The sequence below is a fragment of the Streptomyces sp. NPDC097129 genome, from assembly GCF_055668065.1.
The window spans coordinates 169442-373303 of the sequence record NZ_JBVOQE010000010.1 but is presented as its reverse complement, the minus strand read 5'-3'; the positions used below and the strand labels follow the sequence as shown (position 1 = coordinate 373303).

Here is a 203862-nt window from a genome sequence, read left to right as displayed (position 1 = left end):
GTTGATAGGCCGGATATGGAAGCACGGTAACGTGTGGAGTTGACCGGTACTAATAGGCCGAGGGCTTGTCCTCAGTTGCTCGCGTCCACTGTGTTAGTTCTGAGGCAACGAACAGTTGCCGGCTTTGAGCAGAACGCATAACAGAAAAGTGTGCTTGTTCGCTCGAAACCATTAGGGTTTCGGTGGTCATAGCGTAGGGGAAACGCCCGGTTACATTTCGAACCCGGAAGCTAAGCCTTACAGCGCCGATGGTACTGCAGGGGGGACCCTGTGGGAGAGTAGGACGCCGCCGAACAATCTTTGGGAAGGACCCCTGGTCACCAGCGTTCAGCTGGGACCAGGGGTCCTTTTGTTTTTACAATGCTTGTAGTACCGAAGACAGGAGTCACCGATGTCCACCAACTCTCCCGACGACCGTCCGGAGCGCGATCAGCGGCGCCGGGAGGGCGGGGACCGCGGCGACCGTGGAGGTGCCCCCCGCGGCAACGACCGTGACCGTGGTGGCTACGGCCGCCGTGACGGTGGAGACCGCGGCGGCTTCCGCCGGGACGACCGCCGGAGTGACGACCGGGGCGACCGCGCTGAGCGTAGTGGCGGTGACCGTGGCGACCGTGGTGGGTTCCGACGGGACGACAACCGCGGGGGTTTCGGCCGGCGCGACGACCGGGACCGGGGGCCGCGCCGCGACGACCGCGGTGACCGTCCCGCGTTCCGGCGTGACGACCGTGGAGAGCGCGGTGACCGTCCCGCGTTCCGGCGTGACGACCGTGGTGAGCGCGGCGATCGTCCGGCCTTCCGGCGTGACGACCGTGGTGAGCGCGGTGACCGTCCCGGCTTCCGTCGCGACGATCGCGGTGAGCGTCCGGGCTTCCGGCGTGACGACCGTGGTGAGCGCGGTGACCGTCCCGCCTTCCGCCGTGACGATCGCGGTGAGCGTCCGGCCTTCCGTCGCGACGACCGTGGTGAGCGTCCGGCCTTCCGGCGTGACGACCGCGGTGAGCGCGGTGACCGTCCCGGTTTCCGTCGTGACGACCGCGGTGAGCGCGGTGACCGTCCGGGCTTCCGTCGCGACGACAACCGTGGCGGCTTCGGCCGGCGCGACGACCGCGGTGGTTTCCGCCGCGACGAACGGCGCGACGACCGCGGTGACTTCCGCAGGGACGACCGCCGCGACGACCGCCGCGATGACCGTGACCGGGGTGGCTACGCTCCCCGCGACGACCGCGATCGCGGCGGCTTCGTTCGCCGTGACAGTGGCGACCGGGGCGGCTTCCGCCGGGACGACCGGCGTGACGAGCGCCGCGACGACCGGGGCGACCGTGGTGGTTTCCGCCGCGACGACCGGCGTGATGACCGCCGTGATGACCGCCGGGACAGCCGTCCGGACGACCGGCGCGGTGAGCGTCGTGACGACCGCGGTGGTGACCGGCGCTTCGGCGAGCGTGGCGCGGAGCGCACGGGCGAGCGGCGTTTCGGTGACCGTGGTGGAGACCGGGGCGGCGAGCGTGGCGGCTTCCGCGGCCGGGACGACCGTGGCGGTCGCGGCGGCCCCCGTCACGACGACCGCGGCGGCCGACCGGGCGGTTTCCGGGGCCGTGACGACCGCGGCCGCGACGACCGGCGCGGCGGCGGACGCTTCCGTGACGACCGGGACCGTGACCGTGACCGCGAGCCGATCAAGCGGCTGCCGATCCCGCCGGACGTCACCGGCGAGGAGATCGACAAGGACGTACGCCAGGAGCTGCAGAGCCTGCCGAAGACGCTCGCGGACGACGTCGCCAAGAACCTGGTGATGGTCGCGCGGCTCATCGACGAGGACCCCGAGGGCGCCTACGGCTACTCCAGGGTGGCCCTGCGGCTGGCCTCGCGTGTCGCCGCCGTACGGGAGGCCGCCGGTTTCGCGGCGTACGCGAGCCAGAAGTACAGCGAGGCGCTCGCCGAGTTCCGCGCTGCCCGGCGTATGACCGGCAATGTCGATCTGTGGCCCGTGATGGCCGACTGCGAGCGTGGGCTCGGGCGGCCGGAGAAGGCGCTGGACATGGCCGGTGCGCCCGAGGTGCACAAGCTGGACAAGGCCGGCCAGGTCGAGATGCGGCTCGTCGCGGCCGGCGCCCGGCGGGACATGGAGCAGCTGGACGCGGCCATCGTGACGCTGCAGAGCCCCGAGCTGGCGTCCAACTCGGTCCAGCCGTGGACCGCGCGGCTGCGCTACGCGTACGCCGACGCGCTGCTGGCGGCCGGCCGTAAGGACGAGGCGCGCGAGTGGTTCGCCAAGGCCGTGGAGGCGGACCGGGACGGCAGCACCGACGCTTCGGACCGGCTCGCCGAGATGGACGGCGTGGAGTTCGTCGACGCGCTCGACGAGGAAGCGGAGGACGCGGACGTCCCGTCGGTCACGGAGGTCACGACGGCCCCTGAGGTCACGGAGGTCACCGAGGCCGCGGAGAAGGACGTCGACGACGCCGACGCCGATGAGGCTGACGACGCCGCCGACGCCGAGGCCCATGAGGCTGACGACGCCGAGGCCGCCGACGGCGACAACGGCTGACAGCCACGACGACAGAGGGCGGGCTCCCGGGTTTCACCGGGGGCCCGCCCTCTCGTCGTTGTGCCGCCGTCCGAGGCCGGGGCGCTCAGAGGTCGAGTGCGCGCAGGACCAGGCCGGAGGCCGGTTTCGGGCCGAAGGACGTCGACTTGCGGGGCATGGTGACGCCCTGGCGGGCGAGGTCGCGGACGACCTCCTCGCGCACCGGGTGCAGCAGCACCGCCGTGGAGCCGTCGCGTTCGGCCTTGGTGACGGTGGCGGCCGTGTCGTGGATGTAGGCGATGTGGGCCGGGGAGTCCTCGGGGATCCGCCAGATGTGCTCCAGCAGCGTGGTGTGCAGGACCGTCGCGTCCAGAGTGCGCCAGGCCGCGGGGCGGTCGGCGGGGACCGTACGGGCCAGCAGCGCCGGGTCGGGGCGGTCGAGGAGGTGGAAGGCACCGTCGCCGGCCAGCAGGAAGGCGTTGCCGGCGCAGGCCGCGTCGGCGAGGGCCTCCAGGGCCTCCGGGAGCGGAACCTCCAGGCGCCGCACGCGGAAGTGGCCCTCGACGGCGGCGACGGCCGCTGCCACCGGCAGGCCGTGCAGAAGCCGGTGGATGGCGCGGACGCGCAGCGGGTAGCGGGCGGTGTCGACGAGCAGGACGAGGCCGTAGTCCCAGGGGCCGGGGGAGGGGTGTTCCTCGCGCAGCCGGCGGTAGGTCGCCCAGCGGTGGTGGCCGTCGGCGATCAGCGCCTGGTGGTGCGCCAGGTCGGCCTGGACCGCGGCCAGTTCGGCGGGGTCGGTGACGGACCACAGACGGTGGGTGAAGCCGTCCTCGGTGGTCGTCGACAGCAGCGGAGGCTGCTCCGCGGCGCCCTCGACGGCCCAGGTGGTGGCGGCCGTGGGGCCGTTGCCGCGGTAGGTCAGCAGGAGCGGTTCGAGGTTCGCGGAGGTCGCGCGCATCAGGGCGGCGCGGTCGGCGACCACGTGCGGCATGACGTCCTCGTGCGGCAGGACCAGGCCGTCGTCCGGGTCGGTCACGCGCAGGGCGCCGATCAGGCCCCGCTGAAGCATGCCGTCGCCGTCGCGCTGTTCGTAGACGTACAGGCCGGGTACGGGATCGGCGGTCAGCACGCCCTCGTCGAGCCAGCGGCGCAGCGTGTCGGCGGCCTGCTCGTTGCGGGCGCTGGGGGTGCCGGCCTGGGGGAGGATGAGGCGGACGATGTTGTACGGGTCCGACGACTGGAGATGGTGCAGGCCGTCGGGGCGGACCACGACGTCGTACGGCGGCGAGGTGACGGCGGCGAGGCTGCCGACCCGGTCCGGGTCGTAGCGCAGACCTCGGAACGGCGCGAGTTCGAGGCCCCGGCGCGCTGTTGCTTCCGAGTGACCTGCTGTGTCCATCCCGGCATCGTACGTGTGTCAGTGGTATGCGCGATGATCGGGGGAAAGAGCATGCAGAGCCGAGGAGCGATGTGCAATGAGCCGGAGCGTCAGGACGAGGCCCGAGGGCAGTGGGCAGGCCCTGAGCGAGGCGTACGACACTGCGCTGCTCGATCTCGACGGGGTGGTGTACGCGGGCGGGGACGCGATCGCGCACGCCGTGGAGTCGCTGGAGAGGGCCCGGGCCGGCGGGATGCGTCTGGCGTATGTCACGAACAACGCGCTGCGCACGCCGGACGTGGTCGCGGAGCATCTGTCCGAGCTGGGCATACCGACGGGCGCGCAGGACGTCATCACGTCCGCGCAGGCGGTGGCCCGGCTGATCAGTGAGCAGGTGCCGGCCGGTGCGCGGGTGCTCGTGATCGGCGGGGACGGGCTGCGGGTGGCGCTGCGCGAGCGCGGCCTGGTGCCCGTGGAGTCGGCGGACGACGATCCGGCGGCGGTGGTGCAGGGGTTCGGCGGGCCGGACCTGCCGTGGGGCCGGTTCGCCGAGGCGTCCTACGCGGTCGCGCGCGGAGTGCCGTGGTTCGCGTCCAACACGGATCTGACGATCCCCAGCGGGCGCGGTATCGCGCCGGGCAACGGGGCGGCGGTGGAGGTCGTACGGATCGCGACCGGTGCCGAGCCGCAGGTGGCGGGCAAGCCGCTGCCGCCGATGCACCGGGAGACGATCCTGCGCACGGGTGCCGAGCGGCCGCTGGTGGTGGGGGACCGGCTGGACACGGACATCGAGGGGGCGTTCAACGGCGGTGTCGACTCGCTGCTGGTCCTGACCGGCGTCACCGACGGCGCGCAGTTGCTCGCCGCGCCGCCGCAGCACCGGCCGACGTATGTCGACGCCGACCTGCGCGGGATGCTCACCGGGCAGCCGGAGATCACCGAAGAGGGTGACGGTTTCCGGTGCGGCGGGTGGACGGCCGGCGTCGGGGACGAGCAGTTCGTGCTGAGCGGGGACGGTGAGGCGCTGGACGGTCTGCGGGCGTTGTGCGCGGCGGCCTGGACGGCGGCCGGGGACGGCGTGTGCGCGCTGGACGCGGGGAAGGCGCTGGCCCGGCTGGGGTTGTGAGCCGAGGCCCCCGACCTTCGGTACCGAGACCGGCGATTGCGCCTGCGACCGGAAGCCGAGACGGCGATCGCGCCTGCGACCGGGAGCCGGACCGGGAGCGCGGCTACGACCGGGGATCGTCGACGAAGCGAGGGTAGGCTAACCTAACCTCGTGTCGGTCGACAGTCCTCCCGAACAGCGCGCGGCGACCGCTGCCGCGCCCCCGAGCCGCCGGGCGATACGTGCCGTCGGGCTGCTGGTCGCCCTGGCGGTCCTGGCCCTCCTGGTCGTGGCGAGCATCGCCGTCGGCGCCAAGCAGCTGTCCGTGGGGCAGGTCTGGCACGGCCTGTTCCACGACGCCGGGACGTACGGCGACGTCGTCGTCGACGACCGGCTGGCGCGGACCGTGCTCGGGCTGCTCGCCGGGGCGGCGCTCGGCCTGTCCGGGGCCGTCCTCCAGGCGCTCACCCGCAACCCGCTCGCCGACCCCGGTCTGCTCGGCATCAACGCGGGCGCGTCCGCCGCGGTCGTCACGGCGATCACGTATCTCGGCGTCACCAGCCTGACCGGCTATGTGTGGTTCGCCTTCCTCGGCGCCGCCGTCGTGGGCGCGCTGGTGTGGTTCCTCGGCGGCAGCAGGGGCGCCACGCCCGTCCGGCTCGCGCTCGCGGGGACCGCGATCACCGCCGCGCTGTACGGGTTCGTGCAGGCGGTGATGATCACGGACGACGCGGCGCTGGGCAAGATGCGTTTCTGGACCGTCGGCTCGCTGAACTCCGCCACCGACGGGACCATCAAGCAGGTGCTGCCGTTCTTCGCGGCCGGCACTCTGCTGGCGCTCCTCCTCGCCCGCCCGCTCAACGCCATGGCCATGGGCGACGACACCGCCAAGGCCCTCGGCGCCCACCTCGACCGGACCCGGGCGCTGGCCATGCTCGCCGCCACCGTGCTGTGCGGGGCGGCCACCGCGGCCTGCGGGCCGATCCTGTTCGTCGGGCTGATGGTGCCGCACGTCGTGCGCTCCTTCACCGGACCCGACCTGCGCTGGATCCTGCCGTACGCCACCGTCCTGTCGCCCGTGCTGCTGCTGGGCGCCGATGTGCTCGGCCGGATCGCCGTGCGGCCCTCGGAACTCCAGGTCGGTGTCGTCACCGCCGTCCTGGGCGGTCCGGTCTTCATCTTCCTGGTCCGCCGGCGCAGGACGGCTCAGCTGTGAACACGGCGGTGAAGAAGACGAGCACGACGGCTCGCACGACGCGTGGCCCGCAGGCGGTGCGCATGCCCGGCGGACTGTCGCTGCGCCTCGACGTGCGCGCGCTGGTCGTCGTCGCCCTGCTGCTGGTGGCCGCGCTCGCCGCGAGTGTCGCGCTCATCGGCACCGGCGACTTCCCCGTCTCCGCCGGGGACGTGGTCAGGACGCTGCTCGGCGACGGCAACCCGGGGCAGGAGTTCATCATCCGGGAGCTGCGGCTGCCGCGGGTCCTGGTCGGTCTGCTGGTCGGGGCCGCGCTGGGGCTGGGCGGTGCGCTGTTCCAGGCCGTCTCCCGCAACCCGCTGGGCAGCCCGGACGTCCTCGGCCTCGGGCAGGGCTCGACGGCCGGCGCCCTCGTCGTGATCGTCCTGGTCGGCGGCAGCACCGCGCAGGTCACCCTCGGGGCGCTGGCCGGCGGCCTGCTGACCGGCCTCGCCATCTATCTGCTCGCCTGGAAGCAGGGCGTGCACGGCTACCGGCTGGTCCTGGTCGGCATCGGCGTCTCCGCGGTCGCCACGGCCGTCAACGGCTACCTCATCACCAAGGCCGACTTGGTCGACGCGGCCCGCGCGATCGTGTGGATGACCGGCTCGCTCAACGGCCGCGGCTGGGAGCAGGTGTGGCCGCTGCTCGTGCTGTGCGCGGTGCTGGTGCCGCTGGTCCTCGCCCACGCGCGGGGCCTGAGGATGATGGAGATGGGCGACGACATGGCCGGCGCCCTCGGGGTGCGCGTCGAGCGGGTGCGGATGCTGCTGATGGTGGCCGCCGTCCTGCTCACCGCCACCGCCACGGCCGCCGCCGGGCCCGTCGGGTTCGTCGCCCTCACCGCGCCGCAGCTCGCCCGCCGCCTGACCCGCTCGCCGGGTCCGAACCTCGTGCCGTCGCTGTGCATGGGCGCCGCCCTGCTGGTCGCCGCCGACTTCGCCTCGCAGCGGCTGTTCGGCGCCGACCAGCTGCCCGTCGGCGTGGTCACCGGCGTACTCGGCGGCGTCTACCTGCTGTGGCTGCTGGTCACCGAGCGCCGGGCGGGCCGGATATGAGCGGCACGCACCAGAACACCGATAGGAGCCCCGTGAACCGCCTGTCCGCCGACAACGTCACCCTCGCCTACGACCAGCGCGTCATCGCCGAGCAGCTGTCGGTCGAGATCCCCGACGAGTCCTTCACGGTGATCGTCGGCCCGAACGCGTGCGGCAAGTCGACGCTGCTGCGGGCGCTGTCGCGGATGCTCAAGCCGAGCCGGGGCCGGGTGCTGCTGGACGGGCAGGTGATCCAGTCGATGCCCGCGAAGAAGGTCGCCCGCACCCTCGGCCTGCTGCCGCAGTCGTCGATCGCCCCCGACGGCATCACGGTCGCCGACCTCGTCGGCCGCGGCCGCTACCCGCACCAGGGCCTGCTGCGCCAGTGGTCCAGCGAGGACGAGCGGGTCGTCCAGGAGTCCATGGCGCAGACCGGGGTCGCCGAACTCGCCGACCGGTACGTCGACGAGCTGTCCGGCGGTCAGCGCCAGCGCGTGTGGATCGCGATGGCGCTCGCCCAGCAGACCCCGCTGCTGCTGCTCGACGAGCCGACGACCTACCTCGACATCCAGCACCAGATCGACGTGCTCGACCTGTGCGCGGAGCTGCACGAGACGCAGGGCCGCACGCTCGTCGCGGTGCTGCACGACCTCAACCACGCCGCCCGGTACGCCACGCACCTGATCGCCCTCAAGGGCGGCGAGGTCGTCGCGCAGGGCGCGCCGAAGGACATCGTCACGGCGGAGCTCGTCGAGGAGGTGTTCCACCTGCGCTGCCAGGTCATCGACGACCCGGAGACGGGGACGCCGCTGGTGGTGCCGGCCGCGCGGAAGGCACGCGTACGGGTCTAGAGCAGCTTCCTGAGCCGGAACAGGTCCACCAGGCTCGCCTCCAGCCTCACCCGGCCCGAGCCCCAGGCGCGCGCGAAGTTCAGCTCGCCGTTCACCAGGGCCACCAGGTCGTCGCCGGCCATCGCCAGCCGGATCTCGGCCCGCTCGGGGGGCGGACCCTGAAGGGTGTCGTCCACCCGGATCCGGCCGCCGGTCAGCCGCCCGGCGAAGGTGACGTCCAGGTCCGTGATGTGGCAGCTCACCGAACGGTCCAGGGCCGCGGCCTCGCGGACGTCGCCCTCCGCGCGCTGCATGCTGTCCGAAAGTTTGTCGAGTGCGCTGCGGCACTCCTCGATCGTGGCCATCGCGCTCGACGGTACCGCAGGGCTTCGCGGTAGCGTCTGGGCATGCACGACACCGTCTCCGACGCCGAGGCGCACGAGGAGGGCCCGGACGAGCCGGCGTACGACCCCGCCGCCCCGGCCCCGCTGAACGTGGACCGCACCCCCACCGGCGACGCCGGCGTCGACGCCGCCCTGGACCGGCTGGCCGACGCCGACCACCTCGCCACGGACGGACACCTCGAGGTGTACGAGGATGTACACCGGGGGCTGCGCGACGCGCTCACCGCGCTCGACGCCCGCCCGGGACCTCCGGCGCCCCCGTCGTCGTATCCGACGGCGTCCTCGCCGTCGTACCAGAGCAGGAGCTGAACGCACCGTGGCAGGAGTCGCACGTCGCCGTCTGGACGCGGAGCTGGTCCGCCGCAAGCTCGCGCGTTCGCGTGAGCACGCCAGCCAGCTGATCGCCGCGGGGCGGGTCACCGTCGGCAAGGCCGTCGCGACCAAGCCCGCCACCCAGGTCGAGACGGCGGCGGCGATCGTCGTCACGGCCGACGACGGCGATCCCGACTACGTCTCCCGCGGCGGGCACAAGCTCGCCGGGGCGCTGGCCGCCTTCGTGCCGCAGGGGCTGGCCGTCGAGGGCCGGCGGGCGCTGGACGCCGGCGCGTCCACGGGCGGCTTCACGGACGTGCTGCTGCGGGCCGGGGCCGCGCACGTGGTCGCCGTGGACGTCGGGTACGGACAGCTCGCCTGGACGCTGCAGAGCGATGAACGCGTCACCGTCAAGGACCGTACGAACGTACGCGAGTTGACGCTCGAGTCGATCGACGGGACCCCCGTGGACCTGGTCGTGGGGGATCTGTCCTTCATTCCGCTGGGTCTCGTGCTGCCCGCGCTGGTGCGGTGCGTGACGCCGGACGCCGATCTCGTGATGATGGTGAAGCCGCAGTTCGAGGTGGGGAAGGAGCGGCTGGGCAGCGGGGGTGTCGTACGGAGTCCGCAGCTGCGGGCGGAGGCCGTGCGGGGTGTGGCCGAGAAGGCGTGGGAGCTGGGGCTCGGGGTGAGGGGTGTCACCGCCAGCCCGCTGCCCGGGCCGTCCGGCAATGTCGAGTACTTCCTGTGGCTGCGTGCCGGGGCGCCCGCCCTGGACCCGGCCGATGTTGACCGTGCAGTGGCGGAGGGGCCGCGTTGACGCAGAACCGAGCTCGTACTGTTTTCCTGCTCGCCCACACCGGACGGCCGGCGGCCGTGCGCAGTGCCGAGCTCGTGGTCAAGGGCCTGCTGCGGTCCGGTATCGGGGTGCGGGTGCTTCAGGCGGAGGCGGTCGATCTGCCCCTGCCGGACGAGGTGCAGCTGATCAAGGAGGCGACTCCGCAGTGCCTCGACGGGTGCGAGCTGCTCATCGTCCTCGGAGGTGACGGCACGCTGCTGCGCGGCGCGGAGTTCGCGCGGGCGTCCGGGGTGCCGATGCTGGGCGTCAACCTGGGGCGGGTCGGGTTCCTCGCGGAGGCCGAGCGGGACGACCTGGAGAAGGTCGTGGACCGGGTGGTGGCCCGGTCGTACGAGGTCGAGGAGCGGATGACCGTCGACGTCGTCGTGCACCGCAACGGCGACATCGTGCACACCGACTGGGCGCTGAACGAGGCGGCCGTGCAGAAGGTGTCCGCGGAGCGGATGCTCGAGGTCGTGCTGGAGATCGACGGGCGGCCGGTGACCGGGTTCGGCTGCGACGGGATCGTGTGCGCGACGCCGACCGGGTCGACGGCGTACGCGTTCTCGGCGGGCGGGCCAGTGGTGTGGCCGGAGGTCGAGGCGCTGCTGATGGTGCCGATCTCGGCGCACGCGCTGTTCGCGAAGCCGCTGGTGACGGCGCCGGACTCGGTGCTGGCCGTCGAGGTGCTGCCGCACGTCCCGCCGGGGGTGCTGTGGTGCGACGGGCGGCGCACGGTGGAGTTGCCGCCGGGGGCGCGGGTGGAGGTGCGGCGCGGGGCCGTGCCGGTGCGGCTGGCGCGGCTGCACCACGCGAACTTCACGGACCGGCTCGTCGCGAAGTTCGCGCTGCCGGTCTCGGGGTGGCGCGGGGCGCCGCACTAGGACGGCGCCGGGTGGCGCGGTGCGCCGCACTGATCCGACGCCGGGTCGATCGAACGACGGGGCCTCGCTCGGGTGGGTGACAAAGGCGGGGCGGTCGCACTCGGCCTGCCGGACCTCGTATGGTCTTGTGCGTGCTGGAAGAGATGCGGATACGGTCGCTCGGTGTCATCGACGACGCCGTTGTCGAGCTGTCGCCCGGGTTCACCGCCGTCACCGGCGAGACCGGTGCGGGCAAGACCATGGTGGTCACCAGCCTCGGGCTGCTGCTGGGCGGGCGCGCCGACGCGGCGCTCGTGCGGCTCGGGGCGGACAAGGCGGTCGTCGAGGGCCGGATCACCGTACCCGCGGACGCCACCGCCGTCGTACGGGCCGAGGAGGCCGGGGCCGAGCTGGACGACGGGGCGCTGCTGATCAGCCGCACGGTGTCCGCCGAGGGCCGGTCGCGGGCGCACGTCGGAGGGCGGTCGGTCCCCGTGGGGCTGCTCGCGGAACTCGCCGACGACCTGGTGGCCGTGCACGGGCAGACCGACCAGCAGGGGCTGCTGAAGCTGTCCCGGCAGCGTGAGGCGCTGGACCGGTACGCCGGGGACGCGGTCGCCGTGCCGCTGACCAAGTACCGCGAGGCGTACAAGCGGCTGCGGGCCGTGGCCGCCGAGCTGGACGAGATCACGACACGCGCGCGAGAGCGGGCCCAGGAGGCCGACCTGCTGCGCTTCGGCCTCGACGAGATCGCGGCCGTGGAGCCGCGCGCCGGTGAGGACGCGGAGCTGGCCGAGGAGGCCGAGCGGCTCGGGCACGCGGAGGCGCTGTCGTCGGCCGCGACGGCCGCGCACGCCGCGCTCGCGGGCAATCCGGAGGACCCCGAGAGCATCGACGCGACCACGCTGGTCGCGGGCGCCCAGCGGGCCCTGGAGGCCGTCCGCTCGCACGATCCGGCGCTGGCCGCGCTCACCGACCGGATCGGGGAGATCGGCATCCTGCTCGGCGACGTGGCCGGGGAGCTGGCGGGATACGCCGACGACCTGGACGCCGATCCACTGCGGCTGGCGGCGGTGGAGGAGCGGCGGGCCGCGCTGACGCAGCTGACGCGGAAGTACGGCGAGGACGTCAACGCGGTGCTGGCGTGGGCCGAGCGCAGCGCGCAGCGGCTGACCGAACTCGACGGTGACGACGAGCGGACCGAGGAGCTGACCGCCGAACGCGACGGGCTGCGCGCCGAACTGGGCGGGCTCGCGCAGGCGCTGACCGAGGCGCGCACCGAGGCCGCCGAGCGGTTCGCGGCGGCCGTGACCGCGGAGCTGGCGTCGCTGGCGATGCCGCACGCGCGTGTGTCCTTCGACATCCGGCAGAGCGAGGACCCGGAGGGCGTCGAGGTGTTCGGGCGCACGGTCGGCTACGGCCCGTCCGGCGTGGACGAGGTCGAGCTGCTGCTCGCCCCGCACCCGGGCGCGCCGCCGCGGCCGATCGCCAAGGGGGCCTCCGGCGGTGAGCTGTCCCGCGTGATGCTGGCCGTCGAGGTCGTGTTCGCGGGGACGGACCCGGTGCCGACGTATCTCTTCGACGAGGTCGACGCCGGCGTCGGCGGCAAGGCGGCGGTGGAGATCGGGCGGCGCCTGGCGCGGCTCGCGAAGTCGGCGCAGGTCGTCGTCGTCACGCACCTGCCGCAGGTGGCCGCGTTCGCCGACCGGCAGCTGCTGGTGGAGAAGACCAACGACGGCTCGGTGACGCGCTCGGGCGTGAAGGTCCTGGAGGGCGAGGACCGCATCCGCGAACTCTCCCGGATGCTGGCGGGTCAGGAGGACTCCGAGACCGCCCGCGCCCACGCGGAGGAACTCCTGGCGACGGCCCGCGCGGACGGGTAGCGGCAGGCCCGGCCGAGCACTCGTGCAGGTCGATTCGCGCTGCCGCGGAAGGGTCGGAGGGGCGCGGCCCGCTCACTCGTGTGAGTGACGCCGGGGGGCGTACGAGGTCGGCGTGCGCCCCCGCGGTTCCCGGAACGGCCGTATGTGCTGGCATTCTTGGCGGCGTGGCGGAGGAAACGGTGTGGTCCGCCCCCTTCGCTCGATCGTTCTGTACGTTCTCTTCGTGACCGTCCCACGCCGACCCAGGAGCCCGGCCACGTGACCCCCGCGAGCAGCCCGTCACCGCACGGCCGGCCGTTGCTGCGCACCGTGCAGGTGCTCGGCGGCGGTAACGCCGGCAGCAGCGCCCATGTGCGCTCGCTGGCCGCCGGGCTCGTCGCACGGGGCGTGAAGGTCACCGTGTGCGCCCCCTACGAGGCCGATCACGCCTACGACTTCACCGGCGCCGGCGCCGACCACGTGGCCGTGGAGCGCAGCAGCGACCCGGTGTCCGTCGCCGCGCTGCGGGCGGCCTGCGCGAACGCCGATCTCGTGCACGCGCACGGGCTGCACGCCTCGTTCCGGGCCGCGCTCGCGCTCAGCGGGCGCCGCACCCCGCTCGTCGTCACCTGGCACGACCGGGCGTACGCCGAGGGGCCGCGCGCCCAGCTGCTGCGGCTGCTGGAACGACGGGTGGCCAGGACCGCCGCCGTCGTGCTGGGCACCAGCTCGGTTCTGGTGGACGTCGCCCGCCGCACCGGCGCGAGGGACGCCCGGCTCGCCGCGGTCTCCGTACCCGGGTCGCGCCCGGCCGGCCCCGACGAGGAGGCCGAGCGGCGCCGCCCCAAGGTGCGCGCCGAACTCGGCGCCACCGGACGCCCCTTGCTGCTGGCGGTCGGCTCACTGGAACGCCACCGCGGATACGACCTCCTGCTGGACGCCGCACGCGCGTGGCGCTCCCTGGACCCGGCGCCGCTCGTGGCGATCGCCGGGGAGGGACCGTCGCGGCCGGAGCTGCAGCGCCGTATCGAGGACGAGGGGCTGCCGGTACGGCTGCTCGGGCGCCGCGACGACGTCGGCGAGCTGCTCGCCGCCGCCGACCTCGCGCTGCTGCCCAGCCGTTGGGAGTCGCGGTCCGTGCTCGCCCAGGAGGCGCTCCACGCGCGCGTGCCGCTCGTCGCGACCGACGTCGGCGGCATCCGCGAGCTCGTCGGCGACGCCGCCGAACTGGTGCCCTACGGCGACGCCGCGGCGCTCGCCTCGCGCGTCACCCGCCTGCTCGACGACCCCGTCCGCTGCGAGGAACTGCGCGCCAAAGGCGCACGGCAGGCGGCCACCTGGCCCTCGGACGACGAGACGGTCGCCCAAGTGCTAAGTGTCTACGACGAGTTGACCAAGCCCTCGCCGTGGCTCTAGGCGCCAACGGCACGTGGCTTTGGTCGCCCCTGCGGCACGTGGCCCCGGGGACCTACGGCACGTGCCGACGGGCCCGCAGCGCCAGGCTCAGGGCCAGGACCGTCTGGGGGTCGTCGAGGTCGGTGCCGAGCAACTCGCCGATGCGGGCGAGGCGGTTGTAGAGGGTCTGACGGTTCAGGTGCAGCTCGCGGGCCGTCTCCGCCTTGCGGCCGGCGTGGGCCAGGTACGTCTCGAGGGTGGGCAGCAGCGGAGGGCGCGAGCGGTGGTCGTGGTCGCGCAGGGGGCCGATCGCGCGGTCCACGAAGGCCTCCAGGTCCGGATGGTCGCGCAGCCGCCACAGCAGCAGGTCGATGTCCAGGCGGCGGGCGTCGTACCAGGGGCGGTCCGTGAGGCCCTGCGCCGCCGTCGCCGTCTCCGCCGCGTGCCGCAGCGCCGCCGAGGCCGCCGCCCAGCCACCCGCGACCCCGACCACCACGACCGGCGGCTGCGCGCCCGGCCGCTGCATCCCGGCCCGCTCCACACCCGCCCGCAGCGCCGCCGCGGCCCGGTCGGCGACCGCCGCGCGCTCCGGCTCCGAGCGCAGGCCCAGAAGGACCAGCACACGGCCCTCCACCGGGCGTACGCCGATCAGCACCGGCACGCCCACGGCGGCCAGTTCCTCGGAGACCGCGCGGGCCAGCACCGCCCAGCCGCCGCCGGGCGAGAGGGCGTCACCGAGCCGCATCACCACCGGCAGCAGCGGCCCCGAGCCCGGTTTGAAGCCGAGGACGCGGGCCTGCGCCGGGGCGTCCTCGGCGGTGATGCGGCCCTCGGCGAGGTCGGTGAGGAAGTCGCCGCGCCCGCGCGCGGCCAGCTCCTCCTCCTGGCGGGCCTGCATCAGCACCACCGCCAGTATGCCCGCGGCCCGCTCGGCGGCGATGCGGTGCACCGGCGCCAGCGGGGAGCGCACCGGCAGCAGCACCAGCCGCGCCCGCACCGAACCCGTCCCCGGACCACCACCGGGGACGTCCACCAGGACCGAACCCGACGGCGGCGGCGCGTCCTTGTGCGGGCCGCGCAGCCCCTCCCACACCTGGAGCGGATCGGTGCCCTCCGGCCCGGCCCCGGCGGCGTACAGCAGCTGCCCGTCGGCCGTCTCCAGGAAGACCGGGTTGTCGCTGAAGCCGGCGAGGATGCCGAGGACCTGGGGCACTCCGCCGCCGCCCAGCAGGGCCTGGGTGCAGCGCCGGTGCACCTCCTCCGCCCGCTGCAGCAGCGCGTAGTGGCCGTTGACGATCTCGGTGTGGATCTCCTCGGTGACGGTCACGAACGGCACCTCGCGGTGCAGCTGGACCAGCGGCAGCCCCGCCGCCCGCGCCGTCTCCACCAGCGGCGCCGGCAGCCGGGCGAAACGCGGGCCCAGCTCCACCACCAGCGCCGCGATGCCGCGTTCGGCCAGGGTCCGCGCGAACGCCCGCTGCTCGGCGGGGCGGGTGCCGAGCCCGTAGCCCGTGGTCAGCAGCAGTTCGCCGCCCTTGAGCAGGGAGGCGATGTTCGGCACCTCGCCCGCGTGCACCCAGCGCACGGTGCGCCCCAGCCGGTCGGCGCCCGCGAGCACCTCGGGCAGTCCGCTGCGCAGGCCCGGCAGCTCCAGTGCCCGCTGCACGGTGATTCCGGTGCCCTGGGTGTCGAATCGGTGGTCGGTGCGGCTGTCCATGCTGCGGACGCTACCCGGGCCCGCGTTACGGCGACATCTCCGGGCGGTCACGGGGACGGTCACCGTCCCGCGCGGCGCGACACTGCGTCGCCCCAGACGCCCGACAGCGTGACCGACTGTCTGTTGTGGCGTGCGTCACTTCACCGCCACACTGACGCATCCGCAGGTCAACCTCGGCGCGATCTTCGGATTTCGTTGTGAAAGCACGGTGAGAGGGGCGGGAATGGCAGAAACACCCACGCGAGAGGTGCAACGCCTCAAAGCGAATTCCGTAGGGCTGGTGGGTGTGGTGTTCATGGCGGTGGCGACCGCCGCACCCATCACGGCGATGACCGGCAACCTGCCGATCGCGGTCGGCTACGGCAACGGCACCGGCGCACCGGCCGGCTATCTGTTCGCCACCCTCGTGCTGACGGTCTTCTCCGTCGGCTACGTCGCGATGGCCCGCCGGATCACGGCGGCCGGCGCCTTCTACGGCTACATCTCGCACGGCCTGGGCCGGATCGCCGGCCTGGCCTCCGGAATGCTCGCGGTGCTCGCGTACGTCGTCTTCGAGGCGTCCATCGTCGGCGTCTTCTCCTACTTCGCGAAGACCACCGTCCACGACCAGCTCGGCGTCGACCTGCCCTGGGTCCTGTACGCCGCCGCCATGCTGCTGGTCACGGCCGTCCTCGCGTACTTCGACATCAACCTCACCGCCAAGGCGCTCGGAGTGATGCTCATCGCGGAGATCGCCGTCCTCTTCGCGGTCGCCACCGCCGTCCTGCTGCACGGCGGCGGACCGGACGGCATCCCGCTGGAACCGGTCAACCCCAAGAACGCCTTCACCGGCGCCTCCGCCGGACTCGGCCTGTTCTTCGCCTTCTGGTCCTGGGTCGGCTTCGAGTCGACGGCGATGTACGGCGAGGAGTCCCGCGACCCCAAGCGGGTCATCCCGCGCGCCACGATCATCTCCGTGGTCGGCGTCGGCCTGTTCTACATCTACGTCTCCTGGATGACCATCGCCGGCAACGGACTGAAGGGCGCGGTGAAGCTCTCCGCCGGGGCGAGCCCGCTCGACCTGTTCTTCGCCCCCGCGCACACCTTCATCGGCGGCTGGGCGGTCAACGCCTTCCAATGGCTGCTGATCACCGGCTCGTTCGCCTGCGGCATGGCCTTCCACCAGTGCGCCGCGCGCTACCTGTACGCCATCGGCCGCGAGGGGTTCCTGCACCCCGCCCTCGGCCGCACCCACCCGCGGCACGGCTCGCCGTATCTCGCCTCCTTCGTGCAGTCCGTCATCGCCGTCGCCCTCGTCGGCGTCTTCTGGGCGACCGGGCAGGACCCGTACATCCACCTGTACACGCTGCTGGCGATCCTCGGCACGATGGCCATCCTCATCGTGCAGACCCTGTGCTCCTTCGCCGTCATCGGCTACTTCCGCAAGAACCACCCCGAGGACCGGCACTGGTTCCGCACCTTCACCGCGCCCCTGCTCGGCGGGATCGGCATGACCGCCGTGGTGGTGCTGCTGGTGGTCAACCTGGACACCGCGGCCGGTACGGCGGCCGACTCGCTCTTCTTCAAGGCCATCCCGTGGATCGTCGGGCTGGTCTTCTTCGGCGGCCTCGCCCTCGGTTTCTATCTGCGGGCCCGACGGCCGGAACGCTACGAGATCATCGGCCGGATCGTCCTGGAGGACGCGGCCGAGCGCACGGACAGCGACATCGAGGAAGCCCCCGCCAACGTCTGAGGAGCCCCACCGTGTCCCGTACGCAGCTGATGCACGTCCTGAGGTCCCTCACCTCCGACCACGCCGCCGCCCACCGGCTCGGCGTGCCCGTCGCCGAGGCCCGCCAGATCCGCCGCCGTACCGTCCTCAAGGGCGCCCTCGCCACCGCCGCCGTGACCGCCGCGGCGGCCCCGGCGAGAGCCGCCGCCGCGTCCGCGCCCCGCATCGCCGTCGTCGGCGCGGGTATCGCGGGGCTCACGGCCGCGCTCACCCTGCACGACGCCGGATACGCCTGCACCCTCTACGAGGCCAACCCCGACCGGGTCGGCGGGCGGATGTACTCCCAGCGCGACCACTGGGCCTGGGGGCAGACCTCCGAGGTCGGCGGCGAGCTGATCGACACCGGACACAAGAAGATCCAGGAGCTGTGCCGCCGCTTCTCCCTGCCGCTGGAGGACTTCCTCGGCGGCGGTCCCAACGGAGCCGAGGAGGTGTTCTGGTTCGACGGCGCCTACTACCCGCGCGCCCAGGCCGACGAGGACTTCAAGGCCGTCTACCAGGCCCTGCACAGCGACCTCCAGGCCGCCGGAGAGGTCAAGTGGAACCAGACCACCGCGGCCGGCACCGCCCTGGACACCATGTCCCTGTACGACTGGATCGAGTCACGCGTGCCCGGCGGCCACGCCTCCCGGCTGGGACAGCTCTTCGACGTCGCCTACAACGTCGAGTACGGCGCCGACACCACCGACCAGTCCTCGCTCGCCCTGGTGCTGCTGATGGGCTACCAGACCAATCCCGGCGACTTCAACATCTGGGGTCTGTCGGACGAGCGCTACCACATCGTCGGCGGCAACGACCAGCTCCCGCACGCCATCGCCGGCTTCCTGCCCGCCGGGACCATCCGGCAGGGCTGGTCGCTGCAGGCGCTGCGTGCCAACGCCGACGGCACGCAGACGCTGACCTTCAGCGAGGCCGGCTCCACCCGCACCGTCACCGCCGACCACACCGTCCTGTGCGTGCCCCTGCCGATCCTGCAACGGCTCGATCTGAGCCGGGCCGGCTTCGACACCCGGATGACCAGCCTGCTGCGGGACGCCCGCATGGGGTACTGCACCAAGCTCAACATGCAGTTCTCCGGCCGCCCGTGGCGCGGCACCGGGCCCTGGCCGGGTGTGTCCGCCGGCGAGTGCTTCACCGACGGCGAGGTGCAGCAGACCTGGGACACCACCAAGGTCCAGCCGGGCACCGGCGGCATCCTCATCCAGTACGGCGGCGGCACCCTCGCCAGGTCGCTGACCCCGGCGGGACCGTTCTCGTACGAGAGCGACCCCTATGTGAAGAGCCTCGCGGTGAAGTACCTCAAGGACATCGACGCCTTCTTCCCCGGCACGTCGGCCGCGTGGACCGGCCGGGCGCAGCTGTCCGCGTGGCACCTCAACCCGTACTCGCTCGGCGCCTACTCCTACTGGCCGGTGGGCTATCTGCACCGGTACGCCGGCTACGAGGGGACCGCGCAGGGCAACGTCCACATCGGCGGCGAGCACTGCTCCTACGACTTCCAGGGCTACATGGAGGGCGGCGCGACCGAGGGCGAGCGGGCGGCGCGGGAGGTGATCGCCGCGCTGGGTTAGCTGCGTGTGCATCGGGTAGCGGCGCCCCCATGGACTTCAGTGTGGTCGCCGTGGCACGTGAGGACGACAGCCCGGTCGACGAGCCGCTGCGCGTCGCGGCGCTCGCCGACCGGCTCGGATACCGGGAGGTGTGGATCGGCGAGGGGCCGACCTGGGACGCGTTCGTACTGGCTACCGCGATCGGCGCGGCGACCCGGAGAGTCGCGCTGACGGCGGGGCCGGTGCCGGTGTCCGTGCGGGACGCGTACACCATCGCCCGGGGCGCCGCGGGCACCGCCGCCGTGACCGGCGGCCGGGCGGTGGGCGTGGCGCTCGGCACCGCCAGCAAGCGGGTGGTCGAGGGGGTGCACGGGCGGCCCCGCATCCGGCCGACGGCCGCGCTGGAGGAGTCGGCGGCGGCGCTGCGGGACCTGCTGCACGCGGTGCCCGGCGAGCCGGTCGTCCCCGGCAGCCCCTTCCGCCGCCGCCTCGCGCCGCCCGGCGGCCCGCTGACCGTGGCGGCCTTCGGGGACCGGGCCATCGGCATCGCCGCCGCGCACGCCGACCGGATGCTGCTCGACCTGGTCACCCCGGAACAGGTACGGGTGCTGCGCGGCAAGCTCGACGCGGCGGCGGACAAGGCGGGGCGTACGCCGCCGCGGCTCGCCGCGTGGTTGCCTGCGGCGGTTGATCCCTCGCCGGAGGCGGTACGGCAGGTGCTGGGCAGCATCGCCGGGTATCTGACCGTGCCGGGGTACAGCGGCATGTTCCGGGCGGCGGGCCTCGGGGAGGCGGTGGACCTGGCGGCGACCGGCGCGGACCGCGAGACGCTGGTCGAGGCCCTGCCGCCCGAGGCCGCGGATGCGGTCGGCCTGATCGGCGACCTCAAGACGATCCAGGCCCGCGTCGACGCGTACGCCGAGGCGGGCCTGGACGAGATCGCTCTGGTACCGGCAACGGTGGGCGATCCGGGTGGGGAGCGGACACTGACGGCACTGGCGAGCTGAGCCCGCGCCCCGAAGGGGCGCGGGGAACTGCGCGACCAGCCACAACGGGGCCCGCACCCACAAGACGGCCTCGGGCGGCACTACCCCCCGTACGCGCCGGACGCGGTCAGCCGCAGGGCCGTGTCGATCAGCGGCACGTGGCTGAAGGCCTGGGGGAAGTTCCCCACCTGGCGCTTCAGCCGAGGGTCCCACTCCTCGGCCAGAAGACCGAGGTCGTTGCGCAGGGAGAGCAGCTTCTCGAACAGCTTGCGGGCCTCGTCCACGCGGCCGATCATCGCCAGGTCGTCGGCCATCCAGAAGGAACACGCGAGGAAGGCGCCCTCGTCGCCCGGGAGGCCGTCGACGCCCTCGTGCGCGCCCTCGGTGGGGTAGCGCAGGATGAACCCGTCCGAGGTGGACAGCTCCCGCTGGATCGCCTCGATCGTGCCGATCACGCGCTTGTCGTCCGGCGGTAGGAAGCCCATCTGCGGGATCAGCAGCAGCGAGGCGTCCAGCTCCCTGGAGCCGTAGGACTGCGTGAAGGTGTTGCGCTCCTTGTCGTACCCCTTCTCGCACACCTCGCGGTGGATCTCCTCGCGCAGCTCCAGCCAGCGCTCCAGCGGGCCGTCGGCCTCGCCCGACTCCAGCAGCTTGATCGTGCGGTCGACGGCGACCCACGCCATCACCTTGGAGTGCACGAAGTGCCGGCGCGGGCCGCGCACCTCCCAGATGCCCTCGTCGGGCTCCTGCCAGTGCTTCTCCAGGTAGCTGATCAGCTTCAGCTGGAGCAGCGAGGCGTAGTCGTTGCGGGCCAGGCCCGTCATGTGGGCCAGGTGCAGCGCCTCGGTGACCTCGCCGTACACATCCAGCTGGAGCTGGTGCGCGGCGCCGTTGCCGACCCGCACCGGCGCGGACTTCTCGTAGCCCGGCAGCCAGTCCAGCTCCGCCTCGCCGAGCTCACGCTCGCCCGCGATGCCGTACATGATCTGCAGGTTCTCCGGGTCGCCGGCCACCGCCCGCAGCAGCCACTCGCGCCAGGCGCGGGCCTCCTCGCGGTAGCCGGTGCGCAGCAGCGAGGACAGGGTGATCGCCGCGTCCCGCAGCCAGGTGTAGCGGTAGTCCCAGTTGCGGACGCCGCCGATGTCCTCCGGAAGGGAGGTGGTGGGCGCCGCCACGATGCCGCCCGTGGGGGCGTACGTCAGCGCCTTGAGGGTGATCAGCGAGCGGACCACGGCCTCCCGGTAGGGCCCGTGGTACGTGCACTGCTCGACCCACTCGCGCCAGAAGTCCTCCGTCGCCTCCAGCGACTGCTCGGGCTCCGGCAGCGGCGGCGGCTCCTTGTGCGAGGGCTGCCAGGAGATGGTGAACGCGATCCGGTCGCCCGGTCCGACGGTGAAGTCCGAGAACGTGGTCAGCGACTTGCCGTAGGTCTCTGCCTCCGTGTCGTACCAGACCGAGTCCGGGCCCGCCACGGCCACCGTGCGCCCCTCGTGCTTGTGCACCCACGGCACGACCCGGCCGTAGGAGAAGCGCATCCGCAGCGCCGAGCGCATCTGAACGCGGCCCGAGACGCCCTCGACGATCCGGATGAGCTGCGGAGCGCCGTCACGCGGGGGCATGAAATCGGTCACCCGGACCATGCCGCGTGGTGTGTCCCACTCCGATTCGAGGATCAGCGAGTCGCCGCGGTAGCTGCGCCGGGCCGCGGTCGGCGGCTGCTGGTCGGGCCCGTGGGCCGGGCCCAGCCGCCAGTACCCGTGCTCCTCGGTACCCAGCAGGCCGGCGAAGATGGCATGCGAGTCGAAGCGCGGCAGGCAGAGCCAGTCCACCGTGCCGTCACGGCAGACCAGCGCCGCTGTCTGCATGTCTCCGATGAGTGCGTAGTCTTCGATGCGCCCGGCCACGTGCAACTCCAGTCGAACGGCCACGTCACCCCGCGTGCGGGGCTGTCGCTAGTGCGGTCAAGGGGTCGTTGTAGTGCGTCGTTGAGCGGTGAAGCAAAGCAGCCGCTGAACCGCGATGGCAAAACGGCAATCTCTGCTCAACGAACTGACGAGCTCTCGTTGTTCCGGTGATGTACGGGCTTCGGGTGGCGCCGTGGTACCCGGCCGGGCTCGGCAGTGAGTGTCCGAGCAGGATACGACGCACATAGATGATCCGCGTGCCCCTCCGGGCAACGGGCATCCACCGAACGAGTGAGCATCGGGTGAGAAATACGTGACCGGTGCGTGCCGCGTGGCGGTGCGTGCGCGGAGCGTGGCCGGAAGCCATCGGCGCCGGTCGCTGATACCCTGGTAGCCCGTGGACCGGTGGGAGCAAAACCCCCGAACCGCAGCGACGGCACCCCCCGGAAATCCGGAGCGGACAGCCGACCCGCAACCCCCAGACCGCGACCACGGGAGCCCCCCTTTGGCCATGCCGCCCGCTGCTTTCCGAAACAGCACAGCCACGACGACCAAGCACATCTTCGTCACCGGGGGTGTCGCCTCCTCCCTCGGCAAGGGGCTGACGGCCTCCAGCCTCGGCATGCTGCTCAAGGCCCGGGGCCTGCGCGTCGTCATGCAGAAGCTCGACCCGTACCTGAACGTCGACCCGGGCACGATGAACCCCTTCCAGCACGGTGAGGTGTTCGTCACCAACGACGGCGCCGAGACCGACCTGGACATCGGCCACTACGAGCGCTTCCTCGACCGTGACCTGGACGGCTCCGCCAACGTCACCACGGGCCAGGTCTACTCCACGGTGATCGCCAAGGAGCGCCGCGGCGAGTACCTCGGCGACACCGTGCAGGTCATCCCGCACATCACCAACGAGATCAAGCACCGCATCCGGCGCATGGCCACCGACGAGGTGGACGTCGTGATCACCGAGGTCGGCGGCACCGTCGGCGACATCGAGTCGCTGCCGTTCCTGGAGACCGTCCGCCAGGTCCGTCATGAGGTCGGCCGCGACAACGTCTTCGTCGTGCACATCTCGCTCCTGCCGTACATCGGCCCCTCGGGCGAGCTGAAGACCAAGCCGACCCAGCACTCGGTGGCGGCGCTGCGCAACATCGGTATCCAGCCCGATGCCATTGTCCTGCGCTGTGACCGCGAGGTGCCCACCGCCATCAAGCGGAAGATCTCGCTGATGTGCGACGTCGACGAGGCCGCCGTCGTGGCCTGCCCCGACGCCCGCTCGATCTACGACATCCCGAAGACCGTGCACGGCGAGGGCCTGGACGCCTACGTCGTGCGCAAGCTCGACCTGCCGTTCCGCGACGTCGACTGGACGACGTGGGACGACCTGCTGGACCGCGTCCACAATCCCGACCACGAGATCACCCTCGCCCTGGTCGGCAAGTACATCGACCTGCCCGACGCCTATCTGTCGGTCACCGAGGCGCTGCGCGCGGGCGGCTTCGCCAACCGCGCCCGCGTGAAGATCAAGTGGGTCACCTCCGACGACTGCAAGACGCCGGCCGGCGCCAAGGCGCAGCTGTCGGACGTCGACGGCATCTGCATCCCCGGCGGCTTCGGCGACCGCGGTGTGCTCGGCAAGGTCGGCGCGATCAAGTACGCCCGCGAGAACAAGATCCCGCTGCTCGGTCTGTGTCTGGGCCTGCAGTGCATCGTGATCGAGGCCGCGCGCAACCTCGCCGACATCCCGGACGCCAACTCCACCGAGTTCGACCCCGCCACCGGCCACCCGGTCATCTCCACCATGGCCGAGCAGATGGACATCGTCGCCGGTGAGGGCGACATGGGCGGCACGATGCGGCTCGGCATGTACCCGGCGAAGCTGGCCGAGGGCTCGATCGTCCGCGAGGTCTACGACGGCAAGGAGTACGTCGAGGAGCGGCACCGCCACCGCTACGAGGTGAACAACACCTACCGCGCGGAGCTGGAGAAGAAGGCGGGCATCCTGTTCTCCGGCACCTCCCCGGACGGCAAGCTCGTCGAGTACGTCGAGTACCCGCGCGAGACGCACCCCTACCTGGTGGCCACCCAGGCCCACCCGGAGCTGCGCTCGCGTCCGACGCGTCCGCACCCGCTGTTCGCCGGTCTCGTGAAGGCTGCGGTCGAGCGGCAGAATTCGAAGTAACACACCGGCTTGTACGGTGGCCGGGGTGCATACCTTTCAGTAGGGAGCACCCCGGCTTTCGTATGCGCACGTGGGGAAGGAACGGCATGACGATCAAGGACGCGCCCGAGGAGTGGGAGATCAGGGCGACCCGGGCCCCGTTCACCGGGGCCAAGACCTCCGTCAGGACGGACGACGTGGTCATGCCCGACGGCTCGGTGTCCGGCCGTGACTACCAGGTCCACCCCGGTTCCGTCGCGGTCCTCGCGCTGGACGACGAGGACCGCGTCCTGCTCATCCGCCAGTACCGTCACCCGGTACGGCAGAAGCTGTGGGAGATCCCGGCGGGCCTGCTCGACGTGCCCGGCGAGAACCCGCTGCACGCCGCCCAGCGCGAGCTGTACGAGGAGGCGCACGTCAAGGCCGAGGACTGGCGGGTGCTGACCGACCTGTACACCTCGCCCGGCGGTTCCGACGAGGCCGTACGGATCTTCCTCGCGCGGAATCTGTCGGAGGCCGAGGGGGAGCGGTTCGCGGCGGAGCACGAGGAGACCGACATGGAGCACGCGCGAGTGCCCGTCGGCGAGCTGGTGCGGGGGATTCTCGCCGGTGAGCTGCACAACTCGTGTCTGGTGACGGGCGTGCTCTCTCTCGTTGCCGTTCGGCAGGGGGCCGGGGTGGAGGCGTTGCGGCCGGCACTGGCGCCTTGGCCTGCGCGGCCGTTCGAGGCGTAGCGGTCTGACGATCCGTTGATCCGATCGGGCGAGTCCTGGTCCGGCACCGCGTGCTCCGCCAGGATCGTTGCAGAGCGTGAACTAGGCTCTGGATACGCCCGATCGATCGGTCCCGTCGGGCGCCGGCGTGCGGTGGAACGGGAGCGTGGCCCGTGACGGAACAGGCGGTGGACGAGGACGGCGTGCGGCTGTCGGCGAACGCGCCGGCGGTCGGTGTGTTCCTGGGCCGCACACGGGAGTTGAAGGAGCTGCGCGCCGACATCGAGCGCGCGGGTCTGGACACGCTCAGCGGGAAGAAGGCGCCCCGCGCGCGGGTGCTGCTCATCGCCGGCCGCCCCGGCTGCGGGCGTACCGCTCTGGCCGAGGAACTGGTCCGGCAGGTCGCGGACCGTTACGAGCACGGGGTGCTGCGCGCCCGGCTCAGCGAGGCGGACGGCACGCCCGTCCCCGTGGAGCGTGCCGCCCGCGAACTGCTCGCCGCGCTGGAGCGGCCCGTGCCGCCGGGCGCCGGTGAGGACGAGCTGACCGAGGCGCTGCGCGACGCCCTCGCCGAGAGGCGGACGCTGCTCCTGCTGGACGACGCGGCCGGCGCCGAGCAGGTCGACGCGCTGCTCCCGGACAACCCCGGCTGCCTGGTCGTCGCCGTCTCCGCACGGCCCCTGACCGGGATCGCCGACGTGCGGCCCTGCACGCTGGGCGGGCTCGACACCAAGTCCGCGGTGGAGCTGCTGTCCCGCCGGATCGACCCCGTGCGGGTCACCGTCGACCCGCGGGCCGCGGAGGGCCTGGTCGAGGCGTGCCAGGGCCAGCCCGCCGCGCTGACGCTGGCCGCCGGCTGGCTCACGGCCCGACCGAAGGCCGCCGTCGCCGACCTCGCCAAGCAGCTGCGCGCCGACGGCGACGACACCGCCCCGCTGGCGCGGGTCTTCCAGCTCGCCTACACCGCGCTGCCCGCCCCGGCCGCCCGGATACTGCGCCTGCTCGCCCTCGCCCCCGCCGGGTGCGTCGATGCGCACACGGCGTCCGCGCTCGCCGGCTGCTCGGTCAGCGGCGCCCGCACCACCCTGGACGACCTCGTCCGCTTCGGCCTGCTGCGAGCCGTGGACTCGCCGCTGCCCGAATACGAGATCCCCGGCGCCCTGCACCCGCTGCTCAAGGCCCTCACCGAGACCCACGACCGCCCCGCCGAGCTGCAGCTCGCCCGCGCCCGCATGCTGGAGCGGACCGTACGGCTGCTGCAGTCCTGCCGGGCGGTCACCGAGACCGACAGCCCGCAGGCCCGGGAGAAACTCCTCGGCATGCCGCGCGCCCTGCGCTTCCCCAGCCCCCGGGCCGCCGAGGAGTGGCTGCGCGTGCGCCGCCCCGCCCTGCTCGGCGCCGCCCGCCTCGCCGTCGCCGACGGCGAGCTGGACACCCTCGCCCGGCGGCTGCTGTCCCAGCTGGTGCGGGCGATGGTCGCGCACTTCGGCACCCAGGCGGCCGCGGCCGACCTGTACGGCGTCCACCGCCTCGTCCTCGACGTGGCCGAGCGGCGCGAGCTTCCCCGGGAGAAGGCCGCCGCCCTGCTGAACCTGGCCGACCTGGACGCCCAGACCGGCCGGACGAACGAGGCGCTGCTGCGATATCGGGCGGCTTTGGACGCCGGACGCAGAGCAAATGACCCGTACGCGACCGCTCGCGCAATGGAATCCGTAGGTGGTGCGCATCTGGAGCTGGGGGACTACGAGCGGGCCGCCGACTGGTTCGGCCGGGCGCTCGGCCAGCGCCTGGCCCGCGCCGAGCGCGCCGACGCCGCCCGGCTGTACGGCCGTATCGCCACGGCGCACACCTACGCGGGGCGCTACGGCGAGGCGCTGCGCAGCTGGCGGGCGGCCGCCGCCGGCCATCGGCGGGGCGGCGATGTCGCCGCGCACGCACGGGCGTTGAGCGAACTGGCGCGGGTGCAGGAGTACGCCGGCCGGCCGGGGGAGTCGCTGCGCACCTGCCAGGAGGCGGTGGAGTGGGCGCGCCGGGCCGAGGACACCCGGCTGCAGGCCGCGCTGCACCTGCGGATCGCCGACACCCTGGACCACCTCGGTGATCCGGTGGCCGCCGGGATCCACCGCGGGACGGCCGAGCGGATGCTCGCGGAGGAGGGGCAGGAGAGCCCTGAGGGGCCCGACCAGGGGGAATACGCCGCCAATGCCTGCGAAATCCGTAGTGCATCTGCTGAAGATTGATGCAATGAAAGGCTAGACAGCAGGAACACCTTCATTAGACTGGCTCTGCCGCTCGTTCTCCTGCGGTGTCTCCCGGTGTGCCCCCGCATGCCTGGGTATGTCTAGTAATGCCCCTGTTTCCCCTGAGCCAAGGACCGTGATCGACGTGAAGGTCGGCATCCCCCGCGAGGTCAAGAACAACGAGTTCCGGGTGGCCATCACCCCCGCCGGCGTGCACGAGCTGGTGCGCCACGGCCACCAGGTGGTCATCGAGCGCAACGCCGGCGTCGGCTCGTCGATCACGGACGACGAGTACGTGGCCGCCGGAGCGCAGATCCTTCAGACGGCCGACGAGGTCTGGGCCGCCGCCGACCTGCTGCTGAAGGTCAAGGAGCCCATCGCGGAGGAGTACCACCGCCTCCGCAAGGACCAGATCCTCTTCACCTACCTGCACCTGGCCGCCTCCAAGGAGTGCACGGACGCGCTCATCGAGTCCGGCACCACGGCCATCGCCTACGAGACCGTCGAGCTGCCGAACCGCGCCCTGCCGCTGCTCGCCCCGATGTCCGAGGTCGCGGGCCGGCTGGCCCCGCAGGTCGGCGCCTACCACCTGATGCGCGCGGCCGGCGGCCGTGGCGTGCTGCCCGGCGGCGTCCCCGGCGTGACCCCGGCCAAGGCCGTCGTCATCGGCGGTGGCGTCTCCGGCTGGAACGCCACCCAGGTCGCCGTCGGCATGGGCTTCGACGTGACCCTGCTCGACCGCGACATCAACAAGCTGCGCGAGGCCGACAAGATCTTCGGTACGAAGGTCAAGGCGATCATGTCCAACTCCTTCGAGCTGGAGAAGGCCGTCCTCGGCGCCGACCTCGTCATCGGCGCCGTCCTCATCCCGGGCGCCAAGGCCCCGAAGCTCGTCACCAACGAGCTGGTGGCCCGTATGAAGCCCGGAAGTGTTCTTGTCGACATCGCGATCGACCAGGGCGGCTGCTTCGAGGACTCGCACCCGACCACGCACGCCGAGCCGACCTTCAAGGTCCACAACTCGGTCTTCTACTGCGTCGCCAACATGCCCGGCGCGGTGCCGAACACCTCCACCAACGCCCTCACCAACGCGACGCTGCCGTACATCGTCTCGCTCGCGAACAACGGCTGGGTGGAGGCGCTGCGCCGCGACGCCGCGCTGGCCAAGGGCCTCAACACGCACGACGGCAAGGTCGTTTACAAGGAGGTCGCCGAGGCTCACGGCCTGGAGCACGTGGAGCTGTCCACCCTCCTGGGCTGACCTCCCGGCTGCACGGCTCGCCAACCGGCGGGTTCAAGTCATCCGCAGGAATAAGGCGATACGTCAACACAGGTCGTCAACACCGCGCATCCGGCCGGACCTTGCCCGACAAGGTCCGGCCGGATGTGTGTATGGTCACTTTGCGGCTCTCGGTCAACTCGCCTCGAACGTAACCCTTCGACCGATTCGCACACCGGTGAAACCTGCTGTGCAACGGCCGTACGCCCTTGACAGCGGGATGTTTCATTGCCGACACATCGGGCCGGGTCCGGCGGATTGTGTTGCTGCGGACGCCCGACACGCCATAGAGTCGCCAACCGTCGGCATGGTGCCACGCTGACCTTGTAGAGAAGTTTCCTGGTCACCAAGGAGGTAAGACGACTTGTGAATGAGTCGACATTTTCTCCCGGGGGTGGTCAACCAGGAATGCCTACGCGGGGCCAGGGCCCCACGGGGCTCGAGGCTGTCGGCTCCGTCGCTGTCCGAACCTTCGCAGCCCACCAGAGCCAGAACAGCCCCCATACGGCTCTGACAGCACACCAGAGCATGGACGGTCATCACGTGAACGCCATGGCCGGCGACGGAAGTGGCGCGCCCCACAACCACTTCGCCGACTACGACGAACTGCCCGAAGGGCACTTCTACGATCCCGACGCCGAGTACGAGCCCGATCCCGAGTACGCGGCCACCCTCGCGCCCGACGCCGCGCGTCAGCGCCGCGAGCGCGTCGGCCCGACCGGGCGCCCGCTGCCGTACTTCCCGATCCCGGGCCCGTTGACCGACCACGGTCCCGCGAAGATCATCGCGATGTGCAACCAGAAGGGCGGCGTCGGCAAGACGACGTCGACCATCAACCTGGGTGCCGCGCTCGCGGAGTACGGCCGGCGCGTGCTGCTCGTGGACTTCGACCCGCAGGGCGCGCTGTCGGTGGGTCTCGGCGTCAACCCCATGGAACTCGACCTGACGGTCTACAACCTGCTCATGGAGCGGGGGATGTCCGCGGACGAGGTCCTGCTGAAGACGGCGGTCCCCAACATGGACCTGCTGCCCAGCAACATCGACCTGTCGGCCGCCGAGGTCCAGCTGGTCAGCGAGGTCGCGCGCGAGTCCACGCTGCAGCGCGCCCTGAAGCCGCTGCTGCCGGACTACGACTTCGTCGTCATCGACTGCCAGCCCTCACTCGGCCTGCTCACCGTGAACGCGCTCACCGCGGCGCACAAGGTGATCGTGCCGCTGGAGTGCGAGTTCTTCGCGCTGCGCGGTGTCGCGCTGCTGACCGAGACCATCGAGAAAGTCCAGGAGCGGCTCAACCCCGACCTGGAGCTCGACGGCATCCTCGCCACGATGTACGACTCGCGCACGGTCCACAGCCGCGAGGTGCTGGCCCGTGTGGTCGAGGCGTTCGACGACCACGTGTACCACACGGTCATCGGGCGCACGGTCCGCTTCCCGGAGACCACGGTCGCCGGTGAGCCGATCACCACGTACGCGTCCAACTCCGTCGGCGCCGCCGCCTACCGTCAGCTCGCCAGGGAGGTGCTCGCCCGGTGTCACGCCGAGTGAGTCTGCCGGGGGCCGACGAACTCTTCCGTACGACAGGGGGGATGGCCCTGCAGCCGTCCGCTCCCCGGCGCCCGGGCGGCGAGGCCCGGGTGCCCGCTCCGGCGGGGGAGAGCGACGCCGCCGCGGCCGCCGTGCCCGACGACGCGCCGCACTCCGTGCCGGCCCAGGGCGGCGACGGCGACGGCGTGGAGCACGTCGCGGCCGACGCGGAGGCGGGCGAGGAGTCCCGCAGCCGGGCCTCGACGGCGCCGGAACGCGCCGCGCGCCGCAGAGCGACCCAGCAGGAAGGTTCAGCCGGTGGAGCCGTCGCCGACGACGCCGCGCAGCCGCGCCGGCGCGGGCGTTCGACGCGGCGGCCCAGCGGGCGCGAGCGGCACGACGAGAAGATCACGGTCTATGTCTCCGCCGAGGAGCTGATGGACCTCGAGCACGCCCGCCTGGTGCTGCGCGGCGAGCACGGGCTGGCCGTGGACCGCGGGCGCATCGTCCGCGAGGCGGTCGCCGTGGTCCTCGCCGACCTGGAGAGCCGCGGGGACGCCAGCATCCTGGTACGCCGTCTGCGCGGACGCTAGCGGTACCCTGCGGGGGCCATGACCTCGAACGACCCCTCCACCCCCAACGGCCCGGCCGGCCGCCGACGCCCACTGGGCCGGGGGCCGGTGACTGAGCCGGACGAGCAGCCGGATCAGCGGGGGACGCCGGGCGAGGCGTCACCGTCCGCGTCCGAGGCGCAGCCGGACGAGTCTGGGGCGCGGGATGCGGCGGCGCCGTCGGCGACGGACGCGCCTGCCGGACTGACCGACGTCGGCGCGAGCGAGGCACCCCCGGAGGCCCGGGCACACGCGCCCGAGGCCGGGGACGGCGTTCCAGACGGTGACGGTGTCTTCAAGGTCCGGCTGGACAACTTCGAGGGGCCGTTCGATCTGCTGCTGCAGCTCATCTCGCGGCACAAGCTCGATGTCACCGAGGTCGCGCTGTCGAAGGTGACCGACGAGTTCATGGCGCACATCCGGGCGATGGGGGCCGACTGGGACCTGGACCAGACGACCGAGTTCCTCGTCGTCGCCGCCACCCTGCTCGACCTGAAGGCCGCCCGGCTGCTGCCCGCCGCCGAGGTCGAGGACGAGGGCGACCTCGCCCTGCTGGAGGCGCGGGACCTGCTCTTCGCGCGGCTGCTGCAGTACCGGGCCTACAAACAGATCGCCGACATCTTCAACGCGCGGATCGAGGACGAGGCCCGGCGCTACCCGCGTACCGTCGGACTGGAGCCGCACCTCGCCGAGCTGCTGCCCGAGGTCGTCATCAGCATCGGCCCCGAGGGCTTCGCCAGACTCGCCGTCAAGGCGATGCAGCCGAGGGCCAGACCGCAGGTGTACGTCGACCACATCCACGCGCCGCTGGTCAGCGTGCAGGAGCAGGCGCAGGTCGTCGTCGCGCGGCTGAAGGAGCTGGGCGAGGCCAGCTTCCGCACGCTCGTCGCGGACACCGCTGACACCCTGACCGTCGTGGCCCGCTTCCTCGCCCTGCTGGAGCTGTACCGGGAGAAGGCCGTCGCCCTGGAGCAGGAGGCCGCCCTCGGCGAGCTGACCGTGCGCTGGACCGGTGGGGACGGGGACGCGGCGCCGACCGTCACGGACGAGTTCGACCGGCCGCCGGAGAAGCCCGAGCCGGAGAAGCCCGAGCCGGAGAGGGCCCACAAGGCCGCGCAGGGCGAGAAGGCCGCGAAGGCCGGGGAGGAGAAGAAGGCGTGAGCGTGGAGAGCGGTGAGGTTCCGGCCGGCCTGCGGGCCGTGGCCGGGCTCGACCTCAAGCCCGCCCTGGAGGCCGTCCTCATGGTCGTCGACGAACCCGCGACCGAGGAGCACCTGGCGAAGATCCTGGAGCGGCCGAAGCGGCAGGTCGCCGACGCGCTGCGCGAGCTCGCCGACGAGTACACCGCGCAGGGCCGCGGCTTCGAGCTGCGCTACGTCGCCGGCGGCTGGCGTTTCTACACCCGCCCCGCCTACGCGGCCGCCGTCGAGCGCCTCGTGCTGGACGGCCAGACCGCCCGCCTCACCCAGGCCGCCCTGGAGACCCTCGCCGTCGTCGCCTACCGCCAGCCGGTCAGCCGCAGCCGCGTCTCCGCCGTCCGCGGGGTCAACTGCGACGGCGTGATGCGCACCCTCCTGCAGCGCGGTCTGGTCGAGGAGGCGGGCACGGAACCCGAAACAGGTGCGATCCTGTACAGGACGACGAACTACTTCCTGGAGCGGATGGGCCTGCGCGGCCTGGACGAGCTCCCGGAACTCGCGCCCTTCCTCCCCGAGGCGGAGGCGATCGAGGCGGAGACCCAGGAAGGGGTGCCGTCGTTCGACCCGGACGCTCCGGATTCCGATGACGCAGACGACAAGACGGAACATTGATGCGAAGCAGCAGCGGCAGGAACAGCAGCGGAAACAACGGCGGGAGCCGTGGTGGCAACAGCGGCGGCCGCGGCGGGAGCAGCGGGGGCCGCGGTAACTTCCGCGGCGCCGGCAACAACCGCGACGACAAGCAGGGAGGCCGTCCCAAGAAGCCGCGTCCCGAGGAGCGGCGCTACGACGTCGGTCCCGGCGCCACGCAGGACGGTCCGAAGTCCGGCCGGGGCCCCTCGGCCCGCGGCGGTGCCAAGGGCGGCCCCAAGCAGGGGCAGCGCTCCGGTGGCCGTACGGCCCCCTCGCGCTCCCGCGAGTACGAGACCCGTGCCGAGGAGCGCAACCGCGATCGCTACGCGGGCAAGCCGGACGTCAAGCTGCCCAAGACCTTCCCGGGCGCCGAGCAGGAGGGCGAGCGGCTGCAGAAGGTGCTCGCGCGGGCCGGCTTCGGCTCCCGCCGCGCCTGCGAGGACCTGATCGACGAGGCCCGTGTCGAGGTCAACGGCGAGATCGTCACCGAGCAGGGCAAGCGGGTCGACCCGGAGAAGGACGAGATCAAGGTCGACGGGCTGACGGTCGCGACCCAGCGCTACCAGTTCTTCTCGCTGAACAAGCCGGCCGGTGTCGTCTCCACCATGGAGGACCCCGAGGGCCGCCAGTGCCTCGGCGACTACGTCACCAACCGGGAGACCCGCCTCTTCCACGTGGGCCGCCTCGACACCGAGACCGAGGGTGTCATCCTGCTCACCAACCACGGCGAGCTGGCGCACCGGCTGACCCACCCCAAGTACGGCGTGAAGAAGACCTACCTCGCGCACATCGTGGGCCCGATCCCGCGCGACCTGGGCAAGCAGCTCAAGGACGGCATCCAGCTCGAGGACGGGTACGCCCGCGCCGACCACTTCCGGGTCGTGGAGCAGACCGGCAAGAACTACCTGGTCGAGGTCACGCTGCACGAGGGCCGCAAGCACATCGTGCGGCGCATGCTGGCCGAGGCCGGCTTCCCGGTGGACAAGCTGGTCCGCACCGCCTTCGGCCCGATCACCCTGGGCGACCAGAAGTCGGGCTGGCTGCGCCGCCTGTCGAACACCGAGGTCGGCATGCTGATGCAGGAAGTCGAGCTCTAAACCGCCTTGCGATGATCACCATCCCCCTTTATTGTCATGGTGACGATAAAGGGGGATGGTGATCGCATGTCCAAGCGAGCCGCAACCGGAGCACTCATCGGCCTCGCCCTCGGGGACGCCCTCGGCTACCCGACCGAGTTCAAGACCGTGCCGTTGATCCTCTCGACGTTCGGCCCCTGGCGGGAGCTGGAGCCGCCGCAGCGGGCCCTCGTCTCCGACGACACCCAGATGACCCTGGCGCTCGGACGCGGCCTGCGCACCGCCATGGACCGCGGTCACCTCGCGCCCAAGCGGCTGGAGCGGCCCGTGCGGGAGGAGTTCGTGGACTGGTACCAGTCGCCGGACAACAACCGCGCCCCCGGCAACACCTGCCTGCGGGCCTGTGACCTCCTCAAGGAGGAGGGCCGCGTCTGGCAGGACGCCAGCCAGATCCACTCCAAGGGCTGCGGCGCCAACATGCGCGTCGCGCCGGTCGGGCTCGCACCCCGGCTGACCGACGCGCAGCGCTCCGGCGCCGCCCAGCTCCAGGCCGCCCTCACCCACGGCCATCCCACGGCGCTCGCCGCGTCCGACCTCACCGCGCACGCCGTACACCTGCTCGCGCAGGGGGCCGACCCCACCGCGCTGGTCGGGCTGCTGCGGTCGTACGCCCTCGACCACCGCACCTCCTACGACCACACCTGGCTCGGCGACCTGTGGACCCGCGGTCAGGACCCCAGCGCCGAGCACTTCATCGCGCGCGGCTGGGACGACTGCCTGGAGATCCTCGGACGGCTCCAGGACGCCGTGCGGACCGTCTCGCCGGAGACCGACCCGTGCCTGGCCACCGGGGAGGGCTGGATCGCCGAGGAAGCGCTGGCCACCGGGCTGCTGTGCTTCCTGCTCTTCCCCGACGAGCCCGTCACCGCCCTGCGCCGCGCCGCCTGCACCGCCGGCGACTCCGACTCCATCGCCTGCCTGGCCGGCGCCTTCGCGGGGGCGTACCTGGGCGCCGACGCCTGGCCGGCGGCGTGGGCGGACCGCATCGAGTACCGCAGCGAGCTGCTGGCCCTCGGCGCGCTCTGGGACGCCTGACCCTGGAGAAGCAGATCCGACGGGAGGCCCCCTGACCCGGGCGACGGCGACCGTGCGCCGGTCCCGCGGTGGGGGGCCTCGACCCGCCGGTGGTCAGGAGACGAGCCGGCTGGCGACCCGGTGTCCTGACCCGGCGTCTCAGGGGACGGGCGGCGGGCGCCTCCGGGGCGTGGGCTGACTAGGCTGGGCGTACAGCAGACCCGATACGCAAGGAGCAGCGCCGTGGCGGTACGAGCGGTCCGGGGGGCCGTCCAGTTGGAGCGGGACGAGGCCGGGCACATGGACGAGCAGGTCGCGGCGCTCCTCACCGCCGTCCTGGAGCGGAACGGCCTGAGCACGGACGACCTGATCAGCATCTGGTTCACGGCCACTCCCGACCTGCACAGCGACTTCCCGGCGGCCGCCGCCCGCAAGCTCGGCATCGTCGACGTGCCGCTGATCTGCGCGCAGGAGCTGGACATCGAGGGCGCGATGCCCCGCGTGGTCCGCGTCCTCGCGCACATCGAGTCGGACAAGCCGCGCGCCGACATCAACCACGTCTACCTCGGTGCCGCCGCCGCTCTGCGCAAGGACATCGCCCAGTGAGGACCGCCCTCGTCATCGGCACGGGCCTGATCGGCACCTCCGCAGCCCTGGCCCTCGCCGGGCGAGGCGTCACCGTCCACCTCGTCGACCACGACCCGGAGCAGGCCCGCACCGCCGCCGCGCTGGGCGCCGGCACCGACGAGCCGCCCGCGGGCCCGGTCGACCTGGCGATCGTCGCCGCCCCGCCCGCCCACGTGGCCGCCGTGCTCGCCGACGCCATGCGCCGGGGCGCGGCCCGCGGCTACATCGACGTGGCCAGCGTCAAGGGCGGGCCCCGCCGCGAGCTGGAGGCGCTCGGCCTGGACCTCGCCTCCTACATCGGCACCCACCCGATGTCCGGCCGGGAGAAGTCCGGGCCGCTCGCCGCCTCCGCCGACCTCTTCGAGGGCCGCCCCTGGGTGCTCACCCCCAGCCGGGACACCGACACCGAGGTGCTGAACCTCGCCCTGGAGCTGGTCTCGCACTGCCGCGCGGTGCCGGTCGTCATGGACGCCGACGCCCACGACCGGGCCGTCGCGCTGGTCTCCCACATGCCCCACCTGGTCTCCAGCCTGGTCGCCGCCCGCCTGGAGAACGCCGAGGAGACGGCCGTACGGCTGTGCGGGCAGGGCATCCGGGACGTGACCCGGATCGCCGCCTCCGACCCGCGCATGTGGATCGACATCCTCTCCGCGAACCCCGGGCCGGTCGCCGACCTGCTCTCCGACGTCGCCGCCGACCTGGACGAGACCGTCGAGGCGCTGCGGGCGCTGCAGTCCTCCGACGACGGCAAGCGCCGTGAGGGCACCGCCGGCATCGAGGACGTGCTGCGCCGCGGCAACGCCGGCCAGGTCCGCGTCCCCGGCAAGCACGGCAGCGCCCCGCGCGTCTACGAGACCGTCGTCGTCCTCATCGACGACCAGCCCGGCCAGCTCGCCCGCATCTTCGCCGACGCCGGACGGGCCGGGGTCAACATCGAGGACGTGCGCATCGAGCACGCGACCGGGCAGCAGGCGGGCCTGGTCCAGCTCATGGTCGAGCCCAAGGCGGCGCAGGTGCTGACGGCCGCGCTGCGCGAGCGGGGCTGGGCCATCCGGCAGTAAGAGGCGCGCCGCGGAGCCAGTAACCTTGTGCGGGGCGTCCCCGAACGGGCCGTGCGCCCCGCACCCCGCTCACCGCCTCGCACCAGGAAGGTGTCCCCCCGTGGAAAACGGCGCCGCCCAGACTGTGCCGCCTGTGATCGTCGCCATCGACGGTCCCTCCGGCACGGGCAAGTCGAGCACGTCGAAGGCCGTGGCCGCGCAGCTCGGACTGAGCTACCTGGACACCGGCGCCCAGTACCGGGCGATCACCTGGTGGATGGTGACCAACGGCGTCGACGTCGACGACCCCGCCGCGATCGCCGCCGCCGCGGGCAAGCCGCAGATCGTCTCCGGCACCGACCCGGAGAAGCCGACGATCACCGTCGACGGCTTCGACGTGTCCGGCCCGATCCGCACCCAGGAGGTCACCTCCCAGGTCAGCGCCGTCAGCGCGGTGCCCGAGGTGCGCGCCCGGATCACCGAGCTGCAGCGCTCCATCGCTCTCGGCGCGGAGAACGGCATCGTCGTCGAGGGCCGTGACATCGGTACGACCGTGCTGCCGGACGCCGACCTGAAGATCTTCCTCACCGCCTCCCCGGAGGCCCGCGCCGCCCGGCGCAGCGGTGAGCTGAAGGGCGCCGACGTGCACTCGACCCGCGAGGCGCTGCTCAAGCGGGACGCGGCCGACTCCAGCCGCAAGACCTCGCCGCTGGCCAAGGCCGGCGACGCCGTCGAGGTGGACACCACCGAGCTCACGCTGACCCAGGTCATCGAGTGTGTGGTCACGCTCGTCGAGGAGAAGCGGGCCGGGAAGTGACCGCTGTGTCCGAGCGGGGCGCGGACGTCGGGCGGCGCATCGGCGTCGGCCTGATGTACGGCCTGTTCAAGCCGCGCGTGCTGGGCGCCTGGCGGATGCCGGCGCGCGGCCCGCTGATCCTGGCCGTCAACCACTCGCACAACGTCGACGGCCCGATGGTCATGGGCGTGGCGCCCCGGCCCGTGCACTTCCTGATCAAGAAGGAAGCGTTCGTCGGGCCGCTCGACCCCTTCCTGACCGGCATCGGCCAGCTCAAGGTCGACCGATCCACGGCCGACCGCACCGCGATCGGCCAGGCGCTGGACGTCCTGACGGCCGGCGGCGTCCTCGGGATCTTCCCGGAGGGCACCCGCGGCGAGGGCGACTTCGCGTCCCTGCGCGCCGGACTCGCCTACTTCGCGGTGCGCTCCGGGGCGCCGATCGTGCCGGTGGCGGTGCTGGGAAGTTCCGAGCGGCCCGGACGGTTGATAAAGGCGCTGCCCCCGCTGCGCTCCCGCATCGACGTCGTCTTCGGCGACCCGTTCGACGCGGGCGACGGCAGCGGGCGGCGTACGCGCAGGGCACTCGACGAGGCGACCGAGCGCATCCAGAAGCAGCTCACCGAGCACCTGGTAAACGCCAGGCGGCTGACCGGCCGCTAGGCGACACTGAGTAGTGGATCAGCCGTATCACGGGCCGCTCCACCGATCACCACGAATGAACGACGAGGTACGGACTTCATGAACGACCACATCCAGCCCGACGGCTCGGACGCACACGAGTACGAGCACGGGGCTCTCGGCGACGCCGAGTACGCGGAGTTCATGGAGCTCGCGGCGGAAGAGGGCTTCGACCTCACGGACGTCGAGGGCGCGATCGAGGCGGCCGGGCACGGCCCGCTGCCGGTGCTCGCCGTCGTGGGCCGCCCCAATGTCGGCAAGTCGACGCTGGTGAACCGCATCATCGGGCGCCGCGAGGCCGTCGTCGAGGACAAGCCCGGCGTCACCCGCGACCGCGTCACCTACGAGGCCGAGTGGGCGGGCCGCCGCTTCAAGGTCGTCGACACCGGCGGCTGGGAGCAGGACGTCCTCGGCATCGACGCCTCGGTCGCCGCGCAGGCCGAGTACGCCATCGAGGCCGCCGACGCCGTCGTCTTCGTCGTCGACGCCAAGGTCGGCGCCACGGACACCGACGAGGCCGTCGTACGGCTGCTGCGCAAGGCCGGCAAGCCGGTCGTGCTGTGCGCCAACAAGGTCGACGGCCCGAGCGGCGAGGCCGACGCGTCTTACCTGTGGAGCCTCGGCCTCGGCGAGCCGCACCCGGTCTCCGCGCTGCACGGCCGCGGCACCGGCGACATGCTGGACGCCGTCCTGGAGGCGCTGCCCGAGGCGCCCGAGCAGTCCTTCGGCACCGCCGTCGGCGGCCCCCGGCGCATCGCGCTCATCGGCCGCCCGAACGTCGGCAAGTCCTCCCTGCTGAACAAGGTGGCCGGCGAGGAGCGCGTCGTCGTCAACGAGCAGGCGGGCACCACCCGCGACCCGGTCGACGAGCTGATCGAACTGGGCGGCGTCACCTGGAAGTTCGTCGACACGGCCGGCATCCGCAAGCGGGTGCACCTCCAGCAGGGCGCCGACTACTACGCCTCGCTGCGCACCGCGGCGGCCGTGGAGAAGGCCGAGGTCGCGGTCGTCCTGATCGACGCCTCCGAGAACATCTCCGTGCAGGACCAGCGGATCGTCACCATGGCGGTCGAGGCGGGCCGTGCGCTCGTCCTCGCCTTCAACAAGTGGGACACCCTCGACGAGGAGCGCCGCTACTACCTGGAGCGGGAGATCGAGACCGAGCTGGGCCAGGTGGCGTGGGCGCCGCGGGTCAACGTCTCGGCCCGCACCGGCCGGCACATGGAGAAGCTGGTCCCGGCGATCGAGACCGCCCTCGCCGGCTGGGAGACCCGCGTCCCGACCGGCCGGCTGAACGCCTTCCTCGGCGAGCTGGTCGCCGCCCACCCGCACCCGATCCGGGGCGGCAAGCAGCCGCGCATCCTGTTCGGCACGCAGGCCGGCACCAAGCCGCCGCGGTTCGTGCTGTTCGCCTCCGGCTTCATCGAGGCCGGCTACCGGCGCTTCATCGAGCGCCGGCTGCGCGAGGAGTTCGGCTTCGACGGCACGCCGATCCACATTTCCGTGCGCGTGCGGGAGAAGCGCGGCAAGAAGAAGTAGTCCGGGCCCGCCGAAGGGGCGGCCCCGAGTCCGTCGCGGCTCCGGGGCCGCCCCTTCGCCGTGCGGCCGTCAGCTGCCGCCGGGACGGCCGGGCGGCAGCGCCGCCGGGGCGAACTGGGTGGGCCCGCCCTGCTGCCCCACCGGACCGACCCGCTGCCACGCCGACTGCCGGCCCACGCGGGCGCTCTGCGCTCCCGCGCTGTAGGCGCTGTACGAGCTGGAGAACGACCCCGGCCGGGGGGCGGCCGGGCCGCCGTGCCGGATGCTCCCGAAGGCGGTGAAGCCCAGCTCCTCCTCGCCGCTGCGGTCACCCGGCAGCGAGCGGAAGGACTTGACGTACTCGGCGTAGAGCGCGTCGTAGATCGGCGTGGCCGATGGGCCGCGGTGCGACTCCTGCACCGGCCGCGGCGGAGGCGGAACCGTGGAGAAGCTCGGGCGGCGGGAAACGTCGTAACTGTGCACGTAAGTCCCAACGACGAGCCACCTGATGAGATGCGGCCCCGGCCACCCGGCACCGGGAGGCCAACCGGGCCCGGGCCTTGGCCCGGGCCTTGGCCGGCCTTGGCCCTGGGTGCCTGGGCCGGGTTCGTTGGGGCTGGGTTCCGTGGGCTGGGCCTTGGCCCCGGGTGCCTGGGCTGGGTTCCGTGGGCCGGGCTCCCTGGGGCCGGTCCTCGGCCCCAGCGCCTGGACCCTGGTGCTCGGTCTGGGGTCTGGTCCTGGCTGTGGGCGTCTGTGCCGGGCCCCGGCCTTCGGCTCCTGGTCGCGGTGCTTGGCGCAAGGGTCCGGGCCCTTGCTGTGGGCGTCTTTGGCCACGGGTCTTGACCGGACGACAGCCCGCAAGGTGTCGCTGCCGACTGGTTCGTTCATGGGCCCGCAGGCGGCGGCCGCGGGACGTGGGCGCCTGGCTGGTGGCCGGCAGGGCTCGGCTGCGGGCTCAGTTCCTGGTCGGGGACGACCGGTTCCGGCTGCGAGCCTGGACCGGGCGGAGGTCGGCGGTGCTGAACGCGGCGTCCGAGGCGATGACGGCGGGGGAGCAGCCCGGACAGCCGTCAACCGGTGCCGACTGCGGGCTCAGTTTCCGACAGAGACCAGTAGAGACCAGTCGCCCCCCGGTCGGGGAACGGCCGGGGGCCGGGTGCCGGGTGCGCCGGGAGGCACATCCGGACCCGGGGATTGGTCCGGGCTGGGGCAGCCCCGGCAAGGGAGGCAGACCCGGGCCCGGGGGTGGCCGGGTGGGGGGTCCGCGGCCGGGAGGCATGCCCGGACCCGGGGGGTGGTCCGGGGCTGGGGCAGCCGCGGATCGGGAGGCAGACTCGGGTCGGCGGCAGATCCGAACCAGGCGGCAGACAAGGGCCGGGGGCTGGCCGGTCCGGGCTGGCCGGGTCGGAGGGGTGGTCCGCGGCCGGGAGGCACGCCCGGGTCGGAGGGGTGGTCCGGGGCTGCGGCAGCGCTGGATCGGGAGGCGGACCCGGGCTGGGGGCGGACCCGAACCAGGAGGCAGACCAGGGCCCCGGGGCTGGCCCAGGACCGGGAGCCGGGGCCGGGAGGCAGGTCCGGGCCGGTGGGTGTGGTCCGGGATCGGGGAGGCGGGCCCGGGCCGGCAGCAGACCCGAACAGAAGGCAGACCAGGGCCTCGTGGCCGGACCGGGCCCCGGGGCCGGGAGGCACACACCCGGCACCAGAGGGGTGGCCCGGGCCGGGAGGCACATCCCGGCCGGAGGGGTGGTCCGGGCCGGAGGGCGTGGTGCGGGATCGGGGAGGCGGCCCCGGTCCGGCGGCAGACCAGGGCCCCGGAACCAGGAGGCAGGGCAGAGCAGGGCCGGGGTGTGCCGGGGCTGAAGGCAGCCCGGGCCGAGGCAGGTCCGGGCCGGGTGCCTGCCCCCGGCCGCAGGGGTGGCCCGGGGCTGCAGGGCTGGGCCGGGGGAGGTTGGCAGGTGGGGGCCTGGGGTCAGGTGCCGGCCAGGGGGAGGGTGGCTGCTACCAGGTGGCCCGTTGCCGCTGCCTTGTCCAGGGCGTCGCGCATCAGGTCCTCTCGGGGCTGGCGGCCGATGGAGCCCGCCGGGGCCGCGAACATCAGTACCTGCTGGTGCTTGTTGGCGGCGGCCCGCCAGCTCTCCGTGACCTGGAGCGGCTGGTGCGCCTGCCACCAGGCCACCGGCTGGCCGCCGTCGGCGCCGGGCTGGAGCACCGCGTGCAGCTGCCCCATGGCCAGCAGCACGGACCAGCCGTGCAGCACCGGCGGTACGGCGGACAGCTCGGGCAGCGGCATGAAACCGTGCTCGATCAGCAGCGGCAGGAAGTCGTCGCCGGTGCCCGTGGAGCCGGGGCGCACGATCGGCCCGGTCGGCTCCACGACCAGCGCGGGGTGCAACTCCCCGGCGACCAGGACCAGTCCGCTGGTCACCCCGAGCACGGCCTGCTCCGGCACCGCCTTCACCGGCTCGTCGGCGGCGCCCCGGCCGCCGGTGACGCCGCCGATGGAGCGGACCGCGCCCTGCAGTTGCTCCTCGGTGACCTGGACGACCTGCGAGGGCAGGCAGCCGGCGTGGGCGAAGGCGAGCACGGCGGTCTCGTCGCCGATGAACAGCACGGTGCTGGTGCGTTCGTGCTCGGGGTCGCCCGGGGTGCGGCAGGAGGTGCAGTCGTAACTGCCGGGGGCGTTCTCCCCGGCGAGCAGCCGGTCGGCTTCTTCGTCGCCGATCTCGGCGCGTACCTCGTCGCTGACGTCGAGCATGCGCGGCACGGGTGGCTCCCTCGGGATGCGGTGCGTTGGCGGCGCCGGGTGGTCCCCGGCTCATGAAGAGCACAACGGGTGATCTGTGGTGGGGGTCACGCACGCGCGGGAACCGAATCCCCTCATCCATCGCGCACGGTCAACCGCGCACCGGAACCGGTCACTCAGCGTCAAGTGTTCGAGTGGCCAAGGATGTTGGTGCGGTGAAGTGGCTCACAGGCGGGGTCGGTCGATGGTCGACATGTCATGAAATTCGAGGATGTAGTGGGTGTCCGAAAGTCGCCGATACCCCGGGTAACGTCCAACTGGCCTGGAATGACGGCGAATTGGTTGATGCCGGGCCGTCCGGCTCCCTACATTCCTCCGCCGTGTGCACCGAGCACCGCTCGAGTACGTCCACCGGTCCGCGCCGCGTCGCGGAGCACCACCCCCGGTGGACGGGGCGGAGCGCGACCCCCGCGCCGATGCGCGAGGGGTGGCGGTCCGCCCAGGGGGACCTCGAGTCGTTCGAGAGGGAACTACATGTCCGAATGTGCCGATAACACCCGCACCACCGCTCGCAAGACCCTGACCAAGGGGCAGGCCCGTACGACGGCTGTTCTCGCCGGGGCGGCGCTCCTCGCCCCCCTCGGCCTGCTCGCCTCGGCCGGCGGCGCCGCGGCGGCGGACGGCGGAGTGTGGGACCGCATCGCCCAGTGCGAGAGCGGCGGCAACTGGCACATCAACACCGGCAACGGCTACTACGGAGGGCTGCAGTTCTCCGCGAGCACCTGGCGCGCCTACGGCGGCACGGCCTACGCGTCGACCGCCGACCAGGCCTCCCGGTCCGCGCAGATCGCGATCGCCACGAAGGTCCAGCGTGCCCAGGGCTGGGGCGCCTGGCCGGTCTGCTCGGGCCACGCCGGGGCGTACGGCGACGCGCCCGCGGCGAACCCCGTCTCGGCGAAGTCGCACTCGAAGTCGCACTCGAAGTCGCACTCGAAGTCGCACTCGAAGTCGCACGCGAAGCCGGAATCGACGTCGGCGTCGACGCCGAAGCGGTCCGAGTCCGTCTCGTCGAAGCCGGCGAAGGCGCCGGCCCGTTCCGGCGGTCACGCCGGCCACGGATCGACGCGCGGCGGCGACTACACCGTGCGCCAGGGCGACACGCTCAGCGGCATCGCCGCGCACCACGGGACGAGCTGGCAGCGGATCTACGCCGCGAACAGGTCCGTCATCGGCGGCGACCCCGACCTGATCGAGCCGGGCATGCGGCTCGCCCTCCGGCACCTCTGAGGCACATCCTGAGCCACACCTCGGGGCCTACCTCGGGGCCTCACCCGGTCGGCCGGCCGGGTGAGGCCCCAAGGGCTGTGCCGGCCGCCGGGGCCCCGGCGTGTGCCGCTCAGCCCGCCGGCGGCCTTCGTTCCAGCTCGGCCGCCTCGCCGCTGAAGACGACCGTGCCGCGCCGCAGTTCGTACACCACGACCGTGCGGCGGCCGCGCAGCGCGGGCGGCAGCCGCTGCTCGGCGAGGATCACACAGGCGTCGAGCGAGCCGAGCAGTTCGTAGGTGCGGGCGGCCACCGCGGGCGCCATGCCCTGCGTGGGCTCGTCGACGAGCACCGCACGCGCGCGTGCCGACAGTGCGCGGGCCAGCGCGAGCATGCGCTGCTCGCCGCCGGAGAGCGTGCCGGCGCGCCGCGCGAGCAGGGCCTCCAGCTGGGGGTAGGCGGTGAGGGCGGCGTTGAGAGCGCCGGCCGTGAGGGCGAGGTTCTCGCGGACGGTGAGGGAGCCGAACACCGCCTGCCGCTCCGGAACCAGGCACAGCCCGCGCCGGACCCGCTCGTACGCCGGCATCCGCGTGACGTCGGCGCCGTCCCACAGCACCGCCCCGGCGGCCAGTGGCACCGTTCCGGCCACAGCGCTCAGGGCGGTGCTGCGGCCGGAGCCGTTACGGCCCAGCAGCACCGTCAGGCCCGGGCCGGGAGCGGTCAGCGTGACGCCGTGCAGTGCCTCCAGGGGGCCGTAGCGCACGCGCGCGTGGCGCAGGACGACGGTCATGCGCCCGCCTCCTGTCCGGCCCGGGCGGCGAAGGCGTCCAGGACCCGGCCGGGCGGCCCGGAGGCGATGATCCGGCCGGCGGTCATCACGTGCACGACGTCGGCGAGGTCGGCGACCAGGTCGAGGTCGTGCTCGACGACGAGCAGGGCGGTGCCGTCCGCGGCCAGCGCGCGCAGCACCCGGGCCATCGCGGTCACCTCGGCGGTGTCCAGCCCGGCGGCGGGCTCGTCCAGGAGCAGCACGCGCGGGCCGCCCGCGAGCGCCCGGGCCAGCTCCACGCGGCGCAGTGTGCCGGTGGGCAGTCCGGCGGCGGGCAGCGCCCGGACGGGGCCGTCCAGCCCGAACAGCCGCAGCGCCCGCTCCACCGCCGCCGGATCGGTGACCCGGCCCTGCTCGGCTCCGATGCGGACGTTCTCGGCGACGGTGAGGGAGGGGAAGACGGCCAGCTGCTGGAAGGTCCGCGCGATGCCCAGCCGGGTGCGGGCGTACGCCGGGAGCCGGGTGACGTCCCGTCGCCCGGACAGCACCTGCCCGCGCGCCGGCCGCACGGTGCCGGCCAGGCAGTGGAACAGCGTGCTCTTCCCGGCCCCGTTGGGTCCGACGATCGCGGTGACCCGCCCCGGGGCGACCTCCAGATCGACCTCGTCGAGCGCGGTGAACCCGCCGTAGCGGACGCGCAGGCGCCGGGCGGTGAGTACGGGCTCGGGCGCGGCGGCGGAGTCGGAACGGGCCCCGGGTCCGCCGGCCGCCGGGGCGGCGGGGAGCGGCGAGGGTGCGCCTTGCGGGCGCGCCGTGTCGCGGACGCGGATGTCCCGTTCCGGCGGCGCGGCCTCCGCCTCCGCGCCGCCGGCCGCCGACACCGCCGTAGCCCCCGTCAGTCCGGCCCGTCTCGGGGGCCGTTCGCGTGCGGGCTGCAGCCGTGCCCGTACTCGTGCGCCCAGCGCCGTCAGGTGGGCCCCGCCTCCGGGCCGCAGGTGTTCCGCCGCGGTGCGCAGCGCCTCGTACGGCCCGCCCGGGAAGCGGCCGGCGAACGCCGCCAGGACGCCGACCAGGGCCGCCGCCACCCCGCCGCGCGCGCCCGCGTCCAGGCCGACCAGGAGGGCCGCCGCGACGAGCGCGCCCAGGGCGCTGTCGGCGCCCAGCACGACCACCGCGGCGAACCACAGCAGACCGCGCACCGGGTCGTACGTGCCGGGGTCGAAGGCGCGCAGCCCCATGCCGAGCAGGCCCCCGCCGAGCGCGGCCAGCGCCGCGCCGCACACGAAGGCGAGCAGCTTGAGCGAGGGCACCTGGACGCCCGCCGCGCACGCGCCCGCCTCGTGGTCCCGCATGGCCGCGAGCGCCCGCCCGGTGCGGCCCCGGCGCAGCAGCCGCGTGGCCGCCAGGGCGGCGGCCAGCAGGGCCAGTTCCAGGAGGTAGTAGGCGCGGTCGCCGGTGAAACCGGCCGGGCGGTCCAGGGCCAGGCCGGCCGTGGCGTAGGGCTGGGCGAAGACGAAACGGCTCACGCCGACCCCGAACGCGAAGGTCGCCAGAGCGAGCGCGAGTCCCTGGCGGCCGATCGCGGGCCAGCCGGTGAGCAGTCCGAGCGGCGCCACCAGCACGACCGCGACCGCGAGCGCGGTCAGCTCCGGCAGCCGCGGCAGGACGGGGAAGCGGCCCGCCGCCAGCAGCGCCGTGAACAGGGCCCCCAGGCCCGCGTACGCCGCCTGCCCGAGGGAGATCTGGCCGCCCCGGCCGGTGACGACCACCAGGGACAGCAGCACGATGGCCAGCGCCGGCACCTGCACCGCCGTACGCAGGTCCGAACCTGCCAGCCCCAGCGGCAGCAGGAACAGCACGACGGCGACGATCCAGGCGCCGTGCGGTGCGGCCGGGGCCCGCGCGGTCACCGGGTGGGGGAGCGCGTCCCGGCGGCCGATGCCGGGCAGGACGAGTGCCGCCACCAGCAGCGCCACCACGAACAGGTTCGCGCCGACCGCCTGGAGCAGCGGCTGCGCCCAGCCGGACGGGTGCAGTCGCGTCAGCTGGCTCTGCGCCACCCCGATCCCGAGCGCGACCACCACCGCGACGGACAGACCGCGCATCCGCGCGGCCACCGCGACCGCGACCACCTCCATCACCAGCAGCGGCAGCCCGTACGGGTCGAGGCGCACATACGGCGCCAGCAGCGCCCCCGTCAGGCCGGCCGTGAACGATCCGAACGCCCAGCCCGCGGCGGCCACCCGGTCGGCGTCGATGCCGCCGAGCACGGCCAGCCGCCGGTCGTCCACCACCGCCCGCAGCTCCCGCCCGAACCGGGTCCAGCGGATGACGGCGGACACCCCGGCCGCCAGCAGCACCGCCACCGCCAGCTGCCCCCACGGATCGGCCGACACCAGCTGCGGCGCGTCGTCCCGCGCGCCCGGCCCCCACAGCAGCACCGCGCCGCCCACCAGCAGCACGAACACTCCGATCGAGGCCATCAGGGTGCGCGCCGGGTCGCCGCCGAGCACAGCGAGCGGCCGGAAGACGAACCGTTCCAGCAGTACGCCGATCGCCGGCGCCAGCACCAGCAGCGTCACCACCGCGCCCAGCCACAGCGGCCAGCCCCACACCACCACGCACTGCCGCAACGCGTACGCGCAGATCATGGCGATCGCCCCGTGCGCGAAGTTGAGCACGCCGGTCGCCCGGTAGGTGACGATCAGCCCGATCCCGGTGAGCGCGGCGGCACTGCCGACCGACAACCCGGCGAGCGTGAGGTCGTAGGTGAGGGAGGACATCAGTCCTCCGCGGCGTCCGGCTCGCAGATCGGGCAGGGGGCGAGCGACCCTTCCGCCAGCAGCCGGCCGTCGACCGGCAGCGCCTGCGCCTTGCCGGCGACGAGCGGGCAGTCCGCGCGGTGCCACAGCGTGCCGCCCGGCACCATCAGCATCCGCCCGCCCACCGCGACCGGCGCGGCCGCTGAACCGGCCGTGCCGGCCGGGGCCTCCCCGTCCCCGTCCCCGTCCCCGTCGGCGCCGGCCGCCACCAGGAGCCCGTACAGCTCCTCCAGGCGCGCCGCCGCCCGGGCGTCCCGGCCGTGGCCGAGCAGCACCGCCCCGGCGACGATCAGCGCGGCGCCCGGCACGGTGCAGGAGGCCAGGTAGGGCAGTTGCCGCTCGGCGAACCGCTCGCCGGAGACGCCGTACCAGCCGATGACGCACAGCACCGCGCCCGCGGCCAGCGCCACCCAGCCGGCCCACAGGACGGGGTGCACGGTCCGCAGTCGCACTGTCCGCATCGCTGGCTCCCACACATCAGGTTGCCGCCCGGTATGCCTGATCCATCCGGTCTGTCCCCGGCCGGTCGATGGCTTGCACTATGTCTGCTCTGCGCTGACCCTGAAAGCACCGGGCGCCCCTCGCCCGGACCGACACCCGGTGGTGAGCCAGATGGTTCTGGGAAGCGACCTCAGGCGGGGGACGGCACTCGGCGGGCGCGGCCCACGGGCGGCGGGACGGGGAACGGCGCTTGCGGCCGCCCTCGCTCTCATTCTCGCCCCGGCCCTCGCGGCGTGCAGTGACAACGGCGGCGGGGGCACGTCCACGCCCTCCCCGCGGCAGACGACCAGCGCCGCACCCATGGCACCCGCGGACCCGGCCGCGGCACAGCAGGAGATCAAGCAGAACTGGCAGAAGTTCTTCGCCCCGACGACGCCGCTCAAGGACAAGCAGGCCGTCCTGGAGAACGGCGACCGCATGGCCCCGGTCCTGCAGGCCTTCAGCAGCGACCAGCGCGGCCGGCAGGCGCAGGCGAAGGTGACCAAGGTGACGTTCACGTCGCCGACCAGGGCGGCCGTGACGTACGACCTCGTCGTCCAGGGCGCTACCGCCCTGCCGAACGCGGCCGGGATCTCTGTCCAGCAGAACGGCACCTGGAAGGTCTCCGTCAGCACGCTGTGCGCGCTGGTCAAGCTGAGCGGCAATGCGTCCGCGTCGGCGATCCCGGGCTGCTAGCCGCACGGCCGGGTCCGCCGTCGCGGCGCTGCTGCTCCTCCTGTGCGCGGCCTGCGGCAGCCGCCTGCCGGAGCGCGACTTCGAACAGGGCACGCACGCGTCGACGTCCACGCCGGGCCACGGCGCGCCGATCCGGGTCGGCATCGTCACGAGTGCCACCAGTCCCGTTGGCGCGGGCGCCTTCACCGGGCCGCGCGACGGCGCCAAGGCGTTCTTCGACCGGCTCGACGCGCGCGGCGGCATCGCCGGGCACCGTGTCGAGGTGCGGCTGTGCGACGACGGCGGCAGCGGCATCGGCAACAACGCGTGCGTGCACCAGCTCATCGACGAGGACAAGGTCGTCGCCCTGGTCGCCACCACCGCCCTGGACTACGCGGGCGCCCCGCGCGTGTCCCACGCGCGCGTGCCCGACATCGGCGGACAGCCCATCGGCGCCGCCTACGACACCTGGCCGCATCTGTACGGCATCTACGGCAGCCTCGCGCCGCGCGACGGCACGCCGGGCTGGGGCGGGAAGCTGTACGGCGGCACGGAGGTCTACCGGTACTTCAAGCGCGAGCACGGCGCCCGCACGGCCGCGGTCGTGTCGTACAACCAGTCGGCGTCCGCCGCCTACGCCCGGCTGGTGGAGCGCGGGCTGAAGGCCGAGGGGTACAGGGTGGTCACCGAGGAGGTCGACTTCGCGCTGCCCAATTTCCGCGCCGTCGCCGCCGACCTGAAACAGCAGGGCGCCGACCTGGTCTTCGACGCGATCGACACGCACGGCAACGCCCAGCTGTGCCGGGCGATGGACCAGGTCGGCGCGCACGTCACCGCGAAGGTGACCAACGTGCAGAACTGGACCTCCACCGTCCCGCAGGACTACAAGGACGCCCCGCGCTGCCGCAACGCCCTGTGGGCGACCGGCGCCAGCCGCAACTACCAGGACACCGGCGACAGCGCGGTACGGGACTTCCGGGACGCCACCGAAGGGCTGCCGACGCACTCCCAGTGGCAGCTGGAGGGCTGGGCGGCGGCCATGTGGTTCACCGACGCGGCCCGCTCCTGCGCGCGGCAGGGCGTCACCCGCGTGTGCGTGGACGCCTGGATGAACCGCCACGGCGACGGGTACACCGCACGCGGCCTGCTGCTCCCCGTCGAGTTCGCGCGGCTGCCGCAGCCGCCGCGGGATCGCCGCACCTGTCTGTCGGTGGCCCGCTGGCAGGACGGCAAGGGCTGGGTGACACAGGGCGACATGAACCGCACCTGCTTCGTGGTGCCGCAGCTTCCCTACACACCCTGAGCCCGCACCGTCCGCACCCGCCCCGCACCCGCACCGTCCGCACCCGCCCCGCACCCGCACCGTCCGCACCCGCCCCGCACCCGCACCGCCCGCAGCCGCCCTGAGCCCGCACCGCCCGCGCCCGTCCCGAGCCCCCGCTCGCGGACACAGGCTGTCCGCAAGTCCTGGCAGACTCGGCGCCATGCTGGAGACCTCCGCACGACTGCTGCGCCTGCTGTCCCTGCTCCAGGCCCACCGGGACTGGTCCGGCCCGGACCTCGCCGAACGGCTCGGCGTCAGCCCGCGCACGGTGCGCCGGGACGTCGACCGGCTGCGCGAGCTGGGCTACCCGGTCAACGCCAGCCCCGGCACCGGCGGCGGCTACCAGCTGGGCGCCGGCGCCGAACTGCCGCCGCTGCTGCTGGACGACGACGAGGCGGTCGCCGTCGCGGTCGGACTGCGCACCGCCGCCGGTCAGGGCATCGAGGGCATCGGCGAGACCTCCGTACGGGCCCTGGCCAAGCTGGAGCAGGTGCTGCCGGGCCGGCTGCGCCACCGGGTGAGCGCGCTGAACGCCTTCACCGTGCCGATGCTGCGGCCCGGCCCGCCGACGGACCCCGTCGACCCGGCCCTGCTCACGGAGCTGGCCCATCTGTGCCGGGACGCCGAGCGGCTGCGCTTCGAGTACCGCTCTCACGACGGCGCCACCAGCCGCCGTACCGTCGAACCGCACCGGCTGGTGTGCACAGAGCGCCGCTGGTACCTGGTCGCCTGGGACGTCGAGCGGGCCGACTGGCGCACCTTCCGCGTCGACCGCGTCACCCCCAGGCCGCCGCACGGGCCCCGCTTCACCCCGCGCACCCCGCCCGCCGACGACCTCGCCGCGTACGTCTCGAAGGGCGTCTCCACGCGCGCGTACGCCACCCACGCCACCGTCCGGCTGCTGGCGCCCCTCGCCGAGGCCGCCGAGCGGGTCTCGCCGTCCGCCGGGACGCTGGAGCCGGACGGCCCCGGCGCCTGCCTGCTGCGCACCGGGGCCGCGAGCCTGGACGTGATGGTGATCCACGTGATGATGCTCGGCCTGCCCTTCGAGGTGGTCGAGCCGGTGGAGCTGATCGACGCGATCAGGACCGCTCGGGACCGCCTCGACGCGGCGCTGGCCCGGGCCGCGCGGTGAAGTGAAGGCCCGTCCTCAGCCCGTCACGTCCCGGTCCGGCGCAGGCCCGCGACGCGCGCTGCGCGCGAGGCCGTGGCGCGCACGCCGCGGTGCCCCGCGACCGGGGGCGTACGGAGATTGTGTGGGGGGAGCGTGGATTTCCCATGGGGCGCCGAGGCGTACGGCATTCGGGAAATCGGTTCGGAATAGCGCGGCCCGCGGGCTGCGCGGGGACACTTTCCGGCTGATTGCCGCAGGGCGCGATCCGACCCGAGGGAATGGCGTTCGAATACACCCGGAAGGCCCAGCCGCGGCCTCGGTAACCGCTTCCCTTTGTGACCGGACGCGGTCAAACACAACGGTGTGATCTTGTGACAGAAGCGTGACACCGCCTAGCGTGGCGGTATGGCACCCATTCCCTCCCCGTCGGGGGAGCCGCAGGACAGTCCCGAGGGTTACGTCGGCCTCGACGCCGAGCGGGCCGAGCGCCTCGCGCGAGAGCGCGGGTGGTCGACGGTTCGCTCCCTGCCGCCCGGGGCGGTCATCACCATGGAGTACCGCGTGGGCCGGCTGAACTTCGAGGTCCGGGACGGCCGAGTGGCCCGCGCCTGGAAGGGCTGACCTGCGCGAGAGACGACGAAGGCCCCGGTTCCTGTCCGGAACCGGGGCCTTCGTCCGCGCGGCGGGGTGTGTGCGTACCGGCCCGCCGCGGTGGCGTTCAGCCGCCCGTGGGCCGGGCCGCCGGGCTCGTGCCGCGCGCGACACGGTCCGCGTGCGGTGGGCGGCGGCTGCCGGCCGGGGTGACCGGGGTGCGTTCCGCGCGGGTGGTGTGCGGGCCCGGAGCAAGGTAGACGGGCGCTCGCGCGGCGCGGGCCGTGGCGGCCGCCGCGCGGCCCGCGGGCGCCTCGTCCTGCGCCGGGGGACGCGAGGGGACCAGGACCGGCGGCGTGACCGGGGCGGCCGGAGCAGGCGCCGTACCGGCGTGGCGGGCGCGCCAGCGGTCGCGCAGGTCGAAGAGCCCGTTCTCGGCGCGGGCGATCAGCGGCTCGCACCACGGCAGCGCGAGCAGGACCAGCAGGCCCGCGGCCCAGCCGAGGAGCACATCGCTCAGCCAGTGCGTACCGAGGTAGACCGTGGACATGCCCACGCCCAGCGCGGTCATCGCCGACAGGGCGGACAGCCAGCGCCTGGCCCTCGGGGTGGAGGCCAGATAGGCCAGGATTCCCCAGGTCACGACGGCGTTGGCGGTGTGGCCGCTGGGAAATATATCGCCGCCCAGCCCCATCTCGTTGGAGCCGATCGCGGTCGCGTAGTGCGGACCGAGCCGGCCCATGCCGATCTTCGCCGCGCCCACCGTGATGTTCAGCAACAGCAGAGACGCCCCCAGCGTCAGCAGGGGGCGCACGGTGTGCTGCCGCCAGGAGCGCCAGCCCAGCCAGGCGGCGACCATCACGGCGGTGGGGCCGCGCTGGCCGAGCACCACGTAGTAGTCGACGAACCAGTGGATCTGCGCCCACTGCTGGTAGGGCCGGAAGAACATGACCTGCCAGTCCAGCCGGACCAGCCACGAGGTGGTCACGACCAGCCACACGATCGCCGCGTAGAAGGCCAGGGTCGAGCCGAACAGCACGACCCTGTGCCGCGTCATCCGCGGTACGTCGATGTGGGCCGGTCGTTCCGGCTCCCGGTCCAGTCTGGTGAACACCCGGTCCAGACGGGTGAGGTTCGGTTCGATACGCACTCAATCGACGTTACAGCGGGTGAGCTGTCCACCCCGGCGAATCCACGGCTTTGTGATGACGATGTGATGTGGGATTCCTCTCAACAGCGGGTTTAATTCCTGTGAATCCGTAATCGGACAACGTCGCGCCCTGCAATTCCTTTGATCATTCCGGAGCCTGTTTTATGGCGTGTGCGAATGCGTTCACCGGGAGCCCGCCGGGATTTCGCCGCCCGCTCGTGTCGCAGGGTGATCGCGCCCGGCCGGCGCCGGGTCCTCGCACCCGGCCGGGGGAGTGGCGTACGCCACACGGGTTCACCGGAACCGGTGAGACCTCCGCCACGCGAGCGGCGAGCGAATGCGCGTACGCTGACGAATCACTCGCGTTCGCTGCGTGGGCCGGAGACGACCGCTTCTCTCCGGCCGAGTCGCGGGGGAGTCCCCGCCCCCGCGAGCCCGCCGGTCGTGAGGTTCATCTGGGAGGTACGTACATGTCCGGGACGACCACGGCCGCCGCGCTGCGCCGTCGGGCGGCCGGGGCCGGTGCCAACCGCTGGGTCGTTCTCGTCGTCCTGTGCGCCAGCCTGCTGCTCGTCGCCGTCGACGCCACCGTGCTGCACGTGGCGGTGCCCGCCGTCACCGAGGACCTCAGGCCCGGCGCCATCGAGCTGCTCTGGATCGTCGACACCTACCCCCTCGTCTGCGCCTCGCTGCTGATCCTGTTCGGCACGCTCGGCGACAAGATCGGCCGCAGACGCGTCCTGCTGCTCGGCTACGGCCTCTTCGGCGTCGCCTCGGCGCTCGCGGCCTTCGCGCCGAACGCGCAGGTGCTGATCCTGGCGCGGGCGCTCCTCGGAGTGGGCGGCGCGATGATCATGCCCGCGACGCTGTCCATCCTGCGGCAGGTCTTCCCCGACCGGCGCGAGCGGGCTCTGGCGATCGGCGTGTGGAGCGCGGTCGCCGCGGTCGGCGCGGCCGTCGGCCCGCTGCTCGGCGGCTTCCTGCTGGAGCACTTCTGGTGGGGGTCGGTCTTCCTCGTCAACATCCCGCTGATGCTGATCAGCCTGCCGGTGGGCCGGCTGCTGCTGCCCGAGTCGACCGGAGGGGGCGAGGGCCCCTGGGACGTCGTCGGCGCCCTGATGGCCGCGGCCGGCCTGTTCGGCGCGGTGTTCGGCGTCAAGCGGCTGGGCGGCGGCGAGCCCGCGGGCAGCGCCCTGACGGTGCTGCCGCTGATCGCGGGCGCGGTCCTGCTGGTTCTCTTCGTACGCCGGCAGCGGCGGCGCCGCCATCCGCTGGTGGACCTGCGGATGTTCGCCCGGCCGGCGTTCAGCACCTCCGTGGGGTGCATCGTGCTGGCGATGCTCGCCCTGGTCGGCCTCGAGCTGATCGCGGCGCAGTATCTGCAGCTGGTGCTCGGCCTGTCGCCGCTGGAGACCGGGCTGCGGCTGCTGCCGCTGACGTTCGCGGCGATGGCGGCCGGGCTGCTCGGGGCGCGGATGCTGCGCCGGTTCGGGCCGCGCCGGATGGTGTGCGCCGGGTTCTGCCTGACCGCCGTCGCCGTGGTGACGCTGACGGCGATGGGCGCGGCCGACAACGTCCCCCTGCTGCTGGCGAGCTTCGTGCTGCTCGGCTTCGGACTGGAGACGACGCTCTTCGGGGCGTACGAGTCGATGCTGAGCGAGGCGCCGGCCGAGCAGTCGGGCGGCGCGGCGGCGATCGGTGAGACGTCGTACCAGCTGGGAGCCGGGATGGGGATCGCACTGCTGGGCAGCGTGATGAACGCGGCCTACACGCCCGGTCTCGCGGACGTGCCGGGCGTGCCGAGGTCGGCCTCCGGGGCGGCCGGGCACTCGCTCGGCGAGGCCTACGACGTCGCCGGCCGGCTCGGCGGGACGGCCGGCGAGGCGCTGCGTGCGGCGGCGCGGGCGTCGTTCGTCCACGGGCTGCATGTGACGCTGCTGGTGAGCGCGGGCCTGTTGCTGCTGGGCGCGGTGATGGCGCTGCGGCTGCCGCGGGTGATGCAGTGCGGCGAGCCGGACCCGGTGGAGCTGCCGGCGCCCCGCGAGGCGGAGAGGTCACGCGTCTCGGCGTGACGCCGCGAGGACCCGCACCCCGGATGGACGTGCGGGACACCCGGACGGGCGGGACTCCCGGGGTGGACGTGCGGGACACCCGGACGGGCGGGACCCCCGGGACTGGACGTGCGGCGACGGACACCTGGGGGACGGGACGTGGGACGACGGACACCCGTGGGACTGGACGTGGGGCACACCTCGTCGTAACGTCAGCGGCACCAATCGTAACTAGCGGTGCTAGTTTTCGCCGTCGCCGGAGGATGTGCCATGTCCTTTGACCCCACCGATCCCCTGGGGATCGACGACCTTCTTCAGCCCGAGGACCTGGCCATCAGGGACACTGTCCGCAGCTGGGCGGCGGACCGCGTCCTGCCGCACATCGCCGAGTGGTACGAGAAGGGGGAGCTGCCCGGCATCCGCGAGCTGGCGAGGGAACTCGGCGCCATCGGCGCGCTCGGCATGTCCCTCGACGGCTACGGCTGCGCCGGCGCCTCCGCCGTCCAGTACGGCCTCGCCTGCCTGGAGCTGGAGGCCGCCGACTCCGGCATCCGGTCCCTGGTCTCGGTGCAGGGCTCGCTCGCCATGTACGCCATCCACCGCTTCGGCAGCGAGGAGCACAAGCAGACCTGGCTGCCGCGCATGGCCGCCGGTGAGGTCATCGGCTGCTTCGGGCTGACCGAGCCCGACCACGGGTCCGACCCCGCCTCCATGCGCACCCACGCCAAGCGCGACGGCACGGACTGGGTGCTCAACGGGCGCAAGATGTGGATCACCAACGGCTCCGTCGCCGGTGTGGCCGTCGTATGGGCGCAGACCGAGGACGGCATCCGCGGGTTCGTCGTGCCCACCGACACCGCCGGTTTCTCCGCCCCGGAGATCAAGCACAAGTGGTCGCTGCGGGCGAGCGTCACCAGCGAGCTGGTGCTGGACGACGTACGGCTGCCCGCGGACGCCGTGCTGCCGGAGGTCGCCGGGCTGCGCGCACCGCTGAGCTGTCTGTCCCACGCCCGCTACGGAATCGTGTGGGGGGCCATGGGCGCGGCCCGGTCCTCGTTCGAGGCCGCGCTGGAGTACGCGAAGACGCGCGAGCAGTTCGGCCGGCCCATCGGCGGCTTCCAGCTCACGCAGGCCAAGCTCGCCGACATGGCGGTCGAGCTGCACAAGGGGATTCTGCTCGCCCATCACCTCGGGCGGCGCATGGACGCCGGCCGCCTGCGTCCCGAGCAGGTCAGCTTCGGCAAGCTCAACAACGTACGGGAAGCGATCGAGATCTGCCGTACCGCGCGCACCATCCTCGGCGCGAACGGGATCTCGCTGGAGTACCCCGTGATGCGGCACGCGACCAACCTGGAGTCGGTGCTCACCTATGAGGGCACCGTCGAGATGCACCAGCTGGTGCTGGGCAAGGCGCTCACCGGACTCGACGCGTTCCGGTGACGGACCCCGAGCAGGGCGGGGCCGGTGAGCGGCCCCGCCTCAGCTCTGGTTGAAGAAACCGTCCGAACGGTGTGCGGCGGGCTCGCCGCAGATGATCTCCGTGTCGGCCGGGGACAGCAGGAACACGCGCGTGGAGATCCGGTCGATCGAGCCGCGCAGCCCGAAGATGAGCCCCGCCGCGAAGTCCACCACGCGCTTGGCGTCGCCGGGCTCCATGGCCGTGAGGTTCATGATGACCGGCACCCCTTCGCGGAACAGCTCGCCGATCGCGCGGGCGTCCCGGAAGCTGTCCGGGGTCACCGTTCCGATCCGGCGGCCCTTGTCCTCGGCCGTGTCCGTTGCCACCTTCACCCGGGGGTCGGTGACCCAGGCGTCCCCTGACTCGGTCCCCTCGGTGTAGTCGTCGTCGTAGTAGCGCTCGTCATCGTTGTCGTCGACGAGGCCGAGCCACGCACTCGCCTTGCGCACCGATCCCATGGACGCCTCCTCTCACAGCGGCCTGTCTTGCCTTCCGCATTCCCCATGCTCGTCCATGATGCGGATGTCGCGCCAAGCGGATAGACGCCGTGCGGGGGGTTTGTGACGGTACTGGTGCACAGCCGATCCGTCGAGAGCCCGGGTGTCCCAAGGGTCGTGCCTCAAACGGCTGCTGACTGTGAGTGAAATATGATTCTTCCCGGCGTCCGGGTGACGGGCGGGGCGTACGGGTGAACGGGGGCGCGTGGTGTTCGGAATCGTCAGGCCCTGCCGGCATCGGCTCGGTGAGGCACTGGGTGCCCAGTGGATGGCCCATCTGTGCGGACTGTGTCTCGCGCTGCGCAAGGATCACGGACAGTTCGCCCGAATCGTGACGAACTATGACGGACTGCTCATATCGGTTCTGACGGAGGCTCAGACCGGGAAGACGGCAGGTGGATGGCGTACGGCCGGACCCTGTCCGCTGCGCGGCATGCGGACCGCCTCCGTCGCCCAGGGCGAGGGCGCCCGGCTGGCCGCCGCGGTGTCGCTGGTGCTCGCCTCCGCCAAGGTGCACGACCATGTCGCCGACCGTGACGGGCTGCTGGCCCGGCGGCCCGTGGCGCTCGCCGCCCGCCGGGTCGCCGAGGGGTGGGCCCGGGCGGGGGAACGGGGAGGTGCCGCCGTCGGTTTCGACACCGCCGTCCTCGTCGACGCCGTCGACCGGCAGACCGGGCTGGAAGCGCTGGCCGGGCCCGGCACGCCGATCCTGGCCGTCACCGAGCCCACCGAGACGGCCACCGCGGCCGCCTTCGCGCACACCGCCGTACTGGCCGGCCGCCCCGGCAACGCGGCGCCGCTCGCCGAGGCCGGCCGGCTCTTCGGGCGGCTCGCCCACCTGCTGGACGCGGTCGAGGACCAGAGCGCCGACGCCGCGTCGGGCGCCTGGAACCCCCTGACGGCCACCGGGACCTCCCTCACCGACGCCCGCCGGCTCGCCGACGACGCCGTGCACGGCATCCGGCTGGCGCTGCGCGACGTGGAGTTCACCGACGCCCGGCTCGCGCACCGGCTGCTCGTGCACGAACTGCCGACGTCGGTCACTCGCGCGTTCGACGCGCAATCCTGCGGACGGTATCCCGAGAAGCGCGGGTTCCTCGCCGGGTGTGCGTCCGCCGTGGGGCTGTGCTGCACCTGCAAGGTGTGCTGCGCCGACGAGTTCGAGGGGCCGTGGTCGCGCAAGAAGCGGCAGGGGTGGTGCGGTGACTGCGGGAGCTGCGACTGCTCGTGCTGCGAGGCCTGCGAGGCCTGCGAGTGCTGCGAGTGCTGTGAATGCTGTTCTTGTTGTGACTGCGGTGGGTGCTGAGCCCTCCTCGGCCCGCGGAGGTCAGGGGGACTTCACCTCCGGCGGTGAGATCTGCGAGCTCCTGATGGCCGACGCCGTCGTCCCCCACTTCTTCAGGATCGCCTCGTAGGTGCCGTCCGCGATCAGCTTGTTCACCGCCGCCCGGAACGCGGGGGCGAGCTTGGTGCCCTTCTTGAAGGCGAAGCCGACGTCGAGACGGTGGTACTCACCCAGGAACTTCAGGCCGCTCTGGTGGGCGACGTCGTAGCGCAGGCCGTTGATGGTGGACATCACCGCGTCGCTGCGGCCCTGCTGCACCGACGACCACAGTGCGCTGTCCTCGCCGTAGGTCTGCACCCGGTAGGGCTTCTTGCCGGCGTCGGTGCAGCGCTGCCTGTTCTTCTCCAGCGTGGCCTCGAACGTCGTGCCCGCGCCGGTCGCCACGTTCAGGCCGCACAGCTGCGTCAGGTCGGTGATCTTCGGCAGGTCGCTGTCCTTGCGGGCGGCGAAGCCCTGGCCGTCGTTGATGTAGGTGACGAAGTCGATGGTCCTGCGGCGTTCGTCGGTGACCCCGAAGTTGCTGGCGCCGACGTCGTACTTGCCGCTGTCCAGCGCGGGCAGGATCGCCTCGAACCCGGCCTGCTCGACCTTGAGTTCGAGGCCGAGCACACGGGCGACGGCCCGGGTGAAATCGACGTCCTGGCCGGTCAGCGTCTTGCCGTCGTCCAGGAAGGTGACGCCGGGCGGTCTGCCGCTGACGCTGAACGCCACCGTGAGCCGGGTGACGCCGGCGGGCAGCAGCTTCGCCAGGGCGGGGTCCTCGGTGACGCCCGAGACGACGTCCGTGGTGGGGATCGTGTCGGCCGCCGCCGCCGCGCCGGCCGCGTCCGCCGAGCCGGCGGAGCCGGAACCGCACGCGCTGAGGAGCAGAGCAGCCGACGTGATCAGGGCGAACGGGGCGAAATGCCTCAAGCGGGTACGCGTGGACGTACGCATGGTGGGCGGTCTCCTGTGAGCAGCAGAAGGGGCGTTGAAAGGCGCGAGGGGAGGGGTGTGCGTGTGAAGGCATGCGGAGAGGAACGCGGAGAGAAGCGCGGGGAGAAACGCGAAAGTGCGCCCGCCGGATCAGGGCAGCGGGACGCGCAGGGGGTCAGCTCAACAGGAAGAGGACCACACGCGACCGAAGTCGATGTGGGAGCGCGAGACCAGCCACTGCGGATGCATGGGCCAAGTGGAACAGGTCCCCGGTTCCGCGTCAACCGACCTGAGACGTACGGCTCATAGTGTGGACACCCTTGACAGCGAGGGGAAATGGACCCGTACAGTCGTGCGACGGCCCTGCTGAGGGGCTCGGCCGTACCGCGCCGCTCGGCGTGTCCCGTGTGAAGGCACCACCCGTGTTCGACCTATCTGGTCACGGAGCCTTCGCATGTCTTCCGACACCCTCGCCACAGTGCCCGCGGCACCCGGCATACCCGAAACGGCCGACACCCCGACGATCGTGCCCCGGCGCCGCTACGGCCAGTGGGCGGCCGCCGTCGTCGTCCTCGCCCTGCTCGCCCTCGCGCTCACCTCCGTCGCCCGCAACGACGCCTTCCAATGGGACGTCGTGGCCGAGTACTTCACCACCGCGTCCGTGCTGCGCGGCCTGTGGCTCACCCTGTGGCTGACCGCCGTCGTGATGGCGCTCGGCTTCGCGCTCGGCACCCTGCTCGCCGCCGCCCGGCTGTCCGCCAACCCCGTACTGCGCGCGGTGAGCTGGGGATACGTCTGGCTGCTGAGGTCCATCCCGATCCTGGTGCAGCTGCTGCTGTGGTTCAACATCGGGGCGCTGTACCCGCAGATCCTCGGCGTGCGGACGGTCGACCTGCTCAGCCCGGTCGCCGTCGCCGTCATCGGCCTGACCCTGCACGAGGCCGCGTACGCCGCCGAAGTGGTGCGCGGCGGCATCCTCTCCGTCGACCGCGGGCAGATCGAGGCGGCGCAGGCGCTCGGCCTGAGCCGCCGGCGCCGCTGGTGGCGGATCGTGCTGCCGCAGGCGATGCGCTCCATCGTGCCGCCGGCCGGGAACATGCTGATCGGCACCCTCAAGGGCACCTCCATCGTCAGCGTCATCGCCGTCAACGACCTGCTGTTCTCCGCACAGTTGATCTACCACCGCACCTACCAGGTGATCCCGCTGCTGATGGTCGCCACCCTCTGGTACACCGTCGTCACCTCGCTGCTCGGCATCGGTCAGACGTTCGTCGAGAAGCGCTACGCGCGCGGGTCGGAGCCGCGGCGATGAGGCCCACCCTGGTCATCGTCGGCGCGGGACCGCGGGGCACCGGCGTCATCGAACGGATCGCCGCCAACGCCCCCGAGCTGTACGCCGGTTCGGGACTGGACATCCATCTCGTCGACCCGCACCCGCCGGGCGCCGGACGCGTCTGGCGCACCGCCCAGTCGCCCCTGCTGTGGATGAACTCCCACGCCGCGGACATCACCATGTTCACCGACGACACCGTGGACATGGCCGGCCCTGTGCGCCCCGGCCCCACCCTGCACGAATGGGCCGGCGTCGACGGCCGCACCTTCGCCGACCGGCAACTGCAGGGCGCCTACCTGAGCTGGGTGCACGAGCAGGCCCTTGCCGCACTGCCCCCCGGGATCACCGTCCACCACCACCCCCGCCGCGCCCTGCGCGTGAGCGGACCCCGCGAGGGCCGCCAGCAGGTGTGGCTGGAGGGCCGCCCCCGGCCCCTCCTCGCCGACCTGGTCGTGCTCACCCTCGGACATCTCGACGCCGAACACGACGACGAGCAGCGCGCGTTGACCGCCCACGCCCGCCGGCACGGTCTGGTGCACCTGCCGCCGGACTACACCGCCGACAGCGACCTGTCCGCCCTCGCGCCCGGCGAGAGGGTCCTGGTACGCGGCTTCGGACTCGCCTTCGTCGACCTGATGGTGCTGCTCACCGAGGGCCGCGGCGGCCGCTACGACGGCGACACCTACCTCCCGTCCGGCCGCGAACCGGTGCTGTACGTCGGATCGCGGCGCGGCGTGCCCTACCACGCGAAGATCGGCTACGACCTCACCGGCGAGCGGCCGCCGCTGCCGCGCTTCCTCGGGCCCGCGCAGATCGACGAGCTGCGGGCCCGGCCGGGCGGCCACGACTTCCGGCGCGACATATGGCCCCTGGTGGCGAAGGAACTCGGATTCGCCCACTACCACCGCCTGTTCACCGTCCATCCCGAGCGCACCGCCGTGTCCTGGGCCGTCTTCGAGGAGAAGTACGCCGCGGCCGACGACGCCGACCTGGACGCCCTGGTCGCCGCGGCCGTGCCCGACGTGCGCGACCGGCTCGACCTGACCGCCCTCGACCGGCCGCTGGACGGCGTGCGGTACGCCTCGCACGAAGCCCTCCAGGAAGGGCTGCGGGCGTACGTGGAGGAGGATCTGCGGCGCCGCCACGACCCGGCGCACAGCCCGGACCTGGCCGTCTTCTACGCCCTGCTCTCGGTGTACGGGCAGCTCGTGCGGCTCGGCGACGTCGGGCCCTGGTGGCACGGCTTCTTCAGCCACCTCGCCTCCGGCCCGCCCGGGCCCCGGCTGCGGCAGCTGCTCGCGCTGTCCCGCGCCGGGATCGTCCGGTTCGTCGGCGCCGACATGACCGTCACCGCCGAGGACGGGGTGTTCCGCGCCTCCAGTCCCACCGTGCCGGGCCTGCGGATCGAGGCGCGGGCGCTGGTCGAGGCGCGGCTGCCCGCACCGACCGTCCGGCACAGCCGCGATCCGCTGCTGCGCGGCCTGCACGCCGACGGCGCCGCCGAGACCACGGACGGACTGCTGCGCGTCGACCCCGCCGACGGGCGGATCCTCGACCGCGCCGGGCGGCCCCACCCGCGCCGCTTCGCGCTCGGCCCGCACACCGACGCCCGCTCCTCCGGCGCGTTCACCCGGCCCCGCACCGGCGGGCCGGCGTTCCGGCAGAACGACGCCACCGCACGCTCCGCGCTGGCCTTCCTGCGGTCACTCGCCCGGCGCGCGGCCGCCTGACCCTTTTTCGACTTCCGACACCGAAGGAATCCCCATGAGCGTCATGGTCGACATCCAGTCCGTCCACAAGAGCTTCGGCCCGCTGAAGGTGCTCGACGGCATCGACCTGCAAGTGCGCACCGGCGAGGTCACCGTCGTCCTCGGGCCCTCCGGCTCCGGCAAGTCCACGCTGCTGCGCACCATCAACCACCTGGAGAAGGTCGACCGGGGCGCGATCAGCGTCGACGGCGCGCTCATCGGTTACCGCCGCTCCGGCGACCGGCTGCACGAGCTGCCCGAGCGCGAGATCCTCAAACAGCGCACCAGGATCGGTTTCGTCTTCCAGAACTTCAACCTCTTCCCGCACCTGACCGTCCTGGAGAACGTCACCGAGGCACCGGTCGCCGCCCTCAAGCGCCCAAGGCAGGAGGCCGAGCGGGCGGCCCGCCGGCTGCTCGACCGGGTCGGGCTCGCCGACAAGGCCGACGCCTACCCGCGCCAGCTCTCCGGCGGCCAGCAGCAGCGCGTCGCCATCGCGCGCGCCCTCGCCCTGGAGCCGCGGCTGCTGCTGTTCGACGAGCCGACGTCCGCGCTCGACCCCGAGCTGGTCGGCGAGGTCCTCGACGTCATCAAGGACCTGGCCCACCAGGGCACGACGATGATCGTCGTCACCCACGAGATCGGCTTCGCCCGCGAGGTCGCCGACACCGTCGTCTTCATGGCCGACGGCCGCATCGTCGAGCAGGGCCCGCCGGGCGAGGTACTGGACGCCCCACGGCACGAGCGCACGCGGACGTTCCTGTCGAAGGTGCTGTGAGGCGGACGCGGGGAGGAGAGTTCCGACATGGGCGGGCTGCTGCATCTCGGCGCCGCGATCGACCAGCCGGGGGCGTACGACGCCGGTGCCTACGTCGAGCTGGCGCGCCTCGCCGAACGCGGCGGGTTGGACTTCGTGACCGTGGACGGCCATTTCGCCGGACCCGGCCTCGACACGGCGGGGGTCCTGGCCCGCGTCGCGCCGGAGACCAGCCGTATCGGCCTGGTCCCGGCGGTGACCGACCCCGGCGGCGAGGCGGCCGCCGTCGCGGTCCTCGACCGGGTCAGCGGCGGCCGGGCCGGCCGGCTCGCCCGGGACACGGGCGCGCCGGGCCGTTCGCCGGGGGGCTCCGTGCACCTCGTCGACGTCACCGACCGGCAGGCCCGGTACGTGGCCGCCCGGGACGCCGACGTGGCCCTGGTACGGGCGGCCGGCGCGGCGCAGGCCGCCGACCTGCGCGGTGAACTGGCCGCGCGCGCCACGGAGTACGGCCGTGACCCTCGCGAGCTGCGGGTGCTGGCGAGCCTGCGGATCGACCTCGGCGAGGGCGAACGTGCCGCCGAGCCCGGCCACGGGGGCGGCGGACCCCGGCTCACCGCTCAGGGCCCGCTGTACCGGGGCGGCCCCGTCGACCTCGCCGAGCTGATCGCGGTCTGGCATGCCGAAGGGGCCGTCGACGGCTTCCACCTCGTGCCGGTCGAGCCGCGCCGGGACCTGGAACGGCTGGTCAACGGCACGGTCGCGGTGCTGCAGCACCGGGGGCTGTTCCGCACCTTCTATCCGGGCGGGACGCTGCGCGAACACCTGGGGCTCGCGCGGGCCGTGAGCTTCGCCGGGAGCCCGGGATGAGCCGGCGGATGCATCTTGCCGTACGTCTGGACGGCGTTGGGGGCCACGGCGGGTTCGCGGCGCTGGAGCGTCTCGCGCGGATCGCTGAGCGGGGACTGTTCGACTTCGTACTGGTGGCGGCGGAGAGGGAGGCGGTGACGGTGCTCGGCGCGCTCGCGGCCGTCACCGCGCACACCGGGCTGGCCGCCGCGGTCCACGCGGCCGGCGTGCCGCCCTTCGAACTCGTCCGCCGCCTCGCCACGCTGGAGGCCTCAGCGGGGGACGGGCCGGCTGGCACGTGGTGTCCGGTGGGGCGCCCTGCGTGGACACGGTGCGCGAGGTCTGGGAAGCGGACTTCGCCGTGCCGCCCTCCCCGCAGGGGCGGCCCGTCCTGATCCTCGCGGGGGAGGGAGAGGAGCGGCGGGAGCTCGCCGCAGCGCGTGCCGACGTCCTCGTCACGCCGTACGGCTCGGTGGCGGCCGGGCGGGCCCGGTACGCCGACGTCAAGGGACGGTTGGCGCGGTACGGGCGGGAGGCGGGGGAGTTGAGGGTTCTGGCCGGTGTGGGCGTCGCTGGAGACGGCGGCGGTGTCGGTGTCGGTTTCGGTGTCGTCGGCGGGTCGGCTTCGGGTGCGCGGAGGGTTGCCGCAGAGCTCGACGCGTTCGTGCGGGAGGGGGCCGCCGACGGGTTCCTTCTCGACGCCGCCGGCCTAGAGGAGTTCGTGGACCAGGTCGTGCCGCTGCTGCAGGAGCGTGGCGCGTTCCGTACGGAGTACGACGGCGCGACGCTGCGCTCGCATCTGGGGCTCAGGGCCCCGGCAGGAAAGGGATGAGGACATGACGGATCAGGTGCCGCCGGACGCGGTGGAGGAGTGGAAGCGGTGGCACGAGCGCCGCGTCGAGAGCGTGTCGGCGCCCTACGGGCCGCTCGCGCTCGCCGGGACGCATTGGCTGGAGGACCATCCGGAGGGGCGACTTCCGGACATCCCCGGGCGGTGGGCCGTGCGGGAGGACGGGGTCGTGCTCACCGCCGGCGCCGGGGACGGGCTGACGCTGGACGGGGAGCCGGTCAGTGGGGAGGTGCGGCTCGGTGCCGACTCGGGGGCCGTCGCCGACGCGCGGATCGGACACGGCGAGCGGCGGCTGGTGGTACTGGTGCGGGAAGGGGCCTGGGGGATACGGGACTTCGATCCCGGCGCCGGGGCGCGCCGGCGGTTCAGCGGCATCGACGCCACGCCCCACGATCCGCGCTTCGTCGTACCGGGGCGGTTCACGGCGTACGGCGAGAGCCGCACCGTGCGGGTCGAGAACGCCGACGGGCGTGAGCGGGGGCTCGGGCTGGGGGGTGAGCTGGCCTTCACCTTCGACGGGCGGGAGCTGACGCTGAAGGTGTCCGTGCAGGACGACGGGACGCTGTGGGCGGTGTTCGCCGACGCCACCAGCGGGGTGAGCAGCTTCCGTTTCCGCTTCCTGTACACGGCGGCGCCCGACGCCGAGGGGCGGACGGTCGTGGACCTCAACCGGGCCCAGCTGCCGCCGTGCGCCTTGGCGGACCACTTCCTCTGCCCCTTCCCGCCGCCGGGGAACACGCTCGGCGTCGCCGTCGAGGCGGGGGAGCGGAACGTGGCGGCCGAGCCGGACCCCGTCTGACGCCGGGGTGGTCGAGCCTGGTTCGGGTCCGGGGCGTTGAGCCTGGTTCAAGGCCGGGCCGGTTGAGCCCGGTTCGAGGCCGGGGTGGTCGAGCCTGGCTCAAGGCGGGTGCGGTTGAGCCTCGTTCGAGTCCGGGCCGGTTGAGTCTGGTTCGAGGCCGGGTGGAGCCGGTCGTTGGGTAAAGGTGGTTCAAAACGTGACGGCCGAAAGGCGCCCTTGCGCCTACCGGCCGTTCGGCCGAATACTCCCCTTCAGCGCTTGTCAGGGGCATGTGAAAGCCCGGAATCCGGGCGTCCGGGCCCCTGGCTGCGCCTCACGGGCCCCGACCCCACGCGGGCCCCCGACTTCCCTGGAGGGAACGACACGTGAGGATCAAGCGCACCACTCCCCGCAGCGGCCTTTCGAGACGGACCCGGCTGATCGCCGTCTCCACCGGACTCGTGGCCGCCGCCGCGATCGCGATCCCCAGCGCGAACGCGTCCGACGCCCCGACCACCTTCAGCGCGGCGCAGCTGACCAAGGCGAGCGACTCGGTGCTGAAGGCCGACATCCCGGGTACCGCCTGGGCCGTCGACAGCAAGAACCACCGTGTCGTCGTCACCGCCGACAGCACGGTGACGCAGACCGAGATAGCCAGGATCAAGGAGCAGGCCGGGGCGAACTCCGGGGCTCTCACCATCAAGCGCACCCCGGGCAAGTTCAACAAGCTGATCTCCGGCGGCGACGCCATCTACGCGAGCAGCTGGCGCTGCTCGCTGGGCTTCAACGTCCAGGACTCCAGCGGCAACTACTACTTCCTGACCGCCGGTCACTGCACCGACGGCGCGGGCACCTGGTGGACGAACTCCTCCCACTCGACCACGCTCGGCTCCACCGCCGGGTCGTCGTTCCCCGGCAACGACTACGGCATCGTGCGCTACACGAACTCCTCGGTGACCAAGTCGGGCACCGTGGGCAGCGTGGACATCACGAGCGCGGCCACGCCGTCGGTCGGTACGACCGTCTACCGGCGCGGGTCGACCACGGGCATTCACAGCGGCCGGGTCACCGCGCTCAACGCGACCGTCAACTACGGGGGCGGTGACGTCGTCTACGGCCTCATCCAGACCACGGTGTGCGCCGAACCCGGCGACTCCGGCGGGCCGCTGTACTCCAACAGCGGGGTGGCGTACGGGCTGACCTCCGGGGGCAGCGGTGACTGCACCTCCGGTGGGACGACGTTCTTCCAGCCGGTGACGGAGGCGCTCAGTGCGTATGGGGTGCATGTGTACTGAGGCGCTCGCGCTGACGTTCGTTTGAGGATCCGGGCCCCCGTGCGTGGTTGCGTGCGGGGGCCTGCGGCGCTGGGTCGTCTTTCGGGTGCGGGTGCGTGGTGGCTGGTCGCGCAGTTCCCCGCGCCCCTTTTGTGCCTGCGGCGGCCCGTTGCTGTTCGGTGGCCGGTTGCTGTCGCGCCTGCGGCCGGTTTGTGAGTCGGGGCCGGGGTGGGGGGTGTCCGTCCTCGGTCCGGCCGGCTGTTTCCGACGCGCTCGCTGTTGGTCGGTGCCGGACGCTGCGGGCGGACACCCCCCACCCCGTCCCCTTCCCGCCGTACGCGGGTGCGGCGCCGTCGTGGCGGGTGCTCGATCCGCGGCGCGTTCGGTCGGTCAGGTGCTGGGGGCCTTCGTCGGTCGGGCATGGCGTGCTCGCGCGGCGACGAGGGTGATCACGATGCCTGCCAGGGCCCAGGCGCCCAGGGTCAGGAGGGCCGTGGTCATGGCGTTGCTCTTGAAGTACGCGATCGAGCGCGCTGCCCAGGTGCCGGCGCCCGGTGGGAGGGCGGGGCCGATCGCCTGCCAGAACGGGGGCAGGAGCGGCAGCGGGAAGGCGCCGCCCGCGCTCGGGTTGCCGGCGATCACCACCAGCAGGATGGCCAGGCCGATGCCCACGATGCCGAAGAGGCCCTGGAGGGCCAGCGTCGCCGCGCCCACCGCGAAGGTGATCAGCGCGCCGAGGCCCCACAGGGCCGGCACGCTGCCGGGGAGGGCGTCCAGGATCGGGCCGACGATGATCGCGCCGCCGAGGCCGCCGAGGCCGCCGGTGACGGCCACCAGGGCCATGGCGGCCAGGCGGATCACCGCGCGGCGCGGGTTCGCGGGGCGGGCGCCGGTGCTGATGGCCAGGATCGAGGCGCACAGGTAGCCGCCCACGCACCAGCCGACGACCAGGTAGAAGGACGTCAGACCGTTGAAGTCCGTGCGGGATGCCGGGGCCACGTCGACCGTGCGGATCGCGCGCTGCTGCGACGCCTCCAGGGCGGTCGTCAGGTTTTCCAGCACCGTGGCGAGGACCCTGCCGCCGCCGGAGGCGACCAGGAGGGTGTCGGTGCTGCCGGACGGGTCGACCACCAGGGCGCCGTCGATGTCCCGGTTCTCGATCTGGCGGCGGGCGGTCGCCGCGTCGGGCAGCGCCCGGGGGTCCAGGGGGGAGCCGGGGAGGTTGCCGAGACGGGTCACCGCCTGGCCGGCCACTGCGGGGGGTGCCACCACGCCGAAGGGGACGTCCCTGGGCCGGGGGTTGTGCAGGGCTCCCACATAGGAGGCGATGAAGAGGAGCTGGAGGGCGATCACGGCGATCACCAACAGGGTGGCCCGGGGGGTGACGGCGTCCTTCACCTCGGTGAGGAAGGAGGCTCCGGAGGGGCTACGGGGTGTGTCGGCGTCGGTGGTCTGCGTCATGGGTCCACCGTTTCGGCGGGACGGCGTTTGCGCAGGTGGGACACGGCCGAACGGATGTCGTACAAGTGTTCGGGGATGGGGGTATGGTGGTCGTGTTGGAACTGATGTTCGAGGAGGTGTGTGTGCCGGGCTTTGCGCATCTGCACACCGTCTCCGGGTTCTCCCTGCGGTACGGGGCCTCGCACCCGGAGCGCCTGGCCGAGCGCGCCTCCGAGCGGGGCATGGACGCCCTCGCGCTCACCGACCGTGACACCGTCGCCGGGGCGGTGCGCTTCACCAAGGCCTGCGCCGGGGCGGGGGTCCGTCCCCTGTTCGGCGTCGATCTCGCCGTGCGCCCGCGCGAGGGCGGCCCCGGTGGAGGCAGGCGCCGTACCCCTGTGCGGGGCGGGGCGTTCGTGGACGAGTCGGCTCCGCGGGTCACCTTTCTGGCGCGGGACGGGGCTCGCGGGTGGGCCGACCTGTGCCGGATCGTCACGGCGGCGCATGGCGGGGACGGTGACACGCCGCTGCTGAGCTGGGACGACAACCGCGGGGACGGGCTCGTCGTGCTGCTCGGGCCCGGGTCCGACGTGGGGCGGGCGCTCGCCGCGGGGCGGCCGGACCGGGCCGCGCGGCTGCTGGATCCGTGGCGTGAGGTCTACGGCGACGCGCTGCGCCTCGAGGCCGTCTGGCACGGCCGGGAGGGCACCGGCCCGGGGTCGCTGCGGCTCGCCGCCCGCACGGTCGGGTTCGCCGCGGAGCAGGGGGTACGGCCCGTGCTCAGCAACGCCGTGCGGTACGCCGATCCGGGGACGGGGCCGGTCGCCGATGTGCTGGACGCCGCGCGGCGGCTGATGCCCATCACCGGGGAGCTGGATTCCGGTGAGGCCTGGCTGAAGGGCGCCGGGGACATGCTGCGGGTCGCCGAGCGGGTGGTCGAGGCCGCCGGCTACCGGCGGGAGACCGCCCATCGGCTGCTGGAGCAGACCCTGGCCACCGCCGCCGAGTGCCGGGTCGACCCCGAGGACGATCTGGGGATCGGGACGGTGCGGTTCCCCGAGGCCCATCTGGTGGGCGCCGGGCGGCGCGGTGCGCAGCGGGCGCTCGCCTCGCGGGCCGTCGCGGGGATGCTGCGGCTGGGGTATGGGGGGCGGTCCGGTTACTGGGAGCGGATGCACCATGAGCTGGACATCATCGCCCACCACGGGTTCGCGTCCTATTTCCTGACGGTCGCTCAGGTCGTCGACGACGTGCGGCGGATGGGGATCCGCGTCGCCGCCCGGGGGTCGGGCGCGGGGTCCCTCGTCAATCATCTGCTGGGGATCGCCCATGCCGATCCGGTCGAGCACCGGCTGCTGATGGAGCGCTTCCTGTCCAAGGAACGGGTCGTCCTGCCCGACATCGACATCGACGTGGAGTCCGCCCGCCGGCTGGAGGTGTACCGCGCGATCATCGACCGGTTCGGCACCGAGCGGGTCGCCACGGTCGCCATGCCCGAGACGTACCGGGTGCGGCACGCGATCCGGGACGTGGGGGCCGCGCTGTCCATGGACCCCGCCGAGATCGACCGGATCGCCAAGTCCTTTCCGCACATCCGGGCCCGGGACGCCCGGGCGGCCCTCGACGAGCTGCCCGAGCTGCGCTCGCTCGCGGCGGAGCGGGAGAAGTACGGGAAGCTGTGGGAGCTGGTCGAGGCGCTGGACGCCCTGCCGCGCGGGGTGGCCATGCACCCGTGCGGGGTGCTGCTGTCCGACGCCTCCCTGCTCGCGCGTACGCCGGTGATGCCCACCAGCGGTGAGGGCTTCCCGATGTCGCAGTTCGACAAGGACGACGTGGAGGAGCTCGGGCTGCTCAAGCTGGACGTGCTCGGGGTGCGGATGCAGTCGGCGATGGCGCACGCGGTCGCCGAGGTGGCGCGGGTGATCGGGGAGCGGGTCGACGTCGACGCGGTGCCGGAGGGCGACCCGGCCACGTATCGGCTCATCCGGTCCACCGAGACGCTCGGATGCTTCCAGATCGAGTCGCCGGGGCAGCGGGATCTGGTGGGGCGGCTGCAGCCCGCCACCTTCCAGGACCTGGTGGTCGACATCTCGCTGTTCCGGCCCGGGCCCGTCGCCGCCGACATGGTGCGGCCGTTCATCGAGGCGCGGCACGGGCGGGCGCCGGTGCGTTACCCGCATCCCGATCTGGAAGGGCCGCTGAAGGAGACGTACGGGGTCGTCGTCTTCCACGAGCAGATCATCGACATCGTCGACATCATGACCCGGTGCGGGCGCGGCGAGGCCGACCGGGTGCGGCGCGGGCTGTCCGACCCGGAGTCGCAGGGGCGGATCAAGGTGTGGTTCGCGCAGCGGGCGGCGCAGAACGGGTACGACGCCGAGACCATCGGGCGTACCTGGGAGATCGTCGAGGCCTTCGGGTCGTACGGCTTCTGCAAGGCGCACGCCGTCGCCTTCGCCGTGCCCACCTATCAGTCGGCCTGGCTGAAGGCGCATCACCCGGCCGCCTTCTACGCCGGGCTGCTCACGCACGACCCGGGGATGTACCCCAAGCGGCTGCTGCTGGCGGACGCGCGGCGGCGCGGGGTGCCGGTCCTGCCGCTGGATGTGAACGCGTCCGGGGTCGCCCATCGGATCGAACTGGTGTCCGATCAGGGGGGCGAGGTGTGGGGGCTGCGGCTGGCCCTGTCCGATGTGCACGGCATCAGCGAGGCCGAGGCGGCGCGGATCGCCGACGGGCAGCCGTACGCCTCGCTGGTGGACTTCTGGGAGCGGGCCCGACCCAGCAGGCCGATCGCCCAGCGGCTCGCCCAGGTCGGCGCGTTGGACGCCTTCGGCGCCAACCGGCGTGATCTGCAACTGCACCTGACCGAGCTGCACCGGGCCGCCCGGGGCGCCGGCGGCGCCCAGCTGCCGCTCTCCGGAGGGCGGAAGACCGCCCCGGCGGGACTGCCCGACCTGTCCGACGCCGAGCGGCTCAGCGCCGAGCTGGGCGTGCTGTCGATGGACGCCTCACGCAATCTGATGGACGCCCACCGGGAGTTCCTCGAAGAGCTGGGCGTGGTGTCGGCGCGGCGGCTGCGCGAGGCGCGGCACGGGGAGACCGTGCTGGTCGCGGGCGCCAAGGCGGCCACCCAGACGCCGCCGATCCGGTCCGGCAAACGGGTCATCTTCTCCACGCTGGACGACGGCACGGGCCTGGTCGACCTCGCCTTCTTCGACGACTCGCACGACGCCTGCGCCCACACCGTCTTCCACTCCTGGCTGCTGCTGGTGCGGGGCGTGGTGCAGCGGCGCGGGCCGCGCAGCCTGAGCGTGGTGGGGTCCGCCGCCTGGAACCTCGCCGAGCTGGTCCAGCTGCGCGCCGAGGGCGGGCTCGAGGAGGTCGCGGCCCGGCTGGCCGGGGCGCCGGGCCCCGCCGACGGCTCGCCGGCCGACGGTGACGGCCCGGCACGGGCCCGGCTCGCCGGGTCGGAGGGACGCCCGGCGCCCGCGGGTTCCGCGGCCCGCGACCCGGCGCAGGACCGGAAGATCCGCATGTCCACGGGGTACGAGATGCACCCCTGGGCGGATCTGCGCCCTGCGGGCGAAGGGCCCGCGGTGGGACGGAAGTTGTGGCACCAGAGTCCGGGGAGTGCGGGATGACGATTCTCTGCGTACGTTTCCAGCTGCCGCCGATGTACGAGGCGGCCCTGCCCGGGCTGCTCGGGCTGCTGGAGGAGTTCACCCCGGTCGTCGAGGCGCTGCCGCCGGACGGGGCGCTCGCCGATCTGCGGGGCGCCGAGCGGTACTTCGGGCGCGGCGCCGTGGAACTGGCCGCGGTGATCCGGGTGCGTACCCTCGCCCGCTACGGCGTCGACTGCGTGATCGGCGCCGGGCCGGGCCCGATGCTCGCCCGCATGGCGCTGCGGGACGCCCGGCCCGGGGTGACGTGCGCGGTGTCCGAGGGGGAGGCCGCGGACTTTCTCGCCGGCCGGCCCGTCGCCGCGCTGCCCGGCGTGGGCGCGGCGACCGCCCGCACCCTGTGCGAGTACGGCCTCGACACCCTCGGCCGGGTCGCCGAGGCCCCCCTGTCCACGCTCCAGCGGCTGCTCGGCGCCAAGGCGGGGCGCGATGTGCACGAGAAGGCGAACGGGGTCGACCGCGGCCGTGTGGTGCCCAACGCCGTCTCCCGGTCGCTGGCGACGGAACGCCCCTTCGACCGCGACGAGGTGGACCCCGGCCGGCACCGCCGCGCCCTGCTGTCGGCCGCCGAGGAGATCGGCGCCCGGCTGCGCGCCGTGGAGAAGGTGTGCCGCACCCTGACCCTGACCGTCCGCTACGCCGACAGGTCGGCGACCACCCGCAGTCGCCCCCTGCCGGAGTCCACCGCGCACTCGCCGGCCCTGACCAGGACGGCGTACGGGATGTACGAGGCACTGGGGCTGCAACGGGCCCGGGTGCGGGGGATCGTCCTGCGCGCGGAGGGGCTCGGACCGGCCGAAGCGGCCTCCCGTCAGCTCACCTTCGACCCCGTGGACGACCGGGTCCGCCGCATCGAGGAGGTCGCGGACCGCGCACGGGCGAGGTTCGGCCCGCGCGCGGTGATGCCCGGATCGCTGGCGGCCTAGGGTCCCGCCGCGCCGGCGTGGTCCACAAGGGCAGGGCATAGTTCGCCCACGGCGGTGTGATGCGGGTACGGCCCGCCCACGGGTTCGCCTTCGCGCGGCTCGCTCCGGGCGGGGCGACGGGCCCGGCTGATCGTGCTCACCGAGCACGGAACGCCTCACCAGGCGGGCCGGACGCACCCTTCGAGGGGAAGCCACCCCCACCGCTGGGCCGGCAGCCGCACCTCGGACTCGCCCGGATCAGGAGAACGCGGCCGCCGCGGTTAACAGTGCAAGTTTTTACTGACGCGTAACTTCACACGACCGCTACTCGTTCGTAACTTGACGAATGAACAGCATCCTCGTGATCCGGGTCACAGGGCGTCCTGCCGTCGTACTCCCTTGAGCCGCAAGGAGATCACCCGATGCTGCCCTTCAAGCGCCTGCTCAGACCACTGGCCGCGCTGCTGCTGACCGCCGCCGCCGTCACCGTCCCGGCCACCGCCGCCCACGCCGCCGCACCCAGTACCGGCTGGAACGACTACTCCTGCCGGCCGTCCGCCGCCCATCCGCGGCCCGTCGTCCTCGTGCACGGCACCCTCGGCAACTCCATCGACAACTGGCTCGGCCTCGCGCCCTACCTGGAGCACCGCGGCTACTGCGTCTTCTCCCTGGACTACGGCCAACTGCCGGGCGTCCCCCTCTTCCACGGCCTCGGCCCGATCGACCGCTCCGCGCAGCAGCTGAAGGAGTTCGTGGACCGGGTGCTCACCGACACCGGCGCCGCCAAGGCCGACCTCGTCGGCCACTCCCAGGGCGGCATGATGCCGCGCTACTACCTCAAGTTCCTCGGCGGGGCCGCCCGGGTGAACGCGCTCGTCGGCATCGCGCCCAGCAACCACGGCACCACTCTCAGCGGACTCACCCAGCTGCTGCCGTACTTCCCGGGCGCCGCCGGCCTGCTGAACGCCGCCACCCCCGCGCTCGCCCAGCAGGTCGTCGGCTCCGACCTGCTGACCAGGCTCAACGCGGGCGGCGACACCGTGTCCGGCGTCCACTACACCGTCCTCGCCTCCCGGTACGACGAGGTCGTCACGCCGTATCGCAGCCAGTACCTCAGCGGGCCCGACGTGAAGAACGTGCTGCTGCAGGACCTGTGCCCGCTCGACCTGTCCGAGCACGTCCTCGCCGGGCTGACCGACCGGATCGCCTTCCACGAGGTGGCCAACGCCCTCGATCCGGCCCACGCCGCCGCGACCACCTGCGCGTCCGCCGTCGGCTGACGTCCCCCCAGCCGGCCGCCGTGGAAGGTGCCGGCCTCGAAGCGGTGACCCGTGCGCGCCGGAAGAGGCCCGGCCGGCCTGAGCCGCCGGCCGGGCCCCCTCACGCTCACTCGCGGGCCGTCGCCCTGCGGCGCACCGACGCGAACAGGGCCGCCGCGCCGAGCGCCAGCGCCGCCGCGCCGCCGACGGCGACGTACGGGGTGCTGCCGTCCCCGCCGGTCTCGGCGAGGTGCTCGCCGGCGGCCGCCGCCTCCGGCCGGTTCGGCCGCGCCGCCCCCCGCGCCGCCCTGGGCTCCGGCGCGGGTTCCGCCGACGTCCGCGCGTCATTGCCGCCGTGCCCGTGGTGCTCGATGGCCGACTTGCCGGCGCCGGCCGCGATCTGCTCCTCGGTGGGCGCCGACGCGCTGGGCGCCGGGGCCGCGCCGGAGGCCGTACTGCCGGACGCCGTGGCGCCCGATGCCGTATCGCCCGACGCCGTACCGCCGAAGGTGACGTCCGAGCAGGAGTAGAACGCCTCGGGGCTGTCCGAGCGCTGCCAGACGGCGTAGAGCAGCTGACGGCCCGTGCGCTCGGGCAGGGTGCCCCCGAACGTGTAGAAGCCGCCCGCGGCGACCGGGTCGGTGGCCTTCGCCACCGGGTGCTCCAGGTCCAGGTCGTCCCAGGCCAGGGGCTGCGCGGGATCGTAACCGGGCCTGGTGAGGTACACCGTGAACGTCCCCTTGTGCGGGGCCGTCACCCGGTACCTGAAGGTGTACGCGCCGCTGTGCACGCCCGTCGCGGGCCAGTCGGCGCGGGCCAGGTCCAGGCCCTTGAACTCCTCGTTGTTCGCGCTGCACAGCCGGCCGTCCGGGATGAGCTGCCGGTGGCGGCCGGCGGCGTCGCCGACGCGGATGCCGTTCCAGTCGTACAGCGCCTGGGTACCGCCGGCCGCCACCGCCGCCTTGCAGGCGGCCGACCCCGGGCTCTCGGGGCCCTCCGCGTAACACTGCGACACCCGGCTGACCGGGTCGCCCATCGTGCCGTGCGCGGCGGCGGGCGCGGCCGCGAGGGCGGTCAGGGCGAGCGGGGCCAGGCCGAGGGCCGTGGCGGTGGCGGCCGTGCGGCGAGCACGCATGGGGGAACTCCTCGAAAGAGCCGGGGACTTGGACCGAAGACCCGTGGGGGGTGATCCGAAGCTAGCCCCGGCGCAGCGGGAAATCGCCTGCTGAGAGCGGCTGGAGGAGATCCTTATGGTCGCGTTAAGGGCGTGCTCAGTCGGGGATCAGGTAGCTACCGTTGTTCGATGACCGACCACGAGATCCGGCCCGCCGTCGCCGCCGACGTGCCCGCGGTGAAGGCCGTCACCGACGCCGCCTACCACCACTACATCGAGCGTATCGGCGTGGTGCCGCAGCCCATGGAGGCCGACCACGCGGCCGAGGTGGCCTCGGGAAAGGTGTTCGTGACGGGTGATCCGGTGGCCGGGCTGGTCGTGGTCGAGCCACGCGCCGGGCATCTGTTCCTGGACAGCATCGCCGTCCACCCCGACGCGCACGGAAGAGGCGTGGGGCGACGGCTGCTGCACTTCGTCGACGCACACGCGCGTGCGCTCGGCCTGCCCGAGGTCAGGCTCTACACCAACGCGCTGATGTGGGAGAACCAGAAGATCTATCCGAAGTACGGCTACGAGGTCGTTCAGCGGCGGGTCGACGGGCCCTACGACCGCATCCACTACCGCAAGCGGCTCGGCTGAGGGGCGGGCGCCGGGCGCGGCCCTCTCACCCGTCGGGCCACCAGGTGCGCGCGATGTCCTTTCGCACCTCGGGGCGGCCGGCGGGCCGCTCGTCGGTCTCCTCACGGACCCGGCGGGTGTCCGTCTTCTTCAGGGGCTTCTGCACGGTCACACGGCGCATGGCTGCCTCCTTCAGGATCCACCGGGTTCCGCGTTCTCACGGAGGTAGACCCTTTCGGTGAGAGTTCCTCATCGGCGCGCCCCTGTCAGTGGCGGCCGTCACGATCCGGGATGTCAGTGGCGGGTGTCATGGTGGGAGTCATGGAAAACACAAGTGATCTGGTGATTCCCCCATCTGCCCACTGGAATGCGCAGGCAGCCGAATTCGACGACGAACCAGATCACGGGCTGCGCGCCCCCGAGGTCCGCGCGGCCTGGGCGGACCGGCTGCGCGCCTGGCTGCCGCCGCGGCCGTCCGACGTCGTGGACCTCGGCTGCGGCACCGGCAGCCTGTCACTCCTCGCCGCCGAACAGGGACATCGCGTGACCGGCGTCGACAGCGCGCCCGCCATGCTGGAGCGGGCCCGCGCCAAGCTCGCCGGCCGTGACGCCGAGTTCCTGCTCGGTGACGCGGCGGCACCCCCGGTGGGGGAGCGGCGTTACGACGTGGTACTGGTCCGGCACGTGCTGTGGACGCTGCCCGAGCCCGGGCGCGTGCTGGCCCACTGGCGGGGGTTGCTGCGCCCGCAGGGCCGGCTGGTGCTGATCGAGGGCCTGTGGGGCACGCTCAGCCCGGTCGGCATACCGGCGGACCGGCTCCTCTCCCTGCTCGCCCCGCTCGCCGCCGAGGTGCGCCTGGAGCGGCTTTCGGAGGAGCCGCTGCTGTGGGGGCGTGCCGTGGACGACGAGCGGTACGCGGTGGTGGCCCTGGTCTGACCCGGCGTGGCCGGACCTGTCTACGCGAGCAGGTCCGTGAAGCGGCCGGTGCGGGCCAGGGTCTCCAGAGTGTCGAGGGCGGCCACCGCGGCGGCCGCCGCCCCGGGGTCCGACTCCGCCAGGCCGCTCGCCGCGAACTCGTCCTCGTCGAGCCGGCGTACGTCGTGGCCGTCGGCGGACCGCCACAGGTCCAGGTCGAGGTCCTCCACGACGAGTTTCCCGCCGGTCAGCGTGGCGGGGCGGGTGATGTCGCAGTACCAGCCCTTCACGGCGCCCGCCGCGTCCCGGACCTCCTTCACCGAGTACCAGCGGTCCCGCCAGTAGTACTCCGTGAACACGTCCCCCGCCTCGAAGCGCACGAAGCCGAAGTCGCGGACGGCGTCACCCGCCCACGGCGCCCGCACGGCGATCCGGGTGCCGTCGTCGGCGAGCAGCTCGGCCGGGTAACGGATCTTCGTGCGGCCCGCCTTGACGAGGACGACGTCCACCAGGGCGGTGGGGTCAGCCGAGTTCGCGGACATACCTGACCTCCGTCGCGCAGATGTCGTAGCCGAGCCGCTTGTTGATCGCGAGCATCGGTTCGTTGCCGGTGTCGTTGCCGGTGAAGGCCTCGGTGCAGCCGGCGGCCCGGGCGCGGTGCAGGGACGCGGTCTTCGCCAGAGTGGCCAGGCCGCGGCCCCGGAAGGCGCGGGCGGTGCCGGTCATCGCCGTGGAGTAACTGCCCCGGCCGTCCGTGTACGCCACGCTGAACGCCGCGGGGCGGCCCTCGGCGACCGCGACCACGGTCAGGTCCCGGTCCAGCAGCGGATGGGTCCAGTGCTGCTCGAGCCAGGCATCGTACTCCGCCACGGAGGAGTCGATGTCGCTCGGTTCGTCCGCCGTGGTCTCCGCGTCCAGCTCGAACAACGGGCGCGGATCGTCGGCGAAGTCGGCGGCCGTGCGCAGTTCCACGCCCGCCGGCACCGGTGGCACCGGAGGCAGTGCGGGATCCACGAGGTTCCGGCGCAGGAAGTGCGCGGAACGGCTGCTGCGGTAGCCGTGCCGCTCGGCGAAGGCACGGTTGGCCGGCGCCTCCAGCACCCAGGCGAACAGCCTGACCGCCCCCAGGCCCGCCAGGTACTCCTCCGCCGCGCGTACCAGCAGAGCGCCCGCGCCGTGCCGGACGCGGTCCGGGTGCACATAGACGTTCACGAACCCCTGGCCCGGCTCCGCGCTCTCGTGGGCCAGGCCCACCTGGGCGGTGCCGATCACCTCCCCGTCCTCCTCGGCGACCAGCGCCCGGAAGCGGGCGGCCGCCGGGGTGTGGGACAGGTTGTGCCGCACCGCCTCGGCGGTGAACAGGATGTAGGGCAGGGCGGCGTGGCGGACCCGGGCGAACCCTTCGAGGTCCGCCGGGACATCGGGGCACAGGTCACGGACGATCACTGTCATGGGGGCGCACGCTACGGGGCCGGACGGGGCGGGTGCCTCTCATTTTCCGGCGGGTACGGGACAATCGGCCCGTGAGCCTGAAGATCCGCATCGATGACAGCGCGCCGCCGTACGAACAGGTCCGGGCGCAGATCTCCGAACAGGCGCGCTCGGGCGTGCTGCCGGTGGGGTACCGGCTGCCGACCGTCCGCGGCCTCGCCGAGTCGCTGGGGCTGGCCGTGAACACGGTGGCCAAGGCCTACCGGGCGCTCGAGGCCGACGGAGTGATCGAGACGCGCGGCCGGCACGGCACGTACGTGGCCGCCGCCGGCTCGGCCGCTGAACGCGAACTCGCCGCCGCCGCGCAGGCTTACGCCGACCGGGCCCGCCGGCTCGGCCTCACCCAGGACGGGGCACTGGCGGCCGTGGGCGAGGCCCTGCGGGCGGCTTACGGGAGCGGCGGGTCATAAGAGGCGGGTCACGGCCGGTGCGGCACCGCCGGACTGCGCTCGGTCGATGTCACCGCTTGCGGACCAGATCCGGTGTGCGTGTCACCGTCAGGCCCGCCTTGCGGGCCGCCCGCGCGAACACCTCCGCGTCTCCCACCGCCGCCGCGTTCGGGTCGTTGTTGAAGTACGCGTACACGTCGTGGTCGTCCGTCCAGGTCGTCGCGATGCGGTCCACCCAGGTCTCCAGCGAGCGGCGGCCGTAGTGCGGCCAGGCCGCCGCGCGGCCCTGGTGGAAGCGGACGTACCCCCAGCCGGTGGTGCGCCACAGCGGGGTGACCGGGCGGGCCAGGACGTCCGCCCAGCACAGGGCCGCGCCCCGCGACTCCAGGACCGCGCGCACCTCGGGCGTCCACCACGACTCGTGCCGCGGCTCCACCGCGATCCGGGTGCCCGGCGGGAAGCAGGCCAGGCAGGCGTCCAGCAGTGCCGGGTCGCAGCGCAGGGTGGGCGGGAGCTGGAGCAGTACCGGGCCCAGCCGGTCGCCGAGCCCCGCCGCACGGCTCATCAGGCGGTCGACCGGCTCCTCGGGCTCCTTCAGCCGCTTGATGTGGGTGAGGTACCGGCTCGCCTTGACCGCGACCACGAAGTCCGCCGGCACCCGCGCGGCCCACGTCTCGAAGGTCTCCCGCGCCGGCAGCCGGTAGAAGGCGTTGTTCACCTCGACCGTGGCGAAGGCGCCCGTGTACTCCTCCAGCCACAGCCGCTGCGGAAGCCCGGACGGGTACAGCACACCCCGCCAGTCCCGGTACTGCCAGCCCGACGTACCGACGAAGAGGGTCATACCCCCATCAAAGCACCCCCGTCACGGCATCACAGGTACAGCCCCGCGTCCACCCCGCCCCGCGGCTCCGGTACGGCCGTGGGGGAGGAGCCCCGCCGCAGCGCGTACAGCTCCGCCAGCGTCGCCCCTTCCCGGCCCACCTCGTTCTCCCGGCCGGGTGCCTCGTCGCCGAGCCAGGTCACCGCCTCCGCCCGGGTGAGCCGGCCGACCTCGATGCGGGCCAGGCAGCGGCCGGGGCGCACCACCGCCGGGTGCAGCCGCTCCAGGTCCTCGTTGGTGGTGACGCCGACCAGGACGTTGCGGCCCTGCCCGAGCAGCCCGTCCGTCAGGTTCAGCAGCCGGGACAGCGCCTGGCCCGCCGTGTGCTTGGCCTCGCCGCGGATCAGCTCGTCGCAGTCCTCCAGGAGCAGCAGCCGCCAGCGGCCCTTGCCCGCCGCGTCCTCCTCGCCGATCGCGATGTCCATCAGATAGCCGACGTCGGAGAACAGCCGCTCCGGGTCGAGCACGCAGTCCACCTGGCACCAGTCCCGCCACGAGCGGGCCAGCGTGCGCAGCGCGGACGTCTTTCCGGTGCCGGGCGGGCCGTGCAGCAGCAGCAGCCGTCCCGCGATGTCCTGCGGGGTCGTCTTCATCAGGCGGTCCATCGCCTCGGCGACCGGCGCGGTGTAGTTCGCCCGCACCTCCTCCCAGGTGCCCGCGGAGATCTGCCGGGTCGTGCGGTACGGGCCGCGGCGCGGGGAGACGTACCAGAACCCCATGGTCACGTTCTCCGGCTGCGGCTCGGGCTCGTCCGCCGCGCCGTCCGTGGCCTGGTCGAGGACCTTCTGCGCGAGTTCGGCGCTGGTCGCGGTCACCGTCACGTCGGCGCCCCGGCTCCAGCGGGAGACCAGCAGCGTCCAGCCGTCGCCCTCGGCGAGCGTGGCGCTGCGGTCGTCGTCGCGGGCCACGCGCAGCACCCGCGCGCCCGGCGGCAGCAGCGACACGCCCGAGCGGACCCGGTCGAGGTTCGAGGCGTGCGCGAACGGCTGCTCGCCCGTCGCGAAGCGGCCGAGGAACAGCGCGTCGACGACGTCGGAGGGGGAGTCGGAGTCGTCGACGGTGAGCCGGATCGGCAGGGCGTCGTGCGGCTGTGCAGGCATGGCGCCCATGATCCGGCACGGGGACCCGCCGTGCACCCGGTTTCCTCCCGGAATCTCCGCAGGAGGTCGGCTGCACGTGGTTTCCACCCGTTGCGGCCGCCGTTACTGTTGCCCTTCGTGGGGGGACGTCATGGGTGGAATTCGGGGGAACTGCGGTGGAAGGTCACCGCACTGCTCGGTGTGGGCGCGGCCGTACTCGCCCTGATCCTGACGCTGATCAGCACCCTCCCCGGCGGTGGCGGCACGGCCGGCACGGCACCCGACAGCGACTCGGTGCACGGCACGCCCGTGAGCCCGGGCGGACGTCCGGCGCCGGACGTCGGCTGGGGTTTCACGCACACCCGGTTCAGCGCCGACGAGGGCAGCCCGGCCGCCGTGTCCCGCGTACGGGACCGGCTGAGGGGCAGCCGGCTGCCGCAGGACCAGGCGCTCATGGGCTGGGGCGCCGACAACCCCGAACCGGCGCCGGGCCACTACGACTTCACCTCCCTCGACCGCCGCGTCGACTTCATGCGCGCTTCCGGCGCCACCCCCGTCATCACCCTGTGCTGCGCCCCCGACTGGATGAAGGGCGGCAAGCCCGGCGCGGACCACACCGACTGGAGCCCGAGCGCACTGGAGAGAGCGCCGCGCCCCGAGCACTACGCCGACTTCGCCGCGCTCGCCGCGACCGTCGCCGAGCGCTACCCGGACGTGAAGCACTTCCTCGTCTGGAACGAGTTCAAGGGCTTCTGGAACGACGGCCGTGCCCGCTGGGACCAGGAGGGCTACACGCGGATGTACAACCTCGTGTACCGGGCGCTGAAGAAGGCCGGCCCGGACATCATGGTCGGCGGCCCCTACCTGGTGATGGACAGCCTCGACCCGCGCGCGGCCCAGGCCTCGACGACCTTCACGGGCCCGTGGGGCGCCATGGACCAGCGGGTCCTGGACGCCTTCACCTACTGGAACCGGCACAAGGCCGGCGCCGACTTCGTGGTCGTGGACGGCTCCAGCTACACCAACGACGACGAGCTGCTGCCGGACGAGTTCGCCGCCACCGACAAGTTCACCGCGGTGAGCCGCTGGGTGCGGCAGCAGACCGGGAACCTGCCGCTGTGGTGGGCGGAGTTCTACGTCGAACCGGCCGACGGCGACGACGAACGCAAGGGCTGGTCCGAGGAACGCCGTGTCGCCGTCCAGGCCGCCGGGATGATCGCGCTGGTCAAGGGCGGCGCGTCCTCCGGCTTCTACTGGAACCCGGAGAAGGAGCAGGGCGCCGCCTGCCCCGGCTGTCTGTGGACGCCCACCGACACCGCCGGCGGCGGCGCGCCCCTGCCGCTGTACGACCTGCTCTCCCGGTTCGCCGCCTCCTTCGGGCCGGGCACCCGCTACGACACCGTGCAGGTCGCCGCCGCCGACGTGCCCGACGTGCGGGTCCTGGCGAGCGGCCGGACGGCCCTGGTGGTCAACACCCTGGACCGCCCGGTCAGCACCCGGTTCGACGGCAAGCGCTGCGACCTGCCGGCGTACGGAGTGAAGTGGCTCGCGCGCTGAGCCGCCCCACCCTCACTTCAGCGTCCAGAACCGCTGCACCAGCGACGCGCACACCACCGCCAGCAGCGGCAGCGCGAACCAGAACGTGCTCTGCAGCCACCGCAGCTGCCGCACCCCCGGCCGTACCGCCACCCGCACCACCTCGCGCGCCGCGAGCAGCAGGATCAGCGCGACGGCGGCGAGCGCGCCCACCACCGACCACGGCGTCCAGGTGATCCGCGGCCCGATCGGGCCCGGCTCGGCCTGGGGCACCGCACCGGCGGACCGCCCGCGCAGCGCGTACAGCGTCACGTCCTCGTTGACGAACACCCGGGCCAGCTCCGGCCGTTCGCCGAGGTTCTGCAGCAGCCGCGGCTGCCAGGTCGCCGAATAGCCGACGTCCAGCTGCAGATAGGCGACCTGACTGCGGCCGACCATCAGATACGAGTTCGGGCCCGCGTCCTTGAGCGCCTTCACCAGCCCCGACACCAGCACCGGGTCGCTCGGCGCGAGCGTCGGCACATAGGTCACCTTCTCCATGTCCTTCGCGCCCCACGGCAGCGCCGGCGTCACATCGTTGACCGGGTCGCTGGTCAGCCACAGCAGCCGGACCGTCGGATCGTCGTGGGCGTACACCCAGTCCATGGCGGCGACCTCGCCGACCCGGGTCCGCTCGAACGGCTCGTTGCCCCACCGGGCCACCAGGAAGCCGCCGACCAGCAGCAGACCCGCCAGCAGCGCGGCCAGCGGGGCGAGGCTGACCCGGTCCTTCTCCCGCTCCTTCGCGGTGACGCCGCTGCGCGGGAAGAGAGCGAGAGCGCCGAGCAGGGCGGCGCCGGGCAGCGCGAACATGAAGACGCGCAGCGCCATCTCACCGCCGTAGGACTGCATGCCGAAGCCCAGGAACGGTACGAAGGTGAGGACCAGCAGCGACCGCTCCCGGTACTTGTGCTCGCGCCGCCGCCACCAGCCCCAGCAGGCGGCCGCCATGACACCGCCGGCCAGAGCCACTCGCGTGTGCAGCACCAGCTTGTGCGTGGAGCTGCCGCCCTCGATCCGGCCGGAGACGGACGAGGAGACGTTGCCGCCGACGCCGCCGACCCCGCCGAACAGGTCGTCGAAGTGGCCCGACCAGTACGGCTCGGCCATGAAGCCGACCCACACGGCGACCACGACGGCGAACAGCAGCGGCAGGCCGCGCAGTTCGGACCGGCCGGCCACCACCAGCGCGGCGAGCACGCCCAGCATCATGAACGGGGTGAGCTGGTGGGCCGGCACGCTCGCCGCGTACAGGCCGATCAGCACCCCGAGCAGGACGGCCCGCTGGCGGCGGTTCACGGGCTCCACCTCGGCCTCGCCGGGGCGGTACCTCGTCCACAACACGCGCGGGGCGCGGAACCAGACCAGCAGGACCGCCACGAACATCAGGTACAGCAGGTAGGTGAAGCCCTGCGGGGAGAAGTAGTCCTGGCCGACCCACCCGCCCAGCACGAAGATCCACACGCCGGTCCACTTGGCACGCCAGCTCGCCCGCAGGGAGCGCACCAGCAGGAACATCGGCGCCAGGTACAGCAGTTGGATACAGGTCGGCCACCAGCGGATGACCTCGGTGACGTCCGTGACCCCACACGCCTTCAGCACGAACGCGGCCGCCGCGAAGAACCCCGGCCAGCTCCAGCGGGCGTCCAGGTCGGGGACGGCGGAACCGGTGCGGTCGATGTAGTCCAGGAAACCCAGGTGCTGCCAGGCGGTCGGGAAGCGGGGCTCGGTCTCGATCACGGCCGGCAGTGCGTGCAGGGACACGACGGTGGCGAGCAGCGTGACCAGCAGCAGGGCCCTGTGTTCCCGGCCCCGCCACAGCAGCGAGGCGAACACGGTCACCAGCAGTGCCGCCCCCGCCAGCGTCGGCACCGGCAGCACCGACACCAGCCCGAGCCCGCCCATACGGTCCAGGTCGGCGTCGCCGAGCCGCGACGCGGGCACCCAGTACAGCAGCAGCGCCACGACCAGCAGACAGCCGAGGACCAGGCCGGGGCGGGTGGGCGTCAGACGCCCGCGCGACGAAGACGCCTTCCTGGACACCGAATCCCCGGACACCGGCTCCCCGGACACAGGCTCCCGCTCGTCCCCCTTCGGTGCGTCCGACTCCTCCCCGCCGAAGCTCGCGTCGAAGGGCTCTTCGAACGGCGCGTCGATCTCAGCGAGGCCGAGGGAGGCCTCCGAACCGGGCTCAGGCTCGCGCCTGTCCACCCGCAGGCCCAAGGCCCACTCCGGCACCCTCGGCGTGCCCGCCGGGGGAGTGCCGGGGCCGCGACGGACGTCCGGCCGGCGTTCCTGGTGGTCGAAGTCGACGTGCACGCCGAGGGCGAGGGTGTCCTCGTCCAGCGACCGGGCGGGCCGGCGGCTCAGGACCGCGGCGGTCACCTCACGGGTGCCCAGGTCGGCGAGATCGCCGTCGGGGGCGATCTGGTCGGGGACGGCCGGCTGCACCTTCACCGTCCGGTACAGCTTGGGTGCGGCGATCGCGACGATCACCGCGAGCGAGGAGACCTCGGCCACCCCCGCGCCCGTCAGACCCATCCGCGGCAGGAGCAGCAGTGTCAGGCCCAGCACCAGCACGCACAACAGGCCCTGCAGCCAGGCCAGTCCGCCGGTACGGCTCTGTGCGCGCAGCACCGCGAAGTACGTCTCCATCACGACCCGCAGCACCGCGCCCACGGCGAGCCAGCGCAGCAGCGGGGTCGCCGCGTCCGCGTAGCCGGGCCCGAACACGCCGAGGATCCAGGGCGCGCCGGCGAACAGCACCGCGGCGACCGGCAGCATGATCCGCGCCATGCGTGTGAGCGCGGCCCGGGTGTTGGCGGCGAGCCGGCCCGGGTCGTGGGAGCCCTCGACGGTGAGCGAGGCGCCCATGTTGATGGCGAGCAGGTTGCAGGTGCCGCCGATGGTGGTGGTGATGTAGAAGTACGCGTTGTCCGCTGAGCCGACCTGCGAGGCGACGATCACCGGGACGAGATAGACCACCGCGAGGGAGAACAGCGAGCCGGTGTAGTCGCCCGCCAGGAACCGCCCGATCTCCCGCGGTGCCGGCGGCTTCACGTGCTCCTCGCCGGCCCCGGCGTGCCGGGGCACCAGACGGCGGAAGACCAGCCAGCCCAGCGGCAGCACCGAGAAGGCGATCGCGGCGACCCAGGAGACGAACACGCCCGTCGTCGGGATCGCCGCCGCGAACGCGACCAGCAGCGCGAGCTTGACGGCCGAGAACACCGTGTTGCCGACCGGCACCCACAGCGCGCTGCGCAGCCCGGTGAGCACCCCGTCCTGCAGGGTGAGCAGGCTCCAGGCGACGACGGCCGCGACGAAGCCGAGCCCGTTGAGCGTGCCGTGCAGGAAGCGGTACGACGGCCCCCACGCGTCCAGCGTCAGCAGGAACACCCCGGCCGCCAGCGCCACCACGACCGAACTGCCCGCGTAGGTACGGAAGATGAGCCGACCGGTGGTGCGGCCGGCGACCGGGATGAAACGGGCGAGGGCGCCGGTCAGCGTCACGGCGGTGAGACCCGCGAGGAGTTTCATCGCGGCGATCGCGGCGGAGCCCTGCCCGACGGCCGACTCGTCGTAGTAGCGGGCGGCGGCCAGCCAGAAGCCGAGCCCGAGCACCGCGGAGATGCCGGTGTTCAGCATCAGCGCGTACGCGTTGCGGAACAGCTGGCTGCCGCCGCCGGGCAGCCGCAACCGGCGTCCCGGCGGCTGCGGCTCGCGCGGTCCGCTCGACGCTTCCTGGGCCGTGGTCGTCGTGTCAGACACGGGCTCGGCCGGCCTTCCGGCGGATCTGGCGGGCTCTGCGGACCACCGCGAACCCCTTCGTCAGAGCGCGGTCCCGGACGAACACGCGGGCGATCGCCCGGCCCTGCAGCAACCGTTCGAACTCGTCGGCGCCGGTCTCGCGGCGCACGGTCACCCGGCGCAGGGCGTACGGCCCCTGACGGCGCCGCGCGAGGGCGTTGCCGACGGCGAGCGCCTGGGCGTACCCGGCTCGGCGGACCGCCTGCCGCACCCGGCGGCTGGAGTAGCCGTAGGGGTAGGCGAACGACACGGGCGGCGCGCCCAGTTCCGCGGCGACGACGTCCCGGCAGCGGGTCAGCTCGCGGTCCAGGTCCTCGTGGCCGAGCTGGTCGAGCTGCGGGTGGGTGTGGCTGTGGCCGCCGATCTCCACTCCGGCGCCGGCTAGGGCGCGCACCTGGTCCCAGTCGAGCATGGTGTCCAGGCCGCCGCCCGTGTCGTGCTCGCCGCGCAGCCAGCCGGTGGAGACGAACAGGGTCGCCGGGAAGCCGTGCTCGACCAGCACGGGCAGGGCGTGCCGGTGCACGCCCTCGTAGCCGTCGTCGAAGGTGATGAGCACCGGCCGTGCGGGCAGCGGGCCGCCGGAGCGCCAGTGCGCGGCCAGCGCCGCCGTGCTGACCGGGGTGAGGCCCAGGTCGCCGACGAGCGCCATCTGCTCGGCGAACGCCTCCGGCGAGACCGACAGGACACGGGTGGCGTCGTTGGGCGCGGCGGCGACGGAGTGATACATGAGGATCGGCACGCTCTGCTCAGACATCGGCGCCTCCGCCGTCCCGGGCCGCGGGAGTCCGTCGGCCGGGGTTCGCGGGACGGGGCGCGTCCTGTTGCGTGGGGTGCGGCGCGCCCTGACTCGCGGGAGGTCGCCGGCTCGGACTCGCGGGGTGCGGAGCGTCCGGGCGCGTGGGAGGCGGTGCACCCTGGGCCGCGGAAGGCCTTTCGGCCTGGCTCGCCGGAGTCCGTTCGCCCTGGCTCGCGGTAGGCCGTCCGGCCTGGGGCACGGGAGGCCGTTCGCCCCGGCTCGCGGGAGGCCTTTCGGCCTGGGCCACGGGAGGCCGTTCGCCCCGGCTCGCTGGAGGCTGTTCGCCCTGACTCACGGGAGTCCGTTCGGCCTGGCCCCGGGGAGGCCGCTCGTCCGGACCGGTCGAAGGCCCTGCGTCCGGCTCTGCGGGAGTCCGTTCGCCCTGGCCCCGGGGAGGCCGCTCGTCCGGACCCGTCGAAGGCCCTGCGTCCCGCTCCCCGGAAGCCCGTTCGGCCCGGCCCCCGAAAGCCCGTTCAGTTCGGGCCCCGAAAGCCCGTTCAGCCCGGCCCGCCGAAGCCCGTTCGGCCCAGGGCACCGCACCCCCTTCCCCCGGGCCCCCCGAGGTCCCCCCGATCTGTCCCACCGAGAAGCTCACGGCGCCGCGACGCGCCCGTACGCTGCCGACGACGTAGCCGCCGGCCGCCGTGAGCAGCCCGGTGACGATGGCGCCCGCCCGGCCCGCGCCGCCCGGCCTGCGCAGCAGGGCGTCGCGCAGTCCGCGGGCGACTCCGGCGGGCAGTACCCGGGTGGTGTACCTGCGTTCGGACTCCAGCCCTTTGTCCGCGCCGACGCTGCGGGCCACGAGCGCCTTGGACAGCCCCTCGGCGTAGGCGCGGGTGCGGAAGTAGGCGAAATGCTCGCGCGCCTCTGGCACCCGGTGGTGGATGACGGCGCGGTCGTCGAGGAGCAGCACCGCGTCGGGGCAGGCCCGGCCGAGCCGTATGCACAGCTCCGTCTCTTCGCAGCCCAGCGGCCGTTTGTCACCGTCGCGTCCGATGCCGGTGGCGAAGCCGCCCGCCGCGTCGAAGGCCGTACGCCGGAAGGAGGCGTTGCCGCCCAGCACGTTGCGCACGCGTGCGCGCCCGCGCGGCAGCCCCTTGTAGGCGCAGCCGACGACCCAGTCGAACTCCTCCGGGAACCAGGTCGGCCGCCGCCCGGACGCCCACACGGGCACGGTACGGCCGCCGACCGCCATCACCCGGGGGTCCGCGTACGCTTGCGCGAAGTAGCTCAGCCAGTCCCGTTCGGCCACGGCGTCGTCGTCGAGAAAGGCGATCACCTCGCCGCGCGCGGCGGCGATTCCGGTGTTGCGCCCGGCGGACAGGCCGCGCGGCCCGGTGTTGGCCAGGACGCGGACCCGGGGCGTCTCCTGGTACGCGCGGGCGAGCCGGTCGTCCAGCGCCGGGTTGTGGTCGACGACCAGCAGCGTCTCCAGGGCCGGGTACGACTGCGCGCCGACGGAGGAGACCGCCGCGAGGATGTCCGCCCAGCGCTCCTCGGTGTACACGCAGACGACGACGGAGATGCCGGGGGAGTGCGCGGTGCTGCCCGGAAGGCTTTCCGGTGTGCTCAAGACGCCTCTCCCCGGACCGGGTCGACGGTGTCGAGCAGCGGCGACTGGCGCTCCTGGCGGCGCAGGTCACGCCGGTTGGAGCGCTCCTTGAGGATCACCCTCAGCACGCGCAGGCCGTCTCTGACGGCCCGCAGGTTGCTGGTGCCGTGGATGCGCAGGTACTCGTGGCTGGGTATCTCCTGCACCTTCAGGCCGGCCTTGACGACGCGTATGTTCATCAGCGTCTCGACCTCGAAGCCGGTGCAGTCGAGCTCGATCTTGTCCAGGCAGTGCCGCCAGAAGGCGTTGTAGCCGTAGCACAGGTCGGTGTAGCGCGCTCCGAACTTGCGGTTGACGGCCGTGCACAGTGCCCAGTTGCCCAGCTTGCGGACGAAGGTCATGTCGTCGGTGCCGCCCCCGTTGGCGAACCGGGAGCCCTTGGCGAAGTCGGCGCCGGAGACGAGGGCGGAGACGTAGGAGACGATCTCGTTGCCGTCGGCGGAGCCGTCCGCGTCGACCATCACGATGATGTCGCCGGTGGCCGCCTCGAAGCCGGTGGTGAGGGCGTCCCCCTTGCCCTTGCCGTGCTGGCGCACGACTTTGACGCCGGGCCACAGGTCACGGGCGACCTCGACGGTGTCGTCGGTGGAGTTGCCGTCGACCAGGACGACCTCGTGGATCCAGCCCGGCAGGCTCTTGAAGACGTACGGCAGGTTCTCCGCCTCGTTCATGGCCGGTATCACCACGCTCACCGGCGGTGTGATGGCCAGATGCGAGGAGATCGGCCGGTATTTCCCCGCGGTGTGCTCGTCGGGCCCGCCGGGCGCCGGCGCGGCTTCGCTGGGCGAAGGCAGAACTGAGCTCATGGTCGTGTCCCTCTCGTCCGGCGGACCGCCCGCCCCTGGGCGGCCGCTGTGTGTCCGGTTCGAAAGGGGGGCCTCACGCACGCAAGGGCGCCTCGACGCCTGGTCTTCGTGGGTGAGCTGGCAAAGCTGGCCGGGCCGCCGCAAGTCGGCGGCGGCCGGTCGCGCGGCACGACTCGGTCACATGAGCGGTCACCGAGCACCCCCCTACCGCGCCCCGCTCCGGAACGTCGCGGTCCTGAGCCCTCCCCCTGAGCCGCGTGGTGACGGACCGATGCGAGTGAGATGTATGACGATATTTACGGTTGAACCTCTATGGCAAGACCTGAAACAGATCTCACGTTCCTCCTGGTTTGACCGCTTCCTCCACCCGGTCGCGCCGGCGCCGGACCCTCGCCAGTGCGAGCGTGAGGACGCTGAGCACGGTCACGGCGATGACACCGCCGGGCACCGACCAGCGGTGCACGGCGAGCATGCCCTGGGCCACCAGCATGTTGAGAACGATCGCGCCCGCAACGGCGCCCAGGGCGCGACCGAACGGATCCAGCCCGCGCAGCGCCGCGCCGACGGCGCAGCCCGGCGCCGCCAGCAGGAAGAAGGCGGTGCACGGGCCGCGCAGCGGCGTGTCCGCGTCCATGAGCGCGAGCACCGCCCCCGCGACCGCGACAGCCGTCGCGGCACCCGTGAGCAGCGGCGTCAGGTCCCTCCCCGGTCCTGACCGCGCTCTGTCCGCCTCGTCCCCCGGCGTGGCGGAAGCTGTCTTGTTACGGATGCTCTGCATGGGCGACTTTGCCCCCCGAAGCGCCGGATGCCGGGCTTCAATGTCGCGCAGCCGTGAGGGGGCGTCAAGACGCCCTAAGCCCGGCACCGTTGTACGTCCGGAGCTGAACGACGCATGGCCGCCGGGGGAGCGCGGGGGCCCGGTTGTGAAGGCTTCCGGAAATTATTGACATGGACACTTCCCGTCAACACGCGTAGTTGGTACCACGGTTACGGCAGAGATCCTGCTAAAGGGAGGTTCCATGAGACGTTCCCGACTTGTCGTACTCGTCAGCTCACTCCTCCTCGCCGCCGGCGCGGCCCTCACCGGCGCCGGCGCGGCACAGGCCTCCGAAACCGCCGCTGCCACCGGCTACGTGGCCCTCGGCGACTCCTACTCCTCCGGTGTCGGCTCCGGCAGCTACATCGCCTCCAGCGGTGACTGCGACCGCAGCACGAAGGCGTACCCCTACCTCTGGAACGCCGCCCACGCCCCCTCGTCGTTCGCGTTCGTCGCCTGCTCGGGCGCCCGGACGGATGACGTCATGGCGAACCAGATCGGCTCGCTCAGCAGCTCCACCGGACTGGTCTCGATCACCATCGGCGGCAACGACGCCGGTTTCTCCGACGTCATGACGACCTGTGTCCTCCAGTCCGACACCGACTGCCTCGCCCGCATCGACACCGCCAAGGCGTACGTCGACTCCACGCTCCCCGGCAAGCTCGACACCGTCTATTCGGCGATCAGCTCCAAGGCCCCCAGCGCCCACGTCGTCGTCATCGGCTACCCCCGCTTCTACAAGCTCGGCACGACCTGCCTCGGCCTGTCCGAGACCAAGCGCTCCGCCATCAACGGCGCCGCCGACTACATCGACGCCGCCATCGCCCGCCGCGCCGCCGCACACGGCTTCACCTTCGGTGACGTCCGCACCACGTTCACCGGCCACGAGATCTGCTCCAGCAGCTCCTGGCTGCACAGCGTCAACTGGCTCAGCATCGGCGAGTCCTACCACCCCACCGCCGCCGGCCAGTCGGGCGGCTACCTGCCGGTTCTGACCAACTCCTGAGGCCGGCCGCCCGAGTCCTCCCTCCTCACGGGGATTCGGAGGCCGAAGGCGTGGGGGAGGTCCCGCCGGTCCCGCCGGTCGGGGTCTCCCCCACGCACGTCACCGAGAACGGCACCGTGTCCGACGTGACCCGCACCGGCGCGCGCACCTCCACCCCGAGCGCGTTGCGGTACGTGCCGCTCGCGTCGTACGTCGTCACGCTGACCCGCTCCTGCCGGGTGCGGTCCCCGCCCTCGGGGAACGACAGCGTCTTCCAGCCGGTGTCCGTGACCTCGCCCTCCCGCGCCACCCACCGGTACTCCACCCGCGCGGGCAGCCGCCCCACCGTGAACGTCGCCGTGAACGACGGCGCCCCGGCGCCCGGTGGCGGGCAACTGCCGGTGTAGTCCGTGTGCGCCCCCGTCACCGTCACCGTGACGGACGTCGGCGGCGCCGAGGACGTCGGCGGCGCGCTGCTGCGGCTGGGCGTGGGGGTGGGCGTGTCCTGCCGCCGGGTGTGCTCCTGACCGGGCGTCGGCGACGGGGTCTGCCGGCCGGTGGCGGCCGTCGCGGCGCTTCCGCCGCCGTGGCCGCCGCCCCCGTGCAGCAGCGCGTACGTCAGCCCGCCGGCCGCCAGCGCGAGCGCGGCCAGTGCCGCGACCACCACGGCGGCCCGCCGGCCACGGCGGTCGGGCTCCGGCTCGTCCTCCGGCGCGGGTGCGGGTGCGGGCAGCGGGGGAGTGGGCGCCGGTTCCTCGTCGTGGACGGCCGCGGCCGGGGCGTACGGCCCGACCGGCACGGTCGGCGTGCCCGGATCGCCACCCGCCCCGATCACCCTCAGGTCCCGCTCGGCCACGTCCGCCGGCAGCCGCTCGGCCGGGTCCTTGCGCAGCAGCCCGGCGATCACCGGGGCGAGCGGGCCGGCCCGGTGCGGCGGCGGCAGCTCCTCGTCGACGATCGCGCGCAGCGTGCTCAGCGGCGTCTCGTGACGGAAGGGGGAGTGGCCCTCGACCGCCGCGTACAGCAGTACGCCGAGCGCCCACAGATCGGACTCCGGGCCCGGCCGGCGGCCCAGCGCCCGCTCCGGCGCGAGGTACTCGGGCGAGCCGATGACCTCGCCGGTCATCGTCAGCGCGGAGCTGCCCTCGACCAGCGCGATGCCGAAGTCGGTCAGCACCACCCGGCCGTCGTTGGACAGCAGCACGTTCGCCGGTTTCACGTCCCGGTGCAGCACCCCGACGTCGTGCGCGGCCCGCAGCGCGGCCAGCACCTCGGCGCCGATGTGCGCGGCCCGCCGCGCGGTCAGCGGCCCCTCGGCGTCCAGCAGCTCGGCCAGCGAGATGCCGCGGACCAGCTCCATCACGATCCACGGGCGGCCGTCCTCGGTGGCCACGTCGTACACCGTCACCACATTGCGGCTGGTCACCCGGGCCGCCGCCCACGCCTCGCGCTCCAGGCGGGCGTACATCCGCTCCACGTCGGAGCCCGGCAGCCCGGCCGGGGCGCGCACCTCCTTGACGGCGACCTCGCGGTGCAGCACCTCGTCGCGGGCGCGCCACACCGTGCCCATGCCGCCCTGACCGAGCGGGGACAGCAGACGGTAGCGACCCGCGATCAGCCGTTCACGGCCCGGCTCTGCGGACACGGGCGCCCCCTTCGCCTCGGGTGGACATCCCTGTTCCCTTTCTGAAAGTAACGCACCCGGGCTCCGCGTGGACCGCCTCACGCGGTGCCGCCTCGCCCGACGCGGGGTATTCGCGGCCGGGCGTCCCCCGGACGGGTCCGGCGGGCAAACTCCTTCCGCACCCGCGTTTTCGGCCCGCTGATCCGTAACACCGTCCGGAGGTGCGTTCGGTGCGGATGCCTGGGATGCGGGGACGGGGCCGGTGCGGCCGGCGAGAAGCGGACCGCGCGGCGGCGGACGAACTCCTGCAGCGCGTGGCGGGGGGCGACCACGGGGCCTTCGAGGAGCTGTACGGCCTGGTGTCCGGGCCGGTGTTCGGCCTGGTGCGGCGGGTGGTGCGGGACGCGGCGCAGGCGGAGGAGGTGGCGCAGGAGGTGCTGCTGGAGCTGTGGCGCTGCGCCGCCCGGTTCGACCCCCGCCGCGGCAGCGCGCTGGCCTGGGTCCTCACCGTCGCCCACCGCCGCGCCGTGGACCGGGTGCGCAGCGCCCGCGCGGCCGGCGAACGCGAGCGCCGCGCGGCCCTGCGCGCCGCCGCGCCCGCCTTCGACCAGGTCACCGAGGAGGTCGAGGCCGGCCTCGAACGGGAGTGGGTGCGCCGCTGCCTGGACCGCCTGACGGCCCTTCAGCGCCAGTCCGTCACCCTCGCCTACTACGACGGCTACACCTACCGCGAGGTCGCCGACCGGCTGTCGCTGCCGCTCGGCACGGTCAAGTCCCGCATGCGCGACGGCCTGTCCCGCCTGCGCGAGTGCCTCGGGGGGACGGCATGACCCGCCGGCCACGGACCGCCCCGCCCCCGCAGGCCGCCCGGTGAGCCTCTTCGGACGCCTCGCCCGGCGCGGTGATCCGCACTCGCTCGCCGCGCCCTACACCCTCGACGCCCTCGACACCGCCGAGCGGACCCGCTTCGAACGGCACCTGGCCGGCTGCGCCCGCTGCGCCGCCGAGGTGCGCGACCTGGCCGAGGACGCCGTCCGGCTCGCCTGGTCCGCGGCCGCCCCCGCGCCGCCCGCCCTGCGCGAACGGGTGCTGGCCGCCGTACGGGCCACTGCGCAGGAACCCGCGCCGAAGGCCGTCCACGCGCGCCGGCCGCCCGGCCGCGCGCGGGGGACGCGGCCGCCGCGGGCGCGCTCCCGTGCGCCCCGGCCGCGCCCCCTGCTGATGCCCCTGGCCACCGCGGCGGCCGCCGCCGCGCTCGCCGCCGCCGCGCTGTTCGCCGTCCAGGCCGGCCGGGCCGGGGACCGGCCGGCCGCCGAGCGGGACCGCTCGCGTGAGATCGCCCACGTTCTGGCCGCGCCGGACGCCCGCTCGGTGACCGGGCGGGACGCGCACGGCCGCACGATCGGAGTGATCGCTTCCGCATCGGAGCGGCGGGCGGTGATCACGCTCCGCGGATACGGCGCCCCGCCCGCCGGGCGCGTCCGGCAGCTGTGGCTCGTGCGCCCCGGCGCGCGGCCCCGCTCCCTCGGGCTGATCGACGGCGACACGCCCTTGGTCGCGTCCGGTCTCACCCGGCCGTCGTCATCACTCGCTGTGACCGTCGAGCCGGACGGCGGCTCGGTGCAGCCCACCGGTCAGCCGGTTGTCCAACTCGCCCTGGATTCGCTCGGATTCGGAGAGTAATCGCGGAGGCATCGTCAACCCCCTTACGGGGAAGGTGAATCCTGCGGCCGCGATACACGGGTGCCTCGCCGGGGCGATAGGGTTACCCTGCCCGGGCCGGGTGGACTCGTACGGGTGGGGAGTGACATGGATCAGATAACAGTGCGCAGCAGGGCCAGGGTCCCTGCGATCACCTGCGGGAGCAGCGCGACCAGTTCGCGCCTGGACCGCCACCTCTCGGTGCTCGGCGGCCCCGCCATACCGCAACGCGAGACGGTCGAGGCGACCTCGCTGATGCGTGAACTGACGACGCGTGACACCGCGCGCAACAGCACCGGCAGGCGGTCGCGGGTGAGCGGCGTCTCGCTGTTCGCCCCGCTGCGCCGGCTGCGCCGTTCGCTGTTCGGCACCAACCGGCACTGAGGGTTCGCGCTCAGGCGGCCACACCGTTCCGGCGCAGCGCTGCGATCTCGTCGTCCGTCATCCCCACGGCGCGCAGCACCGCCCCGGTGTGCTCGCCGAGCGCGGGCACGTCCCCCATCCGCGGCTCCGCCCCGCCCGGCAGCGTGATCGGGGGCAGCAGCGCCCGCAGCGGCCCGGCCGGCGAACCCACCTCACGCCACCGCTGCCGGGCCGCCAGCTGCGGGTGCCCGGCCAGTTCCACGACATCGCGCAGCCGCGCGCAGGCGATGCCCGCGGCCTGAAGCCGCGCCAGCGCCTCGTCGCTGTCCAGCTTCGCCAGCGCCGCACCGACCAGTTCGTCCGTCCGCTCCCGGCGGGGCGACCCGCGCCGCGTTCGTCGCGAACTGCGGATCCGTGCCCAACTCGGGCCGCTCCAGCACCTGTTCGGCCAGCCGCCGCCACTCCCGGTCGTTCTGCACCGACAACAGCACCCGCCCGCCGTCACCCGTCGGGTAGGCGTCGTACGGCGCGATGACGGCGTGCGCGAGACCGGTGCGGGCCGGGGGAGTGCCGCCGTGCAGGACGTGGTGCAGCGGATGCCCCATCCACTCGGCGAGCGCCTCCAGCATCGACACCTCCACCGGACCGCCCCGTCCGGTCGCCCCGCGCCGCACCAGCGCCGCCAGCACGCCCGAGAAGGCGTACATCCCGGCCGCGATGTCCGCCGCCGGGATGCCCGCCTTCACCGGCTGCTCCGGGGTGCCGGTCACCGACACCAGCCCCGCCTCGCACTGCACGAGCATGTCGTACGCCCGCTGGTCCGCGTACGGGCCGCCCGTGCCGTATCCCGAGATGTCCACGGCGACCAGCCGCGGGTGCAGCGCGCACAGCGTGGCCGCGTCCAGGCCGAGCCGGGCGGCGGCGCCCTGCGCGAGGTTCTGCACGAACACGTCCGCCTCCGCCACCAGCCGCGTCACGACGGCGAGGCCGCGCGGGTCCTTCAGGTCCAGCGCGATCGACTCCTTGCCGCGGTTGCACCACACGAAGTGCGAGGCCAGACCGCGCGCGGCGGTGTCGTAGCCGCGCGCGAAGTCACCGCCGTCGATCCGCTCGACCTTGATCACCCGGGCGCCGAGATCGGCGAGCTGACGGGTGGCGAACGGGGCCGCGACAGCCTGCTCGACGGCGACGACGGTAATGCCCTCAAGGGGCAGCGGGAGCTGGTCCATGGACCGGATCATGACCCGCCGCCCCTGCTTTGTCAGCAGTGATTCAGCTCTCCCCGCGCGCGTACCGGCGTACGGCGAGCGGGGCGAACAGCGCGAGCAGCACCGCGCACCAGGCCAGCGAGCCGGCCACCGGGTGGGCCACGGGCCAGGCGGCTCCCTCGGGGACGGGCGCGTTGCCGAACAGGTCCCGCAGGGCCGTCGTCACCGCGCTGATCGGGTTCCACTCGGCGAGCGTGCGCAGCCAGCCGGGCATGCCGTCGACGGGGATGTAGGCGTTGGACAGCAGCGGCAGCATGAACGTCGCGCTGCCCAGCTGCCCCGCCGCCTCCTCGCTGCGGCTCAGCAGCCCGAGGAAGATGCCGGCCCAGGAGCAGGCGAACCGGAAGAGCAGCAGCAGCGCGAGCGCGCCGACCGCCTCGAGCGCCGTCCCCTCGATCCGCCATCCCACCAGCAGCCCGACCAGCAGGAAGGGCACCGTCCCGGCGGCCGTGACGGCGAGCTCGGCGGCCGCCTGGCCGAGCGGTACGGCGGCCCGGCTCATGGGCAGGGTGCGCAGCCGGTCACTCACGCCCCGGTGGACGTCCTGGGCGGCCTGGAACATGCCGGTCATCAGCCCGTTCGCGGCGGTGGCCACCAGCAGCCCCGGCACCAGGAAGGAGCGGTACCGCGCCCCGGGCATCGCCAGCGCGCTGCCGAAGACGTACCCGAAGAACAGCAGCATCGTGACCGGCATGGTCTGGGTCAGGACCAGCAGCCCCGGGTTGTTGCGCAGTCGGCGCAGCTGCCGCCCCACCATCGCCGTCCCGTCGTACGCCAGCGTGCTCATGCCGCGACCTCCGTCCGGTCGGTGAGTCTGAGGAAGACGTCGTCGAGGGTGGGGGGCCGGATGCTCGCGTCGAGCAGCGGCACGCCTGCCGCGTCGAGTGCCCGCACCAGGCGGGGCAGGGTCAGGGTGGCGTCGCGGGTCACCGCCGCCACGGCCTGCCGTTCGTGGTCGAAGGACGGCTCCGCTCCGGTCAGCCGGTCGAGCACGCCCGCCGCCTTCGCCAGCGCGTCCGGGTCCGCGACGACCACCTCGGCCTGAGCGCCGATGAGTGCCTTCAGCTCGGCGGGGCTGCCGGTGTGGGCGACCCGGCCGCGGTCGACCAGGGCGATGTCGTCGGCGAGCTGGTCGGCCTCCTCCAGGTACTGCGTCGTCAGCAGCACGCTCGTGCCCCGCGCCTTCAGCTCGCGCACGGCGTCCCGGATCCGGTTGCGGCTGCCCGGGTCCAGGCCGGTCGTCGGTTCGTCGAGGAACAGCACCTCGGGGCGGCACACCAGGCTCGCCGCGAGGTCCAGGCGGCGTCGCATGCCGCCCGAGTAGGTGGACGCGGGGCGGCCGGCGGCCTCGGTGAGCCCGAAGCGCTCCAGCAGCTCATCGGCGCGCGCCGCCGGGCCGCGCACCCGGTGCAGCCGCGCGAACAGGCGCAGGTTCTCGCGCCCCGTCAGGTCCCCGTCGACCGACGTGTACTGCCCGGTGACGCCGATCCGGCGGCGTACCGCGCCGGCCTCGCGGACCAGGTCGTGCCCGGCGATCCGGGCGGAGCCGGCGTCCGGGCGCAGCAGCGTGGTCAGCAGCCGCACCGCCGTCGTCTTGCCCGCCCCGTTCGGCCCGAGCAGGCCGCACACCGTGCCCGCGGGCACCGCGAGATCGAGCCCGCGCAGGGCCCGTACCTCGCCGAAACGCTTCTCCAGACCTTCACTAAGTACAGCGTACGTAGAAGTCATGCCGTGACCATACCGCACTACGTACGGTGTACGTAACTAACATGGTGGGCGAGGTGATGATCGATGGCGGGCCGAGCGGCCGTACCCGAAGTGATCTGGGCGCGCCCCGAGCGCACCGGACGCGGGCCGAAACCGGCGTACAACCGGGCCGGCATCGCGCAGGCCGCGGTGCGCGTCGCCGACGCCGAGGGGCTGGACGCGGTGTCCATGCGGCGGGTCGCCGCCGAGCTGGGCTGCGGCACCATGTCGCTGTACAACTACGTCCCCCGCAAGGAGGACCTGTACGAGCTGATGGTGGACGCGGTCAGCGCCGAGCACGAGCTGTGGGAGCCGAGCGGCGACTGGCGTGCCGACATGCTCCGCGTCGCCCACCAGACCCGCGCCCTGATGCACCGCCACCCGTGGCTGCCGCGCCTGATGTCCCCGGTGTACGGCTTCAGCCCGAACGCCCTGCGCTACCTGGAGCACTGTCTGGCCTGCCTGGACCCGCTGCAGGCGTCCTACGGCACCAAGATGGAGCTGATCGCCATGCTGAACGGCGTGGTCACCACCTACACCGCGAACGAACTGGCCACCGCCGAGCGCACCCGGGCCCTGCCCTGGTCCCCGCAGGAGGAGAGCGCCGTACGCATCGCCTACCTGGGCTCCCAGGTGGCGAGCGGCGCGTACCCGCGGATGGCGGCCGCGTTCACGGAGGACGCGGGCCCCATCGACCTGGAGGCGGTGTTCGAGCGGGCGCTCGGGCGCGTGCTGGACGCGTTCGCGCCCCGCGCTTAGCTCGCGTGGCTACAGCAGCGCGAACTGGCCCTCCGGGCCCTCCTCCTGGTGGTCCAGGACGGAGGCGGGACGGCGCGCGGACAGCGGGACCGGCAGGACGCCCGCCGCGCGCAGGTCGGAGGCGGTCACCGGGGAGGAGATCTCCCACTCCTCCTGCTGGGAGCGGACGTCCGCGAGCAGGGCGAGGACGGTGATCAGCTCCAGCAGTTCCGACGTCCACGCCTGCGGCCAGGTCGCCGGACGGATTGCGGCCAGGGTGCCCGGCTCGCCCTCCGCGACCCGCGCGGCGAACCACTGCTCCAGCACCCGGACGCCGTCCACCTCGTAGTCCCACGCCTGCGGCGGCACCGGCGCGACACGGCCCTCCTCCAGGTGCAGGGCCTCCTCCTCGCGGTCGTAGTGCACCGACAGCGGGCGGGGCGGCAGCGGGGCGCGGACGTAGGGGCGGCGGCCGCCGGGCAGCTTGGGCCGCTCCCCGTCGCGCCGCATCAGCCACAGCACCCGCCGGCCCAGCTCCACCCCGCGCGCCCACAGCTCGGCATCCCCGGTGAGCGGCACGCTGCGGTCGGGGCGGACGGCCGTGAGCGTCCAGGCCAGCACGTCCGGCGCGGTGACGGGGTGGCCCAGGCGGGCGGCGAGACACTCCGTCAGACCGGGGGCGAGATTGGGTTCCGTGCCGCCCGGGCGGCGGTACAGCGGGCGCACCCGGCCACCCCGCAGCAGCGGGAAGCACGACGTGGCCAGCAGCGCGTCCGGCAGCTCGACCACGAACACCTGCCGCTCGTCCGCCACCCGCCACAGCTCCGGCCGGGCCGCGTCGATCAGCCGGTGATCGGGGATCAGCCACTGCTCGTCGAACGGCGCCACGAGCGCCCGCACCGGCTCCGGGCACGGCCCCGACGCCCGCGCGAGTCTCTCCGTGCCGGCCCGCTGCCCCGGCAGCTGCGCGACCGCCGAGTGCAGGGTGCGCGCCCGCGTCGGTTCGAACAGCGCCTCGCGGCCGGGGACCCCGGCCTTCAGCAGGGCCTCCCAGCGGGCCTTCAGGGACGCGGCGTCGGGACCCGCCGGCCAGCCACGGCCGAGCCGCGGCGGTGCGACGGACCACGGCATGAGGTCCGCCAGCAACGGAACGTCGTCGTACGTCACGCCGGGCATCGTACGACGCACTCAGTGGGCGTCGAGGGTGACCGTGAAGGAGAAACGGTCGCCGCGGTAGTGGATGACGGCCACGTCCAGCACCCGCCCCTGCGGGTCGTAGGTGACGCCGGTGTAGTGCAGGATCGGGCTCAGCAGCGGCACCTGGAGCAGCCGCGAAGTCTCCGGGTCGGCCAGCCGGGCCTCCACGGTGTCCGTGATCCGGCTGATCTCCACGCCCACGACGTCCCGCAGCACCTTCGTCATCGGCCAGCGGACCAGGTCCTCGGGGTCGATACGGGCGGCCAGTTCGGGCCGCACCCAGTTGCGGGCGTGGTTGGTCGGCTCGCCGGTCTTCTCGTCGCTGCGCAGCCGGTGGTACGTGGCCGCCTCGGCCGGTTCCGGGAAGAAGCCGGCGAGTTCGGCCGGGACGGGACCGCGGCCGTGCTCCAGCAGCTCGGTCACCATGCCGGACTGCTGGGCCACGATCGCGTCCACCGAGCCCAGCAGCCGCACCGGGGCGCCCCGCTGGGCGGCCGGCTCGATGAACGTGCCGCGCCGCCGGTGCCGGGTGATCAGCCCCTCCTCCTCCAGCTCCTTCAGCGCCTGCCGCATCGTCAGCACGCTCACGCCGTAGTGCCCGGCCAGCTGCTCCTCGGTGGGCAGGCGCAGCGGGTCCTGCGGCGAACGGCCGAGTATCGAGGCGCGCAGCGACTGCGACACCTGGTACCACAGCGGCAGCTTGCGGTTCAGGACGATCGAATCCGGGGCGAAGGAGGTCACAGGGCCATCCGTACCGGTCGGGGCGGGGTCACTGCAACCGGATCACGAAGGTGTGCGGAAGTGACGCTCGAGGCCCTGCCAGACGTCGTCGTAGCGCTGCTGGAGATGGTCCGCGCGCGCCGCGTGCGGGGTGAGCGTCACCGGCCAGCGGGTCTCGAACATGAACGCGAGGCCGTCGTCGAGCTTCTGCGGCTTCAACTCGGCCGCGCTCGCCTTGTCGAAGGTGTCCCGGTCCGGCCCGTGCGCCGACATCATGTTGTGCAGCGAGCCGCCGCCCGGCACGAAGCCCCCCTTCCCGGCCGTCTTGGCGTCGTAGGCCCCCTCGATCAGGCCCATGTACTCGCTCATCACGTTCCGGTGGAAGTACGGCGGCCGGAAGGTGTCCTCGCCGACCAGCCAGCGCGGCGCGAAGACGACGAAGTCGACACCGGCCAGCCCGGGCGTGTCACTGGGCGAGGTCAGCACGGTGAAGACCGACGGATCCGGGTGGTCGTAGGAGATCGTCCCGATCGCGTTGAAACGGCGCAGGTCGTAGACGTACGGCACGTGATTGCCGTGCCACGCGACGACGTCCAGCGGCGAGTGGTCGTACGTCGCGCGCCACAGGTTGCCGCAGAACTTGTTGACCACCTCCACCGGACCCTCGACGTCCTCGTACGCGGCGACCGGCGCCTGGAAGTCCCGCGCGTTGGCCAGGCCGTTGGCGCCGATCGGGCCGAGGTCGGGCAGGCGGAACGGGGCGCCGTAGTTCTCGCAGACGTAACCGCGGGCGGCCGGGCTCCGCCCGCCGTCGGGTGCGGTGTCGAGGAGCTCCACGCGGAAGCGCACCCCGCGCGGGATCAGCGCCACATGGCCGGGCTCGGCGTGCAGCAGGCCGAACTCCGTGTGCAGCAGCAGCCCGCCGCGCTCCGGGACGATCAGCAGCTCGCCGTCCGCGTCGCTGAACACGCGGTCCATGGAGGCGTTGGCGTGGTACAGGTGCACGGCCATGCCGGTGCGCTGGGTGGCGTCACCGTTGCCGCCGAGCGTCCACAGGCCGGCCAGGAAGTCCGTCTCGGGCCCCGGCTCGGGCAGCGGGTTCCAGCGCAGCCGGTTCGGGTCGGGCACGGTCTGCGTGAAGGGGGCCGTGCGCAGCGCGCCGTTGCCGGTGCGGGTGAACGCCGGGTGGGCGGCCGAGGGGTGGATGCGGTACAGCCACGAGCGGCGGTTGTACGCCCTCGGCTCCGTGAACGCCGTCCCGCTCAGCTGCTCGGCGTACAGCCCGAGCGGTGCGCGCTGGGGCGAGTTGCGGCCGACGGGCAGGGCGCCGGGCACGGCCTCCGAGCTGTGCTCGTTGCCGAACCCCGACAGGTAGGTCAGCCCCTCGGCGGTCTTGCGCGCGTCCCCGCTCATGCACATCGCTCCCTTGCGCTGCTGCTCTTGTGCGCTGCTCTTTGCGTCGTCGGATCCCGGCGACCGCAATCCTATGTATCACCGTAGGATTGCGGTTTCGCGGGCGCAAGAGGGATACCCGCCCTACCGGAGGACTACGGCCGGAACCCGACCTCAGGGGGATCCGGCGGCCCGGACGGCTGTTCTACGCTCCCGGACATGGCATGGAAGCGTGGGCTTCCCGCCGCGCTCGTAGTCGCTGTCCTGCTGTTTCCCGGATCGGCGGGCTGCGGCTCGGGCGAGGCGGGGGGACGGGAGAAACAGGGCACGGGGGACACCGCCCAGCCAGTGGGCACGGTCCTCAAGGACACCGACGAGGAAGGACGGCACTATCGCGAGATCGGCGCGAAACACGCGCCGGAGGTGGGCGTCGAGGTCCAGCCCCACGCGGGCGGTACGTGGGACGTACGGCTGATCCTGCGCCGCTTCCGCCTCTCGCCGCCCGGGACGCGGACCGAGGCGGCGGCCGGGCACGGGACGGCGCGCCTGTGGCTGGACGGCCACCGCCTCGCCGACCTGCGCACGCCCGCGTACCGCCTGCCGGCCCGCCTGGTCCCGCACGGCCTGCACCACGTCACCGTCCGCCTCTACGCCGACGACGGCACGGTCTGGTCGGTCGGCGGCAAGGCGGTGCAGAACACGGCGGCCATCACGGCGTCGGGAGACACCGCGGCCGCGACGACGGGCGGCGGGGGAGCGCCGGGCGCGGCGGAGCGGGATGCCGGCACCGGGCGGCCCGCGGGGCATGAGGACCAAGCACGCGCCGTGGGCAGCGGTGCCGGCGCCCGGCGTGCCGCGGCGGGTGATGACGGCCGTCGCGTGATCGGAGGCGGCGCCCGGCCGCCCGCGGCGGCGAGACGCGACGGGCCCCGGCACCCCGCGGTGAGCACTGGGGACGCCTTTGTGCGTACCGGGGGGCGAGGTTCACCGCACCCCGGCGGAAAGGCATCATGATGCCCGTGCCCGACGCGACATCCCTTCGCCGCGCCCCCGTGCAACGGCGCAGTGCCGAACGGCTGACCAGAATCCTCGACGCGTGCGCCGACCTCCTCGACGAGGTCGGCTACGACGCCCTGAGCACCCGTGCGGTCGCGCTGCGCGCCGGTGTGCCCATCGGCTCGGTCTACCGTTTCTTCGGCAACAAGCGGCAGATGGCCGACGCGCTCGCCCAGCGCAACCTCGACCGCTACACCCAGCGGGCCACCGAGCGGCTCAAGGGGGTCGCCCATGGCGACTGGCGCGTGGCGATGGACGCCGTGCTGGACGAATACCTGGCCATGAAGCGCACGGCGCCCGGCTTCTCCCTCGTCGACTTCGGCAATCAGATACCCATCGGCGCCGCGCACGCCGAGCCCAACCTGAGGGTCGCCGCGCGGCTGACGGACCTGCTGGCGGACTTCCTGGGCCGCGAACCGGACGAGGCGCTGCGCCGCACGTTCCTGGTGGCCGTCGAGACGGCCGACACCCTGGTGCAGCTGGCGTTCCGCATGAACCCCCAGGGTGACGAGGCCATCATCGCGGAAACCCGCGAACTGCTACGGGCCTATCTGGGCCGGATCCTGCACTGAGCACCGACGACCGCCCCTGACTGCCCGTCTCACGCGGCGGCCCGCACCCGCGGCGGAAGTGGCGACGGCCCGCACCCGCGTACGGCGGGAAGGGGCCGGGGTGGGGGGTGTCCGCCCGCAGCGGCCGGCACCGGCACACTGAGCGCTCGTCGGAAACGGGCGGCCGGACCGAGGACGGACACCCCCCACCCCGGCCCCGACCCACAACGAACCGCAGGCGCGACGCACGCCACGACGAGACCGCAACGGGCCGCCGCAGGCACAAAAAAGGGGCGCGGGGAACGGCGCGACCAGCCACAACGAACCCGCAGACGAACAAGGGCCCCCACCCACCCGCAGACGAACAACGGCCCCCCGTCGGCGCCCCCCAAGACGTCCCCCACCGCACCCCTCCCCTTCCGGCATACCGCTCGGTATGCTCAGCCGGGTCCCCGCGTCACCGAGTGACGTCGACGTCGTGCCGTACTCCGGGAGGACCCGTGCCCCGCACCGCCCTGCGAATCTGCCCCCTGTGCGAGGCCACCTGCGGGCTGACCCTGACCATCGAGGGCACGCGCGTCACCGGCGCCCGCGGTGACCGCGACGATGTGTTCAGCAAGGGGTTCATCTGCCCCAAGGGCGCCTCTTTCGGCGCCGTCGACTCCGACCCCGACCGGTTGCGCGTTCCCCTGGTCCGCCGCGACGGCGCACTGCGGGAAGCCACCTGGGAGGAGGCCTTCCGTGCGGTGGCCGAGGGCCTGCGTCCCGTCACCGAGCGGCACGGACCGCACGCCGTCGGCGTCGTCCTCGGCAACCCCAACGTGCACACCATGGCCGGCGGTCTCTACCCGCCGGTCCTGATCGGCGCCCTCGGCACCCGCAGCCTGTTCACCGCCTCCACCGTCGACCAGATGCCCAAGCACGTGTCCAGCGGGCTCCTCTACGGCGACGCCAACCTCATCCCGGTCCCCGACCTGGACCGCACCGACCACCTCCTGCTCCTCGGCGCCAACCCGCTGGAGTCCAACGGCAGTCTGTGCACCGCCCCCGACTTCCCCGGCCGGCTCAAGGCCCTCAAGGGCCGCGGCGGGACGCTCACGGTGATCGACCCGCGCCGCACCCGCACCGCCCGCCTCGCCGACCGGCACCTCGCCATCCGCCCCGGCACCGACGCCCTGCTCCTCGCGGCGATGGCCCACGTCCTCTTCGAGGAAGGGCTCGTGCGGCTCGGCGAGCTGACCGCGCACGTCCAGGGTCTCGACGAACTCCGGGACGCTCTGCGGGACTTCACCCCGGAAGCCGCGGCCGCCGCCTGCGACCTCGACGCCGGCGACATCCGTGCCCTCGCCCGCGAACTGGCCACGGCCGAGTCCGCCGCCGTATACGGCCGTATCGGCAGCTGCACCGTCCCGTTCGGCACCCTGGGCAGCTGGCTCGTCGACGTCCTCAACATCCTCACCGGCAACCTCGACCGCCCCGGCGGCGCCCTCTTCCCGCAGGCCGCCACTGACAAGGCGCCCCGCCCGGCCGGCCCCGGCCGCGGCTTCGAGCTGGGCCGCTGGCACTCCCGCGTGAGCGAACACCCCGAGGCCAAGGGCGAGTTGCCGCTGTCCGCGCTGGCCGAGGAGATCGACACCGCGACCGAGGACGGCACACCCGTCCGCGCGCTGATCGCCATCGCCGCCAACCCGGTCCTGTCCGCACCCGACGGCGACCGCCTCGACAAGGCCCTCGCCTCGCTGGACTTCATGGTCAGCGTCGACCCGTACCTGAATGAGACCTCGCGCCACGCAGACGTCGTCCTGCCGCCGCCCCCGCCCGCGCAGAGCCCGCACCACGACTTCGCCTTCAACACCCTCGCCGTGCGCAACCAGGTCCGCTACACCCGCCCCGCCGTCCCGCTGGAACCGGACCGGATGGCCGAGACCGAGATCCTCGCCCGGCTCGTCCTGGCCGTCACCGGCATGCAGGGCGCCGAGCCGTCCGCCGTCGACGCGATGGTGATCGACCAGACCCTCACCAAGGCGGTCCGCGACCCGCACTCACCCGTGCACGGCCGGGACCCCGGGGAACTGACGGCGCTGCTCACCGGCGACGACGGCCCCGAGCGCCGGCTCGACCTGATGCTGCGCCTCGGCCCCTACGGCGACGGCTTCGGCGCACGTCCCGACGGGCTGACGCTGGAGAAGCTGCTCGCCCACCCGCACGGCATCGACCTGGGCCCGCTGCGGCCCCGTCTGCCGCAGCCGCTGAAGACGGTGAGCGGCAAGGTCGAGCTGCTGCCCGCGCCGATCGCCGGCGACCTGCCCCGGCTGCGGGCGGCCCTGCGCGAGCGCCCCGCCGGGCTGGTCCTGGTCGGCCGGCGCCATCTGCGGTCCAACAACAGCTGGATGCACAACATCCCGGCGCTCACCGGCGGCTCCAACCGCTGCACCCTCCACCTGAACCCGGCCGACGCCGAGCGGCTCGGCGTGCGCGACGGAGCCGTGGTGCGCGTCAAGGGCGCCGGGGGAGAGGTCACCACTCCCGTCGAGGTGACCGACGCGGTCCGCCCCGGCGTCGTCAGCCTGCCGCACGGCTGGGGTCACGACCGCCCCGGCACCCGGCTGCACCACGCCGCCGCCGACCCCGGAGCCAACGTCAACCAGCTCCTCGACGGCAGCCTGCTCGACCCGCTGTCCGGCAACGCGGTGCTCAACGGCGTGCCCGTCGACCTCACCCCAGAGCTGTGACCTGGAGTTTTGCGCTTATTGCTCGCACGTCAACGTCTTGTTAACACCGTTCGACGCGACCTAACGTCGTCGCACCGCCGGCCCCTGGTGGGATGTTCAAGGGCGAACGTTAGGTATCCACTCATGCTGACCATTCTCGGCTTCGCCATGATCGCGACCTTCCTGGTCCTGATCATGCTGAAGAAGATGTCGCCGATCGCGGCGCTCGTGCTCATACCGGCACTGTTCTGTGTCTTCGTGGGCAAGGGGGCCAAGCTCGGCGACTACGTCATCGACGGAGTCACCGGCCTCGCCCCCACCGCGGCGATGCTGATGTTCGCGATCGTCTACTTCGGTGTGATGATCGACGTCGGGCTCTTCGACCCGATCGTGCGCGGAATTCTGAAGTTCTGCAAAGCCGACCCGCTGCGGATCGTCGTCGGCACCGCCCTGCTCGCCGCGATCGTGTCGCTGGACGGCGACGGCTCGACCACCTTCATGATCACCGTCTCGGCGATGTACCCGCTGTACAAGCGCCTGAAGATGAGCCTGGTCGTGATGACCGGCGTCGCCGCCATGGCCAACGGCGTGATGAACACGCTGCCCTGGGGCGGCCCCACCGCCCGCGCGGCCGCCGCGCTGAAGCTCGACGCGAGCGACATCTTCGTACCGATGATCCCGGCCCTGGCCATGGGCCTGTTGTTCGTCTTCGCCCTCGCCTACGTCCTCGGCCGCCGCGAGCGCAAGCGGCTCGGCGTGCTGACGCTGGACGAGGTGCTGGTGGAGGAGCCGGCCGAGCAGGAGACGGTCCTCGTGGGCGCGGGCTCCGGCACCGGCGCCGGCCAGGGCGCCAGGAGCGTGACCGGCGGCTCCGGCGGCGGCGCGGCCCTTCCCGAGGAGTCCGGGGACGACGGCTTCCAGGGCCTCGACCCGCACCGCGCCACCCTGCGCCCCAAGCTGTACTGGTTCAACGCGCTGCTCACGGTCGGGCTGCTCACCGCCATGATCATGGAGTGGATGCCGATCCCGGTGCTGTTCCTGCTCGGCGCCGCGCTCGCGCTGACCGTCAACTTCCCGCACATGCCGGACCAGAAGGCCCGGATCGCCGCGCACGCCGAGAACGTCCTCAACGTCTCCGGCATGGTCTTCGCCGCCGCCGTGTTCACCGGCGTCCTGCAGGGCACCGGCATGGTCGAGCACATGGCCAAGTGGCTGGTGCACAACATCCCCGACGGCATGGGCCCGCACATGGCGCTCGTCACCGGCGTGTTGAGCATCCCGCTGACGTACTTCATGTCCAACGACGGCTTCTACTTCGGCATCCTGCCGGTCCTCGCCGAGGCGGGACAGGCGCACGGGGTCTCCGCGGTGGAGGTCGCCCGCGCCTCGATCATCGGCCAGCCGCTGCACATGTCCAGCCCGCTCGTGCCCGCCGTCTACGTCCTGGTCGGCATGGCCAAGGTCGAGTTCGGCGACCACACCCGGTTCGTCGTGAAGTGGGCCGCGCTGACCGCGCTGGTGGTGCTCGGCGCGGCCGTCCTGTTCGGCATCATCTGACCCCTCACGGAGGAGGAACCCATGGCGTCCGGTGGGAACCGCGGCTGGCTGCTCCGCCTCGTCATCGCCTTCGGGTTCGCGCAGGGGGCGGTGTCGATGGCCCGGCCCGCCGTCTCCTACCGGGCCCTCGCGCTGGGCGCCGACGAGCGGGCGGTCGGCGTCATCGCGGGTGTGTACGCGCTGCTGCCGCTCTTCGCCGCCGTACCGCTCGGCCGCCGCACCGACCACGGCCGGTGCGCACCGCTGCTGCCGGCCGGCGTGGTCCTGATCGCCGGCGGCTGCGCGCTCAGCGGCCTCGCCGGCTCGCTGTGGGCGATGGCGGTGTGGAGCGGGGTGATGGGCCTCGGCCACCTCTGCTTCGTCATCGGCGCCCAGTCGCTCGTCGCCCGCCAGTCCGCCCCGCACGAACAGGACCGCAACTTCGGCCACTTCACCATCGGGGCCTCCCTCGGCCAGCTCGTCGGCCCGGTCGCCGCCGGCGCCCTGATCGGCGGTGCGGACATGGCCGGCAGCAGCGCCCGCGCGCTGCTCGTCGCGGGCGCGGGCGCGGCGGCCGCTTTCACATCGCTGTGGCGCATCGAGCACCGGCGTGCGGCGCCCGCGTCCCGTGCCGAGCGGGCCGAGCCGGTGCCGGTGCGGGGCATCCTGCGCACGCGGGGCGTTCCGGCGGGCATCCTCGTCAGTCTCGCGGTGCTGTCCGCGACCGACGTCCTCACCGCCTATCTCCCGGTGGTCGGCGAGCACCGCGGCATCGCGCCGAGCGTCATCGGCGTCCTGCTCTCGCTGCGGGCGGCGGCGACCATCGCCTGCCGTCTGGTGCTCACACCGCTGCTGCGGATGCTCGGCCGCACGCTGCTGTTGACGGTGACCTGTCTGCTGGCGGGCGTGCTGTGCGCCGGGATCGCGCTGCCGCTGCCGGTGTGGGCGCTCGGCGGGACGCTCGTCGTGCTCGGGTTCTGCCTCGGGGTGGGGCAGCCGCTGTCCATGACGACCGTGGTGCAGGCGGCGCCCGACGACGCGCGCTCCACCGCGCTCGCCCTGCGGCTGACGGGCAACCGCCTGGGCCAGGTGGCCGCGCCCGCCGCGGCGGGCCTGGTCGCGGGGGCCGCCGGGGTGGCGGCGCCGTTCGTGATGCTCGGGGCGCTGCTGCTGGTGTCGTCGGGCGTCGCGCTGCGGGCGCCGGGCGGCGGCGCCCGGTCCGGCGGGGGCGGTCGGGCGGCGGGGGAGGTGCGCGGGCGGTCCCGGCTGCGCCGCACGAGCGATATCTGACGACGCGCCGGGCGGGTTGCCATGACCCGTCGGCCGCGTGTCGCAGAGTCCAGGGCGAAAGAGCGATTTGTATGAAAATCGTCCTGACTCGGAGGAACCGCATGCCCACCCTGACACTTCCACGTCCCTTCGCCTCCCGCGCAGGCGCCGCCGTCGTCCTCACCGCCCTCGCGGCGTCCGGCGCGTCATGGGTCGCGGCGCCGGCCGCGGTGGCTCAGGGCGAGAACGGCGACATCCGGATCCACAGCGAGCACATGCCGTACGGCGTCTCCAAGGAAGACTCCGTGGTCTGCAAGTTCTACCTGGACGCGGTCAACTTCGACCGGCTGCCGACCGTGGCCTACACCATCGAGGCACAGCCCCCGCTGCCCACCGCCGCCACCACCACCGGCACCATCCCGCTGGCCGGCGGCGCCGGCCACACCGACGTGCTCGGGCTGGCCGACGGCCAGTACAAGCTCACGTGGATCATCGCCGGGACGCCCAAGGAGAAGGTCTTCCGCGTCAAGTGCCCCGAGAAGGACAACCGCGCTCACGGCCCCGGCCAGATCGAGGACCACGAGCAGCGCGGTGACGCGGCCTGGGGCGGCCACGACCAGGACGGGCCGCGCGGCGGCGTGCACGCGGGCGGCGGCGGGCTCGTCGACACGGCGGCCGCCTACACGCCGGTGACCGCGGCGGCGGGCGTCGGTGTGGTCGCCATCGGTGCCGCGGTGTACTTCCGGATGATGCGCCGGCGCAACCATGGTGCCGCCTAGGCGCAGACGCAGGCCCTGGTACCGGACCCGCGCCTACCGCCTCACCAGGACGGCCGTGCTGACGGTCGTCCTGGTGACGGTGGGGGTCCGGTGCTCGGGACACGACCACCCGGCCGCGCCGGCCCAGGCGGGCGCACCGGCCACGGCCGCGAGCGCGCCGGACGCGGACCGGGAGGGCGCCGGGACGGCCCCGCCGCGCAGCAGTCCCCCGGCGGTCCCGCCCCGGCCCAGTCCCAAGGTGGCCCGCGTCCGGGCCCGCCCCACGCCCCCGAGCGGCCCGCTGCCCCGGTCCCGGCCCACCACCTTCCGCGTGCCGTCGCTGGGGATCGACGCGCCGGTCACCGGGCTGCGGCTGAACGAGGAGCGGGAACTGCAGACGCCCCCGGTCGACCGGCCCAAGCTCGTCGGCTGGTACCAGGGCGGGCCCACCCCCGGTGAGCAGGGCACCGCGATCGCCGTCGGGCACCGCGACACCACGAAGGGTCCCGCCGTCTTCGCCGGTCTCGCCCTGGTCAAGCCCGGCAAGACCATCGAGGTCGGTCGCGCCGACGGCCGCACCGCCGTCTACACGGTGGACCGTGTGCGGGTGTTCGACAAGTCCGGCTTCCCGGACAAGGAGGTGTACGGCCCGTCCCGGCGCCCCGAGCTGCGCGTGATCACCTGCGGGGGCCTGTTCAGCCGGCGCACCGGATACACCAGCAACGTGGTCGTCTTCGCCCATCTGACCGGCGTCAAGTGACCTGCGGTGGCGGTGTCCCCACCCGCACCGCAGGTCGGCCGCGCCGGAACCCGGGCCCGGGGATGCCGCACCGGAGTCCCGGGGCGATCTGAATGCTCGCGTCCGCTTTCTCATCTGCTGGACGGGAGCGCGTGATGCCGACCGGTGTCTTCCCCCGGCCGAGTGCGTTCCGTTAACTTCCGTGACTCACACGCTCCGTGCATCCCGGACGGGGCGTCCGACCGCGGAGCACCAGCGCCCCCGTCTGGCCTCAGGGACGACACTCATGACACGCGCCATCTCCCTGCACGACATCAGCAAGGTCTACGCCAAAGGCGCCCGCGTGGTGGACCGGCTCACGCTGGACATCGCGCCCGGCGAGTTCCTCGTCCTGCTCGGTCCCTCCGGGTGCGGCAAGTCGACCGTGCTGCGCATGATCGCCGGGCTGGAGGAGATCACCGAGGGCACGCTGCTGCTCGACGGCGAGTGGGCCAACGATCTGCCGCCGTCCGCCCGGGACATCGCGATGGTGTTCCAGAACTTCGCCCTGTACCCGAGCATGACCAGCCGCGACAACATCGGCTTCCCGCTGCGCATCGAGTCCCCCGGCGCCGACCCGAGCCCCCGCGTGGACGCCACCGCCCGGATGCTCGGCATCGAGGAACTCCTCGACCGCTTCCCCGGCCAGCTCTCCGGCGGCGAGAGGCAGCGCGTCGCGATGGGCCGGGCCATCGCCCGGCACCCGTCGGCGTTCCTGATGGACGAACCGCTGTCCAACCTCGACGCCAAGCTCCGCAACCACCTGCGCGCCGAGATCTCCACGCTCACCCGGGAACTGGGCGTCACCACGGTGTACGTCACCCACGACCAGGGCGAGGCCATGTCCCTCGGCGACCGGGTCGCCGTACTGCGCGGCGGTGTTCTCCAGCAGGTCGGCACGCCGCGCGAGGTGTACGCCCTGCCCCGCAACGTCTTCGTCGCCGCGTTCATCGGCACCCCGCGTATCAACCTGCTGCGCGGCCTGGTGCGCGCCCCGCTCGACGGCGCGATGACCATCAGCCTGGGCAAGCAGTTCCTGCGGCTGCCGGAACCGCTGTCCCTCGACCACCAGTTGCTCCGCGTCCAGCAGGGCCGCGAGGTCATCGTGGGCCTGCGCTCGGAGGCCGTGCGCATCGCCCAGCACAGCACCGCACGGCCAGGGGAGGTGCCGCTCACGGGGCTCGTGGAGCACATCGAGTTCCAGGGCCACGAGAGCCTGGTCCACTTCAACACCGGGTCCCGCCCCGCCGTCGTACCGGAACTCGAGGCCCCGCGCCCCGCGTCCCGTCCGGAGCGGCGGCGCCGACGTGAGGGATCCGTCCTGGAACGGCTGCGTGAACGGGCGGGGGCGCTGCGGGCCGGGCCGGTCGTGGTGCTGGACCGCCCGACCGAGCCCGCGCCGCCGACCACCCGTGTCCCCGGCGACCTGGTCGTCCGCACCACCCCCGACCTGCGCCTGCGCCACGGCATGCAGGTCCCGCTCCTGGTCGACCTGGCCCACCTCTTCGTCTTCGACCAGCACGGCGAACGCATCTGCCCGAACCCGTCCCACGCCCCGGACCTCGACGAGTAGCCCTGCCACCCCGGGACCGTCCGGGGCGACGGCCCGCAGCCGCGTACGGCGGGAAGGGGCCGGGGTGGGGGGCGTCCGCCCGCAGCGGCCGGCACCGACCAACAGCGAGCGCGTCGCAAACGGCCGGCCGGACCGAGGACGGACGCCCCCCACCCCGGCCCCGACCCACAACGCACCGCAGGCGGCAACCGGCCACCGGACAGCAACGGGCCGCCGCAGGCACAAAGGGGCGCGGGGAACGGCGCGACCAGCCACAACGCACCCGCAGACGACCACGCACCCAGCGCCGCAGGCACCCGCGCCGCAGGCACCCGCGACCAGCCACAACGCACCCGCAGACGAAACACGACCCCGCGCCGCAGGCACCCGCATCGCCGCCCCCACGACGTGATGTCACCCGGCCGCGTCTGGCGCGGTAAAACTATCGCCGCTAGTTTGTGTCTCGGACGACGAGACCCGCGCGGAGGAACACGATGAAGGCACACGACGGCATGTACCTCGACGGCGCCTGGCGCCCCGCCGCCGGCGACGGTGTGATCGAGGTGGTGAATCCGGCCGACGAGCAGGTCGTCGGCCGTGTCCCGGCCGGTGACGCCGTGGACGTCGACAACGCCGTAAAGGCCGCGCGCGCCGCCCTGCCAGGGTGGGCGGCCACCCAGCCCGCCGAGCGCGCCGCACGTCTGGCCGCCCTGCGGGACGCGCTCGCCGCGCGCAAGGACGAGATCGCCGAGACGGTCACCGCCGAGCTGGGCTCCCCGCTGCCGTTCTCACAGAACGTGCACGCGGCCGTGCCGATCGCCGTCGCCGGCTCCTACGCGGAGCTGGCCGCGACGTACCCCTTCGAGGAGAAGGCCGGCAACTCCACCGTGTTCCACGAGCCGATCGGCGTCGTCGGCGCGATCACGCCGTGGAACTATCCGCTGCACCAGATCGTCGCCAAGGTAGCCCCGGCCCTCGCCGCCGGCTGCACGGTCGTGCTCAAGCCCGCCGAGGACACCCCGCTGACCGCCCAGCTGTTCGCCGAGGCCGTGCATGAGGCCGGTCTCCCCGCCGGGGTGTTCAACTTGGTCACCGGCCTCGGCCCGGTCGCCGGCCAGGCCCTCGCCGAGCACCCCGGCGTCGACATGGTGTCCTTCACCGGCTCCACCGCCGTCGGCCGCCGTATCGGCGCGCTGGCCGGGGCCGCGATCAAGAAGGTTGCCCTGGAGCTGGGCGGCAAGTCCGCCAACGTCGTCCTGCCCTCCGCCGACCTCGCCAAGGCCGTCAACGTCGGCGTGGCCAACGTGATGTCCAACTCCGGGCAGACGTGCAGCGCCTGGACCCGGATGCTGGTCCACCGCGACCGGTACGACGAGGCCGTAGCGCTCGCCGCGGCCGCCGCCGTCAAGTACGGCGACCGTATCGGCCCGGTCGTCAACGCCAAGCAGCAGGAGCGGGTGCTCGGCTACATCGAGAAGGGCATCGCCGAGGGCGCCCGGCTCGTCGCCGGCGGCCCCGAGTCCCCGCGCGAGCGCGGCTACTTCGTCAGCCCGACCGTCTTCGCCGACGTCACCCCCGAGATGACGATCGCGCAGGAGGAGATCTTCGGCCCGGTCCTGTCGATCCTGCCCTACGACGACGAGGACGACGCCCTGCGCATCGCCAACGGCACGGTCTACGGCCTGGCCGGCGCGGTGTGGGCGGGCGACGAGGCGGAGGCGGTGGCCTTCGCCCGCCGGATGGACACCGGCCAGGTCGACATCAACGGCGGCCGCTTCAACCCGCTCGCCCCCTTCGGCGGCTACAAGCAGTCCGGCGTCGGCCGCGAGCTGGGCGCCCACGGCCTCACCGAGTACCTCCAGACCAAGTCCCTGCAGTTCTAGGAGAGTTCACGTGGTTCGCGCTGCCGTCCTGCCCGCCGTGGGCGCCCCGCTGGAGATCACGGACATCCAGCTGCCCGATCCCGGCCCCGGCCAGGTCCGGGTCCGTCTCGCCGCCGCCGGCGTCTGCCACTCCGACCTGTCGCTGTCCAACGGCACCATGCGCGTCCCGGTGCCCGCCGTGCTCGGCCACGAGGGCGCCGGCACGGTCGTCGCCGTCGGCGAGGGCGTCACGCGCGTGTCACCCGGCGACGGCGTCGTCCTCAACTGGGCCCCGGCCTGCGGAAGCTGCCCCGCCTGCGCGCGCGGCGAGGTGTGGCTGTGCGCCAACGCCCTGGGCGGCGCCGCGGACGTCCACGCCCGCACCGCCGACGGCGCCGAGCTGCACCCCGGGCTCAACGTCGCCGCCTTCGCCGAGGAAACCGTGGTCTCCGCCTCCTGCGTGCTGCCCGTACCGGCCGGCGTCCCGCTCACCGACGCGGCCCTGCTCGGCTGCGCCGTCCTCACCGGCTACGGCGCCGTCCACCACTCCGCGCAGGTGCGACCGGGCGAGAGTGTCGCCGTCTTCGGCGCCGGGGGAGTGGGTCTGGCCACGCTCCAGGCCGCCCGGATCGCCGGGGCGTCGACGATCGTCGCCGTCGACGTCTCGCCCGAGAAGGAGGAGCTGGCCCGCGCCGCTGGCGCCACGCACTACGTCGTCGCCTCCGAGAACACCGCCCGCGAGATCCGTGCCCTCACCGGCAAGCAGGGCGTCGACGCGGCCGTGGAGTGCGTGGGCCGTGCGGTGTCGATCCGGGCCGCCTGGGACTCGACCCGGCGCGGCGGCCGCACCACGGTCGTCGGCATCGGCGGCAAGGACCAGCAGGTCACCTTCAACGCCCTGGAGATCTTCCACTGGGGCCGCACCCTGTCCGGCTGCGTCTACGGCAACTGCGACCCGGCCGCCGACCTGCCGGTACTGGCCGAGCATGTGCGGGCCGGCCGCCTGGACCTGTCGGCGCTGGTGACCGAGCGCATCGCGCTGGACGGCATTCCGGCGGCCTTCGAGAACATGCTCGCGGGCAAGGGCGGCCGCGCCCTGGTCGTCTTCTAGCCCCCCGCGCGTCCCCGTCCCCGGCCGTGAGCGCGGCCGGGGACGCCGTCATGCCCGCCGCCCGAACGCGTGCCGGCTACAGGTAAAACTCGGGGCGTGCGACCCGTTGACGGGCATACCGTCCGGTCAGTACGTTCCCGGGAACTCGAGCCGCCCCCCGTTCCGTCCCCCGCACCCATCGGAGTGTGCACGCATGGACACGGCACCTTCCGCTCAGCCGCTCACCACCACCGCGCCCGTCACCGGCAACCGCCGTCGCGTCGCCACCGCGGCGGCCCTGGCCTCGGCGGTGGAGTGGTACGACTACTTCGTCTTCGGGATCGCCGCCGCCCTCGTCCTCAGCGACCTGTACTTCCCCGCCGGCAGCCCCTCCGCCGGCGTCCTCGCCTCGTTCGCCACCTTCGCCGTCGGCTTCCTCGCCCGCCCCCTCGGCGGCATCATCGCCGGGCACCTGGGCGACAAGCGGGGCCGCAAACCCATGCTGGTCCTCGCGCTCACCCTGATGGGCCTGGCCACGACCGGCATCGGCCTGCTCCCGACGTACGACACGATCGGTGTCGCCGCCCCCGTCCTGCTGGTCGTCCTGCGGGTCGTGCAGGGCGTCGCCGTCGGCGCGCAGTGGGGCGGCGCCATGCTGCTCGCCACCGAGTACGCCCCCGAGGGCAAGCGGGGCGTGTACGGCAGCGTCGTCCAACTCGGCGTCCCCATCGGGGTGGTGACCGCCAACACGGTCTTCCTGCTGGCCGGCGCCTTCACCTCGGACGCCGCCTTCGCGGCCTGGGCGTGGCGCGTGCCGTTCCTGGCCGGCCTGCTCGTGCTGGTCCTCGCCTGGTACATCCACACCCGCGTCGAGGAGACCCCCGAGTTCAGGCAGGCCGAACAGGCGCTCGCGCGACGGGAGAAGACCGACACCGTCTCGCCGCTGCGCACGATCCTGCGCCACCACCTCGGCACGGTCCTGCTGGCCGGCGGCTCCTTCGCCGTGAACACCGCCACCTTCTACATCCTCATCACCGGCGTCCTCGACTACACCACCCGCGAACTGCACATGAACCGTGGCGCCGTGCTCACCGTCTCCCTGTGCGTCAGCCTCACCCAGCTGGTGCTGATCCCCGCCTCCGCCGCCCTGTCCGACCGGGTCGGCCGCATCCGGATCTACGCCTTCGGCGCGGTCGGCATCGCGCTGTGGGCCGTCCCGTTGTTCCTGCTCATCGACACCGGCTCGCTGCTGTGGCTCGCCGTGGGCACCTTCGTCGCCAGCTGCTTCCTCAGCATCATGTACGGCCCGCAGGCCGCCCTCTTCGCCGAGCTGTTCACCCCCGAGATGCGCTACACCGGCGCCTCCCTCGGTTACCAGATCGCCGCGGTGGCCGGCGGCGGGCTGGCGCCCTTCGTGATGGTGCTGCTGCTGGAGGCGACCGGCACCTCGATGTCCGTCGCCGGCTACATCATCGGCCTGTCGGCCGTCGCCCTGCTGTCCATCAAGGTGCTCGCCTCGCGCGCCCGTTCACGCTGACTCGCGGTCCTTCCCGGGTCGTGGCGCTCCGGCCGCCACGACCCGGGCGGCCCGCGACCGGGAGCGGGAGACCGCCACCCCGGCCAGGCACAGCCCGCCGCCCGCCAGCGTGAGCAGCCCCGGCACCTCGCCCAGCGCCAGCCACGACATCAGCACCACCAGCGCGGGCACCGCGTACGTCGTCGCGCCCATCCGGCTCACCGTCGTCCGGGCCAGCGCGTACGCCCACGTCGTGAACGCCAGCGCGGTCGGGAACACGCCCAGGTAGACCATGTTGAGCGTGGCCGACACCGGTGCGCCGGCCGCCTCGTGCACCAGCCGCCCGGCGAACGGCAGGCACACCACCGCACCGATCAGACAGCCGAACGTGGTCGCCTGCAGCGGGGTCGCCTTCCCCAGCGCGGGCTTCTGTGCGACGACCCCGCCGGCGTAGGCGATCGCGGCCAGCAGGCACAACGCCACTCCGAGCACCGAGGAGCCGCCGTCACCGGACATCGACAGGCCCACGGTCACCGCGCCCGCGAAGGACACCGCCATCCCCGCCATGAGCCGCGGCGGCATCGGGTCGCCGAGCAGCCGGGAGCCGAGCAGCGCGATCAGGATCGGCCCGATGTTCACCACCAGGGCGGCCGTCCCGGCGTCCACCTGCTGTTCGCCCCAGTTCAGGACGACCATGTAGAAGCCGAACCACAGCACCCCGGAGACCGCGATCCCGCGCCAGGCGGCCCGCGGCGGCCACCCCTCGCGCCGTATCAGGCAGATCAGGCCGAGCGCCAGCGCCCCCGACAGCAGACGGCCGAGGGCCAGCGCGCCGGGGGAGTAGGCGGCGCCCGCGCTGCGGATGGAGACGAAGGCGGAGGCCCAGAGGACCACGGTCACCGTGGCCGCGGCGGCTGCGAGCAGCTCGGCACGGCGGGTGGGGGAGGTGCTCATCATGCTCCCGAGGCTAGGGGGACGGAGGGTCAGGGGTCTCGCGGATTTCGGACCTGACGGCGGGGTGCCGGACCGGGCGGGCAGGTGGTGCCGTGCCGGAGGGACGGTCAGTGCAGCGCGGCCGGCTCTATGCCCAGCAGCTCCGACAGCGCGCGTTCGCCCGCCGCCGTCACCTTCACCGCCCGTTCGGAGCCGATCCGCACGCACCAGCCGGCCTCCAGTGCGTGCCGGCACAGCGCGGCGCCCGCCACCCCGGCCAGGTGCGGCCGGCGCTCGGTCCAGTCCAGGCAGGCCCGGGCGAGCGGACGGCGGGCCGAGGGCCGCAGCCCGATGCCGGCGCTGTCGAACCAGGTCACGCCCGCGTCCGTGAGCGCGAACCCCGTGTCCTGGCGCAGCAGTCCGCGCGTGGTGAGGGCGTCGGTGACCGCGATGCCGAGCCGGCCGGCGAGATGGTCGTAGCAGGTCCGCCCGCGGGCCATGGCCGATCCGGCGCTCGCCGCGCGCAGCGACCGCGGCCGCACGGCGGCGTCCTGCGCGACCTGAGCCGCCAGGTCCTCCACGAGCTGTGCGACCCGGGCGTCGGCGAGCCGTACATAGCGGTGGCGGCCCTGGCGTTCCTCGGCGAGCAGGCCGCCCGCGACGAGCTTGCCCAGGTGCTCGCTGAGCGTGGACGCGGCGACCCCGGCGTGCCGGGCCAGTTCGCCGGCGGTCCAGGCCCGTCCGTCGAGCAGCGCGAGCAGGCAGGCGGCACGGGTCTCGTCGGCGATCAGCGCGGCCAGCCGGGCCAGGCCCGGGCTTGGGGGTCCCTGGTGGTCATGCGCTCCAGCATGCGGCACCGACGCTTCGGCGCCCACCGAAGTGTCGTGACCGCAGCGGCGCGTACGGCCGCGCCCGCCGAGGTGCGGCACCGGCGCGTACGGCCGCGCCCGCCGAGGTGCGGCTACGACAGCAGCGCGTACTGCTGGGCCAGCCCGTCCAGCAGGGCCGTCAGACCCGTCTCGAAGGCCCGCTCGTCGATCTTCTCCTGCTGCTCGGCGAGCAGATGGGCCTGGCCGAGGTGCGGGTAGTCGGCGGGGTCGTAGGCGCTCGGGTCCTCCACGAACCCCGCGGCGAACGAGCCGAGCGCGGAGCCCATGATGAAGTACCGCATCAGCGCGCCGATGCTGGTCGCCTGGGCCGGCGGCCAGCCCGCGTCCACCATGGCGCCGTAGACCGCGTCGGCCAGCCGCAGGCCCGCGGGGCGCCGACCGGGGCCGCGGGCCAGGACCGGGACGATGTTCGGGTGGTCGCGCAGGGCGGCGCGGTAGGAGACGGCCCAGTCGTGCAGCGCGGTCCGCCAGTCCCGGCCGTCCTCGAACATCGACAGGTCGACCTGGGCGCTCACCGCGTCGGCGACCGCCTCGAGGATCTCGTCCTTGGTGCGGAAGTGGTTGTACAGCGACGGCCCGCTCACTCCCAGTTCGGCCGCCAGGCGCCGGGTGGAGACGGCCGCGAGTCCCTCGGTGTCGACGAGTTCCCGCGCCGTCCGAACGATGCGGTCGGTGCTCAGCAGGGGCTTGCGCGGTCGGGCCATGGCGCACATAGTAGGGCTGCACATCGAAACTAGCAGTGCTAATTTAAATGTGCAGCTTTCAAGGTCCTTAGTCTGTGGGGTGGTCGCGTGGTGAACATGGAGCTGAGCGAGGAGCAGGCCGCCGTACGGCAGCTCGCGCGGGACTTCGTGGAGCGGGAGATCGCCCCGCACGTCATCGCCTGGGACCGCGCCGAGGAGGTCGACCGGTCCCTGGTGAAGAAGCTCGGCGAGGTCGGCTTCCTGGGCCTGACGATCGACGAGGAGTACGGCGGCTCCGGCGGCGACCACCTCGCGTACTGCCTGGTCACCGAGGAGCTGGGCCGCGGCGACTCCTCCGTGCGCGGCATCGTCTCCGTCTCCCTCGGCCTGGTCGCCAAGACGATCGCGGCCTGGGGGAGCGAGGAGCACAAGCGGCGGTGGCTGCCCGGGCTCACCGGCGGCGAACTCGTCGGCTGCTTCGGCCTCACCGAGCCCGGCACCGGCTCCGACGCGGGCAACCTCGCCACCCGGGCGGTGCGCGACGGCGGCGACTACGTCCTCAACGGCACCAAGATGTTCATCACCAACGGCACCTGGGCCGACGTCGTGCTGCTCTTCGCGCGCTCCACCGGCGCCCCCGGCCACAAGGGCGTGACCGCCTTCCTCGTCCCCACCGACACGCCCGGCCTGACCCGCCGCACCATCCACGGCAAGCTCGGCCTGCGCGGGCAGGCCACCGCCGAGCTGGTACTCGAGGACGTGCGGGTACCGGCGTCGGCGATGCTGGGCGAGGAGGGGCAGGGCTTCAAGGTCGCCATGTCCGCCCTCGCCAAGGGCCGGATGTCGGTGGCGGCCGGCTGCGTCGGCATCGCCCAGGCCGCGCTGGACGTCGCCGTGCGCTACGCCGGCGAGCGCGAGCAGTTCGGCAAGACCATCGCCCACCACCAGCTGGTGCAGGAGCTGATCAGCGACATCGCCGTCGACGTCGACGCGGCCCGGCTGCTGACCTGGCGCGTCGCCGACCTCGTCGACCGCGGGCAGCCGTTCGCCGTGGAGTCCTCCAAGGCCAAGCTGTTCGCCTCCGAGGCCGCCGTGCGCGCCGCCAACAACGCCCTGCAGGTCTTCGGCGGCTACGGCTACATCGACGAGTACCCGGCGGGCAAGCTGCTGCGCGACGCCCGTGTGATGACCCTCTACGAGGGCACCAGCCAGATCCAGAAGCTGGTGATCGGGCGGGCGCTGACCGGCGTGTCGGCCTTCTGAGGAGCTTTGAGTACGTCCTGAGTATCCCGGCGGATGTGGCAGGCGCCACGTCCGCCGACGCTTGTCCCCATGAGTGACACACCGGTCAAGCAGCAGAGCACGGCCGCCTTCTACGGCCAGGCCGTCGCCTCCTTCGCCGTGGCCATGGCCGCCACCGCCGCCGGGATCTTCCGGCTGAACGCCGACGCGTGGGTGCGCGGCTTCCTCGCCATCGCGGTCCTCTACCTCGTCACCTCCGCCTTCACCCTCGCCAAGGTGATCCGCGACCGGCAGGAGGCCGGGCAGATCCACAGCCGCGTCGACCAGGCGCGGCTGGAGAAGCTGCTCGCCGAGCACGACCCCTTCGAAAAGCTCTGACCCCGGGCCCCGCGTGACCCCGCTGCTCTAAGCGGCCGCTCACCTTCGGCGGTATGGTGGTGTCCCTGTCACCGGAAGGGGCGAACAGCAGATGAGTACGGCGGAGGAGACGGCCGGCGGCGAGAGCGAGCCGTGGGACGAGGTCACCCCTGAGGCGGCACGCCGGTTGCTGGTCGCCGCCGTGGAGGCCTTCGCCGAGCGGGGCTACCACGCGACGACCACCCGCGACATCGCGGGCCGCGCCGGGATGAGCCCGGCCGCGCTCTACATCCACTACAAGACCAAGGAGGAGCTCCTCCACCGCATCAGCCGCATCGGCCACGACCGCGCGCTGAGCATCCTGCGCACGGCCGCCCGTGGCGAGGGCACCGCGACGGAGCGGCTCGCCGAGGGCGTCAGCTCCTTCGTCCGCTGGCACGCGGGCCGGCGCACCACCGCCCGGGTCGTGCAGTACGAGCTGGACGCGCTCGGCCCCGAGGCCCGCGCCGAGATCCTCGCGCTGCGCCGCCAGGTCGACGCCGAGGTGCGCGGGATCGTCGAGGAGGGTGTGGCGAGCGGCGAGTTCGACGTGCTGGACGTGCACGGCACCACCCTCGCGGTGCTCTCGCTGTGCATCGACGTCGCCCGCTGGTTCAACGTCGCGGGCCCCCGCACACCGGAAGAGGTCGGCGCGCTCTACGCCGACCTCGTGCTCCGGATGGTGGGCGCGAAGTAGCCCCTTCGTGTTCCGCCGGACCTACACGTAGTACCGGGACACCGACTCCGCCACGCACACCGGCTTGTCGCCGCCCTCGCGCTCCACGGTGAAGGCGACGCTCACCTGCACCCCGCCCGGCACGTCCTCGACGCCGGTGATCGACGCCGTCGCGCGCAGCCGGGAGCCGACCGGGACGGGGGCGGGGAAGCGGACCTTGTTGGTGCCGTAGTTGACGCCCATCTTCACGCCCTCGACCGCGATCAGCTGGGGGCCGAACAGGGGCAGCAGCGACAGCGTGAGGTAGCCGTGCGCGATGGTCGTCCCGAACGGGCCGGCGGCGGCCTTGGCCGGGTCGACGTGGATCCACTGGTGGTCGCCGGTGGCGTCCGCGAACAGATCGATCCGCTTCTGGTCGACCTCCAGCCAGTCGGTGTACCCCAGCTGCTCGCCCACCGCCGACTTCAGCTCGTCGGTGGAGGTGAAGATCCTCGGCTCTGCCATGGTCCCGGCCTTTCGCGTCGCCTGTCGGGGCATCGGCCCCAAGGTGTCTAAGCAACTGCTTAGCATGGTCGCGCGAGCGGCCGCTGTCAACGGACAGGCCGCCCGGCACGGTCGGTAGGCTTCGAGGAGTGCCACAGATTCCCGAGAAGATCCACGAGCTCACCGTCGGCCAGCTGTCCGCCCGCAGCGGCGCCGCGGTCTCCGCGCTGCACTTCTACGAGGCCAAGGGGCTGATCAGCAGCCGCCGCACCTCGGGCAACCAGCGCCGCTACACCCGCGACACCCTGCGCCGGGTCGCCTTCATCCGCGCCGCGCAGCGCGTCGGCATCCCGCTGGCCACGATCCGCGACGCCCTCGCCCAGCTCCCCGAGGAGCGCACGCCCACCCGTGAGGACTGGGCGCGGCTGTCGGAGACCTGGCGCTCCGAACTGGACGAGCGCATCAAACAGCTCAACCGACTGCGAGACCACCTCACCGACTGCATCGGCTGCGGCTGCCTGTCCCTGGACAACTGCGTGCTGTCCAACCCGGACGACGTGTTCGGCGAGCGCCTGACCGGCTCCCGGCTGATGGCGGAGCCGAAGCGCTGAGGCTCCGGCTCCCTCCCGCGCCCTACTCGAACTCGGTGCCGCCCTTGCGGGTCAGATACGCCGGGCTCACCGCCTTCGCGATCGCCCGGCCTCCGGTCACCGGGCTGTACCGCTCCCGGGCGGGCCGGATCACCACGCCTTCCCGCAGGTGCAGTGCACGCCCCGAGACGGTCTCCCGCCCGCTCGCCCACTCCAGCACCCGCTCGACGGCGAACGGCCCCTCGTACAGCCGCGGCACCAGTGGCAGCTCCCCGTCGAGCAGCTCGGCCGCGTCCAGCCACCGCACCGACCCGTCGATCTCCGCGGACACGTCGAACACGGCGTACCCGAGCACATGGTCCCGGCGCCCGTCTGCCCCGTACGACAGGTCCTGCACGCCCTCGCCGTAGACCTCGCCGAAGATCCCCACCCGGCGCGCCCCCAGCCGCCGCGCGAGCCGGGCCGCGGCCTCGGCGACGCCGTGCGCCCGCACCGCCCGCCAGTACAGGTTGCGCGCGTCCTCCTTCAGCGCCAGCGACCTGGCGCCGAAGCCCTTGGACGACACGTGCACCCGGTCGTCGTCGGCCACATAGGTCACCAGGCAGGCGGTCCCGTGCAGCTTCTCCGTCAGCACCACCGGCTCGCCCGGCGCGAAGACGTCCGGATACCGCTGGATGTTCTCGATGTCGACCCACGGCAGCAGTTCGGGCGCGGACTCCACCTCGCCGTCCATCGTGGGCGGCACGGGCGGCACCCACTTGGTGATGCCGAGCAGCTCCGCGAAGTCCGTCCCGTCGTGCGCGGCCCGGACCAGATCGACACCGTCCAGCGCCTTCGGCCGGCACACGATGCCCTGCGACAGCTCCCCGCGCAGCCGTACCGCCTTGACCCGGTTCGCCGCGCCGCCCGCCAGCCGTCCGGTCAGCCCCAGCTCCTCGATCAGCCCGGCGGGGAGCACGGCCTGTTCGGGGATGTAGACGGCGGCCTCACCCGTGCGGTACACGCCCTTGGCGACGACCGCGCGGTACAGGCCCACCTGGGCCAGTTCCAGCGCGTCGGCGTCCGGATGCTCGTGAACGGTCAGCACTTCGGCGGTGACGCGGAGCGTCGACATCGGTAACTCCCTGCTCAGTCAGCGGTGTTCATCACCCCCGACTCTCCACGAGCCAAACCGCCGAAGCGAACGAATTACCGCCCGCTGACGTCCCGCGCGCCACGGCGTCGGCGCTCCCGCGTACGGCGGGAAGGGGACGAGGCGGGGGGTGTCCGCCCGCAGCGTCCGGCACCGGGCAACGGCGCGCCCATCGGAAACGGGCGGCCGGACCGAGGACGGACACCCCCGCCCCGGCCCCGACCCACAACGCACCGCAGGCGCTACCGAGGTCACGCCGACACCAGCACCCTCCCCCTCCGCGCGTACGCCAGCGCCTCCGGACTGAGGACCGGCCGCGGCACCAGGATGCCGCAGTGGACGCAGACCGGGCCCGCGGAGGGCTCGTGGTGCAGGCCGTGGCGCCACACCAGGCGGGAGCCGTCGCACACCGGGCAGGTCGCGCCCGGCTCGCGCTCCAGCGCCGCGATCAGCCGGCGCAGTACCTCCGCCAGCGGCTCGCGCGGGTGCACCCGTGGGTCGTCGCACCAGGCGACCCCGAATCCGCCCCAGGTCATCCGGTGCCAGTCGTCCACGCTGCCCGGCCTGCGCAGCCCGTCGTGCTTCTCCTTCCTGCGCCGCTCGGCGAACTCCACCTCATAGGCGAGCCACACCGACCGCGCCTCCTCCAGCTCGCCCAGCGCGGCCACGAGCCGCGCCGGGTCGGCCGACCTGTCCTCGGGGCCGAACCCCCACCGGGTGCACAAGTGGTCCCAGGTCGCCCTGTGCCCGTAGGGCGCGAACCGCTCGAGGCACTTGCGCAACGAGTACCGGCGGAGCGCCAGATCGCTGCGCGGATCACGTACCTGTCTCGCCAGACTCCGGAAACCGGCCATCGCCTTGCACCTCCGTCACACCTGCACCTGTACTTCGGTCACGTCGGCGTCGTCGTGCGGACGTTGCCGAATAGACGTATCGACACGCGATCCGGCTCCATCCGTTTTCCGATGCCGTCCATAAAGCGACCCCCGCCCGACCCTCGACTTCCCCCGGACCGGCAGGAGTTGACCTCCAAACTTGACGCATGTTCATCTTCCAACGCGGGGATACCGCCGGTAACATCCGGCCAGCCCCCACGTCGGTAGGAGCCGTCCATGTCTTGGCGCACCCCACGAAGCACGCTGGACAGAGAGAGAACTCCCCGCAGATTCCCCGGGTTCCTGAAGACCGCATCCGTATGCGTCCTCGTTGCCGGGCTTTTGTCACCCTTTTCCCAAACCGCGGCGGCGGCCCCCGACGCCACGGCCGCCAACGACCACTGCGGCGGCCAGTGTTCGGACATCCTGCCGCCCGGCGAGAACGGCAACGCCACGCTCGCCCAGATCCTGCTCAACCAGGCCTTCGGCACCCAGCCGAGCCACGCCGAGGACCAGCTCGGGCCCTACGCGAACCTGGCCACCGGCTACCCGTCCCTGACCACCGACAAGATCAACACCTTCTTCGACGACGCGTCCTTCGGCGTCGCCGCCGACCAGGTCGCCTCCACCCTCAAGCCCGCCGGCCGCGGCGACGTCACGATCGTCCGCGACAAGAAGACGGGCGTACCGCACATCACCGGCACCACCCGCTACGGCACCGAGTTCGGCGCCGGTTACGCGGCGGCCCAGGACCGGCTGTGGCTGATGGACGTCTTCCGGCACGTCGGACGCGGTCAGCTCACCTCCTTCGCGGGCGGCGCCCCCTCCAACCAGGGCCTGGAACAGCAGTTCTGGCGCAACGCCCCCTACACCGAGGCCGAACTCCAGGGCCAGATCGACCGGGCCGTCGCCACCGCAGGCGCCCGCGGCCAGCAGGCCCTCGGCGATGTCAACGCCTACCTGGACGGCGTCAACGCCTACATCGACGCCTCCGACAGCGGCCGCTACTTCCCGGGCGAGTACGTCCTGACCGGCCACAAGGACTCGATCACCAACGCCGGCACCATCGCGCACTTCAAGGTCACCGACATGGTCGCGCTGGCCTCCGTGATCGGCGCGCTGTTCGGCTCCGGCGGCGGCGGTGAGGTGAACAACGCCCTCTCCCTGCTCGCCGCGCAGGAGAAGTACGGCGTGGCGGAGGGCACCCGGCTCTGGGAGTCCTTCCGCGAGCGCGACGACCCCGAGGCCGTCCTCACCCTCCACAACGGCGAGCGTTTCCCCTACGCCACCCGGCCCGACGACCCGCAGGGCGAGGCGCTGCCCGACGCCGGCTCGGTCACCGAGGAGCCGCTCGTCTTCGACCGCACCGGCAGCGCCGCCACAGCCGGCGCGAACACGGCCTCGAAGACGGCCGTGAACAGCGCCCTGTCCTCGGCGCGGCGCGGCATGTCCAACGCCCTGGTCGTCAGCGGCACGCACACCGCGAGCGGTCACCCCGTCGCCGTCTTCGGCCCGCAGACCGGCTACTTCGCGCCCCAGCTGCTCATGCTCCAGGAGATCCAGGGCCCCGGCCTGAGCGCCCGCGGCGCCTCCTTCGCCGGACTGAGCATGTACGTCGAACTCGGCCGCGGCCAGGACTACGCCTGGAGCGCCACCACGTCCGGCCAGGACATCATCGACACCTACGCCGTCGAGCTGTGCCAGGACGACCACCACTACCTCTACCGCGGCACCTGCACGGCCATGGACCAGATCGAGCAGAAGAACGCCTGGAAGCCGACCGTCGCCGACGGCACCGCGGCCGGCTCCTACACGATGCGGGTGTGGCGCACCAAGTACGGACCCGTGCAGTACCGGGCCACCGTGGGCGGCAAGAAGGTCGCCTACACCACCCTGCGCTCCTCCTATCTGCACGAGGCCGACTCCATCATCGGCTTCCAGATGCTCAACGACCCCGACTACGTCAAGGGGCCGAAGGACTTCCAGAGCGCGGTGCAGCACATCAACTACACCTTCAACTGGTTCTACGCCGACGCCGCGCACACCGCGTACTACAACAGCGGCGACAACCCGGTCCGCGCCGGCGGCGTCGACGCCGACTTCCCGGTGTGGGCGCAGACCGCGTACGAGTGGCGCGACTGGGACCCGGCGACCAACACCGCCGCCTACACCCCGCCCTCCGCGCACCCCAACTCGCTCGACCAGGACTACTACATCTCCTGGAACAACAAACAGGCCGCGGGCTACGCGGCCGCGCCCTGGGGCGAGGGGTCCGTGCACCGCGGCAACCTGCTCGACGACCGGGTGAGGAAGCTGGTCGCCGCCGGCGGCGTCACCCGCGCGTCCCTGACCCGTGCGATGGCCGAGGCGGCCCTGACCGACCTGCGCGCCGAGGACGTCGTACCGGACCTGCTGAAAGTGATCAACAGCGCCCCGGTCTCCGACCCGGCGGCCGCCGCGGCCGTCGAGAAGCTGCAGGGCTGGCTCGCCGCGGGCGCCCGGCGCACCGAGACCTCCGCCGGGTCGAAGACGTACGCCGACGCCGACGCGATCCGCATCCTGGACGCCTGGTGGCCGCTGCTGGTGAAGGCCGAGTTCGAGCCGGGCCTCGGCACCGACCTGTACACCGCCATCAGCCGCAACCTGCCGATCGACGAGGCCCCGTCGGCCGGACACGGCCCCACCGGGGCGCACGCCGGAAGCTCCTTCCAGTACGGCTGGTGGAGCTATGTCGACAAGGACGTCCGCGCGGTGCTCGGTGAGCCGGTGCGCGGCCCGCTGGCGCGGACGTTCTGCGGCGGCGGCGACCCCGGCGCCTGCCGGGACCTGCTCGTCGGCACGCTGAAGGAGGCCGCGGGCAAGACCGCCGCCCAGGTCTACCCGGGCGACGACCAGTGCTCCGCGGGCGACCAGTGGTGCGCGGACGCGATCGTCCAGCGCACGCTGGGCGGCATCAAGCACGGGAAGATCAGCTGGCAGAACCGGCCGACCTACCAGCAGGTCGTGGAGTTCACCTCACACCGGTGACGTTCAGGCGGTGGGCCGGGCGATCCGGCCCGCCGCCACCACGACCCGCGCCAGCTCCGGGTGCAGGATGTCGCCGTGCGCCCCGGCCGGCGGGCCGCCGTGGCAGACCACCGCCGCCGCGTCCACGTTCACACAGCCCGACGCGGGCAGCGGCCCGCGCAGCGCCTCGGCGAGCGTCATCGCGCGCGTGCCCGGCACCGCCTGCACCCCGTCGTAGCCCATCGCGCCCCACTTCACGCCGAGCAGCTGCCCCACACCGAACTCCTCCACCGCTCCCTGCGCGTCGCCCGCGACCTTCGACGCCAGCGGGTAGAACGTGCCGAGCGCCGTGTCGTGCCGGGAAAAGCAGCACACCACGGGGCCGTCCACCCGCTGCTGCTGGCCCTGCAGCACCCCGCCCGCGCGCGGGTCGTACGGCAGCCGGGAGGCGAACGCGTAGTGCGAGAAGGCGCCCTGCAGCAGCGTCACCGAGGCCACCGCGCGCACCCCCTCGGGCAGCCCGCGCAGCGCGAACGACACCAGCCGCCCGCCGAAGCTGTGCCCCACCAGATGCACCCGCATCCCGGGCACGGCGGCGGCCAGCTCCCCGACGACCCGCCCGAGCCCGCGCTCGCCGACGGTCCCCGCGCGCCGCTTCATCGCGTAGTAGGCCGCCTGCCGCAGTAACTCGTGCGCCCCGTCCCAGGGGTTGGGCAGCGCGAACCCCTCCGTGTCGGCCAGCGCCCGCGCGAACTCCCCGCACACCTCGGCCGCCGGCCGCGTGAACATCGCCGGCTCGTCCTGCGGCACGCCCTCCGCCACCGTGTCGGCGGCGAACAGCGCCTGCGGACCGGGCGCCACGACCTCCACCAGCAACCGCACCAGCCGCCCGAACTCCTCCAGTTCGGCCTCCTCGGGCGGCTGCTGCTCCAGCAGCCGCCCGAGCTGCTCGACGATCGGCGCCCGCCCGGGGAAGCTCTCCAGCAACGCGTGCCGGGTGCCCTTGTCGAGCGCCGGGCGGCGCGCCGGCCCGGCCGCGAGTGCCCGCGGGAAGTCCGGGATCGGCTCGTCGGAGAACCGCATCGACGGCCAGATCACGCCCACGTACCCGATCCGCGCGCCCGGCGTCAGCTCGGGGAAGGGTGCGAAGAAGCGGCTGTAGAGCCGGGTTGCGGCCGAGCGGTCCTCGTTCCAGCCGTGGGCGAACACCACCAGGTCGCGGACGTGGCGCTCGGCCACCTGGCTCAGCAGCCGGTCCCGCTCGGCGCGGTCGACGTCACCGTCCGCGTCGAAGGTCAGCTCCCAGTACGGCGTCACACTCATCGCCGGCTCTGCCATGACGGACTCCTTCGTCCCCCCACGCGCTGCGCTGTGTGGCGCATCGTCCTGCGAACGGGGGAGCTTGGCCATACATCACGGCAGCACCGCTACGACGGGTTTTCCCCGGGCAGGGGTGTTTCGCCCGCGCGGCGTCGTCACCGGTACAGCAGATACCGCTCGCGCACCCGCCGGAAGGCCGCCAGCTCGTCCTGCCAGCCCGCCACCACCGCGTCGGTGTCCGCCCCCGCGTCGATCGCCGTACGCACCCCGGTGGAGCCGGTCAGCTTGTCGATCCAGTTGTCGGAACGCCAGGCGAAGCCGCTCCAGACCTGCCTGGCCGTCACCAGCAGGGCGATCCCGGTGCGCACCGGGTCGTAGGCAGCCCGGTCGTGCACATGGATCTGCACGCCACCGATCGTCTTCCCCTGGAACTTGGAGAACGTCGGCGCGAAGTACGCCTCACGGAAGCGCACCCCGGGCAGAGCGAGCGCGTTCACCGCAGCCGCCCAGCGTCCGTCGACGCCCTCGGCGCCGAGCAGTTCGAAGGGACGGGTGGTGCCGCGCCCCTCGGAGAGGTTGGTGCCCTCGAACAGACAGGTGCCGGAGTAGACGAGCGCGGTGTCCGGCGTCGGCATGTTCGGGCTCGGCGGCACCCACGGCAGCCCCGAGGCGTCGTAGAACTCCGTCCGTTTCCAGCCGGTCATCGTCACCGTCTCCAAGGGCACCGGCGTGCTCAGGAACTCCCCGTTGAACAGCAGGGCGAGCTCCGCGACCGTCATGCCGTGCGCCTGCGCGATCGGCTGCCGGCCGACGAAGGTCGCGAACTCCCGGTGCAGGACGGGCCCGAGCGCGGCGCGCCCGGTCACCGGGTTGGGCCGGTCCAATACCACGAACCGCTTGCCCGCGGCGGCGGCCGCCTCCATGCAGTCGTACAGCGTCCAGATGTACGTGTAGAAGCGGGCGCCCGCGTCCTGGATGTCGAAGACGACCGTGTCCACGCCGGAGGCCGTGAACACGTCGGCGAGCGGCCGGCCGCTCTTGAGGTAGGTGTCGTAGACCGGCAGCCCGGTCGCGGGGTCGTCGTAGCGGCCCTCGGAGCCGCCCGCCTGCGCGGTGCCGCGGAAGCCGTGCTCCGGCCCGAAGACGGCCCGCAGGTCGACGCGGGGGTCGGCGTGCAGGACGTCGACGATGTGCCGGGCGTCGCGGGTGACGCCGGTGGGGTTCGTGACGATCCCGACCCGCTGTCCGTCCAGCAGCGCGTAGCCGTCGGCGGCCAGGCGCTCGAAGCCCGTGCGCAGCGGGCGGCCGCCGCCCGGCGGGGCCGCCTGAGCCGGGGCCGCCGACGCCGCCACCACGGCGGCGCTCGCGAGCACGCTTCGTCTGGACAGCTTCATACGACGACCTCCGTGATCCCGGCGTGTCATGGCCACGCACGCTAGCGTCCCCGTGGCCCGCGGGGAACGAAGCGGACCGGAACAGGTCTTCCGCAGCTACATACCGACTGGTTAGTGTGGCCGTTCGAAGGCGGGAGCCGTTTCGCGTCGCGTCGCGTCGAAGGAGACCGATGGTGCAAGCCGTGCAGGGTGCTGGAGTGATCGTCACGGGGGCCGGAGGCGGGATCGGGGCCGCGCTGGCCCGCCGCTTCGCCGCCGAGGGCGCCCGGGTCGTCGTCAACGACCTGGACGCCGGGAAGGCGCAGGCCGTCGCCGACGAGATCGGCGGCACCGCCGTCCCCGGCGACGCCTCCGCGATCGTCGAGGCGGCCCGGGAGGCGCTCGGCGGCACCGTCGACGTCTACTGCGCCAACGCCGGCGTCGGCTCCGGCGGCTCCGAGGCGGCCGAGGAGAGCGTCTGGGAGCTGGCCTGGGACGTCAACGTCATGGCGCACGTCCGCGCGGCCCGCGCCCTCCTGCCGGGCTGGCTGGAACGCGGCAGCGGCCGCTTCGTCTCCACCGTCTCCGCCGCCGGACTGCTCACCATGATCGGCGCGGCCCCCTACAGCGTCACCAAGCACGGCGCCTACGCCTTCGCCGAGTGGCTGTCGCTGACCTACCGCCACCGCGGGGTCAAGGTGCACGCGATCTGCCCGCAGGGCGTGCGCACCGACATGCTGTCCGCCACCGGAAGCGCCGGCGACCTGGTCCTCAAGCCGACCGCGATCGACCCCGACGACGTCGCCGACGCGCTGTTCAAGGGCATCGAGGACGACCGCTTCCTGATCCTGCCGCACCCCGAGGTCCACGGGTACTACCAGGCCCGCGCCGCCGACCCCGACCGCTGGCTGACGAACATGAACCACCTTCAGCGCAAGTGGGAGGGAGAGCGGTGACCGGGGTGAGCTACGCGGACAAGCCCTGGCTGGCCCTCCTCACCGACGCCCAGAAAGCCCCGGTCGAGCCCGCCGACTCCCTGGTGCACGCCCTGCGCCTGGCCGTCGCCGGGAGCCCGGAGCGCACCTTCCTCGCCTACTTCGACGGCCGGCTCACCTACCGCGAGGCGGACGAGCTCAGCGACTCGGTCGCCGGGCACCTCGCCGCGCGCGGCCTGGAGCCGGGCGAGCGGGTGGCGGTCCTGCTGCAGAATTCCCCGCACTTCGTGCTCGCGGTGCTGGGCGCCTGGAAGGCCGGCGCGGTCGTCGTCCCCGTCAACCCGATGTACAAGTCGGGCGAGGTGTCCCACATCCTGCGGGACGCCGAGGTGAGCGCCCTGGTGTGCGCCGACCGCGCGTGGGAGACGTATCTGCGCGACACGGCCGCCGACTCGCCGGTGCGGATCGCGCTGACGGCGTGCGAGCTCGACTTCCAGACCGAGAACGACGCGCGCGTGCTGTCCTTCGAACGGCTGCCCGAGGCCCCGGACGCCGACGACCTGACCGCCGTCGCCCGTGCCGGCCACCGGGCGCCCGACGGCCGCGATCCGGCACCCGACGGCATCGCCCTGATCAGCTACACCTCCGGCACCAGCGGCACCCCCAAGGGCGCCACCAACACGCACCGCAACATCATGTACAACGCCGAACGGCAGAGCGGCGGGCTCGGCCTGCCCGAGCAGCCCGTGTACTTCGCGCTGGCGCCGCTGTTCCACATCACCGGCATGGTCTGCGAGTTCGGCGCCTGCCTGAACAGCGCGGGCACCCTGGTGCTGGCCTACCGCTTCGACGCGGGCGTCGTCCTCGACGCGTTCGCCGCGCACCGCCCGCACTACACGGTCGGCCCGTCGACCGCGTTCATGGCGCTGGCCGCGCACCCCTCCTGCACCCGGGAGCACTTCGCGTCCTTCACCGTCATCTCCTCCGGCGGCGCCCCGCTGCCGCCGGCGCTGGTGGAGAAGTTCCGGGCCGGCTTCGGGCCGTACATCCGCAACGGCTACGGACTCACCGAGTGCACCGCGCCCTGCGCGTCCGTACCGCCCGGTCTCCAGGCGCCCGTCGACCCGGTCTCCGGCACCCTCGCGGTCGGCCTGCCCGGCCCCGACACCGTCGTACGGATCGTCGACGAGCGCGGCGAGGACGTGCCGTTCGGCGAGCAGGGCGAGATCGCCGTACGCGGGCCGCAGGTCGTCCCCGGCTACTGGCGCCGCCCCGACGCCACCGCCGAGACCTTCCCCGGCGGCGAGCTGCGCACCGGGGACATCGGCTTCATGGACGAACAGGGCTGGCTGTACGTCGTCGACCGCAAGAAGGACATGATCAACGCGTCCGGGTTCAAGGTGTGGCCGCGCGAGGTCGAGGACGTGCTCTACACCCACCCGGCGGTGCGCGAGGCCGCCGTCGTCGGTGTGCCCGACGGCTACCGCGGCGAGACCGTGCGGGCCTACATCAGCCTGCGCCCGGGAGCCGAGACCGACCCGGGTGAACTCGCCGCGTACTGCAAGGAGAGACTGGCCGCCTACAAATACCCTCGGCAGGTCGAGATCCTGACCGACTTGCCCAAGACGGCAAGTGGCAAGATCCTCCGTCGGGAGCTGCGTTCCCGCGCGCGAGACAGCCAGTAGACATACGGAAAGGCAGGTGGCGGCAGTGCCCAGGACGACGGACAAAGACGGCACCCCGGTGCCGCAGCGGCTCCTGGCCGCCGCCACCCGGCTCTTCGCCGAGCAGGGCTACGACCGCACCTCGGTGCAGGAGATCGTGGAGGCGGCCGGCGTCACCAAGGGGGCGCTGTACCACTACTTCGGCTCCAAGGACGATCTGCTGCACGAGGTGTACGCGCGCGTGCTGCGCGTCCAGCAGGAGCGTCTCGACCACTTCGCCGGACTGGACGCGCCGGTGGACGAGCGGCTGCGCGGCGCGGCGGCGGACGTCGTGGTGACCACCATCGACAACCTCGACGACGCGTCGATCTTCTTCCGGTCGATGCACCACCTCAGCCCGGAGAAGAACAAGCAGGTGCGCGCCGAGCGCCGCCGCTACCACGAACGCTTCCGCGCGCTGATCGAGGAGGGCCAGCGCGAGGGCGTCTTCTCCACGGCGACCCCGGCCGACCTCGTCGTGGACTACCACTTCGGCTCGGTCCACCACCTGTCGACCTGGTACCGCCCCGACGGCCCACTCACCCCGCAGGAGGTCGCCGACCACCTCGCCGACCTGCTGCTGCGGGCACTGCGCCCGTGACCTGACGGGCTGTCGCCGGGCCTGCCGCCACCGGTGCGGCGACCGTGAGGGAACAGTCCCCCGCCCGGGACGCCGTGCCCGCGACCTGACGGACGAGCGCCGCCGCCGCCGGGTTGCGCGGCGCCGGTCCCCGTCCCGCCAGCACGACCGTACGGCCGGTCTCGGGCTGCCGTATCCGCACACACGGCAGCCCGGCCCGCTCGCCGATGGCGCGGGGCACGAAGGCGACCCCGATCCCGGCCCGCACCAGATCCACCAGCAGCCCGATCTGGGTGACGTCACAGGTGATACGGCGCTCCAGGCCGCAGTGGGCCGCGAGGCGCCGTACGGCCGTCTCCAGGCCCGTCCCGGCGCGGAAGTCGACGAACGGCTCGTCGGCGAGGTCCTTGATGAGCGTGCGGCCGGCCCGGCCGAGCGGATGACCGGCCGCTGTGATCAGCACCAGCTCCTCCTGCCAGGAGGCGTACGCGTCGAGCCCCTCGGGCAGTTGCCGCGCGTCCGGTGCGAGGAATGCCAGGTCCAGCTCGCCGGCCCGCAGCGCGTCGGTCAGCTCACCGACCGGTGCGTCCCGCACGGACACCTGCACGCCGGGGAACTCCTGGTGGAAAGCGGCCAGTTCGGCGGGCAGATCCACGCAGGTCAAAGTCTGGATGGTGCCGATGGACACCCGCCCGGTGGCGAGGCCCGACACCGCGGCGACCGCGTCCCGCGCGGCCTCGGCCCCGGCGAGCAGCGCACGCGCCTGCGGGAGCAGGGCCCGGCCGGCCTCCGTGAGCACCACACGGCGGCCCGTCCGCTCGAACAGGTCGGCGCCCAGCTCCCGTTCGAGGTTCCTGACCGAGGTGCTGAGCGCCGACTGCACGATGAGTTCGGCCCGGGCGGCGGCCGTGAAACTGCCTTCGGTGACCACCGCCATGAAGTGGCGGAGCTGGCGGATCTCCATCCATCTATTCTAGAGATGGGCGCCAGCGACACCATCTGTTGGACCGGTGGGAGTTCTGCGCGCCACGCTGGACGCATGACACGCAGACCTCTTGTGCACCGGCTCCTCACGTTCCTCCGCGCCCTGGCCCGGGAGGACCACCACTACTCCGGCGGTTACTAGACCAGGCCCCGGATGTGACCGGGCCTCGCCGTGGGACACGAGGGCCCCCCTGAGCGTCGGCTAGACGTACTTCTTCAGCTCGCGTCGTGCCAGCGAGCGCTGGTGGACCTCGTCCGGGCCGTCGGCGAGCATCAGGGTGCGGGCGGCGGCGTACAGCTCGGCCAGCGGGAAGTCCTGGCTCACCCCGCCCGCGCCGTGCAGCTGGATCGCCCGGTCCAGGATGCCGACCACCGCACGCGGCGTGGCGATCTTGATCGCCTGGATCTCCGTGTGCGCGCCCCGGTTGCCGACGGTGTCCATCAGCCAGGCCGTCTTCAGCACCAGCAGCCGCAGCTGCTCCACCGTCACCCGCGCGTCGGCGATCCAGTTCTGGACCACGCCCTGCTGCGCCAGCGGCTTGCCGAAGGCGGTGCGGTCGACCGCCCGCCTGCACATCAGCTCGATGGCCCGCTCGGCCATGCCGATCAGCCGCATGCAGTGGTGGATACGGCCGGGGCCGAGCCGGGCCTGGGCGATGGCGAAGCCGCCGCCCTCCTCGCCGATCAGGTGCGTCACCGGCACGCGCGCGTGGTCGAAGACCACCTCGGCGTGGCCGCCGTGGGAGTGGTCCTCGTATCCGAAGACCTGCATCGCGCGCCGGACGGTGACGCCCGGGGTGTCGCGCGGGACCAGGACCATGGACTGCTGGCGGCGGATGTCCGCACCGTCCGGGTCGGTCTTGCCCATCACGATGAAGATCTTGCAGTCCGGGTTCATCGCGCCGGAGATGTACCACTTGCGGCCGGTGATGACGTACTCGTCTGTGCCATCGGAGGCTCGCTGGATGTGCGTGGTGATGTTGGTGGCGTCGGAGGAGGCCACCTCCGGCTCGGTCATCGCGAACGCCGAGCGGATCTCCCCGGCGAGCAGCGGCTCCAGCCACTGCTTCTTCTGCTGCTCGTCGCCGAACTGCGCGAGCACCTCCATGTTGCCGGTGTCCGGCGCGGCGCAGTTGGTCGCGGTGGGCGCGAGATGCGGGGAGCGGCCGGTGATCTCGGCGAGCGGCGCGTACTGCAGGTTGGTCAGGCCGGCGCCGTACGCCTCGTCCGGCAGGAACAGGTTCCACAGGCCCTGGCGGCGGGCCTCGGCCTTGAGGTCCTCGACGATCCGCGGGGTGTCCCACGGGGAGGCGAGAGCGGCCCGCTGCTCCTCGGCCACCGCCTCGGCCGGGTAGACGTACTCGTCCATGAAGGCGAGCAGTTTGGCGCGAAGCTCCTCGGTGCGTGCGTCGAACGCGAAGTCCATGGCCTACTCGCCCTTCTGCAGAGTCGTCAGTCCGTGCTCGATGAAGACCGGGACCAGTTCGCCGATGCGGTCGAAGCCGCGGCCGACCGTCTGGCCCAGGGTGTAGCGGTAGTGGATGCCCTCGAGGATCACGGCGAGCTTGAACCACGCGAACGCCGTGTACCAGTCCACCGCCGACACGTCGCGCCCCGAGCGCGCGGCGTACCGCTCGATGAGTTCCCTCGGGGCCGGATGCCCCGGCGCCCGCGCGGTGGTGGAGACGGGGGAGTCCGGCATCTCCAGCGGCCGGCTGTACATCACCAGCAGGCCCAGATCGGTCAGCGGGTCGCCGAGTGTGGACATCTCCCAGTCGAGGACCGCCCGGATCGTGTCGTCGGCGCCGATCAGGACGTTGTCCAGCCGGTAGTCGCCGTGCACGATCGTCGGCGCGGGCGAGGGGGGCAGCTCCCGGCCGAGGGCTGCGTGCAGCTCGTCGATGCCGGGCAGCTCGCGGTTGCGGGAGGCGTCCAGCTGCTTGCCCCAGCGGCGCAGCTGCCGGTCCAGGAAACCCTCCGGGCGGCCGAAGTCGCCGAGGCCGACCTGGGCGGGGTCCACGGCGTGCAGGTCGACGAGGGTGTCGACGAGCGACAGCACCGCCTGCCGGGTGCGCTCCGGGCCGAGCGGCGCGAGCTGTTCGGCGGTGCGGTACGGGGTGCCCTCGACGAACTCCATGACGTAGAAGGGCGCGCCGAGCACCTCCTCGTCCTCGCACAGCAGCAGCGGCTCCGGCACCGGCACGTTCGTCGGGTGCAGGGCGCTGATCACCCGGTGCTCGCGCTTCATGTCGTGCGCGGTGGCCAGTACATGGCCGAGCGGGGGCCGGCGCACGACCCACTGCCGCGCGCCGTCGCCGACCAGATACGTGAGGTTCGACCGTCCGCCCTCGACCAGCCGGCCGGTCAGGGGACCGGCCACCAGGCCGGGCCGCTCGCGCTCCAGCAGGCCGCGCAGCCGGTCGAGATCGAGTCCGGGCGGGTGGTCGGGGCTCATCGTCGCTCCTCCAGGCAGGTGAACGGGTACTTCCCCCATCATGCTGACCGGTCGGTATGTCGTCCAGTGCCCGGGCGGAACGTGACCTGTGCCACGATAGCCAACAGCCCCGGCGCGGACCCACGCACGCGTGGTCCCTCCGGGCTTGCGCGGCGCCCCCGGACCCCGGAGGGTCGGTGCCATGAAGGCGATCAGCTACAGCCGGTACGGCGGACCCGAGGTGCTGGAGTACGGGGAGGTGCGCGAGCCCAAGGTCGGCCCCGACGCCGTACTGGTGAAGGTGCGGGCGGCGGCGGTGAACCCGGTGGACTGGAAGTGCCGCGAGGGCTATCTCGACGGCATGTTCGAGTCCGTCTTCCCGGTGGTGCCCGGCTGGGACGTCTCCGGCGTGGTGGTCAGGCCCGGCGTGTCCGTCACGGAGTACGCCGAGGGCGACGAGGTCATCGGGTACGTCCGCGAGGACTTCCTCTCCCGCGGCACCTTCGCCGAGTACGTGGCCGCGCCCGTGCGCACCCTCGCCCGCAAGCCGCGCAGCCTCTCCTTCGAGGAGGCCGCCGGGCTGCCGCTGACCGGGCTGACCGCCTACCAGGTGCTGGTCAAGGCGCTCGGCGTCAAGCGCGGCGAGACGGTGCTGGTGCACGCCGCGGCCGGCGGCGTCGGCTCGATCGCCGTCCAGCTCGCCCGGCACTTCGGCGCCCGCGTGATCGGTACGGCGAGCGAGCGCAACCACGACTTCGTGCGGGGGCTGGGCGGCGAACCGGTGAGCTACGGCGAGGGGCTGGCCGACCGGGTGCGGGGGCTCGCCCCCGAGGGCGTGGACGCGGCGTTCGACACGGTCGGCGGTGACGCGCTGCAGGCGTCCGTGGCCCTGCTGAGCGCCGGCGGCCGGCTCGCCTCGATCGCCGACCCGGACGTGCTGACCTACGGCGGCCGCTACGCGTGGGTGCGCCCCGACGCCGAGGACCTGCGGAAGCTGTCGGACCTCGCCGACCAGGGCGTGGTCTCCGTACACATCGACTCGACCTACCCGCTGGAGCGGGCGGCCGACGCCCACCGCAAGAGCCAGGAGGGCCGGACCCGGGGCAAGATCGTGGTGACGGTGACCGACGAAGAGGGATGACGCCGGTGGTCGCGCGGGGGCGGTGCGGGAGGTCGGCGCCCGCTCGGTGTGCGGGGGCGGTGCCCGAGGGGCTGGTGCCCGCTTAGCACGCGGGGGTGGTGCCTGAGGGGGCTGATGCCTGCTCACCGCATGGGCGCGGTGCCCGAGGAGGCTGATGCCTGCTCACCGCATGGGTGCGGTGCCCGGGGAGGCTGATGCCCGCTCATCGCGCCAGGGTGGCGCCCGGCAGGCCGACGCCCGCTCAGAGCACCAGTGCCGTCGCGCACACCGCCATCGCCACCGTGCACAGCACCGCCGCCGTCGCCAGCCGCGCCGGCATCGGCCGGGGGCGGCCCGTCGCCGCGAGCAGGCGGATGCGTTGATGGGCGACGAGCAGGAAGCCCACCCACAGCACGCAGCACAGCGCCCCCGCGACGACACCGGCCGCCGACGCGCCGCCGTGCGCCGCGGCCTTCACGGCGAGCACGGCCGCGACCGTCCACGCCAGCGTCGTACGGCGCCAGGCGAGCCGTGTCCGCTCGGGCTGCAGCCCAGGGTCCCGCTCGTCGCTCACCCCGTGAGCACCGCTCACCCCGCCCACCCGATCAGCACGACCACGACCATCGCCACCGCGACGACGGCGATGACGAGACTGAGCGCGACGGGGAACCGGGACACCGGCAGGTCCTCCCCGCGGCGCATCGCCCGCTCGCAGCGCACCCAGTGGTTGATCGCCCGCAGCGCGCACAGCACGCCCGCGGCGAGCAGCGCGAGCGCGAGCCCCACGCGCCAGGCCCAGCGCAGGTCCGGCAGGAACTGGTCCACCGCGAACCCGCCGCCGATCAGCGCGAGCGCGGTGCGCAGCCAGGCCAGGAAGGTGCGCTCGTTGGCCAGCGAGAACCGGTAGTCGGGCGTCCCGCCCTCCTCCCGCACCCGCTCCGGCGCGAACCACAACCGGACGTTCCGTACGAGTTCGATCACGTCCAGGACCCTATCCGGAGCGCGGGCGCGGGGCGTTGTCAGCGGTGGCCGCTAACGTCGTGGGCATGGATCTTCCCGCCCCCCTCGCGGCCTGCACCGGGCCGGGCCGACGTCTCGCTCCGGCCGAGCACCTCCTCGCCGTGCCCGGCTTCTGGCCCGCGTACTACCTGCCGACCTGGGGGGAGCTCGCCGAGCGGCCCGAGCTGTTCGGCGCCGACGAGGCCGACGTCGCGGAGGCGGCCGAGGCGCTGTACGGGACGACGGACGAGCCCTGGCCGGCGTTGCGGATACCGATGGCGGGCGGCCACCTGCTGTGGATCGTGTACTGGAACCTCCCGGACGACCCAGGGATCGGGTATCTGATCACCCACCCCGAGTGGGACCGGGCGGCCCACCTGGCCGTGATCGAGGGGCACTACAGCGGGCCCGGCCTGTCCTGGCCGGAGCTGCTCGCCGTCGCGGAGACGGTGCCGGCGGGCTCCGAGGGGGTCCTCGATCCCGACGTCCGGCTGCTTCTGCTGCTGCCCGCCTTCGGTGACGCGGACACACCGACCGAGGAGGCCGTACGGCGGATGTCCCGGGCGCTGCGGGCCGTCGGCGTACCGGAGAACGAGGCGGACGAGTGCGCGGAGGGGTTCCTGGACCACCCGTTCTGGGAGGGCCCGACCTGGACGCTGCCCGGCCCGAGCCCGCTCAGTGGCGGCAGCGCCGAACCCGGCCCGCTCGCCGTGTGCGACGACCACCACAGCCCGCGCACCCTGCCACTGGGCCGCGGCATCACCGCCCCGCAGGCACACGCCCTGGCCGGCGCGCTGACCGGCGGGCCCGATGGCGCCGCTCAGCGTGCCGACCGGTAGTCGGCCAGCCGTTCGTATGCCGCCATGCCGTCCGGCACCCACTCCCACTCGCCGAGCCGCCCGCGCAGTTCGTCCTCGGTGAGGAAGGCGTGCCAGGCGACCTCCTCCACCTGCGGCCGCACCGGCAGTGCGCAGCGGACCTCGTACACCGCCGACCACCAGCTCTGCCCGGCTCCGCCGTCGTAGCGGAACTTGAACAGGTAGGTGGGGCGGGGCAGCCCCGTCACGCCCAGTTCCTCCTCCGCCTCGCGCAGGGCGGCGTCGTCGTAGGACTCGCCCGCGCCGACGACTCCGCCGACGAACATGTCGTACCGGGAGGGGAAGACCAGCTTGGAGGGGGTCCTGCGGTGGACGAAGATCCGGCCGTCCGCGTCGCGGGCCTGGATGAAGACGCACCGGTGGCGCAGCCCGCGGGCGTAGGCCTCACCGCGCGGCGACTGCCCGATGACCTGGTCGTTCTCGTCGACGATGTCGAGGATCTCGTTAGCAGCGTTCATGGCCCCCATCCAAGCAGGGCCGCCGAGACCCCAGCAGGACCCGGCACCCGCCCCCCGGCGGGTGCCGGACCGGGCAGCGAGCCCCCGTTGCCCGGCAGGGCCTTGGGGGAGGGCAGGTTGTCGTCTTCCCGGCGGGGCCTCGGGTGGGCGGCGGTTTCTCGTCTTCCTGGCGGCCCTTGGACGGGCGGCCAGGTTCTCGTCTTCCCGGGGGCCCTGGCGGGCGCCAAGCTTCTCGTCTTCTCGGCGGAGCCCGCGGCGGGCAGAGGCCTTCGATCCCGGCGAGATCGCCAAGCGGCCCCGGTGGTGCCCTGAAGCGCCCGGCGATCCCGCAAAGCGCCCGGCGGTGGCGCAAAGCGCCCGGCGGTCCAGCAAAGGGCCCGGCGATCCCGCAAGGCGCCCGGCGGTGGCGCAAAGCGCCCGGCGGTCCAGCAAAGGGCCCGGCGGTGGTGTAAATCGCCTGGCGGTCCCGTGAAGCCCCCGGCGGTCCGGTGAAGCCCCCGGCGGTGCCGCCAAGCGGCCCCGGCGGTCCCGCCAAGCGCCAGGCGGTGCCGTAAAAGCGCCGGGCGGTCTCGTGAAGCCCCGAGCGGTCCCGTGAAGGCCCCGGTGGTGCCGTCGAGCGCCCCGGCAGGGGCCGTCAGCGCTCTTGGAGCGCGTCCACCCGTTCCTCGCCCGCCGTGCCCTGCGGCAGGCACGGGTGCAGGCCCAGCAGGACGATGCCCGCGACGATCGCCGCCAGGCCCGCCGCCTCCCAGGCCAGCGCGCCGGTGTCGGTGTGCAGCCGGTCGCCGAGGAAGCCGACGCCGCAGGCGATCCCGGCCAGCGGCTGCGTGGCGGTGAGCGCGGGCAGCGACTTGCGCAGCGGTGCCGTCTCGAACGCGCTCTGCACCAGGATCAGCCCGGTGATCCCGAGCGCCAGCACGGCGTACGGTTGCCAGCCGGTGAGCAGTTCGGCCAGGCCGCCGTCGGAGAAGCGCTGGCCGCTGACCCGCGTCAGGGCGTCCTGGACGCCGTAGAGCAGACCGGCCGCGAGGGCGAGCAGGACGGGACCCCAGCTCAGCCGTGAGCGTTTGGCGCAGGTGGTCAGCAGCAGCGCCGAACCCGTCATCACGCCGATGATCACCCAGTGGCGCACCGGATCGGTCACCGCGCTGCCGCCGCGCGGCTCACCCGCCAGGATGAACGCGCTCACCCCGCCCGCGAGCAGCCCCAGTCCCGCCCAGCCCTGCCGGCCCAGCGACTGCCGGGTGCGGCGGCGGGAGAGCGCGAGCGCGAAGAGCAGATTGGTCGCCAGCAGCGGTTCGACCAGGGACACCTCGCCCCGGCCGAGCGCGATCGCGCCGAGGACCATCCCCGCCACCATCAGGGCGAGGCCGCCCAGCCAGCTGGGCACCCGCATCAGGTCCAGCAGCAGCCGGGGCGAGAGGAAGTCCCCGAGCGGGGCCCGCTGCGCGGCGCTCTGCTGCAGGACGAAACCGAAACCCACACAGCACGCGGCACTCACGGCGAGGACAAGAACCAGAACCGACACGCTGCGTCCCTCGATCGTCTCGTCGGGTCACGGGTCGTGAGGCCCGACTCTAATGCCCTGGACTCCAGGGCGCCCCCCGGAGTGCGCGGAACGGTCCCCTGCGGATACCCCCGCCCAGGCGCCCCAGTCCGGCACCCACGCCATGCTGGACCGCGCCGCCCGGCCCCGCCATGGCCTACGCCACACCACCCCGCCGCCCGAGCCCGCGCCGCCCGCGCCCCACAGCGCCGCCCGACCGCCGCCCGCGCCCGCGCCCGCGCCGCCCCACCGCGCAGCCCGACCTGCGCCCACGCCCGCGACGACGGCGCTCCACAGCACCGCCATGGCCTACGCCCCACCACCCCCGCCGCCCGAGCCCGCGCCGCCGGCTCCCCACAGCCCCGCCCGACCGCCGCCCGCGCCCGCGCCGCCCCCGCCCCACAGCGCCGCCCGACCGGCGCCCGTGCCCGCGCCGCCCGCGCCCCACAGCACCGCCCGGCCTGCGCCCACGCCCGCGACGACGGCGCTCCACAGCACCGCCATGGCCTACGCCACACCACCCCCGCCGCCCGAGCCCGCGCCGCCGGCTCCCCACAGCCCCGCCCGACCGCCGCCCGCGCCCGCGCCGCCGGCTCCCCACAGCCCCGCCCGACCGCCGCCCGCGCCCGCGCCACCCGCTCCCCACAGCCCCGCCCGACCGCCGCCGAGCCCGCGACGCCCGCCCCCCGGCGCCCGCGCCGCACAGCGCAGCCCCCCGGCGCCCGCCCCCCAGCGCAGCCCCCCCAGCGCCGCCCGACCGTTCAAATCCCGCCAACCACAGGTCAGTTGACGCGTGTCATCGGGCCGTCGGCCCTTGACGCGCGTCACTCGCTGACGGTTGGCTGTGCGTGATCGCACGGTGGCAGGTGCATGCCCGTCCGCGGAGGAGCCCGACCAGCCCTCCGACAGCGGACCGCCACCACGCACGAGGAACACGGAACACGAGGTAGCCCCGCGGTGCCCCCACCCCCGCCTCCCCTGGGCCGCGGCCGCAGACGCGCCGCTCACGCCTTCGACGCCGCCCTCGACGACGCCGAGCTCGCCACCGCTCGCTCCGCGCTGGCGCAGGGCCGGTGGCAGTCCGCGCGCTCGCTGCTCGCCCTCACCGGTGACGAGTACGACCGCCGCGGCCACCGGGTCGTCGTCCTGGCCGCCGAGTCCTACAGCGCCGCCTGGGCCAAGGACTGGCTCCTGGCCGAACCCGACTCGGTCGACGCCGCGGTGCTGCTCGCCGCCGCCCGCGTCCAGCGCGCCCTGCGCGCCAAGGACAAGCCCGCCGCCGCCCGCGAGGCCTGCCACACCGCCGCCGCGCTCGCCCCGGCCGACCCCACCCCCTGGCTGGCCCTGCTCCTGCTGGAGCGCACCCACGGGGACGACACCGCCGTCGTCCGCACGTTCGAGCACGTGCGCGCCCGCCACTCGGACCACCACCACGCCCACCATCTGATGGTCGCCCGGCTCGCCGAGCGCCGCGCCGACGCCGGCCCCGACCCGCTGCACGAGGTGTACGACTTCGCCGCCTGGGCCGCCGAACAGGCGCCCGCCGACTCCCCGCTCGCGATGCTCCCGGTCATCGCGCACGCCGAGCGCTACCGCGTGCTCGCCACCACCGGCTCCCTCCCGGCCGACCCGCTCACCTCCGGCCACTGGACCGACCGCCGCGCCCGGCAGGTGATGAAGGCCGCCTTCGACTGGTGGCTGGAATGGGAGCACGAGGGCCACCCCCGGCGCCTGGTCGACCTCAACCACCTCGCCCACGCCAAGGTCTGCGAGGGCCGCGGCGCCGAGGCCGCCGCCCTCTTCCACCGCATCGGCGAGCACGCCACCCCCGCTCCCTGGTCCTACCCCGACCGAGACCCGTACACCGCCTTCCGCGCCGCCCGCGACCGCGCCCTCGGAACAACCTGACGCCCCCGCAAGGCCCCCGCCCGGCGGGGCCCCGCCCCGAAAGGACCCCGCATGACGACCGGCAGTCCCCGCACCACCAGACCCGCCGCCGACGGCATCAGCACCTACCTCGGCCACGACCGGGCCCTGCGCGCCGACCGCCTCGGCACCTCCGGTCTGCTGCTCTCCGTGCTCGCCGCGACCGGGCCGGTCATGGTCGTCGCCGGTGTCATGCCCACCACGTACGCGGTGATGGGCATCGTCGGCCAGCCGCTGCTGTTCGTCGCGCTCGGCGTGGTCCTCGTCCTGTTCAGCGTGGGCTACGCCGAGATGAGCCGGCACGTCCACAACGCCGGCGCCTTCTACGCCTACATCGCCCGCGGTCTCGGCGGCACCACCGGCGCCGGCGCGGCCCTCGTCGCCCTCGTCGCCTACAGCTCCCTCCAGGTCGGCATCTACGGCATCTTCGGCTTCGAGGTCTCCGGGCTGCTCTCCACCTACGCCGACGTCACCGTCGCCTGGTGGATTCCGGCGCTGGCCGCGGTCGCCGTCGTCGGTGCGCTCGGCTGGCTGAAGATCGACGTCAACGCGCGCGTGCTCGGCGTCCTCCTCGTCATCGAGGTCGCCCTCGTCGTGATCTTCGACATCGCGGCGGTGGCCGACCCGGGCAAGGAGGGCCTGTCCCTGCACGCCTTCGACCCCGCCACCCTCACCGGCGCCGGCGTCTCCACCGCCCTGTGCTTCTGCATCGCCGCCTTCACCGGCTTCGAGCAGGCCCCCGTCTACGCCGAGGAGACCAGCCGTCCGCACGTCCTGGTGCCGCGCGTGATGTTCCTCGCCGTCGGCTCCGTCGCGGTGTTCTTCGCGATCAGCTCCTGGGCGCTCACCGTCGCCACCGGCCCCTCGCAGATCGTCGGCGCCGCGCAGAAGGAGAGCGCCGGCCTGCTGTTCACGCTCACCGAGTCCCGGCTCGGCGCCACCTTCACCGACGTCCTGCACGTGCTGTTCGTGACCGGCATGTTCGCCGCCACCCTCAGCTTCCACAACGTCGTCGCCCGCTACGCCTTCGCCATGGGCCGCGAGGGCCTGCTGCCGCGCGCCTTCGGCCGCACCACCGGCGCGAGCGGGGCGCCCGGCACCGGCTCGCTCCTGCAGACCGGCGTGTCGGCGGCCGTCGTCATCGTCTTCGCCGCCACCGACGGCAAGCCCGCGGGCGACCCCACCGCGCCCGTCCTGCACCTGTTCACCTGGTGCGGCAACCTCGGCGCGCTCGGCGTGATCCTGCTGATGGCCGCCGCCTCCCTGTCCGTGATCGTCTTCTTCGTCCGGCGCGGCGCCGCCCGCGCCCAGGCGTGGCGGCTGCTCACCTCGGCGCTGGCCGGCCTCGCCCTGCTGGTGCTGGCCGGCTACACCGTCAAGGACTTCGACGTCCTGGTCGGCGCCGGCCCCGGCTCCGTCCTGAGCTGGGCGCTGCCCGCCGTCATCGCTCTCGCCCTGGCCGCCGGGCTGGCGCAGGGCCTGCTGCTGCGCTCCCGCAACCCCCGGGCGCACGCCCGTATCGGCCTGGGCAACGAGGCGTTCCAGCTCGACAAGGCCGCCGCCACAGCCGCACCCGGCGAGCAGTGATTACGGAAGGCTGACGGGCACCCGTGAACCCTTCACCACAGGGTCCGCGGGTGCTCGAATGAAGAGGTGAACCCCGAACCCCCACCACCGCCCGGGTCACCCGACCAGGAGGGCCGGCCGATCGGCCGCCGCGTCCTGCTCGGCACCCTGGGCCTCGGCGCGCTGGGCGTGCTCACCGCGCCGACCCTGCAACGCGGTCTGGAGTCCGTCTTCCGCAGCGACCCGACCGGTCTGTCCGGTCTGCTGCCCAACGGCGGCGGCTTCCGCTACTACAACGTCGCCGGGTCCGTGCCGCACCTCGGCCCACGGGACTACCGCCTCACGGTGGGCGGTCTGGTCGACCACCCGCGCGGCTACAGCCTGGCCGAGCTGCGGGCCCTGCCGCAGACGCGGATCATCAAGGACGTGCAGTGCGTGACCGGCTGGCGGGTTCCGGGCACCCCCTTCCAGGGGGTACGCCTGTCCCGGCTGCTGGACGCCGCCGGGGTGCGCCCCACGGCCCGCGCGATCCGCTTCACCTGCTTCGACGGCACCTACAGCGAGTCGCTCACCCTCGCCCAGGCCCGCCGCCCCGACGTCCTGGTGGCGCTGCGCATGCAGGACAGGGACCTGGGCCACGCCCACGGCGGCCCGGTCCGCCTCTACGTCGCCCCCATGTACTTCTACAAGTCCGCCAAGTGGCTCTCCGGCATCACCGTCACCGACGAGGTCGAACCCGGCTACTGGGAGGAGCGCGGCTACGACGTCGACGCCTGGGTGGGCCGCTCGAACGGACGCGACGATGAGCCTACGAGCTGACGCCCCGGCGGCCCCGGCCACGGGGCGGGTGCGGCGCTTCAGCGCGGCCGAGCGCTGGATCCACCGCACGACGGCCGCGCTGATGGGCGTGTGCGTGGTGACCGCGGCCTTCCTGTACATCCCGCAGCTCGCCGAACTCGTCGGCCGCCGCGAGCTGGTGGTCCGCGTCCACGAGTGCGCCGGCCTCGCCCTGCCGGTGCCCGTGCTGCTCGGCCTCGCCTCGCGGGCCTTCCGCGCCGACCTCGGCCGGCTGAACCGTTTCGGCCCGCACGACCGCCGCTGGCTGCGTGCCACCGTCCGCCGCGACAAACGGCACACGTCGCGCCCGGCGGGCAAGTTCAACGCCGGTCAGAAGATCTACGCGGCCTGGATCGCCGGGGCGACGCTGGTGATGCTCGGCACCGGGCTGCTGATGTGGTTCACCCATCTCACCCCGCTGAAGTGGCGCACCGGCGCCACCTTCGTGCACGACTGGCTGGCCCTGACCGTCGGCATCGTGCTGGCCGGCCACATCGGCATGGCCCTCGGCGACCCCGAGGCCCGCCGCGGACTGCGCACGGGCCTGGTTGGACGGGGGTGGGCGGAGCGCGAACACCCGCTGTGGCGGCCGTAGGCCACAGCGGGTGCACGGTCGTCGCTGGGTCGCTATATGACCAGGGACAGCAACAGCACCAGGCCGCCTCCGACCACCGAGATGATCGTCTCCATGATCGACCAGGTCTTGACGGTCTCGCCGACGCTCAGCCCGAAGTACTCCTTCACCAGCCAGAAGCCGGCGTCATTGACATGGCTGAAGAAGAGCGAGCCCGCGCCGACGGCGAGGACGAGCAGCGCGGTGTGCGTGGTCGACATGCCGGCCGCGAGGGGCGCGACCAGGCCGGCCGCCGAGACCGTGGCGACGGTCGCCGAGCCGGTCGCCAGCCGGATCGCCACCGCGATCAGCCAGGCCAGCAGCAGCGCCGGTATGTTCCAGTCCTTGGAGATGTCCAGGATCATCTGGCCCACGCCGGTGTCGATCAGCGTCTGCTTGAAACCGCCGCCCGCGCCGACGATCAGCAGGATGCCCGCGATGGGCGCGAGGCCCTTCTCCACCAGCGGCGTCAGCCGCTCCTTGCCGAACCCGGCGGGCCGCAGCAGCGTGAAGATGCCGACGAGGACGGCGGCGAGCAGGGCGATCAGCGGCGAGCCGACGACGTCGAAGATCCGCTGCACGGTCTTGGCGGGGTCGTCGACGGTGATGTCGACCAGCGCCTTGGACAGCATCAGGACGACCGGCAGCAGGATGGTGGCCAGCGTCGGGCCGAAGCCCGGCCGGGTCTCCAACTCCTCCGAGGCGCGCTGCGGGAGCATCCGGTCGGGCGCCTGGACGTCCACCCAGCGGGCCGCGACCTTGGAGAACAGCGGACCGGCGATGATCACCGTCGGGATGGCGATCAGGACGCCGAGCGCCAGCGTGACGCCCAGGTTCGCCTTGACCGCGTCGATCGCGACCAGCGGGCCGGGGTGCGGCGGGACCAGACCGTGCATCACGGACAGGCCCGCGAGGGCCGGGATGCCGATCCGCATCAGGGAGTAGTTGCCGCGCCTGGCGACCATCAGCACGACCGGGATCAGCAGCACGACGCCGACCTCGAAGAACAGCGGCAGCCCGATCACCGAGGCGATCAGCACCATCGCCCACGGCATGGCCCGCCCGCCGGCCTTGGCGAGGATGGTGTCCACGATCTGATCGGCGCCGCCGGAGTCGGCGAGCATCTTGCCGAGGATCGCGCCGAGGGCGATCAGCACGCCCACACCGGCCACCGTGGCGCCGAGCCCGGTGGTGAAGCTGGTGATGGCCTTGTCGAGCGGCGCCCCGGCGACCGCGCCGAGGACGAGAGTGCCGAGCGTCAGGGACAGGAACGCGTGGAGCTTGAACTTGGTGATCAGCAGGACGATGACGGCGATGCCCGCCAGCACGGCGATGCCCAGCTGGGCGTGGCCGGCCGAGGTGATCGGCTCGACTTTGTCCGCTGCCAGCATCTCGACGCTGAGTCTGGTCACGGGGGTTTCCCTTGCGGTTACGGGGGATGGGGAGGGAGCGGGGTGCCGGCGGCCCTGTGCAGGGCCGGGACGGGACCCCCAGGGAGTGGGGGGCTAGCGGGCCGACGGCGCGGGCAGCGTGGCCAGAGCGGACACGGCCCGCTCGGTTATCTGCTCCGGGCTGCCCTCGACGTCCACCTCGACGCCCGCCTCGTCCGCCCCGAGCGGCTGCAGCGTGGCGAACTGGGAGTCGAGCAGTGCCGTGGGCATGAAGTGGCCCTGGCGGTGCGCCATCCGGTCGGCGATGAGGACACGGTCACCGGTCAGGTGCACGAACACCAGCCCGGGCGCGGCGGCCCGCAGCCGGTCGCGGTACGACCGCTTCAGGGCCGAGCAGCTGACCACCCCGCCGAGCCCGTCGCGGCCGTCCGCCCAGTCGCCGATGGCGTCCAGCCACGGCCACCGGTCGTCGTCGGTCAGCGGGACGCCGGCCGACATCTTGGCGATGTTGGCCGCGGGGTGGAAGTCGTCGCCTTCGGCGTACGGGACGCCGAGCCGGGCGGCCAGCAGGGGACCGATGGTGGTCTTGCCGGTGCCTGCCACGCCCATGACCACGACGACGTGGGGGGTGTTCATCGCTGCCTCGCTGTCTTCGTCGACACGTTGATGCCGGGCTACTGAAACCTATTAGGTACGACGAATTCAAGAGTCTGTGACAAATAAGTCTGACTTTTTGTTCCCGTGACCCGGCCCGTACTCTGTGTGCATGACCACTCCGGGCCGGGGGCTGCACGGCCGTGTACTGGACACCCTCGGCCCCGCCATCACAGCGGGCGAGTACCCGCCGGGCAGCGTCCTGCGCACCGACGAACTCGCGCAGCGCTTCGACGTGTCACGCTCGGTGATGCGCGAGGCGGTACGGGTCCTGGAGTCGATGCACCTCGTGGAGTCCCGGCGACGGGTCGGCGTGACCGTGCGCCCCAAGGCCGAGTGGAACGTCTACGACCCGCAGGTCATCCGCTGGCGCCTGGCCGGCGCGGACCGGCCGCACCAACTGCGCTCACTGACCGTGCTGCGCTCGGCCGTCGAACCGGTCGCCGCCGGTCTCGCCGCGCGCCACGCCACCGCCGAGCAGTGCGCCGAACTCACCGAGTGCGCCCTCGGCATGGTCGCCAACTCCCGCGGCCACCGCCTCGAGGGCTACCTCCTGCACGACGTGGCCTTCCACCGGGTGATCCTCAGCGCCTCAGGTAACGAGATGTTCGCCCGCCTCGGGGACGTCGTGGCGGAGGTCCTCACGGGCCGTACGGAACACGAGGTCATGTTCGAGGACCCCGACCCGGCCGCCGTCACGCTCCACGTCCGGGTCGCGGAGGCGGTCCGGGCGCGCGACGCCGAGCGCGCGGAACAGCTGACCCGGGAGATCACGGTGGGGGCGCTGCAGGAACTCGACGTCCTCGCGCCCTGAGCGGACTGGACGCCAGGAGTCCCTGGCGTCCAGACGGGCTACGCGTCGGGGAAGTCCCCGTCGACGTACACCCACGCCCCGTCGACCCGCTCGAAGCGGCTGTGCTCGTGCAGCGAACCGCCCCGGTAGGAGGCGCGGAACGTCACCGTCCCGGTCGAGTGGAAGGCCGAGCCGTCGCTCGTGGCGAGGATCTCCAGCCCCGTCCAGCGCGTCCGGGGGTCCGGATCCAGCCGCGCCGGCCGGGTCCGCGGGTGCCAGGTGCGCAGCAAATAGCCGGTGTCGCCCTTGACGAAGGCGGTGTAGCGCGAGCGCATCAGCGCCTCGGCCGTCGGCGCGGCCGCCTCACCGCGGTGGTACCGGCCGCAGCACGCGGGGTACGGCTCCGGCAGACCGCAGGGGCAGGAACGCGTTGTCATGCCCGCCATTGTGCCCGGTCGCCGAGGTGGCGCGACAACGCCGAAGGCCCCCGCCGAAGCAGGGGCCTTCTCGCTGTGTCCGAGGGGGGACTTGAACCCCCACGCCCGATAAAGGGCACTAGCACCTCAAGCTAGCGCGTCTGCCATTCCGCCACCCGGACAAGGTGTGTGTCGTGCGGGGTTTCCCTCGCGGCGACGACGTAAACATTACCAGGCTTTCCGGGGTGGCCGATCACCCCCCGGTCGTCGCCGCCGTGACGTGAACGGCCTGTGACGGGCCGGGACCGGTCTTGGGCCACGGCGGGGGGCGGGGGGAGGATGAGGGGGACCCACCAGCGGTATGCCGCAGACAGCGCAGGGACACCGGGAGGAAGCAGCGTGAGCGAGACGGACACGGCCAGGGGAGTCACCGGCGAGGACGAGGTCGTGGACCTCTGCCGCGAGCTGATCCGGTTCGACACCAGCAACTACGGCGACCACTCCGGTCCCGGTGAACGCAAGGCGGCCGAGTACGTCGCCGAGAAGCTCGCCGAGGTCGGCCTCGAACCGAAGATCTACGAGTCGCACCCCGGCCGCGCCTCCACGGTGGCCCGCATCGAGGGCGAGGACCCGTCCCGGCCCGCGCTGCTCATCCACGGTCACCTCGATGTCGTCCCGGCCAACGCCGCCGACTGGACCCACGACCCCTTCTCCGGCGAGGTCGCCGACGGCTGCGTGTGGGGCCGCGGAGCCGTCGACATGAAGGACATGGACGCGATGACGCTCGCCGTCGTGCGCGACCGGCTGCGCTCCGGGCGCCGGCCCCCGCGCGACATCGTGGTCGCCTTCCTCGCCGACGAGGAGGCGGGCGGCACCTACGGCGCCCGTCACCTCGTCGACCGCCACCCCGGCCTCTTCGAAGGCGTCACCGAGGCGATCAGCGAGGTCGGCGGCTTCTCCTTCACCGTCAGCGAGCAGCGGCGGCTGTATCTGATCCAGACGGCCGAGAAGGGCATGCACTGGATGAAGCTCACCGTGGCCGGCACCGCCGGGCACGGCTCGATGATCCACCGGGACAACGCGATCACCGAGCTGAGCGAGGCCGTCGCCCGGGTCGGCCGGCACAGGTTCCCGGTGCGGGTGACCAAGACCACCCGGGCGTTCCTCGACGAACTCGGCGACGCCCTGGGCACCGAACTGGACCCGGAGGACATGGAGTCCACCCTCGCCCGGCTCGGCGGCATCGCCAAGCTGATCGGCGCGACCCTCAGCAACACCGCCAACCCCACGCAGCTCAACGCCGGTTACAAGGTCAACGTCATCCCCGGCGAGGCCACCGCGCACATCGACGGCCGCTTCCTGCCCGGCCACGAGGAGGAGTTCCTCGCGGACATCGACCGGCTGCTCGGCCCGAACGTCCGCCGCGATGACGTGCACGCCGACAAGGCCGTCGAGACCTCCTTCGACGGCGCCCTGGTGGAGGCCATGCAGTCCGCGCTGGTCGCCGAGGACCCGGCCGCCAAGGCGATCCCGTACATGCTCTCCGGCGGCACCGACGCCAAGTCCTTCGACGATCTCGGCATCCGCGGCTTCGGCTTCGCACCGCTGAAGCTGCCGCCGGAGCTGGACTTCGCCGGGATGTTCCACGGCGTCGACGAGCGGGTGCCGGTGGACGGGCTGAAGTTCGGCGTGCGGGTGCTCGACCGCTTCATCGACGCGTCCTGAACGGCGCGCCGAACGGGGCCTGCCGACGTCCCGAACGGCCCCTGCCGAAGCCCCGAATGGCGCCGGCTGAATTCGGGCGTGCGTGCGGCAACCACTGAGAAGAGTGAATGCGACCATACGCTCGTAGCCTCATTACACCCTCCTCGTTACAGGTGATGCGGTCCGCAACGCTGGGACCGCTTTTGCCAACAAGGAGGAATAATGATCAAGAAGGTCGTCGCTGCTGCGGCTGCCACCGGTGGGCTGGTTCTCGCGGGCGCGGGCCTCGCCGTCGCCGACGCCGGTGCCCAGGGTGCCGCCGTGAACTCCCCGGGCGTCGTTTCCGGCAACGTCATCCAGGTGCCCGTCCACGTCCCGGTGAACGTGTGCGGCAACACGATCAACGTGATCGGGCTCCTGAACCCCGCCTTCGGCAACACCTGCGTCAACGACTGACGTCCCCTTCCCGGGGGTTGGTCCTTCGCGGGTCGGTCCTCTGAGGGTCGTCCACACCATCGGCCCCGGAGCGCGCGCCATGCGCTCCGGGGCCGTTCGGTCATTTGCGCGTTTCACGACGCGACTTGATCTGCGAGTTGATGTGCGAGACATCGCGGAAGGCAGGAAATCAGCAATGCGACAGGTCACCCGCAAAGGCCTCATGACGGTGGCGGCCGCAACCGGCGTGCTCGCCGCCGCCGGCGGTTACGCCCACGCCGACTCGGGCGCGAGCGGCTCCGCCACCAACTCGCCGGGCGTGCTGTCCGGCAACTCGGTCCAGGCGCCGGTGCACGTCCCGGTCAACGTGTGCGGCAACACGGTCGACGTCGTCGGAGCGCTCAACCCGGCGATGGGCAACTCCTGCGCCAACCAGAGCCAGCACGGCAAACCGGGCGGGCACGGCGGCTCCGGCGGACACGGCGGCTCCGGTGGGCACAGCGGCTCCGGTGGGCACGGCGGCTCCGGCGGTGCGCACGCCGGCGGGCACACCAGTGACTCGCCCGGTGTCGGCTCCGGCAACCACGTCGAGGTCCCGGTCGACGTACCGGTCAACGTCTGCGGCAACAGTGTCGACGTCGTCGGGGCGCTGAACCCGGCGATGGGCAACAACTGCGCCAACGAGGGGAGCGGTCACCACACGCCCCCGGGCGGCGGCCAGACCCCGCCCGGCACGCCGGGAACTCCGGGCAACCCCGGCACCCCTGGCCACCCCGGCCACCCCGGCCACCCCGGCCACCCGGGTCACCCTGGCACTCCGGGTCACCCCGGTACGCCGGCCACCCCGACCACCCCGGGACAGGGGACGCCGGGCACTCCCGGCCACTCCCACCCCGGCACCCAGGCGGTCAGCCGCGCCGGGGCCTCGGCCCAGCTCGCCCACACCGGCAGTGAACTGCCCCTGGGCGTCGTGCTCCCCGTGGGCGCGGGCGCGCTGCTCGCCGGAGCGGTGATGTACCGCAAGGCGCGCGCCTCGGCGTGAGCCGCGCGGTGCCTGGGCGGCACACAGGAACGGAGCGGGCCCCGCACCAGCGGGGCCCGCTCCGTCTGCCTCACGTCACCACGTGGCGCGCACCTGGCGGATGATCCGCCGCCGCAGCCGCACCCTGCGGCTGCCGTCGCGCAGCAGGCTCAGGCGGTACAACTCCCAGTGTCCGTACTCGGCATGTTCGGTCAGCAGACGTGTCGTCTCCTTGCGGGAGACCCCGCGCGGTACGTACACGTCGACAAATTCGTATTCCGGCATCGCATCTATTGTGCGGGCTGGGGCCCGGTACGGATAGCGTCTGCACTATGTCTGATGCTGCGCAGCCCACCGCTGCCGAGGTACGTGCCGCCGCCGAGGCGGTCAAGACCGCGCTCGACCGCCACCTGGCCGCGGTCGAACGCAGGTCCGGCGAGGACGACCCGGACGTCTACGAGGCCTTCAACCAGCTGGCCGCGGCCGCCGAGGCGTACGACGAGGTGCTCTACGACCGCTACGACGAGGTCACGCCCTTCGAGATCCCGGGGGCGGACGACTCGCTGCCGCCGTACACGGGCCCCGAGGAGCCGAACGCGCTCAGCGTGCTGATCCGCCGCGACTACGCGGTCGCTCAGCCGCAGCGGCTGCGGGCGCAGGCCCAGCGCATCGAGGCGGCGGACGAGGCGAGCACGGGCGAGGGGATCTCCGGGACGGTCCACGGGGCGCTGGGCATCCTGTTCGGCGAGTTCGAACCGGACGAGATCGCCTCCCGGCACAAGGAGTTCGGCCTGGAGGAGGGCGACTCCACGCTGTGGGTGGTCGCCGCCGACGAACCGGCTGAGCCCGGCGAGTGGCTGGAGGCACCGTTCGAGCAGATCGACCCGCAGCGGGCGGTGTGCCGCTTCGATGTCAGCGCCGTGTTCGACGACGACCTCGACGAGGACGAGGACGACGACCCGCACCCGGATCTCGCCGCGGACGAGGACGACGACCTGGAACCCCTGGACGCCGACCGCTGACAGCACTCCGCACACCCTGCGACCGGCCCGGGACGTCCTGTCCCGGGCCGTACGCGTTCCGGCGGGTACGCGGTGCGGCGGGCACGCGTTCCGGCCGTACGCGTTATCGGCCCGGGCGCGCCCGCCTCCGCAGGGCCCGCCCGGCGCCCGGTCAGCCCGCTGCCGGGACCTGCGTGCGCAACAACACGGGCAGACGGGTCGTACGCGGCTTGGGCAGGACCTCGGCGACCGCTCTCGGGAGCGCCTGCTCCACCCCGTGCACCACGGACAGATGGCGCTCGCCCCGGCCGAACGCCGTGTAGACCCACGGCCGGCTCAGTGCCTGCGCCGCGTCGCCCGGCAGCACCACGACCGCCGCCGGCCACCGGCTGCCCACCGCCTGGTGCGCGGTCAGCGCCCAGCCGTGCCGCACACTGTGCTCCACCCGCTCACGCGGTACGACGACGGGGACGCCCGCGCACGTCAGGTGCAGCCCGTCGGCGTCGGCCCCCGTCACCTGCCCCGGCACCGTGCGCCCCGGCGCGGGGGAGTAGGCGATCCGGTCGCCCGGGTCGAAGCCGCCGAACCGGCCGGGACCGGGGTTCAGGCGCTCCTTGAGCGCGGCGTTCAGCGCCCGGGTGCCGACCGCGCCGCCGTGGCCCGGGGTGATCACGACCGTCTGCTCCGGGGGCACGCCGAGGGCGCGCGGCACCGAGTCCGCGACCAGTTGCACGGTGCGGTGCACGGCCTCGCCCGCGTCCCGCACCGGCACGATCACGACCTCCTTGCCGGGCGCCTCGACCTGGTTCAGCTCGCCCACGCCGATCCCGGACACCAGCTCGCCGATCGGCCCGGGGTCGGGCGTGCGGGCGGCGATCTGCGGGCACACCCGGGCGGCCAGCAGATCGGCGAACACCCGCCCGGGCCCGACCGACCACAGCACCGCCGGATCGCCGCTCAGCACCAGCCGCGCCCCGTCCGGCAGCGACTCCACCAGCATCGCCGCGCTCTCCACGTCCAGCTGGGGAGCGTCCAGCACCACCAGCAGATCCAGGTCGAGCGCCCCGTCGGTGTCCCGGCCGGGACCCTCGGCGCCGGAGAGCAGCCCGGCGACCGTGACGACGCCGGCACCGGCCCCAGCCTGCGAGGCGTCGTCGCTCGGGAGCAGCGCGGCGAAGCGGCGCCGGCCGTCCGGCGTGTGGCAGGCGGCGACGGTGCGCAGGCCCAGGGTGCGGGCCGCGGCGACGAGGGCCGCCGGTTCCGCGCGGGCCGCCTCCCCGCCGGTGTGCAGCACCAGGGTGTGCGCGGCGACGGCGCGGATCAGCTCCGCGGCGCTGCCGGACGCCGACGCGGCGGCCGGCGCCCAGTCGGTGCCGTCCTCCTTGGCCGGGGAGTTGGCGACGCGGGCGAGACCGTCGGCGAGGCTCTCCTCCGCGAGCGCGTACCGCTCCAGGCCGATCAGCACGCGCACCGGCCGCTCGGCCTCCTCCTCGTAACCGTCCTCCCCGGCAGCGGCGGGCGGCTGCTCGTCGAGGGCGTCCTGGAAGGCCAGCGCCTCACCCTCGGCGAGGGCGTCCTGCACGGCGGCGTCCGGGTCGGGCACCTGGTGCTGCCCCAGCGCGGCGGTGAGCGCGGCCAGCTCCAGCGCGGTGTGCCCGGCGACGGCCGCCTGTTCCAGCAGCCAGCCGGTCAGCGCGCGGCCCCGCCGCTCGTCGTCCGGACCGCAGTCCGGGCCGAGCAGGGCCCGGGCGAAGCCGTCGGCCTGCTCGGGGCGCACCCCGGTGACCCGCAGCAGCTGCCAGGGGTCCTCGCGCAGCACCTCGGCCGCGCCCTCGCCGAGCGCCGCCGCGGTGTGCGCAGCCAGCGTCTCGGGGGCTCCGCCCTCGGCCAGTACGCGTGCCACGGCGGCGGTCGTCTCGGCGGAAGCCGGCGCGGGGGCCGCGGGCGTGGGCTGCGCCGGCGCCGACTGGGGCCGCCGTGCCGGCTCGGGGGCCGGGCGGCGGGGGGCGGCCGGTTCGGCGAACGCCGTCCGCGCGGGCTTCTCGCCGCTCTCCACGGCCCGGACGGCGGCGAGCAGGTCGGCGGCCGTGCCGCTGAGCTTCGTGCCGCTCTCGATCGGCCGCTGCTTCTCGGCCTTGCGCCGCTCGATCCGCTCCCGCTCGATGCGCTGCGCCAGCAGCTCGGCCTCCGCCTCGGACAACTTGCCGGCGGCCCCGTCGGCGCCGTCCGTGCCCTCACCGGCGCCGTCCGTGCCCTCACCGGCTGCTCCCTCGGCGCCGTCCGCGCCCTCGGCCCCGGTCTCCGTGCCGCCCTCGCCGTCCGCCCCCTCGGCAGTCTCCTCGCCGCTCCCGGCGTCCCGGGCCGGCTCCTCCTGCGGAGTGCCGGGCTCCGCCCCGGTGTCCGGCGTCCCCGGCTCGGCGTCCTCCGTGGTCTCCGGCTCCGTGCTCACAGCGTGCTCCAGTCGTGATCGGGATAGCGGTGCACGGGCGCCGACACATCGTCCAGCGCCCGGCAGATCTCGTCAGGAAGACTAAGCGCCTCCACTGACAACGTGGCCGTGAGCTGCTGCGCCGTGCGCGCGCCGACGATCGGCGCGGTCACGCCGGGCCGGTCGCGCACCCACGCGAGGGCCACCTGGAGCGGGGTCACGGCGAGCCCGTCCGCGGCCGTCGCCACCGCGTCCACGATCCGGCTCGCGGTGTCGTCGAGATACGGCGCGACGAACGGCGCCAGATGCTCCACGGCGCCGCGGGAGCCCGGCGGCAGCGCGTCGCCCCGGTACTTGCCGGTGAGCACCCCCCGGCCCAGCGGCGAGGACGGCAGCAGCCCGATCCCCAGGTCCAGCGCGGCCGGCAGCACCTCCCGCTCCACCCCGCGCTGCAGCAGCGAGTACTCCATCTGCGTGCCCGCCAGCCGCGACCGCGTGCCCGGCGCCGCCAGCTGCCAGGTGCCCGCCTTGGCGAGCTGCCAGCCGCTGACGTTGGACACCGCCGCATAGCGCGCCCGCCCGCTGGCCACCGCGATGTCGAGGGCCTGGAGGGATTCCTCCAGCGGCGTGTGCGGGTCGTAGGCGTGCAGGTGCCACAGGTCGACGTAGTCCGTGCCGAGCCGGGCCAGCGAGGCGTCCAGCGCGGCCAGCAGGTGCCCGCGTGAGCCGTCGAACCGGCGGTACGGGTCGGGCACACCGCCCGCCTTCGTGGAGATGACCAGGTCCCGGCGCGCGACCAGCCCGTCTATGAGCCGCCCGAGCAGATACTCGGCCTCCCCGTCGCCGTACACGTCCGCGGTGTCGACGAGGGTGCCGCCCGCCTCCCAGAACGTCTTCAGCAGGTCCGCGGCGTCGTGCTCACCGGTGTCCCGGCCCCAGGTCAGGGTGCCGAGCCCGATGCGGGACACGCGCAGGCCGGTGCGGCCGAGATGCCTCTGCTCCATGGACGCCGAGATTACTGGCCAGGGATGCGCCGTGGGTTGCCTGTGGACAACGTGATCCACGGCTTTCCACAGGGGGGCGCGCGGCGCGCGGACGCGACGCTCGCCACACCGCCCTGCCCGTGCCGCGGACCCCGCGCTAAGGTCGGCGCACACGGGACATTACTGATCGGTAAGGGGAGCGGGCATGCAGCTCGGGATCAACCTCGGCTACTGGGGCGCGGGGATGGACGCGGACAACCTCGCCGTCGCCCAGGAGGCCGACCGGCTCGGCTACGCGGTCTGCTGGGCCGCGGAGGCCTACGGCTCGGACGCGGCGACCGTGCTCAGCTGGGTCGCCGCCCAGACCGAACGCATCGACGTCGGCTCGGCCATCTTCCAGATCCCGGCCCGCCAGCCGGCGATGACCGCCATGACCGCGGCGACCCTGGACTCCCTGTCCGGCGGCCGCTTCCGGCTCGGCCTCGGCGTCTCCGGCCCGCAGGTCTCCGAGGGCTGGTACGGCGTCAAGTTCGACAAGCCGCTGGCCCGCACCCGCGAGTACGTCGAGATCGTGCGCCGGGCGATGAGCCGCGAGCGCCTGTCCTTCGACGGCGAGCACTGGACGCTGCCGCTGCCCGGCGGCCCCGGCAAGCCGATCAAGCTGACCGTGCACCCCGAGCGCGAGCACATCCCGCTGTACATCGCCGCGATCGGCCCGAAGAACCTGGAGCAGACCGGCGAGATCGCCGACGGCGCCCTGCTGATCTTCCCCTCCGCCGACCACCTGGAGGACACCGCGATCCGGTATCTGCGCGCCGGACGCGAGAAGGCCGGCAAGACCATGGACGGCTTCGACGTCGCGCCCACCCTGCCGCTTCACCCCGGCGACGACAAGGACGTGGCCCGCCTCGCCGACGCCTTCCGGCCCTACACCGCGCTGTACGTCGGCGGCATGGGCAGCGCCAAGCAGAACTTCTACAACCAGCTGGCCCGGCGCATGGGCTACGAGGAGGCCGCCGCCGAGGTGCAGGAGAAGTACCTCTCCGGCGACAAGCAGGGCGCCGCCGCCGCCGTACCGCACGACCTGATCGACGCGACCACGCTGCTCGGTTCCGTGGACCGGATCGCCGACCGGATGAAGGCGTACGCGGCGGCCGGCGTCACCACCCTGAACCTCAACCCGGCCGGCTTCACCCTGGACGAACGGGTCACCGCGCTGCGCGTCGGTGTCGAGGCCCTGGAGCGCGCCGGCCTGGCGTAGGCCCGAAGAAGTCTCCACGGCCGTGGTGGGGGCTCGGGGGTCTTCCCCGCCACGGCCGTCACCCGGAACAACGCGCCCGGCGCCCCCGGGTTACGGCCCCTTCGCCGCGCCCGGCGGTCCCCCGTCCGGCGGAGCGGCCGGACACCCGTGTTGCGGCACCTTTCCCGCCGGACTTGACTCGGTCTTTGCGGGAGTCCTGCGAGGAAGGTGCCTCAGATGCTTTCGGCGAAGAGTCTGTTCCAGGAGATCCTCGACAACGACGAGTCCTTCGCGCTGTTCTGCTCCATCGCCGCCGGCGGGGAGGCGCAGGGTGGCTGGGAGAACGGACGTATCGCCGCGCTCGTGCCGGAGAGCGAACGCGCCATGGCCCACAAGATCACCCGGCACGGGGCCGACGAGGACAAGCACGGCCGCATCTTCACCGCCCTGATGAAGAAGCGCGGTCTGCGCCCCGTCCCGGTGCCGTACGAGACGGACTACACGATGCTCCTGGAGCGGCGCGGGATCGGCCTGTCGCACGACAAGCTCAAGGCCGGCCGGCCGCTCACGGAGCAGGACATCGTCGTCTACCTCGCGCACAGCCGCGTCACCGAGCAGCGCGCCGCCGAGCAGATGGTCATGCTCCGCACGCACTTCGCCGACCACCCGGACATCGGCAAGGCCGTCCGGATGATCTCCGCCGACGAGGACAACCACCTGGCGTACGCGCACGAGGAACTGCTGCGCCTCGCCGCCGCCGGACACGGCCGGCTCATCCAGCGCACCCTGCGCGCGTGCGCCCTCGCCGAGATCCGCGTCTACCGCGACGTCAGCCTCGCCGTCATGGCGCACATGGGCCGCATCCTCGGCTGGTCCCGGGCGAGGTCGGCGCTGCTCGCGGCCGGCATCCACGCGGTGTACGCCTGGGAGCGGTTCGCGGGCTGGCACCGGATGGTGTCCCTGCGCATGCCCGAACGCCGCGACGCGCTCGGCGGCGCCCCCCTCACCGCCCCCGAGTTCGCCTGACCCCGCCTCCCGCGCACCCGCTCACCGCCGACGCGTCACATCCAGCCCCGCCGCTTGAACAGCTGGTACAGCAGCAGCTCCAGGGCGACCATCACGACGATCACCGCCGGGTACGACCACAGCCAGTGCAGCTCGGGCATGTGGTCGAAGTTCATGCCGTAGATCCCCGCGATCATCGTGGGCACCGCGGCCATGGCCGCCCACGCGGAGATCTTCCGCATGTCGTCGTTCTGCCGGACGCTCATCTGCGCCAGATGCGCCGAGAGGATGTCCGTCACCAGCCGGTCCAGGCCCTCCACGGACTCGTTCACGCGCGTGAGATGGTCGCTGACGTCCCGGAAGAACGGCCGCGCCTTGTCGTCCACGAACGGCACGGCCACGCCGGACGCGCCCGTGCCCGCCAGCCTGCTCAGCGGCATCGCCAGCGGCCCCGTCGCCCGCCGGAACTCCAGCACCTGCCGCTTGAAGGTGTAGATCCGCGAGGCCGTGTGCCGGGTGCCGCCGCCGGCCGGCGAGAACACCTCCGCCTCCAGCTCCTCCAGGTCGGTCTGCAGCTCCGTCGCCACGTCCAGATAGTGGTCCACGACGGCGTCGGCGATCGCGTACACCACCGACGTCGGCCCCTTGCCGAGCAGCTCCGGCTCGTGCTCCAGCCGCCGGCGCACCGCTCCCAGCGGTGAACCCTCGCCGTGCCGCACGGTCACCACGAAGCCGTCGCCGAGGAAGACCATGACCTCGCCGGCCGAGACGGCGTCGCTCTCCGGCTCGTACACCACCGGCTTGAGCACCAGGAACAGTGAGTCGTCGTACACCTCCAGCTTGGGCCGCTGGTGGGCCTTCAGAGCGTCCTCCACCGCCAGCGGATGGAGCCCGAACTCCTGGGTGACCCGGTCGAACTCCGGCTCGGAGGGCTCGTACAGCCCCACCCACACGAACCCGCCCGCGGCCCGTGCCTCCTCCAGCGCGCCGGAGAAGTCCCCCGGCCCCTCGGTCCGCCTGCCCTCGCTGTAGATGGCGCAATCGACGATCACGGAGCGCATTCTCCTTCCTGCGGGCCGCCGGCGCAGCCCTGCGTACGCCTACCCTGGGGCGCATGCCCACGTTGATCCTCGTAAGGCACGGACGCTCCACCGCCAACAGCGAGGGGCTCCTCGCCGGCTGGACCCCCGGCGTCGCCCTCGACGAGCGCGGCGCCGCGCAGGCCGAGGCGCTGCCCGCCCGGCTCGCCGCGCTGCCGCTCGCCGAGATCGTCACCAGCCCGCTGCAGCGCTGCCAGGAAACCGTCGCGCCGCTGCTGGCGGCCCGCCCCGGTCTGACGCCGCACACCGACGAACGCATCGGGGAGTGCCACTACGGCGACTGGTCGGGCCGCAAACTCGCCGAGCTGAGCGACGAGCCGCTGATGGAGGTCGTCCAGGCCCACCCCTCCGCGGCCGCCTTCCCCGGCGGGGAGTCCATGCGGGCCATGCAGACCCGTGCCGCCGAGGCGGTGCGCGAGTGGAACGCGCGCGTGGAGCGCGACCACGGCGCCGACGCGGTGTACCTGATGTGCTCCCACGGCGACATCATCAAATCGCTCGTGGCCGACGCACTCGGCCTGCATCTCGACCTCTTCCAGCGGATCTCCGTCGAACCGTGCTCCGTCACCGCGATCCGCTACACCCGGCTGCGGCCCTTCCTCGTGCGCCTCGGCGACACCGGCGACTTCGCCTCCCTGGCGCCGCGCGAGCAGCCGCAGGACGGCGACGCCGCCGTGGGGGGTGGTGCGGGCGCACCGTGATCGTCGGCCGCAGTAGGGTGAAGCGGTCGCAGTAGCGCCGCGATTGCCCACCACGATTCTTGGAGCTGGACGTGTCCCGTCAGGTGTTCCTCTACGACCAACCGGACCGCTTCGTGGCCGGTACGGTCGGACTGCCCGGGCGGCGTACCTTCTTTCTGCAGGCCACCGCAGGCGCCCGGGTGACCAGCGTGGCCCTGGAGAAGACCCAGGTCGCCGCGCTCGCCGAACGCATGGACGAGCTCCTCGACGAGGTGGTGCGCCGCAGCGGCGGCAACGCCGCCGTCCCGGCCGTCGCACCCACGGAGATCGCCGACAGCGCCCCGCTGGAGACTCCCGTCGAGGAGGAGTTCCGGGTCGGCACCATGGCTCTCGCCTGGGACGGCGAGGACCAGCGCATGATCGTCGAGGCGCAGGCCCTGGTGGAGCTCGACGCGGAGTCCGAGGAGGACCTCGCCGAGGCCGAGGAACGCCTTCTGCAGGACGAGGAGAACGGGCCCCCGATGCTGCGGGTCCGGCTCACCGGCGCCCAGGCCAGAGCCTTCGCCAAGCGCGCCCTCGACGTCGTCAACGCCGGCCGGCCGCCCTGCCCGCTGTGCAGCCTGCCGCTCGACCCGGAGGGACACGTATGTCCGCGCCAGAACGGATACCGCCGCGGAGCGTGAGCGCGGCGCGGCTCCTCGCCGAGGGGGAGCTGACCGTCCGCGGACGCATCCGCGAGGCCTCCAACGCGGCTCTGTACTGCACGGTGGCCCTCGACGGCCAGGAGGCCGCCTGCATCTACAAGCCGATCGCCGGTGAGCGTCCCCTGTGGGACTTCCCCGACGGCGACCTCGCCCGCCGTGAGGTCGCCGCGTACGAGGTGTCCGAGGCGACCGGCTGGCAGCTGATCCCGCCGACCGTGCTGCGTGAGGGACCCTACGGCGAGGGCATGTGCCAGCTGTGGATCGACGTCGAGCCCGAGGGCGCCGAACTGCTCGCCCTCGTGGACGGCGAGGAGCCGGAGCCCGGCTGGAAGGCCATCGGCTTCGCCGAGGTCGGCGAGGGCCGCACCGCCCTGCTCGTGCACGCCGACGACGCCCGGCTGCGGCGGCTCGCCGTCCTGGACGCCGTGATCAACAACGCCGACCGCAAGGGCGGCCACCTGCTGCCCGCCGCCGGGGGCCGGTTGTACGGCATCGACCACGGCGTCACGTTCCACGTCGAGAACAAGCTGCGCACCCTGCTGTGGGGGTGGGCGGGGGAGCCGCTGACCGAGGAGGCCGTCGAGGCCCTGACCCGGCTGCGCGCGGAACTGAAGGAGGGCGCGCCCCTCGCCGAGCGGCTCGCCGCTCTGGTCACCCCTGCCGAGACCGACGCCACACGCGCGCGTGTCGAGGCGCTGCTCGCCTCCGGGAGACACCCCGAACCGAGCGGAGAGTGGCCGGCGATTCCATGGCCACCGGTGTGACCCGCCCCGACTGCACATCTGCCGGGAAGACACAAGAGCGCCTTCCCGGCCATCCGGCCCGCTCCGGTTCGTAAGGGGGACCCCGGTCCGGTTAGGCTCATGACATGCATGCCTGGCCCGCTTCCGAAGTCCCCGCGCTGCCCGGTCAGGGCCGCGACCTGAGGATCCACGACACCGCGACCGGCCAGCTGGTCACCCTCCAGCCCGGTCCCGTCGCCCGTATCTACGTCTGCGGCATCACCCCGTACGACGCCACCCACCTGGGGCACGCGGCGACCTACAACGCGTTCGACCTCGTACAGCGCGTGTGGCTCGACACCAAGCGGCAGGTTCACTACGTCCAGAACGTCACCGACGTCGACGATCCGCTGCTGGAACGCGCGGAGCGGGACGGCGTCGACTGGGTCGCCCTCGCCGAGAAGGAGACGGCCCTCTTCCGTGAGGACATGACGGCCCTGCGGATGCTGCCGCCCCAGCAGTACATCGGGGCCGTCGAGGCGATACCCGGCATCGTCCCGCTCGTGGAGCGGCTGCGCGACCTCGGCGCGGCCTACGAGCTGGACGGTGACATCTACTTCTCCGTCGAGTCCGACCCCCACTTCGGCAAGGTCTCCAACCTCGACGCCGCCGCCATGCGGATGCTGTCCGCCGAGCGCGGCGGCGACCCGGACCGGCCGGGCAAGAAGAACCCGCTCGACCCGATGCTGTGGATGGCCGCCCGCGAGGGCGAGCCCAGCTGGGACGGCGCCTCCCTCGGCCGGGGACGCCCCGGCTGGCACATCGAGTGCGTCGCCATCGCCCTGGACCACCTCGGCATGGGCTTCGACGTCCAGGGCGGCGGAAGCGACCTCGCCTTCCCGCACCACGAGATGGGCGCCTCGCACGCCCAGGTGCTCACCGGCGAGTTCCCCATGGCCCAGGCGTACGTCCACGCCGGCATGGTCGCCCTGAACGGCGAGAAGATGTCGAAGTCCAAGGGCAACCTGGTCTTCGTCTCCCGGCTGCGCCGCGACGGCGTCGACCCCGCCGCCATCCGTCTGTCGCTGCTCGCCCACCACTACCGCGCCGACTGGGAGTGGACCGACCAGGTCCTCGCCGACGCCGTCGCCCGCCTCGGCCGGTGGCGCGCGGCCGTCTCCCGGCCCGACGGCCCGTCCGCCGACGCGCTCGTCGAGGAGATCCGCGACGCCCTCGCGCACGACCTCGACGCCCCGGCCGCGCTGGCCGCCGTCGACCGCTGGGTCGCGCTCCAGCAGGAGCAGGGCGGCACGGACATCGGCGCACCCGGCGTCGTCTCCCGCGCGGTGGACGCGCTGCTGGGCGTGGCTCTGTAAGGGCTGCCGGCAAAGGTGAAGGGCGGTGCGCCCGGCGCACCGCCCTCTCCCGTACTCCGCTCAGTCCTCCGAGTCGTCCTCGTCGTCCTTGGCAGGGCCGGACGCAGGGGGCTTGGGCGGACGGGCGCCGTCCCGGCGCCGCAGATACCGCTCGAACTCCCGCGCGATCGCCTCGCCCGAGGCCTCCGGCAGCTCGGCCGTGTCCCGGGCCTCCTCCAGCGTCTGGACGTATTCGGCCACCTCGCTGTCCTCGGCGGCCAGCTGGTCCACGCCCACCTGCCAGGCGCGCGCGTCCTCGGGCAGCTCGCCCAGCGGGATGCGCACGTCGATCAGGTCCTCCAGGCGGTTCAGCAGCGCCAGCGTGGCCTTCGGGTTGGGCGGCTGCGACACGTAGTGCGGTACGGCCGCCCACAGCGACACCGCCGGCACGCCCGCGTGCGTGCACGCCTCCTGCAGGACGCCGACGATGCCGGTGGGACCCTCGTACTTGGTCTCCTCCAGATCCATCCGGCGTGCCAGGTCCGCGTCGGACGTCGTCCCGCTGATCGGGACCGGACGCGTGTGCGGGGTGTCGCCGAGCAGGGCGCCCAGGATCACCACGAGCTCCACGCCCAGCTCGTGCGCGAAGCCCAGCAGCTCGTTGCAGAACGAGCGCCAGCGCATGGACGGTTCGATGCCGCGCACCAGGACCAGGTCGCGCGGCTTGTCGCCGCCGACCCGGACCACGGACAACCTCGTCGTCGGCCACGTGATCTTGCGGACGCCGCCGTCCATGAACACCGTGGGGCGGTTCACCTGGAAGTCGTAGTAGTCCTCGGCGTCCAGCGCCGCGAACACCTCGCCCTTCCACTCCTTCTCCAGATGCGCGACCGCGGTGGAGGCGGCGTCGCCGGCATCGTTCCAGCCCTCGAACGCGGCCACCATGACCGGGTCGATCAGCTCGGGAACCCCCTCGAGCTCGATCACCCAGCGCCTCCTTCCGACGTGCCCTCGCTTGACCACCCAACCTTACGGCGTGCGGCGGGGGCGCCCGCAGCCCCCTTGCACGGGGGAGTGAACGGAACACTGCCCCGATCGCCACCCCGGAACACCCGGGCCGGCCGGGCACGGGAAGAGGGCGGCTCCAGTGCGGGGAGCCGCCCCCTTCGTGCCGTAGGACCGTCCGGCCGTCAGTTCCTTCGCCGGTCCTACTTCTCGTCGAGCAGGTCCTGGACCTTGCCCCGCACCTCGTCCGTGGCCAGACCGCGGATCGTCAGCGTGGTGCGACGGCGCAGCACGTCGTCCGCCGTCTCGGCCCACTCGTGGTCGCGGGCGTAGACGACCTGCGCCCAGATCTCCGGGGCGTCGGGGTGGACCCGCTCGCCCAGCTCCGGGTGCTCGTTGGCCAGGCGGGCGATGTCGAACGCCAGCGAGCCGTAGTGCGTCGCCAGGTGCCGGGCGGTGTCCGCGGCCATGCGCGGGCCCGGCGCCGGGCGGTCGATCAGCAGCCGGTGCGCGATCGCGCGGGGGTTGGCGACACCGGGCAGCGGCAGCTTCTTCGGCAGCGAGGCGATCGGCTCGAAGTCGTCGCCGAGCGGGTGGCCCGGAAGCGCCTCCAGCTTCTTCATCACCGTGCGGCCGATGTGACGGAAGGTGGTCCACTTGCCGCCCGCGACCGACAGCATGCCGCCCTTGCCCTCGGTCACGACCGTCTCGCGCTTGGCCTTGGCGGTGTCACCGGGGCCGCCCGGCAGCACCCGCAGACCCGCGAAGGAGTACGTGATCAGGTCCCGGTCGAGCTGCTGGTCCCGGATCGAGAAGGCGGCCTCGTCGAGGATCTGGGCTATGTCCTTGTCGTTGACCGCGACGTCCGCCGGGTCGCCCTCGTACTCCTCGTCGGTGGTGCCGAGCAGCAGCATGTCCTCCCAGGGGAGGGCGAAGGTGATGCGGTACTTGTCGATCGGGGTGGCCAGCGCGGCCTTCCACGGCGAGGTGCGCTTGAGGACCAGGTGCGCGCCCTTGGACAGACGGATGGACGGCGCCGCGTTCGGGTCCTCCATCCGGCGCAGGTGGTCCACCCACGGGCCGGTCGCGTTCAGCACCAGGCGTGCGTTCACGCCGAACTCGTCGCCGGAGGTCCGGTCCTTGAGGTCGGCGCCGGTCACCCGGCCCTGGGTGAAGCGCAGACCGGTCACCTCGGCGTGGTTCAGGACGACCGCGCCCGCGTCGACGGCCGCGCGGACCGTCATCAGCGCCATGCGCGCGTCGTTCATCTGGTCGTCGCCGTACACGGCAACGGCCTTGAGGTTCTCGGTGCGCAGCTCGGGCACGTCCTGCGCCGCCTTGGCCGGGGAGAGCAGGTGGCCGACCCCGTCACCGAACGCGGAGAGCGCGGAGTAGGCGAAGACGCCCGCGCCGAGCTTCGCCGCGCCGTGCGGGCCGCCCTTGTACACGGGGAGGTAGAACGTGAGCGGGTTCGCCAGGTGGGGCGCCACCTGACGGGAGACCGCACGGCGCTCGAAATGGTTCTCCGCCACCAGCTTCACCGCACCGGTCTGCAGGTAGCGCAGGCCGCCGTGCAGCAGCTTGGAGGAGGCGGAGGAGGTGGCGCCGGCGAAGTCGCCGGCGTCGACCAGAGCCACCCTGAGGCCGGACTGCGCGGCGTGCCAGGCGGTCGAGATGCCGAGGATGCCGCCGCCGATGACGAGCAGGTCGTACGACGCCTTGGAGAGCTGCTCCCGGGTCTCGGCTCGGCTCGGGTTCGAGCCGGAGGCCGGGTGCGTGCCCAGGGCAGGTACGGAACTCAGGGTGGACTGCGTGGTCATAGCGGGTCTTACTCCTCGTCCTCGAGCCAGCCCATGGTCCGCTCGACGGCCTTGAGCCAGTTCTTGTACTCACGGTCGCGGGTCTCCGCGTCCATGCGGGGGGTCCACTCGGCGGCCCGGCGCCAGTTGGCGCGCAGGTCGTCGGTGCTGTTCCAGAAGCCGACGGCGAGACCGGCGGCGTAGGCGGCGCCGAGGCAGGTGGTCTCGGCGACCATGGGGCGCACGACGGGGGCGTCCAGCACGTCGGCAAGCGTCTGCATCAGCAGGTTGTTGGCGGTCATGCCGCCGTCGACCTTCAGGGTCACCAGCTCGACGCCGGAGTCCTTCACCATGGCGTCGGCGATCTCCCGGGTCTGCCAGGCGGTGGCCTCCAGGACGGCACGCGCCAGGTGCGCCTTGGTGACGTACCGGGTCAGGCCGGCGATCACACCGCGGGCGTCGGAGCGCCAGTGCGGGGCGAACAGGCCGGAGAACGCCGGCACGAAGTACGCGCCGCCGTTGTCCTCGACCGACAGCGCCAGCGTCTCGATCTCCGCCGCGGTGGAGATCAGGCCCATCTGGTCGCGCATCCACTGCACCAGCGAGCCGGTGACGGCGATCGAGCCCTCCAGGGCGTACACCGTCTCCTGGTCGCCGATCTTGTAGCCGACGGTGGTCAGCAGACCGGCGTAGGAGTTGATGATCTTGTCGCCGGTGTTCATCACCATGAAGGTGCCGGTGCCGTACGTCGACTTGGTCTCGCCCTCGGAGAAACAGGTCTGGCCGAACAGGGCCGCCTGCTGGTCGCCGAGCGCGGAGGCGACGGGGATGCCGCCGAGCAGGTCGCCCAGCTTGCCGCCCTTGATCTCGCCGTAGATCTCGGCGGAGGAGCGGATCTCGGGCAGGATCTGCTTCGGCACGCCGATCGACTCGCAGATCTTGTCGTCCCACTCCGTGTTGTGGAGGTTCATCAGCATGGTGCGGGAGGCGTTGGTGACGTCGGTGACGTGCTTGCCGCCGCCCACACCACCGGTCAGGTTCCAGATGACCCAGGTGTCCATGGTGCCGAAGAGGATGTCCCCGGCCTCGGCGCGCTCCTTGAGGCCCTCGACGTTGTCGAGCAGCCAGCGGGCCTTGGGGCCGGCGAAGTAGGAGGCGAGCGGCAGACCGGTCTCGCGGCGGAAGCGGTCCTGGCCGACGTTGCGGCCCAGCTCCCGGCACAGGGCGTCGGTGCGGGTGTCCTGCCAGACGATGGCGTTGTGGACGGGCTCACCGGTGTTCTTGTCCCACAGCACGGTGGTCTCGCGCTGGTTGGTGATGCCGATGGCCTTGATGTCGTCGCGGGTGATGCCGGCCTTGGCGACCGCGCCGGCGACGACCTCCTGGACGTTGGTCCAGATCTCGGTGGCGTTGTGCTCGACCCAGCCCGGCTTGGGGAAGATCTGCTCGTGCTCCTTCTGGTCGACGGAGACGATCCGGCCGTCCCGGTCGAAGACGATGCAGCGGCTGGAGGTGGTGCCCTGGTCGATGGCGGCGATGAACGGGCCGTGCCCGTGGGAAGCGATGCCGGCGGTGTGCGCGTCGGTCACTGTGTTCTCCTGGAGGATCCGTCGTTGGGGGGCTGATGGATACGGCGCGTGCGGTGCTCGGTGGTCCGTGGGGACGTGTCGCTGTTTCTCACGGACATCCTGAGCTGGCTCCTACACGAATGCGACGTTGTAGAGGCCTGCGGCTATCGCGCCGCCGATCAGCGGACCGACCACCGGGATCCACGCGTAGCTCCAGTCCGAGCCGCCCTTGTTGGGCAGCGGCAGCAGGGCGTGCACGATGCGCGGGCCGAGGTCACGGGCCGGGTTGATGGCGTAGCCGGTGGGACCGCCGAGGGACAGACCGATCGAGACGACCACCAGAGCGGTGATCAGACCGCCCAGGACGCCCAGGCCGTTGCCCTTGTCGTTGAGGCCCTGGGTGAGGACCGCGAGGATCAGCACGATGGTGCCGATGATCTCCGTCAGGAGGTTCTGCACGGTGTTCCGGATCTCCGGGCCGGTGGAGAAGACGCCCAGGACCGGGCCGGCGCCCTTCTCCTGCGCCTCGACGGCCTTGGCCGCGGTGGCCTGCGCGCCGGGGCCGCCGACGATCTCCTTGTCGGTCAGGTGCGCCTGGAACTGGCCGTAGTAGGCCGCCCACACCAGGGCCGCGCCGATCATCGCGCCGAGCAGCTGGCCGGCGAAGTAGACCGGGACGTTCGTCCAGTCGCTGTCCTTGATGGCCAGGGCGACGGTCACGGCCGGGTTGAGGTGGGCTCCGGAGAGCGGGCCGGAGATGTACACCGCCGTCATCACGGCGAAGCCCCAGCCGAAGGCGATGGCGAGCCAGCCTGCGTTGCGGGCCTTGGATGCCTTCAGGGTCACGGCGGCGCAGACGCCGCCGCCGAGGAGGATGAGTATGGCGGTACCTATGGTCTCGCCGATGAAGATGTCGGAGCTGGACACCCGCGACTCCTTTGTCCTTCGTCCAGGGGGGAAGCCGGACTCCCGGGTCCCTCCGGGGGTGCGGCGCCCTCGGGGTGAGAGCGAATCCGGCCCTTGGCGTTGTCACACTCTAGCGCGTATTGCCGGTAGGTGTTCGACAATGCCGACCGATGGACGGGAGTCTTGCTTTGGCCTCAGCTACCCGTCAAGAGGTCTGTAATCGAAAGCACGATCGTTATTGATCGCTTCGGGTCAGCGGGCCGGGCGGATGCGCACCCGCTCCGGTCCGGGCGCCGGCGCAGGTCACGAGTGCGGGGCAGGTGGACGGACACGGCACAGGTGCGGGGCATGCGGACGGACACAACACAGGGCCGGAGCGCCTGTACGGCGTTCCGGCCCTGTGTCACGCCCTTGTGGGTCCCGCGTCGGTCAGAACCGCCCGGCGCCCAGGTCCCGCGACACCGCGCGGGCGCAGTCCCGCACCGCCGCGATCAGCTCGGGCCGCAACTCCCCGTCCCGGCGCACCCGCTCCACGGCGCCGGTGATGCCGACCGCGCCCACGGGCATGCGGCGCCGGTCGTGGATGGGTGCGGCGATGGACGCGACGCCCTCCCAGGTCTCCTCCACGTCGGCCGCGTAGCCACGCGCGCGTGTGACGTCGAGGAGGTGCTCGAAGCTGTCCGGGTCGCACACCGTGCGGTCCGTGAACGCCTTGCGGTCCGACTCCAGCGCCTCGCTGTGCGCCACCGGGTCGTAGGCGGAGAGCACCTTGCCCAGGGCGGTGGAGTGCAGCGGCTGCATGGCCCCGATCTCCAGCACTTGCCGGCTGTCGTCGGGCCGGAAGACGTGGTGCACGATCAGCACGCCCTGCTGGTGCAGCACGCCCAGGTAGACGCTCTCCCCGCTGGAGCGGGCCAGGTCGTCGGTCCACACCAGGGCGCGCGCCCGCAGCTCGTGCACGTCGAGATAGGTGGTGCCCAGGCGCAGCAGTTCCGCGCCGAGCTGGTAGCGCCCGGAGGCCTCGTCCTGCTCGACGAAACCCTCCTGCTGGAGGGTGCGCAGGATGCCGTGGGCGGTGCCCTTGGCGAGGCCGAGCGAGGAGGCGATGTCCGACAGGCCCAGGCGCCGCTCGCCGCCCCCGAGCAGCCGCAGCATCGCGGCCGCCCGCTCGAGCGACTGGATGTTCCGTGCCATCGCCGTCCTGCCTCCGTCCCCATCGACCGCTCACGCCCGGTGCTGCCACCGTCGTTCGGCAATGTCGAACACTACCGGTCCATGCCGACCTCCCGCCAATGGTCGGACGGTACTTGTTACGCCATGCGCGGCGTGTCGGCCACACGGGGGTACCTCCGGGGCGCCTCCAGCCGGCCGCGTCCGGCGCCGCTCACCGCGTCCACCCCGCCGGCCGGGACACAGGTCCCCGCGTACGTCCCGTGCGCCTCACCCGTCATCCCCGGGCGCGACGCCCGTCCGCCCCAGCCCCTCACCCGAACGCCCCGCCGCCCGCACCCACCTGCGCAGCCTCTCGCGGTGGGGCGCCTGCGCTCCCACCCGTCCGCCTCGTGGACGCTCTGCCCATCCTCGGAGAGTCCCGGTTACGCTGGCGCCGTGCGCCTCGCCTGAAAACCGCCGCGGAGCCGCATAGCCGACAGCCGTCGCATCCAAGGGAGCCCCTTCATGGCCTCGTCGCCGCTGACCCCTTCCGCCGACAGCCGGACCCGTGTGTCCGCGCTCCGAGAGGCGCTCGCCACCCGTGTGGTGGTCGCCGACGGGGCGATGGGCACCATGCTCCAGGCGCAGGACCCGACCCTGGAGGACTTCGAGCAGCTCGAGGGCTGCAACGAGATCCTGAACGTCACCCGCCCGGACATCGTCCGCTCGGTCCACGAGGAGTATTTCGCGGCCGGCGTCGACTGCGTGGAGACGAACACCTTCGGCGCCAACCACACGGCCGCCGCCGAGTACGAGATCGCCGACCGCGTCTTCGAGCTGTCCGAGGCCGGTGCGCGCATCGCCCGTGAGGTGGCCGACGAGTACGCCGGCCGTGACGGCCGCACCCGCTGGGTGCTCGGCTCGGTCGGCCCGGGCACCAAGCTGCCGACGCTCGGCCACGTCGGGTACACCACGATCCGCGACGGCTACCAGGCCAACGCCGAGGGCCTGCTCGCCGGCGGCGCCGACGCCCTGATCGTGGAGACCACGCAGGACCTGCTGCAGACCAAGGCCTCCGTCGTCGCCGCCCGCCGCGCCATCGAGGCCTTCGGCGTCGACGTACCGCTGCTCGTGTCGATGGCCTTCGAGACGACCGGCACCATGCTGCTGGGCTCCGAGATCGGCGCCGCGCTGACCGCGCTGGAGCCGCTCGGCATCGACATGATCGGCCTGAACTGCTCCACCGGCCCCGCCGAGATGAGCGAGCACCTGCGCTACCTCACGCGCCACTCCCGCATCCCGCTGCTGTGCATGCCGAACGCCGGTCTGCCGATCCTCACCAAGGACGGCGCCCACTTCCCGCTCGGTCCCGAGGGCCTGGCCGACGCCCAGGAGAACTTCGTCCGCGACTACGGGCTGTCCCTGGTGGGCGGCTGCTGCGGGACGACGCCGGAGCATCTGCGGCAGGTCGTGGAGCGGGTGCGGGGCCTGGTCCCCGCCGAGCGCGACCCGCGCCCGGAGCCGGGAGCGGCCTCGCTGTACCAGACCGTGCCCTTCCGCCAGGACACCTCCTACCTCGCCATCGGTGAGCGCACGAACGCCAACGGGTCGAAGAAGTTCCGCGAGGCGATGCTGGAGGGCCGCTGGGACGACTGTGTGGAGATGGCCCGCGAGCAGATCCGCGAGGGCGCCCACATGCTGGACCTGTGCGTGGACTACGTCGGCCGGGACGGCGCGGCGGACATGCGGGAGCTGGCGGGTCGTTTCGCGACCGCGTCGACGCTGCCGATCGTGCTGGACTCCACCGAGGTGCCGGTGCTGCGGGCCGGGCTGGAAAAGCTCGGCGGCCGCGCGGTGATCAACTCGGTGAACTACGAGGACGGGGCCGGACCGGAGTCCCGCTTCGCGAAGGTCACGCAGCTCGCCAAGGAGCACGGCGCCGCGCTGATCGCGCTGACCATCGACGAGGTGGGTCAGGCGCGCACGGCGGAGAAGAAGGTGGAGATCGCCGAGCGGCTGATCGCCGACCTGACGGGGAACTGGGGCATCCGGGAGGAGGACATCCTCGTCGACTGCCTCACCTTCACGATCTGCACCGGGCAGGAGGAGTCCCGGGGGGACGGCGTCGCCACCATCGAGGGCATCCGCGAGCTCAAGCGCCGCCACCCCAACGTGCAGACCACCCTCGGCCTGTCGAACATCTCCTTCGGTCTGAATCCGGCCGCCCGGATCCTGCTGAACTCGGTGTTCCTCGACGAGTGTGTGAAGGCGGGCCTGGACTCGGCGATCGTGCACGCGTCGAAGATCCTGCCGATCGCCCGGTTCGACGAGGAGCAGGTGCGCACCGCGCTGGATCTGATCTACGACCGGCGCGCGGAGGGCTATGACCCGCTGCAGAAGCTCATGCAGTTGTTCGAGGGTGCGACGGCGAAGTCGCTGAAGGCGTCCAAGGCGCAGGAGCTGGCCGCGCTGCCGCTCGAGGAGCGCCTCAAGCGGCGGATCATCGACGGTGAGCGCAACGGGCTGGAGGCCGACCTCGATGAGGCGCTGGCAGCGCGGTCGGCGCTGGACATCGTCAACGAGACGCTGCTGGACGGCATGAAGGTCGTCGGTGAGCTGTTCGGTTCGGGGCAGATGCAGCTGCCGTTCGTGCTGCAGTCGGCGGAAGTGATGAAGACGGCCGTCGCCCATCTCGAGCCGCACATGGAGAAGACGGACGAGGCGGGCAAGGGCACGATCGTGCTGGCCACGGTGCGCGGCGACGTGCACGACATCGGCAAGAACCTGGTCGACATCATCCTGACCAACAACGGCTACAACGTGGTCAACCTGGGCATCAAGCAGCCCGTGTCGGCGATCCTGGAGGCCGCCGAGGAACACCGCGCGGATGTGATCGGCATGTCCGGGCTGCTGGTGAAGTCCACGGTGATCATGAAGGAGAACCTGGAGGAGCTCAACGCGCGTGAGCTGGCCGGGAAGTACCCGGTCATCCTCGGTGGCGCCGCGCTGACCCGCGCGTATGTCGAGCAGGACCTGCACGAGATCTACCAGGGCGAGGTCCGCTACGCCCGGGACGCCTTCGAGGGGCTGCGCCTGATGGACGCCCTGATCGGCGTCAAGCGCGGCGTGCCCGGCGCGAAGCTGCCGGAACTGAAGCAGCGCCGGGTCAGGGCGGCGGCGGTCGAGGTCGAGGAGCGCCCGCAGGAGGGGCATGTCCGCTCCGACGTCGCCACCGACAACCCGGTGCCCACCCCGCCGTTCTGGGGCACCCGCGTGATCAAGGGCATCCAGCTCAAGGAGTACGCCTCCTGGCTCGACGAGGGCGCCCTGTTCAAGGGCCAGTGGGGGCTGAAGCAGGCCCGCACCGGCGAGGGCCCCACGTACGAGGAGCTGGTCGAGACCGAGGGCCGGCCCCGGCTGCGCGGCCTGCTGGAGCGGCTGCAGACGGAGAACCTGCTGGAGGCGGCCGTCGTCTACGGCTACTTCCCGTGCGTGTCCAAGGACGACGACCTGATCATCCTGGACGAGCAGGGCAACGAGCGCACCCGCTTCACCTTCCCGCGCCAGCGCCGCGGCCGCCGGCTGTGCCTCGCGGACTTCTTCCGCCCGGAGGAGTCGGGGGAGACCGACGTGGTCGGCTTCCAGGTCGTCACCGTCGGCTCGCGCATCGGCGAGGAGACCGCCCGCCTGTTCGAGGCCAACGCCTACCGCGACTACCTGGAACTGCACGGCCTGTCCGTCCAGCTCGCCGAGGCCCTCGCCGAGTACTGGCACGCGCGCGTGCGCTCCGAGCTCGGTTTCGCCGGGGAGGACCCGGCCGAGATCGAGGGCATGTTCGAGCTGAAGTACCGCGGTGCCCGCTTCTCCCTCGGCTACGGCGCCTGCCCCGACCTGGAGGACCGCGCCAAGATCGCGGACATGCTCCAGCCGGAGCGCATCGGCGTGCACCTGTCCGAGGAGTTCCAGCTGCACCCCGAGCAGTCCACGGACGCCATCGTGATCCACCACCCGGAGGCCAAGTACTTCAACGCTCGGTGACCCCGTTCCACGGCCCGTGACGGTCATCTCGGGCACGTCGATCGAAAGCGTCGTACACTGGTCGGTCCACCGCAGGCCGGTTCCCGTCGGGAACCGGCCTGATCGTCCCCAAGGAGGTACGCCGGATGACGACGACGGTCCCCGCGCTCGATACCGGTACTGCCGAAGGTTCCGCCCTGCAGGCCGTGCTCCTGGACATGGACGGCACCCTGGTGGACACGGAGGGCTTCTGGTGGGACGTCGAGGTCGAGGTGTTCGCCGCCCTCGGCCACGCCCTCGACGACTCCTGGCGCCATGTCGTGGTCGGCGGTCCCATGACCCGCAGCGCGGGGTTCCTGATCGAGGCGACGGGCGCCGACATCCCCCTCGCCGAGCTGACCGTCCTGCTCAACGAGGGCTTCGAGGCCCGTATCGGCGACGCCCTGCCGGTCATGCCCGGCGCGGCCCGGCTGCTGGCGGAGCTGCACGAGCAGAGAGTGCCCACGGCGCTGGTCTCCGCCTCCCACCGGCGCATCATCGACCGCGTACTGACCACGCTCGGCGCCCACCACTTCTCGCTGAGCATCGCCGGCGACGAGGTGTCCCGCACCAAGCCCCACCCCGACCCCTACCTGCTCGCGGCGGCCGGCCTGGGCGTCGATCCGGCGCGCTGCGCCGTCGTGGAGGACACCGCGACCGGTGTCGCGGCGGCCGAGGCCGCGGGCTGTCACGTCGTCGCGGTGCCCTCGGTGGCGCCCATCAGCCCGGCCGCGCGGCGCACCGTCGTGACCACGCTGGAAGAAGTCGACCTCGCCTTTCTGCGCGGCCTGATGACCCAGGTGCGATAACCGTTCACCCAACGTGTCCCGCTCATTGACGGGCCATTTCCCACAAGAGACACCGGGGCGTGCGCCGGCCGAATGCACGGCGCGCGACCGGGTCGCATCACACGCCCCTCACACCCCGCCCGCGTGTGACGTTCCCCACGCCCGGCCGGGTGCAAAAGGGGCAGGCCCCGGGTGACCCACCCTCAACGGCGGCCGCGGGGCGCACCCTTGTGTCCCGATTGATGAAACCCTGCACGAATCCTTCCGCTGTCGCCTTTTCGTTGCGTCCCCGCCCGGTTTCGCAGCGTGATGGGGCATCGACTCCACTGCCCGCGAACCGCCCCACGGACGCGGACTAATCTCATCGCGAGAACATCGCCCCCTTATCCCCGTGCTCCGCTGCGCCACCCCTGCATGCCGGATACACGGAGTCAGACGCTCTGGAGAAACTCGAGCATGAACCGCAAGACTCTGGTGCTGCCGGCCATGGCCGGCCTGCTCGCCCCCGTACTCGCCGCGTGTGGCGGTACCAACGCGGGCAGCGGCGGCGGGAAGGCCATCGTCGTCGGCACCACGGACCGGTTCACCGCCACGAAGGACGTCCCGGCGCCGCTCGACCCGGCCTACGCCTACGACGTCGGCAGCTGGAACATCCTGCGCCAGACCGTGCAGACCCTCATGACCCTGCCGAAGGGCGGCGGCCAGCCGGTGCCCGAGGCGGCCCAGAGCTGCGGCTTCACCGACAGCGGCAACGAGCGCTACGCCTGCAAGCTGCGCGACGGACTGACGTTCGCCAACGGGGACGCCGTCACCGCCAACGCCGTGAAGTACTCCATCGACCGGGCCCGCGCCATCCAGGCCGACTCCGGCGTCGCCGCCCTGCTGTCCACCATCGACACCGTCGAGACACAGGGCGACAAGGAGGTCGTCTTCCACCTCAAGACCTCCGACGCCACCTTCCCGTACAAGCTGTCCACCCCGGTCGCGGGCATCATCGACCCCACCGACTACCCCAAGGACAAGCTGCGCGAAGGGTTCACGGTCGACGGCTCCGGGCCCTACACCCTCAAGGCCGAGACCAGCGGCGACTCCATGGTCAAGGCCGTCTTCACCAAGAACCCCGACTACAAGGGGTCCTTGACCGTGAACAACGACAAGGTGGAACTGGACTCCTTCGACAGCGCCGACGCCATGGGCACGGCGCTCGAGAAGGGCGACATCGACCTGATGACCCGCACCATGTCGCCCGACCAGGTGCGCAAGCTGCAGGGCGGCTCCGGCAAGAACATCGACCTGCTGGACATGCCCGGCCTGGAGATCCGCTACCTGGCCTTCAACACCAACGCGCCGTCCGTCAAGGACAAGGCGGTGCGCCAGGCCGTCGCCCAGGTCGTCGACCGCAGCGCCCTGGTCTCCCAGGTGTACGGCACCCAGGCCGAGGCCCTGTACTCGCTGGTCCCGGCGACCGTCACCGGCCACTCCAACTCGTTCTTCAACAAGTACGGCGAGCCCAGCACCTCCAAGGCCAAGTCGCTGCTGGAGAGGGCCGGCATCTCCACCCCGGTCAAGCTGACCCTGCACTACACCACCGACCACTACGGCGCGGTCACCAAGCGGGAGTTCGAGGTGCTCCAGCAGCAGCTCAACGCCAGCGGGCTGTTCGACGTCCAGATCCAGGGCACCCCCTGGGACGCCTTCGTCCCCGCCGAACGCAAGGGCGCCTACGATGTGTGGGGCATGGGCTGGTTCCCGGACTTCCCGGACGCCGACAACTACCTCGCGCCGTTCCTCGACAAGGACAACTTCCTCAAGTCGCCGTACCGCAACAGCGAGATCATCAACCAGCTGATCCCGCAGTCCCGGCGCGAGGCCGACCGCCTCGCCGCCGCGCGGAGCCTGACGGACATCCAGGACATCGTGGCCGACGACGTGCCCGTCCTGCCCCTGTGGCAGGGTAAGCAGTACGTCGCCGCCCGCGACGACATCACGGGCACCGCCTACGCGTTGAACAACACCTCGACCCTGCAGCTGTGGGAGCTCGGCCGCGGTGTGAGCGGCTGACGCACCCTGTGCCCGGGGCCCGTCGACGGTCCCCGGGTTGTCGGAGAACCGAAGACAAGGCACACGTACGTGAACATGCGCAACCAGTGGCCGGTCCTGCCCCTCGTGGCCGGGCTGGCCTCCGGCCTGTTGACCGGATGCGGAACGGAGAACGGCGATTCCGGGGGCACCGGGTCCGCCGTGGTGATGGGGATGTCCGACGACGTCCTGGCCACGGACCCCGCCTCGGGCTACGACCCCGGTTCCTGGCTGTTGTTCAACAACGTCTTCCAGTCGCTGCTCAGCTTCCCGGAGGGAGCGACCGAGCCGCAGCCGGAGGCGGCCAAGCAGTGCGGCTTCACCGACAGCCAGGCCCAGGTCTACCGGTGCACCCTCAAGGACGGCCTGAAGTTCAGCAACGGTGACACGCTCACCTCGAAGGACGTGAAGTTCTCCTTCGACCGCATGCTGAAGATCAACGACCCCGCCGGCCCGGCGATCATGTTCCCGTCGCTCGCCTCCGTGGAGACGCCGGACGACAAGACGGTCGTCTTCCAGCTCAAGACCTCCGACGCGACCTTCCCCAGCAAGATCGCCTCCGGCGCCGGCTCCATCGTCGACCACCGCCAGTACGACGCGAGCGGCCTGCGCAAGGATGGCAAGGCCGTCGGCTCGGGCCCCTACAAGCTGGACTCCTTCAACGACGAAGAGGCCGTCTTCTCCGTCAACGGCAACTACACCGGCACCGCCAAGGTGAAGAACTCCGGCGTCACGCTGAAGTTCTTCCACGGCGACCAGGGCGCCCTCAAGCAGGCCCTCCTCGGCGGCAAGGTCGACGCCGCCTACCGAGGCCTGAGCGCCGCCGACATCGCCGACATCCAGAAGAGCGGCGGCACTTCCGGCGTCGAGGTGGTCGAGGGCAGCAGCGCCGAGGTCCAGCACCTGGTCTTCAACATGAACGACCCGGTCGCCGGAAAGAGCGGCGTACGCAAGGCCATCGCCCACCTCCTCGACCGCGACGCCCTCATCCGCGACGTCTACCAGGGCACCGCGACGCCGCTGTACTCCATCATCCCGGCCGGCATAGCCGGCCACACCACGTCCTTCTTCAACACCTACGGCGCCCGCCCCTCCAAGGCCCAGGCCAAGGAAGCCCTGCGCGCCGACGGCATCACCGGCAAGGTCAAGCTCACCCTGTGGTCCACGCCGTCCCGCTACGGCCCCGCCACCGACGCCGAGCTGAAGGCGATCGCCGGCCAGCTCAACGCCAGCGGGCTGTTCCAGGCCGACGTGAAGTCGGTGGCGTTCGACCAGTACGAGAAGGACATCGAGGCCGGCAAGTACGGCGTCTACGTCAAGGGATGGGTGCCCGACTACCCGGACGCCGACAACTTCACCGCGCCCTTCTTCGGCAAGGGCAACGTGCTGGGCAACAACTACAGCAACAAGACCATCACCGGCACGCTCATCCCGCGCACCGCGGCCCAGAGCGACCGCTCCTCCACCGGCAAGGAGTACGGCGAACTGCAGGACATCGTCGCCGACGACGTGCCGATCCTGCCCGTGTGGCAGGGCAAGCAGTACGCGGTGGTGCGCGACGGCGTCTACGGCCTCGAGTCCTGCCTCGACGCCTCGACGGTGTTCCGCTTCTGGGAGCTGCACAAGGCCTGATCGCCGCCCCCCGCACAAGGGCGCCCCTTCCCCCGTACGGCTGGGGGAAGGGGCGCCCTTGTCCCGCGTGAGAGGCGTTCTACTGCGCGCCCGGGCGCACCAGACCGCTCTCGTAGGCGTACACCGCGGCCTGCACACGGTCGCGCAGGCCCAGCTTCGTCAGCACATGACCCACATGCGTCTTGACGGTCGTCTCGCTGACGAACAGATCCGCGGCGATCTCCGCGTTCGACAGACCGCGCGCCACCAGCTTCAGCACCTCGACCTCACGGTCGGTCAGCGTGTGCAGCGTGTCCGGGACCGGCTCCTCGCCGGAGGGCAGGTGGGTGGCGTACTTGTCCAGCAGCCGCCGGGTGATGCTCGGCGCGAGCATCGCCTCACCGCCGGCCACCACGCGGATCGCCTGCACCAGCTCGTTCGCGGGCGCGTCCTTGAGCAGGAAGCCGCTCGCCCCCGCGCGCAGCGCCTCCACCACGTACTCGTCGAGGTCGAAGGTGGTCAGCACCAGCACCTTCGCCGGGCCGTTGCGCTCCGGGCCGGTGATCTGCCGGGTCGCCTCCACCCCGTCCATCCGGGGCATCCGGATGTCCATCAGCACGACGTCGGGCTGCAGCGCGCGCACCTGGTCCAGCGCCTGGAGGCCGTCGCCGGCCTCACCGACCACCGCGATGTCCTGCTCGGCCTCCAGGATCATCCGGAAGCCCGTACGCAGCAGCGGCTGGTCGTCGACCAGTAGGACACGGATGGCCACGTGAGTCTCCTTCGCTCGTCCGGGCCCATTCTGCCCTGCACCACCGCCCGGCTCGCCCCAGGGGCGGCCGGCGCCGATCACGCACGGCCGCTCCGGACCGCCCCCGGGGCGGGAGCGCCGGCTCAGACGCCGCCGGAGCCCGCCGTGCGCACCGGGAGCGGATACGGCGGGGGAGTGCCGCCGAACTCCGGGCAGTGCTCCTGGTGATCGCACCACCCGCACAGCTTCGTCGGCCGCGGCCGCCACTCACCGGTCTCGGTTGCCCGCCGGATCGCCTCCCACAGCGCCAGCAGCTTGCGCTCCACCCGCTCCAGGTCGGCCACGACCGGGTCGTAGGTCAGAACGTCCCCGCTGCCGAGGTACACCAGCTGCAACCGCCGCGGAACGACGTTCTTCAGCCGCCACACGACGAGGGCGTAGAACTTCATCTGGAACAGCGCGCCCTCGGCGTACTCGGGCCGCGGCGCCTTGCCGGTCTTGTAGTCGACGATGCGCACCTCCCCGGTCGGCGCGACGTCCACCCGGTCGATGATCCCGCGCAGCGTCAGCCCCGACTCCAGCTCCGCCTCGACGAACAGCTCACGCTCCGCCGGCTCCAGACGCGTCGGGTCCTCCAGCGTGAACCAGCGCTCCACGAGCTGCTCGGCCTCCGTCAGCCACCGCGCCAGCCGCTCACCGTCCGGATCGTCGGCGAACAGCTCGGTGACCTCCGGGCGGCTCTCCCGCAGCCGCTCCCACTGACCCGGGATGAGCGACTTGGCGCGCGGCGCGGTCCGCTCGGCCGCCGGGGCGTCGAACAGCCGCTCCAGCACGGCATGCACCAGCGTGCCCCGCGTGGCCGCCGCGCTCGGCTTCTCGGGCAGCCGGTCGATCACCCGGAACCGGTACAGCAACGGGCACTGCATGAAGTCACCGGCGCGCGAGGGCGACAGACTGACGGGCGCGGCCCGATCCGCCCGCGGCGCGGCCGGGGCGGCGGCCTCCGGGTGCCCGTCCTCGGAGGCGGGGGCGGCGGCCTCGGGGTGCCCGTCCTCGGAAGCCGGGGTGACGGCCTCGGGGGACCCGTCCTCGGAGGCGGGGGCGGCGGCCTCGGGGGGCCTGTCCTCGGAGGCGGGGGCGGCGGCTTCGGGGTGCCCGTGCTCGGAGGCGGGGGTGACGGCCTCGGGGTGCCCGTCCTCGGAAGCGGGGGCGGCGGCCTCGGGGGACCCGTCCTCGGAAGCCGGGACGGCCGCCTCGGGTACCGCGTCGTCACCGGCTGGGGGCGCCGTGACGCCCGCGGCGGGGGAGGAGACGACCGGTTCCGGAGACACGCCGGATGCAAGCCGTATCGACGGCGTGTCCGCCGCCGCGACCCCGCGCCCCGCCTCCTGGCCGGGCACCGTCGCGGCCAGCGGCCCAGACGCCGTCGCCACGCCTCCCGCCTCGGACGGCGACGGCACCGCCCCGGTGTCGCCGCCGTCCGTCTCGGCCGTACCCTCGCTGCTCGTCTCCATGTCCCCAGACCTTACGGCCCGCCACTGACAGCGCCCCAACCCGCGACGCTGCGGGCGGGGTACGGCACGGCGAACACGGGGGGTGCCGGGGCGGAACGCGTCGCGACGGACGCATACCATCGACCCGATACCCCTTCCGGCCGGCCGGCTCGGAAGACGCTTCGAACGAGGGGACACCGTGGACGAGAGCGGCCGGAGCGCGCAGCCGCGGTCGGGCGACGACGAGGCGGCCGAGCACCACGCCGGCCCGCCGACCCCGCCCGCCGCCCCCGCACACCCCGACCCCACCGGCACCCACGGGGCGTCCGACCAGGCCGAGAAGAAGGCCACCCCGACGAAGCCCTCCGACGTCGAGCCGGCCGCCGGTGAGACCCCCGGTCCGGAAGGTCCCGCGAAGTCCGCCCACTCCGACGTCGAGCCGGCCGCCGGTGAGACCCCCGGCCCGGAGGGTCCCGCGAAGTCCGGTCACTCCGACGACGAGTCGGCCACCGGTGAGAGCCCCGGACCGGAGCGTTCCGCGAAGTCCGGCCACGCCACACCCCCCGGCGACGAACCGGCCCCCGCCCCGGACACCCCCGCGACGCCCGTCCACGCCGCCCGTCCCGGCAACGAGCCGGCCGCCCCCGGCCGGCCCCCCGCCACCCCCCAGCACCCCGTCCCCCCCGCCCCCCGGCACTCCCCGCACGCGCACCGCACCGCCGGCCTCGATCAGCACCCCGACCGCAGCCACGCCCACGGAGGACCCGGCGGACGCCCCCCGCGGCCGCCCGAGCCGCGCAGTGGCCTGCTCATGGGACGCCCCTTCGGCGTGCCCGTCTACGTGGCACCCAGCTGGTTCCTCGTCGCCGCGCTGATCACCTGGGTGTTCGGCGGACAGCTCGACCGCGTGCTGCCCGAGCTCGGCGCCGCCCGCTACCTCGTCTCCCTCTTCTTCGCCGTCGCCTTCTACGCCTCCGTGCTCGTGCACGAGCTCGCCCACACGGTCGCCGCCCTGCGCTTCAAGCTCCCCGTGCGCCGCATCCGGCTGCAGTTCTTCGGCGGCGTCAGCGAGATCGAGAAGGAGGCCGAGACCCCCGGACGGGAGTTCGTCCTCGCCTTCGTCGGCCCGCTGCTCTCCCTCGTCCTGGCCGGCGTCTTCTACCTCGCCATGCAGCCCGTCGAGCCCGGCACCGTCCCCGGCGTCCTGCTCGCCGGCCTGATGATCTCCAACCTCATCGTGGCGATCTTCAACTTCCTGCCCGGCCTGCCCCTCGACGGCGGCCGCATGCTCCGCGCCATCGTCTGGAAGATCACCGGCAAGCCCATGAGCGGCACCGTCGCCGCCGCCTGGGTCGGCCGCGCCCTCGCCGTCTCCGTCCTGATCGGCCTGCCGCTGCTCACCCAGTCCGGCGCCCTCGGCTCCTCCGCCGAGGACAGCGTCGGCATGGACACCGTCACCGACGCCCTGCTCGCCGCCATCCTCGCCGCGATCATCTGGACCGGCGCCGGCAACAGCCTGCGCGTCGCCCGCCTGCGCGAGCACCTGCCCGAACTGCGCGCCCGCAACCTCACCCGCCGCGCGGTCCCCGTCCACACCGACACCCCGCTCTCCGAGGCCCTGCGCCGCGCCAACGAGGCCGGCGCCCGCGCCCTCGTCGTCGTCGACACCGACGGCGAACCCCTCTCCCTGGTCCGCGAGGCCGCCATCGTCGGCGTCCCCGAACACCGCCGCCCCTGGGTCGCGGTCAGCAACCTCGCCCAGGACCTCACCGACGGCATGCGGGTCTCCGCCGAACTGGCCGGCGAGGACCTCCTGGAAGTCCTGCGCGCCACCCCCGCCAGCGAGTACCTCGTCGTCGAGGACACCGGCGAGATCTACGGCGTGCTGTCCGCCGCCGACGTCGAGCGCGCCTTCGTCAAGGCCATGGCCCGGCCCAGCTGACCCCCCAGCTCCACCACCCCTCTACCGCCGCTCCACCGCCCCTCTCCCGCGACGGGGCGTGGTCCGCGGCCCCCGCAAACCCCGGTAGGCTGGTCACATGTCCGAACCGACCGGTGCCGCCCGCCGCCGCGGGCCCTTCAAGGTCGGGGACCAGGTACAGCTGACCGACCCCAAGGGCCGCCACTACACGTTCACGCTCGAGGCCGGGAAGAACTTCCACACCCACAAGGGGAGCTTCCCGCACGACGAACTGATCGGCGCTCCCGAGGGCAGCGTTGTCCGCACCACCGGCAACGTCGCCTACCTCGCGCTGCGCCCCCTGCTCCCCGACTACGTCCTGTCCATGCCCCGCGGGGCAGCCGTCGTCTACCCGAAGGACGCGGGGCACATCCTCGCCTTCGCCGACATCTTCCCCGGCGCCCGCGTCGTGGAGGCCGGCGTCGGCTCGGGCTCGCTCAGCAGCTTCCTGCTGCGGGCCATCGGCGACCAGGGCATGCTGCACAGCTACGAGCGCCGCGAGGACTTCGCGGAGATCGCCCGGCAGAACGTGGAGCGCTACTTCGGCGGCCCGCACCCGGCCTGGCAGCTCACCGTCGGCGACCTGCAGGACAACCTGTCCGACACCGACGTCGACCGCGTCATCCTCGACATGCTCGCTCCCTGGGAGTGCCTGGAGGCCGTCTCCAAGGCCCTGGTGCCCGGCGGCATCGTCTGCTGCTACGTCGCCACCACCACCCAGCTCGCCCGGACCGTGGAGTCCATCCGGGAGATCGGCGGCTTCAACGAGCCGACCGCCTGGGAGACCATGATCCGCAACTGGCACATCGAGGGTCTGGCCGTACGCCCGGACCACCGGATGATCGGCCACACCGGCTTCCTCCTCACCGCCCGCCGTCTGGCCGACGGCGTCGAGCCGCCCATGCGCCGCCGCCGCCCCGCCAAGGGCGCCTACGGCGAGGACTACAGCGGCCCCAACGCCGACGGCGGCCTCGGCCGCTGAGGCACGCCCTCACCACGACAACGCAACGGCGCCGTGGCCGAGTTCCCGCACCCCGCGCGGAACTCGGCCACGGCGCCGTCGTCTTCGCCCCACGCCGCACCGGCAGGAACCCGAGGCACACCCCGCCGTTCCGCCGCACTGTGACGTGTGGCACCATGCAGGCCACCCCCACCGGCACAGCCCTCACAGGAGACACTTCCTAGTGCAGCAATCCGCCGTCCCGGAACTGGCCCACACGCACACCCGCCCCATCCACTGGCTCGCGACCGCCACCGCCCTCGCCGGCGTCGTGGCGCTCACCTCCCTGCTGCAACCGCGCACGGCGACGGCTGCCCCGGCACCCGGCGCGCAAACCGCCACTGTCGCCGCCCCCGCCACCACCGGCGTGCACTTCCCCCTGGACTGCGGCCCCGTCAAGGCCATCGTCGTGAAACAGGCCACCGGCGACCTCGACGGCGACCACCGGCCCGAGACCGTCGCCGTCGTGCACTGCGACGCCCCCATGGGCACCCCGCCCGACGGCGTCTACGTCCTCACGCGCGCGTCCGGCACCGGACAGCCGCGCATCGTGGCCACCCTGGCCGACCCCAAGGACCGCACCGACGTCAGCGACATCGCCGTACACGACAAAGCCGTGCACGCCACGCTCCTCGGCTACTCCTCCGACGACGTGCCCGCATGCTGCCCCGACGTACGGCAGAGCGTGAAGTGGCAGTGGAAGGACGGCGCGTTCGTCCGCTCCACCCCCGGCCAGGCCCGCAGCGTGTGACGTGCGCCACAGCAGTGTGAGGAATCGGACAACCCCGAGGGCGGCCACACGCGCGTGGCGCACGGCCGCCCTCGAAAGCGTCTCGAAGACGACTTAACGCGCGGCGCCCGGACGGTCACCCCGCGTCCGGGCCGTACACCTCCACCCGGTCCGCCACCCGCCGCACATGAATGCACTCACCCGGACACTCACGGGCCGAGTCCACCACGTCCGTCAGCAGCGGCAGCGGCACCGGCACCGACGCGCCCGGCGCCTGCAGCAGCGCCTCGTCGGCGCCCTTCACATAGGCCAGGCCGTCGATGTCCAGCTCGAACACCTCCGGCGCGTACTGGGCGCAGATACCGTCACCGGTACACAGGTCCTGATCGATCCAGACCTCCAGCGCCTCGCCCGCGGACGCGGCCTCCTGCTGCACGGTCACCTCTCCTGCCGTTTACGGTCGAGCCCCACGGGAACGATGCAGGCTCTGACGGGTGTTGAACACTTCGACCCTACCTGGGCCCGCTTTCCAATCATGTTCCGTGGGTATTCCCCTGGCGTGAGGGAGAGCGCAAGGGTGAAGATCGGACACACCCCGACCGTCTTTATTGATCTAGGGGTTTCAATCGACACCCGCCCAGGTAGGGTCTGGAAGCGTCCAGCTCCCCTTGGAGGAGGTGAGGACCGTGGCAGCCCACGACGACGACATTGACCGCGGCATCCGCCCGGGACGCGGGTCCGACGACCCGACCGGGCAGATTGCCTACCTTGAGCAGGAGATCGCCGTCCTGCGACGCAAGCTCGCCGACTCTCCGCGACACACGAGGATTCTCGAAGAGCGGATCGTCGAGCTGCAGACCAACCTGGCCGGCGTGTCCGCCCAGAACGAGCGGCTCGCCAACACCCTGCGCGAGGCCCGCGACCAGATCGTGGCCCTCAAGGAAGAGGTCGACCGGCTCGCCCAGCCGCCCGCCGGCTTCGGCGTCTTCCTGCAGGCCAACGAAGACGGCACCGCCGACATCTTCACCGGCGGCCGCAAGCTCCGCGTGAACGTCAGCCCCAACGTCGAGCTCGACGATCTCCGGCGCGGCCAGGAAGTCATGCTCAACGAGGCGCTCAACGTGGTCGAGGCCATGGAGTACGAGAGCGTCGGCGACATCGTCACCCTCAAGGAGATCCTCGAGGACGGCGAGCGCGCCCTGGTGCTCGGGCACACCGACGAGGAACGGGTGGTACGGCTCGCCGAGCCGCTGCTGGACGTCACCATCCGCCCCGGCGACGCCCTCCTGCTCGAACCCCGCTCCGGCTACGTCTACGAGGTCGTCCCCAAGAGCGAGGTCGAGGAACTCGTCCTCGAAGAGGTCCCCGACATCGGCTACGAGGCCATCGGCGGCCTCGGCGGCCAGATCGAAGCCATCCGCGACGCGGTCGAGCTTCCCTACCTGTACCCCGACCTGTTCAAGGAGCACGAACTGCGGCCGCCCAAGGGCGTGCTGCTCTACGGACCCCCCGGATGCGGTAAGACGCTGATCGCCAAGGCCGTCGCGAACTCGCTGGCCAAGAAGGTCGCCGAAGTCACCGGCCAGGCCGCCGGCAAGAGCTTCTTCCTCAACATCAAGGGCCCCGAGCTGCTCAACAAGTACGTCGGCGAGACCGAGCGGCAGATCCGCCTGGTCTTCCAGCGGGCCCGGGAGAAGGCATCCGAGGGCACCCCCGTGATCGTCTTCTTCGACGAGATGGAGTCCCTCTTCCGCACCCGCGGCTCCGGCGTCAGCTCGGACGTGGAGAACACCATCGTCCCGCAGCTGCTCGCCGAGATCGACGGCGTGGAAGGCCTGCAGAACGTGGTCGTGATCGGCGCCTCCAACCGCGAGGACATGATCGACCCCGCCATCCTGCGCCCCGGCCGGCTCGACGTGAAGATCAAGATCGAGCGCCCGGACGCCGAGGCCGCCAAGGACATCTTCGGCAAGTACCTCACCGAACGCCTCCCGCTGCACGCCGACGACCTCGACGAGCACGGCGGCGACAAGAGCGCCACGGTCCACGCCATGATCCAGACCGCGGTCGAGCACATGTACGCGGAAACCGAGGAGAACCGCTTCCTGGAAGTCACCTACGCCAACGGTGACAAGGAAGTCCTCTACTTCAAGGACTTCAACTCCGGCGCCATGATCGAGAACATCGTGGGCCGGGCCAAGAAGATGGCAATCAAGGATTTCCTGGAAAAGAGCCAGAAGGGCCTCCGCGTCTCCCACCTCCTCCAGGCATGCGTGGACGAGTTCAAGGAGAACGAGGACCTGCCCAACACCACCAACCCGGACGACTGGGCCCGAATCTCCGGAAAGAAGGGCGAGCGGATCGTCTACATCCGCACCCTCATCACCGGAAAGCAGGGCGCCGACACCGGACGCTCCATCGACACGGTGGCGAACACCGGACAGTACCTGTAAAAAGCAGGGTGGCTGCGGGTGCCCTCGCCGGGTACCCGCAGCCCGCTGTTTTTTCCGGACAGATCCCGGGCACAGCACACAAGGCAGTGACGCAAATGATCTCCCCACCAGCGCAAAGGCGTTCTAGGCTCTTCCATACCGCCCGGTCGCGCAGTGCGGGGAGGGGCACCGCACACGCACCGGAGCAATCGCGGTACTTGAGCGGCGCCTACGACCGAGGGTGCCGCCGGGCAAGGAGGGCCGCATGACCGTACGGCGAGTAATGGGCATCGAGACGGAGTACGGCATCTCCGTCCCCGGCCACCCCAATGCCAATGCCATGCTCACCTCGTCCCAGATCGTCAACGCCTACGCGGCGGCGATGCACCGGGCCCGCCGAGCCCGGTGGGACTTCGAGGAGGAGAACCCGCTGCGCGACGCACGGGGCTTCGACCTCGCCCGCGAGGCCGCCGACTCCACCCAGCTCACCGACGAGGACATCGGCCTGGCCAACGTCATCCTCACCAACGGCGCCCGCCTCTACGTCGACCACGCACACCCCGAGTACAGCGCCCCCGAGGTCACCAACCCCCGCGACGCCGTCCTGTGGGACAAGGCCGGCGAGCGGATCATGGCCGAGGCCGCCGAACGGGCCGCCCAGCTCCCCGGCGCCCAGCCGATCCACCTCTACAAGAACAACACCGACAACAAGGGCGCCTCCTACGGCACGCACGAGAACTACCTGATGAAGCGGGAGACCCCCTTCTCGGACATCGTGCGCCACCTGACGCCCTTCTTCATCTCCCGCCAGGTCTTCGCCGGCGCCGGTCGCGTCGGCATCGGCCAGGACGGCCACGAGCACGGCTTCCAGCTCAGCCAGCGCGCCGACTACTTCGAGGTCGAGGTCGGACTGGAGACCACCCTCAAGCGCCCCATCATCAACACCCGCGACGAGCCGCACGCGGATGCCGAGAAGTACCGCCGCCTGCACGTGATCATCGGCGACGCGAACCTCTCGGAGATCTCCACCTACCTCAAGCTGGGCACGACGGCCCTCGTCCTGTCCATGATCGAAGACGGGTTCATCGCGGTCGACCTCGCCGTCGACCAGCCCGTCCGCACCCTGCACCAGGTCTCCCACGACCCCTCACTCAAGCGCCTGGTCACCCTGCGCAGCGGCCGCACACTCACCGCGGTCCAGCTGCAGATGGAGTACTTCGAGCTCTCCCGCAAGTACGTCGAGGAGCGCTTCGGGGCGGACACCGACGAGCAGACCAAGGACGTGCTCTCGCGCTGGGAGGACACCCTCACGCGCCTGGAGAACGACCCCATGAGCCTGGCCGGCGAACTGGACTGGGTCGCCAAACGCGAGCTCATGGAGGGCTACCGGCGCCGCGACAGCCTCGACTGGGACGCGGCACGCCTGCACCTGGTCGACCTGCAGTACGCCGACGTACGGCCCGAGAAGGGCCTGTACAACCGCCTGGCGACCCGTGGGCGCATGAAGCGGCTGCTGGACGAGGCGGAGGTCGAGCGGGCCATGCACAAGCCCCCGGAGGACACCCGCGCGTACTTCCGCGGCCGCTGCCTGGAGCAGTACGCCGACGACGTCGCCGCGGCCTCCTGGGACTCGGTGATCTTCGACCTGCCGGGCCGGGACTCCCTCCAGCGGGTCCCAACCCTCGAACCGCTTCGCGGAACGCGAAATCACGTCAAGGAGCTGCTGGACCGCTGCCGCACGGCGGAAGACCTGGTCAGGGTGCTCTCGGGCAACTGACGGGTACTCGTCGGTCTCCCCGGCCGGAACAGGGTGGAAATGCCTCCGGCCGGGAATCATCGAGGTGGCCCCCGCACGTTGTGGAAACTGCGGGGCCGATGTCGGACCCGGCTTGTAGGGTCTGATCATCACCGATCGGCAGGAATGCCGACCTGTCGACCCATGTCGGGCGAAAGAGCGGGGTGAGGGTTATGGCAACCAAGGACACCGGCGGCGGCCAGCAGAAGGCCACGCGCTCCACGGAGGAGGTCGAGGAGCAGGCGCAGGACGCACAGGCCTCGGACGACCTCAAGGAGCGCCAGGAGAAGCTGAGCGACGACGTGGACTCCGTCCTGGACGAGATCGACGACGTACTCGAGGAGAACGCCGAGGATTTCGTGAGGTCCTTCGTGCAAAAAGGTGGAGAGTGAAGGCCGTGTTGGTCTTCTAGTTTCGAAGCGAAGGTGGCGGGGGGAATGGGAGTGGCCGGCGACCCGGATGCGAAGCCGTGCCGGAAATGCCGGCGGCTCCTTCCTCTTGCTGCATTCGCACGGGACAGGAATCGGCGTGACGGCCTCCAGGTCGACTGCCGGGAGTGCGTTGCGGAATACAGCGCCCTGCGCTATCGACAGCGCCGGGAGGCCATGGGCAAGCCCGTCAGGGAGAAGGTGGACGTCCCACCAGGGCACAAGCTCTGCCGGGCATGCGGGGAGATCAAGCCGCACAGTGACTGGCATCGCAACGCCACCGCCTCCGATGGTCTGTCCACACGGTGCAAGGCGTGCCGAGCGGCGCTGGGGCGTGAGCAGCATCTGAAGCGTCAGTACGGCATCACAGAAGACGAGCGAGACGCTCTGATCGCCGCTCAGGGCGGGGTCTGCTGCATATGTCTATCCGCTCCGCCCGCTCATGTGGATCACTGTCACGAGACGGGTAGGGTCCGTGGCGTACTGTGCTTCAGCTGCAACGCAGCACTGGGGCAGTTCAAGGATCGGCCCGACGTCATAAGGCGGGCTGCTGCATACGTGGAAGGAACCTCGTGGAAGCCAACTCTCGTGGCACCGGGCGTCTACCTGCTGCCTTCCTGACGCCAGGATCCTCCTCCTTCATGGACTTCCTCGCCGAGCACCAGCCGGAGATGCTGCCGGGCAAGCGCCGGCTGCCTCCGGTGCAGGGTGTGATCGAGGCGCCGCACGGGACGACCATCGTGTCCGTGACGTTCCCCGGCGGCGTGGTGCTGGCCGGTGACCGCCGGGCCACCATGGGCAACGTCATCGCGCAGCGCGACATCGAGAAGGTGTTCCCGGCCGACGAGTACTCGGCCGTCGGGATCGCCGGCACCGCCGGTCTCGCCGTCGAGATGGTCAAGCTCTTCCAGCTCGAGCTGGAGCACTTCGAGAAGGTCGAGGGTGCTCAGCTGTCGCTGGAGGGCAAGGCCAACCGCCTGTCGACGATGATCCGCTCCAACCTCGGCATGGCCATGCAGGGCCTGGCCGTGGTGCCCCTGTTCGCGGGGTTCGACGTGGACCGCGCCAAGGGCCGTATCTTCTCCTACGACGTCACGGGCGGCCGTACCGAGGAGCGTGGCTTCGCGGCCACGGGCTCGGGTTCGGTGTTCGCGCGGGGCGCGATGAAGAAGCTGTACCGCGAGGATCTGACCGAGGCCGACGCCACGACCCTGGTGGTGCAGGCCCTGTACGACGCGGCCGACGACGACTCGGCGACCGGTGGTCCCGATGTCGCCCGCCGGATCTACCCGATCGTCACCGTGATCACCGAGGACGGTTTCCGCCGGCTGACCGACGACGAGTGCTCCGAGATCGCCCGCTCGGTGCTGCAGCGGCGTCTGGAGCAGCCGGACGGCCCGCGCGCCGCCCTGCTCTGAGGGCCGGGCCCGGATTTGTTGTCAGGTGATCCAGTGACTTCCACAGAAAGGGACGGATAACCGGTGTCGACGCCGTTCTATGTCTCACCCCAGCAGGCGATGGCCGACCGCGCCGAGTACGCCCGCAAGGGCATCGCGCGTGGCCGCAGTCTGGTCGTCATGCAGTACGCCGACGGCATCGTGTTCGTCGGTGAGAACCCGTCCCGCGCGCTGCACAAGTTCAGCGAGATCTACGACCGGATCGGGTTCGCCGCGGCCGGTAAGTACAACGAGTACGAGAATCTGCGCATCGGCGGTGTGCGTTACGCCGACCTGCGTGGTTACACCTACGACCGGGACGATGTCACGGCGCGGGGTCTGGCGAACGTCTACGCGCAGACGCTGGGCACGATCTTCTCGTCGGCGGCGGAGAAGCCGTACGAGGTGGAGCTGGTGGTGGCCGAGGTGGGGGAGACCCCGGAGGGCGACCAGATCTACCGGCTGCCGCACGATGGTTCGATCGTGGACGAGCACGGCTCGGTGGCGGTGGGTGGCAACGCCGAGCAGATCAGCGGTTTCCTGGATCAGCATCACCAGGACGGCATGAGTCTCGCGGAGGCGTTGCAGCTGGCTGTGCGGGCGTTGTCGCGGGACACCAACGGCACGGAGCGGGAGATTCCGGCCGAGCGTCTGGAGGTGGCGGTGCTGGACCGTACGCGGCCGCAGCAGCGCAAGTTCAAGCGGATCGTCGGTCCGCAGCTCGGCCGTCTGCTGCTGGCGGGCAGTACGGCCACGGAGGCCGAGAGCAGCGACGAGGAGTAGTACCAGGCGTAGTGCCACGCGGGTTTTCTGCGCCCCGGCCGGTGACGGCCGGGGCGCCGTGGTGTTCAGGGGGCTTTGGGCGGTGCCGTGGAGCCCCGTACGACGAGTTCGACCGGGATGTCCCCTGCCTCGGGCGTACGGCCCTCCAGGACCGCCAGCAGGGCCCGCATGCCGTGTTCGCCGAACAGTTCGGCGTCGAGTCGTACGGTGGTCAGTTCGGGGTCGATGGCGGTGGCGAGGCCGAGGTCGTCGACGCCGGTGACGGAGATGTCCTCGGGGACGCGCAGGCCGAGCCGGCGGAGTGCTTTGTAGGCGCCGGCAGCGAGCATGTCGTCGTCGCAGACGATCGCCGTCGGGCGTGGTCCTGCCGGGCTCAGTGCTGCCTCGGTGGCGGCCAGTCCGGCGTCGATGGAGATGGGTGCGGGGGCGGGTGCGGTGTGCAGGGTCGCTCCCGGTGTGGCGGTGATCCGTTGCGCGAGTTCACGCGCGCGTACGTCGAACGTCCATGAGGGGACGTCGGCGGCGAGGTGCAGGAAGTGGCGGTGGCCGAGGGCGAGCAGGTGTTCGGTGACCTGGCGGACGCCGTCGGCGATGTCGAGGTTGACGGTGGCCGCGCCGAGGCTGCCTTCGGGGTCGCTGTCGAGCATGACGAGGGGCAGGCGGTCGCCGCGGATGGCGGTGAGGGCGTCGGCGGCCATGGAGGAGGCGAGGACGCCGTCGAGGGCGGCCTGGGCGGAGGCGAAGGGGTCGCGGGCGGGGCCGACGCCTTCGGGGGAGGGGTAGAGGACGACGCCGAAGCCGTGGTCGGCGGCGACGCGGGCGGCGCCGGTGTAGACGCCGGCGAAGAACTCGGTGGTGAGTGCCGGGACGACGAGCAGGATGGTGCGGGTGCGGCCGAGGCGCAGGTTGCGGGCGGCGAGGTTGGGCCGGTAGTCGAGTTCGCGCGCGGCTTCGCGGACGCGTTCGGCGGTGGTCTCGGAGACCCGGCCGCGCCATTTGCCGCCCAGGACGAGGGAGACGGCGGCCTGGGAGACGCCGGCCGCCTGGGCGACGTCCCGGCTGGTGGGGCGGGTGCTGTCTCGGGCCACCGTCCGCTCACTTCCGTCGTCTGGACTGCTGAACAGCGCACATGGTACGTATGACGCAGGACGTTATACGTAAAACTTGAGCCGGAGGGCGGACGGAATGGCCGCGGGATACCTGGAGATCCTCAGGGCGAGGCATGCCGCCCGCCTGCTCGTGGGCACGCTGGTGGGACGGCTGCCCAACGCCACCGCGGCGATCGCGATCGTGCTGTTCGTGCGGGCCGAGGGCGGCACGTACAGCCTCGCGGGGGCGCTCGCGGCCGTGTACGGCGTCGCCAACGCCGTGGGCCAGCCGGTGCTCGGCCGGCTCGTCGACCTGTACGGGCAGCCGCGGATCCAGCTGCCCGCCGCACTCGCCTCGGCGCTGGCCATGGCCGTCTTCGCCGCCGTCGGCACCGGCCCGGCTCCGCTGGCCTACGCTGCGGTCGCCGCGTCCGGGCTGTTCACCCCGCCGCTGGAGGGCGGTCTGCGGGCGCTGTGGCCGAGTGTGCTGCGCCGCGAGGACCAGGTGCACACAGCGTACGCCATGGACGCGATCGCCCAGGAGGTCATGTTCACCGTCGGCCCGCTGCTGGTGACGGTGTGCGTCTCCCTGTGGTCCGCGCAGGCGGCGCTGCTCGTGCTCGGTGCCCTCGGTGTCGTCGGGGCGCTCTCGGTCGTCGTGTCGCCTCCTTCGCGCGCGTGGCGGTCCGCGCCGCGTGAGGCGCACTGGCTGGGCGCGCTGCGCTCGCCGGGGCTGCTGGCGCTGCTCGCCGCGTTCCTGTTCATCGGCATGGCGCTGGGCTCCATCACGGTGGCTTCTGTGCCGTATGCGGACGGTCATGGCGGGGACGCGGTGTACGGCTGGCTGATGGCGGCGATCGGGCTGGGTGCGCTGGCCGGCGGCGCGGTGTACGGGGCGCGGCAGTGGGCCGGGCCGCCGGAGCCGCGACTGCGGGTTCTGGTGGCGCTTCTGGCGGTGTGTTACCTGCCGCTGATGCTGATGCCGGGTGCGGTCGCCATGGTGGCGCTGACCGCGCTCGCCGGGGTGTTTCTGGCGCCGTCCATCGCCTGTGCGTTCGTCATCGTCGACCGGCACGCGCCGAGCGGCACGGTCACCGAGGCGTTCTCGTGGCTGGTGACCACGTTCACGGTGGGCGCGTCGGTGGGAACGGGCCTGGCGGGGCCGGTCGTCCAGGAGGGCGGCGCGCTGTGGGGATTCGCGGTACCCGGTGCGGCCGGGGCGGTTTCGCTGCTCGTTCTGGTGGGTACGCGCACCGTCCTCGCAGTTCCCGCCGCGACAGGGGTTGTTGCGGCCTCATCGGAAAATGATCCAAATCGTGCTGCCGAACCCCGTTTCAGTTCGGGGGATCGGGCGTAATGTTCCCTCATGGACCGCCGCATTTTCGGGCTGGAGAACGAGTACGGCGTCACGTGCACGTTCAGGGGACAGCGCCGTCTGTCACCTGACGAGGTGGCGCGGTACCTCTTCCGCCGTGTCGTGTCATGGGGCCGCAGCAGCAATGTCTTTCTGCGGAACGGTGCCCGCCTCTATCTCGATGTGGGCTCGCACCCGGAATACGCGACACCTGAATGTGACAACGTGATCGAGCTGGTCACCCACGACAAGGCCGGAGAGCGCATTCTCGAGGGCCTGCTGGTGGACGCGGAACGACGCCTGCACGAGGAAGGAATCGCAGGCGACGTCTACCTCTTCAAGAACAACACCGACTCGGCGGGAAACTCCTACGGCTGCCATGAGAACTATCTGGTGGCCCGGCACGGGGAGTTCTCGCGGCTCGCGGACATCCTCATCCCCTTCCTGGTGACGCGGCAGCTGCTGTGCGGTGCGGGCAAGGTCCTGCAGACCCCGCGCGGCGCCGTCTACTGCGTCAGCCAGCGGGCCGAGCACATCTGGGAGGGCGTCTCCTCGGCGACGACCCGCTCGCGGCCCATCATCAACACCCGCGACGAGCCGCACGCCGACGCCGAGCGCTACCGGCGCCTGCATGTGATCGTGGGCGACTCCAACATGTCCGAGACGACCATGCTGCTCAAGGTCGGCGCGACCGACCTGGTGCTGCGCATGATCGAGGCGGGCACGGTGATGCGTGACCTCACCCTGGAGAACCCGATCCGGGCGATCCGCGAGGTCAGCCACGACATCACCGGCCGCCGCAAGGTGCGCCTGGCCAGTGGCCGCGAGGCCTCCGCCCTGGAGGTGCAGCGCGAGTACTACGAGAAGGCCGTCGACTTCTGCGAGCGCCGCGGTATCCGCACGGGCACCGTGGAGCAGGTGCTGGAGCTGTGGGGCCGCACGCTGGACGCGATCGAGGCCGAGGACCTCGACCGTATCGGCACCGAGATCGACTGGGTCATGAAGTACAAGCTCATCGAGCGGTATCGGGCCAAGCACAACATGACCATGTCGCATCCGCGGGTCGCGCAGATAGACCTCGCGTACCACGACATCCACCGTCGTCGTGGCCTGTACTACCTGCTGGAGAAGAAGGGGCAAGCGGCCCGGATCTGCAACGACTTGAAGATCTTCGAGGGCAAGTCGGTTCCTCCGCAGACCACTCGGGCCAGGTTGCGCGGCGACTTCATCCGCCGGGCGCAGGAACAGCGGCGGGACTTCACCGTCGACTGGGTGCACTTGAAGCTGAACGACCAGGCACAGCGGACCGTGTTGTGCAAGGACCCGTTCCGGTCGGTGGACGACCGGGTGGAGAAGCTCATCGCGGGAATGTGAGTCTGCGTTTTCGGCGACATGCCGGAACGCCACTCGGGCGCCGTACGTTACCCGTACGGCGCCCTTCTCACGCCGTAGAGTTGCGCGCACGCCATCCACAAGATCGACCGATTACGAGGCCCTATCGTGCGCCGACGCTCCTTGATGATCGCCGTACCCGCCGGACTGGTCACCCTCGCCGGTTGCGGCGACGACAAGTCCGACTCGAGCAAGGCCGGCAACAGCGCGTCGCCCTCGGCGCCGCAGCCGTCGGCCGCGCCGCCTCCCAAGCTCGTCGCCGGTCCGCTTCCGGCGATCACCGCGGGCACGAAGTTCGGCGAGAAACCGACGGTCGCGAAGGGCAGCGGCGCGCCGTCGAAGGACATCGCGGTGAAGACGCTGATCACCGGCAGCGGTCGCACCATCGCGGAGAAGGACTTCATCCAGGCGGATTTCCTGGCCCAGATCTGGGACACCGGCAAGGTGCTCGCCAACTCCTACGACAGCAAGACGCCGCTGCTCGCCCAGCTCGCCCAGGGGCAGACCTGGGAGGGCTGGCGGTTCGCGCTGCCCGGGAAGAAGGTCGGCAGCCGGGTGGAGCTGTCCGTGCCGCCGACCTGGGCCTTCGGCCCGCAGGGCAACCCGCAGGCGGGTGTGAAGGGCACCGACACGCTGGTGTTCGTGGTCGATCTGAAGGACGTGTTCAACGCCAAGAGCTCCGCCCAGGGCAAGAAGGTCCCGCAGAACGACGCGGCGCTGCCCAAGGTGGGGACGAACACGGACGGTAAGGCCCCGTCCGTCGACGTGCCCAAGACGAGCCCGCCGAAGAAGCTCGTGGCGAACTACGTCCTGGAGGGCGACGGCGAGGTGGTCAAGGCCGAGAACACAGTGCTCGTGCAGTACAAGGGCGTGCTGTGGGACACCGGCAAGGAGTTCGACTCCACGTACGGCCGCAAGTCGCTGACCTCCTTCTCCCTCCAGCAGGTCGTCAAGGGCTGGGGCCAGGGCCTGACCGGCAAGAAGGTCGGCAGCCGCGTCATGATCGTCATCCCGCCGGCCCTGGGTTACGGCAACAATCCCCCGCCCGGCAGCGGCATCAAGAAGGACTCCACGATGGTGTTCACGGTGGACATCCTGGCGAAGATGTGACGCCCTCGCCGGTTCTGCCGCCCGCCGCGGGCGCCGATCCGGTGGGGATGACAGACTGTCCGCGTTCCGTGTCGTAGATATGCAGGAGCTTCAAGACGTGAGCATCGACAAGCCCGAGATCGACTTCCCGGGCGGCCAGCCCCCGGCTGACCTCGAGATCAAGGACATCTGGGAGGGCGACGGCCCGGAGGCCAAGGCGGGCGACACCGTCCAGGTCCACTACGTGGGCGTGGCCTTCTCCACCGGCGAGGAGTTCGACGCCTCCTGGAACCGCGGCGCCCCGCTGCGCTTCCAGCTCGGTGTCGGTCAGGTCATCAGCGGCTGGGACCGGGGTGTGCAGGGCATGAAGGTCGGCGGGCGTCGCCAGCTGACCATCCCGCCGCACCTCGCCTACGGCGACCGCGGCGCCGGCAGCGCGATCAAGCCGGGCGAGACGCTGATCTTCGTCTGCGACCTGGTCTCGGTCTGATCGGCACACGATCACAGCTGATCACCTGGGGTCCATGCCTGTACGGGCATGGACCCTCGGCTTTTGCCAGCGCCCCACGGAGCGGTACGGTCATCGATCGTAAGGACCCTAGGGAGGCGAAGCGCGTCGATGGCCATTGCCAAGGCCGAGCGGCTGATGAACCTGGCGCTGTGTCTGCTCGGGACGCGGCGGCCGCTCAGCAAGCGTGAGCTGCGCGAGTCCATCGAGGCGTACGTCGAGGCGTTCGGGCCGGAGAAGGGCGCGGCGGGGTCCGACGACTCCTTCAACCGCATGTTCGAGCGGGACAAGGACGACCTGCGGGAGCTGGGGCTCGTCATCGAGACCGTGGAGGGCGTCGACGGCGAGGTCGGTTATCTCGCCCGCCGTGACTCCAACCGGCTGCCGCCCATCACCCTCGACGCCGAGGAGGCCGCCGCCCTCGGTCTGGCCGCCAAGGTCTGGCAGCAGGCCCGCCTCGCCGGGGCCGCCAGCGGCGCCCTGCAGAAGCTGCGCGCGGCCGGGCTGCCCGAGGACGTCGACCCCTACGAGGCGCACAGCGCGCTCGAACCGCGCATCCCGGTGCACGAGGCGGCCTTCGAACCGCTGATGCTGGCCTGCCGCGACCGCCGCCCGGTCGTCTTCGACTACCGCAAGGCGAACGCCGCCCAGCCCGGGACCCGGCACGTCGAGCCGTGGGCGCTGGAGTGCTGGCGCGGCCACTGGTACCTGGCGGGTTTCGACCGCGACCGCGGCGCCGAGCGCGTCTTCCGGCTGTCCCGGATCACCGGCAAGGTCCGCTCCCGTGCCGGGAGGTTCACCGCCCCCGTCCCCGACGTCGTCACGGTCCGGGAGACGGTCGCGAGCTGGGCCGGCGAGACCGCCGACCGCAGCGCCCTGATCCGGCTGCGCTCCGGCGCCGGTTACCCCCTTCGGGCGAAGGCCACGGCCGTGCGGGAACTGGGCGACGGCTGGGACGAGTTGGAGATTCCGTACGGGCACGGCCTGGACGCCTGGCTGGTGGAGTTCGGCCCGGACGTGGTGGTGCTGGAGCCCGCCGAGCTGCGGGCCGATGTCGTGGACCGGCTGCGGGCCGTGGCCAAGGGCTGAGGGGGAGCGGAGCGAGACGTGGCAGGCAAACCGGTCAGGCCCACGAGCGCCATCGACCAGACCCGGCGGATGCTGTCCCTGGTGACGTATCTCCGGGAGCGTCCCGGTGCCCGGATCGAGGACGTGGCGCGCGCCTTCGGGATCACCGAGGACGAGCTGGTCTCCGACCTCGACGTGCTGCCCATGTGCGGCACCAGCTTCCGCGGCGGCGACCTGCTCGACATCGACACCGACGGCGAGCGCATCTGGTGGCACAACCCGGCCGCGCTCGGCGCGGACGCCGCCGAGCCGCTGCGGCTGGCCGCCGACGAGGCGACCGCGCTGCTGGTCGCCGCCCGCGCGGTGGCGACGCTGCCCGGGCTGCGCGAGAGCGACCGGCAGGCCCTGCTGCGGGCCACCGCCAAGGTGGAGACCGCGGCCGGGGAGGCGGCCGGCGCCAGCTCCCGGCTGTCGGTGACCTTCGAGTCCGAGGGCGGTGTCTTCGCCGACGTCGACCGGGCGATCTCCGAGCGCCGCAGACTGTGGATCCGCTACTACTCGCCGGCCCGGGACGAGGTCACCGAGCGCGAGATCGACCCCATCCGCCTGGTCAGCGTCGGTCACACCTACGTCGAGGCGTGGTGCCGCCGCTCCGAGGCGCGCCGCACCTTCCGGCTGGACCGGGTCGCGGAGATCAGGATTCTCGACGAGCCGTCGGCGCCGCCGGAGATAGAGCTGCGCGATCTGTCGGAGGGGCTGGTCCAGCCGGCCGCCGAGGACCCGGAAGTCGTCGTCGAGGTCGGCCCGGGCGGCCGCTGGGTCGCCGAGTACTACCCGCACGACAGCGCCGAGGAGCTCGCCGACGGCGGTCTGCGGATCACGCTGCGCACTCCGGAGCCGGCCTCGCTGCGCAGGCTGGCGCTGCGGCTCGGCCGGGACGGCCGGATCGTGTCGCCGCCGGAGCTGGCCGGGAGTGCCCGCCGCGCGGCCCGCGACGCCCTGACGGCCTACGACGGCATGGAGGCCGAGGGGACGCAGGCGCCGCACGCGTCGCCGGGGCCCCGCTCGGTGGCGGCCGGAGCGGGCGAGGTGCAGGACGACAGGCAGGAGCAGAGGCTGTGAGCGAGTCGGCGTCGCCGGGAGTCGTGGGCATGACGGTGGCCTCCGCGTTCGCGGGGATGCGCGGTGTGGCTCCGGTCGTCTTCAGAGCCGGCTGCCCCGACTGCCGGGGGCGGTTCGAGCTCGCGGCGAGCGCCCTGCGCCTGGCCATCGGCGCCTCCAGCCGCACCACGTTCTACTCGTTCACCTGCCCCGAGTGCGGGGCGGCCGTGCGCAAGCCGGCGGGGGAGCGGATCGTGGAGCTGCTCACCGGCGGCGGCGTCCGCACCCTGCGGCTGCACTCGACGGTCTGAGGGCGCGCCTGCGCTGTACGGCGTGCTCCGGCCACGCGTCGGCGCCGGATGCCGGTGATCCGAGGAACCGCTCTGTGTGTCCGGCCCGCGCAAGTCGCCCCCGCCGCAGGGTCTAGGCTCAACGCCATGTTCTGGCCGATGTTCGCGGTAGCTGTGGGTTTCGTGGGTCTCGCCGTCCTCGGTGTGCTGGCCGTCCGGGTGTTTCTGGAGGCGCAGCGGCTGGGGCGGCAGGTGGCGGATTCCACACGACGTATCAACAGGGCGGCCGAGGACCTGGAGCGGGCCACGGCGAGCGCGGCCAGGGCCGTGGATTCGCTGTAACCGCAGGGGTAGGCTGCTGATCGCGGGGCGGAGAACGAGGCCCGCGCCGTGAGCCGGGAGTACGCACGGGGATTGCCTCACGTTTACCCCTGGGCGTTACGATCGCTGCCAGAACGGCTGATCGGACGCGTGTCCGACCAGTCGGACAGCACCCCACCCTGCCGCCTCGGTGAGAAGGTAAAGACTTATGTTCGGAAGGCTCGGAGCCCCCGAGATCATTCTCATCCTCGTCGTCATCGTCCTGCTGTTCGGCGCGAAGAAGCTTCCGGACATGGCCCGCTCGCTCGGCAAGTCCGCGCGCATCCTCAAGAGCGAGGCCAAGGCGATGAAGGAGGAGGGCGGCAGCAGCAACACGTCCGCCCAGGCGCCCACCGACGAGCAGCCCCCCGCGCAGCGCACCATCCAGGCTTCCCCCGGCGACGTCACCAGCGCCCGCCCGGTCAACGAGCCGACGGACACGACCAAGCGCTGACGCAGGGCCGGTGACCTCCGGCCCGCCGCACGAGATGGGAACGTGGGTTGCTGAAGCCTGCCCGCAAGAAGGAGAAGGATCCCGAGGGGCGGATGCCCCTCGCGGAACACCTCCGTGAGCTCCGCAACCGGCTCGCGAAGGCGATGCTGGCCGTCGTCGTCGTCACCGTCGTCGCCGCCTTCTTCTACAACGACATCATCAACTTCCTGACTCAGCCGATCCTCGACTCGGTCGGCTGCGGGAAGAGCTTCGAGGAACTGGCCCGCTCCTCGAGCGACAACCAGCAGTGCGCGCGGATCACCATCAACGGTCTGCTCGCCCCCTTCACGCTGGCCCTGCAGGTGTCCCTGATGGCGGGCGTCGTCTTCGCCTCGCCGATCTGGCTGTACCAGCTGTGGGCGTTCGTCGCGCCGGGTCTGCACCGGCACGAGAAGAAGTACGCCTACGCGTTCGTGGGCACCGGCGTCCCGCTCTTCCTCAGCGGCGGCTACTTCGCCTACCGGGTGCTGCCCACCACCGCGAAGGTGCTCATCGACTTCACGCCGCATGGCGTGGACAACCTGCTGCCGCTGGACGACCTGCTCCAGCTGGTCACCCGCATGGTGATCGTCTTCGGGCTCTCCTTCGAGCTGCCCCTGCTGCTGGTGATGCTCAATCTCACCGGAGTGATCACTGGCCGGCGCATGCTCGGCTGGTGGCGCGGCATGATCCTCGGCATCACCATTTTCGCCGCCGTCGCCACGCCCAGCACGGACCCGCTGTCCATGCTGGCGCTGTCCGGGCCGATCTGGGTGCTGTACTTCGGCGCGGTGGCCTTCTCCCTGCTCAACGACCGCCGCAAGGCCCGCCGTGAGGCCGAGGGTCCCGACGACGACGAGGCGTCGGAGCTGGACCTCACGCCCGAGGCCATAGAGGAGGCCGAACCGGTCAGCGCCAGCCGCGCGCTGCCGGAGCAGACGAGCACGGAACGCGTCAACGGATACGACGACGTGACCTGACAGGCTCCGCACGACCGGCCGTCCCGCAGCGCGGGGCGGCCGGTTCGCCGTTTCCGGCCCCGCACCGGCGGCAACCCCGCTGAGCTGGGCGTACGGCAGGATTCACAGCAGGAGATCCGGTTAATGATCGTCCTGTTGTCAGTGCGGCCCGGTACGGTGGAAAGCACGATGACACAGGACCTCTCACCGGCCGAGCGGTACGCGGCAGCACGCAGGCGAGCTGCCGAGCAGGCCACCGCCCTCGCGTCCTTCCGCGAGATGTACGACTTCGGTCTCGACCCCTTCCAGATCGAGGCGTGCAAGGCGCTCGAGGCGGGGAAGGGCGTGCTGGTCGCCGCGCCCACCGGCTCCGGCAAGACGATCGTGGGCGAGTTCGCCGTCCACCTCGCCCTCGAGCAGGGCAAGAAGTGCTTCTACACCACGCCCATCAAGGCGCTGTCCAACCAGAAGTACGCCGACCTGTGCCGGCGCTACGGCCAGGCGAAGGTCGGCCTGCTGACCGGCGACAACAGCGTCAACTCCGACGCCCCGGTGGTCGTGATGACCACCGAGGTGCTGCGGAACATGCTGTACGCGGGCTCCCAGACGCTGCTGGGCCTCGGGTACGTGGTCATGGACGAGGTGCACTACCTCTCCGACCGCTTCCGTGGCGCCGTATGGGAAGAGGTGATCATTCACCTGCCCGAGTCGGTGACGCTGGTGTCGCTGTCGGCGACCGTGTCCAACGCCGAGGAGTTCGGCGACTGGCTGGACACCGTCCGCGGGGACACCGAGGTGATCGTCTCCGAGCACCGGCCGGTGCCGCTGTTCCAGCACGTCCTGGCCGGGCGGCGGATGTACGACCTGTTCGAGGAGGGCGAGGGCCAGCGCAAGGCGGTCAACCCCGACCTGATGCGCATGGCGCGGATGGAGGCGAGCCGCCCGTCCTTCCAGGACCGCAGACGCGGCCGCAGCATGCGGGAGGCCGACCGGGAGCGGGAGCGCCGCCAGCGCTCGCGCATCTGGACGCCGGGGCGGCCGGAGGTCATCGAGCGGCTGGACGCCGAGGGCCTGCTGCCCGCGATCACGTTCATCTTCTCCCGCGCCGCCTGTCAGGCGGCCGTCGAGCAGTGCCTGTACGCGGGCCTTCGGCTCAACGACGACGAGGGCCGTGAAAAGGTGCGCGCGCTCGTCGAGGAGCGCACGGCGTCCATCCCGCCCGAGGACCTGCACGTCCTCGGCTACTACGAGTGGCTGGAGGGCCTGGAGCGGGGCATAGCGGCGCACCACGCGGGCATGCTGCCGACCTTCAAGGAGGTCGTGGAGGAGCTGTTCGTGCGCGGCCTGGTCAAGGCGGTCTTCGCCACCGAGACCCTCGCGCTCGGCATCAACATGCCCGCCCGCTCCGTGGTCCTGGAGAAGCTCGTCAAGTGGAACGGCGAGCAGCACGCCGACATCACCCCCGGCGAGTACACGCAGCTGACCGGGCGGGCCGGCCGGCGCGGCATCGACGTCGAGGGCCACGCCGTGGTGCTGTGGCAGCGCGGCATGAACCCCGAGCACCTCGCAGGGCTCGCGGGCACGCGCACGTACCCGCTGCGCTCCAGCTTCAAGCCGTCGTACAACATGGCGGTCAACCTGGTCGAGCAGTTCGGGCGGCACCGCTCGCGTGAGCTGCTGGAGACGTCGTTCGCGCAGTTCCAGGCCGACAAGTCGGTCGTGGGGATCTCCCGGCAGGTGCAGCGCAACGAGGAGGGTCTGGAGGGCTACAAGCAGTCCATGACCTGCCACCTCGGCGACTTCGAGGAGTACGCGCGGCTGCGCCGCGAGCTGAAGGACCGCGAGAACGAACTGGCCCGCCAGGGCGCCAGCCAGCGGCGCGCCGAGGCCGCCGTCGCGCTCGAGAAGCTCAAGCCGGGCGACGTCATCCACGTCCCGACGGGCAAGTACGCCGGCCTCGCCCTGGTGCTGGACCCCGGGCTGCCGGCCGGGCGTTCCAACGGCCACCGCGGCTTCGACGCCCACGACGGTCCGCGTCCGCTGGTGCTGACCGCCGAGCGGCAGGTCAAGCGGCTGGCCTCCATGGACTTCCCGGTGCCGGTGGAGCCGCTGGAGCGGATGCGGATCCCGAAGTCGTTCAACCCGCGCTCCCCGCAGTCCCGGCGCGACCTCGCCTCCGCGCTGCGCACCAAGGCCGGGCACATCCCGCCGGAGCGGGCCCGCAAGAAGCGTTCCGAGGCCGCCGACGACCGGGAGATCGCCCGGCTGCGCAAGGCTCTGCGGGCGCATCCCTGCCACGGGTGCGACGAGCGCGAGGACCACGCCCGCTGGGCGGAGCGGTACCACCGGCTGATGCGCGATACCAGGCAGCTGGAGCACCGCATCGAGGGCCGTACGAACACCATCGCGCGCACCTTCGACCGCATCGTGGCGCTGCTGACCGAACTGGACTACCTGCGCGGCGACGAGGTCACCGAGCACGGCAAGCGGCTCGCCCGGCTCTACGGCGAGCTGGACCTGCTGGCCAGCGAGTGCCTGCGCGCCGGCGTCTGGGAGGGCCTGTCACCTGCCGAACTCGCCGCGTGCGTCTCGGCGTTGGTGTTCGAGGCGCGGATGAGCGACGACGCCGTGGCGCCGAAGCTGCCGTCGGGCAAGGCGAAGGCGGCGCTCGGCGAGATGGTGCGGATCTGGGGGCGGCTGGACGCCCTGGAGGAGGACTTCCGCATCAGCCAGACCGAGGGCGTCGGCCAGCGCGAGCCCGACCTCGGCTTCGCCTGGGCCGCCTTCATGTGGGCCTCCGGCAAGGGCCTGGACGAGGTGCTGCGCGAGGCGGAGATGCCGGCCGGCGACTTCGTGCGCTGGTGCAAGCAGGTCATCGACGTCCTGGGCCAGATCCAGGCGGCTGCCCCCGGCGAGAGCTCCACGGTCCCGAAGGCCGCCCGCAAGGCGGTCGAGGGCCTGCTGCGCGGCGTCGTCGCGTACTCGTCGGTGGGCTGAGCGCCGGCTGACCCAACGAACGGGCCCCACCGCCGCGGCGGTGGGGCCCTTCGGCTTCGAGGGACACCCCACCCGTTGCGGTGAGTGATGTCGTACGCCCTTTCTCCGTCACGCATCGTGTGCGAGCCGATTCGAAGCGTGCAAATGGGGTCGAGCGTACTCCTGTCACGGGAGGGACCGTAGCGGCTTCCCGAACATGTCCCGGCGATGATCTGGTCGGACTAAGCTCGCCCGCAGCGCACCGAGTTGAGGCGTATTCGTGCGCTTGTTCCCTTAAACCTCGTTTCTTCCCCAAAACTCCTTAGATTCAAGGACCTGCATGGTGAGCGTCCAAT

At 72.6% G+C, this 203862-nt stretch carries 176 protein-coding genes, 1 tRNA gene, 1 rRNA gene and 4 pseudogenes (1 of these 182 running past the window's edge); 118 read left to right on the top strand and 64 right to left on the bottom strand.

Annotated elements, in window-relative coordinates; all coding sequences use genetic code 11:
• Positions 1-178: 178 nt before the first annotated feature.
• The 3 genes and pseudogenes from rrf (at position 179) to AC0B9F_RS28140 (ending at position 2548) form a co-directional block, all read left to right on the top strand.
• Positions 179-295 (top strand): 5S ribosomal RNA (gene rrf, locus AC0B9F_RS28150).
• A gap of 96 nt (positions 296-391) precedes the next feature.
• A pseudogene (locus tag AC0B9F_RS28145) lies at positions 392-1231 on the top strand (tetratricopeptide repeat protein); the annotation flags it as partial.
• A 453-nt stretch (positions 1232-1684) separates the two neighbouring features.
• Positions 1685-2548: a tetratricopeptide repeat protein gene (locus AC0B9F_RS28140; RefSeq protein ID WP_472007301.1), complete on the top strand. Its 864-nt coding sequence runs from the start codon at positions 1685-1687 to the stop codon at positions 2546-2548.
• An 85-nt stretch (positions 2549-2633) separates the two neighbouring features.
• On the opposite strand, the gene AC0B9F_RS28135 is transcribed toward AC0B9F_RS28140, so the two are convergent.
• On the bottom strand, positions 2634-3926 hold the full coding sequence (locus AC0B9F_RS28135; RefSeq protein ID WP_472007281.1) for a DUF1015 family protein: 1293 nt from the start codon (positions 3924-3926) through the stop codon (positions 2634-2636).
• A 76-nt stretch (positions 3927-4002) separates the two neighbouring features.
• Between AC0B9F_RS28135 and AC0B9F_RS28130 the strand changes: the two genes are divergently transcribed.
• The 4 genes from AC0B9F_RS28130 to AC0B9F_RS28115 all read left to right on the top strand — a co-directional run bounded on the left by AC0B9F_RS28130 (position 4003) and on the right by AC0B9F_RS28115 (position 8132).
• Positions 4003-5031 (top strand): HAD-IIA family hydrolase, encoded by a 1029-nt coding sequence (locus AC0B9F_RS28130; RefSeq protein ID WP_472007280.1) that lies wholly within the window; start codon positions 4003-4005, stop codon positions 5029-5031.
• A 151-nt stretch (positions 5032-5182) separates the two neighbouring features.
• Positions 5183-6226, top strand: a complete 1044-nt coding sequence (locus tag AC0B9F_RS28125) for a FecCD family ABC transporter permease (RefSeq protein ID WP_472007279.1) — start codon at positions 5183-5185, stop codon at positions 6224-6226.
• Positions 6227-6288: 62 nt separating this feature from the next.
• Complete coding sequence (locus AC0B9F_RS28120) at positions 6289-7302, top strand: FecCD family ABC transporter permease (RefSeq protein WP_472007299.1); 1014 nt, start codon at positions 6289-6291, stop codon at positions 7300-7302.
• Positions 7299-8132 carry an ABC transporter ATP-binding protein gene (locus AC0B9F_RS28115; RefSeq protein ID WP_472007278.1) on the top strand — a complete coding sequence of 278 codons (834 nt, stop codon included), beginning with the start codon at positions 7299-7301 and terminating at the stop codon, positions 8130-8132. The genes AC0B9F_RS28120 and AC0B9F_RS28115 overlap by 4 nt, the downstream gene beginning before the upstream one ends.
• Here AC0B9F_RS28115 and AC0B9F_RS28110 read toward each other — a convergent pair.
• Entirely contained in the window at positions 8129-8476 is a 348-nt protein-coding gene (locus AC0B9F_RS28110; RefSeq protein WP_472007277.1) for a sterol-binding protein, read from the bottom strand. The genes AC0B9F_RS28115 and AC0B9F_RS28110 overlap by 4 nt on opposite strands.
• A gap of 42 nt (positions 8477-8518) precedes the next feature.
• Between AC0B9F_RS28110 and AC0B9F_RS28105 the strand changes: the two genes are divergently transcribed.
• The 5 genes from AC0B9F_RS28105 (at position 8519) to AC0B9F_RS28085 (ending at position 13806) form a co-directional block, all read left to right on the top strand.
• Positions 8519-8824 (top strand): hypothetical protein, encoded by a 306-nt coding sequence (locus tag AC0B9F_RS28105; protein WP_472007275.1) that lies wholly within the window; start codon positions 8519-8521, stop codon positions 8822-8824.
• A 7-nt stretch (positions 8825-8831) separates the two neighbouring features.
• Entirely contained in the window at positions 8832-9647 is an 816-nt protein-coding gene (locus AC0B9F_RS28100; RefSeq protein ID WP_472007274.1) for a TlyA family RNA methyltransferase, read from the top strand.
• The gene (locus tag AC0B9F_RS28095) at positions 9644-10549 is read left to right on the top strand and encodes an NAD kinase (protein WP_472007271.1); all 906 of its coding nucleotides are present in this window, start codon (positions 9644-9646) and stop codon (positions 10547-10549) included. Before AC0B9F_RS28100 ends, AC0B9F_RS28095 begins: the two co-directional genes overlap by 4 nt.
• A 119-nt stretch (positions 10550-10668) precedes the next feature.
• Positions 10669-12411, top strand: coding sequence for a DNA repair protein RecN (gene recN / locus AC0B9F_RS28090; RefSeq protein WP_472007269.1), 1743 nt, complete (start codon positions 10669-10671; stop codon positions 12409-12411).
• 258 nt (positions 12412-12669) lie between these two features.
• Positions 12670-13806, top strand: coding sequence for a glycosyltransferase family 4 protein (locus AC0B9F_RS28085; protein ID WP_472007268.1), 1137 nt, complete (start codon positions 12670-12672; stop codon positions 13804-13806).
• Between the two features lie 52 nt (positions 13807-13858).
• On the opposite strand, the gene AC0B9F_RS28080 is transcribed toward AC0B9F_RS28085, so the two are convergent.
• Positions 13859-15502: a PucR family transcriptional regulator gene (locus AC0B9F_RS28080; protein WP_472007266.1), complete on the bottom strand. Its 1644-nt coding sequence runs from the start codon at positions 15500-15502 to the stop codon at positions 13859-13861.
• Positions 15503-15725: 223 nt separating this feature from the next.
• On the opposite strand from AC0B9F_RS28080, the gene AC0B9F_RS28075 reads away from it, so the two are divergent.
• Genes AC0B9F_RS28075 through AC0B9F_RS28065 form a run of 3 tightly spaced genes read left to right on the top strand, consistent with a single transcriptional unit; the run spans position 15726 to position 19830 of the window.
• Positions 15726-17234, top strand: a complete 1509-nt coding sequence (locus AC0B9F_RS28075; protein WP_472007265.1) for an APC family permease — start codon at positions 15726-15728, stop codon at positions 17232-17234.
• Between the two features lie 11 nt (positions 17235-17245).
• The gene (locus AC0B9F_RS28070; RefSeq protein ID WP_472007264.1) at positions 17246-18844 is read left to right on the top strand and encodes a flavin monoamine oxidase family protein; all 1599 of its coding nucleotides are present in this window, start codon (positions 17246-17248) and stop codon (positions 18842-18844) included.
• Positions 18845-18873: 29 nt separating this feature from the next.
• A complete protein-coding gene (locus AC0B9F_RS28065; protein ID WP_472007262.1) occupies positions 18874-19830 on the top strand; it encodes an LLM class F420-dependent oxidoreductase in 957 nt (318 codons plus the stop codon).
• Between the two features lie 80 nt (positions 19831-19910).
• Here AC0B9F_RS28065 and AC0B9F_RS28060 read toward each other — a convergent pair whose 3' ends face one another.
• The gene (locus AC0B9F_RS28060; RefSeq protein ID WP_472007298.1) at positions 19911-21713 is read right to left on the bottom strand and encodes a glycoside hydrolase family 15 protein; all 1803 of its coding nucleotides are present in this window, start codon (positions 21711-21713) and stop codon (positions 19911-19913) included.
• Between the two features lie 511 nt (positions 21714-22224).
• Here AC0B9F_RS28060 and AC0B9F_RS28055 point away from each other — a divergent pair.
• From AC0B9F_RS28055 to der, 15 genes are all read left to right on the top strand, one after another.
• On the top strand, positions 22225-23892 hold the full coding sequence (locus AC0B9F_RS28055; protein WP_472007261.1) for a CTP synthase: 1668 nt from the start codon (positions 22225-22227) through the stop codon (positions 23890-23892).
• A gap of 86 nt (positions 23893-23978) precedes the next feature.
• On the top strand, positions 23979-24605 hold the full coding sequence (locus AC0B9F_RS28050; protein WP_472007259.1) for an NUDIX domain-containing protein: 627 nt from the start codon (positions 23979-23981) through the stop codon (positions 24603-24605).
• A 152-nt stretch (positions 24606-24757) separates the two neighbouring features.
• The gene (locus AC0B9F_RS28045) at positions 24758-26824 is read left to right on the top strand and encodes a tetratricopeptide repeat protein (RefSeq protein WP_472007257.1); all 2067 of its coding nucleotides are present in this window, start codon (positions 24758-24760) and stop codon (positions 26822-26824) included.
• Between the two features lie 136 nt (positions 26825-26960).
• Complete coding sequence (ald, locus tag AC0B9F_RS28040; protein WP_472007255.1) at positions 26961-28085, top strand: alanine dehydrogenase; 1125 nt, start codon at positions 26961-26963, stop codon at positions 28083-28085.
• Positions 28086-28511: 426 nt separating this feature from the next.
• Positions 28512-29648, top strand: coding sequence for a ParA family protein (locus AC0B9F_RS28035; protein WP_472007253.1), 1137 nt, complete (start codon positions 28512-28514; stop codon positions 29646-29648).
• Positions 29633-30220 (top strand): hypothetical protein, encoded by a 588-nt coding sequence (locus AC0B9F_RS28030; protein ID WP_472007252.1) that lies wholly within the window; start codon positions 29633-29635, stop codon positions 30218-30220. Before AC0B9F_RS28035 ends, AC0B9F_RS28030 begins: the two co-directional genes overlap by 16 nt.
• An 18-nt stretch (positions 30221-30238) precedes the next feature.
• Positions 30239-31399, top strand: coding sequence for a segregation and condensation protein A (locus tag AC0B9F_RS28025; protein WP_472007251.1), 1161 nt, complete (start codon positions 30239-30241; stop codon positions 31397-31399).
• Positions 31396-32049: an SMC-Scp complex subunit ScpB gene (scpB, locus tag AC0B9F_RS28020; RefSeq protein WP_472007249.1), complete on the top strand. Its 654-nt coding sequence runs from the start codon at positions 31396-31398 to the stop codon at positions 32047-32049. Before AC0B9F_RS28025 ends, scpB begins: the two co-directional genes overlap by 4 nt.
• Positions 32049-33167 (top strand): pseudouridine synthase, encoded by a 1119-nt coding sequence (locus tag AC0B9F_RS28015; protein ID WP_472007247.1) that lies wholly within the window; start codon positions 32049-32051, stop codon positions 33165-33167. Before scpB ends, AC0B9F_RS28015 begins: the two co-directional genes overlap by 1 nt.
• Positions 33168-33233: 66 nt before the next feature.
• Positions 33234-34241 carry an ADP-ribosylglycohydrolase family protein gene (locus AC0B9F_RS28010; RefSeq protein ID WP_472007245.1) on the top strand — a complete coding sequence of 336 codons (1008 nt, stop codon included), beginning with the start codon at positions 33234-33236 and terminating at the stop codon, positions 34239-34241.
• A gap of 222 nt (positions 34242-34463) precedes the next feature.
• On the top strand, positions 34464-34826 hold the full coding sequence (gene aroH / locus AC0B9F_RS28005) for a chorismate mutase (RefSeq protein WP_363266926.1): 363 nt from the start codon (positions 34464-34466) through the stop codon (positions 34824-34826).
• Positions 34823-35908 carry a prephenate dehydrogenase gene (locus AC0B9F_RS28000; protein WP_472007242.1) on the top strand — a complete coding sequence of 362 codons (1086 nt, stop codon included), beginning with the start codon at positions 34823-34825 and terminating at the stop codon, positions 35906-35908. The genes aroH and AC0B9F_RS28000 overlap by 4 nt, the downstream gene beginning before the upstream one ends.
• Positions 35909-36008: 100 nt before the next feature.
• Entirely contained in the window at positions 36009-36704 is a 696-nt protein-coding gene (gene cmk, locus AC0B9F_RS27995; protein ID WP_472007240.1) for a (d)CMP kinase, read from the top strand.
• Positions 36701-37345, top strand: coding sequence for a lysophospholipid acyltransferase family protein (locus AC0B9F_RS27990; RefSeq protein WP_472007238.1), 645 nt, complete (start codon positions 36701-36703; stop codon positions 37343-37345). Before cmk ends, AC0B9F_RS27990 begins: the two co-directional genes overlap by 4 nt.
• 78 nt (positions 37346-37423) lie before the next feature.
• The gene (gene der / locus AC0B9F_RS27985; RefSeq protein WP_472007236.1) at positions 37424-38902 is read left to right on the top strand and encodes a ribosome biogenesis GTPase Der; all 1479 of its coding nucleotides are present in this window, start codon (positions 37424-37426) and stop codon (positions 38900-38902) included.
• A 69-nt stretch (positions 38903-38971) separates the two neighbouring features.
• Here der and AC0B9F_RS27980 read toward each other — a convergent pair whose 3' ends face one another.
• Positions 38972-39364: a hypothetical protein gene (locus AC0B9F_RS27980; RefSeq protein ID WP_472007235.1), complete on the bottom strand. Its 393-nt coding sequence runs from the start codon at positions 39362-39364 to the stop codon at positions 38972-38974.
• A 1486-nt stretch (positions 39365-40850) separates the two neighbouring features.
• A complete protein-coding gene (locus AC0B9F_RS27975) occupies positions 40851-41645 on the bottom strand; it encodes a hypothetical protein (protein WP_472007233.1) in 795 nt (264 codons plus the stop codon).
• 513 nt (positions 41646-42158) lie between these two features.
• On the opposite strand from AC0B9F_RS27975, the gene AC0B9F_RS27970 reads away from it, so the two are divergent.
• Positions 42159-42911: a transglycosylase family protein gene (locus AC0B9F_RS27970; RefSeq protein ID WP_472007232.1), complete on the top strand. Its 753-nt coding sequence runs from the start codon at positions 42159-42161 to the stop codon at positions 42909-42911.
• Positions 42912-43020: 109 nt separating this feature from the next.
• On the opposite strand, the gene AC0B9F_RS27965 is transcribed toward AC0B9F_RS27970, so the two are convergent.
• Genes AC0B9F_RS27965 through AC0B9F_RS27955 form a run of 3 tightly spaced genes read right to left on the bottom strand, consistent with a single transcriptional unit; the run spans position 43021 to position 46939 of the window.
• Entirely contained in the window at positions 43021-43677 is a 657-nt protein-coding gene (locus AC0B9F_RS27965) for an ATP-binding cassette domain-containing protein (protein WP_472007230.1), read from the bottom strand.
• Positions 43674-46439: an ABC transporter permease subunit gene (locus AC0B9F_RS27960; protein WP_472007228.1), complete on the bottom strand. Its 2766-nt coding sequence runs from the start codon at positions 46437-46439 to the stop codon at positions 43674-43676. The genes AC0B9F_RS27965 and AC0B9F_RS27960 overlap by 4 nt, the downstream gene beginning before the upstream one ends.
• Positions 46439-46939 carry a hypothetical protein gene (locus AC0B9F_RS27955; RefSeq protein WP_472007226.1) on the bottom strand — a complete coding sequence of 167 codons (501 nt, stop codon included), beginning with the start codon at positions 46937-46939 and terminating at the stop codon, positions 46439-46441. Before AC0B9F_RS27955 ends, AC0B9F_RS27960 begins: the two co-directional genes overlap by 1 nt.
• 151 nt (positions 46940-47090) lie before the next feature.
• Between AC0B9F_RS27955 and AC0B9F_RS27950 the strand changes: the two genes are divergently transcribed.
• The 4 genes from AC0B9F_RS27950 (at position 47091) to AC0B9F_RS27935 (ending at position 50692) form a co-directional block, all read left to right on the top strand.
• The gene (locus AC0B9F_RS27950; RefSeq protein ID WP_472007224.1) at positions 47091-47654 is read left to right on the top strand and encodes an MTB12 C-terminal domain-containing protein; all 564 of its coding nucleotides are present in this window, start codon (positions 47091-47093) and stop codon (positions 47652-47654) included.
• Positions 47623-48936 (top strand): ABC transporter substrate-binding protein, encoded by a 1314-nt coding sequence (locus AC0B9F_RS27945; RefSeq protein WP_472007222.1) that lies wholly within the window; start codon positions 47623-47625, stop codon positions 48934-48936. Before AC0B9F_RS27950 ends, AC0B9F_RS27945 begins: the two co-directional genes overlap by 32 nt.
• 181 nt (positions 48937-49117) lie before the next feature.
• Complete coding sequence (locus AC0B9F_RS27940) at positions 49118-50092, top strand: helix-turn-helix transcriptional regulator (protein ID WP_472007220.1); 975 nt, start codon at positions 49118-49120, stop codon at positions 50090-50092.
• Positions 50093-50476: 384 nt separating this feature from the next.
• Positions 50477-50692, top strand: a complete 216-nt coding sequence (locus tag AC0B9F_RS27935) for an I78 family peptidase inhibitor (protein WP_363266913.1) — start codon at positions 50477-50479, stop codon at positions 50690-50692.
• 97 nt (positions 50693-50789) lie between these two features.
• On the opposite strand, the gene AC0B9F_RS27930 is transcribed toward AC0B9F_RS27935, so the two are convergent.
• On the bottom strand, positions 50790-51812 hold the full coding sequence (locus AC0B9F_RS27930) for a phosphatase PAP2 family protein (protein WP_472007219.1): 1023 nt from the start codon (positions 51810-51812) through the stop codon (positions 50790-50792).
• A 470-nt stretch (positions 51813-52282) separates the two neighbouring features.
• On the opposite strand from AC0B9F_RS27930, the gene AC0B9F_RS27925 reads away from it, so the two are divergent.
• Positions 52283-53884 carry an MFS transporter gene (locus tag AC0B9F_RS27925; protein ID WP_472007216.1) on the top strand — a complete coding sequence of 534 codons (1602 nt, stop codon included), beginning with the start codon at positions 52283-52285 and terminating at the stop codon, positions 53882-53884.
• A 249-nt stretch (positions 53885-54133) separates the two neighbouring features.
• Entirely contained in the window at positions 54134-55303 is a 1170-nt protein-coding gene (locus AC0B9F_RS27920; protein WP_472007213.1) for an acyl-CoA dehydrogenase family protein, read from the top strand.
• Positions 55304-55342: 39 nt separating this feature from the next.
• Here the strand turns inward: AC0B9F_RS27920 and AC0B9F_RS27915 are convergent, their stop codons facing one another.
• A complete protein-coding gene (locus AC0B9F_RS27915) occupies positions 55343-55780 on the bottom strand; it encodes a cell division protein SepF (protein ID WP_472007210.1) in 438 nt (145 codons plus the stop codon).
• Positions 55781-56027: 247 nt separating this feature from the next.
• On the opposite strand from AC0B9F_RS27915, the gene AC0B9F_RS27910 reads away from it, so the two are divergent.
• Entirely contained in the window at positions 56028-57125 is a 1098-nt protein-coding gene (locus AC0B9F_RS27910) for a DUF5685 family protein (protein ID WP_472007297.1), read from the top strand.
• A 21-nt stretch (positions 57126-57146) separates the two neighbouring features.
• Here the strand turns inward: AC0B9F_RS27910 and AC0B9F_RS27905 are convergent, their stop codons facing one another.
• On the bottom strand, positions 57147-58100 hold the full coding sequence (locus AC0B9F_RS27905; RefSeq protein ID WP_472007208.1) for an ABC transporter substrate-binding protein: 954 nt from the start codon (positions 58098-58100) through the stop codon (positions 57147-57149).
• A 433-nt stretch (positions 58101-58533) separates the two neighbouring features.
• Between AC0B9F_RS27905 and AC0B9F_RS27900 the strand changes: the two genes are divergently transcribed.
• From AC0B9F_RS27900 to AC0B9F_RS27870, 7 genes are all read left to right on the top strand, one after another.
• Positions 58534-59391 carry an amino acid ABC transporter permease gene (locus AC0B9F_RS27900; protein ID WP_472007206.1) on the top strand — a complete coding sequence of 286 codons (858 nt, stop codon included), beginning with the start codon at positions 58534-58536 and terminating at the stop codon, positions 59389-59391.
• Complete coding sequence (locus AC0B9F_RS27895) at positions 59388-61142, top strand: FAD/NAD(P)-binding protein (protein ID WP_472007205.1); 1755 nt, start codon at positions 59388-59390, stop codon at positions 61140-61142. The genes AC0B9F_RS27900 and AC0B9F_RS27895 overlap by 4 nt, the downstream gene beginning before the upstream one ends.
• A gap of 34 nt (positions 61143-61176) precedes the next feature.
• Positions 61177-61938, top strand: coding sequence for an amino acid ABC transporter ATP-binding protein (locus AC0B9F_RS27890; protein WP_472007203.1), 762 nt, complete (start codon positions 61177-61179; stop codon positions 61936-61938).
• A gap of 27 nt (positions 61939-61965) precedes the next feature.
• A complete protein-coding gene (locus tag AC0B9F_RS27885) occupies positions 61966-62787 on the top strand; it encodes an LLM class flavin-dependent oxidoreductase (protein WP_472007202.1) in 822 nt (273 codons plus the stop codon).
• A gap of 301 nt (positions 62788-63088) precedes the next feature.
• The gene (locus AC0B9F_RS27880; protein WP_472007201.1) at positions 63089-63598 is read left to right on the top strand and encodes an LLM class flavin-dependent oxidoreductase; all 510 of its coding nucleotides are present in this window, start codon (positions 63089-63091) and stop codon (positions 63596-63598) included.
• A 4-nt stretch (positions 63599-63602) separates the two neighbouring features.
• Positions 63603-64415 (top strand): DUF1684 domain-containing protein, encoded by an 813-nt coding sequence (locus tag AC0B9F_RS27875; protein WP_472007200.1) that lies wholly within the window; start codon positions 63603-63605, stop codon positions 64413-64415.
• 365 nt (positions 64416-64780) lie between these two features.
• Positions 64781-65689, top strand: coding sequence for a S1 family peptidase (locus AC0B9F_RS27870; protein ID WP_472007199.1), 909 nt, complete (start codon positions 64781-64783; stop codon positions 65687-65689).
• 369 nt (positions 65690-66058) lie between these two features.
• Here the strand turns inward: AC0B9F_RS27870 and AC0B9F_RS27865 are convergent, their stop codons facing one another.
• Positions 66059-67129, bottom strand: coding sequence for a DUF3533 domain-containing protein (locus tag AC0B9F_RS27865; RefSeq protein WP_472007197.1), 1071 nt, complete (start codon positions 67127-67129; stop codon positions 66059-66061).
• Positions 67130-67251: 122 nt separating this feature from the next.
• On the opposite strand from AC0B9F_RS27865, the gene AC0B9F_RS27860 reads away from it, so the two are divergent.
• From AC0B9F_RS27860 to AC0B9F_RS27850, 3 genes are all read left to right on the top strand, one after another.
• A complete protein-coding gene (locus AC0B9F_RS27860) occupies positions 67252-70752 on the top strand; it encodes a DNA polymerase III subunit alpha (protein WP_472007295.1) in 3501 nt (1166 codons plus the stop codon).
• Positions 70749-71717: a DNA polymerase Y family protein gene (locus AC0B9F_RS27855; RefSeq protein ID WP_472007196.1), complete on the top strand. Its 969-nt coding sequence runs from the start codon at positions 70749-70751 to the stop codon at positions 71715-71717. Before AC0B9F_RS27860 ends, AC0B9F_RS27855 begins: the two co-directional genes overlap by 4 nt.
• Positions 71718-72118: 401 nt before the next feature.
• Positions 72119-72976 carry an esterase/lipase family protein gene (locus tag AC0B9F_RS27850; protein WP_472007194.1) on the top strand — a complete coding sequence of 286 codons (858 nt, stop codon included), beginning with the start codon at positions 72119-72121 and terminating at the stop codon, positions 72974-72976.
• Positions 72977-73082: 106 nt separating this feature from the next.
• On the opposite strand, the gene AC0B9F_RS27845 is transcribed toward AC0B9F_RS27850, so the two are convergent.
• Positions 73083-74090 (bottom strand): lytic polysaccharide monooxygenase auxiliary activity family 9 protein, encoded by a 1008-nt coding sequence (locus tag AC0B9F_RS27845; protein ID WP_472007193.1) that lies wholly within the window; start codon positions 74088-74090, stop codon positions 73083-73085.
• 168 nt (positions 74091-74258) lie between these two features.
• On the opposite strand from AC0B9F_RS27845, the gene AC0B9F_RS27840 reads away from it, so the two are divergent.
• Positions 74259-74708, top strand: a complete 450-nt coding sequence (locus tag AC0B9F_RS27840) for a GNAT family N-acetyltransferase (RefSeq protein WP_472007191.1) — start codon at positions 74259-74261, stop codon at positions 74706-74708.
• Between the two features lie 25 nt (positions 74709-74733).
• Here the strand turns inward: AC0B9F_RS27840 and AC0B9F_RS27835 are convergent, their stop codons facing one another.
• Positions 74734-74868, bottom strand: coding sequence for a hypothetical protein (locus AC0B9F_RS27835; protein ID WP_472007190.1), 135 nt, complete (start codon positions 74866-74868; stop codon positions 74734-74736).
• 140 nt (positions 74869-75008) lie between these two features.
• Here AC0B9F_RS27835 and AC0B9F_RS27830 point away from each other — a divergent pair, with 140 nt between their 5' ends.
• Positions 75009-75623: a class I SAM-dependent methyltransferase gene (locus AC0B9F_RS27830; protein WP_472007188.1), complete on the top strand. Its 615-nt coding sequence runs from the start codon at positions 75009-75011 to the stop codon at positions 75621-75623.
• Positions 75624-75643: 20 nt separating this feature from the next.
• On the opposite strand, the gene AC0B9F_RS27825 is transcribed toward AC0B9F_RS27830, so the two are convergent.
• Entirely contained in the window at positions 75644-76144 is a 501-nt protein-coding gene (locus tag AC0B9F_RS27825) for a ribonuclease FAU-1 family protein (RefSeq protein WP_472007186.1), read from the bottom strand.
• Positions 76125-77054, bottom strand: a complete 930-nt coding sequence (locus AC0B9F_RS27820) for a GNAT family N-acetyltransferase (RefSeq protein ID WP_472007184.1) — start codon at positions 77052-77054, stop codon at positions 76125-76127. The genes AC0B9F_RS27825 and AC0B9F_RS27820 overlap by 20 nt, the downstream gene beginning before the upstream one ends.
• Positions 77055-77125: 71 nt before the next feature.
• On the opposite strand from AC0B9F_RS27820, the gene AC0B9F_RS27815 reads away from it, so the two are divergent.
• Entirely contained in the window at positions 77126-77503 is a 378-nt protein-coding gene (locus tag AC0B9F_RS27815; protein ID WP_472007182.1) for a GntR family transcriptional regulator, read from the top strand.
• A gap of 49 nt (positions 77504-77552) precedes the next feature.
• Here AC0B9F_RS27815 and AC0B9F_RS27810 read toward each other — a convergent pair whose 3' ends face one another.
• Together AC0B9F_RS27810 and AC0B9F_RS27805 are read right to left on the bottom strand one after the other, a co-directional pair.
• A complete protein-coding gene (locus AC0B9F_RS27810) occupies positions 77553-78323 on the bottom strand; it encodes a DUF72 domain-containing protein (protein ID WP_472007181.1) in 771 nt (256 codons plus the stop codon).
• A 29-nt stretch (positions 78324-78352) separates the two neighbouring features.
• On the bottom strand, positions 78353-79462 hold the full coding sequence (locus AC0B9F_RS27805; RefSeq protein ID WP_472007179.1) for a DUF5925 domain-containing protein: 1110 nt from the start codon (positions 79460-79462) through the stop codon (positions 78353-78355).
• 117 nt (positions 79463-79579) lie between these two features.
• Here AC0B9F_RS27805 and AC0B9F_RS27800 point away from each other — a divergent pair, with 117 nt between their 5' ends.
• The gene (locus AC0B9F_RS27800; RefSeq protein ID WP_472007178.1) at positions 79580-80998 is read left to right on the top strand and encodes a GH39 family glycosyl hydrolase; all 1419 of its coding nucleotides are present in this window, start codon (positions 79580-79582) and stop codon (positions 80996-80998) included.
• Positions 80999-81010: 12 nt separating this feature from the next.
• Here AC0B9F_RS27800 and AC0B9F_RS27795 read toward each other — a convergent pair whose 3' ends face one another.
• From AC0B9F_RS27795 to AC0B9F_RS27775, 5 genes and pseudogenes are all read right to left on the bottom strand, one after another.
• Positions 81011-84784, bottom strand: a complete 3774-nt coding sequence (locus AC0B9F_RS27795) for a lipopolysaccharide biosynthesis protein (RefSeq protein WP_472007176.1) — start codon at positions 84782-84784, stop codon at positions 81011-81013.
• Positions 84777-85577, bottom strand: coding sequence for a polysaccharide deacetylase family protein (locus AC0B9F_RS27790; RefSeq protein WP_472007174.1), 801 nt, complete (start codon positions 85575-85577; stop codon positions 84777-84779). The genes AC0B9F_RS27795 and AC0B9F_RS27790 overlap by 8 nt, the downstream gene beginning before the upstream one ends.
• Positions 85578-86172: 595 nt before the next feature.
• Positions 86173-87192, bottom strand: a pseudogene (locus AC0B9F_RS27785) (glycosyltransferase family 2 protein); the annotation flags it as partial.
• On the bottom strand, positions 87189-88037 hold the full coding sequence (locus AC0B9F_RS27780) for a glycosyltransferase family 2 protein (RefSeq protein WP_472007172.1): 849 nt from the start codon (positions 88035-88037) through the stop codon (positions 87189-87191). The gene AC0B9F_RS27780 and the pseudogene AC0B9F_RS27785, both read right to left, overlap by 4 nt.
• A gap of 334 nt (positions 88038-88371) precedes the next feature.
• Positions 88372-88815 (bottom strand): hypothetical protein, encoded by a 444-nt coding sequence (locus tag AC0B9F_RS27775; protein WP_472007170.1) that lies wholly within the window; start codon positions 88813-88815, stop codon positions 88372-88374.
• A 241-nt stretch (positions 88816-89056) separates the two neighbouring features.
• On the opposite strand from AC0B9F_RS27775, the gene AC0B9F_RS27770 reads away from it, so the two are divergent.
• A complete protein-coding gene (locus AC0B9F_RS27770; RefSeq protein WP_472007168.1) occupies positions 89057-89860 on the top strand; it encodes an SGNH/GDSL hydrolase family protein in 804 nt (267 codons plus the stop codon).
• Between the two features lie 25 nt (positions 89861-89885).
• On the opposite strand, the gene AC0B9F_RS27765 is transcribed toward AC0B9F_RS27770, so the two are convergent.
• Entirely contained in the window at positions 89886-91484 is a 1599-nt protein-coding gene (locus AC0B9F_RS27765; RefSeq protein WP_472007166.1) for a serine/threonine-protein kinase, read from the bottom strand.
• A gap of 215 nt (positions 91485-91699) precedes the next feature.
• On the opposite strand from AC0B9F_RS27765, the gene sigK reads away from it, so the two are divergent.
• The 3 genes from sigK to AC0B9F_RS27750 all read left to right on the top strand — a co-directional run bounded on the left by sigK (position 91700) and on the right by AC0B9F_RS27750 (position 93548).
• Positions 91700-92293 (top strand): ECF RNA polymerase sigma factor SigK, encoded by a 594-nt coding sequence (sigK, locus tag AC0B9F_RS27760; protein WP_472007293.1) that lies wholly within the window; start codon positions 91700-91702, stop codon positions 92291-92293.
• 40 nt (positions 92294-92333) lie between these two features.
• Entirely contained in the window at positions 92334-93146 is an 813-nt protein-coding gene (locus AC0B9F_RS27755) for an anti-sigma factor (RefSeq protein ID WP_472007164.1), read from the top strand.
• A gap of 126 nt (positions 93147-93272) precedes the next feature.
• Positions 93273-93548 carry a hypothetical protein gene (locus tag AC0B9F_RS27750; RefSeq protein ID WP_472007162.1) on the top strand — a complete coding sequence of 92 codons (276 nt, stop codon included), beginning with the start codon at positions 93273-93275 and terminating at the stop codon, positions 93546-93548.
• Between the two features lie 10 nt (positions 93549-93558).
• Here AC0B9F_RS27750 and AC0B9F_RS27745 read toward each other — a convergent pair.
• From AC0B9F_RS27745 to AC0B9F_RS27735, 3 genes and pseudogenes are all read right to left on the bottom strand, one after another.
• Positions 93559-94756 (bottom strand): annotated as a pseudogene (locus tag AC0B9F_RS27745) (CaiB/BaiF CoA transferase family protein).
• 43 nt (positions 94757-94799) lie between these two features.
• Positions 94800-95582: an ABC transporter permease gene (locus tag AC0B9F_RS27740; protein ID WP_472007160.1), complete on the bottom strand. Its 783-nt coding sequence runs from the start codon at positions 95580-95582 to the stop codon at positions 94800-94802.
• The gene (locus AC0B9F_RS27735; protein WP_472007158.1) at positions 95579-96523 is read right to left on the bottom strand and encodes an ATP-binding cassette domain-containing protein; all 945 of its coding nucleotides are present in this window, start codon (positions 96521-96523) and stop codon (positions 95579-95581) included. Before AC0B9F_RS27735 ends, AC0B9F_RS27740 begins: the two co-directional genes overlap by 4 nt.
• 63 nt (positions 96524-96586) lie before the next feature.
• Between AC0B9F_RS27735 and AC0B9F_RS27730 the strand changes: the two genes are divergently transcribed.
• The gene (locus tag AC0B9F_RS27730) at positions 96587-97300 is read left to right on the top strand and encodes a TetR/AcrR family transcriptional regulator (protein ID WP_472007156.1); all 714 of its coding nucleotides are present in this window, start codon (positions 96587-96589) and stop codon (positions 97298-97300) included.
• Between the two features lie 9 nt (positions 97301-97309).
• Here the strand turns inward: AC0B9F_RS27730 and AC0B9F_RS27725 are convergent, their stop codons facing one another.
• The 3 genes from AC0B9F_RS27725 to hmgA are packed head-to-tail and all read right to left on the bottom strand — an operon-like array spanning position 97310 to position 100609.
• Positions 97310-98455 (bottom strand): type ISP restriction/modification enzyme, encoded by a 1146-nt coding sequence (locus AC0B9F_RS27725; RefSeq protein WP_472007292.1) that lies wholly within the window; start codon positions 98453-98455, stop codon positions 97310-97312.
• Positions 98456-98467: 12 nt separating this feature from the next.
• Positions 98468-99217 carry a GntR family transcriptional regulator gene (locus AC0B9F_RS27720; RefSeq protein ID WP_472007155.1) on the bottom strand — a complete coding sequence of 250 codons (750 nt, stop codon included), beginning with the start codon at positions 99215-99217 and terminating at the stop codon, positions 98468-98470.
• Between the two features lie 42 nt (positions 99218-99259).
• The gene (gene hmgA, locus AC0B9F_RS27715; protein ID WP_472007153.1) at positions 99260-100609 is read right to left on the bottom strand and encodes a homogentisate 1,2-dioxygenase; all 1350 of its coding nucleotides are present in this window, start codon (positions 100607-100609) and stop codon (positions 99260-99262) included.
• Between the two features lie 198 nt (positions 100610-100807).
• Here hmgA and AC0B9F_RS27710 point away from each other — a divergent pair, with 198 nt between their 5' ends.
• The 11 genes from AC0B9F_RS27710 (at position 100808) to AC0B9F_RS27660 (ending at position 115288) form a co-directional block, all read left to right on the top strand.
• Positions 100808-101602: a nuclear transport factor 2 family protein gene (locus AC0B9F_RS27710; RefSeq protein ID WP_472007151.1), complete on the top strand. Its 795-nt coding sequence runs from the start codon at positions 100808-100810 to the stop codon at positions 101600-101602.
• Positions 101599-102216, top strand: a complete 618-nt coding sequence (locus AC0B9F_RS27705) for a TetR/AcrR family transcriptional regulator (protein WP_472007149.1) — start codon at positions 101599-101601, stop codon at positions 102214-102216. Before AC0B9F_RS27710 ends, AC0B9F_RS27705 begins: the two co-directional genes overlap by 4 nt.
• A 479-nt stretch (positions 102217-102695) precedes the next feature.
• Positions 102696-104927: a molybdopterin oxidoreductase family protein gene (locus tag AC0B9F_RS27700; RefSeq protein ID WP_472007147.1), complete on the top strand. Its 2232-nt coding sequence runs from the start codon at positions 102696-102698 to the stop codon at positions 104925-104927.
• 87 nt (positions 104928-105014) lie between these two features.
• A complete protein-coding gene (locus AC0B9F_RS27695; protein WP_472007291.1) occupies positions 105015-106463 on the top strand; it encodes a CitMHS family transporter in 1449 nt (482 codons plus the stop codon).
• A 21-nt stretch (positions 106464-106484) separates the two neighbouring features.
• Positions 106485-107732 carry an MFS transporter gene (locus AC0B9F_RS27690; protein WP_472007146.1) on the top strand — a complete coding sequence of 416 codons (1248 nt, stop codon included), beginning with the start codon at positions 106485-106487 and terminating at the stop codon, positions 107730-107732.
• Positions 107733-107833: 101 nt separating this feature from the next.
• Positions 107834-108490: a hypothetical protein gene (locus tag AC0B9F_RS27685; RefSeq protein WP_472007145.1), complete on the top strand. Its 657-nt coding sequence runs from the start codon at positions 107834-107836 to the stop codon at positions 108488-108490.
• Positions 108477-109229, top strand: a complete 753-nt coding sequence (locus AC0B9F_RS27680) for a class F sortase (protein ID WP_472007144.1) — start codon at positions 108477-108479, stop codon at positions 109227-109229. Before AC0B9F_RS27685 ends, AC0B9F_RS27680 begins: the two co-directional genes overlap by 14 nt.
• Before the next feature lie 265 nt (positions 109230-109494).
• Positions 109495-110820, top strand: a complete 1326-nt coding sequence (locus AC0B9F_RS27675) for an ABC transporter ATP-binding protein (protein ID WP_472007142.1) — start codon at positions 109495-109497, stop codon at positions 110818-110820.
• 473 nt (positions 110821-111293) lie between these two features.
• Complete coding sequence (locus tag AC0B9F_RS27670) at positions 111294-112682, top strand: aldehyde dehydrogenase family protein (RefSeq protein WP_472007141.1); 1389 nt, start codon at positions 111294-111296, stop codon at positions 112680-112682.
• 10 nt (positions 112683-112692) lie between these two features.
• On the top strand, positions 112693-113772 hold the full coding sequence (locus AC0B9F_RS27665; protein ID WP_472007139.1) for a Zn-dependent alcohol dehydrogenase: 1080 nt from the start codon (positions 112693-112695) through the stop codon (positions 113770-113772).
• A 193-nt stretch (positions 113773-113965) separates the two neighbouring features.
• Positions 113966-115288, top strand: a complete 1323-nt coding sequence (locus tag AC0B9F_RS27660) for an MFS transporter (RefSeq protein ID WP_472007137.1) — start codon at positions 113966-113968, stop codon at positions 115286-115288.
• Here the strand turns inward: AC0B9F_RS27660 and AC0B9F_RS27655 are convergent.
• From AC0B9F_RS27655 to AC0B9F_RS27645, 3 genes are all read right to left on the bottom strand, one after another.
• Positions 115280-116221: a DMT family transporter gene (locus AC0B9F_RS27655; RefSeq protein ID WP_472007290.1), complete on the bottom strand. Its 942-nt coding sequence runs from the start codon at positions 116219-116221 to the stop codon at positions 115280-115282. The two genes, AC0B9F_RS27660 and AC0B9F_RS27655, sit on opposite strands and share 9 nt — an antisense overlap.
• Positions 116222-116328: 107 nt before the next feature.
• On the bottom strand, positions 116329-117075 hold the full coding sequence (locus tag AC0B9F_RS27650) for an ArsR/SmtB family transcription factor (RefSeq protein WP_472007136.1): 747 nt from the start codon (positions 117073-117075) through the stop codon (positions 116329-116331).
• Positions 117076-117161: 86 nt separating this feature from the next.
• Positions 117162-117794 (bottom strand): TetR/AcrR family transcriptional regulator, encoded by a 633-nt coding sequence (locus AC0B9F_RS27645; RefSeq protein WP_472007135.1) that lies wholly within the window; start codon positions 117792-117794, stop codon positions 117162-117164.
• A 90-nt stretch (positions 117795-117884) separates the two neighbouring features.
• Between AC0B9F_RS27645 and AC0B9F_RS27640 the strand changes: the two genes are divergently transcribed.
• The 3 genes from AC0B9F_RS27640 to AC0B9F_RS27630 all read left to right on the top strand — a co-directional run bounded on the left by AC0B9F_RS27640 (position 117885) and on the right by AC0B9F_RS27630 (position 120108).
• A complete protein-coding gene (locus tag AC0B9F_RS27640; RefSeq protein WP_472007289.1) occupies positions 117885-119036 on the top strand; it encodes an acyl-CoA dehydrogenase family protein in 1152 nt (383 codons plus the stop codon).
• A 69-nt stretch (positions 119037-119105) separates the two neighbouring features.
• Positions 119106-119393: a YiaA/YiaB family inner membrane protein gene (locus tag AC0B9F_RS27635; protein WP_472007134.1), complete on the top strand. Its 288-nt coding sequence runs from the start codon at positions 119106-119108 to the stop codon at positions 119391-119393.
• Between the two features lie 91 nt (positions 119394-119484).
• A complete protein-coding gene (locus AC0B9F_RS27630) occupies positions 119485-120108 on the top strand; it encodes a TetR/AcrR family transcriptional regulator (RefSeq protein ID WP_472007132.1) in 624 nt (207 codons plus the stop codon).
• Positions 120109-120129: 21 nt separating this feature from the next.
• On the opposite strand, the gene AC0B9F_RS27625 is transcribed toward AC0B9F_RS27630, so the two are convergent.
• Positions 120130-120591, bottom strand: a complete 462-nt coding sequence (locus tag AC0B9F_RS27625) for a MaoC family dehydratase (RefSeq protein WP_472007130.1) — start codon at positions 120589-120591, stop codon at positions 120130-120132.
• Between the two features lie 128 nt (positions 120592-120719).
• Here AC0B9F_RS27625 and soxR point away from each other — a divergent pair, with 128 nt between their 5' ends.
• Positions 120720-121181 (top strand): redox-sensitive transcriptional activator SoxR, encoded by a 462-nt coding sequence (gene soxR, locus AC0B9F_RS27620; RefSeq protein ID WP_472007128.1) that lies wholly within the window; start codon positions 120720-120722, stop codon positions 121179-121181.
• A 22-nt stretch (positions 121182-121203) separates the two neighbouring features.
• On the opposite strand, the gene AC0B9F_RS27615 is transcribed toward soxR, so the two are convergent.
• Together AC0B9F_RS27615 and AC0B9F_RS27610 are read right to left on the bottom strand one after the other, a co-directional pair.
• Complete coding sequence (locus AC0B9F_RS27615) at positions 121204-122274, bottom strand: RNA ligase (ATP) (protein ID WP_472007126.1); 1071 nt, start codon at positions 122272-122274, stop codon at positions 121204-121206.
• 269 nt (positions 122275-122543) lie between these two features.
• Entirely contained in the window at positions 122544-123146 is a 603-nt protein-coding gene (locus tag AC0B9F_RS27610) for a hypothetical protein (protein ID WP_472007124.1), read from the bottom strand.
• 258 nt (positions 123147-123404) lie between these two features.
• Here AC0B9F_RS27610 and AC0B9F_RS27605 point away from each other — a divergent pair, with 258 nt between their 5' ends.
• Positions 123405-126194 carry a penicillin acylase family protein gene (locus tag AC0B9F_RS27605; RefSeq protein WP_472007122.1) on the top strand — a complete coding sequence of 930 codons (2790 nt, stop codon included), beginning with the start codon at positions 123405-123407 and terminating at the stop codon, positions 126192-126194.
• Positions 126195-126197: 3 nt separating this feature from the next.
• On the opposite strand, the gene AC0B9F_RS27600 is transcribed toward AC0B9F_RS27605, so the two are convergent.
• Both AC0B9F_RS27600 and AC0B9F_RS27595 read right to left on the bottom strand, forming a co-directional pair.
• Positions 126198-127511 carry a serine-threonine protein kinase gene (locus tag AC0B9F_RS27600; protein WP_472007120.1) on the bottom strand — a complete coding sequence of 438 codons (1314 nt, stop codon included), beginning with the start codon at positions 127509-127511 and terminating at the stop codon, positions 126198-126200.
• Between the two features lie 137 nt (positions 127512-127648).
• Positions 127649-128887 carry an exo-beta-N-acetylmuramidase NamZ family protein gene (locus tag AC0B9F_RS27595; protein ID WP_472007118.1) on the bottom strand — a complete coding sequence of 413 codons (1239 nt, stop codon included), beginning with the start codon at positions 128885-128887 and terminating at the stop codon, positions 127649-127651.
• 170 nt (positions 128888-129057) lie between these two features.
• Between AC0B9F_RS27595 and AC0B9F_RS27590 the strand changes: the two genes are divergently transcribed.
• The 3 genes from AC0B9F_RS27590 to AC0B9F_RS27580 are packed head-to-tail and all read left to right on the top strand — an operon-like array spanning position 129058 to position 132105.
• Positions 129058-129822, top strand: a complete 765-nt coding sequence (locus tag AC0B9F_RS27590) for an SDR family oxidoreductase (RefSeq protein WP_472007116.1) — start codon at positions 129058-129060, stop codon at positions 129820-129822.
• A complete protein-coding gene (locus AC0B9F_RS27585; protein WP_472007114.1) occupies positions 129819-131486 on the top strand; it encodes a class I adenylate-forming enzyme family protein in 1668 nt (555 codons plus the stop codon). Before AC0B9F_RS27590 ends, AC0B9F_RS27585 begins: the two co-directional genes overlap by 4 nt.
• A 25-nt stretch (positions 131487-131511) precedes the next feature.
• A complete protein-coding gene (locus AC0B9F_RS27580; protein ID WP_472007112.1) occupies positions 131512-132105 on the top strand; it encodes a TetR/AcrR family transcriptional regulator in 594 nt (197 codons plus the stop codon).
• Here the strand turns inward: AC0B9F_RS27580 and AC0B9F_RS27575 are convergent.
• From AC0B9F_RS27575 to AC0B9F_RS27565, 3 genes are all read right to left on the bottom strand, one after another.
• A complete protein-coding gene (locus tag AC0B9F_RS27575) occupies positions 132044-133048 on the bottom strand; it encodes a LysR family transcriptional regulator (RefSeq protein ID WP_472007110.1) in 1005 nt (334 codons plus the stop codon). The two genes, AC0B9F_RS27580 and AC0B9F_RS27575, sit on opposite strands and share 62 nt — an antisense overlap.
• 222 nt (positions 133049-133270) lie before the next feature.
• Positions 133271-134494, bottom strand: coding sequence for an acyl-CoA dehydrogenase family protein (locus AC0B9F_RS27570; RefSeq protein WP_472007108.1), 1224 nt, complete (start codon positions 134492-134494; stop codon positions 133271-133273).
• A gap of 3 nt (positions 134495-134497) precedes the next feature.
• A complete protein-coding gene (locus tag AC0B9F_RS27565; RefSeq protein WP_472007106.1) occupies positions 134498-135523 on the bottom strand; it encodes a phosphotransferase family protein in 1026 nt (341 codons plus the stop codon).
• A gap of 181 nt (positions 135524-135704) precedes the next feature.
• Here AC0B9F_RS27565 and AC0B9F_RS27560 point away from each other — a divergent pair, with 181 nt between their 5' ends.
• On the top strand, positions 135705-136643 hold the full coding sequence (locus AC0B9F_RS27560) for an NADP-dependent oxidoreductase (protein ID WP_472007104.1): 939 nt from the start codon (positions 135705-135707) through the stop codon (positions 136641-136643).
• Positions 136644-136884: 241 nt separating this feature from the next.
• On the opposite strand, the gene AC0B9F_RS27555 is transcribed toward AC0B9F_RS27560, so the two are convergent.
• Both AC0B9F_RS27555 and AC0B9F_RS27550 read right to left on the bottom strand, forming a co-directional pair.
• Positions 136885-137214, bottom strand: coding sequence for a DUF202 domain-containing protein (locus tag AC0B9F_RS27555; RefSeq protein WP_472007102.1), 330 nt, complete (start codon positions 137212-137214; stop codon positions 136885-136887).
• The gene (locus AC0B9F_RS27550) at positions 137211-137603 is read right to left on the bottom strand and encodes a YidH family protein (protein WP_472007100.1); all 393 of its coding nucleotides are present in this window, start codon (positions 137601-137603) and stop codon (positions 137211-137213) included. The genes AC0B9F_RS27555 and AC0B9F_RS27550 overlap by 4 nt, the downstream gene beginning before the upstream one ends.
• A gap of 65 nt (positions 137604-137668) precedes the next feature.
• On the opposite strand from AC0B9F_RS27550, the gene AC0B9F_RS27545 reads away from it, so the two are divergent.
• On the top strand, positions 137669-138460 hold the full coding sequence (locus AC0B9F_RS27545) for a hypothetical protein (RefSeq protein WP_472007099.1): 792 nt from the start codon (positions 137669-137671) through the stop codon (positions 138458-138460).
• On the opposite strand, the gene AC0B9F_RS27540 is transcribed toward AC0B9F_RS27545, so the two are convergent.
• The 3 genes from AC0B9F_RS27540 to AC0B9F_RS27530 all read right to left on the bottom strand — a co-directional run bounded on the left by AC0B9F_RS27540 (position 138442) and on the right by AC0B9F_RS27530 (position 141007).
• Positions 138442-138957 carry an NUDIX hydrolase gene (locus AC0B9F_RS27540; RefSeq protein ID WP_472007097.1) on the bottom strand — a complete coding sequence of 172 codons (516 nt, stop codon included), beginning with the start codon at positions 138955-138957 and terminating at the stop codon, positions 138442-138444. The two genes, AC0B9F_RS27545 and AC0B9F_RS27540, sit on opposite strands and share 19 nt — an antisense overlap.
• Before the next feature lie 634 nt (positions 138958-139591).
• Positions 139592-140485, bottom strand: coding sequence for a DMT family transporter (locus AC0B9F_RS27535; RefSeq protein WP_472007095.1), 894 nt, complete (start codon positions 140483-140485; stop codon positions 139592-139594).
• A 327-nt stretch (positions 140486-140812) separates the two neighbouring features.
• Complete coding sequence (locus AC0B9F_RS27530) at positions 140813-141007, bottom strand: hypothetical protein (RefSeq protein ID WP_472007094.1); 195 nt, start codon at positions 141005-141007, stop codon at positions 140813-140815.
• A 453-nt stretch (positions 141008-141460) separates the two neighbouring features.
• On the opposite strand from AC0B9F_RS27530, the gene AC0B9F_RS27525 reads away from it, so the two are divergent.
• From AC0B9F_RS27525 to AC0B9F_RS27510, 4 genes are all read left to right on the top strand, one after another.
• Positions 141461-142411 carry a hypothetical protein gene (locus AC0B9F_RS27525; protein ID WP_472007093.1) on the top strand — a complete coding sequence of 317 codons (951 nt, stop codon included), beginning with the start codon at positions 141461-141463 and terminating at the stop codon, positions 142409-142411.
• Between the two features lie 51 nt (positions 142412-142462).
• A complete protein-coding gene (locus AC0B9F_RS27520; RefSeq protein WP_472007091.1) occupies positions 142463-144016 on the top strand; it encodes an APC family permease in 1554 nt (517 codons plus the stop codon).
• A 66-nt stretch (positions 144017-144082) separates the two neighbouring features.
• The gene (locus AC0B9F_RS27515; protein WP_472007089.1) at positions 144083-144814 is read left to right on the top strand and encodes a molybdopterin-dependent oxidoreductase; all 732 of its coding nucleotides are present in this window, start codon (positions 144083-144085) and stop codon (positions 144812-144814) included.
• Positions 144798-145427 (top strand): cytochrome b/b6 domain-containing protein, encoded by a 630-nt coding sequence (locus AC0B9F_RS27510; RefSeq protein ID WP_472007087.1) that lies wholly within the window; start codon positions 144798-144800, stop codon positions 145425-145427. Before AC0B9F_RS27515 ends, AC0B9F_RS27510 begins: the two co-directional genes overlap by 17 nt.
• Positions 145428-145459: 32 nt before the next feature.
• On the opposite strand, the gene AC0B9F_RS27505 is transcribed toward AC0B9F_RS27510, so the two are convergent.
• Positions 145460-146857, bottom strand: coding sequence for a GntP family permease (locus AC0B9F_RS27505; RefSeq protein ID WP_472007086.1), 1398 nt, complete (start codon positions 146855-146857; stop codon positions 145460-145462).
• 93 nt (positions 146858-146950) lie between these two features.
• Positions 146951-147472 (bottom strand): gluconokinase, encoded by a 522-nt coding sequence (locus AC0B9F_RS27500; protein WP_472007084.1) that lies wholly within the window; start codon positions 147470-147472, stop codon positions 146951-146953.
• Positions 147473-147602: 130 nt separating this feature from the next.
• Here AC0B9F_RS27500 and AC0B9F_RS27495 point away from each other — a divergent pair, with 130 nt between their 5' ends.
• A complete protein-coding gene (locus AC0B9F_RS27495; protein WP_472007082.1) occupies positions 147603-148304 on the top strand; it encodes a FadR/GntR family transcriptional regulator in 702 nt (233 codons plus the stop codon).
• A gap of 38 nt (positions 148305-148342) precedes the next feature.
• Here the strand turns inward: AC0B9F_RS27495 and AC0B9F_RS27490 are convergent, their stop codons facing one another.
• Positions 148343-148720, bottom strand: coding sequence for a YchJ family protein (locus AC0B9F_RS27490; RefSeq protein WP_472007081.1), 378 nt, complete (start codon positions 148718-148720; stop codon positions 148343-148345).
• A gap of 76 nt (positions 148721-148796) precedes the next feature.
• A tRNA-Leu gene (locus AC0B9F_RS27485) sits at positions 148797-148881 on the bottom strand.
• 217 nt (positions 148882-149098) lie between these two features.
• Between AC0B9F_RS27485 and AC0B9F_RS27480 the strand changes: the two genes are divergently transcribed.
• From AC0B9F_RS27480 to AC0B9F_RS27470, 3 genes are all read left to right on the top strand, one after another.
• Complete coding sequence (locus tag AC0B9F_RS27480) at positions 149099-150424, top strand: M20/M25/M40 family metallo-hydrolase (protein ID WP_472007079.1); 1326 nt, start codon at positions 149099-149101, stop codon at positions 150422-150424.
• A gap of 201 nt (positions 150425-150625) precedes the next feature.
• Complete coding sequence (gene chpH / locus AC0B9F_RS27475; protein ID WP_361625561.1) at positions 150626-150859, top strand: chaplin ChpH; 234 nt, start codon at positions 150626-150628, stop codon at positions 150857-150859.
• 175 nt (positions 150860-151034) lie between these two features.
• Positions 151035-151880 (top strand): chaplin, encoded by an 846-nt coding sequence (locus tag AC0B9F_RS27470; RefSeq protein WP_472007077.1) that lies wholly within the window; start codon positions 151035-151037, stop codon positions 151878-151880.
• A gap of 75 nt (positions 151881-151955) precedes the next feature.
• Here AC0B9F_RS27470 and AC0B9F_RS27465 read toward each other — a convergent pair whose 3' ends face one another.
• Positions 151956-152144, bottom strand: a complete 189-nt coding sequence (locus AC0B9F_RS27465) for a DUF5703 family protein (RefSeq protein ID WP_366405212.1) — start codon at positions 152142-152144, stop codon at positions 151956-151958.
• Between the two features lie 47 nt (positions 152145-152191).
• On the opposite strand from AC0B9F_RS27465, the gene AC0B9F_RS27460 reads away from it, so the two are divergent.
• Entirely contained in the window at positions 152192-152881 is a 690-nt protein-coding gene (locus AC0B9F_RS27460; protein ID WP_472007075.1) for a hypothetical protein, read from the top strand.
• 151 nt (positions 152882-153032) lie between these two features.
• Here the strand turns inward: AC0B9F_RS27460 and AC0B9F_RS27455 are convergent, their stop codons facing one another.
• Positions 153033-155309: a helix-hairpin-helix domain-containing protein gene (locus AC0B9F_RS27455; RefSeq protein ID WP_472007074.1), complete on the bottom strand. Its 2277-nt coding sequence runs from the start codon at positions 155307-155309 to the stop codon at positions 153033-153035.
• Entirely contained in the window at positions 155306-156292 is a 987-nt protein-coding gene (locus tag AC0B9F_RS27450) for an aldo/keto reductase (RefSeq protein WP_472007073.1), read from the bottom strand. Before AC0B9F_RS27450 ends, AC0B9F_RS27455 begins: the two co-directional genes overlap by 4 nt.
• Positions 156293-156476: 184 nt before the next feature.
• On the opposite strand from AC0B9F_RS27450, the gene AC0B9F_RS27445 reads away from it, so the two are divergent.
• Together AC0B9F_RS27445 and AC0B9F_RS27440 are read left to right on the top strand one after the other, a co-directional pair.
• Positions 156477-157532: an LLM class F420-dependent oxidoreductase gene (locus AC0B9F_RS27445; RefSeq protein WP_472007071.1), complete on the top strand. Its 1056-nt coding sequence runs from the start codon at positions 156477-156479 to the stop codon at positions 157530-157532.
• A 216-nt stretch (positions 157533-157748) separates the two neighbouring features.
• A complete protein-coding gene (locus AC0B9F_RS27440) occupies positions 157749-158537 on the top strand; it encodes a ferritin-like domain-containing protein (protein ID WP_472007070.1) in 789 nt (262 codons plus the stop codon).
• Positions 158538-158572: 35 nt separating this feature from the next.
• Here the strand turns inward: AC0B9F_RS27440 and corA are convergent, their stop codons facing one another.
• Positions 158573-159568, bottom strand: a complete 996-nt coding sequence (corA, locus tag AC0B9F_RS27435) for a magnesium/cobalt transporter CorA (protein ID WP_472007068.1) — start codon at positions 159566-159568, stop codon at positions 158573-158575.
• Positions 159569-159630: 62 nt separating this feature from the next.
• Between corA and AC0B9F_RS27430 the strand changes: the two genes are divergently transcribed.
• The 4 genes from AC0B9F_RS27430 to mshC all read left to right on the top strand — a co-directional run bounded on the left by AC0B9F_RS27430 (position 159631) and on the right by mshC (position 163098).
• A complete protein-coding gene (locus AC0B9F_RS27430) occupies positions 159631-160317 on the top strand; it encodes a histidine phosphatase family protein (protein WP_472007067.1) in 687 nt (228 codons plus the stop codon).
• 71 nt (positions 160318-160388) lie between these two features.
• Positions 160389-160979 carry a DUF3090 domain-containing protein gene (locus AC0B9F_RS27425; protein ID WP_472007065.1) on the top strand — a complete coding sequence of 197 codons (591 nt, stop codon included), beginning with the start codon at positions 160389-160391 and terminating at the stop codon, positions 160977-160979.
• The gene (locus AC0B9F_RS27420; RefSeq protein WP_472007063.1) at positions 160943-161764 is read left to right on the top strand and encodes an SCO1664 family protein; all 822 of its coding nucleotides are present in this window, start codon (positions 160943-160945) and stop codon (positions 161762-161764) included. The genes AC0B9F_RS27425 and AC0B9F_RS27420 overlap by 37 nt, the downstream gene beginning before the upstream one ends.
• 104 nt (positions 161765-161868) lie before the next feature.
• Positions 161869-163098, top strand: a complete 1230-nt coding sequence (gene mshC, locus AC0B9F_RS27415) for a cysteine--1-D-myo-inosityl 2-amino-2-deoxy-alpha-D-glucopyranoside ligase (RefSeq protein WP_472007062.1) — start codon at positions 161869-161871, stop codon at positions 163096-163098.
• Positions 163099-163158: 60 nt separating this feature from the next.
• On the opposite strand, the gene AC0B9F_RS27410 is transcribed toward mshC, so the two are convergent.
• The 5 genes from AC0B9F_RS27410 to AC0B9F_RS27390 form a co-directional block, all read right to left on the bottom strand.
• Positions 163159-164064 carry a PAC2 family protein gene (locus tag AC0B9F_RS27410; RefSeq protein ID WP_472007061.1) on the bottom strand — a complete coding sequence of 302 codons (906 nt, stop codon included), beginning with the start codon at positions 164062-164064 and terminating at the stop codon, positions 163159-163161.
• 221 nt (positions 164065-164285) lie between these two features.
• The gene (locus tag AC0B9F_RS27405) at positions 164286-165902 is read right to left on the bottom strand and encodes a glycerol-3-phosphate dehydrogenase/oxidase (RefSeq protein ID WP_472007059.1); all 1617 of its coding nucleotides are present in this window, start codon (positions 165900-165902) and stop codon (positions 164286-164288) included.
• An 8-nt stretch (positions 165903-165910) separates the two neighbouring features.
• Complete coding sequence (glpK, locus tag AC0B9F_RS27400; RefSeq protein ID WP_472007058.1) at positions 165911-167470, bottom strand: glycerol kinase GlpK; 1560 nt, start codon at positions 167468-167470, stop codon at positions 165911-165913.
• Between the two features lie 111 nt (positions 167471-167581).
• Entirely contained in the window at positions 167582-168376 is a 795-nt protein-coding gene (locus tag AC0B9F_RS27395; protein WP_472007056.1) for an MIP/aquaporin family protein, read from the bottom strand.
• Between the two features lie 408 nt (positions 168377-168784).
• Positions 168785-169549 (bottom strand): IclR family transcriptional regulator, encoded by a 765-nt coding sequence (locus AC0B9F_RS27390; protein ID WP_472007054.1) that lies wholly within the window; start codon positions 169547-169549, stop codon positions 168785-168787.
• A 483-nt stretch (positions 169550-170032) separates the two neighbouring features.
• Here AC0B9F_RS27390 and metH point away from each other — a divergent pair, with 483 nt between their 5' ends.
• The 4 genes from metH (at position 170033) to AC0B9F_RS27370 (ending at position 178062) form a co-directional block, all read left to right on the top strand.
• Positions 170033-173545, top strand: coding sequence for a methionine synthase (gene metH / locus AC0B9F_RS27385; RefSeq protein WP_472007052.1), 3513 nt, complete (start codon positions 170033-170035; stop codon positions 173543-173545).
• Between the two features lie 125 nt (positions 173546-173670).
• On the top strand, positions 173671-174372 hold the full coding sequence (locus AC0B9F_RS27380) for an HAD family hydrolase (RefSeq protein WP_472007050.1): 702 nt from the start codon (positions 173671-173673) through the stop codon (positions 174370-174372).
• Between the two features lie 435 nt (positions 174373-174807).
• A complete protein-coding gene (locus AC0B9F_RS27375) occupies positions 174808-176412 on the top strand; it encodes an ABC transporter substrate-binding protein (RefSeq protein WP_472007049.1) in 1605 nt (534 codons plus the stop codon).
• A 69-nt stretch (positions 176413-176481) separates the two neighbouring features.
• The gene (locus AC0B9F_RS27370) at positions 176482-178062 is read left to right on the top strand and encodes an ABC transporter substrate-binding protein (RefSeq protein ID WP_472007048.1); all 1581 of its coding nucleotides are present in this window, start codon (positions 176482-176484) and stop codon (positions 178060-178062) included.
• A 79-nt stretch (positions 178063-178141) separates the two neighbouring features.
• On the opposite strand, the gene AC0B9F_RS27365 is transcribed toward AC0B9F_RS27370, so the two are convergent.
• Positions 178142-178813 carry a response regulator transcription factor gene (locus AC0B9F_RS27365; RefSeq protein WP_361625498.1) on the bottom strand — a complete coding sequence of 224 codons (672 nt, stop codon included), beginning with the start codon at positions 178811-178813 and terminating at the stop codon, positions 178142-178144.
• A 122-nt stretch (positions 178814-178935) separates the two neighbouring features.
• Positions 178936-179835, bottom strand: a pseudogene (locus tag AC0B9F_RS27360) (RecB family exonuclease); the annotation flags it as partial.
• 649 nt (positions 179836-180484) lie between these two features.
• Here AC0B9F_RS27360 and AC0B9F_RS27355 point away from each other — a divergent pair.
• From AC0B9F_RS27355 to AC0B9F_RS27345, 3 genes are all read left to right on the top strand, one after another.
• The gene (locus AC0B9F_RS27355) at positions 180485-182227 is read left to right on the top strand and encodes a site-2 protease family protein (protein WP_472007045.1); all 1743 of its coding nucleotides are present in this window, start codon (positions 180485-180487) and stop codon (positions 182225-182227) included.
• Between the two features lie 97 nt (positions 182228-182324).
• A complete protein-coding gene (locus AC0B9F_RS27350) occupies positions 182325-183227 on the top strand; it encodes a tRNA (adenine-N1)-methyltransferase (protein ID WP_472007044.1) in 903 nt (300 codons plus the stop codon).
• A 202-nt stretch (positions 183228-183429) separates the two neighbouring features.
• A complete protein-coding gene (locus tag AC0B9F_RS27345) occupies positions 183430-183996 on the top strand; it encodes a hypothetical protein (RefSeq protein ID WP_472007042.1) in 567 nt (188 codons plus the stop codon).
• A 115-nt stretch (positions 183997-184111) separates the two neighbouring features.
• Here the strand turns inward: AC0B9F_RS27345 and AC0B9F_RS27340 are convergent, their stop codons facing one another.
• Complete coding sequence (locus AC0B9F_RS27340) at positions 184112-184417, bottom strand: ferredoxin (RefSeq protein WP_472007041.1); 306 nt, start codon at positions 184415-184417, stop codon at positions 184112-184114.
• 244 nt (positions 184418-184661) lie between these two features.
• On the opposite strand from AC0B9F_RS27340, the gene arc reads away from it, so the two are divergent.
• The 6 genes from arc to prcA all read left to right on the top strand — a co-directional run bounded on the left by arc (position 184662) and on the right by prcA (position 190849).
• A complete protein-coding gene (gene arc / locus AC0B9F_RS27335; RefSeq protein ID WP_472007040.1) occupies positions 184662-186428 on the top strand; it encodes a proteasome ATPase in 1767 nt (588 codons plus the stop codon).
• 244 nt (positions 186429-186672) lie between these two features.
• Positions 186673-188184 (top strand): depupylase/deamidase Dop, encoded by a 1512-nt coding sequence (dop, locus tag AC0B9F_RS27330; protein ID WP_472007039.1) that lies wholly within the window; start codon positions 186673-186675, stop codon positions 188182-188184.
• A gap of 191 nt (positions 188185-188375) precedes the next feature.
• Positions 188376-188594 carry a ubiquitin-like protein Pup gene (locus AC0B9F_RS27325; protein ID WP_028801616.1) on the top strand — a complete coding sequence of 73 codons (219 nt, stop codon included), beginning with the start codon at positions 188376-188378 and terminating at the stop codon, positions 188592-188594.
• A 45-nt stretch (positions 188595-188639) separates the two neighbouring features.
• Positions 188640-189251, top strand: coding sequence for an endonuclease VII domain-containing protein (locus tag AC0B9F_RS27320; protein ID WP_472007037.1), 612 nt, complete (start codon positions 188640-188642; stop codon positions 189249-189251).
• Positions 189203-190048, top strand: coding sequence for a proteasome subunit beta (gene prcB, locus AC0B9F_RS27315; RefSeq protein ID WP_472007036.1), 846 nt, complete (start codon positions 189203-189205; stop codon positions 190046-190048). The genes AC0B9F_RS27320 and prcB overlap by 49 nt, the downstream gene beginning before the upstream one ends.
• Positions 190049-190111: 63 nt before the next feature.
• Positions 190112-190849 carry a proteasome subunit alpha gene (prcA, locus tag AC0B9F_RS27310; protein ID WP_472007034.1) on the top strand — a complete coding sequence of 246 codons (738 nt, stop codon included), beginning with the start codon at positions 190112-190114 and terminating at the stop codon, positions 190847-190849.
• Positions 190850-190914: 65 nt separating this feature from the next.
• Here prcA and AC0B9F_RS27305 read toward each other — a convergent pair whose 3' ends face one another.
• Entirely contained in the window at positions 190915-191937 is a 1023-nt protein-coding gene (locus AC0B9F_RS27305; protein ID WP_472007033.1) for a LacI family DNA-binding transcriptional regulator, read from the bottom strand.
• Positions 191938-192034: 97 nt separating this feature from the next.
• Between AC0B9F_RS27305 and AC0B9F_RS27300 the strand changes: the two genes are divergently transcribed.
• From AC0B9F_RS27300 to AC0B9F_RS27245, 12 genes are all read left to right on the top strand, one after another.
• Positions 192035-193294, top strand: coding sequence for an MFS transporter (locus AC0B9F_RS27300; protein ID WP_472007030.1), 1260 nt, complete (start codon positions 192035-192037; stop codon positions 193292-193294).
• 9 nt (positions 193295-193303) lie between these two features.
• Positions 193304-194665 carry a Pup--protein ligase gene (gene pafA, locus AC0B9F_RS27295; RefSeq protein WP_009297738.1) on the top strand — a complete coding sequence of 454 codons (1362 nt, stop codon included), beginning with the start codon at positions 193304-193306 and terminating at the stop codon, positions 194663-194665.
• Positions 194666-194791: 126 nt separating this feature from the next.
• The gene (locus tag AC0B9F_RS27290; protein WP_472007028.1) at positions 194792-195793 is read left to right on the top strand and encodes an FKBP-type peptidyl-prolyl cis-trans isomerase; all 1002 of its coding nucleotides are present in this window, start codon (positions 194792-194794) and stop codon (positions 195791-195793) included.
• Between the two features lie 97 nt (positions 195794-195890).
• Positions 195891-196262: an FKBP-type peptidyl-prolyl cis-trans isomerase gene (locus AC0B9F_RS27285; protein WP_472007026.1), complete on the top strand. Its 372-nt coding sequence runs from the start codon at positions 195891-195893 to the stop codon at positions 196260-196262.
• Between the two features lie 129 nt (positions 196263-196391).
• Complete coding sequence (locus AC0B9F_RS27280; protein WP_472007024.1) at positions 196392-197369, top strand: helix-turn-helix transcriptional regulator; 978 nt, start codon at positions 196392-196394, stop codon at positions 197367-197369.
• Between the two features lie 18 nt (positions 197370-197387).
• On the top strand, positions 197388-198470 hold the full coding sequence (locus tag AC0B9F_RS27275) for a helix-turn-helix transcriptional regulator (RefSeq protein WP_472007022.1): 1083 nt from the start codon (positions 197388-197390) through the stop codon (positions 198468-198470).
• Positions 198467-198760, top strand: a complete 294-nt coding sequence (locus AC0B9F_RS27270) for a hypothetical protein (protein ID WP_472007020.1) — start codon at positions 198467-198469, stop codon at positions 198758-198760. The genes AC0B9F_RS27275 and AC0B9F_RS27270 overlap by 4 nt, the downstream gene beginning before the upstream one ends.
• Before the next feature lie 126 nt (positions 198761-198886).
• On the top strand, positions 198887-199081 hold the full coding sequence (locus AC0B9F_RS27265) for a hypothetical protein (RefSeq protein ID WP_361625446.1): 195 nt from the start codon (positions 198887-198889) through the stop codon (positions 199079-199081).
• Between the two features lie 187 nt (positions 199082-199268).
• Positions 199269-199553 (top strand): Sec-independent protein translocase subunit TatA, encoded by a 285-nt coding sequence (gene tatA, locus AC0B9F_RS27260; protein ID WP_472007019.1) that lies wholly within the window; start codon positions 199269-199271, stop codon positions 199551-199553.
• Between the two features lie 47 nt (positions 199554-199600).
• The gene (gene tatC, locus AC0B9F_RS27255; protein WP_472007017.1) at positions 199601-200551 is read left to right on the top strand and encodes a twin-arginine translocase subunit TatC; all 951 of its coding nucleotides are present in this window, start codon (positions 199601-199603) and stop codon (positions 200549-200551) included.
• Between the two features lie 123 nt (positions 200552-200674).
• On the top strand, positions 200675-203527 hold the full coding sequence (locus tag AC0B9F_RS27250; protein WP_472007016.1) for a DEAD/DEAH box helicase: 2853 nt from the start codon (positions 200675-200677) through the stop codon (positions 203525-203527).
• Between the two features lie 319 nt (positions 203528-203846).
• On the top strand, positions 203847-203862 hold the 5' end (the start) of the coding sequence (locus tag AC0B9F_RS27245) for a sensor histidine kinase (protein ID WP_472007014.1). Its footprint extends 1631 nt past the window's final position; only the first 16 of its 1647 coding nucleotides appear in the window; the start codon lies at positions 203847-203849; its stop codon lies beyond the right edge, outside the window.

Excerpts from the sequence above, each read along its gene's own strand:
- AC0B9F_RS27730 (WP_472007156.1), top strand. The coding sequence starts at position 96,587 with ATGGCGGGCCGAGCGGCCGTACCCGAAGTGATCTGGGCGCGCCCCGAG.
- AC0B9F_RS27565 (WP_472007106.1), bottom strand. The coding sequence starts at position 135,523 with ATGAGCCCCGACCACCCGCCCGGACTCGATCTCGACCGGCTGCGCGGC.
- AC0B9F_RS27905 (WP_472007208.1), bottom strand. The coding sequence starts at position 58,100 with ATGCGTACGTCCACGCGTACCCGCTTGAGGCATTTCGCCCCGTTCGCC.
- AC0B9F_RS27845 (WP_472007193.1), bottom strand. The coding sequence starts at position 74,090 with ATGCGTGCTCGCCGCACGGCCGCCACCGCCACGGCCCTCGGCCTGGCC.
- AC0B9F_RS27690 (WP_472007146.1), top strand. The coding sequence starts at position 106,485 with ATGGCGTCCGGTGGGAACCGCGGCTGGCTGCTCCGCCTCGTCATCGCC.
- tatA (WP_472007019.1), top strand. The coding sequence starts at position 199,269 with ATGTTCGGAAGGCTCGGAGCCCCCGAGATCATTCTCATCCTCGTCGTC.
- AC0B9F_RS27770 (WP_472007168.1), top strand. The coding sequence starts at position 89,057 with ATGAGACGTTCCCGACTTGTCGTACTCGTCAGCTCACTCCTCCTCGCC.
- AC0B9F_RS27740 (WP_472007160.1), bottom strand. The coding sequence starts at position 95,582 with ATGAGCACGCTGGCGTACGACGGGACGGCGATGGTGGGGCGGCAGCTG.
- AC0B9F_RS27325 (WP_028801616.1), top strand. The coding sequence starts at position 188,376 with ATGGCAACCAAGGACACCGGCGGCGGCCAGCAGAAGGCCACGCGCTCC.
- AC0B9F_RS27750 (WP_472007162.1), top strand. The coding sequence starts at position 93,273 with ATGGATCAGATAACAGTGCGCAGCAGGGCCAGGGTCCCTGCGATCACC.
- AC0B9F_RS27390 (WP_472007054.1), bottom strand. The coding sequence starts at position 169,549 with ATGGCACGGAACATCCAGTCGCTCGAGCGGGCGGCCGCGATGCTGCGG.
- AC0B9F_RS27855 (WP_472007196.1), top strand. The coding sequence starts at position 70,749 with ATGACGATTCTCTGCGTACGTTTCCAGCTGCCGCCGATGTACGAGGCG.
- AC0B9F_RS27790 (WP_472007174.1), bottom strand. The coding sequence starts at position 85,577 with ATGTCTGAGCAGAGCGTGCCGATCCTCATGTATCACTCCGTCGCCGCC.
- AC0B9F_RS27685 (WP_472007145.1), top strand. The coding sequence starts at position 107,834 with ATGCCCACCCTGACACTTCCACGTCCCTTCGCCTCCCGCGCAGGCGCC.
- AC0B9F_RS28135 (WP_472007281.1), bottom strand. The coding sequence starts at position 3,926 with ATGGACACAGCAGGTCACTCGGAAGCAACAGCGCGCCGGGGCCTCGAA.
- AC0B9F_RS28120 (WP_472007299.1), top strand. The coding sequence starts at position 6,289 with ATGCCCGGCGGACTGTCGCTGCGCCTCGACGTGCGCGCGCTGGTCGTC.
- chpH (WP_361625561.1), top strand. The coding sequence starts at position 150,626 with ATGATCAAGAAGGTCGTCGCTGCTGCGGCTGCCACCGGTGGGCTGGTT.
- hmgA (WP_472007153.1), bottom strand. The coding sequence starts at position 100,609 with ATGAGCGGGGACGCGCGCAAGACCGCCGAGGGGCTGACCTACCTGTCG.
- AC0B9F_RS28080 (WP_472007266.1), bottom strand. The coding sequence starts at position 15,502 with ATGGACAGCCGCACCGACCACCGATTCGACACCCAGGGCACCGGAATC.
- AC0B9F_RS27380 (WP_472007050.1), top strand. The coding sequence starts at position 173,671 with ATGACGACGACGGTCCCCGCGCTCGATACCGGTACTGCCGAAGGTTCC.
- AC0B9F_RS27820 (WP_472007184.1), bottom strand. The coding sequence starts at position 77,054 with ATGACAGTGATCGTCCGTGACCTGTGCCCCGATGTCCCGGCGGACCTC.
- AC0B9F_RS27430 (WP_472007067.1), top strand. The coding sequence starts at position 159,631 with ATGCCCACGTTGATCCTCGTAAGGCACGGACGCTCCACCGCCAACAGC.
- AC0B9F_RS27830 (WP_472007188.1), top strand. The coding sequence starts at position 75,009 with ATGGAAAACACAAGTGATCTGGTGATTCCCCCATCTGCCCACTGGAAT.
- AC0B9F_RS28130 (WP_472007280.1), top strand. The coding sequence starts at position 4,003 with ATGAGCCGGAGCGTCAGGACGAGGCCCGAGGGCAGTGGGCAGGCCCTG.
- AC0B9F_RS27560 (WP_472007104.1), top strand. The coding sequence starts at position 135,705 with ATGAAGGCGATCAGCTACAGCCGGTACGGCGGACCCGAGGTGCTGGAG.
- AC0B9F_RS27320 (WP_472007037.1), top strand. The coding sequence starts at position 188,640 with ATGGGAGTGGCCGGCGACCCGGATGCGAAGCCGTGCCGGAAATGCCGG.
- pafA (WP_009297738.1), top strand. The coding sequence starts at position 193,304 with ATGGACCGCCGCATTTTCGGGCTGGAGAACGAGTACGGCGTCACGTGC.
- AC0B9F_RS27615 (WP_472007126.1), bottom strand. The coding sequence starts at position 122,274 with ATGTCGACGCTCCGCGTCACCGCCGAAGTGCTGACCGTTCACGAGCAT.
- AC0B9F_RS28035 (WP_472007253.1), top strand. The coding sequence starts at position 28,512 with ATGCCTACGCGGGGCCAGGGCCCCACGGGGCTCGAGGCTGTCGGCTCC.
- AC0B9F_RS27605 (WP_472007122.1), top strand. The coding sequence starts at position 123,405 with ATGTCTTGGCGCACCCCACGAAGCACGCTGGACAGAGAGAGAACTCCC.
- AC0B9F_RS27900 (WP_472007206.1), top strand. The coding sequence starts at position 58,534 with ATGTCTTCCGACACCCTCGCCACAGTGCCCGCGGCACCCGGCATACCC.
- AC0B9F_RS27680 (WP_472007144.1), top strand. The coding sequence starts at position 108,477 with ATGGTGCCGCCTAGGCGCAGACGCAGGCCCTGGTACCGGACCCGCGCC.
- AC0B9F_RS27865 (WP_472007197.1), bottom strand. The coding sequence starts at position 67,129 with ATGACGCAGACCACCGACGCCGACACACCCCGTAGCCCCTCCGGAGCC.
- AC0B9F_RS27375 (WP_472007049.1), top strand. The coding sequence starts at position 174,808 with ATGAACCGCAAGACTCTGGTGCTGCCGGCCATGGCCGGCCTGCTCGCC.
- AC0B9F_RS28015 (WP_472007247.1), top strand. The coding sequence starts at position 32,049 with ATGCGAAGCAGCAGCGGCAGGAACAGCAGCGGAAACAACGGCGGGAGC.
- recN (WP_472007269.1), top strand. The coding sequence starts at position 10,669 with ATGGTCTTGTGCGTGCTGGAAGAGATGCGGATACGGTCGCTCGGTGTC.
- AC0B9F_RS27950 (WP_472007224.1), top strand. The coding sequence starts at position 47,091 with ATGGTTCTGGGAAGCGACCTCAGGCGGGGGACGGCACTCGGCGGGCGC.
- AC0B9F_RS27630 (WP_472007132.1), top strand. The coding sequence starts at position 119,485 with ATGAGTACGGCGGAGGAGACGGCCGGCGGCGAGAGCGAGCCGTGGGAC.
- AC0B9F_RS27775 (WP_472007170.1), bottom strand. The coding sequence starts at position 88,815 with ATGCAGAGCATCCGTAACAAGACAGCTTCCGCCACGCCGGGGGACGAG.
- sigK (WP_472007293.1), top strand. The coding sequence starts at position 91,700 with ATGCCTGGGATGCGGGGACGGGGCCGGTGCGGCCGGCGAGAAGCGGAC.
- AC0B9F_RS28105 (WP_472007275.1), top strand. The coding sequence starts at position 8,519 with ATGCACGACACCGTCTCCGACGCCGAGGCGCACGAGGAGGGCCCGGAC.
- AC0B9F_RS27890 (WP_472007203.1), top strand. The coding sequence starts at position 61,177 with ATGAGCGTCATGGTCGACATCCAGTCCGTCCACAAGAGCTTCGGCCCG.
- AC0B9F_RS27915 (WP_472007210.1), bottom strand. The coding sequence starts at position 55,780 with ATGGGATCGGTGCGCAAGGCGAGTGCGTGGCTCGGCCTCGTCGACGAC.
- AC0B9F_RS28065 (WP_472007262.1), top strand. The coding sequence starts at position 18,874 with ATGGACTTCAGTGTGGTCGCCGTGGCACGTGAGGACGACAGCCCGGTC.
- AC0B9F_RS27735 (WP_472007158.1), bottom strand. The coding sequence starts at position 96,523 with ATGACTTCTACGTACGCTGTACTTAGTGAAGGTCTGGAGAAGCGTTTC.
- metH (WP_472007052.1), top strand. The coding sequence starts at position 170,033 with ATGGCCTCGTCGCCGCTGACCCCTTCCGCCGACAGCCGGACCCGTGTG.
- AC0B9F_RS27350 (WP_472007044.1), top strand. The coding sequence starts at position 182,325 with ATGTCCGAACCGACCGGTGCCGCCCGCCGCCGCGGGCCCTTCAAGGTC.
- AC0B9F_RS27965 (WP_472007230.1), bottom strand. The coding sequence starts at position 43,677 with ATGACCGTCGTCCTGCGCCACGCGCGCGTGCGCTACGGCCCCCTGGAG.
- AC0B9F_RS28115 (WP_472007278.1), top strand. The coding sequence starts at position 7,299 with ATGAGCGGCACGCACCAGAACACCGATAGGAGCCCCGTGAACCGCCTG.
- AC0B9F_RS27925 (WP_472007216.1), top strand. The coding sequence starts at position 52,283 with ATGTCCGGGACGACCACGGCCGCCGCGCTGCGCCGTCGGGCGGCCGGG.
- AC0B9F_RS27635 (WP_472007134.1), top strand. The coding sequence starts at position 119,106 with ATGAGTGACACACCGGTCAAGCAGCAGAGCACGGCCGCCTTCTACGGC.
- AC0B9F_RS27810 (WP_472007181.1), bottom strand. The coding sequence starts at position 78,323 with ATGACCCTCTTCGTCGGTACGTCGGGCTGGCAGTACCGGGACTGGCGG.
- AC0B9F_RS27280 (WP_472007024.1), top strand. The coding sequence starts at position 196,392 with ATGGCCATTGCCAAGGCCGAGCGGCTGATGAACCTGGCGCTGTGTCTG.
- AC0B9F_RS27545 (WP_472007099.1), top strand. The coding sequence starts at position 137,669 with ATGGATCTTCCCGCCCCCCTCGCGGCCTGCACCGGGCCGGGCCGACGT.
- AC0B9F_RS28110 (WP_472007277.1), bottom strand. The coding sequence starts at position 8,476 with ATGGCCACGATCGAGGAGTGCCGCAGCGCACTCGACAAACTTTCGGAC.
- AC0B9F_RS27645 (WP_472007135.1), bottom strand. The coding sequence starts at position 117,794 with ATGGCCCGACCGCGCAAGCCCCTGCTGAGCACCGACCGCATCGTTCGG.
- dop (WP_472007039.1), top strand. The coding sequence starts at position 186,673 with ATGACCGTACGGCGAGTAATGGGCATCGAGACGGAGTACGGCATCTCC.
- AC0B9F_RS27625 (WP_472007130.1), bottom strand. The coding sequence starts at position 120,591 with ATGGCAGAGCCGAGGATCTTCACCTCCACCGACGAGCTGAAGTCGGCG.
- AC0B9F_RS27710 (WP_472007151.1), top strand. The coding sequence starts at position 100,808 with ATGGCATGGAAGCGTGGGCTTCCCGCCGCGCTCGTAGTCGCTGTCCTG.
- AC0B9F_RS27590 (WP_472007116.1), top strand. The coding sequence starts at position 129,058 with ATGGTGCAAGCCGTGCAGGGTGCTGGAGTGATCGTCACGGGGGCCGGA.
- AC0B9F_RS27675 (WP_472007142.1), top strand. The coding sequence starts at position 109,495 with ATGACACGCGCCATCTCCCTGCACGACATCAGCAAGGTCTACGCCAAA.
- AC0B9F_RS27610 (WP_472007124.1), bottom strand. The coding sequence starts at position 123,146 with ATGGCCGGTTTCCGGAGTCTGGCGAGACAGGTACGTGATCCGCGCAGC.
- AC0B9F_RS27725 (WP_472007292.1), bottom strand. The coding sequence starts at position 98,455 with ATGCCCGGCGTGACGTACGACGACGTTCCGTTGCTGGCGGACCTCATG.
- AC0B9F_RS27825 (WP_472007186.1), bottom strand. The coding sequence starts at position 76,144 with ATGTCCGCGAACTCGGCTGACCCCACCGCCCTGGTGGACGTCGTCCTC.
- AC0B9F_RS27835 (WP_472007190.1), bottom strand. The coding sequence starts at position 74,868 with ATGCGCCGTGTGACCGTGCAGAAGCCCCTGAAGAAGACGGACACCCGC.
- AC0B9F_RS27850 (WP_472007194.1), top strand. The coding sequence starts at position 72,119 with ATGCTGCCCTTCAAGCGCCTGCTCAGACCACTGGCCGCGCTGCTGCTG.
- AC0B9F_RS27250 (WP_472007016.1), top strand. The coding sequence starts at position 200,675 with ATGATCGTCCTGTTGTCAGTGCGGCCCGGTACGGTGGAAAGCACGATG.
- AC0B9F_RS27595 (WP_472007118.1), bottom strand. The coding sequence starts at position 128,887 with ATGAAGCTGTCCAGACGAAGCGTGCTCGCGAGCGCCGCCGTGGTGGCG.
- AC0B9F_RS27460 (WP_472007075.1), top strand. The coding sequence starts at position 152,192 with ATGTCTGATGCTGCGCAGCCCACCGCTGCCGAGGTACGTGCCGCCGCC.
- AC0B9F_RS27945 (WP_472007222.1), top strand. The coding sequence starts at position 47,623 with ATGCGTCCGCGTCGGCGATCCCGGGCTGCTAGCCGCACGGCCGGGTCC.
- AC0B9F_RS27495 (WP_472007082.1), top strand. The coding sequence starts at position 147,603 with ATGACCACTCCGGGCCGGGGGCTGCACGGCCGTGTACTGGACACCCTC.
- AC0B9F_RS27405 (WP_472007059.1), bottom strand. The coding sequence starts at position 165,902 with ATGACCACGCAGTCCACCCTGAGTTCCGTACCTGCCCTGGGCACGCAC.
- AC0B9F_RS27465 (WP_366405212.1), bottom strand. The coding sequence starts at position 152,144 with ATGCCGGAATACGAATTTGTCGACGTGTACGTACCGCGCGGGGTCTCC.
- AC0B9F_RS27960 (WP_472007228.1), bottom strand. The coding sequence starts at position 46,439 with ATGTCCTCCCTCACCTACGACCTCACGCTCGCCGGGTTGTCGGTCGGC.
- AC0B9F_RS27300 (WP_472007030.1), top strand. The coding sequence starts at position 192,035 with ATGGCCGCGGGATACCTGGAGATCCTCAGGGCGAGGCATGCCGCCCGC.
- AC0B9F_RS27940 (WP_472007220.1), top strand. The coding sequence starts at position 49,118 with ATGCTGGAGACCTCCGCACGACTGCTGCGCCTGCTGTCCCTGCTCCAG.
- AC0B9F_RS27895 (WP_472007205.1), top strand. The coding sequence starts at position 59,388 with ATGAGGCCCACCCTGGTCATCGTCGGCGCGGGACCGCGGGGCACCGGC.
- AC0B9F_RS27920 (WP_472007213.1), top strand. The coding sequence starts at position 54,134 with ATGTCCTTTGACCCCACCGATCCCCTGGGGATCGACGACCTTCTTCAG.
- der (WP_472007236.1), top strand. The coding sequence starts at position 37,424 with ATGAACGACCACATCCAGCCCGACGGCTCGGACGCACACGAGTACGAG.
- AC0B9F_RS27470 (WP_472007077.1), top strand. The coding sequence starts at position 151,035 with ATGCGACAGGTCACCCGCAAAGGCCTCATGACGGTGGCGGCCGCAACC.
- AC0B9F_RS28050 (WP_472007259.1), top strand. The coding sequence starts at position 23,979 with ATGACGATCAAGGACGCGCCCGAGGAGTGGGAGATCAGGGCGACCCGG.
- AC0B9F_RS27440 (WP_472007070.1), top strand. The coding sequence starts at position 157,749 with ATGCTTTCGGCGAAGAGTCTGTTCCAGGAGATCCTCGACAACGACGAG.
- AC0B9F_RS27840 (WP_472007191.1), top strand. The coding sequence starts at position 74,259 with ATGACCGACCACGAGATCCGGCCCGCCGTCGCCGCCGACGTGCCCGCG.
- AC0B9F_RS27540 (WP_472007097.1), bottom strand. The coding sequence starts at position 138,957 with ATGAACGCTGCTAACGAGATCCTCGACATCGTCGACGAGAACGACCAG.
- AC0B9F_RS27780 (WP_472007172.1), bottom strand. The coding sequence starts at position 88,037 with ATGAGCTCAGTTCTGCCTTCGCCCAGCGAAGCCGCGCCGGCGCCCGGC.
- AC0B9F_RS27660 (WP_472007137.1), top strand. The coding sequence starts at position 113,966 with ATGGACACGGCACCTTCCGCTCAGCCGCTCACCACCACCGCGCCCGTC.
- AC0B9F_RS27445 (WP_472007071.1), top strand. The coding sequence starts at position 156,477 with ATGCAGCTCGGGATCAACCTCGGCTACTGGGGCGCGGGGATGGACGCG.
- AC0B9F_RS27500 (WP_472007084.1), bottom strand. The coding sequence starts at position 147,472 with ATGAACACCCCCCACGTCGTCGTGGTCATGGGCGTGGCAGGCACCGGC.
- AC0B9F_RS27450 (WP_472007073.1), bottom strand. The coding sequence starts at position 156,292 with ATGGAGCAGAGGCATCTCGGCCGCACCGGCCTGCGCGTGTCCCGCATC.
- AC0B9F_RS27670 (WP_472007141.1), top strand. The coding sequence starts at position 111,294 with ATGAAGGCACACGACGGCATGTACCTCGACGGCGCCTGGCGCCCCGCC.
- AC0B9F_RS27875 (WP_472007200.1), top strand. The coding sequence starts at position 63,603 with ATGACGGATCAGGTGCCGCCGGACGCGGTGGAGGAGTGGAAGCGGTGG.
- AC0B9F_RS28025 (WP_472007251.1), top strand. The coding sequence starts at position 30,239 with ATGACCTCGAACGACCCCTCCACCCCCAACGGCCCGGCCGGCCGCCGA.
- AC0B9F_RS27575 (WP_472007110.1), bottom strand. The coding sequence starts at position 133,048 with ATGGAGATCCGCCAGCTCCGCCACTTCATGGCGGTGGTCACCGAAGGC.
- AC0B9F_RS28055 (WP_472007261.1), top strand. The coding sequence starts at position 22,225 with ATGCCGCCCGCTGCTTTCCGAAACAGCACAGCCACGACGACCAAGCAC.
- AC0B9F_RS27970 (WP_472007232.1), top strand. The coding sequence starts at position 42,159 with ATGTCCGAATGTGCCGATAACACCCGCACCACCGCTCGCAAGACCCTG.
- AC0B9F_RS27420 (WP_472007063.1), top strand. The coding sequence starts at position 160,943 with ATGTCCGCGCCAGAACGGATACCGCCGCGGAGCGTGAGCGCGGCGCGG.
- AC0B9F_RS27530 (WP_472007094.1), bottom strand. The coding sequence starts at position 141,007 with ATGGCGGTGCTGTGGAGCGCCGTCGTCGCGGGCGTGGGCGCAGGCCGG.
- AC0B9F_RS28075 (WP_472007265.1), top strand. The coding sequence starts at position 15,726 with ATGGCAGAAACACCCACGCGAGAGGTGCAACGCCTCAAAGCGAATTCC.
- mshC (WP_472007062.1), top strand. The coding sequence starts at position 161,869 with ATGCATGCCTGGCCCGCTTCCGAAGTCCCCGCGCTGCCCGGTCAGGGC.
- AC0B9F_RS27935 (WP_363266913.1), top strand. The coding sequence starts at position 50,477 with ATGGCACCCATTCCCTCCCCGTCGGGGGAGCCGCAGGACAGTCCCGAG.
- AC0B9F_RS27520 (WP_472007091.1), top strand. The coding sequence starts at position 142,463 with ATGACGACCGGCAGTCCCCGCACCACCAGACCCGCCGCCGACGGCATC.
- AC0B9F_RS27600 (WP_472007120.1), bottom strand. The coding sequence starts at position 127,511 with ATGGCAGAGCCGGCGATGAGTGTGACGCCGTACTGGGAGCTGACCTTC.
- AC0B9F_RS27655 (WP_472007290.1), bottom strand. The coding sequence starts at position 116,221 with ATGAGCACCTCCCCCACCCGCCGTGCCGAGCTGCTCGCAGCCGCCGCG.
- AC0B9F_RS27570 (WP_472007108.1), bottom strand. The coding sequence starts at position 134,494 with ATGGACTTCGCGTTCGACGCACGCACCGAGGAGCTTCGCGCCAAACTG.
- AC0B9F_RS27265 (WP_361625446.1), top strand. The coding sequence starts at position 198,887 with ATGTTCTGGCCGATGTTCGCGGTAGCTGTGGGTTTCGTGGGTCTCGCC.
- AC0B9F_RS27705 (WP_472007149.1), top strand. The coding sequence starts at position 101,599 with ATGATGCCCGTGCCCGACGCGACATCCCTTCGCCGCGCCCCCGTGCAA.
- AC0B9F_RS27510 (WP_472007087.1), top strand. The coding sequence starts at position 144,798 with ATGAGCCTACGAGCTGACGCCCCGGCGGCCCCGGCCACGGGGCGGGTG.
- AC0B9F_RS28010 (WP_472007245.1), top strand. The coding sequence starts at position 33,234 with ATGTCCAAGCGAGCCGCAACCGGAGCACTCATCGGCCTCGCCCTCGGG.
- AC0B9F_RS27805 (WP_472007179.1), bottom strand. The coding sequence starts at position 79,462 with ATGCCTGCACAGCCGCACGACGCCCTGCCGATCCGGCTCACCGTCGAC.
- AC0B9F_RS27885 (WP_472007202.1), top strand. The coding sequence starts at position 61,966 with ATGGGCGGGCTGCTGCATCTCGGCGCCGCGATCGACCAGCCGGGGGCG.
- AC0B9F_RS27490 (WP_472007081.1), bottom strand. The coding sequence starts at position 148,720 with ATGACAACGCGTTCCTGCCCCTGCGGTCTGCCGGAGCCGTACCCCGCG.
- AC0B9F_RS27955 (WP_472007226.1), bottom strand. The coding sequence starts at position 46,939 with ATGCGGACAGTGCGACTGCGGACCGTGCACCCCGTCCTGTGGGCCGGC.